This is a genomic window from Winogradskyella sp. KYW1333 (assembly GCF_003335675.1).
Taxonomy (GTDB): Bacteria; Bacteroidota; Bacteroidia; order Flavobacteriales; family Flavobacteriaceae; genus Winogradskyella.
Genome location: NZ_QPHL01000016.1, coordinates 173,015 through 403,700, shown reverse-complemented (window position 1 = coordinate 403,700; position 230,686 = coordinate 173,015). Strand labels below are relative to the sequence as shown.

Genomic DNA, 230,686 nt, shown 5'->3' with positions numbered 1-230,686 from the left:
CTAGAATCTCCTTGAATTCTTGTTAAAATTCTGTCGTAGGTAGCTGACAAATATGGTACTCCGTCTTTAAACGTATAATATACGGCCATATCATCACAATTGGAATCCATGTATTTTTCTACCATGACAATTCCTTTTTTGGAGAACTTTAAAGCATTTGTTACAGTTTCTCTATAATCTTCTTCGTTTCTACATATTTTCATGCCTACACCACCGCCGCTGTCTACAGGTTTTACCATTAGAGGTAAATCTACGTTAGTTGGTTTTCTTATTTCCTCATCTTTATGAAGGTAAATACCAGGTATGTCTTGTACTCCATGTTCAGCACAATATCTTTTATATCCACTTTTACTGCAAAATGCCTCAATAGTGCCATCTGTTGCATAACAAGGTAAATTTAGTTTTTCGCAAATTTCTTTATACGGTTTCACTAAAATATCTGCCACACCAACAAGTACTCCATCAACCTCATTATCTTTTGCTACTTTCACTATTCCGTCAATATCAAACCCATCAATATCATAGGTTTCTTTAGCAAATTTCTTGGCTGGTGCATTTGGGTTGGGATCAATTATAATTGTATGTAACCCCATGTTATTTGCTACCTCAACAAGGACACCTGTTTCCGGATTTCCGCCAAGGATTATTATTTTTTTAGACATATCATTTAGTTGTTATTTTAATTGTTTAGTTTTTTGTTGAAACAGAAAATTTTTATCAAATCCGATATTATTAATAAGTTGGCTTATTATTTTTTCTTCAGTTTTAAAATGTGCTATATGATCATCATGAATTCCCATAAGCAATAATTCGCTTTTAATTAATCGATGGGTAGAAGGATTAATTGTGGCAATAATTAAGTAGTCAAAATCATCCTCATTCACTGAGCTAATAGGTTGTACAGAGGCATTTCCAATTTTTAGATCATGAAAATCCACATCAACCCATTTTATAATTTCAAAATAGTTGGTTTTGAGATTAGTTGATAATATGTGTTGTCCAAATGAACCTGAACTGTAAACAACAATCTTGGAGTCTATAGAAACATCAGTAAATGGGTTGAAATATTCTGGCGTATCATTTATTTGAATCAATCCCCCAGATCTCACCAACATTTGAGAATAGAGATAATAATTTAATTGAGTATTCAATAATTTTTCATCCAGAACATCTGACAATTTAACTTTTAAATGATTCATTAATAATCCTAATCTATAATATTCCATATTTGGATCTTCAATAGACTTAACAATAGAATCATGCCTTTGTCGATAGTAATAGAGCGGAATTTTACTAATTACAAGACTTTTAGATAAAGCCAAATACGAATAAGTAATTGCGGCATCTTCACCCATTAAAATATCATTATGTACATCGAAAAGAACCTCTTTAAGTAATTCTTTTTTAAATAATTTATTCCAAACATATGTGGTCATACCGTGCTCACAAAACTCACCATTAAAAATTGCTTTAGGAATAATTGAAGACTTTATTTGATTTTCATCATAAACACCAGGATTTGATGGTTTAATGGTTTCAATTTTTCCATTAAATTCTCTAAAATGACCAGTAACAGTTAAATCTGCATTATTTGTGATAGCAAGTCTATATAAAGTGTCTAAGTAATATTTATCCACCCAATCATCACCATCAACATTTGCGATATACGCTCCCTTAGCTACTTCAAGACCCGCTTTACGTGCGGATAGAAGACCGCCATTTTTTTTATGTACAACAACTATTCTTGAATCTAACTTGGCATATTGGTCACAAATAATCGGGCATTTATCAGGACTACCGTCATCTACTAATATTAGTTCGAAATCTTTGAAAGATTGATCGAGAATACTTTCAATACATTTGGGTAAATACTTTTCTATTCCGTAAACAGGAACTATTACACTTATTTTAGTAGGTTTCATTGGTTAGATTTGTTTAGATTAATGTAATATAAGGCACTTCCTCTTAATTCATTGTCAGTAGGGTCATTTGCAGCCGTAATAAACAGATTTTCATTTTCATCAAAACAGCAAGATGTCACATTAGAGTGTGGTAGTTTTATTTTGTTAATTTTTTTACCGGTATTTGGGTTCCATTGTGACACACAAGATCCTCCCCATTCAGCAACCCACAGCATTCCATTCTTATCAATAGCCATGCCGTCTGGGCTTCCTTTTTCTGTAAACTCAACTACATTTGAGACAAAGTTAACACTGCCAGTTTCTATATCATATTTATATTTTGCGATTTGCTTGGTAGGGGTATCAATAAAATACATGAATCTATTATCATGAGAAAATGACAAACCATTTGAAATGGTTGTATTATCAATAATTACTTTACAATTCCCTTCATTGCATGAGTAAACCTTTCCAACGCCTTCTTCGACATCGGGATATCCCATCGTTCCTATAATTAATCTTCCTATTGGATCTTGAATGCCATCGTTGTATCTTACATTGTCTGCTATATCAATTTGAAATTTAAAGGATGTTTCAAGGCCATTAAAGTTTACTTCAAAAAAACCATTTTTTGAGGCAACTATTACAACTTTTTTCGACTCAGTGAGATATACATTGCTGGTTGGTGAATCTAATTTTATACTCAAAATTTCATTTGAAATAGGAGAGTAGCAAAATACTAATCCATCTAAAATTGAAACAAAATATAATAGTTTGTTTGTAGGATCGAATATTGGTCCTTCAAATAATTCCGATTCTTTTGAGCTATATATTATAGTTGAAGTCAATGTTTCCATGCTATATATATTGTCCTCCTGTAACTCTCATTAAGGAACCGGTTGTCATTGCAGAATCATCAGATATAAAATGCATTACTGCCGGTACTGGGTCAAATGGACTTAACATTCTTCCCATAGGAATAATATCCTTTGCTTTGTTTTTAAGTTCGTTCTCACTAACACCTTCCTTTGCCCTTAATTGAATCTCTCCTTCTGTATTTGTCCATCCCATTACCAAATAATTAGATCTTACACCGTATTTAGCATAATGATGCGCTATGTGATTTGAAAGCGTATATAAGGTACTCTTGGTTAGGGCATAAGGAGCTCTATCTTCTTGGCCATAATCCATGTGCGCAGATCCAAAAAATACAATGGAGCCAGATTTATTGGCCATCATAGATTTTAGGACATTCTTAAGTAAAAAATATGGTGCTTTTAGATTCACATTAAAAATCTTATCGTAAACCTCCTCTTCAGTGTCAATTATGGAAGCAACAGGAGTAATACCCGCATATATAATCAATGCATCAATTCTCTTAAATCTTTCGATTGTTTGATTGTAATAATCTTCAATGCCATTAATTGAGTTAAGATCTATTTTATGGAAGTATAAATTGTCTTTAAATTCCGAGGATTCAATAATTTGATTGCCCAAATTTTCATCTCTACCGCAAAACGCAACATTATAACCTTTGTTCAAGCAAGATTTCAGAATTTCATTTCCGACACCCTTGGTGCCACCCAATAACATAACAGTCTTCATAAATGTATAAGCTAGTCTCAGTAAATTTAGAAATCAAATCTAGGTATTTAAATTGAAAAATTTACTTTTTTTCCATAGAAGTACTCGATATTCGATTAAACTATTTTAAAGGACTAAAATTATGATAATTAGGTAGTTTCATCGGGTTTATTTACTAATCAACCTTCAATAGCATTGAGGTTTTAGAGTCTTTTGAAATAGTTACAATGTAAAGATTGGCATTATTACTCTCATCTATCATTTTATACTTCTTTTCACCGATAAGGCCATTTGTAAAGATAGGTGTTGTGTTACTATGTCCAACAATTAGCACTGTTTTACCGTTTGTATCTTTCTTAAAGTTTTCAATATTCATATTCCGAGGATCGTAAAATTTTAGCTCTAAATTATTAGCGCTAGCAGTTGGCGTGGCGGTTTCTTTTGTTCTATGGTAATCTGTAGAATAAACTGCGTTAAATTTTACATCCTTTAAAATGTTTGACCAATTTTTAGCACGTTCTATTCCTTTTTCTGTAAGATGTGGATTTCTATTTGATTTATCAGATTGATCTTTTTCTGCATGACGAATTAGGTAGTAAGTTGATGTTTTTTGTGTTACTGCTTTTTCATATGGACCCTCCCATATTACCTGTTCAATCATCCATTGACCATTATCCTTGGATAACTGGACATAATCAATTCCCCAAGCAGCAGTAACTTTTGCAGATGCAACATGGTTACCAATGTCTAAAACCTCTACATTTCTTATTTTATTTTCATCTCTAGTTTTTCCTTCATCTTTCATTTTCTGCACAAACTCCATTGCTTTTTCATAGCTCATATGAGCATAATATTCATAATTACCAGACTCCTTATTTTTCCAATATCCAAACTTGTTTAAACGAGGTTTAATTGCAAGTTTTAGTTTGGTAGTATCACCTTTATAAAATGCATCAATGTAGTTATTTAGTGTAGTTTCAATCTGCGTTTTATCAGAGGTGTTTTGAGCATAAATTGAAATGGATAACATTAATAATAACGCAGTAAGAAAGGATTTCATATGTTCATTGATTTAGTTGTTTTACCCAAATATAAATCAGAAGAGAAATGATTATTGAAAAAGTATGTTAAATAATTCTAAGCCAACTCTAAAGCAATTTCAATCATACTTTTAAAAGTGGTTTCCCGTTCATTGCTTGTTGTACGCTCACCAGTAACTAAAGAATCTGAAATCGTTAAGATTGCCAATGCGTTTACATTATGTTTTGCAGCTACGGTATATAAACCTGCAGCTTCCATTTCAACACACAATACACCAAACTTAGACCACTTTTTATAAGACTCAATATCATCTTCATAGAATTCATCAGAAGATAAAACATTACCTGCTTTAATTGGAATATCTTTTGATCTAGCTGCTTCTACAGCTTTGATAAATAATCCGAAGTCTGCAGTAGGTGCATAATCTGCTCCACCAAACCGTAATTCATTAACTCCAGAAGTGGAGGACGCTGCCATAGCCAACACAACATCATAAATTTTCACATCCTTTTGATATGAACCGGCACTGCCTACACGTATCAAGTTTTTTACTCCAAATTCAGTAATTAATTCGTTTGTATAAATTGAAATACTTGGAACTCCCATTCCTGTGCCCATTGCAGATACTTTTTTGCCTTTATATGTGCCTGTAAAGCCCAGCATGCCTCGAACTTCATTAAAGCAAACAGGATTTTCAAAAAATTTCTCTGCTATCCATTTAGCTCGTAATGGATCTCCAGGTAATAAAATAGTTTCTGCGATATCGCCCTTTTTGGCGCCAATATGAACACTCATATTGTAAAGGTAATCAAAGTACGTATAAATTAATACTCTAAAACTGAAGTTTGATTTGTCATCATTGCTACACCAGATGATGCACCGATCCTATCTACACCAACCTCAATATATTTTAAAGCAGTTTCAACATCTCTTATACCTCCTGAAGCTTTAATTTTACATTGATCTTTTACAGTCTTTCTCATAATTTTCACAGCAGTGAGTGTTGCACCACTTGAAGAAAAACCTGTGGATGTTTTTACAAAATCAGCCTTGGCATCGACACATATTTCACATGCTTTGACTATTTCATTCTTCGAAAGCTCACTAATCTCCAATATTACCTTTAATGGAATATGGCCAATAGCTCGTTTAACAGCAACAATATCTTTAAGAACTTCAAGGTAGTTTTTACTTTTCAAACGACCTATATTAATAACCATATCAATTTCTGAAGCACCATGTTCAATAGCATTTTTGGCTTCAAAAACTTTGGTATCTGTGGACATTGCACCTAAGGGAAATCCGACAACTGTACATACTTTAACATCAGAACTTCCTAATGCCTGTCTGGCAAAGTTTACATAATTACCATTTACACAAACAGAATAAAACTGATATTTAAGTGCTTCTTCACATAGATTTAAAATTTCAGCTTCAGTAGCAGATGCACTCAATAGGGTGTGGTCTATAAATTTGTTTAATTCCATTTAATTTGTTTGTAGGGGTTTCATAAAAAATGTTATAGTAATTCTCTCTGAGGCTAGAGGGATTTACCAAACTTAATAAAGGGATTCTTAAGTACTGCGGAATTAAATAACTCGATAAAAGTAGTAATTTATCCGTTAAAACGACTGTTAAATCTTAAAAAAATTTGTGTATTTCATCGAAAACATGAAATATTTATAAATAAAGCATTGAAAAACAGATAGTTGTGATTTACGTGTAATTTAGAAAAAGATAGAGTCTAAAAATAGACTCTCAGCAATAGAGTTTTTAAATTTTACTCCGAATCTCTGACTGCTGTAACTGTATAGCCAGCTTGTCTTAGAAGATTTATTACACCATTTTCTCCTGCTAAATGACCAGCACCTACTCCAAAAAATGTTGCCTGCTTTTCAGCATACTCCTTAATTTTTGGAATCCAGTTAATGTTACGGTTATCTAATAATTCATCCTGATATTCTGCCACACTAGAATAGTTGTCATCATTCATAATATTTAGCATGTCAGTTATGTTTTCATCTTTATAGATTGAAAGTAGTTTAGCAAAATTTGCCTTGTCATAAGCCATATTGTCTTTTGCTGTTCTTACCAAATCTTTTACTTGGTTTTCATATGGTATGACTTCAAACACATTAATTTGATCGTCAATAGTTTCCAATCCAAAAATTTCCTCATTTTGTTCTTTAGCGACCTTCATCAATTCGGCCTCGAAAGATTCCATTGGACAATCTATAAACTTCGGATAGAGCATAGAGGTTAAGAAAAAAGGTTTTACATTCTCTATCATTTTTACAGATATTCCCATTTTACTAATAAACAGGGAATCAATCGCTTGATAATCCTCATCATTCACTATACTCTTCAGAGTTTTTCCATCTTTCATATACATACCCTTCATCATTTTGTCTTGCATATCTGGATCGTCCATATCAATTTCTAAGACTATTTGTTTTGTTTCATCCAGAGCTTTTATAACATCATTTTCTAATGTTGCATCACATGTAATGTGAATTGTTCCAAAGAGGTATGAAGCTTTATTTAATCCACTTCCCTCGATCTTCCAGAGCGTAGAATTCTCTAATTTTTGAGCCAATAATGATGTTGTTGTTGTAGTAATTGCTATGACTAAGATCGATAATAAATATTTCATAGGATTTTTTAGTTTGATGTATAAGTAGCAAATATCGAAAGAAAGTTACAAAAAGGAAAGCAACACCTTTTCTGTCGATAGCGAATCGACTTGAATTAGGTGTTGCTTTAACCAACCAATCAATATAAAGACTGTTTTAATCCTTTATTGTTACAGGCATTGTTATAATTCTTCAATAACTAAATCACCTTGATTTCTGAATACTAACTTATCATCAAAAGCATCAAGTAGAATAATACTCTCTGTAGTTACTTTTCCCGATAGAATTTCTTTACTGAGTTGATTTAAGACTTCTTTTTGAATAACTCGTTTTACAGGTCTTGCACCATATTCTGGGTTGTATCCTTTTTCTGCTAGATATGCTTTTGCCTCTGGAGTTGCGTCAAAGGTTATCCCTTTTTCAGCAATCATTTTCGTTACACTTTTAAGTTGAAGTCCAACAATGTCTAGTATATTCTCCTTTGATAATGGTGTAAACATTATGGTATCATCGATTCTATTAATAAACTCAGGTCTCACAGATTGCTTTAAAAGACCTAGAACATCAACTTTGGCACTTTCAATTGCACTTTGAATATCTTTTGTTGCATCAAAACGTTCTTGAATAATAAGGCTTCCCATATTTGAGGTCATTATAATAATGGTGTTTTTAAAATCTGCAACTCGCCCCTTATTATCTGTTAACCTTCCTTCATCTAATACCTGTAAGAGAATATTAAAGGTATCTGGATGTGCTTTTTCAATCTCATCCAGCAAAACTACAGAATATGGCTTGCGTCTAACAGCTTCCGTTAATTGACCGCCTTCATCATAACCAACATATCCAGGAGGTGCTCCTACAAGTCTACTCACAGCATGACGCTCTTGGTATTCGCTCATGTCAATCCGTGTCATTGCATTTTCGTCGTCAAAAAGATATTCAGCTAAAGCTTTTGCCAATTCTGTTTTACCTACACCAGTTGTTCCCAAAAACAAGAATGTACCAATTGGTTTTTGCGGATTTTGTAATCCTGCTCTAGATCGTCTTACAGCATCACTTATGGCTTCAATTGCTTCCTCTTGACCAACTACGCGCTTATGTAACTCATCTTCAAGCTTAAGAAGTTTTTCGCGCTCACTCTGTATCATTTTTGTAACTGGAATTCCTGTCCACTTAGCAACAACATCAGCAATATCCTCATAGGTTACCTCTTCTTTAATCAAAGCAGTTTCTTGTTGTTCAGCCAATTGCTTTTGGAATGATTCTAATTTTTCAGTCACTTCTTTAATTTTACCATAACGGATTTCGGCCACTTTTCCGTAATTACCCTCTCGTTCAGCTCGTTCAGCTTCTAGCTTATAGTTTTCTATTTCTAATTTTATATTCTGAACGTTCTCTACAGTTTCCTTTTCACTTTTCCATTTTGCATTGAGTTCGTTCCGTTCATCTTTAAGGTTTGCTAATTCTGATTTTAAAGATTTTAGTTTAATCTCATCTTTTTCGCGTTTTATGGCTTCATGCTCGATTTCTAATTGCATTATTTTACGGTCGAGAACATCTAGCTCTTCAGGCTTCGAATTGATTTCCATTCTAAGTTTTGAAGCTGCTTCGTCCATTAAGTCAATGGCTTTGTCTGGTAAGAATCGATTGGTAATGTATCTATTTGATAATTCCACAGCACCAATAATTGCTTCGTCCTTAATTCTAACCTTGTGATGTGTTTCGTATTTCTCTTTTATGCCTCGAAGAATTGAAATAGCACTTTCCGTATCTGGTTCGTCAACATTAACCTTCTGGAAACGACGTTCTAAGGCCTTGTCTTGCTCAAAATACTTTTGGTATTCATCTAAGGTAGTTGCACCAATAGCCCGTAATTCACCACGTGCTAATGCTGGTTTTAAGATGTTTGCAGCATCCATTGCACCCTGTCCGCCACCTGCACCAACTAAAGTGTGAATTTCGTCAATAAAAAGAACGATATCACCATCACTTGTGGTTACTTCTTTAATGACTGCTTTAAGACGTTCTTCAAACTCACCTTTAAACTTAGCACCAGCAATTAAGGCACCCATATCTAATGCGAAGATTTGTTTGTCTTTTAAGTTTTCAGGTATATCGCCATCAATTATACGATGTGCAAGACCTTCAGCAATTGCTGTTTTACCAGTACCTGGTTCACCTACTAATATTGGATTGTTTTTGGTTCTTCGTGATAGGATTTGTAAAATCCTTCTTATCTCTTCGTCTCTACCAATTACTGGGTCTAATTTACCATCTCTTGCGAGTTGATTTAAGTTTTTTGCGTATTTGCTAAGAGAATTATAGGTTTCTTCTTGACTTTGGGATGTTACTCTTTCGCCTTTTCTTAATTCATTAATAGCAGATTGAAGACTTTTTTCGGTAACACCCTGATCTTTTAGTATCTGTGATATCTTACTTTTTGACTTAAAAATAGCCAAAACTAAATGCTCAATAGAGACAAAATCATCCTTCATTTTCTTAGCTATGATTGAAGCCTCATTTAAGGCTTTACCAGCATCTCTAGATAGCATAATATCTCCACCTGAGACTTTTGAAAAGCTTTGTAATTCTTTATCTAATACCTGTTGCAATAAACTAACGTTGATGTTAAGTTTTTTTAAAATAAATGGTAAAACGTTTTCATCAACATTAAATAGAGCTTTGAAAATATGCGCGTTTTCTATTTGTTGATGACCAAAGCCTTGTGCAAGTTGTTCGGCTTGCTGTATAGCTTCTTGCGATTTAATTGTATAGTTGTTAAAATTCATCTTTATAAATATTAATCAATTTTTTATGTTGTGTTTGTCTATCTTTATTCAAAAATCTTACCAACCCAATTTGGTAGGAATAAAACGACAAAATGACTGATTTTGTGGGATATATAATGACGTTTTGTCAAACATTTTAAATGATTTTAGATTGGGACTACACTTTGAATTTTAGTTATGTTTAAAAAGCTATTTGGTTCTTCAGAGCCTCGAGAAGAAAAAGTATTACCATGGATACTCTTGACAAGCTTGGATCAATTGCAAGAGATATCTGAGAAGTCTAAGGGGAAAACACAATTAATTTTTAAGCACTCTACTCGTTGTGGTATTAGTAGAATGGTTATAAACCAATTCATCGAAAATTATAATTTAGAAACAAATGCAGATTTATATTATTTAGACCTATTGAGTTACAGAGATGTTTCAAATGAGGTTGGCTATAAGTTTAATGTAATCCATCAATCACCGCAACTTCTAATTATAAAAAATGATATTGTAGCAAAACATGCCTCTCACGGCGCTATTAATAATTTAAACTATGCAAATTATGTTTAAATGTGAAATTGTAATTTGTAAATTAATTCAACTTTAAATTAATTTTAATGTCACAAATAATCATTTCGCTTAGTGATGCTAATTTAACGTAGCAGAAAACAACAAGTTTCATAATCACATTATAATTACAGGTTTAACGTAAAATTCAAAAGTCTTTTAAAAATGAATTTTAATATTTTGGTATTGAACATTTCATCGGTTTTTTTTTCAATTAAATTTCCTTAATCGATTAATTAATTGATTTGAGGATTTAATTGATAGGATTAAGACATTAAAGTTAGTTTAGTCGTTATTGATCACTCAATTTATATCATAAAAAAATGGGTAGTAAACGACTAAATAGTTTTGATTTCATATCTGGTGTGGCGATACTTATCGTTATTTTATATCATGCGGCACAATGGTCTAAATTAATTGATACCGAAGTTGCTTCTATACTTATAAAATCTCTCTACTTCATTATTCCCTGGTTCTTTTTTAAAATGGGATATTTTCATAATACTTTTTATTCATTTAATTATATGATTAAAAAAACCCTAGTTAATTATTTTATTTTTTACCTATACGGAATTTTGCTTGGGCTGATTGTATTTATTGCAAAAGTTATTTACTACGATTATTCAATAATTGACGAATTTTATAAAATAATATATAAAATTTTCAGATATGGTGATTTTGTATATAACATACCCTTATGGTTTTTGTTTTCATTCATATTTGTAAAAATTATGTTGTTCTTCATATCTAGAAAACATTATCTCATTATTATATGTTCTTTTTTGACCATTACTCTTAGCGGTTTTCAATATTATTACTTGCCTAACCTTGATATAGGTTCATATAGCTCCATAATGCCAGGATTATCATTTGCGCTTGTTGGTGCATTGACACGTAAATATGATATTTTAAACCATTTGGCGAAATTTAAATATCCATTGATTTTAACCTATATAATAGCTTCTTTTTTGTGCCCCAGTTTTATCCGATTCCATTATAATGATTTAATATTTGGAAATTACTGGTTCTATTTCATAAATTCAATTTTGGCGATATATTCTCTTTTATTAATTTTTAAGGGCGTTAAATCAAGCTCTGTGCAATGGTTAGGTCAAAATTCAATTTTATTTTTTATTTACCACTGGCCATTATTTTTTGTTATTCAGTTTTTAATTAGAGCTTTTAACATAACTTCTATTAATTATATACATTTAATTCTATACTTTCTATTATCCGTAACTTTTATGAGCATCGCTGCATTTTTCTTTAAATTGTATGATATAAGTAAAGTTAGATGGGTTATGCGACAACTTTATATTGCCTTTAAAAAGTACAATAAACGAATTGAAAAATCTAAGGTCCTAGAATAAGAACAAACCTCCTAATTTTAGGAGGTTTTAAATTTAACTTTCAATTCTATAGGAGTTTATGACTTGCTTTAGTTTCTGTTTTAAATCTTCACCAGAATCATAAACCATTTGTTCATCTGTTGGGAATCTGACTTGTCTTTGTCTTAGTAAGTTTTTGTCATTTCTATTAAGAGCTCTCCTGTCGCCTCTGTATCTTCCAAATACATTTTCAAAAACAAAACCACTATTTAGAGTAAATGAATCAACAATTTGATTTTGCCTTAAATCTGTATAGACAACATCTGCAATAACTTGAGCGGACTTGGTTTGCAATACTTCAAAAAATCTCGCTTGAGCAGTTATTATTCTATCAACTTTAATATCATTACCCAAACTATCCTTAGCAACATTACCGTTTTCATCTAAAAGATATTCCCATCCATCTACAACAGCTCTTTTTCTTAGTAGTTGTCTCTCGTTAATTCTTTCTGGTGATACATTTATTCTCTTTAGTTTTAATTGCATCGCATAATCATATTCTAAAGAATCATCTTTAATAGCATGATACGTAGTCCAAAATTGATTTATACCATAGGTGTTAAAGTCCAATAGTTCAGCTTCTAATCTTTGTGGAATCATTTGACATGTTTCATTTCCAATAGAAACATGTACGTAATTTATTCCCGTTTGATGAGCTTCGTCCATAAGTGATATAACATTCTCAAAATTTGGATTGATATCATTAACATACTCAAATAACCGATAAGCCTCTCTAGCATTTCGTTTTACTCCTGTATCTAGAAGATCTAAACCTTTGTCCATTAAATGATCAGAAGTTTTATATCTATATTCAACCAAAGCATCACTATAATCATTAAATTCAAAAGTGATCATTTTACCATGAATACTAAGTGGCATAATTCGTTTTATTGCATTTTGTCTATTTTCTAAATCAACATATGCTTCATAAATTGATTTATATAACTCAGGGTTATCATCTTTCTTTAAGTGAGAAATATGTAACAAATCTTCTTCGAGCACTTTATTATAGGCATCTTTTAACATCGTAACATAAGCTTGTTTACGTTTTTTATCTTTGTTATTTTTCAGTTTTCTTAAAGCTTCAGAAATTGCATGGTCATAATTACCATGGCTTATCGCTTCTTCAATTTGTTTTTTGGCACTACAAGACACGAGTACCGAAACAAGGACTGTACATAGTAATAATCGTTTCATAATCTTGAATTTTAAAGGTTATATGAGTAAAAATTCAATCATCATGCCAAACTTTAAAGTAGATTTATGTTTTCGATATATGGCAATCCTTTAAATTTGCAAAATGTTTAAAACAGATGGCTCTAATATTCATAATTTAGAAAAGGTTTCCCTACAGGATTTACCTGAAGAATTCACCTATCCATTTTATTACGAGCCACATCCATTGTGTATTGAAGCTTCTGAAGAAATACAAGAATATCTTATTACCCAATCTGATTTTGAACATAACTTTGGACTGGACAATTCTAAAGCTGGATTGCAGATTGGTAAAATGTTTGGTGTTATGATAGTTGAAGATTCTAAACGTGACATTGGATATCTAGCTGGTTTCTCAGGGAAATTGGCCGAACAAAACTTTATCAAAGGATTTGTACCACCAATCTATGATACTTTAGATAAAACAGGGTTTTATAAGAAAGGTGAGACCGAGCTTAATGAAATAAACAGAAAAATTGATTCATTAGAATCGACTTCAGTATATCTGAATGCTAAAAAGTGCCTAGATCAACTTAAGTCACAATATGAAGCTAAATTAAAGGAGTTTAAAACCCTTCAGAAAAATGAAAAAAAGAAACGCGATATTCAAAGGGTAGAGGGCAAGGTTCAACTGAAAGATAGCGATTTTAATTATCTATTAGAAGACCTGAAAAAACAGAGTATATATTATCACTTTAGACTTAGAGACTTAAAATCTGAATGGCAACAAAAGATATATGAACAAACCAAAGTTGTCAATTATCTCGAGGAAGAAATTAAAATCCTGAAAAAATTGCGTAAAGCAAAGTCTGCAGCATTACAAAAAGAGATTCATCAACAATATCAGTTTTTAAATTATACCGGTGAGTCAGAAGGCTTAATTTCAATATTCAATTCAACCCAATTGGACCAACCACCTGCAGGTACTGGTGAATGTGTTGCGCCAAAGTTATTTCAATTTGCATATGAAAATAACTTGAAGCCTATCGCTATGGCCGAGTTTTGGTGGGGAGCTTCACCGAAGTCAGAGGTAAGACGGCATAAACAATTTTATCCATCATGTCGTGGAAAGTGCGAACCCATTTTGGGACATATGATGAAAGGTCTCAAGGTGGCACCAAATCCAATGGAGCAACCATCCAATACAGGTACTCAATTGAAAATAGTTTATGAAGATGACTATTTATTATTGGTAGATAAACCTCATGAGTTTTTATCTGTTCCAGGAAAATTAATTAAAGACTCCGTACTTACTAGAATTCAAGAATATATACCTGATGCCAAAGGTCCATTACTTGTGCATAGACTTGATATGTCAACCTCTGGGTTATTACTTGTTGCTAAAAATGAAAAAACACATAAAAACCTTCAAAAACAATTTATAGATCGTACAATTAAGAAACGTTATGTTGCCTTGCTTAATGGTAAACTAAAGAAAGATAAAGGCATAATAGAATTACCGTTACGTGTAGATCTTAATAACAGACCAAGACAGCTTGTTTGTGAAACTCATGGTAAACCAGCAAAAACAAAATATGAAGTTTTAAGTGTCGAGGAGGATAAAACAAGAATATATTTTTACCCTATTACTGGAAGAACACATCAATTAAGAGTACATGCTGCTCACCACAATGGTTTAAATATGCCAATAATAGGTGATGACTTATATGGCAACAAATCTGATAGGTTGAAATTGCATGCAGAACAGTTGAGTTTTGAGCATCCAGTAACAAAAAAACGACTCACATTTAATAGTGAGCCTTCTTTTTGACAAGATTTTATCTATAGTGATTCTTATTTCTTAAAAATAGGTAATAGTTGTGTTTTTAATTGCCCAAATCCAATACGTATGTCATCATTTTCACAGTGTCCTCTCATAACTACTGTATCGTAATCGTTAATAAACTTACGCTCACTACCATCTTTCATTTTTACCGGTTTTGTACCTTTCCAAGTTATTTCTAACATAGATCCATAAGAGTCTTCTGTTGGACCAGAAATAGTACCACTACCCATTAAATCTCCTGCATTAACTGGACAGCCATTAATAGTGTGATGTGCTAATTGCTGCGCCATATTCCAATACATATGCTTAAAGTTTGTTTTACAAACCGTAGTTTCTTTTCCTCCTTTTGGTACAATACCAGCCTCTAAATGTATATCAAAGCTTTGCTTTCCTTTGGTTTGAAGATATGGTAATGGTTTTGGATCTTGTTTTGGGCTTTCAACTCTAAATGGTTCTAAGGCATCAAGAGTTACAATCCATGGAGACATTGAGGACGCAAAATTCTTACCCAGAAATGGACCTAATGGAACATATTCCCATTTCTGTATATCTCTAGCAGACCAATCATTTAAAAGGACTAATCCAAAAATGTATTCTTCGGCTTCTTCAACAGGAATTGATTCGCCTAAATCATTGGCGTCAGTAGTTATAAATGCCATTTCAACTTCAAAATCTACCAACTTACTTGGACCAAATACAGGTTTATCAGCACCTTCGGGTAGAGTCTGCCCTTGAGGTCTATTAATAGGAATATGAGTAGAAATAATTGAAGAACTTCTGCCATGGTATCCCACAGGCATGTGCACCCAATTAGGTAATAATGCATTTTCTGGGTCCCTAAACATTGATCCTACATTTGTAGCATGTTCTTTACTGGCATAAAAATCTGTATAGTCACCAACATGAATTGGTAGCTGCATCTCAATTTCATCCAATCTAAAACATATGATTTCTTTATGCTTAGTATTGTTTTTTAACCTTTCATTATCTGCATCAAATACTTCAGCAACTCTATTTCTAACAGCTCGCCATGTCTTTCTACCATCTGCTATAAAATCATTTAACGAGTCTTGTAGAAAGATATCATCAGTTAATGGAATACCATCAAAATAGCCCAATTGGTGCATAGCACCAAGGTCTATGGCTGTATCTCCAATCCGTGTTCCAATTGTAATAATATCTTCCCTTGTAAGGAAAACACCAAAAGGAATGTTCTGAATTGGAAAATCAGAATATTTATTGACGTACAACCAAGATTTTCTATTTGGGTTATTAGCTGATAATGGCATAATACATTTGTTGATTAAATGTTCATTAATTTCTATTCAAACCTACATAATTTTTAATATTAAAACTAATGTTTTACTATTTTTGATATTCATTTAAATATATACAAATTTATGCAACGCGACGAACAAATTTTTGAACTTATACAGGCAGAAAGAGAACGCCAAACTGATGGTATAGAGCTTATAGCCTCTGAGAATTTTGTTAGCGATCAAGTCATGGAAGCGACGGGTTCAGTTTTAACCAATAAATATGCTGAAGGATATCCTGGTAAACGTTATTATGGTGGTTGTGAGATAGTTGATGAGGTTGAGCAAATCGCCATTGAAAGAGCAAAGACTTTATTTGGCGCGGCTTATGCAAACGTACAACCACATTCAGGAAGTCAGGCAAACACAGCAGTGTTTCATGCATGTATTAAACCAGGAGATACAATTTTAGGGTTTGATTTGTCCCATGGAGGTCATTTAACACATGGTTCACCAGTTAATTTTTCAGGGAGATTGTATAGACCAACTTTTTATGGTGTAAATAAAGATACAGGTTATATAGATTATGATATGCTGTCTGATATTGCTGAAAAGGAGCAACCAAAATTAATTATTGCAGGTGCTTCTGCTTATTCTAGAGATATTGATTTTGAAAAATTTAGAGAGGTTGCGGATAATGTAGGTGCTGTTTTATTGGCCGATATATCGCATCCTTCAGGTCTTATAGCAAAAGGTATCTTAAATGATCCAATGCCACATTGCCATGTAGTTACAACAACCACTCATAAGACTTTACGTGGTCCACGTGGTGGAATGATAATGATGGGTGAAAATATTGATAATCCATTTGGAATTACCTTAAAAAGTGGGAAACTACGTAAAATGTCGGGCTTATTAGATTCTGGAGTCTTCCCAGGAAATCAAGGAGGTCCTTTAGAGCATGTTATTGCAGCAAAAGCAATTGCATTCGGTGAGGCGTTAAGTGATGATTTTTTACATTACATGTTACAGGTAAAGAAAAATGCTGATGCAATGGCTCGTGCATTTGTAGCTAAAGATTATAATCTTATTTCTGGTGGAACTGATAATCATATGATGTTGATTGACTTAAGAAATAAAAATATTACTGGAAAGGATGCTGAGAATGCCTTGGTAAAAGCAGATATTACTGTTAATAAGAATATGGTGCCGTTTGATACAGAATCACCTTTTGTAACTTCAGGTATTAGAGTGGGTACTCCAGCTATTACGACTAGAGGATTAAAAGAAAATGATATGGCATATGTTGTGGATCTTATAGATGAGGTAATTACCAATTATGAAAATGAGACAGTATTGGGAGATGTTGCAGTAAAAGTAAATGAGCTTATGAGTGGAAGACCACTTTTTAATTCGTAAAAACTATATTGATCAAGAAAAAGCCTTTCAATTAATTGAAAGGCTTTTTTTATTGAGATATAATTATTTTTTAATCTTCAAAAGGAATGCTTTCAAATGCTCCTGCATCTGGTGAGGCACCTCTTACAATACCAAGAATATCATTAGGGACTTGAGAAGAAAATAGTGTAGAGCCAATACCGTTTGCTCCAGAATCTTCACCAATTTGCATTAAATTTTCAAATCCATTTTTAAAATCTGGATCAATATTAAAGAAGTTACCCTCGTAAAAGTTTGCATCTCCGAACATATAGTTACCTGTATTAGCTAGATTATCGTTGTCAAATCTCAATAAACAATTTGTAAATTTAAAGTTAAAAACACTCCCGCGTCTATCCAAGAAAAATTCAGGGTTGTCATTACCGTAAACTATGCAATTATTAAAATTTGCCTCAGTTAGGTCATTGGTAATAGTTGCACCATTTTCATCTTCTACATAATCATTTAAGAGTAGTGCTGGGAACTGTCTAAAACTACTGTTCCAATAGTTAGCAATAGTGCAATGCGTGAAATTATATTTCCCACCTAAACTCCCAGCTAATGAAGACTGACCTGAATTGTTAATAATTACGTTTTCTCCTGTAATAGATGTTGCCCTGCCTAATATCCCAAAGGCACTAGAATTGTATATCTGTGAGTTTGTAATTGCCACTTTATCTTCTATATCATCTTGATTGCCTTCAGATAATAGTCCAATCGTGGCGTTCTTTATGGTTGCATAACGTATAGTATTATTTACACTACCATTAAATAACCAAATTGTTCCCCATTGACCAGGAACATCTTCAAAAATAGGTTCTAATCGGTCACCTTCTAGTATTACTTCATTTTCAGGATTTTCATGATCATTACTTATTGATCCATTTATGTTTAGTGAGGCGCCATTAGTCACTATTATACCTGATTCTGCATGAAAATGAACTCTTGCACCAGCTTCAATTGTTAACGTCTCACCCTCATCTACGCCAGCATATCCATATATAACATAAGGTTTTTCATTAGTGAAAGTAAGTTCGTCATCATCTAAAAACCTACCTTGTAAAGTTGTTTCATCAGGATTTCCATCACCATCTACATCAAAGGTGAGTGTTTCAATTATACCAGAAGTTTCATTTCTATTAGGGTAAATAAAGACAGCATCTTTTACAAGTGTTACTAAATCAACATCTTGTTGGTTATTTCCTGAATCAAATAAAATCCTGTCTGTATATAAAAACTGGATATCTGAGGCGGTAAGTATTTCGATATCTATTGTAGTTTCGATGAAAATGAAGAGGCTGTCATTAGCTAAAAGTTCTATATCTTCAAAGAACTTACCTTCTTGTTGCCCCTCCAATCCTGTAGAGCCATCTATATTCATTCTATAAAAGGAATTAATACCGTTTTCTAATTGAATTGTTGGTATTAAAATGTCTTCATCACTACGATTATAGACCTTTAAATTGTAAGTACTTGAACCGATATTAGTAAATACGGTATCTAGATAAACCGTATCTTTTGCAAACCCAAGATTTCCTGTACTTGGGGAAAATTCAAAATCGTTTCTACAGGAACTCCAAAATACTATAATGCTAAAAAATAGAAAAAATGAAAGCAAACGCTTCATAAATGAAAATTGATAAAGTTTGGTTAAAAATATAACATTTGAAGTTATGATTTATTATGAATTTAAAAGAAATCGACACTTGTTATCAGTCTTTCTTAAATTTCTTTTTTTCAAACTCTTCTAAGATTTTTAAAAAGGTCTTACTGTTGGCGATTAATAATTCTAATAATTCCATTTGTTTGTTTTCTATTAACCGTTCAGAACTAATATCTGTTACTCTACAGAAATGAAAGAAAAGTTTTGTTTTACCTAGTGGAATTTTCATCTCATTTTTTAGAAGTCTGTAATTAAAAATTGTACTATTATTAAAAAGCGAATCCATTTGACGGTAGGTTATTGGTTGATATATAGGGGCTTTGTATCTATTTTTCCTATTAAATAATTTGGCTACTAGATTTAATACACCAAGAATATTGGCACCGTAGTAGGCTTCTTCTGGCACGTATAAATGAGGATTACGCTTTATATCTTCTTTAATTAAATCTTGTAATTCTATTTTGAGTTTTATTGTAGACCTTTATACCTTTTACAGTGCTTGTAGCATCGTATACTTTTACCTGAAGGGTTAGTGCAATTGAAGATTGACTGAATAAAAGCAAAAGAATAGTAAAAGGAATCCGTTGCATTGTAATTTGATTGATGAGTAAAGAAAAGTTTTTGACTCTAGATGCAATCGAATCTTAATGAAACTTTAACCTAAATAAATGTTAATCAAATAAATTGGCTACCTCGGCTAAAATCCTGGTTGGCCGATATGTCTTTTTATCCATAAAGCACCATTTTGTTTCAGATTTTACCAGAAGTTTATTTGTAGATGCATTAAAGATTTCTACCATTCTAACTGAAGTTACACCTTCAGAATTGAGTACATAAGTTTTCAGTTTTAGGATATCACCTAAAACAGCTTGATTTTTATAATCAATTGTATGCCTAACCAATACCCAAAAATAATCATCAAGTATTTGATTTGGAGCTCTTAGCATCCAATGGGCTTCAGCTATATCTTGAACCCATTGCACATAACGAACATTATTCACGTGATTTAGTTGATCTAAATCTTCTTGGGTGACAGTTATTATTTTTTCGAATGTTTGCAAGAGATTATTTTTTCTTAATTCTCACCTCAAAAAGTTTGTCCCAATTTTTACCTGTTACAAAAATTGTATTCCTCTCTGGGTTAAAAGCAATTCCATTTAACACATCTAGTTTAGCATGTTGGGTAACCATTTTCCGTAATGGTTTAAAATCAATTACTCCTTCTACGGCACCATTTTCAGGGTTAATAATAACTACACCGTTTCGCTGATAGATATTAGCGTAAATTTTTCCCTCAATCCACTCGAGTTCATTAAGGCTGGGAATTTTACCTTTTTCTGTATATACTTCAATATGGCCATTTTCTGTTAGATTATCTTTATTTAAAAACCATATCCTTTCTGTACCATCAGATTTATACAATTGAGTACCATCATTGCATAAGCCCCAACCTTCAGCACTTTGACCATAATTAAATGTTCCCAATCTTTTAAAAGAATTGACATCGTAAATAAAACCTCTTTTATTTTGCCATGTGAGTTGATATATGCTATCATTAAAAATGGTAAGTCCCTCACCAAAAAACGCATCAGCAAGATCTGTATTCATTAAAACCTCACCAGTTTCAAAGTTTAATTTTCTCAATTTAGACTCAGTTCTTTGGCCAGTACTTTCATAAAGCTCTCCTTTGTAAAATTCTAATCCTTGTGTGTAAGATGTAATGTCGTGAGGATAAGTGTTGACAATTTCATATGTATAGATATCAGGTCGTCTATTATTATTAACTTCTATTTGTTTGGTTAGAGTTTCAGAATTACCATCATAATTCACAATTGCTTCAATTGTGTTTTTTCCTAATGATATAGATTTTAGAGTATGGTTAGGTTTAATATCTATATCATTCAACTTATATGAAACCGACTCTATATTTTTCTTTTTAGGATTGCTTATTGTCAAATTCAATTGGTCACCTAAAGCAATAAATTTTGCATTTGTGTCTATGGAAAGTCCAGTTTGCTTTGACGTATTCGTTTCTCCGCAATTAACAAGTAATAGACCTAAACAAATGACTGTGATATAATTAAATAAACGCATTATTCTCTGTGATTTTTGGCCAAGTTATTAAATAAAAATTCAGTTTAAAAATCATTGCCAAAGTATTAAAAGGTTGTATCTTTGCCGCCGGGCAAGTCCTGCACAACCAGCTCCTGCTTAATCCTCCAGGGCGGGAACGCAGCAAAGGTACGCGGTCGTAGCGGTGTGATGTAGGTAGCTTGCCCTTTTTTTGTGCATTAAAGTCTCCTATAAATTTGTATTTTCGAAGCATTATTATTTAACTCATATGTCTAAAGTAGTATTGATAACTGGTGGGTCTTCTGGAATAGGAAAAGCAATTGGAGAATTTCTAATTAAAAAAGGATTTGATGTTTATGGCACAAGTAGAAATCCTTCAAGTTATAAAAAAAGTAAATTCCCGTTGGTAGCACTAGATGTTACCCAATCTCAATCAATCACTAATTGTATTGACGAAGTTTTATCGCGTACTTCAAAAATTGATGTTCTAATCAACAATGCTGGTGCAGGTATAACTGGTCCCATAGAAGAAATTCCGGAACATGAAATAAAGCGAAATTTTGAAACAAATCTTTTTGGGCCAATTAATGTTATAAAAGCTGTACTTCCGAGTATGCGCAAAAATAAATCAGGACTAATTATTAATATCACATCTATAGCAGGTTATATGGGTTTACCATATCGCGGTGTTTATAGCGCAAGTAAAGGTGCTCTAGAAATAATTACCGAGAGTTTTAGAATGGAGTTAAAGTCATTTAATATAGAAATGACAAATGTTGCTCCTGGAGATTTTGCTACGAATATTGCGGCAGGAAGATATCATGCTCCAGTAATTGATAATTCTCCTTATAAAGAACAGTATGAAGCGTCATTAAAAATGATGGATGAACATGTTGATGGAGGAAATGACCCAAATGAAATGGCTGAAGCGATTCTAAAAATAATTAATACACCAAAACCCAAGATTCATTATAAAGTTGGGGTTTTTATGCAAAAATTCTCAATTGTGTTGAAAAGAATTCTACCAGATAAGGTATATGAAAAGTTATTAATGAATCACTACAAGCTTTAGTTAAGAATGGTATGCTGTTTGATAACAATATATTCAAATTAGCTATCATGAAAATTCACAAAATTTTATTACTGCTTTTCATTCCAATTATATTTTTTAGTTGTGAAGACGTATTTGATTGTATAATTCCTAGAGAACCGGAATTGGAAAATAGAATATTCCCTGTAGGCGCAACAGAAACCTATTATTATGTTGAAATTAAGGCGGAAATAAACAACGAACCTCGAGACCAAGACTACGACTATTATTTTGATGTTAGCGGATTGCCTTTAGGTATGGATTATTTTGTAAACTTCAGAACTATTAGTATTGAAGGAACGCCAGCAGAAGTTGGGACATTTGATGTTACTATATTTGTTGATGTTGATGGTCCGTTTAGGGATGATGGTGCAGACGATTTATTATGTAACTATTCGACTTCAAAAACCTATACTTTAATTATTGAAGAATAACTATACATTGCTTTTAGTAAGTTGTTAATATATTTTAATTAATTATCCCATATTAAACTACCTATAAGTTGTAAATTCGCGACAACTTTAAACTTCAACAACTCAAATTAATTAAGCATGAAATTTTTTATCGATACTGCAAATCTAGACCAAATTAAAGAAGCTCAAGATATGGGTATACTTGATGGTGTTACTACAAATCCATCGTTAATGGCAAAGGAAGGTATCACTGGTACAAATAATATTTTGAAGCACTATGTAGATATTTGTAATATCGTAGACGGAGATGTTTCAGCTGAGGTAATATCAACAGATTTTGAAGGTATGGTAAGGGAAGGTGAGGCACTTGCTGAATTGCATGATCAGATTGTAATTAAACTTCCTATGATAAAAGATGGGATAAAGGCATGTAAGTATTTTTCAGATAAAGGGATAAAAACAAATGTAACTTTAGTATTCTCACCTGGTCAAGCTCTTTTAGCAGCTAAAGCAGGAGCAACATATGTGTCACCGTTTATTGGAAGATTAGATGATATTTCTACTGATGGTCTCAATTTAATAGCAGAAATCCGCCATATATATGATAATTATGCTTTTGATACAGAAATACTTGCAGCTTCTGTTAGACATACTATGCATGTTATTGATTGTGCTAAATTAGGCGCAGATGTTATGACCGGACCGTTAAGTTCTATCGTTGGGTTGCTAAAACACCCATTAACAGATATTGGCTTAGAGAAATTTTTAGCAGATTATAAAAAAGGAAATTAGAATTTCTTCTAAAAAACATTTACAAGACACCTTATTTAATAAGGTGTTTTTTTTGTAGTAATTCTTCTAACTTTTCTGAGAAGTCAGATTTGAAAATATTGACATTAGGATGAAGTATAATTCCATTTTCATCAACAATGATTGCTTTGTTCAAGTAGTTTACAGCCAATATTTTTTTTGCCTTATTGGAGTCTTTAAACTTGTATTCACTCGTTGTTGAAAAATCGTAATTACTAATTATTTTCTTCCAATACTTATCGTCGTTATCGTTTACATTAATAGAAACAAAATCCACATAATCAAACGCTTTTTTTAAGGAGTTCACTTTGTAATGACTGTTTCTGTATTGAGCTTTGGAGTTAGAAGACCAAAAATAGATTATTGTTGGTTTTGTAATAATAGAGTTTAATGAGTATTCTTTGTCATCATAACTTACAATTTCTAGACTTGGTAATGTGTTTCCTTGTCGTAGTAATTTCAAAGATGCCACTAAATCTATCATATCGGATTTATCTTCCTCATTAGTGCTCCTACTTAAATAATAATCTAGTAATTCATTAGCTTCATCTTCCGTGTGATTATGACTAATATAATTCCTCGCTTTATATTTTAGTAGGTTATTCTTTATTGTTTCGTCTGCAATTATACTGTCAATTAGGTCTAATTTAGACTTGTTGTATTCCATTGAATGTCTATCAAATTTACTATGGAAATCATTGTGCTCGTAGAAAGAACTAATTGCTAAATTATCAATATGAGAAAACAAAAATCTGTTGTAAGAAAAGAATCTACTTAAATGATTGGCATTATAATCAATGTTACTTCTATGAGCATAAAATTTTTCCGGTAAATCCTTTACATGGATTAATTTGTTGTTACCAAAATATGCAAAAGGGTAAATCTCCTTGTCAGCATAATTGTTGTAATTTATGTTTGCTTCAAGAATAGATTGAAAAAAGTCAGATTGTTTATTCTGTTCAAGAAATTTATGAAGCTGATTTAAATGACGCTGTCTACGCTCTTCAATAAAAGAGTGAAATTCCTCTGGTTCCATTTTAGAATATTCAACTAACTTGCCTGCTTCTCTTTCATTAGAGAGGTAAGTTTTAATTAAATAATTATTCTTTTTGGCTCCCTTTCCTGTAAAAACTAACGACTCGTCAAAGTCATAAGTGTTTAATCTAAACATTACACTATCATTAGGTTCTAACAAAACAAGTTGATATTCTCCACCATGAGTTATTGAATATAAACCTGTATGTAGATTCTTAAAGTTGTGTTTGAATCTATTATTGACATCCAATTTAAATGAATCAACAACTTTACCGTGAGTATTATAAAGTATAACATTGTTGTTCTTAGGATTTACAATCTCACCACCTAAAAAGGCTACATCACCTTCGGAAGCACTCTCAGATTTGCACCCGAATGTAATTGCTAATAGTCCTACAAAAAGACCGAAAAATCGTATTAAAATAAGTGTTTTAGTCATTATTAGTCAAGCAAAAATATGTGTTGAAGCATTCATCTGTTGTTAATAGCTCGTTAAATCTTGTTATAGTTTGTGAATATTTCGTCTAGTAGCTTTTATTTTCTACTTTTGTCGCGAATTTAAAAAGCATAAAATGTTATCAGTTTCTAATTTATCAGTTCAGTTTGGTAAGCGCGTATTATTTGATGAGGTAAATACAACATTTAATAGTGGTAATTGTTACGGAATTATTGGCGCTAATGGTGCTGGGAAGTCTACTTTTTTAAAAATTTTGTCAGGTAATATGGATCCTACATCAGGTCATGTTCATATGGAACCTGGTAAGCGTATGTCAGTACTTGAGCAAAATCATAATAAGCATGATGAGGATACAGTTTTAGAAACAGTTTTAAAAGGAAATAAACCCCTTTATGAATTAAAGACACAAATTGATGCTTTATATGCTGACTACACTGATGAGAATGCGGAAAAGATTGGTGAGTTACAAGTACAATTTGAAGAAATGAATGGGTGGAATGCAGATAGTGATGGAGCTGCATTATTATCTAATTTGGGTATCAAGGAAGAATTACATTATATTTTAATGGGTGATTTAGACGGTAAGCAAAAAGTACGTGTACTTTTAGCCCAAGCACTTTTTGGCAATCCTGATGTACTAATAATGGATGAGCCGACAAATGACCTGGATTATGAGACTATTACTTGGTTAGAGAACTTTTTAGCCAATTATGATAATTGTGTGATTGTTGTATCTCACGACAGGCACTTTTTAGATGCAGTATGTACGCATATTTCAGATATAGATTTTGGAAAGATTAATCATTATTCTGGTAACTACACATTTTGGTATCAATCGTCTCAGTTAGCAGCTAAACAGCGTGCCCAGCAGAATAAGAAGGCAGAAGAAAAGAAAAAAGAGCTTGAAGAATTTATTCGTCGTTTCTCTGCAAATGTAGCAAAGTCTAAACAGGCTACAAGTAGAAAAAAAATGATTGATAAGTTGAATATTTCAGACATCAAACCATCGAGCCGGCGTTATCCTGCCATTATTTTTGAGCGTGAGCGCGAAGCTGGTGATCAAATTTTAAATATCGAAGGATTATCGGCAAGTATTGATGGTGAGCTTTTATTTAAGGGTGTTGATATTAATTTAGCAAAAGGTGATAAAGTAGTTGTATATTCAAAGGATTCTAGAGCTACCACGGCATTTTACCAAATTATAAATGGTAAAGAAAAAGCCGATTGCGGCAAATTTGCTTGGGGAGTCACTACTGCACAATCATATTTGCCATTAGACAATAGTGAATACTTTACTAATAAGTTGACCTTGGTAGATTGGTTACGCCAATGGGCGACCACAGAAGAGGAACGAGAGGAAGTTTATATAAGAGGTTTCTTAGGTAAAATGATATTTAGTGGTGAAGAAGCATTGAAAACAGCAGATGTATTATCCGGTGGTGAAAAGGTGCGTTGTATGCTCAGCAGAATGATGATGATTCGTGCAAATGTATTGATGTTAGATGAACCTACCAACCACTTAGATTTAGAGAGTATTACAGCATTCAACAATTCATTGAAGAATTTTAAAGGCACAGTTTTATTGACCACACATGATCATGAGTTTGCTCAAACCGTTGGTAATAGGATAATTGAGCTTACGCCAAATGGAGTCATTGATAGACACATGACGTTTGACGAATATATGAGTGATAAAAAAATTAAAGAGCAACGTGATAAAATGTACGCTCAAACTGTCTAGAAAAAAGATTTTAAAAAATTAAGCCGAAGTTTCCATTTCAGCCTTTACTTTCTCTATAATAGAATTGGCTTTTTCTAATTCGTCATTGTGGACAAATACCTCCTGAAAACCTTGATTTAATGAGGCATATCCAGCTAGACGCTGAGATTCTCCTTCATCCTTAATGATAGGTATTATCTCTTCCTTTTCTAATGCGTCTTTAACTCTAGTTACTAAAATAAAATTACCGTTATATATTTTGGTGTATTCTGATGCGCTCATAATAAGTGGTATTAGTATTATACCTATAAGTTACGAAATTTTCTAGAATGTTACATGATAATTATCAGGCATTAAAATATTTGCTATTCCAAATAGCTGTATTAAAGTTCTTACCTGCAGCAAAACCATAATATATAACAACTGCGGCGATAGACTTAAAAATAAAAAAGAATATCATACCGGCTTGAGTAGAGTTTGGCTTGTTGGAAAAAACACCTTCAGGGAATAATCCTGTTGCAATTAAACTTACAAGTAAAGTTGCTATAATTAAATTCCCAAAACTCTTGTAAGGCCACATCAATATTTTCCTAAACGGATTTAAATCATTTCCCCATTTATGGATAAGGTAGTAATAGCCATTACCAATAGGGGCAAAGAGTAATGGGTCATCAGCGTTTTCTAATTTAAAAAGTTTAGAGGGTGCAATTATTTTGAATCCATTTAATTTGGTATTATGTTTCTTCTCTAGTGATTTTATTTTCAAAATCGCCTCGTAAGGCAATTCACCTTTAAAGTATTTAGAATCAAGAAAGCGTAATCTGTAGTTAATGCAAATCTCTTTAATCTGTTCTAACTGATAAATACGTTCTGTTTCGAGAAGATCAAAAACAAAATCATTGTTATTAGCATCATTACTTTTAGAAAGTGTTTCTAAAACCAGATCATCTTTATGGTTATCAACAGCTAGTAGTTTATGAACAGCTTGCAGAATATCCTGTTCGTTTGTTTGTTTGTTTTTTAAATATTGCAGTCTCTCCTCAATATTTGTCTTTTTAATTAACATAAGCGCAATTTTTTTATAAAAATAACATGCAAAGCGACAAAGCGCAAGTCTTTAACAATAGTGTTTAAGATTTTGATTGTAAACGTAGTGGAATAAGGTTAATGCTTAAACAAAACAAAGCAAATTGCTATTGTTTAAAACAATTCTAAATAATAAAACGATAGATAAGGGCTATTGTAAAATAAGAATTAAAAATCTTCAAAATTAAATACGCGGTTTTGATTGGTTATATTTACCTTGAACTAAATGCATTTAAATAAAAAAAGTAAAACAATGAATCACGCACAAGGAGATCCAAGTAATTGCCCTTTTTTAGCTGGAAATCAACAAGAAGCCGCAGGTAGTGGAACCAAGAATAGAGATTGGTGGCCTAACGAACTTAAATTAAATATTTTGAGACAACATGCGGAAAGAAATAATCCTTATGGACAGGATTTTAATTATGCTGAAGCATTCCAAAGTATTGATTATGATGAATTAAAGAAGGACCTTGCCATTCTAATGACGGATTCTCAAGATTGGTGGCCTGCTGATTATGGTCATTACGGTGGATTAATGATTCGCATGGCATGGCACAGTGCAGGAACATATAGAGTAGGAGATGGCCGCGGAGGCGCAGGAACAGGAAATCAGAGATTTGCGCCAATCAATAGTTGGCCAGATAACGGTAACCTAGATAAGGCACGATTATTACTATGGCCTGTAAAACAAAAGTATGGTAGCAAACTGTCATGGGCCGATCTTATGATTTTAGCAGGTAATGTGGCTTTAGAATCTATGGGATTCCCAACTTTTGGTTTTTCAGGTGGTCGTGAAGATATCTATGAACCAGAACAAGATGTATATTGGGGTAGTGAAACAGAATGGGGTGAAAATGCAACACGTTATGATGGTGAAAAGGATCCTACAAAAAGAGATTTAGAAGATCCATTAGCAGCTGTAATGATGGGATGGATATATGTAAATCCGGAAGGACCAGACGGAAATCCAGACCCATTGGCTTCTGCCCATGATATAAGAGTTACATTTGGTCGTATGGCAATGAATGATGAGGAAACTGTAGCACTAGTTGCAGGTGGTCACACCTTTGGTAAGGCGCACGGAGCTGCTGATCCTGGCCAATATGTTGGTGTAGAACCACATGGTGCAACTATAGCAGAAATGAGTACAGGTTGGAAAAATACCTACAAAAGCGGTGTTTTAGAAGATGCAATAACATCTGGAATAGAAGGTGCATGGACACCAAATCCAACAACTTGGGATGCTGATTATTTCGATGTGTTATTAAACTATGATTGGGAACTTACAAAAAGTCCAGCAGGTGCACATCAGTGGACACCCACTGCAGAATCTCAAGCACGTATGGCACCAAAAGCTGGTGGAGAAGGTCAACAAGCATTGATGATGACTACGGCCGATATAGCATTAAAAACGGATGCTACTTATCTTAAGATTTCAAAACGGTTCCATAAAGACCATAAAGCCTTTGAAGATGCTTTTGCAAGAGCTTGGTTTAAATTAACTCACCGTGACATGGGACCTAAGGCTAGATACGTTGGCCCAGAGGTGCCAGCTGAAGAATTAATTTGGCAAGACCCAATCCCACAAGTAAATTATAACTTAAATGATGTAAATATCACTTCATTAAAGAAAATGATTTTAGCATCAGGTTTAACTGTCTCTGAAATGGTTAAAACAGCATGGGCATCTGCTTCAACATATAGGGATTCAGATAAGCGTGGTGGTGCTAATGGTGCACGTATTGCCTTAGAACCTCAAAGAAGCTGGAAGGTCAATAACCCTCCTGAATTGAGCAAAGTATTAAATGTGTATCGTGGTATTCAAGCCGAATTCAATGGTGATGTGTCACTTGCAGATTTAATTGTGTTAGCTGGTAATGCAGGAATCGAGGAAGCAGCAAGAAATGCTGGTCATGATATCACAGTTCCATTCACGCCAGGACGAGGAGATGCCTCTCAGGAGATGACAGATATTGAACAGTTTAATTATCTTAAACCAGTAGGTGACGGTTTTAGAAATTATCAAAACTCAAATGCAGATGTTAAAGCTGAGGACTTATTGGTAGACAAAGCCAACCTTTTAACCTTGACAATTCCAGAAATGACTGTATTAGTGGGTGGAATGCGTGTTTTGGGAACTAATTTCGACAATTCTGAGTTTGGTGTATTTACAGATAATGTTGGTAGTCTTTCTAACGATTTCTTTAAGAACATTCTGGATATGACAAACACGTGGAGTGAGACATCTGAAGATGAAACATATTTCGAAGGTCGTGATAGACGTACTGGAGCTGTTAAGTTTAAGGGTACAAGAGCAGATTTAATTTTTGGTTCTAATACAGAACTTAGAGCAATTTGTGAAGTTTATGCATCGAGCGATGCAGAAACTAAGTTTGTTCAGGATTTTGTTGGCGCGTGGACAAAAGTGATGAATTTAGATCGTTTCGATATATAATGTTATTGATTAGTAGTAAATTAAAATCAAAGGAATGCGCATTGGTTGTGTATTCCTTTTTTAATCATTACTAACTATGAATGCTCATGAATTGTTTTTTCAAACTATACAAACGGGTAATGTTGAATATTTAAGAGCACAACTACTCAATAATCCACATTTAGTTAATAGTGAGGATGCTCGAGGTTTTACACCTCTAATTTTTGCAACTTATTTTGATAAGAAAGACATCGCAAAAGTTTTACTAGAGCATAAGGCTAATGTCGATGGTAGAGATGCGACAGGTAATACGGCATTAATAGGTGTGAGTTTTAAGGGAAATCTAAAACTAATTGAGCTTTTGCTAAATAATGGTGCCAATATAGATGCTCAAAACAATAAAGGTACTACTGCTCTAAGTTTTGCGACGCAATATAACCAAGTTGAGGTTGTTAAATTATTGATTGCTCGTGATGCAGATATCACCATAATAGACCAAGATAATAAGATTGCATTAGACCATGCAAAAGAGAAAGAACTCAATGAAATTATTTCTTTACTCGAAAATTAAGTCGTCTGCCTTAGTTGCTTTATTTTAATTTGAAAAGCAGCGAACAATAGAGTCATAATTGGACTTATGATACTAAAAAACGCATAGGGTATGTATGCTGTGGCACCAGCATATCCAAACAATACTTTAGAATGGTATGCACCACAAGTATTCCATGGTATTAGAACTGATGTTACTGTACCAGCATCTTCTAGTGTTCTGCTTAAATTTTCAGGAGCTAATCCTCTATCTTTATAGGCTTTCTTAAACATCTTGCCTGGGACAACAAGAGCTAAGTATTGATCTGAAGCCGTTAAATTTAATGCTAAACAACTCGCTACTGTGCTTGCAAATAATCCAAATACTGAGGTCGCCATTTTCAATAGGGCATCAGTAATTTTTGAAAGCGCTCCAATAGCATCCATTACACCTCCAAATACCATTGCACATACAATCAACCAAATTGTACCTAACATACCCTTCATTCCACCTGAGGTAAAAAGATCATTTAACTCTGCACTTGATGTTGTTACTGCTGTATCAACGGTGAGGGCATTCATTACTCCTTTGTAAGCTGATTGGAAGCTTAAGGATTCAGCCCCAGCTATAGTTATAATTATCTCTGGCTGGGCAATAATCGCAGTTATACCACCTAAAAGTGCTCCAATTAGTAATGCAATAAGTGGAGGTGTCTTTTTGATAATCATTAATATAACAATCACTGGCACAATGAACAACCATGGACTTATGTTAAAGGCGCCAACGATTGCAGTTAATTTATCGGCAATTTGCGGTGTACCTGAAGTATCTAGATTTAAACCGATAATAACGAATATGACCAAAGTAAGCACAATTGTAGGAATCGTTGTGTAAGCCATATATTTTATATGACTAAATAATTCACCACCAGCCATTGCAGGAGCTAAATTAGTCGTGTCACTTAAAGGTGACATTTTATCGCCAAAATAAGCCCCAGATAATACTGCACCTGCTGTCATTCCCATAGATATACCTAATGTTTCTCCAATACCCACTAATGCAATACCTACAGTTGCGGATGTGGTCCAGCTACTACCGGTTGCTATTGATATAATAGCGCAAATCACAACACATGCTGCTAAAAATATTGTGGGATTTAGAATCTGCAGGCCATAATAAATCATTGACGGTATAATGCCGCTTACTAGCCAAGTACCTGCTAATGCACCCACCATTAATAAAATTAAAAGTGCACCAGTTGTAGATTTTACATTTTCCGCAACCTCTTCTAGCATACGTTTATACTTTACTTTATTTAAAAAACCAACAATTGCGGCTACTGCAGCACCCATTAAAAGAATAAACTGATTACTACCACTAAGAGCATCATCACCATAAACATAGATATTATAGGCCAACATACCAATCAGTGCAATTACAGGAACTAGTGCTTCCCATATGCTTAATCTGGTATTTTGAATCACTCTCTGATCTTTAATATTTAATTCGGAAATATTTTTATCGTCTTGCATTTATTAATTCTTTATCAGCGTAATGTTACGATAATCTCCATGTTATAGCAAATAATCGATATTTAATTTAGAAAATCTAAAGATTTTATGCAATACATATAAAAATTCCCACAATAGGTAACTAACTAGGTATTTGTAAAGTAATTAAAATCCTGAATTATGGGACATTTAAATTGTTTATTAGTCCGTTTTAGAATAAAGATAATACTCGTTGCCTGCATTTAATATGAAATGTCAAACTTGTTAAACATTATGAATCTTTGTTCGCTGAATAATAATTTCATTCACTAGGATTATAAATGTCCTTAAACCAAAAGAGCAGATTATTAGATTAATTTGCTCTTTTTTGTTTAGACTATTTCTTCTTTTAGAATTTTCAATCTTACCATACACTCTTTCATTTTATTAAAGGTACGTTGAATATCTGCATCCAATCCTATAGAAAAGCGTATCAGTCCGTCACTTAAGCCCATTTCTTCCTGCTCATCTTCAGGAATTTCAGACGATGTAGATGTGCCAGGAGCACTAAAAAGTGTTTTGTAAAAACCTAAGCTAACAGCTAAATAACCTAAATTCTCTTTTTGCATCATTTCCATTAATGCGTTAGCTTTATCTAAAGAGCCAACATCTATTGTAAGCATTCCTCCAAATCCGTATGATTCATTCATCATTGATTTGAATAAATTATGGGAAGGATGAGATTTTAGACCTGGATATACTGTTTTAAGGCTAATTTTTTCGAATTCATTCGCAAGAAACATCGCATTTTTACTATGCTGACGCATTCTTATATGCAAGGTTCTTAAGTTCTTCAGTACTGATGCAGATCTTAAACTGTCCATTGTAGAACCTAATAGCATTGCAGCACCATCATTTACATTTCTTAGTTGGTCAATAAGTTCTTGTGAGCCACATACAACGCCACCAACAGTATCCGATGATCCATTAATAAATTTTGTTAGACTATGAATTATAATATCTGCACCTAATTTTGCTGGAGAAATAGAAAGCGGAGAGAAAGTGTTGTCTACAACAAGTTTAAGATTGTGCTTTTTTGCAATTTTTGCCAAACCGGAAATATCGGCAACTTCTAAGAGTGGATTACTGACAGATTCACAGTATAAGATTTTTGTTTTATTTGTAATAGATGCTTCAACAACATCCAGCTTCGTGATGTCAATAAATGTTGTATTTATACCTAAGCGAGGAGCGAAGTTCTTCAAAAAAGCATAAGTACCACCATATATAGTTCGGCTACTTACAATGTGATCTCCAGACCCGCAAAGTTGAAATAATACAGGAGTTATTGCACCCATCCCGGAGGCAGTTACGGTTGCTGTTTCCGTGCCTTCCATTGCCGCTAACGCTTCACCTAAATACAGGTTTGAAGGAGAGGAGTGTCTTGAGTATAAGTAACAACCATCAGCGTTACCTTCAAATGTGTCAAACATTGTTTTGGCTGATAAAAAAGTATAGGTAGATGAATCTGAAATTGAAGGGTTAACACCACCAAATTCACCAAAATATTGAAGATCTTGAATATTGTTTGCAGGTTTGAAATGCATAATAATATAATTTTATTATTACAAAATTCTATAAATAAAGATATAAAAACAATAATTATACATATATATAGATAATTATTATAAAAAATTACATTTATATAATAAATATTTCATTATTTTTATGACTAATATTAGTTTTACTGAAAATTTATCCTTTTACAATGTTTGACGAAATAGATAGAAAGCTTTTAGCATTACTTCAAAATGATAGCAAACAGACCAACAAGGCGCTTTCAATAAAATTAGGGTTATCCGTAACGGCTGTTTACGAACGTGTCAAAAAACTTGAGTCAAGTGGTGTTATTAGCAATTATGTAGCTTTAGTTAATAAAAAGAAAGTCAATAAGGGGTTTATGGCCTTTTGCCATGTAAAACTTGTACAGCATTCGCAAGACTTTGTTGTAAAGTTTGAAAGAGAGGTTGCGAAATTAGAGGAAGTGTTAGAATGTTACCACATAAGTGGAGATTATGATTACCTCTTAAAGGTTTTAGTGCAGGATATGGAGGCATTTAGAGAATTCATGGTCAAGAAGTTAACAAGAATTGACCATATTGGAAGTACTCATAGCATGTTTATGATAAGTGAAGTAAAACATACTACTACCATAACACTTTAGTTATGAATTCAAAAACATAAAGGCTGATTGAATAACTCTCATATAAATAAAATTAACAACAAGGTATTGAAAACAAGGAAATCAAGACCATCAATTATGCCCAAATATATTCTAGGTATACTAATCAACCTTATTGTTTATGATATCCAAGGGCAGGTAAATATTGAATCCCAACGTATGCAATTGGATTCTGTAAGATTCGCATTTCGCGGTGATGTCCTGTTTAATTACTCCAATACCAATGGTGATTACCTATTTCAGATAAGACCAAGTTTAACCACTTCTTTTAAATCAAAAGATTTGAGGAAAATCTTTTTCGTTATGGGTAATTATAATTTGATACGAAGTAAGGATGTGGATTTCCAAAATTCTTGGTTTTTTCATATCAGATACAATCAAAAACTAAGTCAAGTATTTAGATTAGAGGGTTTTATTCAAAACCAGAATAATGAATTGTTTACCATCAATTCAAGGAATTTGATGGGTGCAGGAATCCGTCTGAAGTTTATAGATTCTAAGGTTTTTAATGGTTATTTTGGTAATTCGTATATGTATGAAATCGAAAAGGTGGATATCCTTGATGAAACCTATTATAGGCACCGCCATAATAGTTATTTATCACTTACTTTCAACCTTAAGAATAAGGATGACAAGCCAGTTTTGGAATTAACTAATACGACCTATTTCCAACCTTTATATTCAGATTTTGGAAATCATAGGATATTACAGGAGTTAAGAGCTGATATGCCTTTGAATTCCTATTTAAGCCTTTCTGCCCAATTTGACTATTTGCTCAATAGTTTTGCTCCAACTGGTGAGCAAGATAGCTCAGCTTATTTGAGTTTTGGACTATCCGTTAATTTTTGATTTTGATGATAGATTTATCAAAAACAACTATATCATTTCTTTAATTAATTGTAGAGGTATTACAATTACCATTAACTACAAACTACATTTTTTTAAAATCCTCAAAAGGATGGGCGTAATTGCAGTTGTTCTTTTTTTTGTTTTTTCTGGATATAATTTAGATCAAGTTAATCAATGATAATGGAGAAAAGAACCCTTATTAATTGTTCAAATTTACTTTTGTCTAATTTATTTTTGAAAGATTCTATCGTCCTTTTTCTAACCTTTGTTCGAGGATTGTTATTTGCAAATACTTATTATAAGACTATATTAATCCACATATCTATAAAGCAAGTGATATATTGTGGTTTTTTATTTACAGAAGGTATGGAAACAATGCTTGAGTTTCCTATTTTAATTTAGTTAAATTTACCGTAAATAATTATTAATTATGGATTTCAATAATGTAAAGGGCTTTTATCAGACCATATTTAAGTCGTACGATAAACCATCCCTTGAAACTCATATAAAGAAAATCATAGAATTAGATAAGTATTTACCATACAGTTCTACTTTTTTCTGTGTTACAAATACGCAAACATTGAGTTTTGAGTATGTAAGTAAAAATTATAATTCGTGTCTAGGTCTTAAACCTGAGGAACTGCTCGAGAAAGGTATGCGCTATTTTTGGAGTAGAATTCACCCTGAGGACCTTGAAAATTGGTTGAAAGCTTTAAACCAATTAATGGAATTCACTCTAGGGAATATTAAAATAAAGGACAGACAAAATGCTAATTATACCTGGAATTACAGATTTAAAAATGCCGACGGTATTTATGTAAATATAGTACAAAACACAACACCATTAGCTTTTGATAGCCAAGAAAAACCAATTATTGGATTGGCTCATTATACGGTTTTAGATCCAGGTATTAAATTAGAAATTTCTGCATCAGCTAAATTGTTAAATGATAAGCAGGAGTATGAAACAATCTATTTTAATACGTATTCTCAAAAATTATTAAATGGAGGAATTAGTAATAGAGAGAGAGATGTAATAAGACTGTTAATTCAAAATTATAGCAGTAAAGAGATTTCAGCAAAATTAAATATTAGCCCGCATACAGTTGATACGCACAGACGGAATATTCTTAAAAAACTAAATATATCATCCACAGGAGAATTAATAGGAATGTTAAAAACAAATCAAAATATTATTTAGTATTAAAAATACTCAATTTGAGTATTGTAAGATTGTATTCTTTGTAAGATATTTACATGGCTATTAATTAATTCTTAGGGGAATTTTAAAAGGTGTCATTGAATTTATTCATTTGGCACTTTTTTAATGGATTTACTTGAACCATTGTATCTTAAAAATAGCAATACTTCTTGCCTTAAATTTTAATCTAAATTGTACTTTTGTAATTCTTTTACAAACAGATAATAATTTTTTTATGAAATCATACGATGTTGCAGTTATAGGTTCAGGTCCAGGAGGATATGTTGCCGCAATCCGTTGTGCGCAATTAGGAATGAAAACTGCTCTTATTGAAAAATATTCAACTTTAGGTGGTACATGTTTAAACGTTGGTTGTATCCCAAGTAAGGCTTTATTAAGTTCTTCCCATCATTATGAAGAGGCAACAAAACATTTTGAAGAGCATGGTATTGAAATTCCAGGCGATGTGAAGGTTAATCTTGAGAAGATGATCGCTCGTAAACAAGCTGTTGTTGATCAGACAACTGGAGGGATAGATTTTTTAATGAAAAAGAATAATATAGATGTATTTGAGGGTCTTGGTTCATTTATAGATACAACTCATATTAAGATAGATGGTAAAGATACTGGTGAGATTGAGGCTAAAAAAATAATTATTGCAACTGGCAGTAAGCCAAGTAATTTGCCATTTATAGAATTAGATAAGGAAAGAATAATCACCTCTACAGAAGCGCTTAAACTTAAAGAGATACCTAAACATATGATTATTATAGGAGGTGGTGTTATTGGTTTAGAATTAGGACAAGTCTATTATAGACTTGGTGCAGAAGTAACCGTAATTGAATATATGGACAGAATTTTACCAACGATGGATGCAGGTTTATCCAAAGAACTAAATAAGGTCTTTAAAAAGGCTAAATGCAAAATGATGATGTCTCATAAGGTACAGTCTGTAGAGAGAAAAGGAGATGATGTAGTTGTAAAGGCAGAAAATAAAAAAGGTGAAGTTGTAGAGTTTACGGGTGATTATTGCTTAGTATCTGTAGGTCGTAGACCATATACTGATGGATTAAATGCTGAATTCGCAGGTGTTAAGATTAATGAGCGTGGACAAATAGAGGTTAATGAATATTTACAGACTTCTGCATCTAATATTTATGCTATCGGTGATGTAGTTAGAGGTGCTATGTTAGCCCATAAGGCAGAAGAAGAAGGAGTGTTTGTTGCCGAAACAATAGCTGGTCAAAAACCGCACATAGATTATAATCTAATTCCAGGCGTGGTTTACACATGGCCAGAAGTAGCAGCGGTGGGCAAGACAGAAGAGGAATTGAAAGCTGAAAGCATTGAATACAAAGTTGGTCAGTTTCCATTTAGAGCTTTAGGAAGGGCTAGAGCGAGTGGAGATATTGATGGATTCGTCAAAATACTCGCAGATAAGTCTACAGACGAAGTATTAGGTGTACATATGATTGGTGCTCGATGTGCGGATTTAATCGCTGAGGCTGTAACGGCAATGGAGTTTAGGGCTTCAGCAGAAGATATATCTAGATATTCGCATGCTCATCCTACTTTTGCAGAAGCAATAAAGGAGGCTGCTTTGGCGGCTACGGATAATAGAGCATTGCATGTTTAAAGTTAATAACAATTTTAACATATGTTAATTTAATCTAAGAAGGAAAAGTATTTTATGATATAAATTGACTATTGAACAATGGAAGAACTAACTCTAACCACACCTGCATTATTATTTTCTGCAATTTCGTTAATTATGTTAGCTTACACTAACAGATTTTTAGCTTATGCCGCAGTAATAAGAGACTTAAGTGAAAGGTATAGAGAAAAGGCGGAAGATTCTTTAATTAGACAAATAAAAAATTTAAAGTTGCGACTTCAATTAACACGTTGGATGCAAATTTTTGGGATTGCAAGTTTACTTCTTTGTGTATTAACTATGTTTTTAATTTATATCGATTTGCACATTGTTGCTGTTTGGATATTTGGTGTAGCTTTAATGTTGTTAATCTTGTCTTTAGCTTTTCTGATATGGGAAATACAGATATCATCAAGAGCTTTAAATCACCACTTAGGAAATATTGAAGAGCGATTAAAAAACTAAATTTTTATTTTCTACGCTTTTTCTTTTTGTTGTAGTTTTTATCGCCTCTAGTTTTCGGTTTTTTATATTTCTTGGTCATTTCACGTCGGTACGAACCTCCAAGATTAACCTTTTTGTTCTTTTCCTTTTTCTCATGGAATGCTGGGCCAGGAGCATCTTCATCACGTCGCTTAATAGGGTTGTAATGTTCTTTAATTTGAGGACGTTCTTCCTCGATTAAATCAGTAGAAATTTCAATGGTTTCGGGGAGATTTTCTAATTCTATATCCATCTTCATAAGAGATTGAATAGCTTCACGATACAAAATCTCTTTTTCAGTTGTCAATAAAATAGAAATACCTTGTTTCTCAGCTCTACCAGTTCTACCAATTCTATGCATGTAGTTCTCTGGGTATTCTGGTGTGTCAAAATTTATGACATGTGTTATATTATCAATGTCTAAACCTCTTGCCATTACATCTGTAGCAATTAGTATGCGATGTTCTCCTTCGCTAAATTGCTCAATACTGCGTAATCTGTAGTTTTGTGTTTTATTAGAGTGGATAACGCAACATTGAGAGGGAAATAAATTTTCTAAGGCATCAAATAAACGATCTGCCATACGTTTAAAAGCCACAAAGATTAAAACCCTAGAGTATGTTTGGTCATCGTTCAATAATTTCTCCAGTAGATTGACTTTAGTATAATAATTAGGTATGTTATAGCTTAGTTGCTTTATGTTGTCTAAAGGTGTACCAGAAACTGCAATTTGTACTTTTTGAGGATTAATAAAAAAGTTTTTAATCAAATCATCTACATACTTAGTCATTGTAGCAGAAAACATAATGTTTTGTCTGCGTTCTGGAAGAATATCAAAAATATTCATCAATTGATGTCTAAAGCCAAGGTCTAGCATTACATCAACTTCATCAATTACCAGTTTCTGAATAGATTTTAATTGCAATACTCTGCTGACAGCTAAATCGTAAAGTCTTCCAGGTGTAGCGACAATAATATCTAATCCTTCTGCTACGGCTTGTTTCTGGGTGTTGATATTTGTGCCACCATAAACACCTAATACACGGTTATTTATGTATTTGGAGAGTTTTTCAATTTCATTTACCACCTGAACAACCAGCTCTCGAGTTGGTACTAAAACCAATACCCTTGGATTATCTTGCTTAGAAAATTTAAGATTTCTCAATATTGGTAACATATAGGCAAAAGTTTTACCTGTACCTGTTTGTGCAATACCAACAACATCCTTACCAGATGCTACAACACTGAATGCTTCAGATTGAATTGGAGTAGGATGTTCAAATCTTAAATCATCTAAAGCATTGTATAATGGCGTATTAAGATTTAAATCTCTAAATGTCACACTTACTATTTTGGCACAAAGCTACTATTAAAATATTTGTTAGTTTAAAGTATAAGTTGCTATTTCTTTAAAAACTGAAGAATTTAAAAAGTATTCTCATTATTTTTACAGTCATTAAATTCTACTATTGCGAACTAAGGTTTTTCATCACGTATCAAATCCTCAACAATTTAAACAAAAACTGCTTTTTTGGAGCCAGCGCTACGACGAAATAGTTTGGTTAAATTCTAATAATTACGCAGGTAATTACGACGACTATGATGCGGTTTTAGCTGTTGATGCATTTACAAGTATTAAAACAGATTTTATAAATGCTTTTGGCGATCTAAAAGACTATCAGGCCTCAACAAACGATTGGATATTTGGTTATTTAACTTATGATTTGAAAAATTCTATCGAAAATCTTAAATCTAATAATTTTGATGGATTAGGATTTTCTGACTTGTATTTTTTTCAACCAAAGAAATTGTTTTTGCTTAAAGGTGAAGAGGTGGAAATTCAGTATTTGAAAATGGTTGATGATGAGCTGAAGGAGGATTTAATAAATATTGATGAAATAGAATTCAATGGGCAAACTCATTCGGAAGAACCTGTTAAAATAAAACTGAGGATACATAAGGATGAATACTTTGACAAGGTAGGTGAGATGCTGGGTCACATTCAACGAGGCGATATTTATGAAGCAAATTTTTGCCAAGAATTTTATTCTGAGAACTGCAGAATTAACCCTTTAGAAACCTTCAATAAATTAAATAACATTTCAAAGCCACCTTTTGCGACTTTTCTAAAGATTGAAGACAAATATTTAATGTCTGCTACGCCTGAGCGCTATATTAAAAAGGATGGTTGTAAAGTGATATCCCAACCAATTAAAGGTACAGAGAAACGTTCTGATAACAAAAAAGAAGATCAGCAGTTAGCTCTAGAACTCAGCAATGATGAAAAGGAGCGAAGTGAAAATATAATGATCGTTGATTTGGTTCGAAATGATTTGTCTCATACAGCAAAACGAGGAACTGTTAAGGTAGAAGAGCTATGCAAAGTGTACACTTTTATGCAGGTTCATCAAATGATCTCAACTATTACTTCTGAAGTAGATGAAGATATTTCACCTATTGAAATATTAAAAACAACCTTCCCTATGGGAAGCATGACAGGTGCTCCCAAAATTTCCGCAATGAAAATTATTGAAGAATTAGAGGAAACAAAACGAGGTTTGTACTCTGGTTCTGTTGGTTATTTTAAACCAAATGGAGATTTTGACTTTAATGTAATTATAAGAAGCATATTGTATAATGCTACAAAAAAATACATATCATATTCTGTTGGTAGTGCAATTACGGCAAAGAGCAATCCGCTAAAAGAGTATGAAGAATGCTTGGTAAAAGCAAAAGCAATGAGGCAAGTATTAGAAAGTTGACATAAAGCTATTCTAAGTGACTTCTAAAGCTCTTTTTAACCTTATCGAATATTGATTCTACACGAACTGCGGTTATTTGTTTAATTTTCGCAATATCACTAAAATCTAAATTACCGAAAATATATAAATCCACAATATTAGAAATGTTGATTGGTAACCAACTGTAGAATCTACCAAATACTTTAGGTGATTCGCTAGGTGAGAGATCTTCTAGTTCAAATGCTCTAAGCATAGAGGCTTCTTTATCTTCGTATAGGTATAGGTGATTACTGTGGTCTTGATTATAAGAAATATCACTGAGTTCTGTATTCAAAATTAAATCGAGATCAGCATCAACTGTAAAATCTTCACCTAATCTTGAAAGTTCATCATCAAGTATTGTGTTGGTACTTATGGTTTTTTTATGATACGCTTCTTTTTTAAACAACTCATTCATATAATTGTCTACTAATTTGAAGAGTTCGAGCTTTACAGCCATACGTTCAGCTTCGATGTTAAATCCATTAGTATAAAGCTCTATAATAGATTCATCTATAATACCATTAGATGAATACATATTTTTTGGTAAAATACCTGTAGTTTCAGCAATATAGATTCTGTGCTTAACATAAGGATGTAAATGTGGCACTGCAGACAAGACCTTTTTATCAAAAGCAGTCTGAGCAGATTTTGATGATAATTTTTTAAATGTACTCATGACCTTGATTTTTAATATTTATTAAAGCTATTACTAATCAATTTTAAATACTATGACAATTGTCATTTTACAGTAGATTAAAATTGTTAGACCTCCTCAATATTGTATATTTACAACATGCAATTGGCCTTTAATGAATACACGAAAAAGCACTTAGATTTTCTGTTAAAATCTAGGATTATTGTTGCGGTTTCTGGAGGAGTTGATAGTGTGGTATTGGCACATCTTTGTCATCAATTAAATCTTGATATTGCCCTAGCACATTGCAATTTTAACCTAAGGGGTAAAGAAAGTGATGCTGATGAAGATTTCGTAATTGAACTAGCAGACCAATTGAATGTTGAAGTGTTTGTTCAAAATTTTGATACAAATGCCTACGCAGAAAAAAATAAAACCTCCATTCAAATGGCAGCAAGAGAATTGCGTTACGATTGGTTTTATGATTTGGCAGAGCAATTGAAATTCGATTATATTCTCACCGCACATCACGCTGATGATAACCTAGAGACTTTTCTAATAAATTTTACCAGAGGTACAGGTTTAAAAGGACTAAAGGGTATTCCTGTTGTTAACGGTAATGTTGTAAGACCATTTCTAAGTTTTTCAAGAGATTCAATTGAAGCTTTTGCAAGAGAAAACAAAATCAAATGGAGAGAAGATAGTAGTAATTCATCAAGAAAGTACTTAAGGAATAAATTAAGGCATGAAGTGGTTCCTATTTTAAAGGAAATTAACCCGCAGTTATTAGAAAGTTTTCAAGTTACTCTAGAGAATCTCAATGATACTGCAGATATTGTGGAAGAAAGTTTAAACGCTGTAGCTAAAAGAGCTATTGTAGATATAAATGAAGATTACATAGCCTATAAAATTTCTGAGTTTAAGAAAGTAAATAATTCAAAGGCCTATTTATTTGAAATGTTCAAGGATTATGGCTTTACAGAATGGAATGATGTTGTTGGCCTACTAGATGCTGAAACAGGAAAGTACGTATCTTCAAATACCCATAGGTTAACAAAACACAGAGAATTTCTAATTCTTACAGGTGCAGACCAAGCCAATAACGATACAAAACTCTTGAATGTTTCTGAAGTTGATACATCAAGAGAAACTCCAATAGGTTTATTGTCATTTGAAGATATCCAATCCTCTCAAGATAATACTCAATCAATAATCTGTATTGATAAGTCTAAATTGAGTTTTCCCTTAATTATTAGACCTTGGCGAAAAGGTGATGTTTTTTATCCATTAGGAATGAAGGGAAAGAAAAAGGTGAGTAAATATTTAAAGGATGAAAAATTAACACCATTGCAAAAACAGAATACTTGGGTGATAGAAACTGAAGATAAAATTGTTTGGTTAATTGGGATGAGGGCAGATGATAGATTCAAAATCACTGATACATCATCTGATTTTTTTAAAATTGAATTACATTGATTCTAAGAGGTAATATAGTAGATATTTTGAATAGACGAATTTTCAAGGGTGAGATTACTATTGAAAATGGTAAAATATCTAGTGTTGTAGAAAATGATTGCTCAGAAGAACATTTTATTTTACCGGGCTTTATCGATGCACATATTCATATAGAGAGTTCTATGCTTATGCCATCTGAGTTTGCCAAGGTGGCCGTTAAACATGGTACCGTTGCTACAGTTTCTGACCCTCACGAAATTGCAAACGTGTTAGGTGTTAAAGGCGTGGAGTTTATGATTGAAAATGGCAAGCAAACACCCTTTAAGTTCAATTTTGGAGCACCGTCTTGTGTGCCTGCAACAAGCTTTGAATCTGCAGGTGCAATAATTGATTCTAATGGAATAAAGCAATTATTGGCTAACCCAGATATCAAATATCTGGCAGAAATGATGAATTATCCAGGAGTGTTATTTGACGATAAAGAAGTTCTTAATAAAATAGAATGGGCAAAACACTTCAATAAACCAATTGATGGCCATGCACCAGGATTAAGAGGTGAAGATCTAGACAAATATATAAGTGCAGGTATAAATACTGATCACGAATGTTTTACTTACAAAGAAGGCTTAGAGAAACTTCAAAAAGGTATGAAAGTTCTCATTAGGGAGGGAAGTGCGGCTAAAAATTTCAATGCCCTTGTTAATCTTATAGATGATCATTATGAAAATATGATGTTCTGTAGTGATGACAAACATCCTGATGACTTATTGCTAGGTCATATCAACCAACATTGTGCTAGGGCTGTAGCAAATGGTAAGGATGTATTTAAAGTGCTCCAAATGGCTTGTATTAATCCAATTAAGCATTATAACCTCAATGTTGGTATGTTGAGAGTTGGAGACTATGCTGATTGTGTCATTTTAAAAGATATGCAGGAGTTTAAAACACTTCAAACCTATATTAATGGTGAGTTAGTATACGATAATGGTGTCTCGAATATAAAAGATGTACAATTTGAGAATTTGAATAATTTCAATACTAATGAGAAGAATCCATCAGATTTCAGAATGGAATCAAGTACTGAAAAAATAAGGGTTATTGAATGTCTAGATGGTGAATTGATTACAAATGAAGTTATTGAAAGCTCAACAATTATAAATGGTAACTTAGTTTCTAATACCAAAACTGATATTCTAAAAGTTGTTGTAGTAAATCGTTATAAAGATGAAAAACCAGCCATTGGATTTATAAAAAACTTCGGATTAAAAGAAGGAGCTATTGCATCTTCGGTTGGTCATGACTCGCATAATATTATTTGCGTTGGTGTCTCGGACAAATCAATTTGCGAGGCTGTTAATCTCATTATTAAAGAAAAGGGTGGTATATGTGCCATTTCGAATAAGAATAGCAAAGTAATGCCATTACCTGTGGCAGGTATAATTAGCGATAAAGATGCTAGAACTATTGGCAAACAATATCATGAATTAGATTTGATGGCCAAGTCAATGGGAAGTAAATTAAATGCACCATACATGAGCTTGTCCTTTATGGCCCTTTTAGTTATACCATCACTGAAGCTATCCGATAAAGGACTTTTTAATGGCTCTGATTTTAACTTTACATCATTAGAGGTCTCTTAACATTTTCTTGTAATAATTATATATCCTAACAATTATCTTTAGCTATTCAAAAAAACCAACCTTGATATGTTTAAAAGAATACTCCCAATTGCTGCACTCGCATTTACTTTAATTAGTTGTAACAACGTAAAAAAATCAGTTACTGTTGGCAATGTAAAAGTTGAGATAGAAACTAGCTACGCCAGAGACAATTACACCAAAAAAGAGGTTGCGATAGAAATGCGAGATGGCATTAAACTGCACACTACTATCTATGCACCAAAAGACACATCAAAAACTTATCCTATTTTAATGATGAGGACACCTTATAGCTGCAGACCATACGGTGAAGATGTATACAAGACCAATTTAGGACCTAACAAATATCTAATGGAAGAGGGTAATATCATGGTATATCAAGATGTAAGAGGTCGTTGGAATAGTGAGGGTGTTTACGATAATATGAGAGCATATATTCCAAATAAAATAGGAAATCAAACTGATGAAGCTAGCGATACCTATGATACGATTGAATGGCTAATTAATAATGTCGAAAATAATAATGGTAAAGTCGGTACATATGGAATTTCATATCCCGGATTTTATGCGACATACTCCTTATTAGATGCGCACCCAGCGCTTAAAGCGGTTTCGCCACAAGCATGTATTGGAGATTTCTTCTTTGATGATTTTTATCACAATGGCGCATATTTGTTGAGCTATTGGAGAGCAACTTCTGTTTTTGGCTATATGAAAGAAGAACCAACAACTGAATCTTGGTATGAGTTTCCAGATATTGGTACAGACGACCAGTACCAATTTTTCTTAGACAATATGCCTCTAAGTAAATTAGATAAGTATTACGATGAGGATAATGTATTTATGGAGCAATTAAAGACCCATGTAACTTACGATGAGTTTTGGCAGAGTAGGGGTATCATTCAGCATTTAAAAGACATTAAACCAGCAACAATGATTGTAGGCGGTCAGTTTGATGCCGAAGATTTATACGGACCTTATAATACTTACGCGAGTATTGAAAAAAACAGTGATAACTATAACACTTTGGTTTTCGGACCATGGAGTCATGGCGATTGGGCAAGAACAAAAGAACGTCAGGTCATTGGTAATATTCACTTCGGTGATAATATTTCGGATTACTTCCAAAAAAATATCGAAACAAAGTTCTTTAACCATTTCTTAAAAGGTGATGCTAATGGTCAAACAGGTTTAGCAGAGGCACATATGTTTGATACTGGCAAAAAAGAATGGGTAAGTTTTGATTCTTGGCCACCAGCAAATGCGGAAAAGCAGAACTATTTTATGCAAGCTGGTGAACGATTAACGCAACAAGCAACAAGAAATGTTGCAACTTCTGACTTTATTAGCGATCCAAAAAAACCAGTGCCATATTCTGAAGATGTAAAAGTGGTATTTACGCCGCGTAAGTTTATGACAGATGATCAACGATTTGCATCAAGACGACCAGACGTGCTAACCTTTGAAACCGAGGTTTTAGAAGCTGATATGACCCTTGCTGGAGATATATTGACCAAACTTAATGTTTCTACTACCGGAACCGCAGCGGATTGGATTGTTAAGGTAATCGATGTTTTCCCTGCTGATACCGAAAATACAAAAGATGTACAAGATCACTTAAAGCTCAGCAATTACCATATGTTGGTGAGAAGCGAAACGTTACGTGGCCGTTTTAGAAATAGTATGACTAATCCGGAACCATTCGTTCCTAATCAAAAAACTGCTATTAATTTAGAATTGCAAGATGTGTTTCACACCTTTAAAAAAGGTCATAAAATTCAGGTACAGGTTCAAAGTACGTTCTTTCCATATATTGATGCTAATCCTCAAACCTATGTAGATAATATTTTTGAAGCGAAGGAAGAGGATTTCAAAGCACAAACACACAAGGTGTACAATGATTCTTCAATAGAATTCACAGTATTAAAATAAGGAAAATAGAATGCCTGTTTTAGAGTCAGAATACAAACCACCATTTTGGGCAAAGAAAAGCTTTGTGTCTACTGTTTTTTCTGGTTTGGTGAGACAAGTAAAGGGTTTAGAGCAAAACAGGGAACGCCTGGAGCTAGAAGATGGTGACTTCATTGATTTGGATTGGAGTTATGCAAACAAACCGTCTCATAGGGTAATAATCTTATTACATGGTTTAGAGGGTCATGCGCAACGACCGTATGTTACAGGTCCAGCAAAACTATTTAATGATAACGGAGTTGATGCTTGCGCCGTGAATTTCCGTGGTTGCAGTGGCGAGACAAATAGATTGTTTAGAAGTTACCATTCTGGTGCGACCGAAGATCTAGAAGCTGTAATTAGTCATATTTTAGAAAAGGATATTTATAAAGAGGTCTATATAAATGGGATAAGTCTAGGTGCTAATATGGTACTCAAATATGCTGGAGAACGAGATGAAATTCCAAAAGAATTAAAAGCAATTATTGCGGTTTCAGCACCTTGTAGTTTAAAAGGGTCTTGTGATGAATTACTTAGTTTAAGGAATAAGCATTACGCGATTAGGTTTTTAGATCACTTAAAGAAAAAGTTAAAACCAAAATTAAGTCAATACCCTGAAAAAATGAGTATTACAGATTTTAATTCAATTAAAAGTTTAATAGATTTTGATCATGTATACACATCTAAAGCGCATGGTTTTTTAGATGCTTATGATTATTATGATAAAGCAAGTAGTCTTCAATTTTTACCAAATATCAAAGTACCTTCATTAATTATTAATGCACTAAACGACTCTTTTCTTTCGGCTTCCTGTTATCCTGTAAAGGAAGCCAAGAATAATCCTAATTTATTTTTAGAAATGCCCAAGTATGGTGGGCATGTTGGGTTTATTGATAAGAACAATATTTACTACAACGAGAATAGAGCGTTGGAGTTTGTAAATCAACTTTAATTTGTAGATTTAGGCAAATTAATCTATATGCTCAAAAAAATATTCGGAAGTGCCGTATTTGGTGTTGAGGCAACAACAATCACAGTTGAGGTCAATGTTGATAAAGGAATCGGTTATCATCTTGTAGGTCTTCCGGATAATGCCATAAAGGAGAGTAATTATAGAATCGCTGCGGCACTTCAGAACAATGGGTATCGCATTCCTGGCAAAAAGATCACAATTAATATGGCACCAGCAGATCTTCGTAAGGAAGGATCAGCTTACGATCTTACACTAAATTGTATTTTTACTAGACATCAAACCATTCTAAATGAAAAAATATTATCTCAGTTGCATGTTTCTGGTAGTCTTATTTAGTTGTAATAAGACTGAAGGGCAAAAAAGTGCATTGGCAGAGGCTACTGCAAATGCAGTCGTTGACACGCCAATTCTTAACCTAGAGCAAGCCAATCGCTTGGCAGAATTGCCTTTGAGTTGTGTTGGTACGGAGTATCCTAATAAACTTAACCAAACCATAGGCAGTGCAGAAGATTTAAAATCACCAAAAGAACTGCATCCAACATTTTATGGGTGCTTTGATTGGCATTCTGCAGTGCATGGACACTGGAGTATGGTGAGTCTGTTGCGTCAATTTCCAGATTTGGAAAAAGAAGATGAATTAAGATCATGGCTAAAAAGGAGTATTACCGAAGAGAATGTAGAGCAGGAGGTTGCCTATTTTCATGGAAAACACAATACATCTTACGAGCGGACTTATGGTTGGGCATGGCTTTTAAAATTGGTAGAAGAGTTGCATACTTGGGATAGTGATGTGGCCAGGCAACTAGAATCAAATCTACAACCTATGACTCATATGATTGTTGCTAAATATCTTGAGTTTTTACCTAAACTAAATTACCCAATCAGAGTAGGAGAGCATCCTAATACAGCTTTTGGGCTCAGTTTTGCTTATGATTACGCTGTGACTGTTGGTCATTTAGAACTTAAATCATTAATTGAACAACGCGCTAAAGATTTTTATGGTAAGGATTCAAACTGCCCGTTAGAATGGGAACCAAGTGGTTTTGATTTTTTATCCCCTTGTTTAGAGGAAGCAGCCTTGATGAAACGTGTGCTGCCTTCAGATGAATTCAAAACCTGGATCAATAATTTTATGCCTCAATTAAAAGACAAATCATTTTATATTGAAACAGGAAAAGTTTCAGATAGAACTGATGGTAAGTTGGTTCATTTAGATGGTGTTAACTTTTCTAGGGCATGGAGTTTAAACTATATTGCTAAAGACTTACCAGATTACGAGCATTTAAGGAACCTCGCCAATGCACATATAAATTATTCATTACCAAGTATTGTTGGTGACAGTTATGAAGGTGGTCATTGGTTGGGTAGTTTCGCGATTTACGCATTGAATTCTATAGAAGAATGATTAAGAAATTCTTTAAGAATATTGGTCCTGGACCCTTGGTTGCAGCAGCCTTTATTGGTCCTGGAACCGTAACCTTATGCACAATAGCAGGTGCTAACTTTGGTTATGCTTTATTATGGGCAATGGTATTGTCAATAGTTGCAACTATCGTTTTGCAGGAAATGGCAGCAAGATTAGGTGTGATTTCTCAAAAGGGTTTATCTCAAGTTATTAGGGAGGAAATTAGAAACCCGCTTTTAAGAAATTTTGCAATTATATTGGTGATCAGTGCAATAGTAGTTGGTAATGCTGCCTATGAGGCTGGTAATATTAGTGGTGGCGTTTTAGGCTTGCAAACGATAATGGGAAATACTTATGTAGATATATTGGGTTTCCGATTAGAAACTATGGCGCTTTTGATTGGACTTAGTGCTTTCATATTACTTTATATAGGAAATTATAAAGTTTTAGAACGTGTATTAGTTTCGCTTGTTATTTTTATGAGTTTAGCATTCGTAACTACTGCTGTTATCACTAAACCAAATGTTATTGAGATATTTAGAGGTGCTTTTATTCCAAGTACTCCAAATAAAAGCATACTAACGGTAATAGGATTAATTGGTACAACGGTAGTGCCTTATAATTTATTTCTTCATGCCTCATTAGCTAAAACCAAGTGGAAACATAAAGCTGACCTTAGTTTTGCTAGGAAGGATACAATAATAGCTGTGATATTAGGAGGCTTGGTATCTATGTGTATAATTATCACGGCAAGTGCAATACAAGGGCAAAGTTTAAATAATGCTACTGATTTGGCTAAAGGTTTAGAGCCACTTTTTGGTAGCTATGCCAAGTACTTTTTATCTACTGGTCTTTTTGCGGCAGGTATTACAAGTGCAATAACAGCTCCTTTGGCAGCGGCATTTGTTGCTGGCGGATGTTTGGGTTGGGAATACAACTTAAAATCTACAAAGTTTAGAGTGGTTTGGATATTCATTTTAGCTTTAGGAGTAATATTTGCTTCAGTTGGTTTTAAGTCTATTGAAGTAATAAAGTTTGCACAGGTAGCCAACGGTTTGCTTTTACCGGTTATAGCTGGATTTTTACTTTGGATAATGAATAAGACCAATGTTTTAGGAAGCTATAAAAACTCTGTATTTCAGAATATAGTTGGGCTTATTGTTGTCTTTATTGCTATATTTTTAGGGATAAAAGGAATAATGTCTGTATTTAATCTGATTTAAAATGACTAAAACATATAGTATTGACATTAACGCGGATTTAGGTGAGGGCATAGGTAATGAAGAAATGCTCATGCCATTTCTGTCCTCTTGCAATATAGCTTGTGGTGGTCATGCTGGTGATAGATCAATAATGCAAAACGTTTTAATACTCGCCAAACAACATTATGTAAAAGTTGGTGCACATCCTTCATTTCCAGATCGCGAGAATTTTGGAAGAAGTATTATGGATATTGAACCTAAAGAGCTTAGAAAGAGCTTATTGTATCAGGTACAGACATTAAAAACGTTAGCTGATGAATTAGGGCTTGAATTAAATCATATAAAGCCACATGGCGCACTTTACAACTTAATAACCATTGACAAAGAAACTGCCAATATTGTAGTTGAAACTATAAAAGATCTTGATTTTGAAGTGAAACTTTATGCGCCTTTTAATTCAGTGGTAGCCAAACTTGCAATCGCTAACGATATTGAAGTAGTTTATGAAGCTTTTGCCGATAGAAATTACAATGAAGATTTAAACTTGGTATCGCGTAAATTGAATAATGCTATTAAGCATAAAAAAGAAGAGATTTTAAGTCATGTTTTAGGGGTGGTCAAAGACCAAAAAGTAATCACTGTAAATCACCAAGAGAGAATGATAAAAGCATCTACTTTTTGCGTGCATGGTGATACTGAAAACGCGCTCGAAATAGTTAGATATTTAATTTCAGAATTACCAAAAAACGGAGTAGAAGTTGAGTAGTATATTATGGGATTCAATCTGAAATATTCAAAGTTTAATAGCAGTTCAATTTTAATTGAATGGCCACAAAGTATTGATCAAAATATACTAAGGGATATCTTAAAATTTAAAAAATCTATTAATTCTCATTACTTTAAACTTAAAGTTGAGGTAATTAATACATATACTTCAATATTAATTATATATGATTTTACTATTGATAACTTCAATGATGAATTTTTAACGCTAAAAGAGTTATATTCAAGTCTTAGTACTATACAAAATTTTGATTCTAAGCTTTGGGAGATTCCGGTCTGTTATGATGATTCATTCGGGCCAGATTTAATTCAATATTCTGTAACAAAAAGGATGTCTAAATCAGAGATTATTGACTGTCATACTAGGAATCTTTATACTGTTTATTTTTTGGGTTTTTTACCAGGTTTTTTATACCTCGGTGGTCTCGATCCAAAATTGAATTTAGCTCGGAAAAAATCGCCTTCGCTAAATGTAAAAAAAGGGTCTGTTGCTATCGGTGGATATCAAACGGGAATCTATCCTCAGGACAGTCCTGGAGGTTGGCATGTTATCGGAAATTCTCCAGTGGAATTGTTTAATCCAAAACAAAGCCTTCCATGTAAGATACTACATGGAGATAAAATAAGATTCTATCAAATCAGTAAAACAGATCATGAAAGAATAATAGAAGAGATAGATTCTAATGCTTTTAAACTAATTTCAATACCTCATCATGCTTAAAGTTGTTAAATCGGGTTTTTACACCACCATTCAGGATTCTGGTAGATTTGGCTACAGAGCATTTGGCGTCCCTATTTCTGGGTCGATGGATTCTTATTCAAGTCATTATGCGAATTCTATATTGGGTAATGATAGAGATTGTGCTGTTTTGGAAATTACAATGTCAGGACCAGAATTGCACTTTCAAGAACCGACTCAAATAGCAATAGCAGGTGCAGACTTGACACCAAAGCTAAATGGTAAACTCATATCTAATAATCAAGTAATTGATATAAAATTTAATGATGTATTAAGTTTTGCAGGCCTTAGAAATGGATTAAGGTGTTATTTGGCCATCAAAGGAGGATTACAATCTGAAGTTTATCTTGGAAGTAGAAGTATGTACAATACAATTTCGGAATCTGATACTATCAATGTTGGTGAAGAAATATACTATGAAAAGTCACCTTCAAATTCTATTAAGACGTATTCTAATTTAAAATATGATCATGATCTTCTTTCAACTAAAATTCTAGAAGTTGAAAATGGACCTGAATACAATGAATTACCCCAAGAACTTAAGAATAAATTAAGCAAGCTTCAGTTTAAAGTTTCTAAGTTTAATAACCGCATGGCCTATCAATTAGAGCCGCTAATGTCAAATACTTTAGAAACTATATTAACCTCACCTGTATTACCAGGTACAGTTCAGCTTACTCCAAATGGAAATCTCATTATTTTAATGCGAGATTGCCAAACAACGGGAGGATATCCAAGAGTACTGCAACTTACAGAGAGGTCACTTAATATAATAAGTCAAAAACGACAAGGGGAGAAGATATTTTTTAGATTAACGAATTAATATTGTAAGAAAAATTCGATGCTTAATTTTTTTCTATTGAATAATTTCAATAATTTGCTAGTATCTGTTAATCAAAAATCTCATTCATGAAAAAATTAGGACCTCTTTTATTAGGCCTTATTATTGGCGCATTGGCCATGTATTTTTATTGCAATCAAGGCGAAGCCGAAATGAAAACAACCCAAGAAATTACTAAACCAAAAGGTGTTATTACACCAAAAGAAGCGAAGGTATTAGACCAAGCGTTCAATTTAAAACACACAATTATCAATGATTCATTGTTCAGAAAATCTACTGATGGAGGTGATAACCGTTCATCTTGGTGGTCTATAGAAGATATCCAAAATTACATCAACTATGCTGAAAATCAAGCCGGTGAGTTAGGATATAAAATGGATGGGCTTAGAGTTTACTTAGGTTCATATCCTGCAAAACCAGGTGAGATGGCTGGACTAACAACAATGTTCATTGTTCCGACTGGTAAAAAGAACACTGCACAAGGTGCTGTATTTGCAGTACAACCTATGAGTGGTGATATACCAGGTGGTAATGGGTTAAATATTGGACAAAGTGGAGAGCCACCAGGAGCGAATTACCCTCAGTAATAAAAAGATTATAGGTTAAATGAGAACGTCTGTTTTTCTCTTTCATCTTTTTGAACTTACAGCTGCAATATCGGCGTCAATTTATTGGCTCAAAACTAAGGATAAGAGTATAAGACCATTTGTTTGGTATTTGTGGGTTATTGTTTGTGTTGAAACTACAGCTTTATATCCATATTTGTATGATTTTACAGATAATTCAATTATCAAGGCTATTGCAAATTCTAGAATAAGACGAAATTCCTGGCTATATAATATATACAATCCAATTGCCGTATTATTAATTGGTAAATTTTTAATTGCTAATACTAAAGATTTAATATCACACAAGGTTATAACTTTATTGTCTCGGTCTTATGTCTTTTTCTGCATCGGTTATTTTATAATAACCAACAGTTTTTTTAAACATGGGCTTCCTTATGACTTTATCGTTTCAACTTTTGTAATTTTCACAATGGTAATGTTGTATTTGAGAGAATTAATGAGAAGTGATAGAATTTTAAGCTTTTACAAAACTCCAGTTTTTTATGTAACAACAGCCTTGTTATTATGGTATATTTGTTTGACACCATTATTTATTTTTGATTCTCATTTTTTAGAAATAAACCCTGAGTTTAATGCTTTTAGAAGAACATTTCTTGACACCTCAAATATAATATTATATTCATGGTATACATTTGCGTTTTTATATCCCTTGCGTTTCAAAAAGAAATTAGCACAGAAATAATAGCATTAATAGCATACGTCGCTTTTTTCGTATTAGCGTTAATTGTTGTCTTTGTTGTTTTTTTCACAGCCTTTCAACGTCGTAAAAACCAACTTTTATTTGATAAGATTAATCAGCAAAAGGTGTTTGACGAAGAATTGGTAAAATCACAGCAAGAAATCCAAGAAGCAACTCTAAAACATGTAGGTAGAGAACTACATGATAATGTAGGACAACTATTAGCTTTCACAACCATGCAACTCAAAGCATTTGAAAAAGTAGCTGAAAAGGATATTTTACCAAAATTAACCAATGCGCAAGAGGCTGTAGCGTCTTCATTGACGGAAGTAAGAGCATTATCTAGATCATTGAATAATGATGTTATTCTTAAAACAGGTTTTGATACTACTGTTAAAAATGAAATTAAGCGATTAAATAATTCAGGATTAATTGAAGCTTCCTTTAATGTATTTGGAGAGAATGCAAACTTTGAAAATGGTAAAGACGAAATAATTTTGTTCAGAATATTACAGGAATTTTTCTCTAATACACTTAAATATGCCAATGCAAATAAATTAGAGGTAAACATTACATATTCTGATAAAGATCTTGTTCTAAATGTGAATGATGATGGTGATGGTTTTGATTTTGAAACCATTGAAAAAAGTTCTGGACTTATCAATATGGAAAAGCGCTCAGAACTAATAAATGCAGAATTTAATTTAACATCTGAAAAAGGTAAAGGAACACAACTAAAAATTAAATATAATTATAGAGTTCTTAGCTAATCCCGCATGCTTTCCATAATGCATCCTTAGGCGTAGGGGCAATTATTTCAATATGTTCATTTTTTACTGGATGATCAAAATGCAATTGTCTAGAATGTAAGCTTATGCTTGCATCTTTATTACTCCTGTCATAGCCATATTTTAAATCACCTTTGATCGGACAACCAATTGATGCTAGTTGAGTTCTTATTTGGTGATGCCTGCCTGTTTCAAGATCTATTTCTAGCAAGTAGAAGTTTTCTAATGTTTTGATTACATTGTAATGTAGAACCGCCTTTTTACTATTGTAAACCTCTTTGCTGAATGCTTGAGATTTATTGTTTTTAGGATTTTTTCGTAACCAATGAATTAAGGTGTCCTCCAATTTTAGTGGTTTGTTTTTTACCAAAGCCCAATAAGTTTTTTTTGCTTTTTTCTCAGCAAATAGTTTATTAAGTCTAGGTAAAGCTTTACTAGTTCTAGCGAAAAGTACTATGCCTGTAGTTGGCCTATCTAATCGATGTACAACACCTAAATAAACATTGCCAGGTTTATTATATTTTTTCTTTAGGTATTCTTTTACAACTTCAGAAAGTGGTTTGTCACCTGTTTTATCGCCTTGTACAATATCACCTGCTCGCTTATTTACAACAATGATGTGGTTGTCTTCGTAAAGAACTTGAAGATTGTCTTTGTCCGAAATAATTTTTCGATTTTTTGGCATTAGGCTCTGGTCAGTGATTCAATAATATCTTCATGCTGGGGAAACTTATTAAGTAGTTCTTCTCTTTCCCCTAATTTGAAATCATTAAAATCAAATCCTGGAGATACTGTACAGCCAACAAGTGCAAAAGAATTTGCCTTCAAAAGTCTTGCCCCGAACCAGTAACGTTTAGGTACAACAAATTGTAACACCTCCCCATTTGAAACATTGTTTCCAATTGTAACCATTGAGAGCTCTCCTGCTTCAGAAATCATTGTGAGCTCAATGGCCTCACCTAGATAAAAATGCCACATTTCATCTTGATTAATTTTATGCAATGCCGAAAAATCATCTGATTCTAATAAATAATATATCCCTGTACATAAGTTTCTTGATCCATTGAATTCGTTGCCAAGTATAGTATCTCGAATTATATCTTCAGATCTGTAGGTTTCTTTGTAATAGCCTCCTTCAGGATGAGGTTGCAAATCTAACTTTTTTACAATGTCTTTTACTAAAAGCATTAGCTTTAATATTGCTCTTTTTCACTAGGAAAGTCCTTAGACTTTACATCATCAACATATTGCCCAATTGCTTTGGTCATATCTTCATATAAGTTCATATATCTGCGAAGAAAACGAGGATTGAACTCGTGTGTCATGCCAAGCATGTCATGCAGTACGAGTACCTGTCCGTCTACACCATCGCCAGCTCCAATTCCAATTACAGGTATTGAGATGCTTTCAGCCACTTCTTTTGCCAATTTAGCAGGTATTTTTTCCAATACTATTGCAAAGCATCCAGCTTTTTCAAGCATTAATGCATCTTCCTTTAATTGGAGTGCTTCTTGCTCTTCCTTTGCTCTAACTGTATAGGTACCAAACTTATAAATCGATTGTGGTGTTAGTCCCAAATGTCCCATAACAGGAATCCCAGCATTTAAAATACGTTTAATAGACTCCTTAATTTCTTTTCCACCTTCCATTTTAACAGCATGTCCACCACTTTCTTTCATTATTCTAATAGCAGATCTGAGCGCCTCTTTTGGATCGCTTTGATACGTTCCGAAAGGTAAATCAACAACAACAAGACAACGATCAATCGCCCTAATCACAGAAGACGCGTGATAGATCATTTGATCTAAAGTTATTGGTAATGTGGTTTCGTGACCAGCCATTACATTACTGGCAGAATCACCTACTAGAATTACATCTACACCTGCGCCATCAACGATTTTCGCCATTGTATAATCATATGCCGTTAGCATAGATATTTTTTCTCCCTTAGATTTCATGTCAACAAGGGTCTTAACTGTAATTCGTTTGTATTCGGATTTGGCTACAGACATAGTTTTAAAATTAGTTGAACGTAAAAATAAGAGTTTTGTTAAACTTTTGTTTAATCTATATTAGAAATAAGGTCGAATCTTTATTTTACGATAGATACAAAAATTATGAGATTCTTTTTAATTGCCTTTTTGTTCGGTTTTTCAATTGCAAGTAATTCACAAAATTCTGATATAGAGCATGTAAAAAATACTATAAATGAGTTTTTTGAGGCTTTTCATAAACAAGATACAACCACAATGAAATCATTGGCAAAGGGGGATATATTGATGCAATCTATTTCTGTAAACAAAGAAGGGCATACTGTTTTAAACGAAAACAGTTATAAAGATTTTCTTAGAAACATAGCAAGTATTCCTAAAAATCGATCATTCGAAGAGAAGTTATTGGATTATTCTATACAAATTGATGGCGAAATGGCAAATGCATGGACGCCTTATGAGTTTTGGTATATGGAAAAATTAAGTCATTGTGGCGTAAACTCTTTTCAACTGATTAAAGAGAATGATAAATGGAAAATAATTTATCTTGTAGATACTAGACGTCGAGAAGGCTGTAAATAAAAAACAGTTTTGATAATTTTTATTTATCAAAACTTCTTCTCTAAATTAATTCTAATAATTATCGTCTAGGAAATTCAGTAATTCCAAAAGTATCCTGTACTGCTTCTAGATTTGAAATATCTAAACGTCCTACGTTATCTGCAGGTACTACCACAACTCTAAACACTTGCTCGTCTGTATAAGATGGGTCTAACAAGGAAAAGTCAGTCGTACCATCTAGAAAAAAGCGCACATCATTTTGAGTAAAGTCGTAATTATAAACTAGGACACCGTCATCAAAATATTCTGTTTGAGGTAATAGTCTCCATATGTCCTGCCCATTGTCAACTTCCCAAGAAATATATACCAATGTAACATCCGTTGGTAATACGTTAAAACCATATGGTTCTAAAAATTCGTAATTATTGCCTGGTGTAAAATCTAGAACAATTTCAAAGGCAGAAGAAGCGATCACTTCGCCATCCAGGCCATCTAGTCCGTCAAATCCAGGAGGCCCTTGCGGACCTTCGCATGCTGTGAATAAAAGTGTAAATACAGTAAGTAAGGATAAAATATGTTTCATAATAACTAATGTTTTTTCTTATTATATCAAAGCGTATACCAAAGTAGAAGTGGTTAGAATTTTTATTTTAAAAAAAGCGTATGACATCATGTCATATTTTTTGACATGGCATAATACTTGACCTATTGCTGTAGAGTTTAAATTTTAAAAAACAACATAACACACATAAAAATTATGAGTAAGATTATTGGAATAGATTTAGGAACAACCAACTCTTGCGTTTCAGTAATGGAGGGTAATGAGCCTGTCGTAATACCTAATGCAGAAGGTAAGCGCACAACGCCTTCAGTTATCGCTTTTGTAGAAGGCGGTGAAATTAAAGTTGGCGATCCAGCAAAAAGACAAGCAGTGACTAACCCACAAAAAACAGTTTATTCTATTAAACGTTTTATGGGGAATAAATATTCTGAATCAAAGAAAGAAGCGGAACGTGTTCCATATAATGTAGTAAAAGGTGATAATGATACACCAAGAGTAGATATTGATGGCCGTTTATATACGCCACAAGAACTATCTGCTATGATTCTTCAAAAAATGAAGAAAACAGCAGAAGATTATCTAGGTACAGATGTTAGTAGAGCAGTAATTACTGTTCCTGCTTATTTTAACGATGCACAACGTCAAGCTACCAAGGAAGCTGGTGAGATTGCTGGTTTAAAAGTAGAAAGAATTATCAACGAGCCAACGGCTGCGGCATTAGCTTATGGTATGGATAAGAAAGGAACCGACCAAAAGATAGTTGTATTTGACTTTGGTGGTGGTACACATGACGTTTCTATACTAGAATTAGGAGATGGTGTATTTGAGGTATTATCTACTGATGGTGACACACACTTAGGCGGTGATGATGTTGATGAGAGAATTATCGATTGGTTAGCGGAAGAGTTTATGAAGGACGAAGATATGGATCTTCGTAAAGACCCTATGGCTTTACAACGTCTTAAAGAAGCAGCTGAAAAAGCTAAGATTGAATTATCATCATCTACCCAAACAGAGATTAACCTTCCATATGTAACTGCAACGGCAAGTGGACCTAAGCACTTAGTGCGTACATTGTCTCGTAGTAAATTTGAGCAATTAATTGATGATTTAATTAAGAGAACTATTGAGCCATGTGAATCCGCATTGAAAGCCGCAGGTTTATCAAAGAGCGATATAGACGAAATTATATTAGTGGGAGGTTCTACAAGAATCCCGGCGGTTCAATCTGCAGTAGAGAATTTCTTTGGTAAGGCACCAAGTAAAGGTGTAAATCCAGATGAAGTAGTTTCTCTAGGTGCAGGTATCCAAGGTGGTGTATTAACTGGAGATGTTAAAGATGTTCTCCTTTTGGATGTAACACCATTATCTCTTGGTATCGAAACTATGGGTAATGTAATGACAAAGCTGATTGAAGCTAATACTACGATTCCAACAAAGAAATCTCAAGTATTCTCAACGGCTGCTGATAATCAACCTTCGGTTGAAATCCATGTTTTACAGGGAGAGCGTCCAATGGCTGCGGATAACAAAACAATTGGTCGTTTCCATTTAGATGGAATTCCACCAGCGAGACGTGGTACCCCTCAGATTGAAGTTACTTTCGATATTGATGCAAATGGTATCATCAAAGTATCTGCTGAAGATAAAGCTACAGGTAAAAAGCAAGATATTAGAATTGAAGCGTCTTCAGGTTTAACAGAAGAAGAAATTGCGAAAATGAAAGCAGAAGCAGAAGCAAATGCTGAAGCAGACGCCAAAGCTAAAGAAACTGCAGAGAAATTGAATCAGGCAGATGCCATGATCTTCCAAACTGAAAAGCAGTTAGAAGAATTTGGTGATAAATTATCAGATGATAAGAAAAAGCCAATCGAGGATGCTTTGGAAGAGTTAAAGAAAGCTTATGAAACTAAAGACAATGCTATAATTGAGCCTGCCTTAGAAAAAATCAATGAAGCTTGGAAAGTGGCAAGTGAAGAAATGTATAAAGCTCAAGCTGAAGCGCAACAAGGTGATACTCAACCAGGTCCTGATGCAAGTCAAGGAGACACAGGTGAGACTAACGATGTTGAAGATGTGGATTTTGAAGAAGTGAAGTAATTCGCTTGCTTGACAAAATTGAAAGCGCAATCATTATTTGATTGCGCTTTTTTGTTTTAGAACTCTATTTTTTTCAATTTATAGAAGTTCTTGTTCGGATAATCGGAAAATTTCTTTATTCTCAATCAATTATTTTAGTTTCCATATCATATAATCCCAAATTATGCAAAAATTGATTATCAATTTCACACCAACTGGAATGATTCCTACAAAGGATATGACACCTCATATACCTATTACCGTAAATGAAATTATTGAAGATGTTCACAAGGCCTATGAAATAGGTATTACAATGGTTCATATCCATGCTAGGGAAGAAGATTCTGGTATACCAACTTATAAGAAGGAAGTTTATGCAAAAATTATATCAGGTATTAGAAGATATGCACCAGACTTGGTAATTTGTGTATCACTAAGTGGGCGTAACTTTAATACTTTCAAAAAAAGAGCAGACGTTTTATCCCTAGAGGGTGATTTAAAACCAGATATGGGAAGTTTAACTTTGAGCTCTTTAAATTTTAATAAAGTGGCCAGTATGAATGCACCATGTATGATAGAGGATTTAGCCAAAATCATGAAGGACAAGGGCATCATACCAGAGCTCGAAGTTTTTGATGTGGGAATGATCAACTTTGGGAATTACTTGGTAAAAAAAGATTTAATAAGACCTCCATTGTACTATAATCTTTTATTTGGAAACATCGCATGTGCTCAAACTAATTTGTTGCATACAGGTGTTATGCTTAACGATATTCCAGAAGATGCTTTGGTTAGTATAGCTGGTATAGGCAATGGACAATTAATGATGAATTCTTTGGCAATTGCAATTGGTAAGGGAGTACGTGTTGGTCTAGAGGATAATATTTGGTTTGATGCAGAACGTACAAGATTGGCAACCAACACCGCTCTTATAGAGCGAGTACATGTTATTGCAAAAGCCAATAACAGAGAAATTATGACTCCGTCAGAATTTAGGGCTCAAATGGATATGGAGCCTGGCAATGGTCGCTATGGTCGTATTTACGAATAAAATTTAATATGGAAGGAGATAAAGGTGGCTTGTCATATAGACTTAAGTGGATGTCCAATATTATAAAACATGGATTATTTTGGCATGGTGTACGAAATAACCTTGCTAAGATTGGTATAGACTTTATGCCTTATTATTGGGTTAAGGAAGCTATCAGCCCTATATCTCCGCCAGAAATTAGGGGAGTCGAGAAAGATTTTAAAATTACCACTTTTGGTGAGGCTGAAATAAATTACATTAAGAATACTATAATTGGTATAGAGCAAAAGGATTTATTAGCAGATCTTAAAAATGGTGAAATATGTATTGGGTTAAAACATAAAAATGAAATCGCTGCTTATATGTTTATAAAATGCAGACCATTTGTCTTTAGAAAACGCTTTTTTGATTTAAAACCTACTGACAGTTATTTGCATAGCATGTACACTTTTGAAGCCTATAGAGGCAAGAATCTTGCACCTTATTTGCGCTACAATAGTTATAACTATTTAGAAAAAAAAGGTATAACAAACTTTTACAGTATTAGCGAGTATTTTAATAAATCTACAATTAGGTTTAAGAAAAAATTGAATTCAGAGCCAATGAAGCTTTATCTCAGTTTGGTAATGTTTAATTATTGGACACTAAACTTTATTTTAAAAAAATATTGATTTCCATGTACCAAACATTAAAAAGAATTTATTTAAGCAAAATTTTATATTACCAGAGGCAGTTGGTAGCTTTTAATTCTAAAATGAATTCTCGTAAGATTATAAAAGATATCTTACGAAGAAATAATATTCCAAAATTAGAGCCACATGAAGTAGCTAAGGCTAAAGCCTTTTATAAGTCCAAAGGTTATAAACTAAAAAACACCTATTGGCATAGGTTTTATAAGTTTGCTAATGGTGAATTCCATAAAGACTATCTTCCACTTGATATTTTTAGAGCAATAATAGAACCAAATATAAACAGAAGATTATATTGGCCAGCATTGGTAGATAAGAATTTAACATCTAATATCTTTGATAAATTTAACCAACCAGAAACTGTTGTAAGTAATATCAATGGCTTTTATTACATGAATAATACCATGGTTAAAGAAGCTATTGCTGTTGATGCTTGTAATAATGCTAAAGCTCAACTAATTATAAAACCCTCTATTGAATCTGGTCAAGGAAAAATGGTTAAAAAGTTTACTTTGAACAATGAAATATCTCCTCATAATAATGTCGATATCATTGATTTATTTAAATTGTATAAAAAAGACTTTATTGTTCAAAAGGTAGTTGAGCAAAGTAAACTATTAAGTACTTTGAATCCGACAACTTTAAATACATTAAGAGTTGTCTCTTACCTTGATAAAACCGGAACAGTGAACGTTTTATGCACTTACTTAAGAATTGGAAAGCCTGGTTCTGATACTGACAATATTTCTATTGGAGGCATAGGCTGTTCTGTATATAATGATGGATCATTGCATAGTAAAGGATTTGGTCATAGAAAAGACGGCGGCAAATCTGATATTACAACTGCTCCATCTGGAGTTTTGTTAGAAGGTTTTAAAATCCCTAATTACACCGCAGTTTCTAAAATGGTTAAGCAGATGCATATTATAATTCCTATGTTTAAAATGGTATCTTGGGATATTGGTATTGATAAAAATGATTCACCTATTTTGATTGAGTACAACACATTATACCAAAGTATTGATATGCAAATGTTTATGGGTCCATTTCTAGGTGATTTCACAGATGAGATTTTGTATCTAGGCAGAATTAATTCGTAATTAAACTTACTTTTTGCAAATAACTACAACTATAAAATTCATCTCTTAACTTAAATAGAGGTTATGGAAAAAAATAAGATAGGTTTCATTAATAGAATAAAGTGGATTTATAAGCTTACCAAACATGGTTTGTTTATGCAAGGTCTACGTAATAATATTGCTAAGATTGGTATAGATATTATGCCGTATTATTATTTCATTTCAACAAAAGAGAATGCTGTACCACAAAAAATTACAGGAGAAAAAATAAATTCTGATGTTACAGTTTTTGATGAATCTGATTTAAAATTGATAAAGGAGTCAATTAGTGGCTTGGAACAGAAAGACTTTCTCGAAGATATAAAGAATGGAGACATATGTATGGGGATAAAGCACAAAAATGAAATCGTTGCTTATTCTATGATTAAAAACAAGCCCTTTTATTTTAGAAAGCGCTATTTCCATTTAACCGATAAAGATATCTATATACATAGTTTATATACTTTTGATAAGTATAGAGGGAAAAATATTTCTCCATATATGAAATACCATAGGTTTGGATTATATGAGAAAGAAGGGGTCATATTTCATCATGCTATTACTGAGTATTTTAATAAATCTGCTTTGAGAATTCAGCATAAACTTAACGCTAAAACAGTTGCGTTATATCTTAGTATTGTTTTATTTAAAACTTGGACACTTAACTTTACTCTAAGAACATATAAGTAGTTGATTACTTTTTTATTTTAGTCCAAAATCGATTTTACCAGAAACCTTAATTATTATGTCTATCTATATTTCAATTAAGCAAAAACTTATTAATCCCTTTTTAAGTGTACGTACAAAATTACTCAGATTCAATATGGCTGCTAATGCCAAAAATGAAGGAAGAGAATTCGTAAGAAAATTTAATTTTGATAAACTCAATAAAGAGGAAATTAAAATAGCAAAGGCTTATTGGAAATCTAAGGGTTTTAAACTTGATAATACAATCTGGCATCAATACTATAAAGGTGCGACAGGGAATTTTGTAAAGGAATATGTTCCGCACGATATTTTCTCTTCGCATATTGCCCCAAGCTTAAATCAAAAAATACAATGGCCAGCATTATTGGATAAAAATTTAAGCTATAATTTATTTAAAGGTTATAAACAACCGAAACTTGTAATTTCTAACATCAATGGGTTTTATTTCAATAACGGAGAAATTATTAGCGAATTAGAAGCTGTTCAGATTTGTTCTAAATCTAGCAGTAAATTAGTTGTAAAACCCAGCATAGAATCTGGTGGCGGATTTATGGTAAATGTTTTATCGATTCAAGACATAGTTGAGGAAGAAATAGTAGAGCATATTATCAACATGTTTAAATCCTATAACAGAGATTTCGTTGTCCAAGAATTTGTGGAACAAAGTCCTGTGATGGCAAAGCTCAATAAATCTTCCTTAAATACTTTACGGATAATGAGCTATTTAAATAATGGCGGCGTTCATATTGTTTCTTCGGTTCTTCGTATAGGCAATGCCGGAAAAAGTACTGATAATTTTGCAACTGGAGGAGTGGCTTGTGGTGTAAAAAATACAGGACGTTTAAAAGAAATAGGATTTATACAAGACGGCACGACACTTACAAAAACTACCTCTGGAATTGTTCTAAAAGAAGTACTTATTCCTAATTATAACAACGTACTAAAAATGGTTGAACTACTTCATAAAAGAGTGCCATATTTTAGGATTATTTCATGGGATATTGGCATTGATAAAAATAATGACGCAATTTTGATAGAATATAATACGTATAACCAGAGCACAAAAATCCACCAAATTGTGAATGGCCCGTTATTTGGGACGTTTACTAATGAAATTTTAGCGGAAGCCTGTCAATGTTAAAGTAATAATCTTAGTGTTAACGTGAGATTAATTTAATAGATGTATATATATCCCTTACTTAAGAAAATATTTTTGAAACGCCTCCTTGGTTTTCAGAAGTGGTTACGCCAGTTTCATACCGAAATTAGCACTGTACGTTATATGAGATCTTTAATGAAGAAAAAGAACCTCCCAAAATTAAGTAAACAAGAAATTAAAGAAGCGAAATTGTTTTTTAAAGCTAGAGGGTATACCCTAAAAAACACCTATTGGCACAGATATTACAAAGGTATTAACGGTGAGTTTCATAAAGATTATATACCGTATGATATATTTAACCCTAAGATTAATCCAATGCTGAACCAAAGAAGACAGTGGCCTGCCTTATTGGATAAAAATTTCACCTACAATTTATTTAAGGAGTTTAATCAGCCCAAACGTATTGTTCAGAATATAAATGGTTTCTATTATATAGACGATAAAATTGTTAGTTTGAAAAAAGTGGTTGAAGCTTGTCAAGCCATCAAAGGAAAATTAATAATTAAACCAACTGTAGGTACCGGAGGTGGGAAAATGGTCAATGCCTTTAGTATTGTTAATGCCAAAACCACATATAAGGACTATAGTATTGAAAAATTGTTTGGGTTGTACAAGAAAGATTTTGTGGTTCAGGAATTTCTTGAGCAATGTGATGTATTGAAATCGTTAAATCCTTCGAGTTTAAATACGCTTCGGGTTGTATCTTACTTAAATAATAATGGCGCACATATCTTAAATTCTGTATTACGAATAGGTAAGTTAGGAAATACAACAGATAATTTCTCAACAGGTGGTCTTTTTTGCGGAATTTTAGATAACGGTGCATTAAAAGGGAAAGGCTACAGCCCTAAAGGAAATATTGTAACAGAAACCTCTACAGGTGTGCATTTAAAAGATTGTAAAATACCTAACTATGAAAAAGTTCAGGATATGATAAAATCTATGCATTATGTTGTGCCTTACTTTAAAATTATTTCGTGGGATATAGGAATAAATAAGTACGATGAGCCTTTCTTAATAGAATATAATACACATAGGCAAGGTATTGATTTGCAAATAGCTGCAGGACCTTTATTAGGAGATTTTACAGACGAAATATTAGCACTTACATTAAGGCGTTCTTAAGATTTTTTGTAGTTGTTAACTACTTTTCTTCTTTTTCCAGAAGATAGTGGAGGAATTTCATCAACATAGGTAATTGTAACATTAGAATCCTCACCAAAGTCAGATTTTATAATGGCAATTAGGTCATCTTCAAATGCAAAAGTATTGCCTTGTAGATTGAGTTTTACTTCATAGTCTTTCTCACTTTGCTGAATAAACTGATACTGCTTTAATAAATGGTAATATTTATAAAATTTGGTGTAAACTACGAATGAGGATATTAGATTTCCATCTGAATCATAAATGACGTCCATTTTTCTGCCTTCGATTTCATCTAACTGAATTACACCATCGTCATTGATGCCTAATTTAGCAATATCTCCGGTATCGTATCTAATAATTGGCATCGCAAAATTAAATAAATCAGTAACAACTATTCTTCCAAATTCTCCTGGTTTTACAGATTCATTGTTGTCAAATTGTAATACTTCAACGACATAGCTGGCATGGTTTATTACAAAACTGTTTGGTGAGTTTAAGGTTTGTTGAGCAATTATTCCAATTTCTTCACTGGAATATCTTGAAAGAATCTGGGTATTGAGATGCTTACCTAAGGTTGTTTTAGTATAAGGATTGAGATATTCTGAATTTGCAACAGCGGAAGTTAAACCTAAATTATCTAAAAAAATATTATTACGTTCCATATATTGAGCAATCATTTCATAGGATGATGCAAATCCCAACATGGTTTTTTTTGACTGCTTATCATTTTTTAGCAATTCAATAAAGGATTCTATTCTTTTATCTGTGAGTTTTGATATGTCAAATTGAATAGTGTTTTGAAGCCATGCTTTTAATCTATTTTTTTCATTATGCCCTCTCCAAACTTCTAGTTCATATAGCCTGTTTCCAATCTTAAAACCAGATTCCTTTAAGAAATAAATAACATCAGAATGATTTCTTCTTCGTTTGTTTTTATCTTGGTACAAGAAAAATGGTACTCCGGTAGATCCACTTGTGGAAACTTTAAAGTTATCCTTATCTTTATATTCAGTTGATTGAAATTTATCAAAGTTTTGTTGAATAATTACTTTCTTTATAACTGGAAAATCTTGAATACTATTGAAGTTTTTATATGATGAGTAATATGGTGTTGAATTGGTAGCATGAATTAATAGCTTGTCTATATATTTTTTTTTGAGGTTTTCTGAATTAGATGATTCTGGATGTATTACAGAATATTTAATTTCTTTTATTTGTTTTCTAATATAACCACCTTTTATGGAGTCTAGAAACCAAAATAAAATATTGCGTAGATAATTAAATAACATAGTTATATTTACTATAATAATTATAGTCCTTTTCACGATCCTTTGTAACCGTAATTGGAGAACCATAAGCGAGTTTGTGATCTCCTACATCTTTACTTGAAAGAGAAGACGCTCCTATCACCTTATGTCTTCCAATATTAATATTGTTAACTAAGGTGGCCTCAATACAAATCGCTGAACTATCACCAATTTTCACACTACTACCAGTTGTTACGCCAGGCGTGAGGTTAGAAAAATTAATCATTTTAGAACCTTGTCCCAACGATCCATTGGTATTAATAATACGATACCTACCAATTTTTACATTTGAATTTAGGATTAAGCCGACAATATTATAATTATTTCTTTTGTGGATGATATCCATAATCATTTTTACCTGCCCAGAGGCCCCATAAACTAAAATATTGTTCATAATGTTTAAAATAGACTTGATTTGGTACTACAATATGGAGGATTTCTTTAATAGAATCGTATTATTTGCGATGAAACGACAAAAAATTTACCTAATTGGTTAATTCGTTCTATTTATTTGAGATAAAATGCGAGAAGTTTACTTATTTGTTTTACTATGTTTGCTCATATTTTGGAATAGATTTAAGTGAATAAAACAGTTAAAAATAATAGTCATCCTCAAAGTATTGCTGTAAAACTAACCTCAAGGGGAGAACAATTTGTAGTAAGAGGTCATCCGTGGGTGTTTTCCAATAGTATTGTGAAAGTCTCTAATAATCCTCAAACTGGTGATATTGCAATAATTTTTAGTAAGAATAAAAATAAGTTAATAGCAATTGGTTTATACGATTCTAATTCACCGATAAGAATAAAGATAATTCATCATGGAAAAAATAGAGTTGAAATAAATACGAAGTTTTTTCATCAAAAAATTCAATTGGCTTTTGAAAAGCGTACTGATTTATTGAAGACCACTACAAATAGCTACAGACTTCTATTTGGGGAAAATGATGGTTTTCCAGGATTGATAGCAGATGTATATGATAGGGTACTTGTTATAAAACTTTATTCTGAAATTTGGTTGCCTTATTTGGAATCGATAATAGACAGTCTTCAAGAAACTTCCAAGACAAATACTGTAGTAGTCCGTTTAAGTCGAAAATTACAATACAGTAAAAGTCATGGTTTGAAAGACGGTAATGTAATTATTGGAGCGTTAGTCAATGAGGTAGTTCAATTTATTGAACATGGTGTGAAATTCTCAGCAAATGTAATTAAAGGCCATAAAACTGGTTATTTTTTAGATCACCGAGAGAATAGAAGAAGAGTAGGTGAATTAAGCAAAGGTAAAACAGTTTTAGATGTTTTTTCATATGCTGGAGGTTTTTCCATACATGCCTTGGCTAATGGTGCAGATGAAGTTACTAGTTTGGATATTAGCAAGCAAGCACTTGATATAGCAAAGCATAATGCAAAGCTCAATGAGTTTAGAGGAATTCATAAAACTATTTCGGGAGATGCATTTCAAGTTTTAGATGACTTGATTAAAAATAAAAAGAAATATGATGTTGTAGTTATTGATCCACCTAGTTTTGCAAAACAAGAATCTGAAATTTCACTAGCTAAGAAAAAATACGCAGAGCTCGCTAAATTGGGAGAACAACTTACTGCTAAAAAAGGATTGTTGGTTTTGGCATCTTGTTCGTCTCGAGTTTCAGCTCAATCTTTTTTTGATCTAAACCAACAAGTTTTAAATTCTCGAACTCGATTGTTTGAAACATATTTAAAAACCGCGCATGATAAAGACCATCCTATAAGCTTTCTTGAGGGTGCTTATTTAAAATGTGGATACTACAGATTTTTAGAATAAAAAAGCCCAACGTTGAGTTGGGCTTTTTTAAAGATATAAATTACATAAAATCACCTTTTTCATTTAGTTTCACTTTTATCTTTTTGCCACCATTTTCAAGTCTAACCTCATAAAGTTTTTTGGTGACTTCATTAAGATAATGATAATTTACTCTGTAGACATCACTTACCACTGTCCAATTTGGGAATCGTTCAGCAATCGCCATTCTAATATCTTTTGGTAATTTTATATCTTTATATTTTTCAATTGTTCTTAGAAGTTTACCATCTTTAGCGTAAGCCGCTAAAATTTTACCATCAGGTATATAGAAGGAAACATTGTAAGTAGCATACTCATCGCTATAAAGATCAGAACTCTTTAGATCATACATTGCAACTTTTTCTAGCAACAATTTTATTTATATTGTAGTGTCATCTGAGTCAACTGAGCTTAAATACTCATAGTTAACTGCAGAAATTTCAATTTCAGGTAACTCGATAACCTCTGCGTATACTTGGTTGCTAAATGCTAGTAGAAGTATTAAGATAAATAGTTTTTTCATGATTTAGTCTTTTATGATTAATAAACTAAATGTATAATTGACAAGTTGATCCTAAAATGATTTTGTTCAGTATTGAAAGAATTATGATTTACGTCAGTAATGTGATTTTGGATTAAACTGTTTTATTATGCATGCATAATAAAATTTATTATATTTGGGAAATATTATTAAAAAATGAAAACTAAACTCACAGAACTTCTTAATATACAGTATCCAATTATTCAGGCACCAATGTTTTTAGTGTCAAATGTAGCTATGGTTACAGAAGCTATGGATGCCGGTATTGCAGGTTGTATACCTGCGCTGAATTATAGGACTTTAGAAGAATTGAAAAATGCTATAAGACAGTTAAAACAGAATAAAGTGGAAGGAGGCTCCTTTGGGTTTAATCTTATCGTTAATAAATCTAATGTTAAATATTTGGGCCAACTAGAAGTTTTATGTGAGGAAGGTTGCGATTTTATAATTACGTCGCTAGGTAGTCCAGAAGAAACAATCAATCAAGCGCATAAAGCAGGTATAAAGGTTTTTTGTGACGTTACCGATTTAAAATTTGCGAAGAAGGTAGAAGAATTAGGTGCAGACGCTATCATTGCGGTAAATAACGAAGCTGGCGGACATAGAGGTAATTTATCTCCGGAAGAATTGATTAAAGAATTAACTGACAACTGTGATATACCAGTTATATCTGCCGGTGGAGTGGGATGCAAGGCAGATATAGATAAAATGCTTGGTTATGGAGCAGAAGGCGTATCTGTCGGTAGCCCATTTATTGCTTCAATTGAAGCTAATGTTACGGATGAATATAAGCAAGCATGTGTGGATTATGGTGCTGAGGATATTATAATGACCGAACGTATTTCTGGAACACCTTGTACGGTTATTAATACACCTTATGTTCAGAAAATAGGGACTAAAGCCACATGGATTGAAAACCTATTGAATAAGAACCGAAAACTTAAGAAGTGGGTGAAGATGATTCGATTCTCAATTGGAATGAAAGCAACGGAAAAAGCTGCTAAAAAAGCAACTTATAAAACCGTTTGGGTTGCTGGTCCAAGTATTGAACATACTAATGCTATATTACCCACTAAACAGATTATCGATGGATTAATCAGAGATTGATTTTAGCTTAGCATGCTGTTTCTTTTCTTTTTTTCCAGTAAAAATATTGAAAGTATAACTCGCTGTAAGACCTCCTAACATGGTAGCAATCATTTCTGATGTATCAAACTTTCCACTTATAATGTTGCCATCATAGAATTCTTTAGAAATACCTGCTAACGATGATAAACCAAAGCTATACCAAAATGCTTTCTTTTTATTTTTTGTTTTAGAATATACCAAAGCATAAGTTCCGCTGGATATTGCTGCCCCAGTTAAAAAATGTAATCCGTCGTCTTCTAATGTAATCTGGGCAGAACTATTGTTAAATAAGGTCAGAGCAAGTAATAAAAATAAAATTCTCATTATAGATTAAGTTTCCATTGATTGAAAAGTATACTTTTTTAAATTAGATAGCCTTATTTATTCGTTTGAATATTTATTTTGACGATAAACTGTGGAAAGTAATTATATTCAACAATATATGTGTTTATCCACTTTTGAAAAGGATATATGTAACAAAAGAAAATAATTAACTAGGTATAAGTGGACATTGACTAAAGAGAAAACTATGATTCAGTATAAAGGAGCACTGGTGCTAGGTACAATAATTGGAGTTGGTGTAGCAGTATTACTTACGCCTAAAAAAGGTAGCATTACAAGGGAAAATCTAAAAAAAGAAGATTTGAAAGTTAAAGATCAATTGGTTGATGATTTTAATGAAGTTAAGGATGATTTATCTAAAGCAAGTGCCTCAGGTAAAGAAAAACTTAAGGAAGATTTAAAAGGCCTCGCCTCAAAAACAAGTTTTCAAACCGAAAAGGCAATAACTTTTCTAGAAAAATAATTGGCAATACTGAAGGAGAAAAATAAAACGTTTCAACAAACGTCTTAGTAACCTTCAAAAATAGTAGATTTTATATCAGACCATTCTTTTTTTAGAATGCCATAGCAACAAGTATTTCGTCGAAAGCCATCTTGCATTATTGTGTTTTTCCGTAATACTCCTTCCAGAGTACCACCAATTTTTTCAATAGCTCGTCTTGATTTTAGGTTGCGTTCATCAATTCTAAATTCAACTTTTTCAAAATTCATGTTTTCAAATGCATATTGAAGCATTAAGAACTTCATATTCTTGTTCAATCCGGTACCTTGAAATCTTTTCCCTATCCAAGTCCAGCCAATATGAAGAACTTTGTTATTATAGTCAATTAAACCAAATCTGGTTGAGCCTGCAAATTCACCATTCAATTTATCGAAGACTAAAAATGGAATAATTGTTTTATCATAATAACCCTTAACTGCAACTTTAGCATATTCTCTAAGTTTTTCTTGAGTAGAAATATCCGATGGTGAGTAGTAAATGAGTTGATCTTCCTTAGCTATGTCTGTGAGATTCGAATAATTGCTTAAATCCAATAAGCTCAATTTTACTCTGTCATTTTCTAATACTGGTATGTTCATATAATACTTTTAATAAAGTCTACATTAACTACATGCTTACCTTCAAAAGGTATAATTTTTAATTTATTACCAAACAACTCTTTGGCTAATTGAGTTTCCTCAATAATTCGATATTCGTTTAAATATTCATCTTTCGTACCATAAACTATAAACACTTCTGTTTCATTATTCATATACTTAAAATTTTCATCAACGAGTTCCTTGGGTATACCACCTGAGTGAATAATTAATTTGTTGCACTGAAGTTTTCTCTTTGAAATATACCTTAATGCAACACTTACTCCTTGGGAATAACCTAAGACAATAAAATTTATATTTTTTGGCAAATGTTCATTATCCAAAATTGCATCAAAATATTTAATGATATTTTCCATACCAGATTCAGTATTATCACGAGTTAACCAATTCGCACAAACGTGCATTTTTGGTTGCTGGTAGTACTTACTAGGTGCTTGAGGTGCAATTATATAATTCTTGTCAGAATCTAATGTCTTAAAGTATTTTAGAAAATATCTGCTTAAGTAACCCATGCCATGACACACAAACCATACATTTTCTGTATTTTCATTAATATTATTAAGTGTTGAATAAGAGTTACTTGAAATGTAACTTACTTCTTTTTCGGTCGAATTCATTATTCTCAGTATCTTTGCAATCGACTTTAAAAATAACGTTTTTCTATGCAACTTTCTAAAGAACAATTTCTAATAAAAGCCAATACAATTTGTAAAAACACTCTAATGGAGACATTAGAAATTGAGATGGTAGATTTTGGCGATGATTACCTCATTGCTCGTATGCCTGTAAATGAAAGGGTGCACCAACCAGATGGCGTTTTACATGGTGGTGCAACGGCAGCATTAGCTGAAAGTGTTGGAAGTTTTGCATCTCATTTATTCATAGATACTGAAAAGTTGTTTGTTAGAGGATTAGAAATCACAGCAAATCATTTAAAAAGCGTTAAAGATGGTTTTGTTTATGCAAAAGCAACTTTTTTGCACAAAGGAAGAACAACTCAGTTACTAGATATCAGAATAACTGATGATGCCGATAATTTAATCTCTATTTGTAGGTTATCTACAATTTCTCTACCCAAATCTTTGTAAAATTGAATAGCATTTCATTTTTTTCTGCCTTAGAAAATCATTACAATCAAAAATTACCTTTTGTAGTATACAGCAGACCAATAAATTCTGTGATAAAATGTTGGTTGCAAAAAGATAAAGAATTGCACACAACAGGTAATTATGGTGAAAGTGGATTTGTATTTGCACCATTTGATAGTGCTGAGAAAAGTATATTATTACCAGAAAAGTACTGCACTCAACATATATTGGAGGTTGATTCTGAATTTAAGTTCAATTTTGTGATTAATTCAAATTTAGAAGCACCCTTAGATGCTGATAAGAAAAGCTATTTAGACCTATTAAAAAAAGGTGTTACGCAAATAAAGGATGGGAAATTAGACAAAGTTGTCTTGTCTAGAAAAGAGGAGCATGAAGTTGGATACTTGAGTCCACTAGACTTGTTTAAACAATTATATTCAAGGTATAAAAATGCAATGGTTTATTGTTGGTACCATCCAATGGTAGGTTTATGGTTGGGTGCTACTCCAGAATTGTTGTTCAAAATAGAAGGCAGACAATTAACCACTATTTCATTAGCCGGTACCCAAACTATAAACAATCTTAGCCAAATCAATTGGGCCAATAAAGAACTGGATGAACAGAAAATTGTAACGGACTATATAACTAATCAGATCCAAGATTATACATCGAATATTAATATTTCTAAAACTGAAACTGTTAGAGCAGGTGATTTACTTCATTTAAAAACAAGGATTACTAGCAACCTAAATAAAGACACAAGATTAAAAGATATAATCCGTGCACTTCATCCTACACCTGCGGTTTGTGGATTTCCTAAAGAGGCTTCAAAAGCATTTATTATCCAAAATGAAAATTATAAAAGAGCGTATTACACAGGGTTTTTAGGGGAGCTCAATTTGAAGCAAATACAATACAGAAATTCAAATCGAAGAAATGTTGAAAACAATGCTTATTCCAGTATTAAAAATATTTCAAATTTTTATGTCAATCTGCGTTGTATGCAAATTAAACAAGGTAAAGCCTTAATTTATGTTGGTGGAGGAATCACTAAAGATTCAGATCCAGAAAAGGAATGGGATGAGACGGTAAACAAAACCAAAACTATCGTTAACGTTTTAAAGTAAAACAAGGAGAATCCTTATCTTTGTGCGTTAATGAAATATTCTAAAATTCCCTTATCACAAACTATAGTCGCTTTATGTGAAGCGCAGAATATTCAGCATGTAGTTATTTCTCCTGGTAGTAGAAATGCACCTTTAACAATCGGATTTACAAATAATAAATTTTTTAAATGCTACAGTATTGTAGATGAACGTTGTGCGGCATTTTTTGCTTTAGGTATTGCGCAGCAGTTAAACAATCCTGTTGCATTAGTTTGTACATCGGGTAGTGCCCTTTTAAACTATTACCCAGCAATATCAGAAGCATATTACAGCAATATTCCTTTGCTAGTTTTATCTGCTGACAGACCAAAACATCTTATCGATATTGGTGATGGGCAAACCATTAAACAAAACAATGTATTTGGAGATCATGTGGTTTTTAGCACTAATTTGAAGTTAGACCTTGATGAAGAATCGGTAAATAAGAATGAAGAAGAATTACCAATTTTTAAAAGTATTGAAAACCAATTAGAGCGATTTTTAGGGCTTCAAAAAGATATTCAGTCATATAACGAATTGGAAATAATAAATGCTTTAAATATGGCTAGATTAAATTCTAGGCCTATACATATCAATATCCCTTTTAATGAACCGCTATATGAAACTATTGAGCATCCCAGCATAACTGTTAATGATTATGAAGTATTAAATAGAAATGAAGATTTTAACGATGACGACATAAAGGCTTGCAAGGATATATGGAATGGAACTGACAAAAAAATGATTTTAGTTGGTGTTCTGCCTCCTAACTCAATTAAGGAAGATATATTAAATCAAATTGCTGACGATAATAGTATAATTGTCTTTACCGAAACCACCTCAAATCTCAACAATCCTGATTTTTTCCCAGGAATTGACAAAATAATTGCTTCCTTAGATGATTCTGGTTTTAAAGAGCTTCAACCAGATTTATTAATAACACTTGGAGGTCTGATCGTATCAAAAAAAATTAAGGCCTTTCTCAGAAAATACAAACCAAAACACCATTGGCATATTGGGTTAGACAATGCAAATGATACTTTCTTTAGTTTGAGTATGCATTTAAGAATCGCTCCGAATAGCTTTTTTGCAGACTTTTTACCAAAAGTAAGCAATGATAAAAAAAACAATTACAAATCAAATTGGATTGATGTAAGGCAAAAGCGACGCAAATTGCATGATTCTTATTTAAAGGAAATTCAATTTTCAGATTTTATGGTTTTTGACAAAGTACTTTCAACATTGCCTCTTAGAAGCTTACTGCATGTAGGTAACAGTTCTGCGATAAGATACACACAACTATTTCAGTTAAGAACGGATATAAGCGTATTCTGTAACCGAGGGACTAGCGGTATTGATGGCAGTACGAGTACAGCAATTGGAGCTTCTGTTATGTCAGATAAACGCACAACTTTTATAACAGGAGATCTTAGTTTCTTTTATGATAGTAATGCTCTTTGGAATAATTATATCCCTAAAACTTTCAGGATTATTGTAATTAATAATGGAGGAGGAGGTATATTCAGAATATTGCCTGGACATAAAAACACCGATAATTTTGACACATTTTTTGAAACCAAGCATAACTTAAACGCAAAGCATTTATGTGAAATGTTTGGACTTGAGTATCAATCAGCAAATGATTCTGAGAAGTTAGATTCATGCCTAGATACTTTTTATAATTTATCGGATCAACCTAAACTACTTGAAATTTTTACTCCCTCTAGATTAAATGATGAAATACTTCTCAATTACTTCGATTATATTAAATAGTGACTAGAATCATTTACTTCAGAAAAGTGACTTATCCATTTATTAAGTGTTTAAAAATTAGTTATCTTTAATAACCAAAAAAATAATAATCTAAAACATTAAAATAATGAGTAAAAGAGATGAATTAATCTTAAAATATGCGGCAGATTTAAAAGACAAGTGTGGTGTTAAACCAGATATGGATTTGTTAACCAAAGTAACAATTGGTTTAGGCCCCTCAATTTATAATGCAGATTCATCTACTGTTTCTGGTTCTGATGAAAAAGAATTAGCAACGGTAAAGAATAACTTTTTAATTAAAAAATTAGGATTAAATGCTAGTGCTGAATTAGATGGAGCAATAGACTCAGTAATTGAAAAGTACGGTCGTTCTAATAGAAACAAGTATAGAGCAGTAATCTATTATTTATTAGTTAAGCACTTTAAAAAAGAGTCAGTTTACTAAGATTTATTTACAAACAATTAAAAAGCGCTTTGATATATTATCATAGCGCTTTTTGTTATTAATATCAATACCTTTGCAAAATGATGCAATTAGGAGAATACAATACATTTGAGATTTTAAGAGATACAGATCCTGGTTTGTTTTTAGGTGATAATGAAGGCAATGAGGTCTTATTACCAAACCGATATGTACCTGAAGAATTTAATATTGGAGATAAAATTGAGGTTTTTGTTTATTTAGATAACGAAGAAAGACCAGTTGCCACAACTGACAAACCATATATTACCAAGGGAGATTTTTCACTTTTAAGATGCAATCAAGTAACAAAATATGGTGCTTTTTTAGATTGGGGGCTAGTTAAGGAATTATTCTGTCCTTTTAAAGAACAAGCATTTAAGATGAAAGCAGGTGGATGGTATTTAGTGCATTGTTACTTAGATGAAGAAACAGAAAGACTTGTAGCCTCTAGTAAGACCAATAGATTTCTTGATAATAAGGAGTTGACGGTTTCAAAATTTGACGAAGTTGATTTAATTATATCTCATCCATCTGAAATTGGAATGAATGTAATTGTCAATAAGAAACATCTTGGATTGGTTTTCAAAGATGATATTTTCAAAGACATTAGCGTAGGAGATAGATTGAAGGGCATTGTTAAGAAAGTTAGACAAGACAATAAATTAGATATTCTTTTAAGTCAGATAGGGTATAGAAATATAGAGCCTAATGCAGAAATTATACTTAAGGAATTAAACGATAATAGTGGGTTTATACCATTACACGATAAGTCCGATCCTGATGATATTAAGCATCAGCTTCAAATGAGTAAAAAGAGTTTTAAAAAAGCTATAGGAACTCTTTATAAAGAGCGTTTAATTACTATTGAATCAGACGGTATAAGACTAGTTTAGAAATAGAAAGCTTTAAAAATTTAATTAGATTTTCAATTATTAATTGATCAGAAATCATTGTTATTAATTCCTTATTTTTACAGTTAAATTCCTGAAAAGAATGAACCAAATAGATTGGAAAATTGCTAAAACCTATGAAGATATTACATATCAAAAATGTAATGGTGTAGCACGGATAGCTTTTAATAGACCTAACGTAAGAAATGCATTTCGTCCTAAAACAACATCAGAATTATATGATGCGTTTTACGATGCAAATGAAGATACTAGTATAGGTGTTGTATTATTAAGTGCAGAAGGACCTTCAACAAAAGATGGGATTTGGAGTTTTTGTTCAGGTGGAGATCAAAAAGCAAGAGGTCACCAAGGTTATGTTGGTGATGATGGTTATCATCGCTTAAATATTCTTGAAGTGCAACGATTAATTCGTTTCATGCCAAAAGCTGTAATTGCCGTGGTTCCAGGTTGGGCTGTAGGTGGAGGACATAGTCTACATGTGGTCTGTGATTTAACATTGGCTAGTAAGGAACATGCAATTTTTAAGCAAACAGATGCTGATGTTACTAGCTTTGATGGTGGCTATGGTTCAGCATATCTGGCAAAAATGGTTGGTCAGAAAAAGGCACGTGAAATTTTCTTTTTAGGAAGAAATTATTCAGCGCAGGAGGCTTATGAAATGGGAATGGTCAATGCGGTAATTCCTCATGAAGAATTAGAGTCAACAGCTTACCATTGGGCTCAAGAGATATTAGCTAAATCCCCAACCTCAATAAAAATGCTAAAGTTTGCAATGAACTTGACAGATGATGGTATGGTTGGGCAACAAGTATTTGCTGGTGAGGCAACGCGTTTGGCTTACATGACAGACGAAGCAAAAGAAGGCAGAGATGCTTTTTTAGAAAAAAGGAAACCCAACTTTCCTAAAAAATGGATTCCGTAATCTAAAAGCTTTTGAATGAAAAAAATTAAACCTTGGCTATCGGCCATGCGCTTAAGAACATTACCATTATCCGTTTCAGGTATTATTTTAGGAACGTGCTTTGCCTATTTTAATGGGCATTTTAGTTGGTGGGTTTTGGTGCTAGCCATTCTAACAACCATGAGTCTTCAGATACTTTCAAATTTGGCAAATGACTACGGTGATGGTGTTAAAGGAACAGATAATGATGAAAGAGTTGGGCCAGAAAGAGCTATTCAAAGTGGTGCCATAACTCCAGATCAAATGCTCGATGCTATAAAGTTTAATATTGTTGTGGTAATTATTTTAACATTGGCCCTAATTTGGGCTGCCTTTGGGCCTAATGAATTCTTATTATTACTATTGTTTGTAACGCTAGGAGGAATGTCTGTTTATGCTGCACTTAATTATACCATGGGAGATTCTCCTTATGGTTATAAAGCGTTAGGAGATGTATTTGTATTTATTTTTTTTGGATTAATAAGTACTATAGGTAGTTATTTATTATATACTAAATCAATTGATCATGTTGCAATTTTACCAGCAATTGCCTTAGGATTTTTGAGCGTAGGCGTATTAAATCTTAACAATATGCGTGATATTCAGTCTGATACAAATTCAGGTAAAATAACAATTGCAGTAAAACTCGGTTTAAAAAAGGCTAAATCATACCATAATTTATTGATTTTAGGAGCGATGTTGTTATCCATTGTTTTTTCAATTCTTTATTATATTGAGCCCTACAATTTTTTATATCTTCTTTCATTTATACCTTTTGTCATTCACTTAATAAAAATCAATAAAGCAAAAGAACCTAGTGACTTTGACAGTCAATTAAAGGTACTTGCGTTATCAACTTTTCTCTTTTCAATATTATTAGGGATTGGATATATTTTGTATTAAATTTATTCTGGAGATCATTCTATTAAATAATTAAGTATGAAAGTAACTTTTTACGGACATGCCTGTTTAGGCATTCAAATTAAGGACATAAATATACTAGTCGATCCTTTTATTTCAGGAAATGAAAAAGCGTTACATATTGATATAGATACATTAAAGGCAGATTACATTTTAGTAACACATGCACACCAAGATCATACATTAGATGTAGAAGCTATCGCGAAGCGCACTGGTGCTGTTATTGTTTCTAATTATGAGATTGTAGTTCATTATCAAAACTTAGGATTAAAAGGTCATCCTATGAATCATGGTGGTTCTTGGGAGTTTGATTTTGGTAAAGTAAAGTATGTAAATGCAATACATACTTCTTCATTTCCGGATGGAAAATACGGAGGCCAACCAGGAGGTTTTATTATTGAAGGGGATAAAACAATTTACATAGCTGGAGATACCGCATTGACTTACGATATGCGACTAATAAGAAAACAATTTGATTTAGATTTAGCTGTATTACCTATTGGTGATAATTTTACAATGGGAGTTGACGATGCCATACAAGCTGCTAGATACGTTGATTGTGATAAAATACTAGGTTATCATTACGATACTTTTGGATATATTGAAATTGATAAACCTAGGGCAAGGGCAAAATTCGATTCTAAATTAAAGAAATTGTACTTATTGGAAATCGGTGAAAGTTTAGACGTTTAGAAATAACTACCGTACTTGACTTTTCATTACCATTTTGTGCAGTAGCTTTGGGAAAAATCTCTTAAGGTATATTCCCTTGGTTTCACCTCTACCTATATAGGCTTCAAATTTTTCTTTCTTAATTGCTTTAATCATCCGTTTTACAAAAACATTTGTTGAAAGCCCTTGTTCTGTTGCTTCGTCTTGTTGTTTTTGTGTTGATCCGTCTCCAGTTAAAGCATTTCGAGCAATATTTGTGTTCACAAATCCAGGGCAGATCATTGTTACTTTAATATTATCCTTTTGATGCTCCATTCTTAAAGCGTCAAAAAAACCATGTAAGGCATGTTTAGCACCACAATAAGCAGATCTATAAGGTGAGCTAAATTTTCCCATTAAACTCGTCACTGTAACAAAATGACCTGATTTATTTAGTATAAAATGAGGCAATAAGGCTTTTGTTAATGCAACCGTTCCTAAATAATCAATTTCCATTAGTTTTTTGTCTACAGAAATGTCAGTGTCTATTATCAGAGAACGTTGACTTATGCCACCATTATTGATTAAAATGTCAATTTTACTGAAGTAATTAATTGCCTCTTTACATATTTCTTGCATGTTCTGATAATCTGCCAAATCAAATGGTAATACTTCTATATTATGGTTATTTGAACATTCCTTCTTAACTTCATTCAATACATCACCACGTCTAGCTGAAAGAATTAATTTGCAATTGTTTTTAGATAGTTCAACAGCAAGTGCTTTGCCAATTCCGCTTGATGCACCTGTAATCCATATTACTTTATCTTTAAATGTCATTGTTTAGAATTAGTTTCTAGCCACTCTTCTCTAAGTTCATCGCTTATTTTACCAGTACCATCATGCTTCCATCCAGGTGGTTTGATGAGATATTGCAACCTATCTTTTATGGATTTATTACCACTAAATGCATCTTTAAACATGTATACCCATTCAATAAAGGCAATTTTTATTGGGTTGAAGGTATTTATGTTTTTAACCAACCCATAATTTACTCTTTCACTTTCTAATTCTGGTTGAAATGTACCGAACAATTTATCCCAAATAATCAATATGCCTGCATGATTTCTATCAAGATAAATAGGGTTGCTTCCATGATGAACTCTATGATGAGACGGTGTATTAAATATAGCCTCAAACCATTTTGGCATTTTATTTATTGCCTCTGTGTGTATCCAAAATTGATACAATAAACTTATTGACATTTGAAGCATTATCATGGCAGGATGAAACCCTAATAAGGGTAACCACAACCAAAATATAAAAGTGTAAAATCCACCACTCCAAGTTTGTCTCAGTGCAGTACTGAGATTATAGTGTTTAGAGGAATGATGTACTACGTGCGATGCCCAAAATAACCTACATTCATGCGAAATTCTGTGAAACCAATAATAGGCAAAATCATCAGCAAAGAACAACAATACAAATGACCACCAAACAATAGGTATTTCTAATAATCTAAAACTATCATAAACCCAGAAGAATACTAAAAGTACAAGTGCTTTACTGCCAAATCCCAAAAACACATTGCCCAAACCCATTGCAATAGAAGAAAAAGCGTCTTTTGGCTCATAGGTCTTTATACCCATTTTAATGGTAACATAGAGTTCTAGCAACATTGCTAAAATAAAGAATGGAATAGCGTATAGTATTATGTTAGGAAAATCTGGCATTTTTTTATTTAGAAACGTGAGTTACGTATTTTTGTATTTCAAAAATAACCCATTTTATATGAAGTTAAAATTACTTGTATTCATTTTAATTGCCAATGTATTTGGTCTATCTGCACAAGTTGATGAATCTCAGACTGGTGCATGGTATATGTATTTTTATAGCCATAAATTTAATAATAGTGAATTTGGCATTCAAGGTGACTTTCAATATCGAGATTGGCAAGGTCTTGGGGATAAAGAACAGTTATTGCTCAGATCTGGTCTTACCTACACACCTAAGAACGTAGGCGTTACTTTTACCTTGGGATATGGAAATATTACAACAGGGCAATATGGTAATAGTGATGAAACTTCAGCTGAAAGTCGAATTTATCAAGAGGCTTTAATTCCACAAAAGCTAGGTAATCGTGTTTATCTAACACATCGTTTTAGGTTTGAACAACGATTTGTTGAGGATCAAGATTTTAGGACAAGATATAGGTATAATCTTTTTTTAAATGTCCCTTTAAATAAGAGTGATTTGTCACCAAAAGCCTTTTATATAGCACTTTACAATGAACTCTTCATCAATGGGCAGACTGATATAGGTGATTCTAGAACGGTTGAATTATTTGATAGAAACCGTACCTATCTTGGGATGGGATATGTATTGAATCCAAAAATAAGGTTTCAATTTGGATGGATGAATCAGAAGACTGTGAATTGGGGCAAAGGTCAAATTCAATTAAGTATACATCATAATTTTTAGGTCAATGCATGCTAACTATTTCAAGTATATTTTAAATTTCAAAAAGCCAAGTGGTACCTCTCGAGGTATCATGAATATTAAAGAAACTTGGTTTATTAAACTTGAAGATAATGGTAAAATTGGAATAGGTGAGTGTGGTATTTTAAGAGGATTGTCAATTGATGATAGACCTGATTACGAAGAAAAGCTTAAATGGGCTTGTGAAAATATCCATCTAGGATTAGAGGTATTGATTACGGAGTTAGAGGAATATCCAAGTATCCAATTTGGTTTAGAAATAGCCTTTATTTCATTGGGTAGTAGCAATGAGTTTATATTATTTCCGTCTGCCTTCACAAAGGGTTTAGATTCCATTCCTATTAATGGACTAGTTTGGATGGGAAGTGAGGATTTTATGCGCATTCAGATTTCAGAAAAAATAGATTCTGGTTTTAACTGTATTAAGTTGAAAATTGGAGCAATTGACTTTCAAACCGAACTGAATATTCTTAAATCTATTCGTAAGGAATTTTCAGAATCTGATATTGAACTACGGGTCGATGCAAATGGAGCTTTCTCAACACATGAGGCTTTGGAAAAACTGAAAAATCTATCAGACTATAAGATTCATTCAATTGAACAACCCATAAAACCAGGCCAATATGATGAAATGGCTAGTTTATGTGATGTTACACCAATTCCTATTGCCCTTGATGAAGAATTAATTGGTGTCTTCTGCCGAGATAGAAAAAAAGTTATACTTCAAGATATTAAGCCTCAATACATCATATTAAAACCCAGTTTAATTGGCGGATTTAAAGGAAGTAGTGCATGGATAAATTTGGCTAATGATAATGACATTAATTGGTGGGTAACAAGTGCATTAGAAAGTAATATTGGATTAAATGCTATCGCTCAGTGGACATACACTTTAGAGAATAAAATGCCTCAGGGATTAGGTACTGGTGGCCTATTTACAAATAATTTTGTTTCGCCATTAACGGTAAAAAATGGTACTTTGCGTTATAATACTAATCAAGATTGGAATTTTAATTTATGAATATGGACTATATACAACAGGCGTTTAAGGGATTACATGATGGATGGCGATATTTTGTAGGAACAATAATTGTAATAGTATTTGTAATTATTGGTCAAATACCATTTACCGTAGCAGCGATTGTTGAAGCAAGTAACCAAGGTATGTCGTTTTTTGAATTGGATGAAACTACATTAATGACAATTTTAGAGCCAAACCTAAATCTATTCTTAATGCTACTGTCTTTTGCTTTTGGTTTATTGGGGCTTCTTTTGGTTAATAAATATCTCCATAAAATGAGTCTTACCCAACTAACCACAGCAAGGGAAAAGATTGATTGGAAGCGTTTTTGGACTATATTTTTTGGTTGGGGAATAATATCATCAGGATTTGTTCTAATGGACTATTTTATGGCACCTGACGATTATGTTTTGAATTTTAATCTATCAAAGTTTTTAATTCTTTGCATAATAGCAATAATTATGGTACCTCTCCAAACAAGCTGTGAGGAATATTTGTTTAGAGGGTATTTAATGCAGGGATTAGGCGTTGTAACAAAGAATAGATGGTTTCCATTATTATTTACTTCATTAGTTTTTGGATTATTACATATAGCTAATCCAGAGGTTGATAAGTTGGGTTACATCATTATGATATACTATATAGGTACAGGTTTATTTTTGGGGATTGTTACCTTAATGGATGAAGGGTTGGAGCTAGCTCTTGGATTTCATGCGGCGAACAACTTGTTTACGGCTTTGCTAGTTACTGCAGATTGGACGGCATTTAAAACATATTCTATATTTAAGGATATGTCAGATCCTACTGAGGCTACATTTGTAGATATTATTGTGCCTGTATTTGTCATTTTTCCAATACTACTATTTATCTTGTCTAAAATGTATGGATGGAGTAATTGGAAGGAAAGATTATTAGGTAAGGTTACTGAGCCGCCAAAAGAAGACTATAAAATCATTGAATAGAATACATGACACCAAAATATAATAAAATACATAACCGATTTAAGCTAAACGGACTTCATTTTAGTTATGAAGACTTAAAAGAAGTTGCTTACAGCTTAATTAAAGAGGGTGAACCATATGAAAAGGTAACCGGAAATTTTTTGATTGATTGGTTAAATCAAGATGATTTTTTATATGTTATTACGTCAGGTTCGACGGGTCAACCTAAGGCCATAAAATTAAAAAAACAGGCAATGGTAAATTCCGCCATTGCAACAGGAGATTATTTTGGTTTAGAACCTGGAGATACTGCTTTGGATTGCTTACCGAGTCATTATATTGCTGGTAAAATGATGTTGGTTAGGGCTATTATATTAGGCCTTGAGATTGATTGTGTTAAGCCTAGTGCACGTCCTATTTTTGACTATGAAAAGAAATATGATTTCTGCGCAATGATCCCATTGCAATTAAAGCACACTATTAATTACACACAAAACATTAAGACCATTATAGTTGGTGGTTCTATGATTACCAAACCCTTATTAGAACAAATAAAACATAGTAGTTCCAAGTTTTATGAAACTTATGGAATGACAGAAACTGTAACTCATGTTGCCGTTCGTAGATTGGAGTCAACATCTGGAACAGGTGAAGAGTTTTTTAATGCATTACCTAATATTTCATTTAATAAGGACGAGCGGAATTGTCTAGTTATCAATGCTTCAAAATTAGTAGAAGAAGCGTTAGTAACTAATGATATTGTGGATTTAAAGTCAGATACTAGCTTTAAACTATTAGGCAGATTTGATAATGTTATAAATTCAGGTGGTGTTAAACTTTTTCCGGAGCAAATAGAGAAAAAATTTCAGCCAGTAATTGATGAAAGATTTATCCTAGCTGGAGAAGACGACGGTACTTTAGGTGAAAAATTAGTACTCATCATTGAAAATCCAAGGGACTCTAAAGATTCTATTGCCAATAGAATTAAGCATCTTAGAGATCTCACAAAGTTTGAAATTCCTAAGGAAATCTATGTAACGGATAAGTTTGTTGAAACGGTTAATGGGAAAATACAGCGTAATAAAACCGTAAAAATGGTTTTGGACAGTTAACTCAATCAGATTCATAGTTTACTCATTTTATCTATTAATTTCTGGTATTGGCTTATAGTTTTATGTAAACTTTAAATGCCAATCAGATGAAAACATTATTCCAATTTATTATAGTATTAACGATATTTAGCACAAGTTTTGCACAACAACAGAATATTGAAACAAAATCAGTCGTTATTGAAAATCTTATCAGTTTCATGGTTGATGAATATTCAATTAGTTCTGATTCAATACTAAAACATAATATTACTTTCCTTATTGATCCTATGCTGATAGATTTAATGCATAAGATGGCTTAATGCTTAAGCAGGCATTTAAGATGATGGAATCGAAGCAACTTATAGGATTGCTAAAGAAAATTTCAAAGAAGAAACAGAAAATTATGTAGTTACGGTTAGAAACCCTAATACTTCAAAAACAAAATCTTCTCAAAATAAAACAATTAAGGTAATAGTTGAAAACACTGGTAGTAATAGTAAAAATAGCAATGACGTGGTATTGACTGCTATTGCCTTGTTACCTGAGATTATTAAAGACTTATCTCTAAAATTAAAAAACCCGATACGGAAGTATCGGGTTTATATTATAATATAAGTTTATATTAATTTTCAGCAGAAAGATTTTTCATTTCTTGTTCTATCATTTCATAGAACTGATCAATTTTTGGTAATACAATAATTCGTGTACGTCTGTTTTTTGCTCTGTTTTCAGCTGTATCATTTTCTACTAATGGTACATAATAACTGCGACCTGCTGCGATCAGTTGTTGAGGATTAACCTTCAGTTCTTCCAAAACTCGAACAACCGAAGTTGCACGCTTAACACTCAAATCCCAATTATCTAGTAATGGAGGTTTGCTGTAAGATTTGTTATCTGTATGTGATTCTACCATTGCTTCAAAATCAGGTTTGCTATTAATGACTTTAGCGACTTTACCTAATACTTCTTTAGCTCTATCCGTTACGTTGTAACTACCGCTTTTGAATAAAAGCTTATCAGCAATAGAAATAAACACAACACCTTTTTCAACATTTACTTCAATATCAGGATCGTTTATTCCTACTTCTTTCTTTAAACTAGATACTATTGCAAGTGTTACGCTATCTTTTTTAGTCAAGGCATCTTGTAAACGAGAAATTTTTAAATCTTTTTCTTTTAAGCTTTCAAGAGATTTTTCAAGATTTTCCGCACCTTTTTGTGTTAACGTGGTTAAATTTCCTTTGGTATCAATTAAATCTTGATTTGCTTTACGTAAATCAGATAACTGATCTTTCATCGTTTCAACTCTTGCGTTTGCTGCCGCCGCATCAGAAAGACATTTATTTAATTTTACCGTTGCAGAATTCAATAAATCTTCTGTTTCCTTCTGTTTCTCCTCAAGTGCTAGGTATTCTTTTTTAGACACACAAGATGCTAATAGCACCATTGAAAAAATGCTTAATAACATTAGTTTTTTCATAATCAGTATTATGTTTAAATTGATAAATATAACTGCTCAAAATTATAGAAAAGAAAACAGGGAACTACACGGATTAACAAATTTTTTAACAGTTTTATAAACAATTAAAAAGTTTTCTTTTTTTCGATAAAATAAGACCATACAATTGAATTTTTCTTAAAATAATCTGGTCGTTTTGATGATATGCTTCTTACTTTTAAAATTCGACTTAAGCTAAGGTAAAATGCAAAGTGTGCCTTTAATACCGCAATAAAAAATAAAGGCTTAAGCTGAAATAGGAATCTAATAGCCGCCAATCCATCAAGAAACATCCTTGTAAGTATTCTACCTAATAGTTTGCTGTCTGTATTTTTTGCAAGTGTGAAAAGGCTGTTTCTAAAATTGAGAAATGTTTTTTTAGGATTGGTGTTTTTTAAAGTTGCACCACCAACATGATAAACACAAGAATCTCCTACAAATTTAGCAATATGTCCATTATTAAATGAACGCCAGCACAAATCTATTTCTTCCATATGTGCAAAATAGGATTCGTCAAAACCATTTAAGGATTTAAAAACATCATTCTTAATGAAGAAACATGCGCCAGAAGCCCAAAAAATCTCACAATTATCATTGTATTGGCCTTTATCTTGTTCAATGGTTTCAAATATTCTGCCACGGCAATAAGGATAACCATATTTATCTATAAAACCACCAGCAGCACCAGCGTATTCAAAGTACTCCCTTTTATTGTAGTCTAATATTTTAGGTTGAATTATGGCAATATTATTATCTAAATTAAATTCCTCATTTATCGAAACCAACCAATTCTCAGAAACTTCAATATCACTATTAAGTAGACATAATATAGGCTCATCAACATGTTTTAATGCATCATTATACCCTTTAGCATATCCACCATTTGTTTGATTCTGAATTATTTTAATGCTAGGAAAACGCTCCTTAACAAACTCTACTGAATCATCTGTTGAGGCATTATCTGCAAGATAGATCTTAGATCCCTTTGAATAGTCCACTACCTGAGGAAGGAAACGCTCAAGAAGGTCTTGACCATTCCAATTAATTATAACTATCGCTATGTCATTTAATCCGTATTTCACCATTCTTTGTAACTCGGGATATCTTTTAAAAATGTATATCGTTCCCCAACAAGGTCCATTTGGCAATAATAATGATTTAAACCATTTGTTACCATTATATAAGAAGCATTCAATGCTAGATTGTATCTGGCAATCTGATCAAAAGTAGATTGAGAAATATCAATAGAAGGCGATTTGCATTCTACTATTAAATGTATACTACCATCAGAATTAAAAATTACAATGTCGTATCGTTTTTTTAATCCATTAACAACTAATTCCTTCTCAACATTAATCAAAGATTTTGGGTATTTTTTGGTATTTATCAAATAATGAATACAATGTTGTCTTACCCATTCTTCTGGTTGAAGAATGATAAATTTTTTCCTAATAACATCAAAAATAGAAACTTTATTTTCTTTACTTTTGAGACGGTATTTAAACTTTGGAAAGTTAAGATCTTGCACCTAACAAAATTATAATTTTAAAAATATTTAAAGTTAATTTTCTGTCGAAATTTTAACTAATAAATAATACAGTATCTGCAATTGAAGGAGGTTAAACAATTAGTATCTGAGATTAAAAATGGTAATCTTAAACCCATCTATTTTTTAATGGGTGAGGAGCCTTATTATATCGATAAGATTTCAGAATTTATAGAGAATAATATCTTAGATGAAGCTGAGAAAGGTTTTAATCAAATGGTGCTGTATGGAAGGGATGTGACTATTGATGATATTATCAGTAATTCAAAGAGATTTCCTATGATGGCAGATTACCAGGTAGTAATCGTTAAGGAGGCACAAGATTTAAGTAGAACAATTGAAAAATTGGCTAGTTATGCTGAAAACCCTCAACCAACGACCATTCTAGTAATTAACTTTAAGTATAAAAAATTAGACAAGCGTAAAGCACTATATAAAACCTTAAATAAAACAGGTTTTGTTTTTGAAAGCAAAAAACTATATGAAAATCAAGTTGCTGAGTGGATTAGAAGAATATTGGCAGGACAGAATTACAATATTTCACCCAAGGCATCACAAATGCTAGTTGAGTTTTTAGGAACAGATTTGAGTAAAATTGACAATGAACTTAATAAACTGAAAATTGTATTACCTGAGGGAACTCAAATAACACCAGAGCATATTGAAGAAAATATTGGAATCAGTAAGGACTTCAATAATTTTGAGTTACGCAAGGCTGTTGGAGATAAAGATATAGTGAAGGCGCATCGTATAGCCAAGTATTTTGCGGATAACCCAAAGGATAACCCAATGGTTGTTACTATTTCGTTGTTATTTAGCTTTTTCTCCCAGTTATTACACTTGCATGGAATGAATGATAAAACACCACGAAGTGTGGCATCAGCCCTGAGAATTAATCCCTATTTTGTTAATGAATATTTAACAGCCGCACGTAATTATCCGATGAAAAAAGTGAGTACGGTTATTGCTTTATTGAGAGATTTTGATGTAAAAGGGAAGGGGGTTGGCGCTAGTGCAGTACCTCAAGGGGATTTACTCAAAGAACTGTTGGTTAGGATTCTAAACTAATCTATTAATAATTGTTTAGTTAAATACCCATTATTAGAATCCTTTATTTTAATCAGATAAACACCTTTAGATAATTCTGAAATATCAATTTTTGACTTTGATGTTGTTTTTATAAGTTTACCGGTTAGGGTGTAAATTTCTGTTGTACAATTCTTCTTATTTATAATTAATTCTGTTTCAGCAGGATTAGGGTAAAAACTTATTTGACTATCATTAAACTCAGTATCTGATAACGTAGCTATGTTGAAGCTATATAAACCGTTCAAATCACTTGAAGCTTTTTCAGCACTAATGTAGTATTCATCTGTTCTATAGAATGTAATTCCTTCAGTTTGCTGGGAGTAATTTGTTGGTATAGCAATAGCCGTTTTTAATAAAGTTCCGTTTGAGAAAATCCCACTATTAAAATCGCTTAATTGTAATAAAAATGAACCAAGACCATCATAACCACAAAGCATTACATCTCCGTTGATACTATTATATGAAGACCCTGTAATCAATCCCTGAGAATCTATTGAATCTACTAATGTGGCAGAATGTGTCCCAGGACTTTTTGATAATTCATATACATTGGTTTTTGCATCAATCCAGTTTTTTGTAAAAATATAGAGTTTGTTATTAAAATGGATTAAAGCCTCTGCATCAAAATTCGTTGCAAAAGCGCTAGGTGTAAAGTCTACTTGATTGCTATAACTATAATTGATAATTTCTGCAATAACACTTGTGTTATTGACGTAATCAGAGCGTAATACACGGTAAATTTTTAAATCTGTTCTCGAACCTGTATTATTTCCAATATCAGCAATATAAATATACGTATCATCATAAGCCAAATCTTCCCAATCTACATTTGTAGCATTTGATATAGTAACTGTTCTTGTAATTGAACCATCGGTGGTATTAATATCAAATAGTTGATTTGAATTACCAGAATCGTTGTGAGTGATTACAGTGTTATTGAGATAAAGCAATCCTGAAGTCTCTTCAAGTGCAGCATCTAAGCCAGTAACCAAAGTATAAGTTTGGGCGGTTAGAATTAAAAAACAAGAAAAGTAGTTAAGTAATGTAAATACAATTTTCATGTGCTTTCAGGATTAATTGCATATAAATGTAATTATTCTAATTCATTGGAGAAAGAAGATGTTTGAAGAAGCTATAACTTTTAACTTTGACTTTCTCGATTCTAAAATGTTTTACGGTACATTAATAATTCTTGGTTATTATTTGGAAGATAGCCAGTACCTGTAAGTTTTAGGTCCAGAAATAAAAAAATAAATAATTATTGTTTTTTTTAAAAATGATAAAAAATTATAATGTAAAAATATAAGTAAGTTTATTTTGAGACAATTATTTGTATAAATCAGGCAAGTAAAAAACGCTTAAATTCACCATAATTGCTAATAGATATAGCTTTCTTTTCATTGTCCATTATAGCCTTTATCTGTGGTGGTAAAGGAATTTGTTCTTTTATTACTTCTTTAACCACATCCAAAAACTTGGTAGGGTGAGCAGTTTCTAAAAATACGACATGATCGTTTTCATTTGATTTTAAATATTTCTTTGCGCCTAAATAACCAACAGCACCATGAGGATCAGCAATGTAACAATACTTATTAAAAATTTCTAGGAGAGCTTCTTTGGTCTCATCATCTGAATAGCTATAGGACGTTAAATTGGATTTTAAAGCATTAAAATCATTATCATGTAATTCTTGAATTCTAATAAAATTACTAGGGTTGCCCACATCCATAGCATTACTTATTGTCTGTACCGATGGCTTTGGATCATAAGTCATGGTTTCCATATAATTGACAACGGTATCATTTGCATTATTTGATGCTATGAAATGCTTTACTGGTAAACCTAATTTTTGAGCGACCATACCTGCGCAGATATTTCCAAAATTACCACTAGGTACGGAGAAGGCGACTGAATTATATTTAGATTTAAGTTGTTTGTATGCAATTAGATAATAAAATAACTGAGGTAGCCAACGAGCTATGTTTATTGAGTTAGCCGAAGTCAATTGCATTTTTCTGGTTAATTCTTTATCTATGAAAGCTTTTTTAACCATATCTTGACAATCATCAAAAACACCCTTTACTTCTAAAGCTGTAATATTTTGACCGAGAGTGGTTAATTGTTTTTCTTGAATTTCACTAACCTTACCAGAAGGGTATAGGATTACCACTTTAACACCTTTAACTCCTAAAAAACCATTGGCAACCGCACCTCCAGTATCACCAGAAGTAGCAACTAACACGGTTACTTCATTAGTATTTGATTTGTTAAAGTAGCCCAAGCATCTCGCCATAAAACGTGCGCCTACATCCTTGAAAGCCATAGTTGGACCATGGAATAATTCTAATGTTGATATTTGCTCATTTAATTTTACAACCGGAAAATCAAAATTGAGAGTTTCTTCTACAATTGTTTTTAAAATATCTTCTGGTATCTCAGGAACTATAAATTGCTTTATGGCTTCAAAAGCGATATCTGCATTTGATTTTTCTTCAATGGTATCAAAAAAAGACTTTGGAAGTGGCGTAATTGATTCTGGAAAATACAATCCTTTGTCTGGCGCTAATCCTCTAACAACAGCTTCCTTGAAATTTGTATCCTGTGCTTTTTTATTTAATGAGTAATATTTCATTTTACAATTTTAATACCTTCAATATTAATTTTAGAAACATAGGTTTCAAATGCAATGCCTGATTTTGAATAGACATTATGCATGGCTTCCTCAACTTGTTCGGCAGTTTCCAATCTTTTACACAAGGCAAATATTGAAGGTCCTGAACCAGAAATTGCACATCCTAGAGCACCAGCTCTCAATGCATTTGCTTTTACATCCTCAAAATAAGGAATAAGTTTTTTTCTATGTGGTTCAATTATTACATCAATTAGTGATTCTTGTAATAAATCATAATCTGAAGTATGCAATGCATGAATTAAACTACCAACATTTGCCCATTGTGTTATGGCATTTTCTAATGGGACCACCTTTGGCAATACAGCCCTAGAATCTACTGTTTTTACTTCAATTTGGGGATGAATAAGAGTTGCAAACAAATCAGAGGGGGTGGGTAGAGGTAATATCTTTAGTGGTTTAGTGGACTTCACCAGTGTAAACCCTCCAAAAATACCAGGTGCCAAGTTGTCTGCATGCTCACATTGACTAGCGAGTGCTTCACCTTGCATTGCAAAATAGGTTAATTGTGTTTTATCGTATGGTCTACCAAGTAATTCATTTATACCATAAACGCTTCCAGAGGCACTTGCCGCACTACTACCAATTCCGCTTCCAGGCTTAATTTTTTTATGGATTTCTATTTCAAAACCACATTCTGGTCTTAGATCATTATATAAGGCCTGTGCAGAAACTCCAGCAACATTTTTCTCAGTTTCGTACGGTAAATCAAATCCTTCAATTTTTGTGATTTTAATGCCTTTTTCTGTAGTTTTTCGAATAACCATGTAATCACCTATAGAATCTAGGCAGAATCCTAATACATCGAATCCACATGCTACATTTGCAACGGTTGCTGGTGAGAAAATTTTAATTTCATTCATGGTTAATTATTAGCTATTCTGATTATATCTGCGAACAATCCAGAGGCTGTAACATCTGCACCAGCACCAGCACCTTTGATAATCATAGGTTGTTCTGGATAACGCTCAGTGAAGAACATAACTATATTGTCCTTTCCTTCCAGATTATAAAATGGATGTCCTTCAGGAATTTCTTCTAAACCAATTTGTGCCTTACCATCCTTAAATTCTGCTACAAACTTTAATTGACAGTTTTTTGCATTAGCAGATTTGTATAGACTTTGATAATGAGACTCATCATCATCTAAAGTACTGAAAAAGTCCTCAACTGTATTGGCCTTAATTGCGTTTTCGGTTAGAAAATTTTTACTCCTAATATCAGACAACTCCATTTTATAACCACTTTCTCTAGCTAATATTAAAATTTTACGAGCTACATCTGCACCACTTAAATCAATTCGAGGGTCAGGTTCAGTATATCCTTCAGTCTGTGCCTGTTTTACAATATTATGAAATGTAGTCTTTGCATTGAAATTGTTAAAAATAAAATTAAGACTACCAGATAAAACTGCTTTTATATTATTGACTTTGTCACCTGATGTAATTAAATGGTTTAGGGTATCGATTACAGGCAATCCTGCACCAACATTGGTTTCAAATAAAAATGAAGCATTATACTTTCTAGAAAGGTTCTTAAGTTCACTATAATAATCAAAGTTGTCGGAACATGCAATTTTATTGCATGCTACTACCGATATACTTTCTTTTAAATATTGTGGATAGATATTAGCCACGTCTGAATTGGCAGTAATATCTACAAAGACCGAATTCCTTAGATTTAACTTTTTAGCATGATCGAAAAAACCTTTTAGACTTGCTTTTTCTCCATTTACTAAAGTTGATTTCCAATCTTTGAGGCATATTCCATCATCATCAACAACCATAGTTCTAGAATTTGATAGTCCTGTAACTCTAAGGTTTATTTTAAAATTTTCTTTTAAATATGATTTTTGTTGTTTTATTTGTTCTATTAATCTTTCACCAACATTCCCAACACCCGTAATAAAAAGATTAATTTGCTTAGTTCTTAGTTCAAAGAATTGTTCATGTAAACTGTTGAGTGCCTTTTTTACGTCATTTTTGTGGATTACTGCTGAAATATTTCGCTCTGACGCACCTTGAGCAATAGCTCTAATGTTTACATTGTTTTTACCAAGGGTACTAAACATCTTACCACTAATTCCTTGATGACTCTTCATTTTATCACCAACAACAGCAATAATTGAGAGGTCGGTCTCAACAACAATTGGGTCTAATTTCTGTAATGTAATTTCAAACTCAAATGCTTCGTCAATAGCATTTTTAGCCTTAGATGCATCATTTTTCGAAATTCCAAAGCAGATAGAATGCTCAGAAGAAGCTTGAGTAATTAAGATTATATTGATTTTTTCTTGAGCTAAAGTTTCAAACAGACGTTTACTAAATCCAGGTATACCAACCATACCATTACCCTGTAATGTTAATAGTGCAATACCATCTATATTGCTTATACCTTTTACAGGAGAGATACCATTTGGTTTTTTATCTAGAGTAATCGTTGTGCCTGTAGCTTCTGGTTCCATTGTATTTTTAATTACAATTGGAATTTTTTTCCTTAGTACAGGCATAACAGTTGGTGGGTAAAGCACTTTTGCGCCAAAATGTGATAATTCTACTGCTTCTTGATACGACAACTCAGTTATTGGTGAGGCCTGTTTAACAAGTTTTGGATTAGTTGTAAACATACCGCTTACATCTGTCCATATCTGTAATTCATTAGCATCGATAGCTGCCGCGATAATTGCCGCGGTATAATCTGAACCACCTCTACCAAGTGTAGTAATTTCATTACTCACAGATTTAGAGATAAAGCCAGGAAGAATTGTTATTAAAGGTTCGCTATTCTTAAAGTAATCGTGAATATTTTTATTGGTAATTGTAAAATTTACCTGAGCGTTATTGAAATTTGAATCTGTAACAATTAATTCCTGTGAATTTTTTAATTGAGCATCAATATGTCTTGATCTTAATGTATAGCTTATAATAGTAGAAGAACAGTATTCGCCATAACTCAAAAGCTTATCCTTAGTTTTAGGAGATAGTTCATTAATAAGATATATCCCATCAAGTAAACTTCTAAGTTCATATAATTTGTCAGAAATAATTTCATGCAATACATCGTGTTGTTGCTGAATTTCATTGTCATTTTCTGGATTAATAAATAATCCTTCAATTACCTTGTTGTGAATTGACCAAATATTATTGTATTTATTGATATAATCAGAATCTTTTTCACAGGCCAATTCAGCGGCTTCGATCAGTTTGTTAGTTATACCACCAACTGCAGAAACAACAACTACAATTTTTGATGATTTACTTTGTTGTTGTAAAATGGATATTACTTTATTAATATTTTCAGCTGAACCTACAGATGTTCCTCCGAATTTTAGAACTTTCATAATTTGTTATTTAATGGAAAATAGAATGTCTAAATAGACTATAATTGGTACGAAGTGCATATTACAAATTACCCCTAAGGGTAATAATAGTAGAAATAAAATAAACAGAAATTGAGGCACAGTTAGACAAGACTAGTGCGTTCTTTGATATGTGCATTTTTTTCTTCATTACTGGTCAAATGTATTATTTTTAGGACAATTAAAAAACAAATTGTAATTTTTTGAGGAATTATGAGAAAAGCATATTTCTTTTTAAGAAAACTGAAAAGAAACAAGCACAAATTGTATTATAATCAATGAATTGCTAACCTACTTTTACTGATATAGATTACATAGATGAAATTATTTTCAAAAGAACAAATTTACGAAGGGGATAAACTAACTACTGAACGGCAAAATATATCTTCAACGGACCTAATGGAACGTGCTGGGAACCAAATATTTAATTGGATCCATATGCGCATGCAAGGAGCGCAAGTACCCATTCACGTGTTTTGTGGTATAGGAAATAATGGTGGTGATGGTCTGGTTTTAGCTAGGCATTTAATTACGCATGGATATAATGTCGTTACCTATATTGTAAATTATAGTAATAAACGATCTAAAGATTTCTTAATTAACTACGAAAGAATTAAGAATGTAACTAAAGATTGGCCAAAAATGATGACAAGCGTAGCCGACTTTCCTCAAATTCATCAAGACGATATTATTGTAGATGCAGTATTTGGTATTGGATTGAATAGATCTCTAGATGATTGGGTCCAGGAATTGTTTCAAAAATTTAGGGCTTCAAAGGCATTTACGTTATCTATAGATATCCCATCTGGATTGTATACAGACAAGGCAGTTGATAATAAAAATGCCGCAGTATATTCAAATTACACCCTAAGTTTTCAATCTCCTAAATTAGTTTTCTTTTTACCAGAAACAGCCAGATTTACAGAACAGTGGGAAGTTTTGGATATAGGTATTGATAGGGATTACTTGATGCAAACGGAAACAGAATCTGAATTAATTTCCAAGTTTGAGGTTTTACCACTTTATCAGCCTAGAGATAAATTTGCCCATAAGGGAGACTTTGGGCATGCACTTATTATAGGCGGGAGTCGTGGTAAAATTGGTGCCGTGAACTTAGCAAGCAAGGCTTGCTTGAGTTCAGGAGCAGGACTGGTGACGGCATATGTGCCTAATTGTGGTTATGATAGCTTACAGTCTTCACTTCCTGAGGCCATGGTAATTACCGATAAGGATGAGAATCATATTACTGATATTTCATTTAACATTGATCCAAACGTTATTGGAATTGGTGTAGGAATGGGTACTGACGATATTACAATTAAGGCTTTCGAGGCTTTTCTGAAAAAGAATAAAAAACAGTTAGTTATTGACGCTGATGGAATTAATATTATTTCTAAAAAGAAATCGTTGCTAAAATTATTACCTACCCGAACAATTATAACACCTCATCCTAAAGAACTTGAAAGATTAGTAGGTAAGTGGACAGATGACTTTGATAAACTTAGCAAAGTAAGATCTCTGTCAATAAAATATGATATAATTATTGTTATTAAAGGTGCAAATACAATAACTGTGTATAAAGACAAACAATATGTCAATACAACTGGTAATCCAGGTATGGCAACCGCAGGTACAGGAGATGTATTAACTGGTGTTATTACTGGAATGATGGCCCAAGGTTATGAACCAATACCCGCAACTTTATTTGGTGTTTATTTACATGGCAGATCTGCAGACATTTCATTAGAGGATCATGGCTATCAAAGCTTATTAGCTAGCCATATAATTGATACCCTAGGTGAAGCCTATATTGATTTATTTAAAAAACCTGAGGCGCCTACTGAAGGTGAACAGCAACAGGAGGAATAAAAATAAACCTTCAAAAATTTGAAAGCTTTATTATTTAAATTTCTAAACTGTTTAGTAATTCTACAAGTTGAGGGTTTGAAGGTCTTGGCGCGTCAGCATTAACAACATTGCCTTCTGGATCAATTAAAATAAATCTCGGAATACTGTTTATTTTATAATCCTTTATAAAAGTAGAATTAAAACCATTGTCAGCAATAAGCTGAATTCCTCCAAGATCTTTGTCCTTTACCATTTTTCTCCAGCCTTCATAGGCCGTATCACTATCACCTTGATATCCTCGTCCTTCATCTATTGAGATACTAACAAATTGAATATTTCTATCTTCAAATTGCTTTTCAAGTTTTTTAAGAGAAGGAATTTCAACCTTACAAGGGCCACACCATGTCGCCCATACATCTATATAAACGTATTTACCCTTTAAATCTTTCAAAGAGGTATTGTTGCCTTTAAAGTTTTCATAGTCCGTAAAAACAGGAGATGAACTACCTTTTGGGAAATTTGCACGCATCGCCAGTCTCGAACTTACATAATTTGAAATCTGTTTTGCTGTACGCTCAACATTTTCATCTACACTTGCGAAATGGGTTGAATCAACTTTAGAATACTTTTCTTTTAATGCTTTGTATGCATTATTATAATTATTAAGTGCATTATCTAAATCTTCTTGTGTGCCCATTGAAAATAGATTGGAGTCAAAGTGCTCATTCGAAATCAAAAATGATTTTACAGTAAAATTATTTATATCTGATCCATCGCCTTCATAAACTATCGATTCAGCAAATGATTCATAATCTGTCGTAAACGAGGATTCGAAATTATTTTCCAAATAAATTTGACCATATTTATTACCATGTTGAAAATTGTAATCACCCGATTCTACTTTCAATGTATCTTTAAAAGATCCATCATCATTTAAATTGATAATTTTACTATAGTTTCTACCTTGAAATATTCTGATGGATTGGGTCTCATTAAAATTCTCGATTTTACCTGATATGGTTGCGTAATCTTTTGGTTCTTCCTTACAAGTAATTAATAATAATGCAAGTCCAAGTATTAATAATTGTTTCATAAATGGGGTTTTATTTCGACTAAATATAAAGATTTAATAAAGGATTAACCAATCTCACTAATTATTAACAATTTGTGGAAGTCTTTAAAATTATTCTCAATTTTGAATATTATTTAACTACTCAACATGAATCAATACCATATAATTTCTTCAAAACCTCTTGATATTGTTACTATTTATAACGTTTTTCAGAATAATAAGAAGCTAAAATTATCAGATGAGTTAAAGCAAAAAATTCTAGCGAGCAAGACCTATTTAGATAATAAACTAATGAGCAATAAAAAGCCAATATATGGCATAAATACAGGTTTTGGTTCATTATATAATGTGAAAATTTCTAATGAAGATCTTACCAAACTGCAGGAAAATCTAGTAATGTCACATGCTTGTGGAACTGGAGAAAAGGTGCCTGAGTCAGTTGTAAAGGTAATGTTGCTTTTAAAAATTCAGTCATTGAGCTATGGTCACAGTGGTGTTCAGTTAGACACAATAGAGCGCCTAATAGAATTTTTTAATAACGATATTTTTCCTTTTGTGTATACTCAAGGTTCACTTGGTGCATCAGGTGATTTGGCACCGCTTGCACATTTGGCTTTGCCATTAATTGGTAAGGGAAGGGTAGTGCATGACAATGATGAATACGAAGCCACAGAGATTTTACATAAGTTTAATTGGGAACCAATTAAACTTGAGGCAAAAGAAGGATTAGCATTGTTAAACGGCACCCAGTTTATGAGTGCTTATGGCGTATATCTACTCCTTATGTCTCATAAGACATCATACCTGGCTGATATAATTGCCGGAATATCATTAGATGCCTTTGATGGTAGATTGGATCCATTTCACGATTTGGTTCATTCTGTAAGACCACATCCTGGACAATGGAAAGTAGCCAGGCGATTTAATGAATTACTTGATGGTAGTGAATTGATTAAAAGAGAAAAAGAACATGTGCAAGATCCATATTCGTTTAGGTGTATACCTCAAGTACATGGTGCCACAAAAGATACCTTAGACTTTGTAGAAAAAGTTATTCTAACCGAAATTAATTCAGTAACAGATAATCCTAATATTTTCCCTGAAGAGGATCTAATTATTTCAGGAGGAAATTTTCATGGACAACCATTAGCATTTGCACTTGATTACTTAAAGATTGCAATGGCTGAAATTGGTAATATTTCAGAAAGACGAATTTTTCAATTAGTTTCTGGTTTAAGAGGGTTACCAGCATTCTTAGTCGATAATCCAGGTTTAAACTCTGGCTTTATGATTCCTCAATATACAGCTGCAAGTATTGTTAGTGCTAACAAACAATTGGCTTCTCCTGCTAGTATTGACAGCATTGTTTCAAGTAATGGGCAAGAAGATCACGTAAGTATGGGTGCCAATGCAGCAACTCAGGCATATACATTAATTAGAAATGTTGAGAGGGTTATAGCTATTGAGTTAATGAATGCTTCTCAAGCAATTGAATTTAGAAGACCTTTAAAAACATCACCACTTCTAGAATCTTTTTTAGAACATTACAGAAAAGTCGTTCCATTTATTAAAGTTGATGAGGTGCTACATGACGATATAGAGGCATCAATTCAATTTTTAAAAGATGTAGATATTGAGGTTGAAGAATTGTTTTTGAACAATTATGGACTAAAAAGTTAGATACTCAATATATCTATTGATTTACCAATTCATTAGCCCAGGCAACGGCTTCATTTAATTCTGAAAAAATACAGAAAGGCTTGTTAAAAAACATTTTTTCAACTTCAGCATTACTTTTAGCTTTATAAACATTAGAAACAACCGCAAAACCTTTAAGGTTTTCGATTTTAGCCGTTTCAAGATATATTTGAGGATCGACAGAATAAGAATTTATTCTATGCGTAATGTAGACAAAAGCTTGGTTTTTAAAATATTCGTTTGCGACTTCAAGAAGTATTTTGTTGTTTTCCGGCAAAACATTTGTACCTTCATGCATAACAACTACCAAGTAGTTATCGTAAATAGATATGTCACAAAAATGGAGGGTTAGGGATGCTCTCATATCTTCATTAATTCAGTATGAAGATAAAAAAACTCCTTTTAAATAAAGGAGCTTTATAAAATGTTCTGAGAAAATATTAGGATTCCGTGGTTTTACTCGAACTCTTAATTTGAATCTTCAATTCATTCTTCTTTTTGTCTAAATCCATCGTGATTGTATCACCTTCTTGAATCTTTGCGCCAATTATTTCTTCTGCTAATGCATCTTCAACATATTTTTGAATCGCACGGTTTAAAGGTCTTGCGCCATATTGTTTATCAAATCCTTTGTCAGCAATATAATCCTTAGCAGATTCAGTTAGTTTTAATGTATATCCTAAATCTTGAATTCTATCAACTAGCTTAACCAATTCTATATCAATAATTTTATTGATGTCTTCTTTTTCAAGAGCATTGAATACGATTACGTCATCAATTCTATTTAAAAATTCAGGTGCAAAAGCTTTCTTCAGAGCGTTTTCAATAACAGCTTTCGCATGGTCAGATTCTTGTGCTTGTTGTGCAGAAGTTCCAAAACCTACTCCAGTACCAAAATCTTTAAGCTTTCTTGCACCAATATTAGATGTCATGATTATTATGGTATTTCTAAAATCTATTTTCCTACCAAGACTATCAGTTAAGTATCCATCATCTAATACTTGTAAAAGCATGTTAAAGACGTCAGGATGAGCTTTTTCAATCTCATCTAGTAATACTACTGCATAAGGCTTGCGTCTAATCTTTTCAGTTAGCTGGCCACCTTCTTCATAACCTACATATCCTGGAGGTGCACCGATTAATCTTGATATAGCGAACTTCTCCATGTATTCACTCATGTCTATTCTAACAAGTGCTTCATCACTGTCAAACAACTCACGTGCTAACACTTTGGCCAATTGTGTTTTACCAACACCCGTTTGACCAAGGAATATAAATGAACCTATTGGTTTATTAGGGTCCTTTAGACCGGCTCTATTTCTTTGTATTGCTTTTACAATCTTGGCTACTGCCTGGTCTTGACCAATTACTTTTCCTTTAATAAGTTCAGGTAATTGTGCGAGCTTATTAAGCTCAGTTTGAGCAATTTTGTTAACAGGTATTCCTGTCATCATAGAAATAACGTCAGCCACGTTATCTTCAGTAACAACTTCTCTGTGTTGTTTGGTTTCTTCTTCCCATTTCTTCTGTGCCGAAGCTAAATCTATTTCAAGACGCTTTTCATCATCTCTTAGTTTAGCAGCTTCTTCATACTTCTGCTTCTTAACAACACTATTCTTAGTTTCCCGGACTTCTTCTAATTTCTTTTCTAATTCTATAATCTGTTTTGGTACGTCAATATTGGTGATATGAACTCTAGAGCCTGCTTCATCTAAAGCATCAATTGCTTTGTCCGGTAAGAATCTCTCTGTCATATATCTATTTGTAAGCTTTACGCAAGCTTCAATTGCTTCATCGGTATAATCAACATTATGGTGTTCTTCATACTTACCTTTAATGTTGTTCAATATTTCGATAGTTTCTTCTACGGTTGTAGGTTCTACAATTACCTTTTGAAAACGACGCTCTAAAGCACCATCCTTTTCAATATATTGACGATATTCATCTAATGTAGTTGCTCCAATACATTGAATTTCGCCTCTGGCTAGGGCAGGTTTAAACATGTTAGAAGCATCTAAACTTCCCGTTGCACCTCCAGCTCCAACGATGGTATGAATTTCGTCTATAAAAAGAATAATGTCATCATTCTTTTCAAGTTCGTTCATAACAGCTTTCATACGCTCTTCAAACTGACCTCTATATTTTGTTCCAGCAACCAAGCTTGCCAAATCTAAAGTCACTACACGCATATTAAACAAAGTTCTTGAAACTTTACGTTTTACAATACGCAAGGCAAGACCTTCAGCAATTGCAGATTTACCAACTCCTGGCTCTCCAATTAATAGTGGGTTGTTTTTCTTACGTCTACTTAATATTTGTGATACACGCTGTATTTCTTTTTCACGTCCCACAACAGGATCAAGTTTACCTTCTTCAGCTAGAACTGTCAGATCCCTACCAAAATTGTCTAATACAGGTGTTTTAGACTTCTTATTTGTTTTGCCTGATTGCCCTGATCCAAATGGATTCTGTTTCGCTTCCTCTTCTTCGTTTATTTCGTCGTCAGAGAATGATTCTGACTTTGGTGTTTCTATGTAATCGTCTTCGCTTGTAATCATTGACTTAAATTCTTCTTTTACGTTATCATAATCTACTTTAAGCTTATTTAAAAGTTTTGTTGTAGGGTCATTTTCATTTCTTAAAATGCACAACAATAAATGTGCTGTATTTATAGAAGTGCTCTGAAATAGTTTTGCTTCTAAAAATGTTGTCTTTAAGGCACGTTCTGCCTGTCTAGTTAAATGTAGGTTTTTCTTCTCGTTAGATGTGGTTACAATATTTGGATTTGCTGGGCTTAAAATTTCAACTTTTCTTCTTAAATGATTTAGATTTACATCAAGTGAATTTAAAATATCAATAGCTTTTCCGTTGCCATCTCTTAATAAGCCTAACATCAAATGTTCGGTTCCAATAAAGTCATGACCAAGCCTTAAAGCTTCCTCTTTACTGTATGCAATTACATCCTTAACTCTTGGTGAAAAATTATCATCCATAGTAATTTCCTTTCTGCATTAAAAATAATAAAACATATTAATTAAAAGGCAAAAACTATACCTTAATTAATAGTTGGAAACGAAGAGACTAAAAAACCATTTTATATCAAAGTAAAATGGGAGATACTTATTAAAAAAAAGATATTAAATATTGTTAATAAAAAGTGCTAAAATTCACTTGTTCCAACTCTTCAAACACTGCTATTTTAGTTATATTAGCACGTTTTGAAAACCTACAAAAAATTAATTATTTAAATATATGGCAGAAGGAGAAAAACTTATTCCAATTAACATTGAGGATGAAATGAAATCAGCTTACATTGATTATTCAATGTCGGTCATTGTGTCACGTGCTTTACCAGATGTAAGAGATGGGCTAAAACCAGTTCATAGACGTGTTTTATATGGCATGCACGAACTTGGTGTTAGAGCTAATACTGCACATAAAAAATCAGCAAGGATAGTTGGTGAGGTATTAGGTAAATATCACCCACATGGCGATACGTCGGTTTATGATACAATGGTACGTATGGCTCAAGAATGGAGTTTACGTTACATGTTAATTGATGGACAAGGGAATTTTGGATCTGTCGATGGAGATAGTCCTGCAGCCATGCGTTATACGGAAGCTCGCATGCGGAAGATTTCAGAGGACATGTTGGCAGATATAGATAAAGAAACAGTTGATCACAAACTAAATTTTGACGATACTTTAGAAGAACCAACGGTATTACCAACTCGGATTCCTGGTTTATTAGTTAATGGAGCGTCTGGTATTGCTGTAGGTATGGCAACGAATATGCCACCTCATAACCTGACAGAGGTTGTTAATGGAACTATTGCATATATAGATAACCATAATATAGAGATTGACGAGCTAATGCAGCATGTTAAAGCTCCAGATTTTCCAACTGGTGGTATAATCTATGGTTATGACGGTGTTAAAGAAGCTTTTCATACTGGTCGAGGTCGTATCGTAATGCGAGGTAAAGCTAATATAGAAGAAGTTAATGGTCGTGAGTGTATTATCGTTAATGAGATCCCTTATCAAGTCAATAAGGCAGATATGATTAAGAAAACTGCTGATTTGGTTAACGATAAAAAGCTTGAGGGTATTTCTACCATAAGAGATGAGTCCGATAGAAATGGAATGCGTATTGTATACGTTTTAAAGCGAGATGCAATACCAAATATTGTTTTAAACAAGCTTTATAAATATACAGCACTTCAATCATCATTTAGTGTAAATAATATAGCCCTTGTAAATGGTAGACCTCAGTTATTAAACTTAAAAGACCTAATACATTACTTTGTTGAGCACAGACATGAAGTTGTCGTTAGACGTACAAAGTATGAACTTAGAAAAGCAGAAGAACGTGCACATATATTAGAGGGATTAATAATTGCCTCAGACAATATCGATGAGGTAATAGCATTAATCAGAGCATCAGCTAATGCTGATGAAGCAAGAGCCAAATTGATTGAGCGATTTAAACTTACTGAGATACAGGCCAAGGCCATCGTAGAAATGAGACTACGTCAATTAACTGGTCTCGAACAAGATAAATTGCGTGCAGAATATGAAGAGTTAATGAAAACCATTGAAGATCTTAAGGATATCTTAGATAAAAAAGATCGAAGAATGGACATCATTAAGGAAGAACTTAATGTGGTAAAGGATAAATATGGTGATGAAAGACGTTCTTTAATAGAGTACGCAGGTGGTGATTTAAGTATTGAAGATATGATACCAAACGAGAAAGTGGTAATTACCATTTCTCATGCAGGTTATATTAAGAGGACTTCATTGACTGAATATAAAACTCAAAATAGAGGAGGCGTAGGTCAAAAAGCATCTACTACTAGAAACGAAGACTTTTTAGAACACTTATTTGTTGGTACGAACCATCAATATATGTTATTCTTTACTCAAAAAGGAAAATGTTTCTGGATGCGCGTTTATGAAATTCCAGAAGGCTCTAAAACCTCAAAGGGTAGAGCAATTCAAAACCTTATTAATATAGAGCAAGATGATAAGGTAATGGCATTTATTTGTACTCAAGATCTAAAGGATGAAGATTACATTAATAGTCACTATGTGATAATGGCCACTAAAAAGGGTCAAGTGAAGAAAACCTCATTAGAACAGTACTCAAGACCAAGAACTAATGGTATTAATGCGATTACAATTAAAGATGGTGATGAGTTATTAGAAGCTAAATTAACCACAGGTGAAAGCCAAGTTATGTTGGCGCTAAAGTCTGGTAAGGCCATCCGATTTGAAGAGGCCAAAACTAGACCAATGGGCAGAAATGCTTCAGGTGTAAGAGGAATTACTTTAGCCAACGACAAGGATGAAGTTATTGGCATGATTGCCGTTGACGATATGGAAAGTAACATACTTGTTGTGTCGGAGAATGGATATGGTAAACGCTCTAGTTTAGATGACTATAGAATTACAAATAGAGGTGGAAAGGGTGTAAAAACTATTTCTATTACAGAAAAAACGGGTAACCTAGTATCTATAAAAAATGTTACTGACGAGGACGATTTAATGATAATTAATAAGTCTGGAATTGCAATTAGAATGGAAGTTGCTGATTTAAGAGTAATGGGTAGAGCCACACAAGGTGTTAAGCTTATTAACCTAAAAGGAAAAGATTCTATTGCGGCAGTAGCTAAGGTGATGAAAGATGATGAAGATGAAGATGCTGAAAATTTTGAAGAATCAACAGATAATCAAGATGTTAGTAATGATGGCACGGCTATTGATACTAATGGAACGGATAACTAAAAATTAACAACAAAAATCTATTATTACAAAATGAAAAAATTACTGACATTAGTATTGCTTTTGGCTTTTAGTGCTATGTCTTTTGCCCAAAAGAATGAAATTAAAGCAATGGAAAAGGCAATTAAGAATTCTAATTTCGCAAGTGCCAAAAGTGCTTTGAAATCTGCAGATGCATTAATTGATAACATGGATGATAAAACAAAAGCTAAGTTTTATTTTCTAAAAGCTCAAGCTTTATATGCAAACGGAACAGGATCTAACGATGAAATAGATATTGCAATAAAGAGTTTAGGCAATTTAAAGGATTTAGAATCTTCAATGGGTAAATTGAAATATACCGATCAGGCCAATCAAATGAAAACCCAAATGATGAATACGTTTTTAAATAATGCAAACGATGCATTCCAGACTAAGGATTATGCAAGTGCATCAAATGGATTCGAAAAGGTATATAGAATGTCGCCAGCAGATACGTTATATCTTTATTATGCCGCTTCGGCAGCAGTATCAGGTCAAAATTACGACACTGCTTTAAAGCATTATATAGAGTTAAAGAATATGGGATATTCTGGTGTACAAATGTATTACTATGGTGTGAATAAGGAGAATGGTCAAGAAGAACGTTTCCCTAATAAAGAAACAAGAGATATATCTGTTAATATTGCAAAATCTCATACTGATCCTAGAGATGAGAAAAGCTCATCTAAATCTGCAGAGATTGTTAAAAATATTGCTCTTATTTATGTAAGTCAAGGTGAGAACGAAAAAGCTTTAGGAGCGATGGCTGATGCCAGAGCTGAAAATCCAGATGATGTAGGTTTATTACTGTCAGAGGCAAATGTACACTTAAAAATGGGCAACAGAGATAAGTTTAAAGCTCTTATGGAGGAAGCAACTGTGAAAGATCCTAATAATGCTGAACTTTTATATAATTTAGGTGTATTAGCTGCTGAAGGAGGAAATATAGAAGCTTCTAAAAGTTATTACCAAAAAGCAATTGAAATAGACCCTAATTATGTAGATGCATATAATAACTTAGCTGTTGTTATCCTAGAGGGTGAGTCTTCAATTGTCGAGGAAATGAATAGTTTAGGCACTAGCGCTGCAGATAATAGAAAGTATGATGAGTTAAAAGAGAAACGTTCCCAGCTTTATCAGGAGGCTATACCATACTTGGAAAAATCCCTTGCATTACGAAACTCTAATATCGACGCGGCTAGGACATTAATGAATATCTACAGTGCACTTGGTGAAATGGATAAGTTTAAAGAAATGAGAACTATGGTTGAAGAATTAGAAGCTGCTTCTGGTGGAAACTAATTCAAAGAATTATGAATCAATAAAAAAGCAACTCTCACGAGTTGCTTTTTTTATATGATTTTTTTTATAACCCTCAGTTTGTGTGTATGTATATTTTTATCCACATTATATATACCACTATGGTCTAATCGGTCTATTCTAACCTTTCCATGTGCATGAATTATATAATTATCTTCCATAATAATTCCAACATGGATTATGTCTCCTTCGGAATTGTCAAAAAATGCCAAATCTCCTGGCTCACTTTCTTCTATAAAACTTAATGCGTGGCCCAAGGTTGCTTGTTTAGAGGCATCTCTAAGAATTTTATAGCCATTAAGTTTATATACCATTTGGGTAAATCCTGAGCAATCAATACCAAATGGGGTTTTTCCACCCCAAAGATATGGTGCGTTAAGGTAAAGAAATGCTGTTTGTACTATGTTAGATTTTTCTTTCTTATCATTAGAGCAATTTCCTTCATAATTGTGTCCTAGAAGCTTAAGACCAGTTAATTCAGATCCTAACGGAATAGGGTATAGATTATTCTTTTCATCAGATACATATTCTACAAGATCCGTTGAAAGTCTCGCTTTTGAATCTAATAAAGACTTGTAATGAGATTCAGAAATCTCAACATATTGTTTGTTGTCAATCCAACCCTCGTATTTATCAAAGGCAAATCTAATACGGCTCCATTTTTTACGTTGTTCTAAAACCTTGAAATAATCACCATACAAAGCCTGAGTTACCATTTCACTCGGATCTGATGGTTCTATTCTTATTGGAACAATTCCTAGATTACATATGCCGTATTGCATAAAGTGAAATTAAACGCGTTCAATTACCATTGCAGAAGCACCACCACCACCATTACAAATAGCAGCAGCACCAATTTTGGCATTATTTTGATGAAGTACATTAATAAGTGTTACCAAAATTCTTGCACCAGAACATCCCAATGGATGTCCTAACGAAACTGCGCCACCATTAACATTTACCTTTTCATCTGATAACCCTAAAATTTTCATATTAGCTAAACCAACAACTGAGAATGCTTCATTGAACTCAAAAAAGTCAACATCAGTTAATTCAATATTGGCTTTTGCAATTGCCTTTGGTAATGCTTTGGCAGGTGCAGTAGTAAACCAATTAGGTTCATGTGCCGCATCGGCATAACTCTTTATTTTAGCTATAGGTTTAAGACCTAGTTCGTTTGCTTTTTCTAAACTCATTAACACCATTGCAGCTGCACCATCATTTATAGTAGATGCATTGGCAGCAGTAACTGTACCATCTTTAGTAAAAGCAGGTCGCAAAGCTGGAATCCTTTCCATTTTCACATTGGTGTATTCTTCATCTTTACTAACTATAATTGGTTCTCCTCGTCTTTGTGGAACTTCCACAGGGACAACTTCACTATCAAATTTCCCATTGCTCCAAGCAGATGCAGACCTATTATAAGATTGAATTGCAAAAGCATCTTGATCCTCTCTAGAAAAATCATACTCTTCAGCACAAGCATCAGCACAAACACCCATTGCATTCTTGTCATATGCATCAACTAACCCGTCTTTCTGCATACCGTCTTCCATTGTAGCAGGTCCAAATTTGGTAGCACTGCGAGCATGGTAATAATGAGGAATGGCACTCATATTTTCCATACCTCCTGCAACTACTATTTCAGCATCACCGAGTTGTATGGCTTGAGCTGCTTGCATAATAGCTTTCATGCCAGAGGAACAAACTTTGTTAACTGTTGTACATGGAACCGTATTTGGTATACCAGCATATATTGCAGCTTGTCTTGCAGGTGCTTGGCCTGTACCTGCTTGTACAACATTTCCCATCAAAACTTCTTCAACTGAATCTGGATTTAAATTTATTTTATCCATTGCTCCTTTAATGGCAATTGCGCCCAATCTAGGAGCAGGAACTGAAGATAAACTTCCTAAAAAACTACCTATTGGAGTTCTAACTGCAGAAACTATAACAACGTCCTTGTTCATTATGATTGTCTTTATATTAGTTGGTTGCGAAATTAAGGATTTTTTGAGAGATTTTTGAATGTATTATTGATTATGAACTCTTAAAATTTTATTATTTATTACATTTGAAAGTATATGAATGTACTTCTAAATAAATGGTATAAAAACCATGCACTAGTATATAAGATATTGTTGTTTTTAGTAACAACACTTTTTATTGTATATCTATTTCCTAAAACAGGTAAGTTCAGATATTCTTTTGAAAAAGGAAAACCCTGGCAATCTGAGAATCTTTATGCGCCTTTTAATTTTGCCATAAAAAAATCCCAAACAGAAATTGAAAATGAACAGATTGAAATAAATAAAATAAGCCCTGTTTTTTTTGAAATTGATCCGGAAATTAAGGATGTCGTTTTAAATGAATATCTGACTGCTTTTAATCGAACCTTTGCAGACTCTATATATATAAGTACTCAAAGTACTAGCTTATATAAAACAGGTAAGAGTTTAATTGATAGGTTGTATAATAATGGCGTGTTGGATACTGAATATAGCTTTAATAAAGATAGGCCAGTAAATTTAGTGTCTGATAACCAGATTCAAAAAGAGCTGGTTTTTAATGATTTGTTTCAAATTGGCTCCCTAAGACCAACAATTGAAATTCATTTTGGTTCTGATATCAATGTCAATGACAAAAATAAGATGATTTCTCTCTTCTTTGATGTTATTAAACCGAATGTGAGCTTAAATGAAATACTTACGGACAAGGCTTTAGAAGAGAGTTTGCAAGAAATTTCACTTACTAGAGGAAGTATTGAAAAAGACCAACTAATAATTTCTAAAGGTCAGGTTGTAGAGGACGAACAATTTGCCATTTTAGATTCACTTAAATCTGAATATGAATCCCAGGTATGGAATACAGCTAATTATAATTGGGTTCTGGTGGCTTATACGTTATTGGTAGCACTTGCATTACTGATGCTCCTACTTTTCTTGAGAAAATACAGGGTAGAAGTGTTTTTAAACAACACCAAGGTGACGTTTATATTTTTCAATATAGCCTTGATGATATTTTTGACTACCCTTGTCATTAACTACAATTCACAATACATCTACATTGTTCCATTATGTATTTTACCACTGGTATTAAAGGCATTTTTTGATGCTAGATTAGGATTATTTGCTCACGTATTAACCGTACTTTTATTAGGTTTTATAGTACCTAACAGTTACGAGTATATGTTTCTTCAAATCATTGCAGGTATCGTAACGATTTTAACTGTATCAGAACTTTACAAACGAGCGAATCTATTTATATCTGTGGGTCAAATTACTTTTATATATATCATTGCATATTTTGCCTTTTTTGTAATTCATGAAGGACAAGTCGCCAATTTAAAATGGGAGACTTTTGGTCTTTTTATATTATGCGGTTTAGCGACGTTATTTGTTCAACCATTGATATATATCTACGAGAAGATATTTGGACTTGTATCAGATGTGTCTTTGTTAGAATTATCAGATACTAATACAAAACTATTAAAAGAGCTTTCTAATAGAGCACCAGGTACATTTCATCATTCGTTGAATGTTGCGAATCTTGCTGAAGCATCCGCAAATGAAATTGGGGCAAATGCTATGTTAGTTAGGGTAGGTGCACTATATCATGACATTGGTAAAATGAATAACCCAACATTTTATACTGAAAATCAAAGTAACGGCATTAATCCGCACGAAGAATTTTCAAACAAGGAAAGTGCCGATGTTATTATAGGCCATGTTATTCAAGGCATTGAAATTGCAAAAAAGTACAACTTACCTGATAGAGTTATAGACTTTATAAGAACGCATCATGGCACAAGTTTAGTGTATTATTTCTATATGAAAGAAAAGTCTATAAATGATGATGAGGTTAACATTGAAGACTTTTCATATCCTGGACCAAAGCCATTTAGCAAAGAAACTGCTATTTTAATGATGTGTGATAGTGTAGAAGCCGCTTCAAAGAGCCTTAAAGAACCTACAAGTGTAAAAATTAGTGACTTTGTTGAAAATATAGTAACAAAACAAATGGAAAGTGGACAATTCCTAAATGCAAATATTACGTTTAAGGAGATTCAATCCATAAAGAAGGTGCTAAAACATAAACTCGCCAATATTTATCATTTAAGGATTGAGTATCCAGAGTAAAACAGAAAATATACATTTTAATTAGAGCTATCTGATCGCATCAGAATTAGAATCTATTGCCACTCAGCTCCCGACCAAAACAACCACAAGGCTTCACGGCATCTCAATTAAGAATGGTGTAAAATATATAATACATAGTTGTGATTAATCCATTTAACGACATTCATGAAATGAAGTCTCTTTTGACTATATTTAACCTTTTACTTTTAGTCTCAATTAAAAGATATAACATTTTCATCTTATGGAATTATTAGGGATTGATATTGGTGGCTCGGGAATCAAAGGAGCTATAGTAGATACAGAAACGGGTGAACTAATTTCTGAACGTCATCGTATACCGACTCCTGAAGGTGCAAAACCTTCTGATGTTGCTGATGAGGTTGCAGAGCTAGTTGAATATTTTAATTGGAAAGGAAAAGTGGGATGTGGATTTCCGGCATTAGTGACTCATGGCGTTGCCCATACTAGTGGAAATATTCATAAAAGCTGGAGAGGGGTCAATGTTGAGGATTTATTTAAAGAAAGAACAGGTCTAGACTTTTCGGTAGCTAATGATGCTGATGCTGCAGGGTTAACCACCATGACTTTTGGATCTGGGAAAGGTAAAAAAGGATTGGTATTTATGATAACCCTAGGAACAGGGATTGGATCAGGTGCATTTTATAATGGTATATTAATTCCAAATTTTGAGTTAGGCTCTATGCCATATAAAAAATATAAACGAATAGAATATTACGCCTCAGACGCTGCACGAAAGCGTTACAAATTATCTTATACGGAATGGGGTGGACGTGTCCATAAATTTTTACGTTTGGTTGAAAAGTTGTTTTCCCCAGATTATATTATTATTGGAGGTGGTGCAAGTAAAAAGTTTGACCGCTATAAGGACCAAATTAAAATTAATACACCGGTAATACCTGCTGCCTATCAAAACAATGCAGGCATTGTAGGGGCGGCTCTTATAGCAAAATAAATATTCAAAAATCAAAATTCTATTAAAAACAAAAAAGCCATTTCTCTAATGAAATGGCTTTTTGTGATCGCGACAGGATTCGAACCTGTGACCGTCTGCTTAGAAGGCAGATGCTCTATCCAGCTGAGCTACGCGACCATTCAAGAGTAAAACTCAGAATTTTTAAAGTCGGGGTGGCAGGATTCGAACCTGCGACCTCCGCGTCCCAAACGCGGCGCGATAACCGGGCTACGCTACACCCCGAAATTGGTTATCAATGCTTTAATGCGGAGAGACCGGGATTCGAACCCGGGCAACACTTACGCGTTGACAGATTAGCAATCTGCTCCATTACCACTCTGGCACCTCTCCAATAATTTATAAGAACGTTTCCTAAAAATGCGGTTGCAAATGTAACTTATCATATTAAAGAACGCAAAAAAATACTCAATTTTTTCTATAGATTTAGATTATTTTGAAATATGACTCCAACATAATTTAAAATCTAAACTTTAACTAAATTTTACTACTAACATTTTAACATTTTCAATAGCTTCGTTACACTATGTCTAGGGAAAACCAACTCGTAAAATTTACTAAAAAAGGTATTTACTGTCCGCAAGGAAGATTCTATTTGGATCCTTGGTATCCTGTCGAATACGCTATTATTTCCCATGGACACGCAGATCATGCACGTTGGGGCATGAAACGCTATTTGTGCACTGATGATTCCAAGGCCATTTTACAACATCGTTTGGGCAATGACATAAATATTGAAAGTATTTCTTATTACAACTCAAAAACCATAAATAGTGTCAAGGTATCTTTTCATCCTGCTGGTCATGTTATTGGCTCTGCTCAGATTAGATTGGAATATAAAGGTTATGTAGTTGTTTTTTCTGGAGATTATAAAACCCAGCCCGATTTTATTACGCAGCCATTTGAGTCTGTTAAATGCCATACATTTATTACTGAAAGCACATTTGGGTTGCCAATTTATAATTGGAAAACGGAGGAAACTCTTAAAACTGAATTACAATCTTGGGTAAAAACTAATCAAGCTAATAACAGAACTTCAGTTTTTTTAGGCTATTCTTTGGGTAAAGCCCAACGTTTAATGTCTTTATTAGATGGCTGTGATGAGATTTTTGTACATCGTGCTATTCATAATTTAAACAATGCGATTTCTGGTTCAGGGATTCAGCTTCCTGATACTAAATTGTGGTCTGCAGACTTAGATAAGAAAATGCTCCAGAATAAAATTATTATTGCACCACCAGCTTTATTAGGTTCTCGTATGCTGAAACGTGTTCCAAATGTGGCAACGGCCGTCTGTTCTGGTTGGATGCAAATCCGTGGTAATAGACGATGGCAAGCTGTTGATGCAGGATTTGTGGTTAGTGATCATGCTGATTGGGACGGTTTAATTTCTGCTGTTAAAGCTACTGGAGCCGAACAGGTTTATGTAACACATGGTTCTCAAGCTGTATTTTCAAAATATCTTAATGAAATCGGGATAAAAGCAGATGAACTAGTAACTGAGTATGGTGATGAGGCTTTAGCTAAAGCTGAAAAGGAAACTGAAAATATTGATACAGAATGAAGTTGTTTTCAGAATTGATAAGCACCATAGAGATTACCAATAAAACCAATGCCAAGATTGATGCTTTCGTACAGTACTTTAAAACAGCGCCTGATAAAGATAAACTATGGGTTATAGCCCTATTTACAGGGAAACGACCATCAAGACCAGTTAAAACAACTTTAATGAAGGAATGGTGTATGGAACTCACGGATATTCCTGAGTGGTTGTTTCTAGAAAGTTATAGTACTGTTGGTGATTTAGGTGAAACACTTGCCTTATTATTGCCAAAACCTACACATCGCTTAGATTTAAGTCTTAATGAATGGATGACGGAACTCAAAGCTTTAAAACCAAAATCTGATGAGAATAAAAAAGTGTTTGTTTTAGAGGCTTGGACTGGACTAGATCAACAAGAACGACTTATTTTCAATAAGCTAATTGGTGGTAGTTTTAGAATTGGTGTTTCAAAAAAAACTTTAGTTAATGCCCTTGCTAAGCTTACCAATATTGACGCTAATCAACTCATGCACAGTATTATTGGTAATTGGGAAGTTGATAGTATTTCTTTTGAAGCATTAATCCTCGGTAAGCACATCAATTACGATAATTCCAAACCATATCCCTTTTGTTTGGCCTATGCTCTAGAAAAGGAATTACCGGAGTTAGGCAAACCTAATGATTGGATAGTTGAACAAAAATGGGATGGTATTCGTGGTCAAATTGTAAAGCGTAATAACGAAATCTACATCTGGTCTCGTGGTGAAGAATTGGTGACTAAGCAATTTCCTGAATTGGTTGAAGCTTTTGGCAACTTTAAGGATGACTTCGTTATTGATGGTGAAATATTAGCCATGAAAAACAATGATGTTTTGCTGTTCAATGATTTGCAGAAGCGTCTAAATCGTAAGAACGTCACAAAGAAATTGTTAGAAGAGGTTCCTGTTGGCTTTAAAGCCTATGATATTCTCGAGTTTAATGGCGACGATAATAGAGAACAACCTTTTGAAAATAGACGAAAACAACTAGAAACTCTATTTAATTCAGTGGCTCTGCCCGAGTATGTCAAGCTATCATTTATAGTAGATTTTAAGAAATGGGTAGACCTGCATGACATACGGAATAATTCTAGAGCCATAAATAGCGAAGGTTTGATGTTAAAGCAGAAGAAATCACCTTATCACATAGGTCGTAAAAAAGGCGACTGGTGGAAGTGGAAGGTCGACCCATTAACGATAGACGCTGTAATGATTTACGCTCAAAAGGGTAGTGGTCGCCGAAGCAGTAAATACACAGATTACACCTTTGCCGTTAAGAAAGATGATGCTTTAGTTACTGTTGCTAAAGCCTATTCCGGATTAACAGACAAGGAAATTACAGAAATATCGCAATGGGTAAATAAGAATGCCATTGAAAGATTTGGGCCTGTTAGAACCGTAAAACCGGAATTAGTTTTTGAAATTGCTTTTGAGGGTATCGCTCTGAGCAACCGTCATAAATCTGGAGTTGCACTTCGTTTCCCTCGAATTGCTAGATGGCGAAAAGATAAACCAGTTGACGAAATAGACACTATAGAATCCGTTAAACAATTAATCACAGCATCTTGAGTCAGTTTAGAGATAGCGACGGTTTACGCATCATAAATAATTGGATGGCTGAAAAAGGCCATGCACCTTTTCTATTTCAATTGCAGACTTGGCAACGTTATTCAAATGGCTATTCTGGTATGGTGGTAGCACCAACCGGTTTTGGCAAAACCTTTTCAGTATTCTTGGCTGTGGTTATTGATTATCTTAATCACCCTGAGAAATACCCTAAAGGCTTAAAATTACTTTGGATTAGTCCATTACGTTCCTTGGCAAAAGATTTGGCGAAAGCTATGACCGACGCCGCAGACGATATCGGTTTAGACTGGTCGGTGCAAGTTAGAAATGGCGATACACCAACTGCGACAAGACGCAAACAGGAACGCTTAATGCCAGATGTGTTACTCACAACACCAGAAACCATGCATTTGTTGTTCTCTCAGAAAAAAAATTCGAGATGGTTTAAGAGTGTAAGGTGTGTTGTAATCGATGAGTGGCATGAGCTTATTGGTAATAAACGTGGTGTTCTTACAGAACTAGCAATTTCTCAATTGATACATTATTCACCTAAGGTTCAAATTTGGGGAATCACGGCGACGATAGGTAATCTTGAGGAAGCAAAGCAAGCATTATTGCCATATCCAAATCTTAAAGTCACTCAGGTAACGGCAAAACAGAAGAAGAAATTAGACATAATTTCTGTGCTTCCAGATGAAATTGAAGTCTTGCCTTGGGCTGGTCATTTGGGTACTAAAATGGTTGATAAAATACTACCAATCATAGCATCAAATACTACAACTCTGATATTTACTAATACGAGAGGTCAAGCTGAATTGTGGTACCAAGTACTATTGAATGCAAAACCTGACTTGGCTGGATTGTTGGCCATCCATCACGGATCTATAGATAAAAAGTTACGTAACTGGATTGAAGATAATATTGCTTCAGGATATCTAAAGGCTGTGGTATGCACGTCATCTTTAGATTTAGGTGTGGATTTTAAACCAGTTGATTGTGTAATACAGATTGGCTCAGTAAAAGGCATAGCGCGTTTTATGCAACGCGCAGGCCGAAGTGGACATTCACCTTTTGAACGTTCAAAAATTTACTTTGTACCAACACATTCTTTAGAATTGGTGGAAGTTTCGGCATTAAAGGAAGCTATAAAAGAAAAGCAGATAGAATCTCGTGATCCTATGGTGTTGATTTTCGATGTTTTAGTGCAGTTTATGGTGACCTTAGCTGTTGGTGAAGGGTTTGAGGCTGAGGCATTATATAAGCGTGTTAAACAAACTCATGCTTTCCAATACTTAACTAAAGATGATTTGCAATGGTGCTTACATTTTATTACAAAAGGTGGTAAGACGCTACATTCTTATGAAGAATTCCATAAAGTCATTCTCGATGAAGATGGAACATATAAGGTAAAAAGCCGTCGCATAAGTATGCTTCATCGGATGAATATTGGTGCTATAGTGAGCGAAGTGAACTTGAAGGTTAAGTACTTTTCTGGTGGGTATATTGGTATGATTGAAGAGTTTTTTGTTTCAAAACTAAAGCCAGGCGAAAGTTTTATATTGGCTGGACGAATTTTGGAATTGGTTCAGATTAAGGATATGACCGTTTTGGTAAGACGGAGTAAAGCAAAAAAAGCTGTGTCGCCAAGTTGGTTAGGTGGTCGTTTACCTTTGACATCTCATTTGAGTCATTATTTACGATTAAAATTATCGGATGCTTTACAGCCAGGACGATTAGAAAAAGAATTACGCTTTTTAAATCCATTGGTGAGCCGACAAAATGAACATTCGCACATACCAAAAGCTGATGAATTTTTGGTTGAACTCATTGAAACTAGAGATGGCCATCATTTGTTTATGTATCCACTTGAAGGTCGTTTGGTACATGAAGTGTTTTCAGCATTGATGGCATATCGTATTAGTAAGTTAACTCAAATTACATTTACAATTGCCATGAATGATTATGGCTTCGAATTATTGAGTGATCAACCGATACCAATTTCAGAAAAAAATATTGAAACTTTATTGAGTAAAGATAATCTTATGGATGACGTCATTGCTAGCATAAATGCATCCGAAATGGCATCTCGAAAATTTAGGGATATAGCAGTAATAGCAGGTCTGGTTGTGCAATCCCAACCTGGAACACGGAAGAACAACAAAAGTCTACAGTCTTCATCCGGACTTATATTCAGGGTTTTGGAAGACTATGAACCTGAGAATTTATTATTGAGACAAGCTTATACGGAAGTATTTAACCAACAATTAGAAGAAGCGAGGTTACAAAAAGCATTTGACCGTATTTCTAAAAGTAAGATCATCGTTAAATATGCAAAGTCATTTACACCTTTAAGTTTCCCACTTAAAGTCGATAGCCTACGTGGTACCATGAGTAATGAGAATTTAGATAAGCGTATTCAGAGAATTAAAGAGCAAGCTTTTAAGATTAATTAAATTGAAAATCGTAACTGAACATATTACCATCTTAAACGAGGAGTTAGTCTTAACCAATCAACGTGCTATCTATTGGAATAAGGAAAGTGCACTTATTCTATCCGATCTTCATATAGGGAAAACAGCTCATTTTAGACGGCATGGTATTCCAATGCCAGATGACATTCTTCAAAAGGATTTAAGACGTTTAAAGGAGCTTATAAATCATTTTAATACCAGAAGATTAATAATTGTTGGAGATTTATTTCATGCTAAAGCCAACAGTGACATGGATACATTTAAAACTTGGTTAAAGCAATTTGATGACTTAAGTTTGGTTCTTGTCAAGGGCAATCACGATAGACAATCTCAGCGATTAATGGATGAATTGAACATTCATGTTGAATCTACGCTAATTATTGATCCATTTATATTTATTCACGATCCAAGTGATAAGACCACAAAGAATTTTACTTTTTCAGGTCATATTCACCCAGGTGTTTTATTAAAAGGGAAGGGAAAACAGAAATTAAAGCTGCCTTGCTATCAAGTAAGTGAAAATCAAATAATTTTACCAGCTTTTAGCCTTTTTACAGGTTTAAACACTCTTAGAAATAAAACCGACGTTGTTTCATACGCTTTTACTGATACTGCAATTTTCAGATTACAATAAATTTCATTTTATCGAATAAATATTACATTTTATCGATATATTAAATTTTTTTTACTATGTTGGTTGTCCAAATCTCTTGAAGCTTGCAATAAGTTTCTATGAATTTATTAACCAATGAAGAGCCTACTTAAATTCATTCCCTTTTTTGGGTTAGCTTTTATTATGAAAGCTTGTATAGTTGAACCTGTCGATGCAGAATTGAATCTTATGATCCAATTATATTTTAGAGCAAATTAGAATCGTCTTTTCATCATTGATATTTGTTGTGAAAAACAAATAAATATCTCCACCATCTTTTAATTTCATTTTTTTTCTGATGTCACCAACAGATATAGGGAAATTCCGAGTGGTTACGTTTGCATTGCGTATACTTTCTTTAGCCATTGCTTTTTTATTAAACGGTAGACATTTTTCAATTTTGAACCGTCTGCCTGGAAATTCGATTAAATCTTTTGAAGTATACAGATGGGAGTGTTTATGAAGCTTCGGGAGCTTGAGTAAATTACTAATAGTTTTGAAACCTCCTGCTTTAAGTATAGCTGAATTTGGTTCATATAAATAGGAGAGTGGCTGAGAATAGTCTATTTCTAAATTCAATTCATCTTCTAAGTTAAATTCTAGAACTTGTTTTTTTGATTTAATGAGGTTTATTGTTTTTATCTTCAAATCAGAGTTAAAATCGCTTTCAAGTATCCAGAGCAATTCCTTTACCTCATTGTTAACTGCCACTATATGCAACTCTTTGGCATTTTTTAAATCTTGATAGGTAGCTTTAATATCTAGTAAGGGCGATGTTTTAATCATTACATTTTTAGCATATTTAAGAAATAGCCCTTGAAAGGTATTTACATTTGGCGTACAGTCGGAAAGTAGAAATACCTTCTTTTTAGATTCATCACGTCGCGAAGGATCTACATAAATCCAGTCAAATGGTTTGTCAATACGCTTTAAAGCATCAATGCCGTTTTCACTGAGACACTCAATGTTAGCTACATTTAACGCCCTGAAATTATGTGAAACTATTTCAGATAGTTGTTCATTTATTTCACAATGAATAACGAAATCGACCTGTTTGGAGAAGTAATAAGCATCTATTCCAAATCCACCGGTTACATCGATTAAAGATTCGCCTGAAACTAAATTGGCTTTGTAATTTGCGGTAACTTCAGATGAGGTTTGCTCAATATTAAGCTTATTTGGATAATAAATGTTTTTAGTATTGAACCACGTCAGAAGTTTTTTTTCTGAGCGTTTTTTAGCTTCAATCTGTTCTATTATTTCTTTTGAATAGATACCTTCAAAATTAATACCTTTCAATAATAAACTTGAAATATCTGAATTTAAATTTGAATCAATAAATTCTTGAACTACAATATTTAATAAATGTTTATTCAACTTATTACTATAAGTCTTTAGTGAGTTTTTTTACGACCTTATTCTCAGATAAGAATTCTTTTAAAATTACTTTAATTGCAGTATAGGTTGGTACAGCCACAATCATACCAATAATGCCAAACAAAATTCCTGCAATTACAATTACCAAGAAAATTTCTAAAGGATGCGATTTTACACTTTTTGAAAATATAAACGGTTGGCTAAAGAAGTTATCCACTAACTGAGCGAAAATAAAACCAATCATTACATAAGTGGTTTTAGGTAAAATTACTTCACTGAAACTTTCACCAAGATTACTAGACATGCTTAAAAGAAGCATAAGAAACCCACTTATTAATGGCCCAACATATGGAACAAGATTTAATAGTGCACATAAAAATGCAATTACCACAGCATTATCGATCCCGAATATTAAAAGAACAATAGTATAAATAACGAACAGTATTAAAATCTGGAATATTAATCCAACAAAATACCTTGAGAGTAATTCTTTAATGGAAATGAAGGAATGTTTTGTTTTGGTTTCATTACCACTTGGGATAAAAGTCATTATACCGTTTTCAAAAAGTTGACTATCCTTTAAAAAGAAAAACGTAATGAACAACACAGAAAATAAACCTATGCTAAAACTACCTAAACCACTAACAAGATTATTCAGAAATTCTGGTATATAAGCGAAATCTAATTTTGAAAGTAGACCTGAGTTTTTGATCGATTGCTCAACATCAATATTCTTAAACTCAAAATAACTAACTACTTGGTTGTATAGTTTTTGAATATTGTCTTGCAACTGTTCAATATCTAACAAAGCCAAGTTTTGGCCTTGTTCCGCTACCAACGGTATAAATAGTCCTATTAACCCAACAAATAGGCCAATTAATAGAACCATTGTTACAACCACAGCGAATGTGTTGTTAAATTTTAGCTTTCGCCTTAAAAAGAGTACAATCGGTCTACCAATTAGCGAAATAACAGCAGCAACAGCTATGTAAACAATTACTGATTGTATCTGATATAGAAAATACAGAACTGATGCAACTGCTAAGATTATCCCTACAGCTCTTAATATACCGTTTGCTACAACTTTTGAATTCATGGTTTAAATATAGCTAAATTCTATCTCAAGAATTAAATTGTTTGGTGATTTCGTATAGCGCAATACTAGTAGCAGTAACCACATTCATACTACTATTGTTGCCATACATATCTATGTGGAATATATCATCACATTTCTTTAGGACACTTTCTGAAATCCCATAGTTTTCATCGCCAATAATTAAGGCTATTGGTTTATTTGAACCTATACTTAGAGCATGAATTGCTTGGCTATTTTCTGTTATTTCTAATGCAATTAGGTAATGAGAATTAAATCTATCAATGACAGATTCGATTGATTCATAAACTTCAAAATCAACATAATTCTCTGTAGAACGAGAAGTTTTTGTCATTCGTTTGCCTAACGGAATATTGTTACCGCAGAAAATAAGTTTTTCTATACCCATAGCATCAGCAATACGAAATAAACTCCCAATATTGGGTGCGTTAGATACATTCTCGCAGATCAAGGTAATAGGAAACTTAATCGGAATAAATTTGTTGGTATTGTGAGTTAGTTGCAACGATATTTTATTTAATTCTCAAATGCATATTTGATGATATTTGCTCCCATTTTTAGAGCTTTTTCCCTTACATTTTCAGGGTCATTATGAACCTCTTGGTCTTCCCATCCATCGCCAAGGTCACTTTCAAAAGTAAAAAGTAGAATAAGTCTATCTTCATGAAATTGACCCATTGCTTTTGGTGTCTTACCATCATGTTCATGAATTTTTGGTAACCCATTTGGAAACTTATAAGCTACATTAAAAATCGGATGGTTTGAAGGCATTTCAATTAATTCCTTATTTGGAAACACTTTTTTAAGTTCCTTCGTAATATATGGTTCCATACCATAATTGTCATCAATGTGAAGAAAACCTCCTGAGAGAAGATATTTCCGTAGATTATCGGCATCGTCTTCACTAAAAAAAACATTGCCATGACCTGTCATATGTAAAAACGGAAATTGATAAATATCTATGCTTCCAACCTCAACAGTTTGAGTTCTTTCATTAATGTTGGTGTCAATATTATCATTGCAAAATTTAACCAAATTGGGTAGGGCAGTTGGGTTACTATACCAATCGCCACCTCCTTTATATTTTAAAACCGCAACTTCTTGTGCATGCACAAAAAAAACGGAAAATAATATCATTAAAAAAGTATAAGATTTCATAGTTATGAATTCAACAAAGCAACAGTATGGCAAGCCAATATTGCTGCCGTTTCTGTTCTTAATCGTGTATCTCCCAAAGTTACAGGAATATACTCATGTTGCAATGCCATTTGAATTTCTTTAACACTAAAATCTCCTTCTGGCCCAATTAATATCAAGTAATCTTTTCCAGATTCGATACAATTTTTTAGATTGGTTTTCTTTGTGTCTTCACAATGTGCTATGAACATTTGCTCTGAATTATTATTCTTAATAAAGTCTTGAAACTTAATTGGCGCATTTAAAACTGGTAAATAGTGCTGAAGTGATTGCTTCATTGCAGATTGTAATATCTTTTTAAAACGCTCAGTCTTAATTACTTTTCGTTCACTTTGATCACAAATAATAGGTGTTATTTTATCCACACCAATTTCTGTGGCCTTTTCTAAAAACCACTCATAACGGTCATTCATTTTGGTAGGTGCCACTGCTAAATGAACTGAAAAACTCCTTTTTTCTTTAAAGCTTTTAGAAATCATTTTTACTGTACAACTTTTGTTATTGCTTTCTGTTAATTGGGCTTCAAATAACCAGCCTTTTCCATTTGTTATAAACAAAGTGTCACCTTCTTTTTTGCGTAGTACTTTTGCAATGTGCTTGCTTTCATCTTTGTCAAAGTTGAAAAAAGCATCACTTTCGGCAATGTTAGAATTATAAAAAAGTTGCATTATTACTTAGTTTCAGAAAATCTTAAAACAGTTATCTCTTCAATTTTTTTTGTGTCGTGTGTTTTTAATATCACATAGTACCAATTCCTATCATTTATATCTAATGTAAAAATATCCTTAGTGCTATGCGATTTCACTGCATTTTCAAAATCTGGAGGCATTTTACCATCTTCAAACCAACCCAAATCACCACCTCTACCTGCATTAAGATCCATGGAGTACATTTTAGCCAAGTCTTTGAATTTATGTCCTTTTTTATACAATGCAACAATTTTTGTACGCTTGCTATTGATTTCAGAAGGAGTCATTTTTTTACCATCAAAGAGTATATAACTTACTCTGTTATGAGATTTTTTTTCCTTATCTAATATTTTATAGTAGGTATTGTTATATTCTGACTTAACAACTTTTTTGTCACCCTTTGAAAGTTTAAATAAATCTTCTGCCAATTGGGTTTTATGTTTCTCTTTATTGAAAACTATAATTTTACCCTTGACATCTTTATTTGATTTAATAAATGTTTTAGCATCCTCTTTGGATAGAATGGAATCTAATTCTACACCAAAATTTTCTTGACTACCACATATAAGTGGCAAAATAAAAAGGACAATTAAAAGTTGTTTCATTATTGATTTGAGATTGATTTAAACACAAAGCAACTAAAATTTAACATTGGTTTGAAGGAAACTAGTAAGGCTTATCAACAGATGTTTTAACAATTCAAATTTTCAGTCTTGCGGTCGCCATAACATCAAAATCTGAGAAATCTTTTTCTAAATATTTTAAATAACCAACAATAGCAATCATAGCTGCATTATCTGTAGTATATTCAAATTTTGGGATATATGTAGTCCAACCAATTTTATGCTCTGCATCCTCTAATGCTTTTCTTATGCCTGTGTTAGCAGAAACGCCACCACCAATAGCAATATGCTTGATGCCAGTTTGTTTTGCAGCCAATTTTAATTTATCCATGAGAATTCCAATAATGGTATACTGTATAGAAGCACAGATGTCATTCAGGTTGTCCTTCACAAAATTTGGATTTGTTTTAGTTTCTCGTTGAACGAAATATAAAATGGCGGTCTTTAAACCTGAAAAACTAAAATTTAAACCATCGACTTTTGGCTTAGTAAATCTAAATGCTTTTGGATTGCCTAATTGCGCTAGTTTATCAATTTCTGGTCCTGCAGGATAACCCAAGCCCAGTACTTTACCACTTTTGTCATAAGCTTCTCCAACAGCATCATCAATAGTTTCTCCTAAGACTTTCATTTCAAAATGATTAGACACTTTAACTATTTGGGTGTGACCTCCTGAAATCGTCATTGCTAGGAATGGAAAAGGTGGTTTTTTGTGGTTTTCTTCACTAATAAAATGAGCAAGAATATGAGCTTGCATGTGGTTAACATCAATCAAGGGAATATTGAGACCAAAAGCAAGAGATTTTGCAAAGGAGGTACCAACGAGTAATGATCCCATTAAACCAGGACCTCTTGTAAATGCTATAGCACTAAGTTGTTTTTTAGAAATACCGGCTTTTTCTATAGCTTGGTGTACAACTGGTACAATATTTTGTTGGTGAGCTCTTGATGCTAATTCGGGTACTACACCACCATATGCCGCATGTATTTTTTGGTTCGCAACAACATTGCTCAAAATCTTATCGTTACATAGTATAGCTGCTGAAGTATCATCACATGAAGACTCTATGCCAAGGATATAAATATTTTCGTTTTTCATAGCGGATATTAGGCACAATAATTGTTAATTTTACCGATATAGTCTAGAACCATACTTTGTAACGTACTGTATAGACAAAGGTAGTGAAGATTTCATTCATAATTAAGCATAAATTCTATCAAAAGAGTATTGAAAATATTGGGGAAAATTGCAGGTATAATTCTGCTGATTTTCCTTATTATATTCTTAATTCTGGCAATTCCTGCAGTACAAACCAAACTAGGTAAATATGCTACTACACGTTTAAATGACGATTTTAATACAGATATAAATATTGGCAAGGTAGGTCTTCAATTAAACGGCGATGTTGAGCTCAAAGAAATTCTAATAAAGGATTATAAAAAGGATACACTCATAAGCATTGGTGAACTCAATACTTCAATTATAAGTTTTAGAAATCTGTATAACAGCAAATTGAATTTTGGAGATATAGACATTCAGGATTTATTCTTTAACCTAAAAACTTATGAAGGAGAAGAAGATACGAATTTAGATATTTTTGTAGCTAGGTTCGATGATGACAATCCTAGGGTTGGACCAAGTAAATTTCTTTTCTCCTCAAGTGATGTTTCAATTGAAAATGGCATCTTTAGACTTTCAGACGAAAATCTTGATGACCCTGAAGTTTTTGTGTTTAGCGACCTAAATGCTAATACAACCAATTTTTTAATCAATGGACCAGACGTAAGCTCTCGTATCAATAAATTTAGTTTTATTGACAGCAGAGGTATTAAGGTTGAAGATCTCATGGCAAATTTTGAATACACAAGGAGCCATATGATTTTCGATGATTTAAACATTAAGACTGAAGCATCGGAGCTTAAAGGAGATCTCAGATTTGATTACAAAAGAGAAGATTTAAAAGACTTTACTGATAAGGTGAACGTATTAGCTAGCTTTAATGATTCTGAAGTTTCCTTAACCGAATTAAATGTGTTTTTCGATGAATTTGGTGTTAATCAAAAAGCAAAGCTTAATGCAGATTTAAAAGGGACATTGAATAGTTTAGAGGTAACAAATTTAAATATTAGCACAACTCGAAATACGAAAATTATTGGTGATATTACCTTTGAAAATTTATTCAATAGAGAGCCTCACACCTTTACACTAAATGGGAGATTTAAAAATCTAGCATCAAACTATAATGATCTTACTGCGTTATTGCCGAGAATATTGGGTAATTCTATACCAACGGTTTTTTCAAATGTTGGTAATTTTAGAATCAGTGGTAGTTCTTACATAACAGAAACTTCAGTAGATGCAAAAATTAAGATTAATACAGATTTAGGTTTAATTGATTCAGACTTAGAACTTACAAATATTGATGATATTGATGATGCAAGTTATATAGGCAATGTGGTATTTGATGAATTTGATATTGGTGTATTGATTAATGATCCATTATTTAAAAACATTTCGGCTAATTTAGATTTAGACGGTAAAGGATTTAGAATTGACAATCTTAGAACAGATGTAAAAGGAGATGTATACAATTTAAATTATAATGACTACGATTATAAAAATATAACTATTGAGGGAGACTTAGGCAATAAAGTATTTAATGGAATACTCATGGCAAAGGACCCGAACCTTCAATTAGATTTTAATGGATTAGCAGATTTTTCTGGTGATTTAAAGAATTTTGATTTTAATGCTAATGTTGGTTATGCCAATTTAAAGACATTAAATTTTGTAACCAGAGATAGCCTGTCAGAATTTATAGGAAAGGTAAGAATGACGGCACTGGGCTCTAGTTATGATAATGCTACAGGAGCTATAAATATTAAAAATACAACCTATAAGAATCAAGATGGAAACTATCGTTTTGAAGATTTCGATATAGTTTCCTCTTTTGACGATGATAAAAGAACGTTATCAGTTAACTCACCAGACATTGTCAGTGGTACAATTACTGGCAATTATAGAATAAGGGATATTCTTAAGTTAGTTGAAAATTCTTTGGGTAGTATATATACTAATTATATACCTAATGAAGTAAAGGCAGGTCAGTATCTCAATTTTAAATTCAATATATATTCAAAAATAGCGGCGGTCTTTTACAAAGATTTATATTTAGGTAAAAACACATTTATTGAAGGAAAGATTGAATCTGATGAAAAGGGTTTTGACTTAACATTTAATTCACCAGAGATTAAGTTTCAAAAGTATTTTGCAAATGACATTTTGCTTATGGTAGATAATAGTAACCCTATTTACAATACTTACATTGAGATAGATAGTCTAAGTGCAGGAATTTATAATGCTTCTGATTTTTCCTTAATTAATGTAACGAAACGTGACACTTTATTAATTAAAACTGAATTTAAAGGTGGTACAAAAAACAGAGACAATTTTGACCTCAATTTGTTTTACACAATTGATGATGAAAATAAATCAATAATTGGGTTTAGAAAATCTGATATTCTTTTTAAGGATTTTGAATGGGAAGTTAATTCTGACAAGGATACTTTAAACAAAATTATATTTGATAGGGATTTTAAGAATTTTAATATTTTCCCTTTAAGGATTAACCAAGGAAGAGAAGAAATCCTGGTTGCTGGCTCACTAAATGAAGGTGGCAACAAAAAATTAGGAGTGGATTTCAACAATGTCGAACTCGTTAAAATTACACCAAGAATTGATAGTTTGGCACTTCAAGGAGTGGTAAATGGTAAAATTAATATTGAACAAAATAATGGGATCTACTTACCAAAATCAGACCTTGAGGTTAGTAGCCTATTTGTTAATAATTATGATTTAGGAAATTTAACTGCAAAAATTCAAGGGAATAACTCAATAACCAATTATGAAGTTGATATTACATTGGTTAATGATAATTTAAAATCGTTCAGTGCAATTGGTGCAATTGATGTTTCTAAGTATAATCCAAGTATAAATTTAGATGTTGATTTTTATGAATTTTTATTAGACCCTCTAAATCCCTTAGGTGAAGGAGTAATCAGTAATATAAGAGGATTAGTGTCTGGCAGTGCCAAAGTTACAGGAAACTTGAACAAACCAAGCATAGATGGTGAATTATTGCTTGACAGGGCAGGTTTATCCATACCATATTTAAATGTAGATTATGGTTTTGATTTTGATTCTAAAGTAACGTTACAAGAACAGCAGTTTATTTTTAATAACGTTGCTATGACAGATTCTAAGTTTTTCTCTCAAGGATATTTAAACGGATTTATTGAGCATAATAACTTCTCGGATTGGGAATTAGGATTAGAACTAAATACGGATAGATTACTTGTTTTAAACACAGTAGAGGAGGAGGAATCCTTATATTATGGTGATGGTTTTGTTACAGGTGAGGCAACTATTAAAGGTCCAACGGACCAACTCGTTATTAAAGTAGTTGGGAGCACAGCACAAGGAACAGTTTTTAATATACCGCTTAATGATTCCGAAAGTTTTGGTGACAACACTTTCATTCATTTTTTAACACCTGAAGAAAAGCAAGCAATGATAAATGGTGAAGTAATCGAACAAATTGAAATAAAAGGTTTGGAATTAGATTTTGATTTAGATGTTAACCAAAATGCAACTATTGAAATTGTAATTGACAAAGAGGCTGGAAGTACAATAAAAGGAAATGGAAAAGGTGGATTACAATTTCTAATAAATACTAATGGCACTTTTAATATGTGGGGAGATTTTTCGGTATTTGAAGGAATCTATAATTTTAAATATGGTGGTTTTGTTGAAAAGAAATTTGAAGTTGAGCAAGGTGGAAGTATAGCATGGGAAGGTGATCCTATGGGTGCTGAAATAAACTTAAAAGCCATTTATAAAACAACCGCTAATCCATCAGTTCTTTTAGATACTCCGGTAACACAGAGAATACCTGTGGAGGTAGATATTTATCTTACAGGTGATTTAGAACAGCCACAACCAGATTTTGATTTGAGATTTCCTAATGTATCATCAACAGTAAAATCTGAGTTAGATTATAGGTTGTCATCAAAAGATGAAAGGAACAACCAAGCCTTAACACTTTTAGGTACAGGCAGTTTTTCTAATGGTATAAGAGGAGTGAACTTCACAGGTACAATATCAGAGAGATTATCTGGTATAGTAAATAATATAATTAGCAGTGATAATGACAACCTCAATGTTGGTATTGATGTAGAATTGGGAGAAAACACACCAGAGTTGCAAACGGACAATAGATTTGGTCTTACACTTCAAACTCAAATTAGCGATAAAATTTTGGTAAATGGTAAGTTGGGTGTACCGTTTGGTAGCGCACAACAAACCACAATAACTGGTGATGTGCAAATAGATTGGTTGCTAAACGAAGACGGAACGTTTAGAGCAAAAGTATTTAATAGAGAAAACACGATAAGAAATTTTGGTGAAGAAATTGGTTATACTCAAGGAATTGGTCTTTCATATAATGTAGAGTTTGATACTTTCAAAGAACTCATTCAGATTATTTTTTCTGGTAAAAACAGAAAGGATAAAAAGGTTAAAGCTACGGAGGAAATAAATGGAAAAACGGATGATGATTTTATGCCTGAATATATGTCTATGAAAAAGAAAAAGACGAAATCATAGACGAGAATCCTTTTAATTTTTTTCATTTTATTAAATACTTATCAACGAAAACGTTTGAATTGTTTTCACACTTTTTATTTTATGATAATAGTCACATTATTGTATAGATTGTTTATTAGTTTTACTGGAAATAAATTAAAAAATGTTACAAACCATTAAAAAAATTGGAGTAATGACATCTGGAGGAGACTCTCCAGGAATGAATGCTGCTGTTAGGTCTGTTGTAAGAACATGCGCTTTTCACAACGTTGAATGTTTTGGAATTTACAGAGGTTATGAAGGAATGATTGATGGCGATTTTGTAAAAATGGACGCACGCAGTGTTAAGGGAATTATTAATAAAGGAGGAACTATATTAAAGTCCGCTCGTTCACAAGAATTTAGAACAAAAAAAGGAAGACAAAAAGCTTTCAATCAATTGACAAAGGCAGGGATTGATGCTTTTGTAGTTATTGGTGGTGATGGCAGTTTTACAGGTGCTATGATATTTAATCAGGAATTTAATTTTCCTGTAATGGGAATACCTGGTACTATTGATAATGATATTTTCGGTACCACCCATACATTAGGTTATGATACAGCTCTAAATACAGTTGTTGATGTAATTGATAAAATTAGAGATACAGCAAGTTCTCATAATAGGTTATTCTTTATTGAAGTTATGGGGCGAGATGTTGGGCATATAGCTCTTAATGTAGGTGTAGGAGCAGGTGCAGAAGAGATTCTTATACCAGAAGAGGACTTAGGATTAGATAGATTGTTAGAATCCTTGAGAAGAAGTAAGCAATCCGGAAAATCGTCTAGTATAGTTGTTGTTGCTGAAGGAGATAAAATAGGTAAAAATGTTTTTGAACTCAAAGACTATGTAGATCAAAACCTATCGGAATACGAAGTCAGAGTATCTGTTTTAGGTCACATGCAACGTGGCGGATCACCATCTTGTTTTGATCGTGTATTAGCAAGTAGAATGGGAGTAAAGGCTGTAGAAAGTCTAATAGTTGGTAAAAGTAATTTCATGGTTGGATTAAAAAATGACATCATGGAGTTGACACCTTTTGATCAAGCTGTAAAAGGTAAATCTAAAATAAATATGGAACTTCTTAGAGTTTCAGATATAATGTCAATATAAACTTAGAACACAATAAATTAAATTATAAAAAAATGTCAAACTTAAAGTTAGGAATAAACGGATTTGGTAGAATAGGTAGAATTGTTTTTAGAGCAACAGTAAAAAGAGATGATGTAGATGTTGTTGCGATAAATGATTTATTAGATGTAGAACATCTAGCTTACCTTTTAAAATATGACTCAGTTCATGGTAGATTCGATGGAGACATTCAAGTTAAAGACGGAAACTTAGTTGTTGACGGAAAAACAATTAGAATAACAGCAGAAAAAGATCCTAAAAATTTGAAATGGGATGAAGTAGGAGCTGATGTTGTTGCAGAGTGTACAGGTATTTTTACAACTTTGGAAACGGCACAATATCATATTGATGGTGGCGCAAAAAAAGTAGTTATTTCTGCACCAAGTAAAGATGCACCAATGTTTGTTATGGGTGTAAATGATGATAAATTAACATCAAGACATAATATTGTGTCTAATGCATCTTGTACTACAAACTGTTTAGCACCTATTGCCAAAGTCATTGAAGATAATTTTGGGATTAAAGAGGGATTAATGACAACAATTCATGCTGCAACCTCTACTCAATATACGGTAGATGCACCTTCACGAAAAAATTACAGATTAGGACGTTCAGCAATTGTTAATATTATACCGTCATCTACTGGTGCTGCAAAAGCAGTGGGGAAAGTTATTCCAGAATTAGATGGTAAATTAACAGGTATGGCATTTAGAGTGCCAACAGCGGATGTTTCTGTTGTAGATTTAACAGTAAAAACAAATTCAGCTACTTCATTAGAGGAAATAAAAGATGCAATGAAAAAAGCAGCAAATGAATCTATGAGTGGTGTTTTAGGTTATACAGATGAGGCTGTTGTATCTCAAGATTTTGTAAGTGAAGAAAGAACAAGTGTTTTTGATGCAGACGCCTCAATTGAACTTAATTCAAATTTCTTTAAATTAATTTCTTGGTACGATAATGAGTTTGGATATTCAAACAAGATGGTTGATTTAGCTCAAAGAATTAACAATCTATAACAAATTAGTATTAATTCAAAAATTCCGTAGGTCATTGAATTAAGGTCTCCTGCGGAATTTTTAAGTTTTGGCTTTATGATATTAATTACAGATGGTGGTTCCACAAAATGTGACTGGATTGTTATTGACAACACAGGTAAAAGATTAGCTGAAAAAATAAGAACTAAAGGGTTAAATCCAGCTATTCTAAGTGAGAAGAAATTGACCAAAATCATTAATAAGAGCGAAGAATTAATGGCTCTTAAGGATGATGTAACGCATGTCTTCTTTTATGGTGCTGGTTGTGGAACTGAAAAGCCAAGGCTCATGTTAACGCATGTTTTAAAGTTAATTTTCTTGAAGGCTCATGTTGAGGTAAAAGAAGATACTATGGCAGCAGTAAGAGCAACCATAAGTTCTAATGATGAAAAAGCTGTAGTTTGCATCATGGGAACAGGATCAAACTGTAGTTATTTTGATGGTGTTCATCTTCACCAAAGAGTTTTAAGTTTGGGATATACTTTAATGGATGATGCAAGTGGTAATTATTATGGTAAAGAATTAATTAGGGATTACTACTTTAATAAAATGCCTGAGACCATAAAACTTGCATTTGAACATAAATATGAATTAGAAGCCGATCACATTAAATACAATCTTTATAAACAGCCAAATCCTAATGCATATTTAGCGAATTTTGCGGAATTTATGTTTTTAAATAAAGATTCCGATTATATCAAGGATCTTATTAAAAAAGGGTTTAGAATATTTAGTGAAAATATGATCCTTCAATTTAGGGAAGAAATAAACAATGGTGTACCTGTTCATTTTGCAGGATCTATTGCATTTTTTGCTCAAGAAGAAATACATGAAGTATCAAAGGAATATGGATTCAAGGTTGGTAATTTTGTTCGTAGACCAATTGACGGTCTTGTAGATTATCACGTTAGGAACTTTTAATCTTCGATAATATTTTTAATAATCTGTTGATAAAACTCAAAAATGCTATTGTAAAACTTATTAATTGGTTTTATCTTTGCAACGGATAAACGAACCGCTATTATGTTTGAATTTGATCAATACTTAGGATTTTTAGCTTTTTTAACCATATTAACAATTGGATTTTGGTTGATGATATTCCTTTTAACGTTTGTTATACCTTATTGGGTATTTGGTTCAGCAATTGAGCGATTCAAGGAAATAAAAGAAGAGAGAAAGGCAAAAAGAGCAGGTACAGCTTAAGATTATATATACAGAATTAAAAAGGATGCAAAATGCATCCTTTTTTTATGGTTTAATTTTGGTAAATTCGGGACAAAATTAAGTTATTCATGAAAAATATATTTCTACTCATTATTTTATTTACTTCAAGCATTAACGCTCAACAAATATTGCAAGAGAAGCAACGTGCTCAAGTTGTGGACGAAATATTGAAGGACAGATTCAATAATTTATTGCCTGAATTAATGGATAGCGCTGGGATTGATATGTGGGTTTTAATTTCAAGAGAATATAATGAGGACCCTGTTTTAAAAACTATGTTGCCAGCAACATGGTTAAATGCAAGACGAAGAACAATTTTAGTATTCTATAGAAACAAAACACAAAATACCATTGAAAAATTAGCTGTTGCACGTTATAACTTTGGTGAAAATATTATTTCGGCTTGGGACAAAGAGAAAGAGCCAAATCAGTGGAAACGCTTAGTAGACATTATAAATGAACGCAATCCTGAGGTAATTGGTTTAAATTACTCTAATAATTTTAACATATGTGATGGTATTGTTAAAACAGATTATGAAGAATTTATGGCCGTTCTGCCAAATAAACTGAAGTCTAAAGTAGTATCTGCCGAGAAACTTGCCATTGGATGGATAGAAACAAGGAGTGAAAAAGAAATGGTTATCTACAATCAGTTAGTTGATATAACACATGGTATAATTGCTGAGGCTTTTTCTGAAAAAGTTATTACGCCAGGAATAACAACAACAACAGATGTAGAGTGGTGGATGAGAGACAAGGTAACATCATTAGGGCTTGAGACTTGGTTTCATCCTACTGTTGACGTTCAAAGGACGGCTGAAGAGTTAGGGAACCATCTTTATGCTTTTTCAAACAGACCTGAAAATATGGTCATTGTTCCTGGTGATTTGGTGCATTGTGATTTTGGGATTACCTATTTAAGACTTAATACAGATTGCCAAGAATTGGCATATGTTTTAAGGCCAAATGAAAAAGAGCCTCCAAAATATCTACAGAATGCATTGAAAGACGGGAATCGTATCCAAGACATTTTCACTTCGAATTTCAAAACAGGTAAAACAGGAAACGATGTATTAAGAGAATCATTAGAACAAGGAAAGGCAGAAGGTTTAAGACCTGCGATATACACTCATCCACTAGGTACTTATGGACATAGTTCAGGTACAACATTAGGCATGTGGGATTCACAAGGCGGTGTGCCAGTAAATGGTGACTATCCACTGCATGAAAATACCGTCTACGCCATTGAACTAAACACAACTGTGACCATACCAGAATGGAAACGAGATATACGGATTATGCTCGAAGAAGCTGGTTTCTGGGGCAAAGATGGCTTTAGATATGTAAATGGTAGGCAAACAAAATTACTTACTATTCCGAGGGTAAAAGATCATCAAGGGAATTAAACCTGAAGCACACCTAAATTAAATGGCTTTTCAATAGGAGCGTGGTTTGCTGCTTCAATACCCATACTAATCCATTTCCTAGTATCTAATGGATCTATTACGGCATCAGTCCAAAGTCTTGCCGCAGCATAATATGGTGAGACTTGATTATCGTAGCGCGACTTTATTTTATTGAAAAGTTCCTCTTCTTTTTCTTTAGTGATTTTTTCACCTTTCTTTTTCAAAGAAGCTGTTTCTATCTGTAAAAGAACTTTGGCTGCAGATTTACCACTCATTACAGCCAATTCAGCACTAGGCCATGCAAAAATTAATCTTGGGTCATAGGCTTTTCCGCACATAGCGTAATTACCTGCACCATAACTATTACCAATTACAACTGTAAATTTTGGCACTACAGAATTACTAACCGCATTAACCATTTTGGCACCGTCTTTTATAATGCCTCCATGCTCAGATTTGCTGCCAACCATAAATCCTGTGACATCTTGTAGGAATACTAACGGAATTTTCTTTTGATTACAATTAGATATAAATCTTGTGGCTTTATCTGCTGAGTCATTGTAAATAACACCACCAAATTGCATTTCGCTAGGCTTGGTTTTAGCACCTTTAGTTTTTACAATTTGCCTTTGATTGGCCACAATACCAACAGCCCAACCGTCAATACGTGCATAACCAGTAATTATAGTTTGTCCATAACCAGCTTTGTATTCTTCAAATTCAGAGTTATCTACTAATCGCTTGATTATTTCATTCATATCATATTGATCAGCTCTGCTCTTTGGTATTATACCATAAATATCCTCAGGATTTTCAGTTGGTTTCGCCGACTTAATTCTATTATATCCAGCCTTGTCGTAATCACCAATTTTGTCAACTATATTTTTAATAGTATCCAAGGCATCCTTATCATCTTTAGCCTTATAATCTGTAACCCCAGAAATTTCACAATGTGTCGTTGCACCACCAAGAGTTTCGTTATCTATTGTTTCTCCTATGGCTGCCTTAACTAAATAACTACCAGCCAAGAAAATGCTTCCTGTTTTATCTACGATAAGAGCTTCATCGCTCATAATAGGCAAATATGCGCCTCCAGCAACACAACTACCCATAACTGCAGCAATTTGGGTAATTCCCATACTGCTCATTACAGCATTGTTTCTAAATATTCTACCAAAATGTTCTTTATCAGGAAATATCTCATCTTGCATCGGAAGGAATACACCAGCGCTATCAACCAGATATATAATTGGTAACCTGTTTTCAATTGCAATTTCTTGAGCTCTCAAATTCTTTGTACCGGTAATTGGAAACCAAGCTCCGGCTTTTACAGTGGCATCATTAGCAACAACTATACACTGTTTTCCTTTTACATATCCAATCTTCACTATAACACCACCAGATGGACAACCACCATATTCAGGATACATGTCTTCACCAGCAAATGCACCAATTTCGATTGATTTTGATTTTGGGTCTAGTAGATAATCAATCCTTTCTCTAGCTGTCATTTTACCCTTGCTATGATGTTTAGCAATGCTTTTTTCTCCTCCTCCTAGTTTTACTTTATTAAATTTTCTATTAAGGGTAGAGAGTAGAAGTTTATTGTGGTCTTCGTTTTTATTGAACTTGATATCCATTAATGTGTTTTTCTATTTTACGAATTTACGAAACATAAGTATTATAATTTAACACCAATTTCAAAATGAAATGTTAAATATTAATTACATGGAAATATATACCTAGGAATATAAATTTATTTTACATACATTTGTTTAACTAAAACAATTAAAAATGAAAAGAGATAGAATTATTTATTATGTAGCAACAGCATTATTAACAGTTATGATGTTGTTTTCAATAAGCATGTATTTTTTTAAACACGATGATATTGAAGTAGCCTTTACAAATTTTGGATATCCAACCTATCTTATTTATCCTTATGGTGTTATAAAACTAGTAGGCATTGTTTTGTTATGGTTGCCAGGATTATATAGTCTAAAGGAATGGGCTTATTCTGGTTTCTTTTTTGCGTTTATCCTTGCCTTTTTTGCTCATTATATGATAAATGATGGTGAACACATGGGAGCTTTAATGGCGCTAATACTATTAATGGTATCGTACATATTTTATAGAAGAATTAAATAAAAAATAGATCATGAAAAAAATAATCGCATTAGCTGGTAGTAACAGTAGCACGTCAATAAATGAACAACTCGCAACATATGCTTCAAGTTTGGTTGATAATGTAAAAGTAAAGGTTCTAGATTTGAACGACTTTGAAATGCCAATTTATAGTTCAGATAGAGAAAATGAATCTGGTCACCCAAATGAGGCAGTTGCTTTTGTGGATGAAATTAGAGGTGCAGATGGTATTATAATTTCACTTGCTGAATATAATGGAGCATACTCAGGAGCTTTTAAAAATATTTTTGACTGGGCGAGCCGTGTGGAACAAAAAACATTTTTAGGTAAGCCAATGTTGTTAATGGCGTCATCACCTGGTGGAAGGGGTGGAGCATCAGTATTAGAAATGGCTTCAGAACGTTTTCCAAGACATGATGCCAATATTGTAGGGAAATTTTCACTACCTTCTTTCTATGATAATTTTAAGGATGGTAAAATTATAAATGAAGATTTGAACAATGATTTGCTAGAAGAGGTGAATCAATTTCAAGAAAGTCTATAGTCATGAATATTCAACAATATGATGATAATAAAAAAGGCGAATTCTTTCTAGAATCAGAAGGTAAGAAGCTTGTGTCAATAACAGATAGCTATGCTGGACCCGATAAGATTATAATAGATCATACGGAAGTTGATGACACATTAAAAGGTCAAGGCTTAGGATATAAGCTTGTGGAGGCCTCGGTGAAATTTGCACGACTCAAGAATATTAAAATTATGCCACTTTGCCCTTTTGCAAATGCAGTATTTAATAAGAAAAGTGATTATAATGATATAAGATTTTAATATGGGAGATTTAGCCAAGGATATCAATTCAACGTTTCCAAATAATAGAGTAAAGGCTCTTTTGAACATAATTTATACAGCCAACTGGATTACTAGTTGTCAAAACGAATTTTTTAAGGAGTTTGGTATTTCACCTCAACAGTATAATATTCTTAGGATATTAAGAGGAGCTGGCGAACCGCTAAAAGTTCAGACTATTAAAGACAGGATGTTAGAGCGTTCACCAAATGCAACGCGCTTAATGGATAAATTGTGTGCTAAAAATTATATTGAAAGATTACCGTCAGAGCATGATAGGCGTGTGGTTAAGATCGTTATAACGAAAGAAGGAAAAGAATTATTAGAGTCTATTCCCAAAAACCTAAACAAAGATTTGCTTAAGAATATAGATGAAGATGAAGCTAAACAATTAAGTGATCTATTAGATAAAATGCGCTAATGCATTTTTTTAACTAATTATTCTCCATGGAAAATAACTTAAAAGGAGAAAAACAAATGAAAAATAACACTATTAAAAGAGTAGGACGAAGTGATTTCGTTAATATGGGTCCAATTCGTCTACGTCAACCTTTACCGACCCAGCAAATTGAAATGATTGATCCATTTATTCTTTTGCATCATTATGGTCCTTATGAAATAAACGAAAGAAGCAATCCTTTTGACCTAGGACCACATCCACATCGTGGATTTGAACCAGTTACTTTTTTGGTGCAAGGCGAGCAATTACATCGTGACTCATTAGGTAATGAAAGTATTGTAAAGACAGGCGATGTACAATGGACTACTTCTGGAAGGGGTATAATACATGCTGAAGGCCCATCAAAAGAGTTCGTAAAACGTGGTGGAACCATTGAAGGTATACAACTTTGGCTCAATTTACCCGCTGAAAAGAAGATGATGCAACCAAATTACCAGCATATTAGAGACAATGATTTTGAGGTTTTAACATCTCAAGATCAAAAAGTCGTAACAAAAGTAATTGCAGGTAGGTTAAATGATGCTCAGGGAAAAATAAGATCTCAGACGCCAGTAAATTCTTTTATTATTCATGCAAAAAAAGGCGGGGAAGAATCATTTAATTATTCTAATACTCATGAAGGCTTCATTTATTTGTTAAAGGGAAAAGCTGTTATAAATAATGAAGTGCTCTTAGAATTGAATAAAAATCAATTAATAAGGTTCAATCAAGATGGTGATGGGTTTGCAATTAAGGCTGTAGAAGATAGCTTATTGTTATTTCTATCAGGAGAACCAATTAATGAAGAAGTTGCTACGTATGGGCCGTATGTTATGAATACACAAACTGAGTTGTTAGAAGCTATGAGAGATTATCAAATGGGCAAAATGGGTTTTTTGCCAGTAAGCTAAATATTAATGATAAAATAAAATATTATGAAAACTATAATTCACAAATCTAATACTCGAGGATATGCAGATCATGGTTGGTTAAAATCGTATCATACATTCAGTTTTGCAGGTTATCAAAATCCTGAGCGGATGAACTTTGGTATGTTACGCGTTTTAAACGATGATATTGTTCAACCTAAAATGGGATTTGGTACGCATCCACATCAAAATATAGAAATCATTTCAATTCCATTAAAAGGTGCTTTATCACATAAGGACAGTATGGGTAATAAGCGTGCTATTGAAGTAGGTGAAGTTCAGGTAATGAGTGCAGGGACTGGTTTAACACATTCTGAGTTTAACGACAGTAAAACTGATGAAGTTAATTTTCTTCAGCTTTGGATTATTCCAGAAGAAATGAATTTAAAACCTAATTATGAGCAACATCAGTTTTCCAAAGAAGGTAAGTTGAACAAACTTCAAACTTTAGTCGCACCGAAAGATAAGATCGAAGGTGAGGCACTACCTATTAGTCAGCAAGCTTACATTTACAGAACGACCTTAGAATCTAATCATTCTATTGAAGTAAAATTGAAGTCTGACGATAATGGTATCTATATTTTTGTTGCAGATGGAGAAATTAATGTTGGCGGAACAGCTTTATCTAAAAGAGATGCGATAGGTATAAGTGAAATTAATACCGTTGATATAGTTTCCGTTGAAAATTCAGAACTTGTAATTATCGAAGTACCAATGCACTAAACAGAAGACATGATTTGTAGCAAAAAAAGCATCCTGCCAATAGGATGCTTTTTTTAGTTTATTTCACGATATTTGTTTAAAACTAACTAACTAATTCAAACTTTAAGACAATGGCGATGAATAAGAATACCGTATTGGCATGGGCAACAGTGCTTATGATTATAATGGGAGTAGTACTAATTTTAATGGGTGCATATCGATATGATGATGTAGCAGGATGGGGTTTTGCAACTGTTGGTATAGGATTTTTTGCAATTGCATGGGTTTTTAATGCATTAAAAGGACGAGTTTAAAATGAGTGATGACAAAAAAGTGATCTTTTCAATGTCTGGTGTTACCAAGACATTTCAATCTGCCAACACACCAGTACTTAAGAATATATATTTAAGCTTCTTTTATGGAGCTAAAATTGGTATTCTTGGTTTAAATGGGTCTGGTAAGTCAACATTACTTAAAATTATAGCTGGAGTTGATAAGAATTATCAAGGGGATGTTGTTTTTTCACCAGGCTATTCAGTTGGGTATCTAGAACAAGAACCACAATTAGATGATGATAAAACAATAATTGAGGTTGTAAAGGAAGGTGTTGCAGAGACTGTTGCAATTTTAGATGAATATAATAGTATCAATGATCAATTTGGTTTAGAAGAGGTCTATAGTGATCCGGATAAGATGGAGAAACTAATGAATCGTCAAGCAGAATTGCAAGATCAAATTGATGCTTCAAATGCTTGGGAACTAGACACCAAGTTAGAGATTGCAATGGATGCCCTACGAACACCAGAAAGCGACAAAAAAATAGGTGTATTATCAGGAGGGGAAAGACGACGTGTGGCGTTATGCAGATTATTATTAAAAGAACCCGATGTACTTTTACTAGATGAGCCTACAAACCACTTAGATGCAGAATCGGTTCATTGGTTGGAGCACCATTTAGCGCAATACAAAGGAACAGTAATAGCAGTAACACACGATAGATACTTTTTAGATAATGTTGCTGGTTGGATATTAGAACTAGATAGAGGTGAAGGTATCCCGTGGAAAGGGAATTATTCATCTTGGTTAGATCAAAAATCAAAACGTTTAGCACAAGAAAGTAAATCAGCATCTAAACGTCAAAAGACACTTGAACGCGAGCTTGATTGGGTGAGACAAGGAGCAAAGGGTCGTCAGACCAAACAAAAAGCGCGTTTGAAGAATTATGACAAGTTAATGAGTCAAGACCAAAAACAGCTTGACAAAAAACTAGAGATTTACATTCCAAATGGGCCAAGACTTGGTACAAATGTTATTGAGGCCAATGGTGTTGCAAAGGCATATGGTGACAAATTATTATATGATGATCTAAATTTTAATTTACCTCAAGCAGGAATTGTTGGTATAATTGGACCAAATGGCGCAGGTAAAACCACAATTTTCAGAATGATAATGGGTGAAGAAACTCCAGACAAAGGAGATTTTAAGGTAGGTGATACAGCTAAGATTGCATATGTAGACCAAAGTCACTCAAACATAGATCCAGAAAAATCAATTTGGCAAAACTTTAGCGATGAACAAGAATTAATTATGATGGGAAGTCGTCAGGTAAATTCGCGTGCTTACTTAAGTCGTTTTAATTTCTCAGGTAGTGAACAAAATAAAAAAGTCAAATTACTATCTGGTGGAGAAAGAAACCGGTTACATTTGGCAATGACTCTTAAAGAGGAAGGGAATGTACTACTTTTAGATGAGCCTACTAACGATCTTGATGTCAATACATTAAGAGCATTAGAAGAAGGTTTAGAAAACTTTGCAGGTTGTGCTGTTGTAATAAGCCATGATAGATGGTTTTTAGATCGTATTTGTACACATATATTAGCTTTTGAAGGAGACTCTCAAGTGTATTTCTTCGAAGGTGGATTTAGCGAATATGAAGAAAACAAGAAGAAGCGATTAGGAGGTGATTTAATACCTAAAAGAATTAAGTATAAGAAACTGGTGAGATAGAAATTAGAAGAATTTTGAAATAAAAAAAGCTAGTTAAAAACGAGCTTTTATATTTTCTTTTAATGATCACTGTAAAGATGGCCTCCCGTAAAGTCTTTATAACTCTCATCCACATCCTTAAATGCATTTGTTTCCATCAGTTTTTTATTCTCAGCTTTTAGCCTATACATTTTTACGACAGCTATAATGATAAATACTAAAAAAATAGTTGCTACGGCTATTAAAATCATAGTAAGTTGAGTGGTGGTCACTATTAAAGCCTTTCTAAGTAGGTTGATAATCATGATTAATTAACGTTAAGATTTGGTTTAGACTAGTGCGAAGATAGAAAAAAAAGTAGTTCAATTAGCACATAAATGTGTAAAACCCCATTTTTTAATTACAATTTATCCGATAAACTGTTAATAAAAATCGGCAAAACGCACTAAAATTGGGCGAAATACAACTTTTTTCTACTTATCAACAAATCAAATTTTAACATATTATTTTTTATACCAATTAAGCAATTTCACCTCAATTTCATCATTTTTCGCTTCAATCAAAGATTTAAATTTTGCAATATCACTTAGTCCATTTGTCCCTCTATAATGATATGGATACACTGTTTTTGGTTTAAAATCCAATACTGCACCTGCAGCGCTCTCAACTGTCATAGTATAGGGTAAGTTCATACAAACAAATGCCTTATCTATGTTCTTTAGATTTCTCATTTCTGGGATGTCTTCTGTATCTCCAGAAATATAGATACGTTGATCTTCAATAGTTAAGATGTAGCCGTTACCGCGTCCTTTTTCATGAAATTTTAAGGCTTCCTCTCTTAGGTTATACATGGGTATTGCCTCAATTAAAATACCATCATCACTGTAACTTTGGCCATTTTTCAGAGTCATAATGGTTTTAGATAATGTTGTTGGAATTTTATCGGTAACAGCTTTAGGGCTAATAATTATTACATTGGTTAAATCTAAGCTTTCTAATGTAGAATTACTCAAGTGATCACCATGTATATCTGTTATTAGAACATATGTTGGCTTTTTTTGTCCATTAAACGCTTTTTTACCACCTGTTGGATCTACATAAATAGTCAAGTCCTTAGTTTCTATTACCAAAGTACCATGCTGAATAGGATGTATTAATACAGGATCAGCAGTTATATTCTCAGCAATAGCCTTATTTTCATTTGTATTTGATTTATCATTTTTACAACCTAGGGTAAAGACTAAAATGACTAATAAGAGTATGGGTTTAATTGGTTTCATCGAATTTGGTTGTTATAAAGATATTTAACTATAAATCAGTAATTATTATTTGTAACATTTTAATAACAAATACTAAATATTATTTAAAGTAAAAAAATATGTGCCTACCCTTATTAATAATATATTTTTCAGGTTTGCTTAGTATTTCTTAATCGAAAGGCTCAACATAAAAATAGGCTTTAAGATACTCAATGTTTAAATCATGAAAATTCTGAGAATATGTTTTGTGAAAATCTATAATTTCAAACTTCCATTGGCTCTTATAAAATCTGTAATCAAATATGCTATAGCTTTACCAATATTTTGTTGAGTTTTTTTTATTGGTGATGCCTCACAGATGTGTAAATATTTTACGTTACTATTTTGACCAAAGAAATTAATATACTGCCTTGCTTGTTTCATGGAAAATCCACTTGGTGTCATGGCACTACTTGGCATATTTTCTATGGCATCACAATCTAATTCAATTCCAAAAGCTTCTTTAGATATAAAATCTGAGGCATAATTAAGTTGATCCTTAAAATCTAATTCATTTCGTATTTCAATAGACTCATAAGTATTAAACTTGATGTTCTTGAGTTTTTTAATGGTCTTATATATCCTTGCTGATGTATAGTTTTCGTGTAGACCAAAAATAAAATAACGCTTTAAAAAGCCCTCTGCAAAGGCATAACTGAATCCATTGCCACTATGTCTGCCCTCTTCTGGTCTAAAGTCTGTGTGAGCATCAAGATTTATGACATTAATCTTATTGTTTAATGCCAATGAAGTACCTTTTATATTACCATAGGAATTGTTATGCCCTCCGCCTATAATTATTGGAATCTTTCCGGCTTTTACAATACAAGCTACAAGATATGTAACATCACTATCAATCTTTTCGACCATTGATCGTATTTGTGTCAATGATTTTTTTTTGGTTTGATCTATCTCATTAAGTGTATTATGTTCTTCTGCATAATTTAAATGTCCTAGAACTGCAATTCTCTTTGCATTAGTATACGCATTACTCTGCATATTTAGCAGTGCCGTAATTGTTGATTCCCATACTTTTCTAGTACCAGGTTGTCCTAGATTCGCTTGTACGCCTATATCCTCAGCAATGCCAAATATTATATAGTCGACATCTAAATTGGTAATAGCTTCGTATATGTTATTGAGGTTATGTATTAACCTTATATGTTCACCAAATTTTGATTCGCCTTTACGAGAGTTTACGATTAGATCTCGGTCTTTCTTAGAGAGTAAAACAAGATTTTTCATATGGTCAATAAAATAAAGATTAAATGTACATTTTTATTTTATTTTTAAATCAAATTAAAAGAGGTATTAACAATAACTTAAAATCATAATTTATGGAAAGTTCACAGAAATCAGGAATAGGTCTAAAGGTAGGTTTAGGGATTCTTTTAGTCCTTTTTTTAGGAACGGCATTTTATGCATCTAAGCTTTACAGTGACAAGCAAGAAACCGAAAAGGTTTTAATTAGTGAAAAGCAACAAGTAATGAAAGACCTTAGTAATATGGCAAAGGATTACGATGCTGCCATTGCTGAAGGTGAAAGAACAAATCAAGACTTAATTGATGCTAGGGAACGTATTCAGAATCTAATGGATTCTTTAAAGGTGTCTCAAAACAGTGTTAATAGCTTATGGAGATATAGAAAGAAGTATTTAGCACTACAGGAAGAAATGGAAATTCTGTTGGAAGAAAATGATCGTTTAAAAGTAGAAAACGAATTATTGGCGGTTTCATTAGATAGTACTCAGGTTCAGTTAAAAGAACGTACAATGTTTACAGATTCACTTTTAGTCCAAAATACAGAGCTAGCTAATGTTGTTGAAGATGCAGCAGCATTACAGACTGTAGGCCTTAAAGGATTAGGTGTTATTGAAAGAAGAAGCGGTAAACAAATACCAACAGAACGTGCTAGACGTAGTGATAAAATTAAAATCTGTTTTACAGTAGCTAAAAACACTTTGACAGAGGCTGGCGATAAGGAACTATACGTTCAGGTCATAGACCCTAAAAACAATGTATTAGGTTCAAATGGACAAGTTCAATTTGATGATCAAGTTTTAAACTATAGTCTCATCAGCCGTTTTAATTATGAAAACCGTAACCTAGATATTTGTGAATATATTCGTGCTTCAGATGAATCAAAATTTGAAGAAGGACAATATAGAGTAAACGTATTTAATGATAAAGAGTTGATTTCTGCTTCAGAATTTGTCCTAAAGTAGCCTTCAATTCTTTAATTGGTTGATTAATAGCAAAAAATCCAGAAGTAAATCCTCTGGATTTTTTTATTTATAATAATTGGCCGTTTATAATTATTTGATCAACTGGGTTGTGAGTAAATGAGTAAGGGATTTCCCGGTAATGTTTCATAGGCTTTGTAATAATAAAATTTGCCTTTTTACCTCTTGTAACACTACCATACATATTACTTATACCCATAGCATAGGCACCATTAATCGTAGCGGCATTTATGGCTTCTTCTGGTGTTAGCTTTAGCTTAGCACATGCAGCACCAACAATAAAGTTCATATTTCCACTAGGAGCTGAACCAGGATTGTAGTCCGTGGCAATAGCAAGCGGTAAGCCAGCATCAATTAACTTTCTAGCAGGCGTGTAAGGAATACCTAAAAAGAATGAGCATCCAGGTAAAGCTACAGGCATAGTATCACTTTCTTTGAGTGCTTCTATATCTTCGTCATTTAATAATTCTAGATGATCTACAGATAAGGCATTATGCTTTACACCTAAAGCAACACCACCAAGAATATTAAATTGATTTACATGAATTTTTGGCCTGAAATTATGGGCTTGACCTGCCTTTAAAATGGTTTCTAAATCTTCAATATCAAAATAACCTTCTTCACAAAAGACATCAATAAAATGTGAAATATTAAGGTCACCAGCTTTGGGAATTAATTCGTTAGTAATCAACTTAATGTATTCCTCTTTGTTTTTTCTATATTCCTCTGGTATGGCATGGGCAGCAAGTAGTGTAGGAGCAATAAACGCCAAAGTATCCTGTTTAATACGTTTAATTACTTTAAGCATTTTTAATTCTGCATCAACTGTTAGTCCATAACCGGTTTTAATTTCAACAGCACCAGTGCCCATTTTAATAATCTCGTCTAGTCTGTTTATAGATTGATTATAGAGATCCTCTTCAGATGTATTTTGTAATTTTTTAGCTGAATTTAAAATACCACCACCACGGCTGGCAATATCTGCATAACTCAAACCATTTATCCTATCAACATATTCACCTGTTCTATCGCCAGCATATACTATATGCGTATGGGAATCACACCAAGATGGTAGTACAATTCTTCCCGTAGCATCGAAAGTAGTTTCCGCATCAATAGGATGGTATTCATCCATGGTTCCATATTCAATTATGGTGTCATGTTCTATATACAAATAGGCATTCTCTAAAATTGAAAGTTTCTTCATTTCCTCACCTCTTAATATGGTGATATTATGTTTATGAACCTGAAGAAGTTGTTTTATGTTAGTTATAAGTATAGACATTTTGTTGGATGGTTTAACGTAAAGATTATCATTTTTTTTGAATAAAAAAAACGCCAATCTTCTGAAGAATGGCGTTTAAAATATTTCAGCTTTAATTTATTTTAAGCTTCCGACCATATCTTCTGGTTTAACCCAGTCATCATAATCTTCAGCGGATACATATCCCAGATTGATGGCTTCTTCTTTTAGGGTTGTTCCATTTTTATGAGCCGTATTAGCAATTTCTGCCGCTTTATAATAACCTATTTTTGTATTTAAGGCAGTAACTAGCATTAAAGAATTATTTAAAAGTTCTTTAATCACTGAATGATTAGGTTCTATGCCACTGGCACAGTTCTCATCAAAGCTTACGCAAGCATCTCCAATTAATTGAGCAGATTGTAAAATATTAGCTGCCATCATAGGTTTAAAAACATTCAACTCGTAATGCCCTTGAGTACCACCAACACTAACAGCGACATCATTACCCATTACTTGAGCACATACCATAGTAAGTGCTTCACATTGAGTAGGATTTACTTTTCCAGGCATTATTGAACTGCCGGGCTCGTTAGCTGGAATTTTGATCTCACCAATACCAGAACGTGGACCTGAAGCCATCATTCTAATATCATTTGCAATTTTATTTAATGACACAGCTATTTGTTTTAAAGCTCCATGAGTTTCTACAATTGCATCATGAGCAGCCAATGCTTCAAATTTATTTTCAGCGGTGACAAAAGGTAATCCTGTAAACTCAGCGATATAATTTGCTACAAGCACGTCATAACCTTGTGGTGTGTTTAATCCAGTTCCAACGGCAGTACCACCAAGTGCAAGCTCACTTAAATGCGATAATGTATTTTCTATTGCTTTTATACCATGATCTAATTGAGATACATAACCAGAAAATTCTTGACCTAAAGTTAGGGGAGTAGCGTCCATTAAATGCGTACGTCCAATTTTCACAACATCTTTAAATTCAATCGATTTTTCATGTAATGTATTGCGCAGCTGAATTATACCTGGAATTGTTGTTTCTACAACTTTTTTATATGCTGCAATGTGCATACCAGTTGGGAAAGTATCATTAGAGGACTGTGATTTATTGACATCATCATTGGGTTGAATGGTCTTTTCGCCTTCACCAATCTTCTTGCCTGCTATTTGATGAGCTCTGTTAGCAATTACCTCATTGACATTCATGTTACTTTGTGTCCCTGAACCTGTTTGCCATATAACCAAAGGAAATTGGTCGTTATGTTGGTTGTCTAATATTTCATCACAAACTTGAGCTATAAGATCTCGCTTATCTTTAGTTAGTACACCAAGCTCACAATTAGCATAAGCCGCAGCTTTTTTAAGATAGGCAAATCCATGTACCACTTCTAGTGGCATAGAAGCTGGTGCTCCAATTTTAAAGTTATTTCGAGAGCGTTCTGTCTGGGCTCCCCAAATTTTATCGGCAGGTACTTTTACCTCGCCCATAGTATCTTTTTCTATTCTATAATTCATGATGTAATTAATTTTAAAAAGCTCTACAAAATTACAGATTTAGAATGTTTTAAATACTGAAGAATATCATTTTATTTAAGAACTTTTCATTTTACAGCTTGCAGTAATTGAAGAAAATGTAACTAGTGAATTTTAATCTGGAAATATTGATATAGCGTTCTATTTCTTGAATCTTAATCAACAATTTTACCATCTACCATTGCCAACTTTCGGTCTGCCATGTTGGCTAATTCTTGATTGTGTGTAACAATGACAAATGTCTGTTTAAACTTATCTCTTAATTTAAAGAAGAGCTGGTGAAGTTGTTCTGCTGATTCACTATCTAAATTACCTGATGGTTCGTCTGCAAAAATAATGTTTGGTTGGTTTATTAATGCTCTGGCCACAGCCACCCGTTGTTGTTCGCCACCAGACATGCTATTTGGTTTATGATTGATTCTATCACTAAGGCCTAAATAGTCTAAAAGTTCTTTGGCGCGTTTCTCTGCTTCAATTTTCGGAGTTTTATTAATAAATGCTGGAATACAAACATTCTCTAAGGCCGTAAATTCTGGCAAAAGTTGATGAAATTGGAAAATAAATCCAATATTTTCATTTCTAAACTTGGCAAGAGCGCTATCACTTAAATCTTTGATTGACTTACCATTAATAATTAATTCGGTTTCGTTTGTGTAATCAGGTTTATCTAAGGTTCCCAGAATTTGAAGAAGTGTAGTTTTTCCAGCTCCAGATGCGCCAACTATGGAAATAATTTCGCTTTCATCAATAGTTATATCAACTCCCTTTAATACCTGTAAGTCTTTAAAGGCTTTTTTAATTTGTTTAGCTGAAATAACTGTTTTACCCATACAAGTGTGAAAGTAACATTAAATGTGTAAATGCGCAATATTAAGAGGCGGTTTTGTTCTTTTTAAAGACTGATTTCAAACCATTAAAATCAATAAAATACTGGACGCGAAGTGAGAAGGTGTTTTGCATTGGTTGTTGAAAAAGCAAATCTAAACTTTCCGTAAAATTATCTTCTGAATTTTCGTCAAAGTTAAAGAGTTGATTTCTGTACAGTGCTGTTAGGAAACTTCCAGGTGCAAATTGCCATGAATAACTTAAGTCAATGTTCCAAGTACTAAAGTTTATGTTAGGGTCATCAACAACATTATCTATATTATATCCTTCTTCTGCTGTCAACCTTCCATTGTCTAACAGCGTAAAAAGGTCATAATCATATTGTACAGTATCCCAATAATGTCTAAATGTAAGCCCTAGGCTATGGAAAGGATTGAACGTGTAATTTCCTGAGATTGTATTTGTTACTATTTGTCTATTACGTTCTCCAAAAATTGAGTTGTCATCAACACTGGTTGCATAACCTCGATCTCCGTTTCTATTCTCAAAATTTAAACCATAGGTTAGTAATAACTGATCTGAAAATCGAATACGTGGTTCAATTTCAAAATCATATCTAAATAAATCTCTGCCTTCCTCAAAGAGCGTTGCTGCGTTTGCTCTAAGATCAATAGCAAATACTTTATTATAGTTTGAAGAAAACCAAGCACCTGCACTTACTGAATTTTCAAAGATAAATGGACGACCATCCCTAGATTCGAAATAATCATATTGTTTACCAGGTTGTATATTTAATCTAAAACCATGTGCGTTTTGATTTTTAGTAAAAGCCCTATAACCACCACCAAAGTTGAATCGTGCAAAAGTGTTAGGGTCTACAAGTCTTCGATAATTACTAAAAAAATTAAATCGATAGTTGTTTAAACGGCCTGATGGTTCAAATGTTTGATATGAAAAATCAAAACCAAAATCATTTTGATTATTTCTTCTGTTTAGACCAAGATCATTAATGTTGTATTTCGTATCAGCAAATTTGTGATCAAAACTATAACGAAAATTACCGGCTACTTTACCTACAAATAAAAAACTACTAAAGCCTGTTTCTGAAGGATCATTCTGGTAATTAACATTGCTCATCCTAAGCTCAGTATCTACTCTGTAGGTGTTCTTCTTGTTAACTAAATTAGCCACTAAAGCTGTTGCATTGGCATCTCTAAATTCACCTTCTCTAGTCACATTGGTGTTGATAAGACTAATAGCCGAATTACCTCCAAATTGCTTATCTACGACCAAAATATTATAGTTGGTGAACGGTTCTACAACTTCCAGTCTTTTATCTCCAGTATCGTTATCGGTAACTGTAGCATATGTTTTCTCTGTAATCGCATTAAAAAGTCCTAAGCCCCAACCATCCTTTGTACGTCCTGATACTTTTAAGGCATTTAATACCTTAACTTCATTTGGAACGTCAGCGTCTTCATTTTCTGCTAAATCTAGTTCACCAGAGGGTCTACCACCAACACGTCTTGAAAAGAACAATCCACCTTTAGAGAATAAATCTACACCTTCTGTAAAAAATTGTCGTTGTTCTGAGAATGTCTGCTCAAAAGGACCAAGATTTAATACAATATTATCAAAACCGGCTTGGCTAAAATCTGGTATAAGTGTTGCATCTAATGTAAAGTTATCAGTTATACCATATTTTACATCCATACCAAATGTAAGGTCTGTATCAATATCACCATCAAAACTATTAAGTATCCCTGTACTAAATGGATAAAGATTTAATCTTAGTGGAGGTTTTAAATTATCTAAACCTTTTAATTCACCATTATAAAGACCTATATATCCTTTCGTAGGGTCTATTGGGTTCCATGTATATTGAGATCTATCACGTCTAAATTGTCGATGAAATTGTAAACCCCAAGTAGGATTTTCTTGGTCAGCAAAACGTAAGGTTCTGTAAGGGATTTTCATTTCTACTGTCCAGCCATCATCCTTCATTTTAACAGCGCTACTCCAAACAGCATTCCAACTAAAATCTTCCCCTATAGTGGGATTAGAAATAGCATCGGCCTGTTGCCCTGAACTAAACACAAAGAAACTTGTGTCATTTTGTGCATCATTATTTGGATTTAAAACAACCAAAAAGAAATCCGTTTGACCAAAATTATCTCTGTTGACTATCTGAGACATAATTTTTTCAGGATTATCATATAAATAAGCGGCAACATAAATGGCTTGATCGTCGTAGGAAACCTTTACTTCAGTACGTTTATTTCTAGGCAAGGTATTGCCAATTTCAGGTTTAAATTGAATAAAATCTGTTGCTATTTCTGCATTTTCCCAAACTTTGTCATTTAGTTCACCATCTATTTTTGGAGCTTTTTCTGCACGTGTTATGTTGAGCTCTTTTTTGTCTTGACAGTGGGTATTAAACACTGCAAATAATGAGCAGAATAATAAAAAAGAGGATTTTATTTGTTTACTTAAAGGCAATGGTCAAGTTAGTTTATACTGGTAATTTGAAGGTTTTACTAATCAAAATGTAAAACTACATTTACAAATGTGCATCTGCTCTTAATTAAACGTTAAAAAGGCCTAACAGATGTTAACGTCTTGTTGCGGTTTTGTCAGGTCTAAATTATTTGGAATACTTATTGCTTAATAATTAAAAATTAATCGTTATAAATGAATAAATATAATATTCTAGGATGGAGTTTATTATTTGATGCATTAGGTTATGTGTCATTAGTTTTTCCTCCATTTGATTTTATTTGGGCGCCTTTGTCAGCTTACCTAATGACTAAACTTTACAAGGGGAAAGAAGGAAAGATAGCTGCAATAATATCATTTGTTGAAGAGGCATTACCATTTTTAGATGTAGTTCCTACTTTTAGCTTAATGTGGTTATATACTTATGTTTTTAAAACTTACCATACACAAAAAAAGGCTACTTAAAAAGTAGCCTTTTTTAATTATTTTATGCAAAATTATAAAATTGCAACACCTGTCCAGGTAATGTTGAAGTCCTCAGATCCGCCTGTTGCAGAACCAAATTCATCAGAGTCGTCAACTGTTGTAGGTTCGTGGATTAATCTAATTTGTAAATTCCCATTACTGATTGCCCCGGCAACCCAAGTAGTATTAACACCTAATTTACTTCCGTCAGGACCCGCTATATCACTAGCATCTCTAGTCATCGTAAGATTTATACCATTTACCGCATAAGCGAAAAAATGTTCATCAGCCTCTGGTATAATATCGTCATTTAATATGTCATCAGCTGGGTCTTCTTGCTCATTTAAAATTTCAAGACTTAAAGAATATGTTGCTCCTGCAGAAAAAGTACCAACGATATTCTCAGTAGATGTACCATCTTCAAAACCGTCTGGTGCTGTGCTAAATAAAACTACAGAGTCTGTTGCATCTGCAGTATTAGTAAATGTTAAGGTTAAATTTGTAATAAACTCCTCTTCTAGTACAGGATCCGGATCATCATCATCCGAACATGATGTAAATGAAGTTGATAGCGCTAAACATATAATTGCGCTCATAAAAAATTTAGTAGATTTCATAGAATTTAAATTTAAATAAGTAATTTTCATTGTATTAAAGTTTGAATTTATAATTTATTAATTTGTTTAATAGTTAAGTTGCAGTTGCAACGTAATGTTTCTTCCCAATTCGTCAGCATAAAACCTAAGACGATTTAAATAGTTTCGATAAGCAGTATCTAATAAGTTATTTACACCTAAACTAATATTTAGGTTTGTTTTCTCACTAAGTATAAATGTTGCTTCACTATAGAAATGTAATAAATGATATGCAGGTGGAGGTGAACTTATATCAACCAAGATCATCTCCTCATTGAGTTCATCTTCTACCTCAAAATTGAAATCAGGAAAATCATTTTGCTTAAACACCCATTCTGATTTTAAGCTGGCAGAAAAGTTGTTCCAAGATTCATTATTATAAGTGATTTGATTTGTGGTATTAAATGGTGGTATATCAATAATTGCCATATCAGTACCCAAATCATTACCTTTTATATAAGCTGTTTTATTAGCAAATTGCCAGTTATCGGTTATTTTATAATTGATAGTCAAGTCAATACCAAATATTTCCGCATCCGTTTGTTGGTATTCCCATAAAGGAAAAGGACCTCTTGCAGTACTTATAAAGTCAAATGGCCTTAAATAAATAAAATCTTTGATTTTATTATAAAAGATCTCTGTGGATAGATTAAGTTTTGATGTACTATAGATGTATGACGCGGATATTCTATTGGATATTTCTTGGTCAAATCTAATATCACCTAGTTCGAATCTGGCAGCAGAATGGTGAAGTCCATCACTAAATAACTCCGCTACATTTGGTGGCCGACTTGCTAGACTATAATTTAGAAGCATCTGTTGGCTCTCATTAATACTATAATTAATGCCAACAGAAGCAGAAATATTGTGGTAATCAAATACAGGATTTGTTAGATATTGAGTAGGTGTTTCATCAATAATTATATCTGAAAAATCCTCATCATAACCACGTTCATCCCAACGCGATATTCTGTAGAATTTCTTCGCATCAATTCTATTAAAATCATAGCGTAATCCAGCATCTGCAATTAATCTGTTATTGACCACATATTCTACAGTAGTATAAATACCAAAATCATACTTGTTATAATCAGGAATTAAACGTCTCACTCCAGTATCTGGGTTAGCAAAATTATCTTGAAATCGCCCTATAACTCCAAAATTTATTTTTCTATCTAAATTAGAATCTAAATTCACATCTGCCAAAATGGAATGCGTTTGTAGGGTTAAATCAATAGCGGGAATTTCTCTCCTATCACCAATTCTAACATCAAATTCAAGACGTTGGTTATGTTGATAATCATACTGTAGTTTAAGCCTGCCAAAATTTTTATACCTTTTATAATAATTAAGCTTAGCTAAATGATGCGTTATTTCTTGTTTAGGAGCATTGATCTCATAACTAAAATCCTCAACCAAAAATGGTTGCCCCGAATTAATAGCTCTTTCTAAATCAAAAACACTACCAATATGAGAAGCACCTAGAATACCGATTTCATTATCTAAAAAACTGTAGTATATTTCAAAACCAGACTCAAAATTTAACTTACCAAAACGAGCAGAAACACCTTTTGAATCCAAACCTGTATTAGTTAAAGTATAGTTTGGAGCTTTCAAATCTCCATTTCTTTTAGAAGATCCTTGGATTTCAGCAAACCATCCTGAACTAAAGTTTTTATTTAGAGTTGAAGTTATATTATAACCACGACCGTTAGTTTGACCACCAATTAAAGTGCGGCCATAAATTGTATCCAAACGAATTATCCGTTTTGGATTTATCACAACTACACCTCCAACGGCATCGCCACCGTAAGCCAATGCGCCAGACCCTTTTATAACAGAAATTTGATTTGCAATATTTACATCAATATTTGGCGCATGTTCAATACCCCATTCTTGGTCTTGTAATCGTACGCCATTATTCATTATCAAAACCCTACTACTATGCAATCCATTAATCATTGGTTTAACAATAGTACTTCCAGTATTAATAGATGAAACTCCTGGTACCTCTTTAAGGGCATCTCCTACGCTTAGATTACTATAGCGTTTGAGCGTTTCTGATTTTATAATTGTTTCTTGAGATGTTTTTGTTTCTTTTCTTTCAACAGTTGCCGCAATAGAAACTTCATTTAATTCCTCTATATGATGTTCTAAAGCAATGTTTTGAAACATATCTCCATCAATATTGAATGTTATTCTTTTTGTTTCACATCCAATATGAGATATTACAAGAATAAGTTCTCCTTTGCACAGATTTTCAATTTTAAATTTTCCTCTTTCATCTGAGGCAACATATTTATTTAAGTTTTTAATAAATACTGTAGCTCCATTAAGTGGTGTATTGTCGTGAAAATCCCTTAATTCCCCTAAAAATACGTCATCGCATTTTTGAGCAAATCCAAAACACATAAATACCAAAAGTACTATAAGTACGTAGTATTTCATTATTGAAAAAATTTATATTAATTAAACAAGACTTATTTTTTAATCTTGTTTGAATTTAGTGATTATCTGGTATGATTGATTACACTGTGTGAGGTGGACCTCTTAAATGTGAAGTATGTTGCTGATGTGTTCTTAAAAATATATAATAAGACAAGTTTGTCTTATTATATATTTCATGTGAGGTATTGTTTGAATATGCTAATTCTGCGTAAAAATGATTATTTAATTTAAACTTATAAAACTCACAATCAATATCTATTTGATGTAAGTGCGTTGAATGATCTACATCATCAGTACAAACAAAATGTTCATGATGATTATAGACATGTGAAAGCTTTACTACTGATGGGAATAATACAGCGCATACCAACACTATAGCTAGTGTTTTAAAAATTGTCGTTATTAAAGCTTTTTTATTCAATCTATAAATCGTCTTAATCCAAATCGTCTAAGCATTTTCTTTTCAAATTCCCAGAAAAACTTAAACTGACCGAACAACCAGCCAAAGGTAACCAAAAGAATCTGATAAATTATGAGCCCAATAATAATAAATAATATCCAGTAGAGGACAGGGTTTAAGTTTTCTTTAGTAATTCCCAATAGCTTTATAATTGGTCTTCCAACTAACATAGAAGATGAACCAGTAACAGCAAAAACTATGAATACTCGGATCATTTCCCATTTATAATTGAGTATCCATTTCTTTTCTAATTTTTTAAAGAGAAATAAAGTAATTTTTAATAATAGGTAAGATATTTGAATTGTTGCCAAAACCTCAACTATGATATGGCATTCGGCTAAAAGAACATTCGCTATTTTATATCCTGAATATATTAAACCTATTAAACCAAAAAATGGAAAAATCAACTGCCAATTCTGTTGAATCTCCCATTTTTCTTTAAAATTTTTCATATCTCATTTTTGCGATGCAAAATTAAGTCAAATTCTGGGAACAAATGATGTGAGACGCTGATTATATTTTAACTGAAAGTAGATAAAATAGTTATAAAGTAAATAATTGACCTCATATCCATAATCAGTAAGATTATCATAATCAATTCTTAACTCATATAAATTAGGGTCATAAACTTGAGGTTGAAGGTTTCTTTGATTCCATGATTGAACTAAAAGTTGATTTCTAGTTTCTAGGTATTGTTGAGAATGAAAACCACGGGGTCTTGCTTTGCTTAACAGCCAATTATAAAATCCTGGTTCAATAATTATTATTTCATAGTCAGTTTCATTACTACTAATTGAAACCGTATCGGTTTTAACAAGTGCATCTTCAGAATCATGATTTATTATTTGGGTGTTGTTGTATGATTTACAACTGACAATTAATGCAATAACAATGATAATTGGTAGTATCTTTTTCATAGTATTTAAAGGTATTAATTTTAGTATTAATTATTTGCTTTTTAACATCACAAATGACCTAGATCTTAGAACCATAAACAATAACCAATTAGTATTACACAATATTTACTTAGTGAATATTTTGTTTCACATAGTGTATAAAATAAAAAACAGCCCATATTGAGCTGTTTTATAAATTTTTAATATAGAGAAGTTTATTTCCCTAAAAGTCCTCCTAGTAAACCACCAAGACCACCTTTTTTCTTGCTTCCGCCTAAAACCATGCCAGCAACATCATCGATAACGCTACCATCAACATCTGCATCTAAAATGCTTTCTAAGAAACTTTGTTCATTTCCTTTAGTACTTGAAACACCAGTGATAATTGTTTTTCCAAGGTCACTGCTTGATAAGTCTAGAATTCCTGAATTTTTTTTATTTTTTTACCTTTAATAATTTAACTTGAGGGTACAAAAAAAGTCCCAACATATATTAGGACTCATTTGTAATGGGAAAGTCACAATTAATTAGCAATTAACCTAGAATACTAATAATCTGATCTGCCAATTCTACACCGATTCTGTCTTGCGCTTCATTAGTTGCAGCACCTGTGTGAGGCGTTAGCGATAATGAAGAGTTCATTAATAATTGTACTTCAGGTTGTGGTTCTTTTTCAAAAACGTCTAATGCTGCACGAGCTACCTTACCGCTTTCAATTGCTTTAACCAGAGCCACTTCATTAACAACACCACCACGAGCAGCGTTTGCTATGATTACACCATCTTTCATTTGATTGAAATCCGATTCATCTATTACATAATCTTTTTGTGCAGGTACGTGTAATGTTATAAAATCCGCCTTTTTTAAAACCTCTTCCTTAGAAACTGTCTTTATATCGAAATTTACCTTTTGCCCATCAAAGAACTCTAGTTCTAAATTTACTTCTTCAATAAATGGATCAAATGCAACAACTTTCATTCCAGCCCCTAAGCCAATTTTAGCAGTGGCTTGTCCTATGCGTCCAAAGCCAATGACACCTAACGTTTTGCCTTTTAACTCTTTTCCTTTAGCATAAGCCTTTTTAAGACTCTTAAAATTTTTATCCCCTTCAAGAGGCATATCGCGGTTTGAGTTGTGAAGATATCTAGCTAATCCGTAAAAATGACCAAATACTAGTTCTGCAACAGAATGTGAGGAGGCTGCAGGTGTGTTTATAACGTGAATTCCTTTTTCTCTAGCATATTCTACATCAATATTGTCCATTCCAACACCACCACGACCAATAATTTTTAGACCTGGACAATTATCAATGATATCTTTTCTAACCTTAGTTGCACTTCGCACAAGTAGAACTGAAATGTCATTTTCATTTATATAGTTTTGTAGTTGCACTTGTGCAACTGTAGTTGTCAATACCTCATACCCAGCAGACTCCAAAGCGCTAATACCACTCTGAGAAACACCATCATTTGCTAATACTTTCATTATAATTTTTATATAGGTTATTTAATTAAGCTTTACGCTCTAGTTCGCTCATTACCTCAACAAGTGCCTTTACGCTATCTAAAGTTAAGGCATTGTACATTGAAGCTCTATAGCCTCCAACACTTCTATGACCATTCAATCCATTAATACCTGCTTCTTTCCACATAGCATCAAATGTTTCTTTTAAATTCTCATTTTCTAAAGTGAAGGTTGCATTCATTATTGATCGGTCTTCCTTGACTGAATACCCTTTAAATAATGGGTTTAAATCAATTTCAGAATATATCAATCGTGCCTTTTTATCATTTTCATCTTCAATGGTTTTTATACCGCCAAGATCTTTTAGCCATTGCATTGTAAGCATTGACACATATACTGCAAATACTGGAGGCGTATTAAACATACTTCCTTTTCCAATATGTATTTTGTAATCCATCATAGATGGTATTTTTCTCGATACTTTTCCTAAAACATCTTCTTTTACAACAACTAATGTTGTGCCAGCTGGACCCATATTTTTCTGTGCACCAGCGTATATAATATCAAATTGAGTAAAATCTAGTTGACGTGAAAAAATATCACTACTCATATCGCACACCATTGGAATTGGTGAATTAGGGAATTTTTTTATTTGAGTTCCAAAGATTGTATTGTTGGATGTACAGTGAAAATAATCATAATCTTCAGGAATATCATATCCTTTAGGAATATAATTATATCCTGCATTTTTCGATGTTGCAACCTCATAAATGTCATCATAAATTTTTGCCTCCTTAATTGCTTTGTCTGACCAAGTACCTGTATTTAAATAACCAGCTCTTTTTTCAAGTAAATTTAGAGCAACCATTAAAAATTGTGTACTGGCACCACCTTGAAGAAATAAAGCCTTGTAGCCTTTACCTTCTAATCCCAATAATTCTAAAGCAAGAGATCTTGCTTTTTCCATTACATCAACAAAAGGTTTGCTCCTATGAGATATTTCAATTAGAGATAAACCGTCGTCAAAGTTAACAACAGCTTCCGCTGCTTTTTCCATTACTGACTTAGGTAATACACAAGGACCTGCGCTAAAATTATGTTTTTTCATGATATTATTTTTAAACGTACAAAAATGCTAATTAATTGACTAAAAAGCATTACGAAATTGATAATTTTTAGACTATCTTTTTAACAGGAATTCAACAGTATCAATATTGTCCGCATAATCCCATAATTGTGGGTTTTGAGTTTTTCCAAAAGCTATTTTGTTCTCAAAATCTCCTCTAGTTACAATACACTGAATATTGTCTCTGTTTGAAAGCAACTTTTCCTTTAATTGCTTCGGGGTTTCATAATATTCATAAAAAACAGTTGCAATTGGTGAAGAATAACTTTTATCTTCTTTTAACATTAAGAATCCATTTTCAAGCATATCAAATTCACTCATTAAATATACTGCCTTATTGTAATCATAGTTATTAACATATTTGGTTTCGTGAATTATTGGATGCCATTTGTAAACTCCATTGAAGAAAGCATCGAAATCATAATCTTTTGGTACAAATAATTTTGAAACATTTCGGCAACCCAGACCGTAATATCTAAAAATATCATCTGAGAGCGCTTCTAATTCCTCCTTAGACTCATCACCAGATAAAACGGCAACAGAGTTTCTGTTTTTTCTTATGATAGATGGTTTATTCTTAAAATAGTATTCAAAATAACGTGCCGTGTTGTTGCTACCAGTAGCAATGACTGCATCAAAATGTGACAATTTATCTTCAGTGAACTTTATTTTACCCTTAAAGCCTGGTTCTATAATTTCGAGATATTTTGCTAAAAAAGGTAGAAGATGTTTGTCATTTGAAGATTGCTTTACCAAAATATCATGACCCGTAATTAGAACGGAAATAAAGTCATGAAATCCTACCAAAGGGATATTTCCTGCCATTATTATTGCTATGGTTTGCTCATTAACTTCATTAAAGTTATACTTCTCCAACCATTTATTAATATTGCACATAATCAATGCATTAGACCAAGACTCTAACGAGAATAGAATATTAGTTTTTGAGAACCAACCATTATTTTCTTCAGCTATTTTTATTTGATGTTTAAAGCCATCAAAAAACAAATCGTTTTCTTTAATATCGTCATTTTTGTCGATACCCTTAGTGGTAAACTGACCCAAAAACAATCCTAATTTTGCAAAAGCGTTAATTCTTTGTTGTAAATCCATGCAGTGTTTGGTAAAAAGTCTTTTTGGCTTTATTTTTGCACCTGCAAAATTAAGGAAAAGAAAATCGATTATGGCAATTATAATTACAGATGAATGTATTAATTGTGGTGCTTGTGAGCCAGAATGCCCAAATACTGCTATTTACGAAGGGGCTGATGATTGGCGATATTCAGATGGTACTAGTTTAGAAGGTAAAATAGTATTACCAAATGGTAAGACTGTGGATGCAGATGAAACGCAACAACCAATTAGCGATGAAGTTTATTATATAGCTCCTGATAAATGTACTGAGTGTATGGGCTTTCATGAAGAACCACAATGTGCAGCAGTTTGTCCAGTAGACTGTTGTGTGCCAGATGAAGATGTTGTGGAAACGGCAGATGAATTACTCGGTAAGCAACGATTTATGCATCCAGAAGATTAAAAATTAATACTATAATATGATTAAATCCCAAGTTAGCACTTGGTATTTTTTACTAATAGTTGATAAAATATTCCAATACTTTTTGGTAAACTTGACAAATTGAATGCTAACTCTGGCAAATACTTGTAGTAGAGACCGTAAACGTCAAAGAAATTTTCAAAAACTATTTTCAAAATCATTTCTCTGTAATTATTCGCTTAAATACTTATTTTTGCACTCGCAAAATAATTAATACATGAAAGCTGGAATTGTAGGATTACCAAACGTTGGGAAATCAACCTTATTTAACTGTTTGTCTAACGCTAAAGCACAAAGCGCAAATTTTCCTTTTTGTACCATAGAGCCAAATATTGGTGTTGTGAATGTACCCGATCCAAGGTTGGCAAAATTAGAAGAGTTGGTTAACCCGGAAAAAGTTGTACCTGCTACAGTAGAAATAGTTGATATTGCCGGTTTAGTGAAAGGTGCTAGTAAAGGAGAGGGATTGGGTAATCAGTTCTTGGCAAATATTAGAGAAACAGATGCAATTCTTCATGTGTTACGTTGTTTTGATAACGATAACATTATTCATGTTGATGGTTCAATAGATCCAATTAGAGATAAAGAAACCATAGATATGGAATTGCAGTTGAAAGATTTAGAGACTGCTGAAAAAAAGCTTGATAAAGTAAAGCGTGCAGCGAAAACTGGTAATAAAGAAGCTCAAGCGGAGGAGGCTGTACTTTTAAAAATCAAAGAAAATTTAGAATCTGGTATATCCGTTAGAGTTATTGAATTTTCAGATGAAGATTATGCAGAATATGTTAAGCCATTGCAATTTATTACGGATAAACCTGTAATGTATGTATGTAATGTAGATGAAGCTTCAGCATCAACAGGAAATAATTATGTTGATAAAGTTTCTGAGGCAGTAAAAGACGAAAATGCAGAAGTTTTGGTTTTAGCTGTGGGTACTGAAGCAGATATTAATGAATTAGATGATTACGAAGAACGACAAATGTTTTTGGTAGATATTGGTTTAGATGAGCCGGGTTCGGCAAAATTAATAAGATCAGCTTATAAGCTATTAAATCAACAAACCTATTTTACTGCAGGTGTTAAAGAAGTTAGAGCTTGGACGGTTACTGTTGGTTCTACTGCACCACAAGCAGCAGGAGTCATTCACACAGATTTTGAGAAAGGATTTATTAGGGCAGAAGTTATCTCTTATGACGATTATGTCAGTTATGGAAGTGAAGCCAAGGTGAAAGAAGCAGGAAAAATGCGAGTAGAAGGAAAGAATTACATTGTGAAAGATGGTGATGTAATGCATTTCTTGTTTAATGTTTAGAATAACAATCAAACTTTTCGAAATAGTGGCCAAGGTTCTCAACAACATTGGCTTTTTTATTGTTAATTACTTTAGTAAATCCATATTTCATTTTATAAGGTATAGTCTTATATTAGCGTCCTATCAAAAATTTTCGTCCTAAGATTTATGGCAGCACAGTCTAACTATACTGAAGAGAATATTCGTTCACTCGATTGGAAAGAACATATCAGAATGAGACCTGGTATGTATATCGGGAAATTAGGTGATGGATCTTCTCCAGATGACGGTATTTATATTCTTCTCAAAGAGGTGTTAGACAACTCTATTGACGAGTTTGTTATGGGTGCTGGTAAAACCATAGAAATTTCTATCCAGGGAGAACGTGTTACTGTAAGGGACTATGGTCGAGGTATTCCACTTGGAAAAGTCGTTGATGTTGTGTCAAAGATGAATACAGGTGGTAAATACGACACGAAGGCCTTCAAAAAATCAGTAGGTTTAAATGGTGTTGGGACAAAGGCAGTAAATGCTTTATCTACTTATTTTAGGGTAGAATCTACACGTGATAATAAATCGGCATCTGCAGAGTTTGAGCAGGGGAACCTAACCAACCAAGAAATGCTTGATGAGACATCACGTAGAAAGGGGACAAAAGTTTCTTTTGTGCCAGATAGTGGCATTTTTAAAAATTATAAGTATAGAAGTGAATACGTAGTTAAAATGCTTAAAAACTACGTATACCTAAATCCAGGTCTTACAATTGTATTTAATGGTGAAAAGTTCTATTCTGAGAACGGTCTTAAAGATTTATTGTCTGAGAACATTTCAGAATCAGATTTACTGTATCCAATAATTCACTTAAGAGGAAATGATATAGAGGTTGCAATTACCCATAGTAAAACTCAGTATAGTGAAGAGTACCATTCATTTGTTAATGGACAAAACACAACACAAGGCGGTACGCATCTATTAGCATTTAGAGAAGCAATAGTCAAGACCATTAGGGAATATTATGGTAAGAACTATGATGCTTCAGATATAAGAAAGTCAGTTGTGGCTGCAATAGCTATTAAAGTGATGGAGCCTGTTTTTGAGAGTCAGACCAAAACTAAGTTAGGCTCTACAGATATGGGAGGAGACCTTCCTACTGTAAGAACTTATATCAATGATTTTGTAAAGCGTAATTTAGATAATTACCTACATAAGAATTCAGAAGTAGCAGAGAAAATTCAAAGGAAAATTCTTCAGGCAGAAAAAGAAAGAAAGGAATTATCCGGCATAAGAAAATTAGCTAAGGAACGTGCTAAAAAAGCAAGTTTACATAATAAGAAATTAAGAGATTGCCGTGTACATTTTGGCGACACAAAAAATGAAAGAAACTTAGAGACTACCTTGTTTATAACAGAAGGAGATTCTGCTTCAGGTAGTATTACAAAATCAAGGGATGTTAATACTCAAGCCGTTTTTAGTTTAAAAGGTAAGCCTTTAAATTCCTATGGTTTAAGTAAAAAGATTGTTTATGAAAATGAGGAGTTTAATTTACTTCAGGCCGCGCTAAATATTGAGGAATCAATCGAGGATTTGCGTTACAATAATATTGTAATTGCTACAGATGCTGATGTTGATGGTATGCACATTAGACTGTTATTGATTACATTCTTTTTACAATTTTTCCCTGAATTGATTAAGGAAGGACATCTTTATATATTGCAGACACCACTTTTTAGAGTAAGAAATAAGAAAGAAACAATTTATTGCTATAGTGAGGAAGAGCGAAGAAATGCATTAGAAAAACTAAAACCGAAACCAGAAATAACTCGATTTAAAGGATTAGGTGAAATATCTCCTAATGAATTTAAGCATTTCATTGGTGAGGATATACGCTTAGATCCTGTGATGTTAGATAAGGATATGTCAATTGAGGAACTCTTATCATTTTACATGGGTAAAAACACGCCTACAAGACAAGAATTCATTATAGAAAACCTTAAGGTAGAATTAGACGTTGTCGAAGAATAAATTTCCATTATAAAGTTGTGAAGTAAGACTTATGTCAGAAGAATACGAAGAATTAGAAAACATTAATAGCGAAGAAAATCAGGAGCCTCAAGAAACCATTACCAGAGTTACTGGTATGTATAAGGATTGGTTTTTAGATTATGCTTCTTATGTAATATTAGAGCGAGCTGTCCCTGCAATTGAAGATGGATTTAAGCCAGTTCAGCGCCGTATAATGCATTCCATGAAAGACCTGGATGATGGTCGCTATAATAAAGTTGCAAATATTGTTGGTCATACTATGCAATACCATCCTCATGGAGATGCCAGTATAGCAGATGCCATGGTGCAGATAGGTCAGAAAGACTTGTTAATAGATACACAGGGAAACTGGGGAAATATTCTTACTGGTGATAGAGCAGCGGCTTCAAGATATATTGAAGCAAGGCTGTCTAAGTTTGCATTGGATGTTGTTTATAATCCTAAAATCACAGAATGGCAAGCATCTTACGATGGTAGGCGGAAAGAACCGATAAACCTTCCTGTTATGTTTCCGCTCTTGTTGGCGCAAGGAGGAGAAGGTATTGCCGTAGGATTATCCACAAAAATATTACCTCATAATTTTATTGAATTAATCGATGCTTCGGTAAAACATTTAAAAGGTAAGCGATTCACAATTTTACCAGATTTCCCAACTGCAGGTATAGCAGATTTTTCTAATTATAATGATGGATTGCGCGGTGGAAAGGTTAGGGTGAGAGCTAAGATTTCACAACTCAATAAAAATACTTTAGTGATTTCTGAAATTCCTTTTGGTACGACGACATCATCGCTTATCGACTCTATTTTAAAAGCCAATGATAAAGGCAAAATAAAAATTAAGCGAATAGAGGACAATACAGCTGCTGAGGTAGAAATTCTCATTCATTTACCATCAGGATTGTCGCCAGACAAAACCATAGATGCCTTATATGCTTTCACCAATTGTGAAACCTCAATTTCGCCTTTAGGTTGCGTTATTGAAGACAATAAGCCATTTTTTGTTGGTGTAACCGAAATGTTACGTCGTTCAACAGATAATACGGTTCAACTTTTAAAACAAGAATTAGAAATAAAACTTGGAGAGTTTGAGGAGCAATGGCATTTTGCATCTTTAGAACGTATTTTTATTGAAAACCGTATTTATCGTGATATTGAGGAAGAGGAAACATGGGAAGGGGTTATTAGTGCGATAGATAAGGGGTTAAAACCTCATGTCAAACATTTAAAAAGAGCTGTCACCGAAGAAGATATTGCGCGATTAACTGAAATTAGAATTAAGCGTATTTCTAAGTTTGACATTGATAAGGCTCAGCAAAAAATAGATGCTTTAGAAGATCAAATCGCAGAAGTAAAACATCATCTGGTTAATCTTATCGATTATTCAATAGCCTATTTTGAAAGATTGAAGAAAGATTATGGAGAAGGTAAAGAGCGTAAAACTGAAATACGCATTTTTGCTGATGTAGATGCAACTAAAGTTGTTATTCGCAATACAAAGCTTTATGTAATTAGAGAAGAAGGTTTCGTTGGTACCTCATTACGCCGAGACGAGTATGTCTGTGATTGTAGTGATATTGATGATATCATTGTTTTTACAAAAGAAGGTAAAATGATGGTTACAAAAGTAGACTCCAAAACGTTTGTTGGCAAAAACATTATTCATGTTGCTGTATTTAAGAAAAAAGATAAGCGTACTATTTATAATATGATTTATCGTGATGGAAAAGGCGGTCCGTCATACGTTAAGCGATTTGCTGTTACCAGTATTACTAGAGATAGAGAATATGATCTAACCAATGGCAATAAAAATTCTATTGTATGGTATTTCTCAGCAAATCCAAATGGAGAAGCAGAAGTTGTGACGGTAATGTTAAGACAAGTAGGCAGCATTAAAAAATTGAAGTGGGATTTAGACTTTGCGGATATCCTAATTAAGGGTAGAGCTTCTAAAGGTAACCAGGTTACAAAATATTCGATTAAACGTATTGAACTAAAGGAAAAAGGAGTTTCTACATTAAAGCCTCGTAAGATTTGGTTTGATGATACAGTGCAACGATTAAATGTTGATGGTAGAGGAGAGCTAATCGGAGAATTTAGAGGTGAAGATCGTTTATTAATTGCTACTCAATCAGGTATTGTAAAAACAATAATCCCAGAACTAACAACTCATTTTGATAATGATATGATAGTATTGGAAAAATGGATACCTAAAAAACCAGTATCTGCAATCTATTATGATGGTCAAAAGGAAAGATATTACGTAAAACGCTTTTTAATTGAAAATGAAGGAAAGGAAGAATCTTTTATTTCAGAACACCCAAACTCACAATTAGAAATAGTTTCGACAGATTGGAGGCCGATGGCTGAGGTTGAATTCACAAAAGAGAGAGGTAAGGATAGAAAGCCAAATTTAGAAGTAAACCTTGAAGAATTTATCGCTGTTAAAGGTATAAACGCACTTGGAAATCAATTAACTAAGGAAAAGATAAACCAGATAAATTTATTGAATCCTTTACCATATGAAGCACCAGAGGAGGTTCATGCTGACGAATTAGAAGTTGTAGACGAACAAATGGTTGAACCTAAACCATCTGAAAATATGGTAGCTTCAGAAGATGCAGTTAATACCACAACAGAACTGAATAACCCTTTAGATGACTCTGATCCGGATATTGATGATTCAGGTCAAGCCTCATTGTTTTAGTTAATAACTTTTTGAAGTTCTTTTTTTAAATTAATAGAAAATGATTCTGCGCCTTTTTTAGACAGATGTGTCTTGTCTTTCCATAAGTCGTTATCATTTTTATTGGCAAATAAATTAGATCTATCCAAATATGTTAAACCTAATTCCCTTAGCGTCTTAGCCAATAATTTATTGTCTTTCTCACATGGGTCATTGAATGTTGGACTTGTAACAAATATGAATTCCTTATTTGAATTTTCTACAAAATCCTTGATAGATTGTAAATAGCTGAGAGCTATTGAATTTATTTCATTAATAGATTCACAATCTACGGTGTTTTTCTGAGCAAGTATTAAATCTCTTATTTCTTTTTGATCATCACGAACTAGTAATGGGTCATAACCATTATATTCAAGAAAATTATAGCCTGGTCTAATAAAATTTTTGATAATTCCTATAATTTTACCATTGTAATTAATGCTGTAATATATGTTTTGAAAAAAAGGAATCTGATTGGATTTATTTAAAACATCTGTGATATAAACGTTACGGTTAAATTTAGTCTTTAAACCATTTATATCCTTACCATTATAGTTCTTACTAAAAAAATCTTTAGTATCAATGTGGACAATTACAAGTTGCTCTTTGTCCTTAGATAGAGTATTTATCAATGTACTACTGTAGGCAATTCCAGTTCCATCCATCCCCATGTTATAGCTCTTTTTGCCGAATAGATTCATATCTACATGATGATTAGCTCTTGAATTACCAAATACTAAAATATCGACGGAATCTTTAACTAATAGAAATTGATTTAACTTTCCTATAGATTGGCCTGTCATTACTTTATCACTTATGGTATTTAATCCAAAAAAAATAAGTTTATCAAGAGTGTAGCTTATCACTAAAACTAGTAATACAATTTTTATTAGCTTTTTTGTTGTTTTTGAGTCCATATTAGAATTGAAAATAAATGAAATTCTCCGCAGTGGAATAGAATAAGCATATTATTAATATAATAACAGAAACAACTACAGATAGGCGAATTGTGGAAAACTTTGTTCCATAGTCTTCTAAAGGTGTCTTTGAACTAAATATTTTCAGGTCTATCAATATCCCTGTAACTGCAAGTAATAGACCATTTACAAAAGCATTTATATCACCAATAAAAATTGGCCCAAATTCTAAAGAAATCCATTTGCCTAGAATATTGATAGCTGTATTTAAATCAACAGCCCTAAAAAACACCCACGCTATAAGTACAACTATAAAAGTGTAGAGAAATCCAAAAGCATTAAATGTGTTGATTTTTAATTTTGAAAATGTAAACTTTTCAAAACTTAAAAAAAGTCCATGTATACCACCCCAAATTATAAAATTCCAGGAACTTCCATGCCATAGTCCACCTAAAAGCATTGTCAATAATAAATTTCTGTAGGTTAATATTTCCCCCTTTCTATTTCCTCCTAGAGATATGTAAAGATAATCTCTTAACCAGTAAGAGAGTGACATATGCCACTTTCTCCAAAATTCTGTTAAAGTTTTAGAAAAATATGGAAGATTGAAGTTTCTGTTAAATTTAAACCCAAACAGTTTTGCACTTCCAATGGCGATATCTGAATACCCTGAAAAGTCAAAATAAATTTGAAAAGCATAGAAAATGGTAGCTATTAATAAGGTTGAACCATTGTTTATTTCATGGTTAGCATAAGCTGCATCTACATAGACTCCTAAATTATCAGCAATTGCTACTTTTCTGAATAGTCCTATAAAAATTTGAAATATCCCTGTTTTTACTAAAGTCGAATTTAGTGATCTTCTTTTCTCTATTTGTGGTATTAAATTAGATGCTCTTTCAATTGGTCCGGCAACTAATTGCGGAAATAGACTAACAAAAGTAAAAAACGCAATAATATCTTTACAAGATTTAATTTTTTCTCGATAAATATCAATGCTGTAACTTAAAGTTTGGAAGGTATAGAAACTTATTCCAACAGGTAAAATAATATTTAAAGTCAAATCATTGACCTCCCAGCCGAGTGTTGACATGGTACTTGCAAAGGAATCTGCGAAGAAATTGTAGTATTTGAAAATGGCTAATAATCCAAGATTTGAGCATAAGCTCACTAATAACCATCGTTTTTTGTTTTCCTTTCCATTTGCTTTTTCAATTTTTTTACCAACAAAATAATCAATAAAAGAACTAAAAATAATTAAGGATAAAAATCTGTAATCCCACCAGCCGTAAAATACATAGCTAGATATAAGCAATAATATATTTTGGTACTTATAATTTGATTTTAGTAACCAATAGACAATGAATACTATTGGCAGAAAAATGAGGTATTCAATCGAGTTAAATAGCATTAAATGAAGGTTTTATAGAGTTGGGATATTGAATATTTAACCATCGAAAAATAGCAATCGTATTTTTCACACCCTAATATGTTGTAAAATTTTAGTTGAGTTGCCTAAAATAAACGTTATACAACTAAGCCATCTCTTTGTTTTCGTACTTTAACGTTTGTTTTTTGTAGTTCTGTAATTTAAGAATTCTACAAATAATGAAAATGCTATTGCAAAATATAGATAACCTTTAGGTATCGCACCAACTGATGCGCCGAAGAACTCAGTATGAGAGAGGTGCGCAGATTCTGTAATAAGCATAAAGCCAATTAGTATCAAAAATGCTAAGCCCAGAACTTGCATACTTGGGTGTTTGTCAATGAACTTGCGTATTGGATTCGCAAATCCAATCATAACAATAATAGAAATCACTACTGCAATAATCATTAAAACTAATGTATAATTATGATTAGGGTGAAGACCATTAGTCATTCCAACAGCTGTAAGAATTGAGTCTACGGAGAATATAAAATCAATAATTAAGATTTGTGTAATAGCTTGAGACAAAGATTTAATTATCTTAGATCTGACTCCTTCTTCGTCATGACTAGGCGTTTCAACCTTTTCTCTAATTTCTGATGTACTTTTATAAATCAAAAATAATCCACCTGCAAACAAAATAAGTGCTTGCCAGCTTATTGCCATCTTTAGCCATTCATTTTCTATAGTATAAAAGGGTTCACTTAGCCCAATTAAAAATGAGACAAAGAATAGTAAAATAACTCTTTGCAACATGGCTAAAACAAGACCAATATTGGTCGCTTTATTTCTTTGATGTTCTGGTAGTTTATTAGCTGCAATAGAAATAAACACAATATTGTCTATCCCTAAAATAATTTCAAGAAATGTCAATGTTAAAAGGGCCATTATGGCATCTGATGTAAGGAGGAATTCTAACATATGCTTATTCTATTCTTTTTGCGATACCTTTTTCAACACGCTGTGGTCTATTAGGTTTTTTTACTGCCAATTTATACTCAAATGTATATGAACTGTCTGTTGTTGATAAGATTTTCATATGAATTGCGTCCTTATCAGCATTTGATTTTGGGTTTATTTTTTTTAAAATAAACTCACATTCATTTATCCACCTTACCGTTGAGGTATCAACAACACCATCATAATAATCAATATTATAGTATAGCGTCCGTACAAATTGACCGGTTTTTTCTAGTCCGTCGATAGTATATTTAAATTCAAATTTACCAGTTTTATAATCACTACAGTTTCTACTTATATTATAGCAACTAATAAATAAGAGACAAATAAAGGTGTAGGATAGTCTTTTCATCTTAATTACAAAAATACTAAATCAGCATTGTAAATTAAGGATTGTAACTTTTGAAAGTGCCATCCTTGTAAAAAATAACTATTTTCTCAATTCCTTGATCAAGATTTGTGTCAACTTGTGCAGTTTTTCCATTACTGGTTTCATCATTAACTATTTTAGGAACATCTTTACTATTGTTTTTTGGAAAATTTCCCTTTCCATTTAATAACCAATAAAGCTCGACATCTGGATAGGTGTGCAGTACTTTCATGACAAAGTCTAAACTTGGTTTATTTCTGCCAGAAAGAATATGTGATATGCTCGATCTTTGAACTCCAATTTTCTCAGCAAAACTTGATGCTGTTTCGTCATGGAAATCAATGATTCTTTGTAATCTATTTGTAAATTCTCTATTGTTTATCATTGTAAACAAGGTTTGTCACTATTATAACGTTACAAATGTAAACAATTGTATAGTGTTTCTGTAATTAATTATTTACATATTGTAAATTACTTAAATAAATACTTCATTTTATAAATATAATATACTGATATATAATATTTTATAATAATAAATATTAACACTTTGAATTATTTTCAATGCATTATAGTCTAAAATTAGAAATGCTCTGGTTTTTTGTATAGAATTGTAAAATGTAGTATAAATATATAGTTTACAAATGTAAAATATTAAAAGATTACATTTGTTATTGCTTAAATAAACAAATGAATATAAAACGAATTTTAAGGGATTATTCTAGTATAAAAGAACCTCTTCTTTTTGGTCGATATATAACTAACAAAGACATTGAAAAGTGTTTTAAAAAATTAAAAAAAATTAAGGTTGAGGTAATTGGTAATTCGGTTGAAAACAGACCAATTTATGGGATGAAAGTTGGTCATGGATCAATCAAGATATTAATGTGGTCTCAAATGCATGGTAATGAATCCACAACCACCAAGGCATTATTTGACTGTTTGAATTTATTTGAGTCTAATAATGAGTTGTCAAAAAACATACTTGATAATTGTACACTATACATTATTCCTATTTTAAACCCAGATGGTTCTCAGTACTATACAAGATTAAATGCAAATAAGGTTGATTTAAATAGAGATGCCCAAGAATTATCTCAACCTGAAAGTAAGGTGTTAAGAAGCGTATTTAATGATTTTAGGCCTGATTATTGTCTTAATTTACATGGGCAACGCACAATTTATGGAGTTGGTGATACAGGCAAATCAGCTTCAATGTCATTTCTTTCCCCATCTCAGGATGAAAAACGTTCAATTACGGTTAATAGAGAAAAGGCGATGTCTATAATTTCTAGCATAAATGAAGCTCTTCAAGATTTAATACCAGAATCTATTGCAAGGTATGATGATAGATTTGATCTTAACTGTGTTGGTGATACGTTTCAAAGTTTAGGGATTCCAACTGTCCTTTACGAAGCTGGACATATAAATAATGATTACAATCGTGAGGAAATTCGTGAATCAGTATTTATTTCTTTATTAACAGGCCTATCTGTTATCGCTAACGGAATCAATATTTTGAACGCTAAAGATTATTTTAAAATTCCAGAAAACACAAAATCATTTTATGATATAATAATTAGAAATGCTAAAATTATTCCTGAAGACGAAATGATAGTTGATATAGCTATTCAATATGAAGAGGTCTTGAATAATGAGAAATTAATATTTAAACCTAAAATTGAAGTCATTTCAAATCTGGATGAATATTTTGGTCATAAGGAATATGATGCCGAAGGGGAAATCATAAAATCTGTTGATAAAATTCCGTTGGAAGTTGCTCGCGAAATCGATTTCGTTCTAATAAAAAATGCTAAAACAGCACTAAAACCTTAAAATAATTCACTTTTAATGGTTATTTGTTAATGAAAATGCTTTATTTTTGCATATAGTTTAAAAAATATATAATTATGGCAAAGTTTAAGTTAGATGAAATAGACCACCAAATCCTCGATATGTTAATTGATAATACTCGTATCCCATTTACGGATATCGCGAAAAAATTATTGATTTCGGCGGGTACTGTTCATGTCAGAGTAAAGAAAATGGAGGAAGCAGGGATTATTAAGGGTTCGTCACTAACTTTAGATTATAAAAAGCTTGGTTACTCTTTTATTGCATATGTAGGTGTATTTTTACAGAATACGTCACAAACAAAATTTGTTTTAGAACGAATAGAGAGTATTCCATATGTTACTGTTGCCCATATAACAACAGGAAAGTTTAATATTTTCTGTAAAATCAGAGCTAAAGATACAATGCATGCAAAAGAAATTATTTTCATGCTAGATGATATTGATGGCGTTTATAGAACAGAAACAATGATCTCATTAGAAGAAAGTATCAATGATAAAAAACGATTGATGCACACAATTTTTAATGAGTTATAATAAATAAGTTGAATCAAAAGAAGCCCTTAGTTACTTTCACTGAGGGTTTTTTTTATTTAAAGCTATGAATGAGAATTTCTTAAATACTTAAGAATATAACCCACATTATAAACAATACAAAGATAAAATATCTGCCTGGGATATTGTTAATGGACAAAAAAACTTAATTTCTTTTGCAGAGTTCTTTGGATCCATTTGGCAAGAGAAGCATTTGTTACATATGTAGAAAATAAGTGGAGTATATTGGATATTTTGCTCCATATCATAGATGTAGAATTAATTTTTAGTTATCGAGCATTAAGAATCTTTAGAAAGGATTAAACTCCAATGGCAGGATTCGATCAAGATGAATTTTTTATTAGTGTTGACACCAATAAAAAATATACGTATAGCTTAATTGATGAATATTAAGACTGTCCGTAATAGTACGATTACACTTTATTCAAATTTAAGGTCTGTATAATTGGAGTTAATAGGTGAGGCTAGCGGTTCAAACATTTCTGCTAGAGCAATTGGTTATATAATTATAGGACATGAAAACCACCATATTTCAATTATTAGAGAGCGATATTTATAGATTGTTATAATAATCGAATGCTTCAAAAATAAGATCATTACTTACCTCGCAATCTATTGTTGGTTTGCCAATGGCATTAAGTAATACAAACTTAACTTTACCATGACTATTCTTTTTGTCATGCTTTAACAACCTAATGATAACTTCCAGATCTTGATGGTTTATTTTAACCTTCTGAAATGATTTTAATATACCTTCAGTTATATTAGCCAGCTCATCTAAAGACATTCCACAAACTATAGTAGATAGGTAAGTTTCTAGTAGCATGCCTATGGCAATTGCCTCGCCATGCAGTAATGGGGTTTTATCAGCATTTTGCAAGAAATAACTTTCTATTGCATGGCCTAAGGTATGTCCAAAATTTAATATTTTTCTCAATCCTTTTTCTGTAGGATCCTCAGAGACTATATTATTCTTAATAACCACTGAATCGTATATGAGCTGATCTAAATCTGATATATCTAATTTTTCAAGTTGGGTCAAAGTATCCCAATAGTTCTTATCTGTGATTAAACCATGTTTAATCATTTCCGCATAACCAGAAATCATATGATTTTGGGGTAGTGTATCTAGGAACGAAGTGTCAATTAATACCATACTTCCTTCACTAATAACACCAATCTGATTTTTAAGAGAACCTAAATCCACACCTGTTTTACCACCAACTGATGCATCAACCATAGCTAATAGGGAAGTAGGCACATTTATATAATCAATGCCTCTCATATAGGTACTCGCAACAAATCCGCCTAAATCAGTAACAACACCACCTCCCAAATTGATCATTAAACTTTTACGGTCAGCATTGTATTCAGAGAGTGCTTCCCACACACCTGTACAAATATCAATTGTTTTATGCTCCTCTCCTTCGGGTATTTCCATAACTTCTACTACAATATTATTTGACTCTAATTTTGATAGAACTTGTGGTAGACAATAGTTGTGAGTATTGGTGTCAACAAGAATAAAAATACTTGACGGATTAGTATTTTTAATGTGCCTATTTAACTCTATATATACATCAGAATTAAAATAAACAACTGCACTTTTAGTCGGGATAGATTTCATTTTGAAAAGTATCAATTTGAGGTTGCGAAAATACTCAGATTTTAGAAAAAATTAATGCTATTATAAATATATTTGTAATAATATACTCTAGAAACAAATGAAAGATCGTACATTATTTGAAAATACAGAAACTGCATTTGTTTTAAAATCAGATTCTGAATTAGAACGTGCCTATTTTTTGTTTAAAATGATTTCTTCACAACCGTTGGTGAAAATAGGTACTGCGGCAACTAATTTTGCGTTAAAAGCAAATTTGCCAGTCGAAGGATTAATAAGATCTACTGTGTTTGATCACTTCTGTGGTGGTGTTAATGAAGAAGATTGTTTGCCTGTTATTGATAATTTGTACGCAAAGGGCGTAAGTTCAGTTTTAGACTATTCGGTTGAAGGAAAAGAAACTGAAGAACAGTTTGATAATGCTGTAAAAAAGATATTAAAAATTGTACAGTTTTGTGATGAACGTGAAGCTATTCCTATAGTTGTATTTAAGCCCACAGGCTTTGGAAGATTTAAGTTATATCAAAAAATAACTGAAGGTAAACAGCTCACTGATACTGAAAAAGAAGAATGGAATAGAATTGTTGAGAGATTCAAAGCAGTTTGTGCATTTGCAAAGGAAAAAGATGTTGAAGTGTTAATTGATGCAGAAGAAAGTTGGATGCAAGACGCAGCAGATGAGCTCGTTGAAGAAATGATGCGTCTATATAACAAGGATAGAGCGATAGTTTATAATACTTTACAATGTTATCGATGGGATAGGCTAGACTATTTAAAATCCTTGCACGAGAGGGCTAAATCAGAAGGCTTTAAAATAGGAATGAAAATTGTCCGTGGTGCATATATGGAAAAGGAAAGGAATAGGGCAGAGGAGTTTGGTTACAAATCACCAATTTGTGAAAATAAGAATGCAACAGATGAAATTTTTGATAATACCTTGACTTATATTTTAAATAATCTTTGGGACATATCAATTTTTATTGGAACGCATAATGAGGAGAGTAGCTATTTGGCTATGGAGTTAATGGAAAACTATAGCATTGATAAAAATGATAACAATGTATGGTTTGGGCAATTATATGGTATGAGTGATCATATAAGTTTTAATCTAGCATCACAAGGTTATAATGTAGCGAAGTATATTCCTTTTGGACCAGTAAAAGACGTAATGCCTTACCTTATCAGAAGGGCTGAGGAAAATACTTCTGTTGCTGGGCAAACCAACAGAGAGTTAGAACTTTTAAAAACGGAGAGGAAAAGAAGGAAAATCTAAATTAATTTTAATAATATTAATTTTTTCAAAAGCGATACCACTTTTTCTTTTTGGTCGGTGAACTTCCGTATCCATAGCCATATCCATATCCGTAACCTTTTTTACCTTTCTTTACTCCATTTAAAAGTAGCACCAAATTTGGCAATCGATTTTTGTCATAAAGAGGTTGCGCAACATTAACAAGCTGTCTTTTATCCACGTTATCAGCACTTACAACATAAATAAACATATCAGCAAATTCTGAAATTAAAAGTGTATCACTTACTAAACCTACAGCAGAGGTATCCACAACGATATAATCGTATTTTTTCTCAGCATAGGCAATGATTTCTGCAACTCTTTTACTCATGAGTAGCTCTGAAGGGTTTGGTGGAATTGTTCCCGATGGTAAAATATCAAAAAAGTGATTTTGTGGGTGATTAATTATTACTTGGCCAGGTGTAAGAGAATTATCAATAATATAATCTGACAATCCTTTTTCATGCTTATCTTTAATTCCTAAATACTTAAGTATTTTAGGCACTCTAATATCCATCTCAATTAATAGAACTTTCTTCTTTGAAAATGAAATGGAACTAGCCAAATTTGTAGTGGTATGTGATTTGCCTTCTTGAGCTTTAGTTGATGTCACGAAAAGTTTCTTGGCTCTATTATCGACAGTTTTTAATAAAAAATCTATATTGGATCGGATTATTCTAAAAGATTCTGCTTTTGATGAATAATCAACCTTTTTTATCAGCTTTACTTTTTTCGAAGTTTTAGGGATATCACCTAAATATGGAATATCGAGAATATTAGTTAAATCATCCTTACTATATATCTTGTTGTCCAGCAAATCGATAATAAATATAATTCCAATAGGAATTATTAAACCAAATATTATAGATGCCAAATAAATAATAACAGCAGTTGGTGAGACTGGTTTAAATGAAGAAAAAGCCTCATCAACAATTTTGGCGTTAGGAGAATACATTCCTAATCGAATTGCTGATTCTTCTCGTTTTTCTAATAGATATAGAAATAACGATTCTTTAATGTCTTTTTGCCTCTGAATTGATCTAAATTTCCTTTCTTTTGTAGGTGCTGAGTATAATTGACCACTAACACGTCTACTTTCATTATTTAAATTTTTAAGTGTAAGTTTAGATGTTTCCTTTATACTCTCTAATGAGTTTTGAAGGTTTGTTTTTAATGTATTTATTTGATTGTTCAATGAGATAACAACCGGATTTTTTTCATCAGCATTTTTTAAAATTCTATCTCGCTGGGCAACAAGCTCATTATGGCTTTTTATAATCTGAGCCGTACTAGCATCACCAATACCAATATTGGCTGGCAATAAATCGCTTATTTTATTTTCGTCAACGATTTCATCTTGTAAATAAGAAATCATTTGAATATTTGTAGATGTCGTAGCAATCTGGTTATCAAGTTGTTTTCTAGTTTGTAAATTCAAATCTGTTTGTGCTCCTAACGCAGTAAGATTGTTTTGTTGTTGTATAAGTTCGGCATTTGATTCAACTTCACCCAATTCCTCAGATACTTGTTCGAGCCGTTTATTTATAAAATCAGAGGTAACTTTGACGATTTCTTCTTTGTCAAGTAGCACATCTTTATTGTATTCTTTAATAAGTTGATTTAAATAGTCTACCGCCTTCTGAGCAACTGTTTGTTTTACATCTAATTTGATCACACTTGATCCTTTTTCAACTGCGATAGTGACCGATTTATTGTATACAGGTACTAATTTATTTAAAGGACGAATTGTTATCTTAAGATCCATTTTTTTCGCCTTACCAGTTTCAAAATTTGGAAGTAAGACATAACCTCCAAAATCTGAATCAATTTTATCACCAAAAGTATGGAGTTTGCCTTCAGAATCATCTTTATCATAAAGAGATTTTCCGTCATCTTTAAACAATAAAAATTCTGAATCTGATATTATTCTAATATAGATTGCTTTATTGACAGTATAAATTAATGAATCACTTTCAAAAAAATTAATTTTTACTGGTGGATATTTATAAATTTCGTTTGTTTTTATTTTACCTGCTGTAAAATAACTAATATTTAAGTTTAAAGCTTTGATAACGTTTTCTGCTAACGTTCTAGACTGAATTATTTTTATTTCATCCTTTATTTTGTCTGAACCTTGGGAGAAAAAACCTGATTTGGTAACATCTTCTAAACTTGGTAATTTTGCAGCCTGATCTTCTTCCTGTAATTTTATAGTTGCTGTTGCACTATACTCATAGGTTGCATATCTTAAATAAGTAAAACCCAATAAAATTGCAATTATTACACAAAATAATATCCATTTCCAGTATGATATATATAGTTGTAATATCTCAGAAATTTCTTTTCTTACTGATTTAGATTTCATAAAGTTTTAAATTATATTCCTTTTATTATTATACTATATTAAGGAGATCTTATCTATCAGTTTAAATACTAGTTCGAATTTGCTAAATAAATAGCAACAATTGTAGTTAACGTTCCGATTGCTGCAATCAAAACATTATTGTTTTGATTATAGTTAGAAGATCTTATTCGGGCTCGATTTGGTTCAACATAAATTACATCATTTTGTTGTAAATAATAAACAGGAGAGTTCACCGTATTTATTGACGTTAGATCAATTGTAGCGAATTTCTTTTTTCCTTCAACTTCTCTAATAATTAGAACATTTTTTCTTGCCCCGTAGATTGTCAAATCATTTGCCATACCTAATGCTTCTAATAAGGTAATTCTTTCATCCTGAATTGTAAATGTACCTGGTCTAGAAACTTCACCTATAATTGTAATTGTAAAGTTTGCAAGTCTAACATTAACAATAGGATCATTAGCATAAGCACTAATTTTTTCGGTTAATAGTGAAGTTAGCTCAGTTCTAGTTAAACCTTCAACCTTTAAAGCACCCAAAACCGGAAATTGAATATTACCGTCGTAATCAACTAAATAAGATTGAACTTGTAGTTGTGCCTGTGCATTAAGTCCAACATTGGTGTTGTTAGCAACTACAGGTAAGTTAAAGGGTCTTACTGTATCAGGATCGAGTGCTGACACATTAATAGTTAAAATATCATCTGGTTTATAAACCAGTTGTTCAGGTTCAGAGACGAGTAAACCAGCTTCTAATGGTTCGTCTTGAAAGTAGACAAGGTTCTTTCTTGATGCACAAGAAGTAATAAAAATAATTGATATGATTGAAATTACTAAATAATGATTTTTCATTTTTATTATTCTAATTGGTTAATTGATAGCATTTTTATCATCTAACACTTCAAATGTTGAATTGTTAGAAATATACTCAGGTATTAGTGATTTTATAGCTGAAACGATTTCCAGAGGTTGCGCTAAGGTATTGATATTGGATAACTTATTAATATTTCTTTCAACTGATTCAATATCAACTCTTCTAGACTTCGCAATCATAATTTTTTCATGATATGTTTTTTTAGTGTTTTCTCCATCAGCCAATAATTCTTCATATATCTTTTCGCCTGGTCTCAAGCCTGTAATTTTTATATCAATATCTTCTGGGTATCTAAGACCAGACAATACAATCATATTAGTAGCTAAATTAAATATTTTGATAGGCTCTCCCATATCAAAAACATATATTTCACCACCATTCCCCATTGCAGCTGCCTCTAATACTAATTGACAAGCCTCTGGAATAGTCATAAAATAGCGTGTTATTTCTTTATGTGTTACGGTTAATGGGCCACCTTTTTCAATTTGTTTTTTGAATAAAGGAATCACTGAACCATTAGAGCCTAGAACATTACCAAACCTAGTTGTTATAAACTTAGTATGACCTTTACCCTTTAAACATGTAATATACAATTCAGCAATTCTTTTAGTAGCCCCCATTACATTAGTAGGATTCACAGCTTTGTCGGTTGAAATAAGAACAAACTTATCAACGCTATGTTTTACAGAAATATCAGCAACGTTTTTTGTACCCGCAATATTTACATTTACAGCTTCAAATGGGTTGTTTTCCATCAGTGGTACATGCTTGTAGGCTGCAGCATGAAAAACAATTTTTGGTTTATATTGGTTAAATATTTGATCTATTCGCGCTCTGTTTCTTACATCTGCAACAACAGTCTCTATATTTTGAAGGCCTACTTGTCTAAATTCTTGTTGAATGTCATATAGTGCTGATTCAGCATTATCAACAAGTATTAATTTTTTGTAGTTATATAAACTTACTTTTCGACATATTTCACTACCTATTGATCCAGCAGCTCCTGTAATAAGTACAACTTTATTGTCATATTGCTCTTCTAAATCAGGATTCTTAATATTTATAGGCTCTCGTCCCAAAAGGTCTTCAATTTTAACCTCTTTAATTTGGCCAACACTGAGATCTCCATCAATCCAATTTTGTACTGGAGGTACAATTTTTACTTTTAACCCTAAACCAAAAAGATTACCGGTAATCTGAAGTAACCTTGTAGGCTCTATATTTTGAATGGATATTATTACATCCTCGACATTATTTTTTTCAATAAAAGTTTCATCTATTGATAATAAATTATAAACCTTGACGAGATCGATTTTCTTCCCAATTTTTCTTTCGTCATCATCAATAAATCCAACGACCTGAAGTGTGTTTTTAGTATCATTAATAATAGCATCATATGTGAGCATTCCAGAACTGCCAGCTCCAAATATTAATACATTAGAAATTGAATTTAAATCTTGTTTAATATAGTTATATACTGATTTAATAAAAAGTTTAGAACCTATTAAAAATAAAATATTCAATAATAAATGAATGTAAACAATAGAACCTGATATATTGAATAAACTATCAACAACACTTATTTTTCTACTCAAAAAGGTAAGACCAATTAGAATTGTTGCGAGAATATTAGCGCCAATTACAATATTGACAATATCCTTGAATCCTGTGAATCTAACAACTCCCTCGTGGGACCCAACGGAAATAAAACTGATTGCAGCTGCGATGGCCACATACGGAATTTGTTCAAGAAGTGTTGTTAAACTAAAGTCAAGTTTAAAATTAAACCTAATAAAATATGCAATAAAAAATGCGCTAATTACTATACAAATATCAAATAGCAAAACAAGCCATTTAGAAGCATATTTTTGGGATATTTTATTTAAAAAATTATTTAGCATTTTGTAAAATACGTTTTTATTCCTAAAATTACCCTGTTTAAATCATCTTCGGTTAAATTGGAACCACTAGGTAAACATAGACCTTTTTTAAATAAGTCTTCTGATATTCCATTTATAAATGCAGGAGAATCCTTAAAAATAGGTTGTAAGTGCATTGGTTTCCAAAGAGGTCTTGACTCAATATTATCTTTAAGTAAAAATTCTCTAAGTCCTTCGCGTATTGAATATGAAGGTAATTGAATAGTTGTTAACCAACGATTAGAATACATCTGAGATGGTTCTTCCAAAAACCTAATTTCCTCAATTCCATCAAAAGCATTCATATAAAACATATGATTTAAACGTCTTTGTTTTACATGGTTATCTAATATGGTCATTTGACCTCTCCCAATACCAGCAACAATATTTGACATCCTATAATTATAACCTATCTCAGAATGTTGGTAATGTGGAGCGTTATCTCTAGCTTGCGTTGAGAGAAAAACGGCTTTATCTTTCACGGCCTTAGAGTTTGTAACTAATGCACCTCCTCCTGAAGTGGTAATAATTTTATTGCCGTTGAAAGACAAAATAGCGATATCGCCAAAAGTACCACATTTAACACCCTTGTATGTACTTCCTAAAGATTCAGCACTATCTTCTAAAATTGGTATTTCATATTTGTCAGCAACTTCCCTTATTTCATCAACTTTATATGGCATTCCATATAGGTGAACTGCAATAATTGCTTTAGGTTTTTTACCTTTTGAAATTCTATCTTTAACTGCTAATTCTAATTGTTCGGGACATAAATTCCAAGTGTCTTTTTCACTATCAACAAAAATTGGAATAGCACCTAAATAGGTAATTGGATTTGCAGAGGCAGAAAAAGTTTTACTTTGACAAATAACTTCGTCTCCATTTTTAACTCCTAATAATATTAAACCTAAGTGTAAAGCAGACGTTCCAGAAGCGAGCGCAGCTACATTCATATCTCGTCCTAAATAGGCTTCAAGTTCGTTTTCAAAACCATTCACGTTTGGTCCGAGAGGCGCTACCCAGTTTGCTTCGAATGCTTCTTTAATGTAGAATTGTTCTTTACCACTCATATGTGGTGAAGACAACCATATTTTTTTATTCATAGGTTATTTATTAAGCTATAAACTTGATAAAGTTTAAATTATAGGTGTTTGGGACCTAATTAATTATTAATATAATAAGGCGAATATAGTTTCTATTGATATAAAGTTTAAATCTAAAGTAATTAATACGATAAAATGTTCGTTTTAAACGTTATATATATATTTAGAACTGTATTTATAGATTAAAATCAAATTATTATAATAGGTTGATTAGGACTTTTGTGTTTGTGGTTCTTATGAATTTTCAGAATAAAATAAACCTAATATTTCTTTACCAAAAATAAGACGTTTGCACAAACTGTTGATAATTAAATTTCTTTTGAAATAAGTTCAATAATATCGCTGTTAACAATATTTACATCAAAGCGTTCTTCAGCATAATTTCTGCTGTTTATACCCATTTCTTCAATCTTATCGCTATTAATTAGAAAGTACTCCATTGCATTGATTAAAGCGTCTATATTTTGAGGCTTAATTAAAATACCGTTGTAATCTTTTTTTACTGTTTCTTTACATCCTGGAGTATAAGTTGTAATAATTGGTAATCCAACTGAAAGCGCTTCTAATATGGATCTGGGTACACCTTCCCGATAATAAGTGGGTAATACAAATACATCACGATTGTACAAGTGTTCGGGTATGTTGTTTTGTTTACCATAATACACTATTATACCTTGTTCATGTAAATTTTTTAATTCTTCCTCCTTAATAGAAGATGGAGATTTATCGGTGGCACCAATTACATGATATTCAGATTCAGGATATTTTTCTTTTAGAACTTTTGCAGCATTCAAAAATAGAGCAATTCCCTTTTCTTTAATCAATCTCGAAACTAGTAAAAAACTAATTTTGTTAGAATCAATTTTATTTTTTCTGAACTTAAATTGATTTAGGTTTACACCAGAACCGCTAACAAATGCAACTTTGTTATTTTTCTTAAGAATCTTTCTATCCAAAAATAATTGATAATCATCACGATTCTGAAATACTACAATTTTATTCTTTCTTATAGATAACTTGTATAAGGTTTCATTAAGTTGTTGCAATACTCTTGCTTTTCTCGTCAAACCTGTAAAAGCAAATCCCAAACCTGTTATTAAAGAGATAACAGGTATGCCCAATTGATTTGCTGCTATTGAACTGTAAATTACTGGTTTTACGGTGTAAGGAAATACTAAATCAATTTTATTATCCTTCATAATTGATTTCAATTCTCTAATGGTTTGTATATCCTTAATTGGATTTAAACCGGTTCTATTTAAATTAAAATCAAGAGGTTTTGCGCCAAATTCAATTAATTTATCCTTAACTTTATCAAGATGCCTAGGTGCTAAGGCATAAACGTCATAACCAGAATGTATTAGACTTTTGATAAAATCCCCTCTAAAATTAATAAGTGATTGAGATAAAGAAGCAACTATTAATATTCTTTTCTTTTTCATTTTTATGCTTCACCATTTAAATAATTGAACTTATACCACTTTTGAAAACAATAGTAGGACCAAACTCTAAATGTACTATCCTTCTTACTATTCAGATGATCAGTTACTATTTTTGTTATTTCATCTCTGTTAAAGATACCTTGTTCCCTTAACATGTTAGGATCGATATACCCCTCTAGCTCTTTTCTTAAACTTTGTCTTAACCAATCTCCAGTTGGTGAACCAAATCCACTTTTACTTTTTTCAAGAAAATTTTCTGGAAAATCGTCACGAAAAGCTTCTTTTAGAATATACTTTTTATTCCATCCATCCATTAAGTATTTTTCTGGTAGTGTATTGGTAAACTCCCAGATTTCTCTATTAAGGAAAGGTGCTCTACATTCTAAACTCGTTAACATGCTTGTGCGGTCTACCTTAGCTAGCATACCTCCTTCAAGGCTTAAAATCTTATCTACCAGCCTGAAGTCTGTAAGTGTTTTAATATTTTTATTACCTAATACATTCTTATATTCCTTAAATATATTTTTGTCAAAATATTCTGGAAGCATTATTTCTGATAATTGACGGCTTGTATTGGCTAAAGATATAATGTCCCAATAAAACTCACCTTCATAGTTAATTGCATTGAGTAGCTTATTTATTTGAAACTTTTTACCACGTTTATCGTCTTTGTCTACTAATAGTTTCTTACTCAGATTTAAAATAAAATTATGTAATGCTTTTGGAACAACTTTAGTGTACTTCCTATTCATTTTTCCCACATAATATTTATTATATCCTCCAAAAACTTCGTCGCCACCATCACCTGTTAATGCAACTGTGACATGTTCTCTTGTTTTTTCAGAAAGTAGGTGAGTGGGAAGTGCCGCAGAATCAGAAAATGGTTCGTCAAAATTTACCAAAATCTCATGAATGTTATTTTTTAAATCATCCTCATCAATAATAAATTCATGATGATTACTATCTAGCATTTTGGCAACTACTCTTGACTTATCCGTTTCATCGTATGAGGCTTTTTTAAAACCTATGGAAAATGTGTCAATCTTTCTTTCTGTTGCTCTTGAAAGACATAACGAAATAATTGAAGAATCTACACCGCCAGATAAGAATGTGCCCAGACCAACATCTGCAATTGATCTACTATCAACACTGTTATAAACCAATTCCTTTGTTTTCTTCCTAGCATCATCAAAGGAGATATCAGATTCTTTAGGTTCTGGTTCGCTATTGATCTTTTCAATCTTATAATCTTGTTTTTCTAAATCGTATGTTATAAAATGATTGGCTTCTAATTTAAAAATACCTTCATAAATTGTATGAGGTGCTGGTACGTATGTTAATCTAAAAAAAAGATTCAATCCTTTTTTTGAAATCGCTGGTTTGGATTTACAGGTCTTGATAATAGATTTTAATTCAGATGCCCAAATAAATTTATTATCTATCATTGCATAATACAAGGGCTTTTCACCAAAAAAGTCTCTAGCAATGAAAATTTTATTTATTCTTTTATCATATATACTAAAACCATACATTCCATCAAGCCATTTAAACGATTCTATGCCATGTTTTTCATAAGCTTTAAGTATGACTTCTGTATCACTTGATGTATTAAACTTAACACCCTCTGCCTCAAGTTTAGATTTTAGAATTTTGTAGTTATATATTTCTCCATTGAACACAATAACTATCTTTTCATCATCTGAATAAATGGGCTGTTGTCCAGATGATAAATCTATTATTGAAAGCCTTCTCATACCCATACCAACTGAGCATGAATCTGAATATTCTGCGAAAATCCCATTCTCATCTGGACCACGATGAAATATCAACTGATTCATATTGTTTAAAAAAGAAACTACCTTATCCTTTTTAGAAGAATTAAAATCTATAAATCCATTAATTCCGCACATACACTTTTAACATTTAATAAATTGTTTAAATTGATTGTAGATTGTTTTAAGCTCATAAGCTTTCGCCCTTTTCATACCTAGGCTACTAAAGCGTTCTCGTTCTGATGGGTTATTATGATAGAAATCTAGAGCTTTGCTCAAGCCGATATGATCATCATTGTTAACGAGTAGGCCATATTTTCCAATATAGAAATCACCATCATTTATTTGTATTGGATCGTTTTCATTTAAAAGTTCCAATGGACCTGATAAGCAATTTGTAGATACACAAGGTAAACCAATGGCCATAGCTTCTATTAATGCATTTGGGAATCCTTCTGTAAATGAAGACAATACAAAACACTGATTATTTAATAAAAATTCATTTACATTTTTTACTTTGCCTTTTAAAGCTATTTGGTCATTTAATTTTCTTTGGATAATTGCTTGTTTTAAATATTCTTTCAAATCTCCATCACCCATAATTGAAAAATTATATTCTAAATTAGATTCAGATATAGCCCTAATAATCATTATTTGGTTCTTTCTTTTGTTTATTGTACCTGCTGTAATAAGTTTAAGTTTTTTTGTTTCAATATTTAACTGTTCAGGTTTAATAGTTTTAATGGGCAATTCAATCGGATTATAAATAACTTCCATAGGAATTTTAACACCAAAGTTATCTTTTAAATCATTATTTATATAAACTGAATTTGAAAATAATTTGTCACATTTATTGTAAAAAATGGGATAGAAGAGTTTAGAAATATAAAAAGACAACCTACTAGTCACATTATCTGACGGAAACCCTCTTTCGCTAATGATTGTTTTTACATTTTTATTGAAAGTTGCAACAATACCATTGATTAAATTCGGAAATGCTAAAAAGGAGATAGATATTTCTACATTATTTTTTTTGACAAACCGATAATACTTGATAATAAATAGGATGGAGTCAAAAATCTTTTTGTAAAATGGTCTATTGGGTAAATTCTCGCTCATGGCGAAAATTTCAATACCTTCTGGAACTGAGAAATGGAAAACTTTATGAAATAAAACTAGAGTAACATTATAATCGTGTCTTAACTCTTTTAAAAGTAAGCTAATTACTTTTTCTGCACCACCACTAGCCAGAGAAATACTGAGAATTGAAATATTTTTTTTGGTCTTTGGGGCCATTTCTATTTTATTAAACACTAGAAATAAAAAGGAATAACTTTAGTGTAATAATATTAATTAATTTTAACAACTTATAAACCTTAATGATTAGTAGGTAGATTATTGAGTTTAAATTCAACTAATTTTTCTTTCTGAGCCAAATATAATAGTTAACAGCATTTAATGTTTATTTCTTCGACTTTATGAACGGTTTTTGTGTTTAATAGCTTAATTTGATTTTGTTTTTTAAGTATTTCTTAATTTTTCCCAACCTAAATCTTTAAAGCATGGCCCTTGTACCATTTCATTAAAGGTAATACCATTATGTCCTCCATTTAATTCTATAACCCTCATATTATTATTTTCATCTACGATTATATCCCAACCAATACATCTTATATAAGGGATAAGAGCATGTAATCTCTTAATTTCCGATATACAATGATAAAAAGAAGGTAATTTCATTCCAGGATAATCAATATCATTATCAGGCAATTTTTTAGTAAACTCGCTTTTTGGATAAAAGGCTAGGTGAGTGTCCCACAAACAACCATTTTTAATGTCTATCGGTATTCGCATTTGACTGGATGAAATTACATGAGAATCTCCATCCCGTCCAAACCTAAAATAGCCTGCTCTAACTTCAACGCTTCCGTCATCTTTAAGTACAGAGGTTAATCTAATCGTTGCTAGTGCGGATTTATTAAACTGATTAAAAAATGAATGCTGAATTATAAATTTCTGAAATACACCATTACCAAGTTTTTTAATTTTTTCTATATTAAATGAGTTTTGATCATAAAAAAAGACGCCTTTACCTTGTAAAGAGTTTTCTATTTTAAAAACAATTCGATCCTCACTTTCAAAAAGAATCTTCTTAAAATTTTTAGCATCTATTACTTCTTTTTTATGACTGAATAATAAACCGTTTATAAAATACCCAAGGTCTGAAGAATACTTATCTTTTAAAAGTTCGTTAATCGTTATTGCTCGGTCACATATTTTACCATAATCACCTTTATATAATGGCACAACATATTGACCATAATAATTGTCTGGAATCCAACCTTCTTTAAACTCATTTGAATATGAGCAATAAGACATTAACCACGGTGCATATTTTTTGTGTCCAAATACGTCTAAAGCGTACTCTTTACACATTACCCTGTTTTTTTTAGAGAGCTTGCCTTTATAACTCTCGGTAAGTTTCATCATTCGCCATGCCTCTGTATTTTGCTCTCTGTGATATAAATAATCTTGACCTTTTTGGAGCATGATTTTGGCAGTTTGTTTTATTGTTTTCATTTTTAAGTTGTACAAAGGTTAATGATGCTAATTTGAATTATTCTAGAATTTCAAAAAACAAGTTTTCATAATCCTTAATAATTTTATCTAAATTAAATTTTTTGTAAACAGATTCTCTTACCTTTTCTGGGTACCATTTTTGCTTATGATTAAGTTTTTCAATGAATTCTTTTTCATTTTCTACTAAGAAGCCGTTAACACTCTCTTCGATGATTTCATTTAAACCGCCTGGTGCATTAAATGCTATTACTGGTGTCCCAACCGCACAGCTTTCTATAAGACAATTTGGAAACCCTTCTGCATAAGAGCCTTGTAAGTAAAAGCTACACTGCGAAAGATATTTTGATACTTCAGCTGTGTAAGGAACATGAATTATTTTTTCTTGTATTCCTAATTCATTTACAATACTAAAAATTTTTTCTTTTTCTTTTCCATCACCTACTATATAATAGATGTATGGGTAACTTAAAGTTGATATTGCTCTTAATATTCTTTCGTGTCCTTTCATTGGTACTAAACGCGCTACAGTTATAAATTTCACTACTTTTTCATCGTTAGAACGTTCAGGTTTTAATTCAAAATCACTTCTCATAGGATTATTAATTACTCTAAGTTTATATTTAGATACTTTATAGTTATTAATTTGCATATCGTTATACATATCTATTGATTGGCATAAAACAATATCTAATAAGTTTGTACTTATTCTAAAGATTTTTTGAGTAATTTTTTTTGAAAAGCTTTCATTCTTATCCTTTAAGGCTATTTCATTTTGGCTTACTATAGTATATCTACCTATAAATTTAGTTTTTGGAAAAAGTAAAGAGATTAGACCCATTACCACATTAAGATGTGACAATGTGCTTAAAACAATTTTTGGCTTTTCTTTTGAGAAAATTTGAACTAATTGTAAAATAGAATTTAGTACTCTCTTTTTATTTAAAAACCTTACAGGAATCCCAGAAACTGAATAGGTACTGTCTTTCTCAAATCCTATTACAATTAATTCTACATCAAATTTATATTTATCAATAAATTGCGGTATATATGAAATAACTCTTTCTGCTCCACCACCATATAACGTTGGGACAACAAAAAAAACTTTAATTTTTTCCATGATTTAGGTGAGTTTTATTTTTTTAAGAGATGATATGTCTAACATATCTCCAAACTTTTGGTCACATTCTTTTTTATAAAAAGCTTGTAAACCTGATGCATGATAAAACGTAAGTTCACCAAAATAGATTTGAGATTTAATCAAATATAGATCAACTCTAAGGTAAACAAAATCACTAGCCAGTTTTTCAGCAACAGCTATCATTTCATCAAGGTTTGAAGGCTTGTTCATTTTTCTTCCATATGGCCTTCCCCAATTGCATTCTATTAAATTCCAATCTGGATCATAGAGATTTCGTGTTCTTAATTTACCAAACCTATCAAAGTCAATCATTATAAAAGCGACCTTACCATTAAAACAATGTAATTTAATATCTTCAGGAATACTGCCATCGTCATGGGTTAACAATTGCTCAGCAATAATTTGAGGTTCTATGTTCTTGTAATGCCATTCTACAGTGCTGTAATAATGGTTTTCATTTAGTAAACGCTTAAATCTTTTTTGAGCTTTTTTCCAGTTTACTTCGGACTTGTCTCTGACAATTAGACCACCAGAACTATTATGGTTTGTTTTAATAATAAAATTTGACTCAGGAAAATTTTCAGAAACCAAATCTTTAGCATTTGTTGTATTAAACAAAAGCGGAATTAGATATTTATCGCCTACTTTGTTTTTTACGTATTCTCTAACTTTAAATTTATCTGCTAAAACAGATTGAATATCATTTCTATTATAGAGTTTAAGCCAGTTTATTTTTTCATTTAAAGTTTTTGGATTATCTAGGTCTAGAAGATAACCCATATGTTTTTTAAAACTTCTTTTTATTAATATTTCATCTGGAATAAGTCTTAGTCCAAATTCATAGATTTTATAAAAAGGTCTCAAAATTGAGTAGCTAAAATTAGAGTTTCTAAAAATATTTGAAATTAATCGCCTTAATTTAAAACTTATTTTATCTTGGTTTTGATACATCTATAAATGTTTTATGATTTGGCTAATATCTACATCTCCAATAACTTTTGCTGGTATTCCTGCTATTACTGTGTTTTCTTTTTCAAAAGATTTATTTACAACGGCATTTGCGCCAATTGCGGTATTACTTGCAATAGTAATATCCCCATAGATTTTAGCACCTGGCGCTATATAAATATTGTCACCTAACTGTGGTGCCTCAGGTTTACCACCAGAAGCCCCAATATTTACGGAAGCATGGATTCTGCAATTAGCGCCAATATTGGTGTTTCTATTAATGACTATAGTACCATAATGTACAATTGATAATCCAGGACCAAAAACATTAATAGGTATTGAAAAACCAAGCTTTATCGATATTTTTTTGAACTTATATTTAAGATATGCTGTATATAGCTTATTTAAACCTTTATTCTTACAATTGGAATAATATTCTAACTTTCGCATACTTTTTTGAAAAGTATAAATAGGATTTGGTGAAATTACACCAATTACTTTATCCTCTAGATTTTTTGGTTTAGCGTTTAGGGCAATTCTATCTCTTTCTAAATAATATTTATAATCGACTTTAGACTTAATCATTTAGCTGGTATGGTAAGTATTATAAATTTTGAATGTTGTGAAAATATACATTAATTCGTCCTATTTTTGTATTTTACTTAAAACTAATGTTTTTACTCTAATGCAAAAGTCTTTAAATCCTGGCACAAACAAGTAAAGCATAGTACCATAGACAATAGTTACCACGATAGTGACTTGAATCGCGTATATAATCCAATTGATAAGAGTTATATTATCTGAATTATAATAAAAATAATCTTTTATAATATAAATAAAAAATATTGTTGCTATAAACACTATTATCATTGGTAATAAACCTTTCCAATAATGCAGTACACTTTTTTTAAATCCTCTTTTGTATAAAAAGTAAGGTTTCCATAGAACAACTATAAAAAACATACTTACGACTGTACCCAGAACTATACCAGCTATACCTAATAATTTGCCAAAAATAAACGATATTACCAAGTTAATAACTGCCTCAGTCATAGCGGCCCAAGTATCAGAATATAATCCATATGCATTTTTGAATCGTTCAATTGGCGAACTTATTTGTATCATAAAGAAATTGGCTATCATTAATAGTAATATGGTATGGGATAATATATATTTTTCTCCTAACCACAATAAGACGAAAGCATCCATTGTATGATATATAACTAAACTGAAGAACCCAGCGATAAAAAACTGAATTGAGATTAACTCCCACAACACCTTATTTATGTTCTTTTCATCGTTTTCTGCAATTAAATTACCCACGGCAGATCCAGTACCGGCAAATGCCATCTTTACTAGACCGATAAGTTTCATAAATATTAGTTGATAATTGCCGAAAAAAGCTACACTTTGAAGATTAATAAGGGCATAAATCAAAAGGTTGTCAGTACCATTTTTCACAAATGCACTCAACTTATGGAAGAATACCTGTTTGATTTTTGTGATCACCTGAGGGTACTCTTTAATGATTTCTGTTTTTTGTGCCGAATTTATAACAAGCCAAGGATATTCTTGCTTAATTTTATAACGTACTACAACACTGTAAATTATGCTGAAAACAAGCTCTAATGTGATATAGACAAAAAAGTTCTTGTAATATAAAGCTACGATAAACTGCAAAATTACACGCGTTATAGTAAATGTTTGAAAATACTGTTGCACTATGTAACCTTTTTGATCTGCACCTAAAAGACTAATATGATAATTAACAAAATAGCTTAAAAGAACGGATATCAATAGTGAATAAAACACATAATAAATGATTGTCAAAGAGAAAGGTGTATCAGCAAATATTAAAGGAAAAAATAGAGAAATTATAAATCCTACACCAAATATGATGTAACCAATTCTTCTATAAAGAACACCTAAGAGAGCAATTATTTTATTTATTTCATCATGGTTCTCGTCAAAAATTGGTTTGTAGAGTGTAAAACCTATTGCAGTACCAATTCCTAATTCGGCCAAGTTTAAAAAGCTAAGTATACTTCTTAGAGTTGTTTCTAAGCCAATAAATTCATCCCCTAAATTTTCTAAAAAGATTTTCCTTGAAAAGAACTGTACAAAAATTGAAAGTATAAAAAAAAATACACCAACTTTCGCATTCTTTAATGATTTGGAGACTCTTGCCATTTATAACTGTTTTATTGGCTTGTAATTAAAGATTTTATTATAATTTGTATTGGTAATAAAATACAGTATGGACTTTAAATCCACAGGCTAAAATTAGCATCTTATTTTAAAAATTCATTAAAAATCAAAGCAATTATAAAAAATGGATGTTATTAATTATAATTTCTGTGTTAATATACTTGAAAACACGGCAAAAAGGACACATTCCTAAACTATTAGTCAGAACTGACCGTTACTTCGAAATAATTAGAACTTCATGATTAGTCAACCTTTTTAACGAATACAAATTAGTTTATCAATAGACTATTAATCATTTGTGACTATTTAATTGTAAGAAAATATTTTTAGCTCTTAAATATTATGGGTAATCCAATCCAGTATTATCGACGTATGTTTTAATATATAATTTAAAAATAATATTACAAATGAAAATTCCTACAAATAAATACGTTATAACGAAAAAAAATGTATTATAGCTATATTTTAAATATATTGCACACCCAAATCTATTTAAACAGAAAAAATGACAATTTTCAGGAACTTACTTCAAGTCATAAATATTTATGCTTTCATTTTATTATTTTCAATTTTTAATATATCAAGTTCTCATAGTCAGCAACCAGCGTTTCCAAGTGCTTATGGTGCGGCCGCTTATTCTGTAGGTGCGAGTGGAGGAGTAGTTTTGCATGTAACTAGTCTTGCTGATGGCAGTCGAGATGACATAGGAACATTACGTTGGGCTATTCAAAATGAAATGAACAAAGGCCTTGATAGAACAATTGTTTTTGATGTAAGCGGCGTTATTGAATTACAAGATTGGATTAGATGTAGTAATTTGCCTGGTGATGAAGGAGGTTACACAGGATCTATTTATCTGGCTGGTCAATCCGCTCCGGAAGGCGGTATCACTGTTACAGGTAATAGAATTATTATGTCAGGATTACCCTCTGTGATAGTTCGATATATGAAATTTAGAAATTCTGGTGGTTATTCTGGTTCATTACATGTAGGGCGTGGAGATGATACTATTATTGATCATTGTTCGTTTTCACATGTAAGTAATTCAACGGCTGTTTCGGTTGCCTCAAGAGAAACAGGTGGTCTTTCATCACATACAATATCGAATAATTTATGGGGCCAATGCTCATATTCATTAATTATTGGAAACTCTTCGCCTGAGGGACCTGTTCAACAAGAAGATGGAAGTTATACAGTAATTAGAAATGCCTATTACAATGTGGGATGGCGAGTACCTTTTAAAGGTGGTAGCGCTATAAAAGTTGATGTTGTTAATAATCTTATCCATAATTGGTCAAATAGATTGATAAGAATGGATCATTGGGATTATAAACTAAATCATATTGAAAACTATTATCAAGCTGGTGTAAATACAACAAATAAGTTACTTTGGTGTGGTTATAACAATAATTCAACATCAATGCCACAGATTTATAATCAAAATAATTTTTTACAAGATGAACCAAGGGGAAATTATTCTGTTCCAGAAGGATTTGATACTGACGAAAGTGTTGCATGGACGAGATTTCAAGTTAATTTTGAACCACTTCCCACGGATTGGTTTCTAGATAATAGTCTTCCTTTTCAAGGACGTGAATTTGATATACTTCCTAACAGCGAGCTCAAAAATAATCTTTTGCCTTTAGTTGGTGCTTCTCAATATATTAAAGATGATGGAACTGTAGGATTCTACAGAGATACGTATGATATGGAATTTGTTAATGGGATTGATTTAGATGCTGAAGAACCTAGGAATAGCACATTAAATTTACCAATACAAACTATTAATAATACTAGACCTGTCAATTTTTATAATCCTCTAAAATCAGATCACATACCTGAAGTATGGTATGATTTAAATATTCCAGATGGTCAAACTCATAATGATTTGGCGCCTAGTGGCTATACATGGATAGAAGAATATCTGAACCAAGTCGATGGTGCTTCTTTGGGAAACGTAGAGGCCACAGGGATAGATATAAATCCAGATGTGGTTACTTTGAATGTGTCGGAAATTTTAGATTTGGATGTACAATTTACACCTGCAAATACTACAGATCAGAATGGTCTATGGACTTCAGAAAATGAATCTATAGCCACAGTTAATTCAAGTGGAACAGTAGTTGGTAATTCAGAGGGAATTGTTGAAATTAGATTTACATCAAATGACGGTGGTTTCACGGATACCTCACTTATAACTGTTATTCCTGTACCTCTGAATGCAGAAGCTGGTGAAGACCAAACCATTTGTGTAGGAGATTCTGTTACGCTCTCTGCATCTGGTGGAACAAATTTTTTATGGAATAATGGAGAAACAACACCGACGATAGAGGTTAGTCCATTAGAAAGTACAACGTATACCGTAACCGTATCTGATGGAAATCAAGAAGATACCGATGAAGTTACAGTTTTTGTAGATGCTATACCAAATTTAAATATTTCAGAAGATGTTACGATTGTTTCAGGAGAAACTGCAATACTTACAATTGAAGGTGCAAATACTTATTTATGGAGTACAGGTGAAACAACTAGTAACATAACAGTTAGTCCAACTGAAACAACTACATATACAGTTTCTGGATTTAATGGAGCGTGTGAGGTTCAATCACAGGTTACCGTTACAATAGAGGAAATTTTTATTGCTAGTGCAGGAGGAAATCAATCTATTTGCGAGGGTAGTGGTGAAATTGTAACATTAACAGCAGGAGATGGTGATTCCTACTTATGGAGTACTGGTGAGACTACACAGAGTATAAACGTTAGTCCTACATCCACCACAACATATTCTGTAACTATCTCAAGTGGAATCCAAGAAGATTCAGATGAAGTCACAGTTTTTGTGGAAGCGATACCGAATTTAAATATTTCGGATGATGTTACGATAGTTACAGGAGAAAGTACAGTACTTACAGTTGAAGGAGCAAATACTTATTTATGGAGTACGGGAGAAACAACTAGTTCGATTACAGTAAGCCCTAATACTACTGAAACCTACACAGTAACCGGAACAAATGATGTATGTGAGGTACAAGCCCAAGTTACCGTTACTGTTGAACAGGTCTTTCAGGCTAATGCAGGAGATGATCAGTCAATTTGCGAAGGTAGTGGCGATGAGGTCACACTATCTGCAGGAGTTGGAGATACTTACCTTTGGAGTACAGGAGAAACGACTCAAAGTATAATTGTAAACCCGGTTTCAACAACAACATATTCTGTAACTATCTCAAGTGGAATCCAAGAAGATTCAGATGATGTCACAGTTTTTGTAGATGCTATACCAAATTTAAATATTTCAGAAGATGTTACGATTGTTTCAGGAGAAAGTGCAGTACTTACAGCTGAAGGAGCAAATACTTATTTATGGAGTACAGGAGAAACAACCAGTTCGATTACGGTAAGTCCTAATACTACTGAAACCTATACAGTAATCGGAACAAATGGTGTATGTGATGTACAAGCCCAAGTTACGGTTGCTGTTGAACAGGTTTTTCAGGCTAATGCAGGAGATGATCAGTCAATTTGCGAAGGCAGTGGCGATGAGGTCACACTATCTGCAGGAGTTGGAGATACTTACCTATGGAGTACAGGAGAAACGACTCAAAGTATAATTGTAAACCCGGTTTCAACAACAACATATTCTGTAACTATCTCAAGTGGAATCCAAGAAGATTCAGATGATGTCACAGTTTTTGTGGATCCAAATCCAAACGTTGTAATTGTTAATGGTGATAGCGTAGACATACTTAATGGTGATTTTATTACATTATCAGCCACGGGTGCCAATTATTACGAATGGAATAATGGTGCTACGCAACCAAATATTGCTGTGAGTCCTAATGCAACAACAACTTATGAGGTTCGAGGTTATATCAATGATTGCTATGATGAAAAACAAGTTACGGTAAATGTTTTTGAACCAGTTCAAGCCTATGCTGGTGAAGATATTAGTATTTGTTTAAATGAAGTGGCAACTTTAACAGCGACCGGTGGTGACGAATTTTTATGGAGTACTGGTGAAACTACCCAATCCATTCAAGTTTCTCCATTAATAACTACAGATTATACCGTTACAGTATTTAATGCACTAGATTTTGATGAAGCAACTGTTAGGGTATCAGTACAAGGCCAATGTAATGAAAACACAGTAGGACCAGATGATGAAACACAATCAGGAATTACTTCTTTTAATGTTTACCCTAATCCTGCCAGCAATTATGTAAATATTAGATTAAAAGAAGAATCGAATGTTACTGATGTTTTAGTTTTAATTTATGATTTTGCTGGGAGAATTGTAAGGCAGAAAAGAATAGAAAATGTAAACCAGTTATTAGAAATTAATTCTAGGATAGATTTAAGAACATTGTCTAGTGGAATATACTTTATTAAGCTTTTGACTATTAATGGTAGTGAATTAACTAAAAAGTTAATTGTAAGGAATTTATAATGAATGGTTAACTGTTAATATAACAATGGTTCTTTTATGTAACTAGTTGATTAATATTTCTTCTATATTTTCAATTTCATTTTGTTCATCTTGTTTACACAAATGTATTTGATATTGAATCCACATCGCAGCAAATGAAACAAAATAAAACCCGAAGAAATTATGATTGGCCATTAAAAAAAGAGATAAGGCAATAGCTTGCATAATTAAATTCGGTTTTTTTTTAAAATAAAGTAGGCTCATAGCTAACAAATATCCAATATAAGCCACAAATAATACGAAGGGGATAATTCCGGCTTCTCCAAGTATCATAAGATACGAGTTGTGAACTCCCATATCATAACCCTCTTTTCCAGAAAATGACCCGTAACCATTCCCTATAAGTGGAGAATCTAAAATTTGATCATAAAAGAGTGCCCATGTGTCAGATCTTGAATCGGCATTCAAATCTTCTGTAGATACTTCTTCATTATTCAATATGCTTCTCAGTTGTTCGAAACGCGGATTATTTAATCCAACCATTTCATCTATAAAAAACAATGATCCAACAATTAAGAAACCCAGTCCAAAAATTCTAATATTTCTAATATTTATTTTTAGAGAGATTAAATTAATTACTAACCAAATAACAATAAAGGTTCTAGAAAAGGTTAATAAACCTGCAAGAGTGAATAAGAATTGTCCAATTAATTTTGTTCCTACATTTTTTAAACCATAAGTCGATGCATAACCTGTAATGCAAATAAACCCTGCCACATTTGCGTTAATGTAAAAACCGGCATATCTCCCAAAATCACTTGTGAAGAGTATTGCTTCTAATGGTATTGTAATAGCTCCCAAAAGAAGAAATAGGTTAAATTCAGCAATATTAGTGTTTTTAACAAGTTCATAAGCGCTTATTAAAAAGATTAAGAATTTTATGATGTCCATAAAAAATTGGGAAGTCAATCCTACATATTGCAATCCACTAATCATTAAATATAAAAGAGAAATAATTAAGAGAAACCAATTTGGAGATGTCTTTTTCTCAAAAAAATAATATAGTGCTAGAGATAAAATAGTAAAATAACTCATTAAAGCTCCAAATCCTACGCCAAAAACAACTAATACAATAGATGGTATGTTAAGTAGAACCAGGCCTAGTGTGATGTACTTTAAAATTCTCACTTATAATTGTATTTCTATTTGGATTTATTGATGAATAAAATAAATATATGATATGCAATTCCATTCGGAATGGTAGCTATAAATATAAATAACAATATTTCTTCAATAAATTTATTTAAGTTTAAATATGTTTTGAGATAATATTTTTCCACATACGAGTCACGATTTTACTTTTATATTTTAAAGCGGTTTTATGTCCATTTTGAGAAATTATTGTTCTTAAGTCCTCATCCTTTATAACCTGATCCATTTTTGCGACTAATCTACTTTGATTGTCAACTGGAATTAAAAAACCATCCTGACCATTTGTTATGATATCTGATGGGCCATAATTACAGTCTGTTGAAATACATGGCAACTTAAAGTACATTGCCTCTAACAATACATTCGGGAATCCTTCAGCTCTGGAGGTAAAAATAAATAAGGAGGCCCTTCTATAATAATCTTCGATATTTTTTATGTTTGATTTTATTTCAATTTGATGAGATAAATCTAAATCATTGATAAGTTTTTGTAATTTACTCTTATTAGACCCAAAGCCAATAATTAAAACTTTCCAGTCTTTAGGACTAAGAGTTTTAAACGCTTTTATTAACAAATCATGACGCTTATCATTATTCAAACGACCAACAGATAATATTATTTTTTCTTTTTTTACTTCACTTGTAGCCAATTCAGTGAAATCTGTAGAAATTGGGTTGGGTACAACAACTATATTTTCGTGATTTAACATTTTCTGGTAAATTTCCTTTACCTTTTTCGTCTGAACCACAATAGAATTGGCTCTTGGGTAAATTAACTTTCTTAAAATCAACCAGAAACGAGGAATATCACTTTTAAAAGGGTCACTTCTTTCGCTTATAATACATGGTATTTTGTTTTTTTTTGCTGCTAAAACAGTTTTAATATTTGCCTGAGTGATAAAACCTATGAGTAAATCTATATTAAGATCTTTAACTATTTGAGTAATACGCTTGTAAATTTTGTAATTAAGTTTTATAGACTCCAAGAAAGAGTTTGGCTGGCTAATCTCATCAAAACAAGAAATTACTGTTACAGCATGGTCTAATCGGTAAAATGGTTCAGTCTTTCTAAATGTTATGATTGTAACGTTAAAGTCAGAAATAAATTCGTTACTGAGTGTCGAAATAACTCGCTCCGCACCTCCTGCTGTTAAGGCACCAATTACAAAGGCAATTTTCTTTTTTGTCATTGCAGATATTAGATTAGTTGATTAAGATTCAACTTTTTTTTGGTTGGTGAATTGAAACGCAACAAAAACTATTTATAAACACATAAAAGGTAAATATAGATACTTATTAGGTCTTACTTGCCAATTCCAGCATATTTAAAACCAATGGTGGTCAATTTATTTTCATCTAAGATATTTCTCCCATCAAAAATAAATGCAGGCTTTTTCATAAGATTATAAATCTTAGACCAATCATAAGTTTTAAACTCGTCCCACTCCGTCATTATTGCGATAGCATGAGCATCTTTTACTGTATCATAAGGGTTATCATAAACTTCGACAAGTTCTTCATTTTCTTTCTCTGACCGTGTGTTAAGATAATCTAAATCCGTGTAAACTTTCCCTTTAGGGACCTTAGGGTCAAATACAGCAATATTTGCTCGCTCATTTAATAAATGATCTGCCACATAAATAGCTGCAGATTCACGAGTATCATTGGTGTCTTTTTTAAAAGCCCAACCCAACATTGCAATTTTTTTACCAGAAACGGTGTTATATAAAGTGCTGATTAGATTATCCGAAAATCTTCTTTTTTGATGATCATTTAAAATAATTACTTGTTCCCAATAATCTGCGACCTCATTTAAACCATAGCTTCTTGCGATATATACAAGATTTAGAATGTCTTTTTGGAAACATGACCCTCCAAAACCAATAGATGCATTTAAAAATTTAGGCCCAATTCTTGAGTCCATTCCAATAGCTCTTGCCACTTCATTAACATTAGCTTCTGTATGTTCACATAGTTCAGAAATTGCATTTATTGACGATATACGTTGAGCTAGGAAAGCATTTGCTGTTAATTTAGATAATTCTGAAGACCAAACATTTGTTCTCAGAATTTGTTCTTGAGGCACCCAACTTCCGTAAATATTTGCTAAGGCTTCAATTGCATCTTCAGACTCACCACCAATTAAAACTCTGTCAGGAGCTAAAAGGTCTTGTATTGCCGTACCTTCAGCTAAAAATTCTGGGTTAGACAGTATATCAAATTTAACATCACTTCCAGTATTATCTAAAATACTCTTAATAGCATGAGCTGTTCTGACTGGTAAGGTAGATTTTTCGACTACTATTTTATCAGTTTTTGCAACATTTGCAATATTTCTTGCACATAATTCAACATACTTTAGGTCTGCGGCCATACCTTTTCCCTTACCATAAGTTTTTGTTGGGGTATTTACAGAAATAAATACTATTTCAGCTTCATCAATTGCTTTATCAATTTCTGTAGAAAAATGTAAATTTTTACCCCTAGTTTCTTCTACGATTTCTGCCAATCCAGGTTCGTAGATTGGAAGCTTCGAAACGTCATCATCATTCCAAGAGTCTATTCTCTCTTGGTTAATGTCTACGATTGTAACTTGTATATTTGGATTTTTTTTGGCAATAACGGCCATAGTAGGACCACCTACATATCCTGCACCGATGCAACAAATTTTATTTATCTTCATAGTTTCTAGCTAATTTGACTTGGGTTAATTTTTAATTCCAGCAAATGTGAATGAAATTTTCTAATTTTTATAAATTTTTATATTAACGTATCTTTTTAACGATAAAAATCAAATACGTAATTAATTATTTTTACTATAATAATTTTTAAACCAATCGATAAAGGATTTTACACCTTCTTTTATTGAGGTATTTGGTTGATAATCATAATCTTTTATCAACTCATTAACGTTAGCCCATGTTTTTTCTACATCACCAGGTTGTATAGGTAACATTTCTTTCTTCGCAACCTTTTTTAAGTTATATTCAATTTCTTCAATAAAATCCATCAACTTTACCGAGTTATTATTGCCTATATTGTATACCTTGTAGGGTGAACTATTCTTTAAACGTGGCTTAGTTGAATTTTCACAAATTCTGAGTATACCTTCAACAATATCATCAACATAAGTGAAGTCTCTTTCCATTTTACCATGATTAAAAACCTTTATTGGACTATCATTTATTATAGCATCAGTAAATAGGAACATAGCCATATCTGGTCTTCCCCAAGGTCCATATACTGTAAAAAATCTAAGCCCTGTTGTTGGGATATTAAACAAATGACTATAAGTATGTGCCATTAACTCATTACTCTTTTTAGTAGCTGCATAAAGACTTATTGGATGGTCTACATTATCATCTGTTGAAAAAGGAATTTTCTCGTTTAGGCCATAAACGCTAGAACTACTAGCATAAACTAAATGTTTAATATTATTATGCCTACAGCATTCCAAAACATTTACAAATCCAACCAAATTTGAATCTACATATGTATTTGGATTTTCTAAGCTATATCTAACACCTGCTTGGGCGGCAAGATTACAGACTACATCAAATTTTTCATTTTCAAATAATTTAGGTAGGCCTTCACGATCTTCCAAATTCATTCTAACAAAAGAAAAATTGAGTTTATCACTCGATGATAATTTATTAAACTCCTCTGCGTATTCCCTCTTGATTCCTAATTCTTTAAGTCTTGAATATTTAAGGTTAATATCATAATAATCATTAATGTTATCTAGTCCAATAACATCATGACCCTTCTCTGCTAAAACTCTTGAAGTAAAAAAGCCAATAAAACCAGCGGCACCAGTAACCAGTATTTTCATTTAATAGGTAGATTTAAGTTTAAAAACCAAAGATTAAAATTTAATTGATAGTATTAATAATTATACTATGAAAATGTAATTTTATTCGTTAATGTAGTTCATATCTAATATTTTGGAAATTGAAAAGCAGTTTTCTATAGACAACTGAATTTGTCTTTCTTTATAAACATTATCGATTTGATATATTTTGCACGAATCCAATTCGGTATTACTATTGGTGAAATCAACGTCACCATATTTAATTAAATTTTTAACCACTGTGGTATCTAATCCATTATTATTCATGAATAATTGCGCTTTTTTAGAATAACTTATAGTCTTTGAGCTAATATTCTTAACCGTACGTGCATTAGGACCATAATCACAAGATGCTTTCTTACCATTTAAAAAAAACATTAGCAGTATTATTCCTATGGCAAAACCACCAAGATAATATCCTAAGCGCTGTACAAATTTCATTAAATATTTGGATTAAAATATGAGAAGATTGGCATCATTATAATTTAAACCAAACCAATCTGCAACTGATTTATTCGTTAAAATTCCGTGATAAAGGTACAATCCATTTTTTAATCCTCTATCAAATCTTAGGGCATTTTCTAATCCACCATATTCACCAATTTGTAATAGGTAAGGTGTAAAAATATTACTGATTGAAACTGAGGCTGTTCTAGAATATCGAGCAGGAATATTAGGTACACAATAATGAATTACACCATTATGTTCAAACGTTGGATGATCGTGCGTAGTCACCTCACTTGTTTCAAAGCATCCGCCCATATCAATACTAACATCGATGATAACAGATCCATTTTTCATATGATTAACCATTGTTTCAGTAACTACAACAGGAGATCTATTACTTCCCCTAACAGCACCTATTGCCACATCGCATCGCTTTAAGGCCTTTAATAAATTCTTAGGTTGCATGGTAGACGTATACACATTTCTACCTAAATTAGTCTGAATACATCTAAGTTTAGTTATAGAACTATCGAATATTTTTACATTGGCTCCTAAACCAATAGCAGAACGTGCAGCGAATTCTCCAACCGTACCAGCACCAAGAATAACGACTTCCGTTGGGGGAACACCATTTATATTACCCATCATTAACCCATTGCCACCATTCACGTTAGATAATAACTCTGAAGCAACTAATATAGAAGCTGTTCCAGCTATCTCACTCAGTGATCGTACTGCAGGATAGGCTCCATCTTCATCTTTAATAAATTCAAATGCAAGAGCTGTAATCCTTTTTTTAGCAAGAGCCTCAAAATATGACTTACTCTGAGTTTTTATTTGAAGTGCGGAAATTAAAATAGTTTGAGGGTTAATCAATTCTATTTCATCAAGAGCAGGTGGTTCAACTTTTAATATAATAGGGCAGGAGTAGACTTTAGATTTATCCTTAGTTACTTCTGCGCCAGCTTCACTATAGTCTTTATCTTTAAATTTAGCACCTTCACCAGCACCAGACTCTAATAAAACTCTATGGCCATTAGCTGTTAAAGCAGATATTGCATCAGGAGTTAAGCAAACCCTTTTTTCCTGGAAATGTGTTTCCTTAGGTATGCCTATAAACAATTCTCCTTTTTGTTTTAGTATTTCTAAAGTCTCTTCTTGTGGTAGTAATTGAGCTTTGGTAAACGGCGTTAATGACTTACTCATTTAAGTTAGTTATATTGATATCTCTTCTGCAAGATAATGAAACTGTCTTAAATGTAGTTAATTTTTAATCTCAATAGATTTAGATAAGTCTTACGTATTAATATTACTAAAAGTATTGACTGATTTTCCCCCAGAAGGTTTTAGGTTTAAACATAAACTCCTCTTCAAGCTCTTCCATGGTCTTATCATGGTCATTTATTTTATCAAACATTTTTGCTCTTATTAAATAGATGGACGGGAAAATGATAGCCATTATTGGAACAAACCAAATAATATCAGCCACATCTAAATATCTTGCGTCAAAATTTAGTGAAACAATACATTGATAAGAAAACATTGCAATTGGAACTAAAAGGGCATGATACCACCAATGCTTACATGTAAAAAACCAAATAAAGGAAAGTAAAAGAGGAACAAATTTCATTGCCAGAACCCACATAGCTACATTCGCGCTTCCGTATTCTACACTATAATATTTGCCAAATATTGTATCCCATTCCTGTGTGTCTGGAACATATTCATATAAATAAAACAAAAAGGGAGTAGCTGCAACAATGGTTGCAACTATACTCCCTGTTAAAATTTTCCTATTGTAGGACTTTTTATCCTGCTGGTGGAACTTTAAGCTTTCTTTTGTCAACTTGTGTCGTAACTTGCTCATCTATGTCAATAATGTTAGCTGCCTGAACAGTAAATAACATTCCTCCGAAGATTGCAATCGCTAAAACTAGTTTTTTAGTTTTCATAATTTCTAGGATTTAATTAATTAATTACTACAAAACTAAACTAGGACCTTCTGCCCTGAAAATGGAGTAATGTTAAATTCCAAGAAAAATTGCGGTTTCAATTACGGTTTTTCCGTAACGAACTTGCTCATCTAAGAGTAATGTTTTCAAAATTTAATCAAAATTTTGGTACTGTCATGGCGTTATTTTCGGTTAAACTTTCTTTATTTATGGTCAATTTGAGGGATCGTTGACTGTCTTCTAATATACTAATAGTAATGGTTTGAGCGTTTTCTGGTAATAATTCTGAGATACGTTCTGGCCATTCCATAAATATCCAATGATCTGAAGATAGATAATCTTCTATACCAAAATTGTAGGCTTCTTCAATCGATTCAATTCTGTAAAAATCAAAGTGATAAATCTTATCTTCTGGCAATTGATATTCATTAACAATTGAAAATGTTGGGCTGGTAGCTTCATCAGTACTTTGCATTGCTTTAAGCATCGCGTTAATCAATGTCGTTTTACCAGCACCCATATTTCCATAAAACAAAACAATTTTAGAATCCAAATGTGCCAAAATCTGTTCTGCAATGGAGTTGATATTTTCTATATGATATGTGAATTCAATATTATTCAATGTTGTTGGACATTTTATTGAGCACAATTATAGGTATAAATATTTAGAAATCCTAGAAAAAAGTGTATTTCATCGGATATTTATGCTTTTTACGGATTTATTTAGGGTCTAACACTACAAACGGAATAATCATTTCTTCTAGAGAAACGCCTCCATGTTGGTATGTATTTCTGTAATAACTCACATAGTGGTTAAAGTTGTTAGGATATGCTAAAAACATATCACCTTTTGCAAAAATAAATGAACTACTCATTGTTAATGCAGGCAAATGAATGCTTTTTGGATCTTTTATTGCTAAGACATCTTTATCTTGATAAGTTAGGCTTCGGCCAGTTTTGTAACGAAGGTTCAAACTTGTATCTCTATCTCCAATAACTTTAGATGGTGCTTTTACATTTATGGTACCATGATCAGTTGTCAAAATCAATTTGAATCCAAGTTGTTGAGAAAGTTGAATCATTTCTAGCAATGGCGAATTTTTAAACCAACTTACAGTGAGTGATCTGTAGGCTTTATCATTTGAAGCTAATTCCTTGACTACCTCCATTTCTGTTTTAGAATGAGAAAGCATATCTACAAAATTGTAGACAATAACGGTAAGATCATTGTCTTTTAATGACCTGAAATTCTCTACTAATTTCTTACCTGATTTTAGATTAGTAATCTTATGATATTCGTATTTAAGGTGATTTAGCCCCAACCGTTTTATTTGCTCTCTTAAAAATTCATTCTCGTACATGTTTTTACCACCTTCGTCCGTGTCGTTTTTCCAATATTGAGGATACAATTTTTCCATATCTTCGGGCATTAGCCCTGAAAAAATAGCATTTCGTGCATATTGGGTTGCAGTTGGTAAAATACTGAAGAACGGTAACTCTGAGGCTTTCTTATAATAATTGTTGACAATAGGTTCAAAGGCCTTCCATTGATCATATCGCAAATTATCGATAACAACCATAAGTGTTGGTTGTTTGTCACTTAATTCTGGGACCACTTTATACCTAAATAATGTGTGAGACATTATTGGTGCATCTGTATTTGGTTTAAACCAATCTGAATAATTTTTTTCAATAAACTTCCCAAACTGAGAATTTGCTTCATTTTTTTGAGATTCTAAAATATCGGTCATACCAATATCTTCAATATCTTCAAGTTGTAACTCCCAATAAAGTAGTTTTTGGTATAGTTCTATCCACTCTTCATAAGAATTCACCATAGATAAATCCATAGCAATTTTTCTAAACTCTTGCTGATAGTTAGATGTAGTCTTCTCAGAAATTAAACGCGAGTGATCCAAATTCTTCTTTAAACTCAATAAGATTTGATTTGGGTTGACTGGCTTAATTAAGTAATCTGCAATTTTACTACCAATTGCTTCCTCCATTATATATTCTTCTTCACTTTTTGTAATCATTACAACAGGGAGATTGGCACGACGTTCTTTAATTTCGTTTAATGTTTCCAACCCTGTTAAACCTGGCATATTTTCATCAAGGAAAACGATATCAAAATTAGTATCGTCAATAATTTCGAGTGCCTCTGTACCACTCTGACAAGTAGTAACATCATATTGTTTCTGTTTTAAAAAAAGTATATGTGGTTTAAGTAAATCTATTTCATCGTCAACCCAAAGAATATTAATCATGTTGGTGTATATTTGTTTCTTAATTAATGATTTTAAACATTTTGCCTATCAAGAATAAGCTCAAAATATTTAACGATCCAATTTACGGATTTATTACTATTCCAAATTCTTTAATTTTTGACTTAATAGAGCATAAATACTTCCAAAGGTTAAGACGAATTACGCAAATGGGACTGTCTTATTTGGTTTATCCGGGAGCACATCACACTCGTTTTCATCATGCGTTGGGTAGCATGCATTTGATGCAACAAGCGATAAATGTGCTTCGTTTTAAGGGAGTTAGTATTGCGGAAGATGAAGAGAATGGATTATTAATTGCCATTTTATTGCATGATATTGGTCATGGGCCTTTTTCTCATGCTATGGAACATAGCCTCGTGACAGACATTACCCATGAAGAAATATCACTTTATTTTATGGAGGCGTTAAATGAAGAGTTTAACGGAAGTTTAACTTTAGCCATCTCAATTTTTAAAGGAAAGTACTCTCGGAAATTTATGTGTCAACTAATTTCTAGCCAGCTGGATATGGATAGAGCTGATTATTTGAAACGAGATAGTTTCTATACAGGCGTGGCAGAAGGAAACATAAATAGTGAACGATTAATTACAATGCTTAATGTAGTAGATGACCACCTGGTTATTGAAGAAAAAGGTATTTATAGTGTTGAAAAGTTTTTAATAGCCAGACGCTTTATGTATTGGCAAGTGTATTTGCATAAAACTGGTTTGGTGGCAGAACAATTATTAACTAGAATATTGAAACGAGCCAAGGAATTAGTCTTAGATGGAGAAGAATTGTCTTGCAGTGATGCCCTTAATCATTTCTTAAGTTTAGAAATTAATAAATCTAATTTTGAGGATTCTACCTTGCAAGTTTTTGCCAAACTTGATGATTATGATATTATCTCCGCAATAAAGGAATGGCAATATCATAATGATTTTGTGCTTAGTAATCTATGTGATATGATCATAAACAGGGATTTATTAAGAATCCAAATAAAAAATAAAAGTATTAAAGTTTCAGAGTTAGTTGAGCATAAGCATGATTTAATGAATCGATATAAAATCTCTGAATTGGAGGCAGATTATTTTGTGTTTCAGGGTAAGATAACTAACCAAGCATATCAACAAAAAAAGGAGAACATAGATGTACTATATAAGAACGGAAAAATTAAAGATATTGTAAAAGCATCAGACCAGCTTAACCTTAAAGCACTAAGTAAACCGGTTACGAAACATTATATGTGCTATCCTAAGGAGAGAATGTGATACATTTTTTCTATTTTTGCGGAAAACCAGCAAATAATATCAATTAATTGAAATTCACAGCAGAACAAATAGCAGGTATTTTAGAAGGCGAAGTGGTTGGGAACCCAACTGTGGAAGTTTCAGAACTTGCAAAGATTGAAGAGGGAAAAGAAGGGACGCTTACTTTTTTAGCAAACCCAAAATATAAACCCTTCATATATTCAACAAAGGCTTCAATTACTATTGTTAATGCTGATTTTGAGACAGAAGAAGATCTTTCAACAACCCTAATTAAGGTAGATGACGCTTATGGCGCATTTACCAAGCTATTAGAGTATTACAACCAAATTAAACTTAATAAGGCTGGAGTAGAACAGCCGAGTCATATTTCTGACTCAGCGATGTTGGGTGATAATTGTTATGTTGGAGCGTTTGCATACATAGGTGATAACGTAAAATTAGGTGATAATGTAAAGATTTATCCTAGTGCATATGTAGGTGATAATGTTACAATTAGTGATAATTCTATAGTCTTTTCCGGTGGCAAAATATACTCTGAGTGTATTATTGGTAAGAATTGTGTAATTAACTCTGGTGCAATAATTGGTGCCGATGGTTTTGGTTTCGCACCAAATGAAAAGGGAGAATATTCAAAGGTTCCGCAAATAGGTAATGTTATTTTAGAGGATTTCGTTGATGTAGGAGCCGGAACCACGATTGATAGAGCGACTTTAGGGTCTACGGTCATTCGAAGAGGCGTAAAATTAGACAATCAAATCCAAATAGCACACAACGTAGAAATAGGAAAAAACACTGTTATAGCCGCACAAACTGGTGTAGCTGGTTCTACAAAAATTGGAGAGAATTGTCAGATAGGTGGTCAAGTTGGTATTGTTGGGCATATTACTATTGGTAATAATGTAAAAATTCAGGCACAATCTGGTATTGGAAGACATGTAAAGGATAACGAAGTATTACAAGGATCACCAGCTTTAACATATGGTGATTACAATAAATCATATGTATACTTTAAGAACCTGCCAAAGATTGTAAAAAATATAAACGATTTAGAAAAGAAAGTCAATGGCAATAATTAAAACTGAAACAAAACAAAAGACCATTAAAAAGGAAGTAACACTGGAGGGTGTTGGCTTACATACAGGTACTGATGTTAAATTAGTTTTTAAACCTGGTCTTGAGAATTCTGGATTTATTTTTGAGCGTGTGGATTTAGAAGGGAGCCCGAAAATAGAAGCCGACGCCAACTATGTTACAAATACCCAAAGAGGAACTTGTCTTGAAAAAAATGGAGTAACAATCCAAACTTGCGAGCATGTTTTAGCAACATTGGTAGGTCTAGATATTGATAATGCAATTATAGAGCTTAACGCTTCAGAACCACCAATTATGGACGGTTCATCAAAGTTTTTTGTAGAGGCTATTGAAAAAGCCGGAATTGTTGAGCAAGAAGCCGTTAGAGAAGTGTATGAAGTAAAGCAAGTAGTTTCTTATTCAGACGAAGAATCGGGTAGTGAAATCATTTTAATGCCATCAAAAACCTATCAAGTTACAACTATGGTAGATTTTGGCACCAAAGTATTAGGTACACAAAATGCAACCATGAATGATGTATCTGATTTTAAAGGAGAAATAGCTAATGCTAGAACATTCAGCTTTTTACACGAGCTCGAAATGTTGCTTGAACATGGTTTAATAAAAGGGGGTGATCTTAACAATGCAATTGTTTATGTTGATAAAAAATTGTCAGCTGAAACAATGGAGAGGCTAAAAGTCGCCTTTAAAAAAGATAGTATAGCTGTTAAACCTAATGGTATATTAGATAATCTAACGCTTCATTATCCTAATGAAGCAGCTCGTCATAAATTGCTGGATGTTGTTGGAGATTTGGCCTTAATTGGAACAAAAATTAGGGGTAAGGTAATTGCTAACAAACCTGGTCACTTTGTGAATACGCAATTTGCAAAGAAGATTTCTAAATTGATTAAGAATGAAAGGCGTAACAATGTACCTCAAGTTGATTTGAATTCACCTCCACTCATGGATGTAAATCAAATCATGAATATGTTGCCACATAGACAGCCTTTTTTATTGCTAGATAAGGTTTATGAGCTAACCGATAATTATGTTATCGGTATGAAGAACGTAACTATGAATGAAGAATTCTTCAAAGGTCATTTTCCTGGCGCACCTGTTATGCCAGGAGTATTAATTGTCGAAGCGATGGCACAGACTGGAGGAATATTGGTTTTAAGTACAGTTCCTGATCCTGAGAATTATTTAACGTTCTTTATGAAAATGGATAATGTAAAGTTTAAACAAAAAGTTGTACCTGGTGACACATTAATTTTTAAGTGTTCCTTGATAACTCCTATAAGAAGAGGCATATGCCATATGCAAGGTTATGCATATGCAAATGGAAAATTATGTGCTGAAGCTGAATTAATGGCCCAAATTTCTAAAGTAAAATAAAATGAATCAACCACTAGCATACGTACATCCAGGAGCAAAAATTGCTAAAAACGTTGTGATAGAGCCGTTTACAACTATTTACAATAATGTAAAAATAGGTGAAGGGACTTGGATTGGTAGTAATGTTACTATCATGGAGGGTGCAAGAATTGGAAAGAATTGTAATATTTTTCCTGGAGCTGTCATATCAGCCGTACCTCAAGATTTAAAATATAATGATGAAGATACTACTGTTGAAATAGGTGACAATGTAACAATTAGAGAATGTGTTACCATTAATCGTGGAACAACTGATAAAATGAAGACTGTTATTGGTGATAATTGTCTTATAATGGCTTATTGTCATATTGCTCATGATTGTGTTGTGGGTAACAATTGTATCTTTTCAAACAATAGTACTTTGGCCGGGCATATAAACGTAGGGGATCATGTCGTATTGGCAGGTATGACTGCAGTACATCAATTCTGTTCAATAGGCAACCATGCTTTTGTAACTGGTGGATCATTGGTAAGAAAAGATGTACCACCTTTTGTTAAGGCTGCAAGAGAACCATTATCGTATGTGGGTATCAATTCTGTTGGGTTAAGACGCAGAGGATTTAGTACTGAGAAGATTAGAGAAATTCAGAATATTTTTAGAATACTTTATCAGAAAAACTACAATAATACTCAAGCTTCAGAAATTATCGAAGCAGAAATGGAAGCCACACCTGAGCGCGATGAAATTCTTCAATTTATTAAGAATTCACACAGAGGTATAATGAAAGGGTATTTTAAATCAAATTAATAAAATAACATAACTACAATATGGCAAGTACATCAGATATTCGAAATGGATTATGTATTAAATACAATCACGATATATATAAAATCATTGAATTTTTACATGTGAAACCCGGTAAAGGTCCTGCTTTTGTGAGAACCAAACTTAAAAGTGTTACAACTGGAAAAGTAATAGATAATACATTTTCGGCTGGTCACAAAATTGATGATGTACGTGTTGAAACTCATAAATTTCAGTATTTATATAATGATGGTGAATATTATCATTTTATGAATGAATCGGATTACTCTCAGATTCAATTAACTGAAAACGCTTTAGACAGACCAGATTTAATGAAAGAAGGTGAGATTGTTACTGTTTTAATAAATACGGAAGATGACATGCCACTATCTGTAGATATGCCTGCAAGTGTAGTTTTAGAAGTAACGCACACAGAGCCGGGAGTTAAAGGTAATACTGCAACTAATGCAACTAAGCCAGCTACTGTTGAAACTGGTGCAAAAGTTAATGTTCCATTGTTTATTAATGAAGGTGATAAAATAAAAATTGAAACCGCAAAAGGCACTTATAAAGAACGTATAAAGGAATAAATGAAATTTCCTGAAGTATATACCTTAAAACAGATTGCAAATTTAATTTCATGCAAATATATTGGTGATGATAACTTCCCAATTTATGGTATCAATGAAATTCATGTTGTTGAACCAGGTGATATTGTATTTGTTGATCACCCAAAATACTATGATAAGGCTTTAGAATCAGCAGCCACTGTAGTTTTAATTAATAAAGAAATAGAGTGCCCTAAGGGTAAAGCGCTTTTAGTATCTAATGATCCATTTAAGGATTTTAACAAACTTACACTTCATTTCAAACCATTCAAGTCTTCAAGTGTAGCTGTAGCTACTGATGCTGATATCGGAAAAGGTACAATTATTCAGCCAAATTGTTTTATTGGTAATAATGTAAAAATTGGTGAAAATTGTGTTATTCATTCTAATGTAAGTATTTACGATGAAACTATAATCGGTGATAATGTTACCATACACGCAGGAACTGTTCTAGGTGCATCAGCATTTTATTATAAAAATAGACCTGAGGGGTATGATCAATTGATTTCTGGTGGTCGTGTTATAATTGAGGATAATGTAGACATTGGGGCGTTATGTACTATAGATAAAGGCGTAACTGGAGACACCACTATTGGTGAAGGGTCAAAATTAGATAACCAAATTCAAATTGGTCATGACACAGTAATTGGGGAAAAGTGTTTAATAGCTTCGCAAACTGGTATTGCTGGTTGTGTGGTTGTTGAAGACAATGTTACGATTTGGGGACAAGTAGGTATTAAAAGTGATGTAACAATTTCAAAAGGAACAGTAATATTTGCACAAGCTGGTATAAATAAAACAACCGTTGAAGGTGTAACATATTTTGGAACGCCTGCAAAAGATGCGCGTTCATTCTTTAAGGAAATGGCCTATATTAAAAAGATTCCAGAGATATTAGAATTCATCAAAAAAAATACTAATTAATTCCCTTTACATTTATGTGAAGAAGAATTATTTTTGCATTCGAAACAAATCAAACATAAAAAATATCTAAATGAGCGTATTAGTCAATAAAGATTCAAAAATTATTGTTCAAGGATTTACTGGAAGTGAAGGTACTTTTCATGCTGGTCAAATGATAGAGTATGGTACAAATGTAGTTGGAGGTGTTACACCCGGCAAAGGAGGTCAAACTCATTTAGATAGGCCTGTGTTTAATACAGTTTCTGAAGCGGTTGAAAAAGTAGGAGCAGATACAACAATAATTTTCGTACCACCAGCATTTGCTGCAGATGCTATTATGGAAGCGGCAGATGCAGGCATAAAAGTAATTATAACTATTACAGAGGGAATTCCTGTTGCAGATATGATTAAAGCTGCAGATTACATAAAGGATAAGGGTAGTCGCTTAGTGGGTCCTAATTGTCCTGGAGTAATAACACCTGGAGAAGCTAAGGTTGGTATTATGCCTGGGTTTGTATTTAAAAAAGGTAAAGTGGGTATTGTATCTAAATCCGGTACATTAACATACGAGGCTGCAGACCAGGTTGTAAAGCAAGGATTAGGAATTACTACAGCTATTGGTATAGGTGGTGATCCAATTATTGGGACAACAACTAAAGAAGCTGTGGAGTTATTAATTAAGGACCCGGAAACTAAAGCTGTTGTGATGATTGGGGAAATTGGCGGCCAGTTAGAGGCAGATGCTGCTAATTGGTATAAAAAAAGTGGAAGCAAAAAACCAGTTGTAGGTTTTATAGCTGGAGAAACTGCACCTGCAGGAAGAACTATGGGGCATGCTGGTGCCATTGTAGGAGGCAGTGATGATACAGCTCAAGCTAAAAAGAAAATTATGAGAGCATGTGGTATTCACGTAGTTGATTCGCCTGCTGAAATTGGTAAAAAAGTAGCTGAAGTTCTTTAAAACTCGGTGATTTATAAAAGTTAAAAAACCTTACAAAATCTTGTGAGGTTTTTTTATGTCGCCGTAATTTGTAATTATTATATTTGAGAGAAGTAATTAATAGATTATAAACTAACTAATCATAAAACTAATATGAAACTATTAGAAGGAAAAACCGCAATTATAACTGGTGCAAGTAGAGGAATTGGTAAAGGTATTGCTGAGGTATTTGCAGATCATGGTGCAAATGTGGCTTTCACGTATAGCTCATCTGTAGAAGCTGCAAATACTCTTGAAAAAGATTTAAATGACAAAGGTATCAAAGCCAAAGGTTATCAAAGTAATGCAGCTAGTTTTGATGAAGCACAAAAATTAGCTGAAGATGTGTTGTCTGAATTTGGATCTATTGATATACTGGTAAATAATGCTGGTATTACAAAAGACAATTTATTAATGCGAATGGGTGAGGAGGATTTCGACCAAGTAATTGAGGTAAACCTCAAATCTGTTTTTAATATGACAAAGGCTGTACAACGTACTATGTTAAAGCAGCGTAAAGGATCAATCATAAATATGAGTTCTGTTGTAGGAGTGAAAGGTAATGCTGGCCAGACAAATTATGCGGCTTCTAAGGCTGGTATTATTGGTTTTTCTAAGTCTGTTGCATTAGAGCTTGGTTCTAGGAATATTAGAAGTAATGTTATAGCTCCAGGGTTTATAGAAACTGAAATGACCGCTAGGCTCGATGAAGAAACAGTAAAAGGTTGGCGCGCAGCAATACCATTAAAACGAGGTGGAACACCAGAGGATATAGCAAACGCATGTGTTTATCTAGCTAGTGATCTAAGTTCATATGTTACAGGTCAAACATTAAATGTTGATGGTGGTATGCTAACTTAAAATAGGCATGTAGTCTTCTATTTATATGACTACACAATTATGCAGACAGAAACGATTATATATATAATTATTGCTGGTATAGCAGCGCTTTCATTAGCGCTGTTTCAGTATAAATATAAATCGAAAATCAAAGGAGCCCTAAGATATGTATTGTTTAGTTTAAGAGCTTTGGCAACATTTGGAATTTTACTTTTACTGATAAATCCAAAGTTTGAATCCACTACATATTTTAATGAAAAACCAACATTGGTCATTGCTTTAGATAATTCTGAATCTATTAAATATTTAGAACAAGATTCAGTAGCTTCAGTAGTTGTTGGAAAGATTTTGGAAAACCAAAAAATTAAGCAACAGTTTAATGTCGATCAATATAGCTTTGGAAAAAACATAGAAGTTTTTGATAGTATTTCATTTTCTGAGCGGCAATCTAATATTTCAGAAGCCTTAAAACAATTACAAGAGATTTATAAAAATAAAACAGCACCCATTGTATTTATTTCAGATGGAAATCAAACTCTTGGATTAGATTATAGTTATGTATCTAATGTATTCAATCAACCTGTTTATCCTTTGATTTTGGGAGACTCAACGGTTTATTCAGATTTAAGAATTAAGCAACTTAACGTTAACAGGTATACATTTTTAAAGAATCGTTTTCCGGTAGAAATAATTTTAAGATATACAGGTGAGGAATATGTAAATTCTGAACTAAAGATTTGGAGAGGTAATTCAGTTGTATTTAGAAAGCAACTTCAATTTGATAATATTAAGACTTCAGAAATAGTTAATACAACCTTACTTGCTAATAGTTTAGGGATAAAAACATTTAGGGTTGAAATAGTTCCGTTGGGTCAAGAAAAAAACAAAATTAATAATTATAAAAATTTTGCTATTGAGATCATTGACCAGAAGACAAATATTGCCATAGTGTACGATCAATTACATCCGGATTTAGGTGTGCTTAAAAAGGCAATAGAAAGTAATGAACAGAGAAGTGTAAGTATTTTAAAACCTAATGAATATTTAACTCATATAGATAAATTTCAATTAGTTATATTATATCAACCAAATAATAACTTTAATAAAATTCTTAATGAAATAAAGCGCCAGAATTTAAATACATTTATAATTACTGGATCTGGTACTGATTATGAGTTTATTAATAATACACATTTAAAAGTTTTATGGGAAATATCAAGCCAGACTGAAGATTTTCAACCAGAATTAAACAGAAATTTCAACTCATTTATAATTGACAACATAACATTTGAGGATTATCCACCATTAAAATCAGAATTTGGCGGATTTAATTTCTTGGTTCCGGCAGATGTGATTTTGTATAAGACAGTAAATGGTATAAATACTGGTGATGCCATGTTGGCAACCTATGCCTTTGATAATATGAAACATGCCGTTTTAGTTGGCGAAGGTATTTGGCGCTGGAGAGCCCAAACATATATAGACACGGAAAGCTTTACGGATTTTGACAATTTTATTGGAAAACTCATTCAATACTTGAGTTCCAACAAAAAACGAAGAAGATTAAATGTGGACTATAAATCATTTTATAACGGAAATGACGATGTTATTATATCAGCGCAGTACTTCAATGAAAATTATGAATTTGATGCCAAAGCCTCATTGAATATTCAATTAAAAAATAATGATACTTCTGAATCTAGGGAAATACCACTTTTATTAGATGGTTCAAAATATACTGTAGACTTGAGTGGTATTGATGCAGGAGAGTATGATTTTAGAATTTTTCATAGTGCTGAAGCAATATCGTTTTCAGGTCAGATTAGAATATTAGACTATAATGTTGAACAGCAGTTTCTAAATGCAGATATCAGTAAATTAAATTTACTTGCTGAGAATACAAATGGTAAGGTTTATTACCCTTCAGAATCAGCCTTATTTATAGATGAATTATTAAAAGATAATAGATATTCAACTATTCAAAAAAGCACTAAAAATATTGTACCTTTGATAGACTTGAAATGTCTGCTTGGTTTTATAGCGTTATGCCTATTTGCTGAGTGGTTTATAAGAAAATATAACGGTTTAATTTAAATAAAAGTTAGAAATGGAGAAGTTACCTAAGATTGGATTACCGATTTTAATCGGATTAATATTTTTAATAATAGTGGTTGCAAAATCTGCAGTTACAATTGGTTCGGGTGAATCAGGTGTTTTATATAAAACATTTGGTGGTGGTGTAGTTACTGATGAACCACCATTAGGTGAAGGCTTTCATATTGTGGCACCTTGGAATAAAGTATATGTTTACGAAGTACGTCAACAAGAATTATTTGAAAAAATGAAAGTGTTATCTTCAAATGGTCTTGAAATACAGATTGATGCTTCTGCGTGGTATCAACCAGTTCAAAGTCAGTTAGGTAATTTGCATCAAACTATTGGAGAGAATTATTTACAACGTGTAATACAACCAGCGATTCGTAGTGCAGCTAGAAGTGTTATTGGACGCTATACACCAGATGATTTATATTCAACCAAGCGTGATGCTATTCAGGTTGAAATCTATGAGGAAACAAAGAAAATACTTGATAAACAATACGTTCAATTAAATGAGGTTTTAGTTCGAGATGTCACTTTACCACCGACAATCAAAGAAGCTATTGAGCGTAAGTTAAAACAGGAGCAAGAATCTTTAGAATATGAATTTAGATTAGTTTCCGCAGCCAAGCAAGCTGAAGAAAGGATTATTGAAGCAGAAGGTAAAGCAGAGGCGAATAAAATTCTAAGTGCATCTTTAACAGATAAGATACTTCAAGATAAAGGTATAGAAGCTACAATTAAACTATCAGAATCAAATAATAGTAAAGTTATTGTTATTGGCTCAGGCGATAGTGGCATGCCAATTATTTTAGGTAACCAATAGCCTGTTCAAATTAATGATTTAATTGAAAGTTTTATATTTTAGAAGTCGGTTTACGAAAATAACCGGCTTTTTTTTAAAATAAACCCATATGACTTCTGGCAAAATTTGTATTGTTTCCGGCCATTATCCGAAGGGTGTTTTCTTCACAGAATTAACTAAAAAGCTCTTAATTGAATACTGCAAAAATCATAATTACGAATTGTATTATGACGATGAAACAGAAGTACCTTTGGAAGTTTCTGAACTACATTTTAGGCGCTGTTTAATTCTCTGTAAAGCACAAGAAAAATTCCCTAATGTGGAGTGGTATATTTGGTTAGATACCGATATATATCCAAAAATGTTAAGCCAACCAATTGAATCCTGTATAGACTTAAGTGATTTCCGTATACTTTATCATCTTTTTCACGAAAAACCTTGGGATTATCCGGTTAATACAGGGGTGAAAATTGTTAATCGCAAAGCCATTCCTTTAGAAAAAGAGGTATATTCTAAAAGATTTAATTGTCCCTTTCCTTTTGAGCAAAAAATAATGGCCGATTATATATTACCAAAATATAGAGAACAAATTAAAATACATGATCCCAACCAACTCAATTGTATTTATGGTCTTCATAATATGGATGAGGCATTATTTTTACATGTCTGCAATAAAACGGAATTAGAAAGAAATTTAATTATCTTAAATAAAAATATAACTTATTTTAAAAATGATGCGGATGTCATAAAAAATAAATATTACAGATATTACTACTATTATAGACTTCTAGCGCTTTGGCATAAAGCAAAATTAAAGTATAAAACCTTCAAGAAACTCCTGCTGAATGGCGAATTTAAAGTTATTCTCAAAAATATGAGATCGTCCAGAGTAAATAATCAATTTATGTAAATTTTATAATTTTAATTAATAGTCATAATTAAATATTAATTACTTTTGTCAAATGAAGAAGCATTTACATCATCGTTTTCATTTAGTCGCTCAGGCGAGGTAATGATGTGTTGATTAGTTTCAAAATATTAAAAAACCCGTTTGAGAATATCAAGCGGGTTTTTTTATGAACTAATGCGATGTTCTCAGACCAACTAAAATAGAAATGAATAAATTAAAAATTGCGGTACAAAAGTCTGGAAGACTAAACGAAGATTCTTTAAGAATATTAAAACAAATTGGGATTTCCATTGATAATGGTAAGGATCAATTAAAAGCCTCTGCTCGAAACTTCCCTTTAGAGGTCTTTTACCTTAGAAATGGAGATATTCCTCAATATCTAAAGGATGGCGTCGTAGATGCAGCTATAATCGGTGAGAATGTATTAATAGAAAAAGGAAAGAATATAGTAATTATTGAAAAACTTGGATTTTCAAAGTGTCGAGTATCCATTGCTGTTCCCAAATCTTCTGGTGCTAAAAACTTAAAAGATTTAGAAGGAAAAAGGATTGCAACATCTTATCCAAATACGGTTAATCAGATCTTAGAAAAAGAGGGTATAAAAGCAAACTTGCATATCATCAATGGTTCTGTTGAAATCGCACCAAATATTGGGTTGGCGGATGGAATTTGTGATATCGTTTCTAGTGGAAGTACCTTATTTAAAAACGGATTAAAGGAGATTGAGGTCCTTTTAAAATCTGAAGCTGTATTAGCAACTTCTCCAAAAATTTCTGAAGAGAATCAAGCGATAATTGATAAGATACAATTTAGATTAAAATCAGTGTTAAGAGGTAGAGAAAATAAATATGTTCTGCTTAATGCGCCAAATGACAAACTAGAAAACATAGTAGATATACTTCCTGGTATGAATAGTCCAACGATTTTACCATTGGCAAAAAAAGGATGGAGTTCTTTGCACTCTGTAATCAATAAGAATGATTTCTGGAATGTGATTGATGAACTTAAAGCCAATGGTGCTGAAGGTATTCTTGTATGTCCAATTGAAAATATGGTATTGTAGTATGAAGCTGATCGAAAATCCAAAGCGAAGTGAATGGTCGGAAATATTGAGTCGGCCTACAATATCTGTCGGTGATATTGAGAATTTAGTTAATGACGTTTTTAAAGCTGTTAAAGCTAATGGTGATTATGCAATTAAGTCTTTTACTGCTGATTTTGACAACGTTGGGCTAGACAATATAGAAGTTACTAAAACTGAAATAGAAGAAGCGTCAGAGCGTGTTTCCAAAGACTTGAAGAAAGCAATTAAGCTTGCTAAGAAAAATATAAAACAATTTCATAAAGCACAGCAAACGGATAAGGTCTTTCTGAAAACAATGAGAGGAGTTAAATGCTGGCAAGAGAAAAGACCTATTCAGAAAGTTGGTCTTTACATTCCAGGTGGCACTGCACCATTATTTTCAACAGTTTTAATGCTGGCTATTCCTGCAAATATTGCTGGTTGTGGCGAAATCGTTTTGTGCTCACCACCTAATAGTGAAGGTAAGATAGCCGATGAAATATTATACACAGCTAAACTATGTGGTGTCACTAAAATTATAAAGGTTGGTGGTATTCAGGCTATTGCAGGTCTTACATTTGGTACAGAATCTATTCCTCAGGTTTATAAAATTTTTGGCCCAGGAAACCAATATGTAACAGTTGCAAAACAAATTGCTACCAAATATGGTGTAGCTATAGATATGCCTGCAGGACCTAGTGAGTTACTAGTAGTGGCAGATGAATCGGCTAATCCTGCTTATGTGGCTTCAGACTTGCTAAGTCAGGCTGAACATGGTTCAGACAGTCAGGTGATTTTAGTTACTACGTCAAAAAAGTTTGCCGAACAGGTTAATTCTGAAGTTGAGTCTCAACTTGAAGTTTTGCCAAGAAAACAAATGGCTACTGATGCTATAAATAATTCTAAATCAATTGTTGTAGAGGACCTCAAGACAGCATTAGAATTAATTAATGAATATGGGCCAGAGCATTTCATTGTTGCTACAAATAATGATGACTTTTTTGTTGAGAACATCGGAAATGCAGGTTCAGTTTTTATTGGTAATTATACACCAGAAAGTGCTGGAGATTATGCTTCTGGTACAAATCATACCTTACCAACAAATGGGTTTTCTAAGGCATATTCAGGAGTAAATCTAGACAGTTTCCAAAAGAGTATGACCTTTCAGAAAATTTCCCAAAGAGGTATAAAAAATATCGGGCCAGCTATAGAGTTAATGGCGGAAGCAGAAGGATTACAAGCACACAAAAATGCAGTGACATTGCGTTTAAAAGATTTAGAATCATGAAAATAGAAAATCTTTTACGAGAAAATATTAAGACTATTAAAGCCTATTCTTCTGCAAGGGATGAATATAAAGATGCTTCCTCTGATATGGTCTTTATTGATGCCAACGAGAATCCGTTTAAGACCAACGTAAATCGTTATCCAGACCCTCAACAAACGGATGTGAAGCAACGATTGGCGGAAGTCAAAGGTGTTTCTACAACTCAAATCCTTTTAGGTAATGGTAGTGACGAAGTTCTGGATCTTATTGTTAGAGCGTTTTGCGAACCTAATAACGATAATGTTATCACTTTGCCACCAACTTATGGAATGTATAAAGTGTTGGCTGTTTTAAATGCTGTTGACATCATTTCGGTAGAATTAGATAATGATTTTGAACCAAAAGTTGATGAAATTCTTGCTGTTCAGAATGGTAATTCTAAGTTGTTGTTCTTGTGTTCACCAAACAATCCAACAGCAAATAGCTTTAATTCTAAAAAGATAGAACAGTTAATCAGAAAATTCAATGGCATTGTAGTTGTTGATGAAGCCTATATCGATTTTTCATCGCAAGAGAGTTGGCTTGGTAGACTAAATGAATTTTCAAATCTAGTAGTAACCCAGACCTTGTCAAAAGCCTATGGCTTAGCCGGAATCAGGCTAGGAATTTGCTATGCTTCAGAATTTATTATTTCTGTTCTTAATAAGATAAAACCACCTTATAATGTGAATCAGCTAACGCAATATAAAGCACTTGAACGTTTAAGTGAAATTAATGAAGTAGAGGACCAGATAGCTTTAATTTTAAAAGAACGTGATTTACTCATCACTGAATTAAACAGTATTTCATTCATAAAGACGATTTATCCATCAGATGCCAATTTTGTGTTAGCTAAAGTAGATGACGCAGACCTTCGCTATAAACAATTGATTGATAACGGCATTGTAGTTAGAAATAGAACTAAACAACCTTTGTGTAAAAATTGTTTGCGATTTACCATTGGCACACAAGAAGAAAACAAGAAATTAATTAGGACATTAAACCAACTATCATGAAGCCTGTATTATTTATAGATAGAGACGGCACCTTAATAAGAGAACCAGCAGACGAACAAATAGATTCATTTGAAAAACTAGAGTTTTATCCGAAGGTATTTCAATACTTAAGTAAGATTGCGGAGGAATTGAATTTTGAAATTGTAATGATTACAAATCAAGATGGTCTTGGTACAGAAGTGTATCCGGAAGATACGTTTTGGCCAGTTCATAATTTTGTTATCAAAACGTTTGAACAAGAAGGAGTAGTATTCAAAGAACAGTTTATTGATAGAACATTTGCTAAGGATAATGCACCGACGCGCAAACCAAATACAGGTTTGTTGACCAAATACTTTTCAGAAGATTATGATTTGACTAATTCATATATTATAGGTGATCGATTAACTGACATAGAATTAGCAAAAAACTTGGGAGCAAGAGGAATATTTATTAACGATAATACGAATCTTGGGACAGATGAAGTGACGGTTAGTAATAACGAATTGCAACAATACATAGCTTTAGAAACTAATGACTGGGAAGCTATTTATGAATTTTTGAAGACCACTGAACGTGTTGGTTCTATTGAGCGTAATACTAATGAGACTAAAATTAAGATTAATCTAAATTTAGATGGAACAGGAAAAAGTAGCGTCGACACAGGTATTGCATTTTTCGACCATATGCTAGATCAGATTGCTCGTCATGGTCAAATTGATTTAAATATTAAAGTAGCTGGCGATTTAGAAGTTGACGAACACCACACTATAGAAGATACGGCGATTGCCTTAGGAGAAGTATTTGCTTCAACTTTAGGGAATAAACTTGGTATAGAGCGCTATGGATTTTGCTTACCAATGGATGATTGTTTAGCTCAGGTAGCTATTGATTTTGGAGGTAGAAACTGGCTCGTTTGGGATGCAGATTTTAAACGAGAAATGATTGGTAAAATGCCAACAGAAATGTTCTATCACTTTTTTAAATCCTTTACAGATGGGGCTAAATGTAACTTAAACGTTAAAGTTGAAGGCAACAATGAGCATCACAAGATTGAGGCGATTTTCAAAGCTTTTGCTAAAGCCATTAAAATGGCAGTTAAACAAGATGCAAATAAAATGATTTTGCCATCAACTAAAGGAATGTTGTAATGGATCTTAGAATAGTAAATTACGGTGCAGGTAACATAAAAAGTATTCAATTTGCATTTCAGCGGTTGGGTTTTAATGCCGTTTTAACATTTGATGCAGACGAAATTCTGAAAGCTGATAAAGTTATATTTCCTGGAGTAGGTGAAGCTAGTTCTGCTATGAAAATGCTCAAAAAATCTGGTTTAGATGGATTAATTCCTAAATTAAAGCAACCGGTCTTGGGCATATGCTTAGGAATGCAATTAATGTGTAATTATACAGAAGAAGGTGACACTAATGGTCTTGGTATTTTTCACACGGATGTAAAACGTTTTTCAAATAAAGTGAAGGTTCCTCAAATGGGCTGGAATACTGTAAAAAATCTAAAATCTGACTTGTTTAAAAATATAGATGAAGGTGACTACATGTATTTAGTACATAGCTATTATGCTGAAAATTGTAAAGAAAGTATCGCCACATCTGATTACGAAATCGAGTATGCATCGGCATTAGAAAATGATAATTTCTTTGGAGTACAATTTCACCCAGAGAAATCGGGAAAGGCAGGTGCACGCTTACTACAAAACTTTTTAGAATTATAAAATGAGGATAATACCAGCAATAGATATTATTAACGGTCAGTGTGTTCGTTTAACTAAGGGCGATTACGATACTAAAAAAGTATATAATGAAGATCCATTGGAAGTGGCTAAATCATTTGAGGACGCAGGAATTGAATTTTTACATGTTGTTGATTTAGATGGCGCTAAAGCGAGTCATATTGTAAACTACAAGGTTCTAGAATCAATAGCTGGCAAAACAAATCTAAAAATAGATTTTGGTGGAGGATTAAAGTCTGATAACGACTTAAGAATTGCTTTTGAATCTGGTGCAAATCAAATAACAGGTGGAAGTATTGCAGTTAAAAACCCAAAAGTATTTGAGACTTGGATTGCCAAATATGGTTCAGATAAAATTATTCTTGGTGCTGATTGTAATAATGAAAAAATAGCCATTTCAGGTTGGCAAGAAGAAAGTGATTTAGAGGTTATTCAATTTATAAGGGATTACCAAACTAAAGGTGTGTCTTACGTTATTTGTACAGATATTTCTAAAGATGGAATGCTTGAAGGACCTTCCTTTGACTTGTACAAAAGAATTTTAAATGATGTAAAAGGTATTAAACTGATTGCTTCTGGAGGTATTTCAAAATTTAGTGAATTACCGCAATTAGCAGAGATGGGTTGTGAAGGAGTTATTGTTGGTAAAGCCATATATGAGAACAGAATTTCATTGAAAGAATTAGAGCAATTTATTTTAAATAATTAAACATGCTTACAAAACGAATTGTTCCTTGTTTGGATATTAAAGATGGACGTACTGTAAAAGGTGTCAACTTTGTAGATTTGCGCGACGCTGGTAATCCGGTGGAATTAGCAAAGCAATATGCTGAATTAGGTGCTGATGAATTGGTATTTTTAGATATATCTGCTACACAGGAGAGACGTAGAACAATGCACGATATGGTATTAAAAGTTGCAGAACAAATTAATATCCCATTTACAGTTGGTGGAGGTATATCCTCTGTTGAAGATGTGGATGACTTATTACATTGTGGTGCTGATAAAGTATCTATTAATTCGTCAGCAGTTAAACGTCCAGAACTTATTAATGAGATTTCTCAGAAGTTTGGAAGTCAATGCGTGGTTGTAGCCATTGATGCCAAGAAAATAGGTGAGGAGTGGATTGTACATTTAGCAGGAGGTACGATTCCGACAGAAATTAGGCTGTTCGAGTGGGCTATGGAAGTAGAAGAGCGTGGTGCAGGTGAAATATTATTTACTTCCATGAATCATGATGGGACTAAAGCAGGATTTGCAAATGGAGCCTTAGCTAAATTATCTGAGCTAGTAAACATACCAATAATAGCATCTGGAGGCGCTGGTACCATTCAGCACTTTGCAGATACTTTTATAAAGGGCAAGGCTGATGCGGCATTGGCCGCGAGTGTTTTTCATTTTGGTGAAATACCAATTATAGAATTGAAAAAAGAACTAAGGAAACAAAATATAGAAGTACGGTTATGAACATAGATTTTAAAAAAAATGGAGATGGTCTAGTACCAGCAATTATTCAAGATGCTAATACTAAAAATGTCTTGATGCTTGGTTATATGAATAATGAGGCATTAGAAAAAACTAAATCATCTGGACTAGTAACATTTTTCAGTCGTACTAAGAATAGACTTTGGACAAAAGGTGAAGAAAGTGGTAATGCGTTAAAATTGGTTGATATGAAACTTGATTGTGATAACGATACTCTTTTAGTTTCTGCTAAACCAGAAGGCCCGACCTGTCATAAAGGTTCTGATACTTGCTGGAATGAGGACAATAATCAAAACTTTGGATTTATTTCAAAATTAGAAGATGTGATATCATCTAGAATTGAAAATGCCGATTCTCAAAAATCTTATGTAGCTTCCTTGTTTGCAAAAGGCATTAATAAAGTTGCTCAGAAAGTAGGAGAGGAAGCTGTGGAAGTTGTCATAGAGGCTAAAGACAATAATGACGAGTTATTTCTTGAGGAAAGTGCAGATCTCCTGTTCCACTATTTAATGTTATTGCAGGCAAAAGGTTTCAAACTTAATGATGTGGTTGAAATCCTTAAGAAAAGACACAAATAGTTAACTTCATTTAAAGTCTGTAATAACTCTGGCTTGTTCCACGAGTACAAGCACAGTTACTAGCACCTTGGAATAAATCCAATCCAATAGTAACCATATGAGTACCAGAATTAAAGCCTGATAAATCATTCATTGTAATCTGGTAACTATATGCAAAATATAATCCATTGTGCATAACACCACCCATTGGACCAATATTTAATGGATCTAAAAATTGATCATTCAAGAACCTGTAAGACGCTCCAACCCAATAGTAATTACGGTCTCTATTAAATTTTCTGTATTTAAAATTAATATCTGTAGCAGACCTATTATCACTATCAAATAATTGAAAGAATACAGACGGCTCAAATTCGATATCCTTGTTTGTTTTGCTTGTTAGTACTAAACCAGAATATAATTGAAAATTCAATAATTGATTTGGCTCTACACCTGTAAAGTCATCAATATCTTTTTCAATTAAATTGTTAGCATTTAAACTAACGAAGAAATTTTTCCAACGGTATAAAATACCAGCATCAAAATTGTTGTTATTTATTGATCTATCATCGGTTATACTTGGATCTATTATTGGTATTTCATACGTGGTATTAAAATTCTCAATCTCAATTCTAAAACTATTTATGTTGTAAGAAATACCAAAAGATAAATACTGTTTTGACTTATAATCAAGGGTAAGATGGTGTGCATATGATATTTTTAAACCCTTTTGCCTTGTGTTACCATTCTTATCATTATATGCTGAAACTCCAACACCAGAACGATTAGCAAATCTAAAATCTGCATAAATAGATTGGTTGTCTGGTGCATTTTTAATGCCAACCCATTGTGTCAATCCATTAGCTCTAATTTTCAAATTATCACCTATGCCAGCATAAGTCGGAGATATAACAAAATCATTGTCTGCTAAATATTGTGTCCAAACAGGTAAATTTAATTCTTGTCCATATCCATAAGATAGTATCAAGAAACATATATAAAGTGCTATTTTTTTCATCTTATTCATCATATAATTTTAGAGGGCTTACCTGTATAGTGTAAAATTTCCAACAAACTCTTTATCGATATTAGGATCATTTGTTTTTACAACAAACCAATAATCGCCTGTTGGTAATTCATGTCCGTTATATCTACCATCCCAAACTTCACCAACCTGATATGTCGCAACCTTTCTACCGTATCTATCAAAAATGTCAAAGGTTAGATTTGGATAGTTTTCAGTACAACCTGGTGACCATGTATCATATTCACCATCTCCATTTGGTGTAAACCAATTTGGTATACATATATCTATAAATTCTAATTCAATTTGCGCTTGGGTAATACAACCACTACTGTCAACTACAGTGATAGTATAAATTCCAGACTCCGTAATGATGAAAGATGTTTGATTTCCATAATCTTCATCATTCATGTAATAGGTATATTCTCCAGAACCACCTGTTGCACTGGCAAGAATTTCATTGATCTCGCCTTCAGATAATTCTAGTTCTACTGGTTCATAACCTTCAATATCAAATAATGGTGTAGACTGAATACATCCATTTGTATGCCTTACTTCAATATAATGACCAGGACCAACCGGAACATCTGTAAAAGTATTACTTGCCTGGTAAGGACCACCGTCAAGTGAATAATCAAACTCGGTTAAATCTGTATTTGAATCATCTATTGAAACCGCAACAGTGTTACCTTGGGAATTATCCTGACAAACATATTCTACAGCTACATCAGGATTTATTATTATTGGTTCTGGGAATGTAATATTCCATTCAGATTCACAACCTTCGGCATCACGTACATATACTATGTGATCACCACCTCCTAAACCAGAAAAGTCAAATTGTGTTTGTGTTGAAAGACCTGTAGTATATGGACCATCATAATTATCTAAACTCACACTATATGGTAAGTTGCCACCTAATATATCTATGCTAAACTCGCCATCCATATCACCATCACACAGCTCTGGAAATAAAGAATCTGGTACGATACTTAGAATTACTTGTTCAGGTTCTGAAATAGTGAAATTAAATGTTAAGTAACATCCTAATTCATCTTGAACTATCAAATCATAATCACCAGGAGAAAGATTTTCAAAAGCATTCGTTTCGAAAAATTGATTCAATTGTGGTGAAATTGCATATTTAACGATTCCTGTCCCTCCAGATGAAGTGATTTCCACGGCACCATTTTCAGTACCTGTACATGTTACATCTGTTATGGCAATTGTAGCGTCAAGAGCGGTTGTAGGTTCAGTAATTGAAATTGGAGCCGATGTAACCGAACAATCTTGACTTTCTACAGATACAATATAATCACCTGCCACTAAACCAATAAAGTATCCTGGTAAATTCTGTGTGGCAGTTATTACATTCCCATTTCCATCTTGAAGGGTATATACGTAATCTCCTAAACCACCTTGAGCTATTGCAGTAATTGATCCATTATTATCTCCAGCACAATTAATTGTAGGATTTGTAGAATCTAAAACAATAGAAAGCTCAGGTAAAGGATCTATGGTGATTTCATTTGAAATTGATGCAATACAATTATTTGCATCTCTGACATAGTAGGCATAAGTTCCAGGAGTTACAGTGAAAGTTGTAGACGCTGTAAAACTACCTAGAATAGTACTAAAGTTAGGATTATCACTATATGTGTAAGAACCTGTTCCACCTGTAGCACTTAGCGTAAGAGTGGTTTCAGTATTACAAGACTGGGTAGTGTTAACTACTAAATTGGCATTTACAGGTGTTGGTTCTGATATAACAATATCAACCGAAGTTAAAGTACAATTGAATCCATCTTCAATGGTAACCGAATATGTACCCGAACCTAAGTCAGTAAACACATTTGATGTTTGAGGACCTGAAGAACTTACTGTTGGTGAAATTGTATTTAATGTATATGTATAATTACTACCTTGTCCACCAGATACATTGTCAATTGTAATGGTTCCATTTTGATCTCCAAAACATGACAAACTATTTGTGCTAGGAGTAAAATCTGCAGAAATTGGATTTGGTATATCTAAAACAATATTGGTTGAAGCAATACAATTTTCAGCATCTCTTACATTAATCGTATAGTTACCAGCTGATAACCCTGTAAATGTACCATTACTTGAAAACGGAATAGACGTGTCACCTGTTAACTCATATTCATAATCTCCCCAACCGCCTTCTGCAATTGCAACAATTGTTCCTTGGTTATTATCGCAAGTAACATTTGATGTTTCCAACGCTGTAAGCGTTAAATTATCTATTGGTGAAGGAATTATAACATCTGTCGAAGCATTACAAAATGGAACATTGGTCTCCGTTATAAGAACTGTATATGTACCTCCGGTTAATCCACTAACATTTATTGGATTAGTAGACGTATTTGCGTTTACAGTTCCAAATATTGAAGTATTTGTTGTATCAAAAACTTCATATGTATAGGTACCGTTATAACCATTAACTAGTAAATCAAAGCTACCTGAATTATCTCCAAAACAAGTTACTAAGTATGGTGTAGTAATTATAGTAGGAGGTGTTGCTTCTGGAACTGCAATTGTTAGGTCTTCAGTACATAAAGTCACTGTGTCTGTAACAGTTATTGTATAGATACCAGCTGGTAATCCTGAATATGTATTACCTGTCAATACTACTGTTGCAGGATTAGGACTAATACTATAGGCATAACTCCCTGAACCTTGGGATGCACTAATAGTAATTTCACCATCATCGTCATTACATGACGGTGTAGCTAAAAGTGAACCGTTAATCTCAATAGGAGCATAGACATCAATACTAACTAAATTACCACATCCATTTACATCTTGAATTTGAATAGTGTGCGTACCAGAAAATAAATTCGAAATGGTAAACGGGAACGATTGTGTTTGGAAGGCACCACCATCTATACTGATGCTATATGGCGCTATTCCTGCTGTGTCTAAGTTTACATCTATTTCAAAATTTCCATCAGAAAGCAAACAATTGTCAATTACTGTGGCAGAAATAACTGGTGTGTCATCCTGAGGTAAAATTACAACAGGACTAGAAACAATACATCCATACGCGTCTATTACATGAACATAATAATTACCTGCATCTCTGTTAAAAGTGCTCGTTGAAGACCATCCACTATCTGATGCTAAAGGAGCAGTTGCATTTGTGGTCAATTGATATTCATATGGTGCAGTTCCATTTTCACCAAATGCACTGATTATACCTGAGTTTGCATTACAATTTGCATTTTGATCTATGTTAACTATCAGTTCTAATGGAAAGGCAGATTCTGTGATATTAAAAGGCGCTGTTACGATACCACAACCTGCATTGGGTCCGGATGTTTCGCTTATCCAAATATAATAGTTTCCAAAATCCAATGGTCCTAAATCTGTAACAGTTAAGGATCCGTTTGCATTTACTGTTCCACTGCCTGATATACCTGTACTAGCTAATGTTAATGAATCAAATATTTCATAGTTTACATCTACGGAAGTTCCGTAAATACTATTTATAGTAAATGATACATTACCATCCGCACTCCCTGTACAAGTAATATTGTTTGATCCTACAGCACTTAGCGTAAGAGTTGAACTGGTTGGGATAGGAGCAGTTGCCGGCTCATAATAACTACAATTTGTTGACTGGTCATAAACAATGAAGGTATAACTTACACCAGGTGTAAGACCTGCAAAAGTTGCTGATTGACTGCCTGCCGTATCCTCAGGTATCCAAGAACCTGGTGGGTTAGGGTAAACCGAAATAGGTCCTTGGTAAATACTGAAAAAGAATGGACCGCTACTAACTAAGGAAGTTCCTATACTTACTACAGCTTCTCCACCAGTTGCGCAGTTAACTGTTGTATTAATATTAATATCTAAATCTGTAGGAGGAGATGCTACAAGTACATCTTGTACAAGAATAGAGCACCCATTAGCATCAACAACATTAATTTCATATAAACCAAAATCAACTACATCAAAACTTACAGAAGTTGATCCTGTAGTATTTAATTCTGAGTTGGCGTAACCGTTAGTTCCAGTAACAAAATAATTGTATGGTGCTGTACCACCTGTTACAGAATCTATAATTACTGAACCTTGAGAGACTCCACCTGGACCACAAGTAATATCAACTGTACTATAGTTAACATTTATTGCGTCTGGTTCGCTTATTACAACAGTTTCTGTATCTGTACAAGAATTAGCGTCTGTTAAAGTAATTGTATATGAACCAGCTGGTAAACTTGATGTCTGGTTTCCGTAATCGGTGGAAGTTGTATCATTATAAATATTTATTGTAAAAGGAGGTGTACCAGCTGAGGTATCAATTGTAATATCTAAGGAACCAGTTGATTCACCATTACAAAGAATATCTTGACTTTGGGTTATAAAACTAATATCTGGTGTTGACAGAGGATTTATTGTAATGATAGAAGATTCAGCTATACATCCATTTGCATCCGTAATTTCAAATTGGTAGGTTCCGTCTGTTGAAGTTAAATAATTGAATGTAGTCCCTGTGCTTCCTAATGGAGCATAAGCACTACCATTAATTGAAACAGCATATGTATAAGGTGCAGGACCAGTAATTGTACCTGATAATATGGCATCTGGACTAATAGTACAGTTAAGATCTTGTGTTAATATTACATTAACAGAAGGAGATGGTATTGGGTCTAATGTA

At 32.7% G+C, this 230,686-nt stretch carries 203 protein-coding genes, 3 tRNA genes, 1 other RNA gene and 1 pseudogene (2 of these 208 cut by a window edge); 107 read left to right on the top strand and 101 right to left on the bottom strand.

Features of this window, described 5'->3' with window-relative positions:
* The 9 genes from DUZ96_RS09435 to clpB all read right to left on the bottom strand — a co-directional run.
* Positions 1-662 carry the 5' portion of an acetyl-CoA carboxylase biotin carboxylase subunit family protein gene (locus tag DUZ96_RS09435; protein WP_114301684.1) on the bottom strand. The gene continues 625 nt to the left of window position 1, outside the view, so 662 of the gene's 1,287 nt are visible here — the first part of the coding sequence; the start codon lies at positions 660-662; its stop codon lies off the left edge, out of view.
* Between the two features lie 12 nt (positions 663-674).
* Positions 675-1,922, bottom strand: coding sequence for a glycosyltransferase family 2 protein (locus tag DUZ96_RS09430; RefSeq protein WP_114301683.1), 1,248 nt, complete (start codon positions 1,920-1,922; stop codon positions 675-677).
* Positions 1,919-2,758: an SMP-30/gluconolactonase/LRE family protein gene (locus DUZ96_RS09425; protein ID WP_258774360.1), complete on the bottom strand. Its 840-nt coding sequence runs from the start codon at positions 2,756-2,758 to the stop codon at positions 1,919-1,921. Before DUZ96_RS09425 ends, DUZ96_RS09430 begins: the two co-directional genes overlap by 4 nt.
* 1 nt (position 2,759) lies before the next feature.
* The gene (locus tag DUZ96_RS09420) at positions 2,760-3,506 is read right to left on the bottom strand and encodes an SDR family NAD(P)-dependent oxidoreductase (protein ID WP_114301682.1); all 747 of its coding nucleotides are present in this window, start codon (positions 3,504-3,506) and stop codon (positions 2,760-2,762) included.
* A 154-nt stretch (positions 3,507-3,660) separates the two neighbouring features.
* Positions 3,661-4,545 carry a histidine phosphatase family protein gene (locus tag DUZ96_RS09415; RefSeq protein WP_114301681.1) on the bottom strand — a complete coding sequence of 295 codons (885 nt, stop codon included), beginning with the start codon at positions 4,543-4,545 and terminating at the stop codon, positions 3,661-3,663.
* A gap of 77 nt (positions 4,546-4,622) precedes the next feature.
* Complete coding sequence (deoD, locus tag DUZ96_RS09410) at positions 4,623-5,321, bottom strand: purine-nucleoside phosphorylase (protein ID WP_114301680.1); 699 nt, start codon at positions 5,319-5,321, stop codon at positions 4,623-4,625.
* A 29-nt stretch (positions 5,322-5,350) separates the two neighbouring features.
* Entirely contained in the window at positions 5,351-6,013 is a 663-nt protein-coding gene (gene deoC / locus DUZ96_RS09405) for a deoxyribose-phosphate aldolase (protein ID WP_114301679.1), read from the bottom strand.
* A gap of 293 nt (positions 6,014-6,306) precedes the next feature.
* On the bottom strand, positions 6,307-7,179 hold the full coding sequence (locus DUZ96_RS09400; protein ID WP_114301678.1) for a TraB/GumN family protein: 873 nt from the start codon (positions 7,177-7,179) through the stop codon (positions 6,307-6,309).
* Positions 7,180-7,341: 162 nt separating this feature from the next.
* Complete coding sequence (clpB, locus tag DUZ96_RS09395) at positions 7,342-9,948, bottom strand: ATP-dependent chaperone ClpB (RefSeq protein WP_114301677.1); 2,607 nt, start codon at positions 9,946-9,948, stop codon at positions 7,342-7,344.
* Positions 9,949-10,125: 177 nt separating this feature from the next.
* Here clpB and ytxJ point away from each other — a divergent pair, with 177 nt between their 5' ends.
* Positions 10,126-10,503 (top strand): bacillithiol system redox-active protein YtxJ, encoded by a 378-nt coding sequence (gene ytxJ, locus DUZ96_RS09390; protein ID WP_114301676.1) that lies wholly within the window; start codon positions 10,126-10,128, stop codon positions 10,501-10,503.
* A gap of 1,400 nt (positions 10,504-11,903) precedes the next feature.
* Here the strand turns inward: ytxJ and DUZ96_RS09380 are convergent.
* Positions 11,904-13,085, bottom strand: coding sequence for a hypothetical protein (locus tag DUZ96_RS09380; protein WP_258774359.1), 1,182 nt, complete (start codon positions 13,083-13,085; stop codon positions 11,904-11,906).
* 103 nt (positions 13,086-13,188) lie between these two features.
* Between DUZ96_RS09380 and DUZ96_RS09375 the strand changes: the two genes are divergently transcribed.
* On the top strand, positions 13,189-14,874 hold the full coding sequence (locus DUZ96_RS09375) for an RluA family pseudouridine synthase (RefSeq protein WP_114301674.1): 1,686 nt from the start codon (positions 13,189-13,191) through the stop codon (positions 14,872-14,874).
* Between the two features lie 23 nt (positions 14,875-14,897).
* Here DUZ96_RS09375 and fahA read toward each other — a convergent pair whose 3' ends face one another.
* Positions 14,898-16,178 (bottom strand): fumarylacetoacetase, encoded by a 1,281-nt coding sequence (gene fahA / locus DUZ96_RS09370; protein WP_114301673.1) that lies wholly within the window; start codon positions 16,176-16,178, stop codon positions 14,898-14,900.
* 111 nt (positions 16,179-16,289) lie between these two features.
* On the opposite strand from fahA, the gene glyA reads away from it, so the two are divergent.
* On the top strand, positions 16,290-17,564 hold the full coding sequence (glyA, locus tag DUZ96_RS09365; RefSeq protein ID WP_114301672.1) for a serine hydroxymethyltransferase: 1,275 nt from the start codon (positions 16,290-16,292) through the stop codon (positions 17,562-17,564).
* A gap of 70 nt (positions 17,565-17,634) precedes the next feature.
* Here the strand turns inward: glyA and DUZ96_RS09360 are convergent, their stop codons facing one another.
* From DUZ96_RS09360 to DUZ96_RS09345, 4 genes are all read right to left on the bottom strand, one after another.
* Positions 17,635-19,209 carry a hypothetical protein gene (locus DUZ96_RS09360; protein WP_114301671.1) on the bottom strand — a complete coding sequence of 525 codons (1,575 nt, stop codon included), beginning with the start codon at positions 19,207-19,209 and terminating at the stop codon, positions 17,635-17,637.
* Positions 19,210-19,294: 85 nt separating this feature from the next.
* Positions 19,295-19,651, bottom strand: coding sequence for a hypothetical protein (locus DUZ96_RS09355; RefSeq protein ID WP_114301670.1), 357 nt, complete (start codon positions 19,649-19,651; stop codon positions 19,295-19,297).
* 265 nt (positions 19,652-19,916) lie between these two features.
* Positions 19,917-20,306 (bottom strand): thioesterase family protein, encoded by a 390-nt coding sequence (locus DUZ96_RS09350; RefSeq protein WP_114301669.1) that lies wholly within the window; start codon positions 20,304-20,306, stop codon positions 19,917-19,919.
* 4 nt (positions 20,307-20,310) lie between these two features.
* Positions 20,311-21,339, bottom strand: a complete 1,029-nt coding sequence (locus tag DUZ96_RS09345; RefSeq protein WP_114301668.1) for a glutaminyl-peptide cyclotransferase — start codon at positions 21,337-21,339, stop codon at positions 20,311-20,313.
* An 89-nt stretch (positions 21,340-21,428) separates the two neighbouring features.
* On the opposite strand from DUZ96_RS09345, the gene ffs reads away from it, so the two are divergent.
* From ffs to fsa, 4 genes are all read left to right on the top strand, one after another.
* Positions 21,429-21,527: signal recognition particle sRNA small type (ffs, locus tag DUZ96_RS09340), an RNA gene on the top strand.
* A gap of 59 nt (positions 21,528-21,586) precedes the next feature.
* Positions 21,587-22,390 carry an SDR family oxidoreductase gene (locus tag DUZ96_RS09335; RefSeq protein ID WP_114301667.1) on the top strand — a complete coding sequence of 268 codons (804 nt, stop codon included), beginning with the start codon at positions 21,587-21,589 and terminating at the stop codon, positions 22,388-22,390.
* A 47-nt stretch (positions 22,391-22,437) separates the two neighbouring features.
* Entirely contained in the window at positions 22,438-22,842 is a 405-nt protein-coding gene (locus tag DUZ96_RS09330) for a hypothetical protein (protein WP_114301666.1), read from the top strand.
* Positions 22,843-22,959: 117 nt separating this feature from the next.
* Positions 22,960-23,613 (top strand): fructose-6-phosphate aldolase, encoded by a 654-nt coding sequence (gene fsa, locus DUZ96_RS09325; protein ID WP_114301665.1) that lies wholly within the window; start codon positions 22,960-22,962, stop codon positions 23,611-23,613.
* 31 nt (positions 23,614-23,644) lie between these two features.
* Here fsa and DUZ96_RS09320 read toward each other — a convergent pair whose 3' ends face one another.
* Positions 23,645-25,105, bottom strand: a complete 1,461-nt coding sequence (locus tag DUZ96_RS09320; RefSeq protein WP_114301664.1) for a hypothetical protein — start codon at positions 25,103-25,105, stop codon at positions 23,645-23,647.
* A gap of 133 nt (positions 25,106-25,238) precedes the next feature.
* On the opposite strand from DUZ96_RS09320, the gene DUZ96_RS09315 reads away from it, so the two are divergent.
* Entirely contained in the window at positions 25,239-26,864 is a 1,626-nt protein-coding gene (locus tag DUZ96_RS09315; RefSeq protein ID WP_114301663.1) for an ABC-F family ATP-binding cassette domain-containing protein, read from the top strand.
* 18 nt (positions 26,865-26,882) lie between these two features.
* Here DUZ96_RS09315 and DUZ96_RS09310 read toward each other — a convergent pair whose 3' ends face one another.
* Together DUZ96_RS09310 and DUZ96_RS09305 are read right to left on the bottom strand one after the other, a co-directional pair.
* On the bottom strand, positions 26,883-27,125 hold the full coding sequence (locus tag DUZ96_RS09310) for a putative signal transducing protein (RefSeq protein WP_114301662.1): 243 nt from the start codon (positions 27,123-27,125) through the stop codon (positions 26,883-26,885).
* Between the two features lie 64 nt (positions 27,126-27,189).
* A complete protein-coding gene (locus DUZ96_RS09305; RefSeq protein WP_114301661.1) occupies positions 27,190-27,909 on the bottom strand; it encodes a hypothetical protein in 720 nt (239 codons plus the stop codon).
* Positions 27,910-28,182: 273 nt separating this feature from the next.
* Here DUZ96_RS09305 and katG point away from each other — a divergent pair, with 273 nt between their 5' ends.
* Positions 28,183-30,384: a catalase/peroxidase HPI gene (gene katG / locus DUZ96_RS09300; protein ID WP_114301765.1), complete on the top strand. Its 2,202-nt coding sequence runs from the start codon at positions 28,183-28,185 to the stop codon at positions 30,382-30,384.
* Positions 30,385-30,460: 76 nt separating this feature from the next.
* Positions 30,461-30,934: an ankyrin repeat domain-containing protein gene (locus DUZ96_RS09295; RefSeq protein ID WP_114301660.1), complete on the top strand. Its 474-nt coding sequence runs from the start codon at positions 30,461-30,463 to the stop codon at positions 30,932-30,934.
* Here DUZ96_RS09295 and nhaC read toward each other — a convergent pair.
* Both nhaC and DUZ96_RS09285 read right to left on the bottom strand, forming a co-directional pair.
* Positions 30,931-32,424: a Na+/H+ antiporter NhaC gene (gene nhaC / locus DUZ96_RS09290; RefSeq protein ID WP_114301659.1), complete on the bottom strand. Its 1,494-nt coding sequence runs from the start codon at positions 32,422-32,424 to the stop codon at positions 30,931-30,933. The two genes, DUZ96_RS09295 and nhaC, sit on opposite strands and share 4 nt — an antisense overlap.
* A gap of 350 nt (positions 32,425-32,774) precedes the next feature.
* Positions 32,775-33,989 carry an aminotransferase class I/II-fold pyridoxal phosphate-dependent enzyme gene (locus tag DUZ96_RS09285; protein WP_114301658.1) on the bottom strand — a complete coding sequence of 405 codons (1,215 nt, stop codon included), beginning with the start codon at positions 33,987-33,989 and terminating at the stop codon, positions 32,775-32,777.
* Positions 33,990-34,150: 161 nt separating this feature from the next.
* Here DUZ96_RS09285 and DUZ96_RS09280 point away from each other — a divergent pair, with 161 nt between their 5' ends.
* The 5 genes from DUZ96_RS09280 to DUZ96_RS09250 all read left to right on the top strand — a co-directional run bounded on the left by DUZ96_RS09280 (position 34,151) and on the right by DUZ96_RS09250 (position 38,793).
* The gene (locus DUZ96_RS09280; RefSeq protein WP_114301657.1) at positions 34,151-34,606 is read left to right on the top strand and encodes an Lrp/AsnC family transcriptional regulator; all 456 of its coding nucleotides are present in this window, start codon (positions 34,151-34,153) and stop codon (positions 34,604-34,606) included.
* 66 nt (positions 34,607-34,672) lie between these two features.
* Positions 34,673-35,473, top strand: coding sequence for a DUF481 domain-containing protein (locus tag DUZ96_RS09275; RefSeq protein WP_181855260.1), 801 nt, complete (start codon positions 34,673-34,675; stop codon positions 35,471-35,473).
* A gap of 430 nt (positions 35,474-35,903) precedes the next feature.
* Positions 35,904-36,674 (top strand): LuxR C-terminal-related transcriptional regulator, encoded by a 771-nt coding sequence (locus DUZ96_RS09260; protein WP_114301653.1) that lies wholly within the window; start codon positions 35,904-35,906, stop codon positions 36,672-36,674.
* A 235-nt stretch (positions 36,675-36,909) separates the two neighbouring features.
* Positions 36,910-38,310 (top strand): dihydrolipoyl dehydrogenase, encoded by a 1,401-nt coding sequence (lpdA, locus tag DUZ96_RS09255; protein WP_114301652.1) that lies wholly within the window; start codon positions 36,910-36,912, stop codon positions 38,308-38,310.
* A 78-nt stretch (positions 38,311-38,388) separates the two neighbouring features.
* The gene (locus DUZ96_RS09250) at positions 38,389-38,793 is read left to right on the top strand and encodes a DUF2721 domain-containing protein (RefSeq protein ID WP_114301651.1); all 405 of its coding nucleotides are present in this window, start codon (positions 38,389-38,391) and stop codon (positions 38,791-38,793) included.
* 4 nt (positions 38,794-38,797) lie between these two features.
* Here the strand turns inward: DUZ96_RS09250 and DUZ96_RS09245 are convergent, their stop codons facing one another.
* A complete protein-coding gene (locus DUZ96_RS09245; protein ID WP_114301650.1) occupies positions 38,798-40,153 on the bottom strand; it encodes a DEAD/DEAH box helicase in 1,356 nt (451 codons plus the stop codon).
* Positions 40,154-40,280: 127 nt separating this feature from the next.
* Between DUZ96_RS09245 and DUZ96_RS09240 the strand changes: the two genes are divergently transcribed.
* Positions 40,281-41,573 carry an anthranilate synthase component I family protein gene (locus DUZ96_RS09240; protein ID WP_114301649.1) on the top strand — a complete coding sequence of 431 codons (1,293 nt, stop codon included), beginning with the start codon at positions 40,281-40,283 and terminating at the stop codon, positions 41,571-41,573.
* 7 nt (positions 41,574-41,580) lie between these two features.
* On the opposite strand, the gene DUZ96_RS09235 is transcribed toward DUZ96_RS09240, so the two are convergent.
* Positions 41,581-42,270 carry a hypothetical protein gene (locus DUZ96_RS09235; protein ID WP_114301648.1) on the bottom strand — a complete coding sequence of 230 codons (690 nt, stop codon included), beginning with the start codon at positions 42,268-42,270 and terminating at the stop codon, positions 41,581-41,583.
* A gap of 117 nt (positions 42,271-42,387) precedes the next feature.
* Here DUZ96_RS09235 and tilS point away from each other — a divergent pair, with 117 nt between their 5' ends.
* From tilS to DUZ96_RS09170, 13 genes and pseudogenes are all read left to right on the top strand, one after another.
* Positions 42,388-43,704 carry a tRNA lysidine(34) synthetase TilS gene (tilS, locus tag DUZ96_RS09230; protein ID WP_114301647.1) on the top strand — a complete coding sequence of 439 codons (1,317 nt, stop codon included), beginning with the start codon at positions 42,388-42,390 and terminating at the stop codon, positions 43,702-43,704.
* Complete coding sequence (ade, locus tag DUZ96_RS09225) at positions 43,701-45,323, top strand: adenine deaminase (protein WP_114301646.1); 1,623 nt, start codon at positions 43,701-43,703, stop codon at positions 45,321-45,323. The genes tilS and ade overlap by 4 nt, the downstream gene beginning before the upstream one ends.
* Positions 45,324-45,389: 66 nt before the next feature.
* Positions 45,390-47,273, top strand: a complete 1,884-nt coding sequence (locus DUZ96_RS09220) for a CocE/NonD family hydrolase (RefSeq protein WP_114301645.1) — start codon at positions 45,390-45,392, stop codon at positions 47,271-47,273.
* A 10-nt stretch (positions 47,274-47,283) separates the two neighbouring features.
* Positions 47,284-48,243: a YheT family hydrolase gene (locus tag DUZ96_RS09215; protein WP_114301644.1), complete on the top strand. Its 960-nt coding sequence runs from the start codon at positions 47,284-47,286 to the stop codon at positions 48,241-48,243.
* Between the two features lie 27 nt (positions 48,244-48,270).
* Positions 48,271-48,519, top strand: a pseudogene (locus tag DUZ96_RS09210) (magnesium chelatase domain-containing protein); the annotation flags it as partial.
* A gap of 34 nt (positions 48,520-48,553) precedes the next feature.
* The gene (locus DUZ96_RS09205; RefSeq protein ID WP_114301643.1) at positions 48,554-49,669 is read left to right on the top strand and encodes a DUF2891 domain-containing protein; all 1,116 of its coding nucleotides are present in this window, start codon (positions 48,554-48,556) and stop codon (positions 49,667-49,669) included.
* The gene (locus tag DUZ96_RS09200) at positions 49,666-50,892 is read left to right on the top strand and encodes an Nramp family divalent metal transporter (protein WP_114301642.1); all 1,227 of its coding nucleotides are present in this window, start codon (positions 49,666-49,668) and stop codon (positions 50,890-50,892) included. The genes DUZ96_RS09205 and DUZ96_RS09200 overlap by 4 nt, the downstream gene beginning before the upstream one ends.
* A 1-nt stretch (position 50,893) precedes the next feature.
* On the top strand, positions 50,894-51,637 hold the full coding sequence (gene pxpA, locus DUZ96_RS09195) for a 5-oxoprolinase subunit PxpA (protein WP_114301641.1): 744 nt from the start codon (positions 50,894-50,896) through the stop codon (positions 51,635-51,637).
* A gap of 6 nt (positions 51,638-51,643) precedes the next feature.
* Positions 51,644-52,375 (top strand): 5-oxoprolinase subunit PxpB, encoded by a 732-nt coding sequence (gene pxpB, locus DUZ96_RS09190; RefSeq protein WP_114301640.1) that lies wholly within the window; start codon positions 51,644-51,646, stop codon positions 52,373-52,375.
* On the top strand, positions 52,368-53,216 hold the full coding sequence (locus DUZ96_RS09185; protein WP_114301639.1) for a biotin-dependent carboxyltransferase family protein: 849 nt from the start codon (positions 52,368-52,370) through the stop codon (positions 53,214-53,216). Before pxpB ends, DUZ96_RS09185 begins: the two co-directional genes overlap by 8 nt.
* A gap of 86 nt (positions 53,217-53,302) precedes the next feature.
* Positions 53,303-53,821, top strand: a complete 519-nt coding sequence (locus tag DUZ96_RS09180) for a hypothetical protein (protein WP_114301638.1) — start codon at positions 53,303-53,305, stop codon at positions 53,819-53,821.
* 19 nt (positions 53,822-53,840) lie between these two features.
* Entirely contained in the window at positions 53,841-54,545 is a 705-nt protein-coding gene (locus DUZ96_RS09175; protein ID WP_114301637.1) for a hypothetical protein, read from the top strand.
* Complete coding sequence (locus tag DUZ96_RS09170) at positions 54,485-55,312, top strand: sensor histidine kinase (RefSeq protein WP_114301636.1); 828 nt, start codon at positions 54,485-54,487, stop codon at positions 55,310-55,312. Before DUZ96_RS09175 ends, DUZ96_RS09170 begins: the two co-directional genes overlap by 61 nt.
* Here the strand turns inward: DUZ96_RS09170 and DUZ96_RS09165 are convergent.
* Genes DUZ96_RS09165 through panB form a run of 3 tightly spaced genes read right to left on the bottom strand, consistent with a single transcriptional unit; the run spans position 55,305 to position 57,342 of the window.
* A complete protein-coding gene (locus DUZ96_RS09165) occupies positions 55,305-56,015 on the bottom strand; it encodes an RluA family pseudouridine synthase (RefSeq protein WP_114301635.1) in 711 nt (236 codons plus the stop codon). The two genes, DUZ96_RS09170 and DUZ96_RS09165, sit on opposite strands and share 8 nt — an antisense overlap.
* Positions 56,015-56,518, bottom strand: a complete 504-nt coding sequence (locus DUZ96_RS09160; RefSeq protein ID WP_114301634.1) for a cupin domain-containing protein — start codon at positions 56,516-56,518, stop codon at positions 56,015-56,017. The genes DUZ96_RS09165 and DUZ96_RS09160 overlap by 1 nt, the downstream gene beginning before the upstream one ends.
* A 5-nt stretch (positions 56,519-56,523) precedes the next feature.
* Entirely contained in the window at positions 56,524-57,342 is an 819-nt protein-coding gene (gene panB, locus DUZ96_RS09155; RefSeq protein ID WP_114301633.1) for a 3-methyl-2-oxobutanoate hydroxymethyltransferase, read from the bottom strand.
* Between the two features lie 105 nt (positions 57,343-57,447).
* Here panB and DUZ96_RS09150 point away from each other — a divergent pair, with 105 nt between their 5' ends.
* The gene (locus DUZ96_RS09150; RefSeq protein ID WP_114301632.1) at positions 57,448-57,903 is read left to right on the top strand and encodes a nuclear transport factor 2 family protein; all 456 of its coding nucleotides are present in this window, start codon (positions 57,448-57,450) and stop codon (positions 57,901-57,903) included.
* A 58-nt stretch (positions 57,904-57,961) separates the two neighbouring features.
* Here the strand turns inward: DUZ96_RS09150 and DUZ96_RS09145 are convergent, their stop codons facing one another.
* A complete protein-coding gene (locus DUZ96_RS09145) occupies positions 57,962-58,465 on the bottom strand; it encodes a hypothetical protein (RefSeq protein ID WP_114301631.1) in 504 nt (167 codons plus the stop codon).
* 174 nt (positions 58,466-58,639) lie between these two features.
* Here DUZ96_RS09145 and dnaK point away from each other — a divergent pair, with 174 nt between their 5' ends.
* From dnaK to DUZ96_RS09110, 7 genes are all read left to right on the top strand, one after another.
* Complete coding sequence (gene dnaK / locus DUZ96_RS09140; protein WP_114301630.1) at positions 58,640-60,544, top strand: molecular chaperone DnaK; 1,905 nt, start codon at positions 58,640-58,642, stop codon at positions 60,542-60,544.
* A 163-nt stretch (positions 60,545-60,707) separates the two neighbouring features.
* Complete coding sequence (locus DUZ96_RS09135; RefSeq protein ID WP_258774358.1) at positions 60,708-61,574, top strand: 3-keto-5-aminohexanoate cleavage protein; 867 nt, start codon at positions 60,708-60,710, stop codon at positions 61,572-61,574.
* An 8-nt stretch (positions 61,575-61,582) separates the two neighbouring features.
* On the top strand, positions 61,583-62,224 hold the full coding sequence (locus DUZ96_RS09130) for a hypothetical protein (RefSeq protein WP_114301628.1): 642 nt from the start codon (positions 61,583-61,585) through the stop codon (positions 62,222-62,224).
* A gap of 83 nt (positions 62,225-62,307) precedes the next feature.
* Positions 62,308-63,342 carry a sugar-transfer associated ATP-grasp domain-containing protein gene (locus DUZ96_RS09125; protein ID WP_181855259.1) on the top strand — a complete coding sequence of 345 codons (1,035 nt, stop codon included), beginning with the start codon at positions 62,308-62,310 and terminating at the stop codon, positions 63,340-63,342.
* A gap of 63 nt (positions 63,343-63,405) precedes the next feature.
* Complete coding sequence (locus DUZ96_RS09120) at positions 63,406-64,050, top strand: hypothetical protein (RefSeq protein WP_114301626.1); 645 nt, start codon at positions 63,406-63,408, stop codon at positions 64,048-64,050.
* Positions 64,051-64,105: 55 nt separating this feature from the next.
* The gene (locus tag DUZ96_RS09115) at positions 64,106-65,209 is read left to right on the top strand and encodes a sugar-transfer associated ATP-grasp domain-containing protein (protein WP_114301625.1); all 1,104 of its coding nucleotides are present in this window, start codon (positions 64,106-64,108) and stop codon (positions 65,207-65,209) included.
* Positions 65,210-65,362: 153 nt separating this feature from the next.
* Positions 65,363-66,352 carry a sugar-transfer associated ATP-grasp domain-containing protein gene (locus DUZ96_RS09110; protein WP_181855258.1) on the top strand — a complete coding sequence of 330 codons (990 nt, stop codon included), beginning with the start codon at positions 65,363-65,365 and terminating at the stop codon, positions 66,350-66,352.
* Here the strand turns inward: DUZ96_RS09110 and DUZ96_RS09105 are convergent.
* Complete coding sequence (locus DUZ96_RS09105) at positions 66,349-67,662, bottom strand: phenylacetate--CoA ligase family protein (RefSeq protein ID WP_114301623.1); 1,314 nt, start codon at positions 67,660-67,662, stop codon at positions 66,349-66,351. The genes DUZ96_RS09110 and DUZ96_RS09105 overlap by 4 nt on opposite strands.
* A complete protein-coding gene (locus tag DUZ96_RS09100) occupies positions 67,652-68,074 on the bottom strand; it encodes a hypothetical protein (RefSeq protein ID WP_114301622.1) in 423 nt (140 codons plus the stop codon). The genes DUZ96_RS09105 and DUZ96_RS09100 overlap by 11 nt, the downstream gene beginning before the upstream one ends.
* Positions 68,075-68,260: 186 nt before the next feature.
* On the opposite strand from DUZ96_RS09100, the gene DUZ96_RS09095 reads away from it, so the two are divergent.
* Complete coding sequence (locus DUZ96_RS09095) at positions 68,261-69,484, top strand: class I SAM-dependent rRNA methyltransferase (protein ID WP_114301621.1); 1,224 nt, start codon at positions 68,261-68,263, stop codon at positions 69,482-69,484.
* A 40-nt stretch (positions 69,485-69,524) separates the two neighbouring features.
* Here DUZ96_RS09095 and DUZ96_RS09090 read toward each other — a convergent pair whose 3' ends face one another.
* Positions 69,525-69,854 carry a hypothetical protein gene (locus tag DUZ96_RS09090; protein WP_114301620.1) on the bottom strand — a complete coding sequence of 110 codons (330 nt, stop codon included), beginning with the start codon at positions 69,852-69,854 and terminating at the stop codon, positions 69,525-69,527.
* A gap of 27 nt (positions 69,855-69,881) precedes the next feature.
* A complete protein-coding gene (locus tag DUZ96_RS12935) occupies positions 69,882-70,025 on the bottom strand; it encodes a hypothetical protein (protein ID WP_181855257.1) in 144 nt (47 codons plus the stop codon).
* 174 nt (positions 70,026-70,199) lie between these two features.
* On the opposite strand from DUZ96_RS12935, the gene DUZ96_RS09085 reads away from it, so the two are divergent.
* Positions 70,200-71,150, top strand: a complete 951-nt coding sequence (locus tag DUZ96_RS09085; RefSeq protein ID WP_114301619.1) for a nitronate monooxygenase family protein — start codon at positions 70,200-70,202, stop codon at positions 71,148-71,150.
* Here the strand turns inward: DUZ96_RS09085 and DUZ96_RS09080 are convergent.
* Positions 71,136-71,495 carry a hypothetical protein gene (locus DUZ96_RS09080; RefSeq protein WP_114301618.1) on the bottom strand — a complete coding sequence of 120 codons (360 nt, stop codon included), beginning with the start codon at positions 71,493-71,495 and terminating at the stop codon, positions 71,136-71,138. The two genes, DUZ96_RS09085 and DUZ96_RS09080, sit on opposite strands and share 15 nt — an antisense overlap.
* Before the next feature lie 205 nt (positions 71,496-71,700).
* Here DUZ96_RS09080 and DUZ96_RS09075 point away from each other — a divergent pair, with 205 nt between their 5' ends.
* Positions 71,701-71,976 carry a YtxH domain-containing protein gene (locus DUZ96_RS09075; RefSeq protein ID WP_114301617.1) on the top strand — a complete coding sequence of 92 codons (276 nt, stop codon included), beginning with the start codon at positions 71,701-71,703 and terminating at the stop codon, positions 71,974-71,976.
* Positions 71,977-72,020: 44 nt separating this feature from the next.
* Here the strand turns inward: DUZ96_RS09075 and DUZ96_RS09070 are convergent, their stop codons facing one another.
* Both DUZ96_RS09070 and DUZ96_RS09065 read right to left on the bottom strand, forming a co-directional pair.
* Positions 72,021-72,593, bottom strand: coding sequence for a GNAT family N-acetyltransferase (locus tag DUZ96_RS09070; RefSeq protein WP_114301616.1), 573 nt, complete (start codon positions 72,591-72,593; stop codon positions 72,021-72,023).
* Entirely contained in the window at positions 72,590-73,228 is a 639-nt protein-coding gene (locus DUZ96_RS09065) for an alpha/beta hydrolase (protein ID WP_114301615.1), read from the bottom strand. Before DUZ96_RS09065 ends, DUZ96_RS09070 begins: the two co-directional genes overlap by 4 nt.
* A gap of 45 nt (positions 73,229-73,273) precedes the next feature.
* Between DUZ96_RS09065 and DUZ96_RS09060 the strand changes: the two genes are divergently transcribed.
* The 8 genes from DUZ96_RS09060 (at position 73,274) to DUZ96_RS09025 (ending at position 80,545) form a co-directional block, all read left to right on the top strand.
* Positions 73,274-73,699, top strand: coding sequence for a PaaI family thioesterase (locus DUZ96_RS09060; RefSeq protein ID WP_114301614.1), 426 nt, complete (start codon positions 73,274-73,276; stop codon positions 73,697-73,699).
* Positions 73,700-73,803: 104 nt separating this feature from the next.
* Positions 73,804-74,826, top strand: coding sequence for a chorismate-binding protein (locus tag DUZ96_RS09055; RefSeq protein ID WP_258774357.1), 1,023 nt, complete (start codon positions 73,804-73,806; stop codon positions 74,824-74,826).
* Positions 74,827-74,856: 30 nt separating this feature from the next.
* Positions 74,857-76,617: a 2-succinyl-5-enolpyruvyl-6-hydroxy-3-cyclohexene-1-carboxylic-acid synthase gene (gene menD, locus DUZ96_RS09050; RefSeq protein ID WP_114301612.1), complete on the top strand. Its 1,761-nt coding sequence runs from the start codon at positions 74,857-74,859 to the stop codon at positions 76,615-76,617.
* Positions 76,618-76,723: 106 nt separating this feature from the next.
* Entirely contained in the window at positions 76,724-77,062 is a 339-nt protein-coding gene (locus DUZ96_RS09045) for a DUF2853 family protein (RefSeq protein ID WP_114301611.1), read from the top strand.
* 80 nt (positions 77,063-77,142) lie between these two features.
* Positions 77,143-77,973: a S1 RNA-binding domain-containing protein gene (locus DUZ96_RS09040; protein ID WP_114301610.1), complete on the top strand. Its 831-nt coding sequence runs from the start codon at positions 77,143-77,145 to the stop codon at positions 77,971-77,973.
* A gap of 100 nt (positions 77,974-78,073) precedes the next feature.
* Positions 78,074-78,913, top strand: a complete 840-nt coding sequence (locus DUZ96_RS09035; RefSeq protein WP_114301609.1) for a 1,4-dihydroxy-2-naphthoyl-CoA synthase — start codon at positions 78,074-78,076, stop codon at positions 78,911-78,913.
* Positions 78,914-78,928: 15 nt separating this feature from the next.
* On the top strand, positions 78,929-79,834 hold the full coding sequence (menA, locus tag DUZ96_RS09030) for a 1,4-dihydroxy-2-naphthoate octaprenyltransferase (RefSeq protein ID WP_114301608.1): 906 nt from the start codon (positions 78,929-78,931) through the stop codon (positions 79,832-79,834).
* 36 nt (positions 79,835-79,870) lie between these two features.
* Positions 79,871-80,545 (top strand): metal-dependent hydrolase, encoded by a 675-nt coding sequence (locus DUZ96_RS09025; protein WP_114301607.1) that lies wholly within the window; start codon positions 79,871-79,873, stop codon positions 80,543-80,545.
* A gap of 6 nt (positions 80,546-80,551) precedes the next feature.
* Here the strand turns inward: DUZ96_RS09025 and DUZ96_RS09020 are convergent, their stop codons facing one another.
* Together DUZ96_RS09020 and DUZ96_RS09015 are read right to left on the bottom strand one after the other, a co-directional pair.
* Entirely contained in the window at positions 80,552-81,343 is a 792-nt protein-coding gene (locus DUZ96_RS09020; RefSeq protein WP_114301606.1) for an SDR family oxidoreductase, read from the bottom strand.
* A complete protein-coding gene (locus DUZ96_RS09015; protein ID WP_114301605.1) occupies positions 81,340-82,236 on the bottom strand; it encodes a sterol desaturase family protein in 897 nt (298 codons plus the stop codon). The genes DUZ96_RS09020 and DUZ96_RS09015 overlap by 4 nt, the downstream gene beginning before the upstream one ends.
* A 58-nt stretch (positions 82,237-82,294) precedes the next feature.
* Between DUZ96_RS09015 and DUZ96_RS09010 the strand changes: the two genes are divergently transcribed.
* From DUZ96_RS09010 to DUZ96_RS08990, 5 genes are all read left to right on the top strand, one after another.
* Entirely contained in the window at positions 82,295-82,984 is a 690-nt protein-coding gene (locus DUZ96_RS09010) for a DUF2490 domain-containing protein (RefSeq protein ID WP_114301764.1), read from the top strand.
* A 4-nt stretch (positions 82,985-82,988) separates the two neighbouring features.
* Complete coding sequence (locus DUZ96_RS09005; RefSeq protein ID WP_114301604.1) at positions 82,989-84,023, top strand: o-succinylbenzoate synthase; 1,035 nt, start codon at positions 82,989-82,991, stop codon at positions 84,021-84,023.
* A gap of 2 nt (positions 84,024-84,025) precedes the next feature.
* Positions 84,026-84,985 (top strand): CPBP family intramembrane glutamic endopeptidase, encoded by a 960-nt coding sequence (locus DUZ96_RS09000; RefSeq protein WP_114301763.1) that lies wholly within the window; start codon positions 84,026-84,028, stop codon positions 84,983-84,985.
* A 5-nt stretch (positions 84,986-84,990) separates the two neighbouring features.
* The gene (locus tag DUZ96_RS08995; RefSeq protein ID WP_114301603.1) at positions 84,991-86,076 is read left to right on the top strand and encodes an AMP-binding protein; all 1,086 of its coding nucleotides are present in this window, start codon (positions 84,991-84,993) and stop codon (positions 86,074-86,076) included.
* Between the two features lie 86 nt (positions 86,077-86,162).
* A complete protein-coding gene (locus tag DUZ96_RS08990; protein ID WP_114301602.1) occupies positions 86,163-86,375 on the top strand; it encodes a hypothetical protein in 213 nt (70 codons plus the stop codon).
* Between the two features lie 302 nt (positions 86,376-86,677).
* On the opposite strand, the gene DUZ96_RS08985 is transcribed toward DUZ96_RS08990, so the two are convergent.
* The 3 genes from DUZ96_RS08985 to DUZ96_RS08975 form a co-directional block, all read right to left on the bottom strand.
* Positions 86,678-87,535, bottom strand: coding sequence for an OmpA family protein (locus DUZ96_RS08985; RefSeq protein WP_114301601.1), 858 nt, complete (start codon positions 87,533-87,535; stop codon positions 86,678-86,680).
* A gap of 104 nt (positions 87,536-87,639) precedes the next feature.
* Entirely contained in the window at positions 87,640-88,638 is a 999-nt protein-coding gene (locus tag DUZ96_RS08980; protein WP_114301600.1) for a glycosyltransferase family 2 protein, read from the bottom strand.
* Positions 88,632-89,081 carry a type I restriction enzyme HsdR N-terminal domain-containing protein gene (locus DUZ96_RS08975; RefSeq protein WP_114301599.1) on the bottom strand — a complete coding sequence of 150 codons (450 nt, stop codon included), beginning with the start codon at positions 89,079-89,081 and terminating at the stop codon, positions 88,632-88,634. The genes DUZ96_RS08980 and DUZ96_RS08975 overlap by 7 nt, the downstream gene beginning before the upstream one ends.
* An 81-nt stretch (positions 89,082-89,162) precedes the next feature.
* Between DUZ96_RS08975 and holA the strand changes: the two genes are divergently transcribed.
* On the top strand, positions 89,163-90,167 hold the full coding sequence (holA, locus tag DUZ96_RS08970) for a DNA polymerase III subunit delta (RefSeq protein ID WP_114301598.1): 1,005 nt from the start codon (positions 89,163-89,165) through the stop codon (positions 90,165-90,167).
* Here holA and DUZ96_RS08965 read toward each other — a convergent pair.
* The 4 genes from DUZ96_RS08965 to thrA all read right to left on the bottom strand — a co-directional run bounded on the left by DUZ96_RS08965 (position 90,164) and on the right by thrA (position 96,217).
* A complete protein-coding gene (locus tag DUZ96_RS08965; protein WP_114301597.1) occupies positions 90,164-91,249 on the bottom strand; it encodes a T9SS type A sorting domain-containing protein in 1,086 nt (361 codons plus the stop codon). The genes holA and DUZ96_RS08965 overlap by 4 nt on opposite strands.
* Before the next feature lie 278 nt (positions 91,250-91,527).
* Positions 91,528-92,820 (bottom strand): threonine synthase, encoded by a 1,293-nt coding sequence (thrC, locus tag DUZ96_RS08960; RefSeq protein ID WP_114301596.1) that lies wholly within the window; start codon positions 92,818-92,820, stop codon positions 91,528-91,530.
* A complete protein-coding gene (locus DUZ96_RS08955) occupies positions 92,817-93,740 on the bottom strand; it encodes a homoserine kinase (RefSeq protein ID WP_114301595.1) in 924 nt (307 codons plus the stop codon). Before DUZ96_RS08955 ends, thrC begins: the two co-directional genes overlap by 4 nt.
* A gap of 2 nt (positions 93,741-93,742) precedes the next feature.
* On the bottom strand, positions 93,743-96,217 hold the full coding sequence (thrA, locus tag DUZ96_RS08950; RefSeq protein WP_114301594.1) for a bifunctional aspartate kinase/homoserine dehydrogenase I: 2,475 nt from the start codon (positions 96,215-96,217) through the stop codon (positions 93,743-93,745).
* A 336-nt stretch (positions 96,218-96,553) separates the two neighbouring features.
* Here thrA and DUZ96_RS08945 point away from each other — a divergent pair, with 336 nt between their 5' ends.
* Positions 96,554-98,104, top strand: a complete 1,551-nt coding sequence (locus DUZ96_RS08945; protein ID WP_114301593.1) for an NAD(P)H-hydrate dehydratase — start codon at positions 96,554-96,556, stop codon at positions 98,102-98,104.
* 34 nt (positions 98,105-98,138) lie between these two features.
* Here DUZ96_RS08945 and DUZ96_RS08940 read toward each other — a convergent pair whose 3' ends face one another.
* Entirely contained in the window at positions 98,139-99,176 is a 1,038-nt protein-coding gene (locus tag DUZ96_RS08940; RefSeq protein ID WP_114301592.1) for a TlpA disulfide reductase family protein, read from the bottom strand.
* A gap of 126 nt (positions 99,177-99,302) precedes the next feature.
* Here DUZ96_RS08940 and hutH point away from each other — a divergent pair, with 126 nt between their 5' ends.
* Entirely contained in the window at positions 99,303-100,835 is a 1,533-nt protein-coding gene (hutH, locus tag DUZ96_RS08935; RefSeq protein ID WP_114301591.1) for a histidine ammonia-lyase, read from the top strand.
* Between the two features lie 13 nt (positions 100,836-100,848).
* Here the strand turns inward: hutH and DUZ96_RS08930 are convergent, their stop codons facing one another.
* Together DUZ96_RS08930 and DUZ96_RS08925 are read right to left on the bottom strand one after the other, a co-directional pair.
* Positions 100,849-101,151, bottom strand: a complete 303-nt coding sequence (locus tag DUZ96_RS08930; RefSeq protein ID WP_258774356.1) for a hypothetical protein — start codon at positions 101,149-101,151, stop codon at positions 100,849-100,851.
* A gap of 142 nt (positions 101,152-101,293) precedes the next feature.
* On the bottom strand, positions 101,294-103,846 hold the full coding sequence (locus tag DUZ96_RS08925; RefSeq protein WP_114301589.1) for an ATP-dependent Clp protease ATP-binding subunit: 2,553 nt from the start codon (positions 103,844-103,846) through the stop codon (positions 101,294-101,296).
* A gap of 259 nt (positions 103,847-104,105) precedes the next feature.
* Between DUZ96_RS08925 and gyrA the strand changes: the two genes are divergently transcribed.
* Positions 104,106-106,640 (top strand): DNA gyrase subunit A, encoded by a 2,535-nt coding sequence (gyrA, locus tag DUZ96_RS08920; protein WP_114301588.1) that lies wholly within the window; start codon positions 104,106-104,108, stop codon positions 106,638-106,640.
* Between the two features lie 30 nt (positions 106,641-106,670).
* The gene (locus tag DUZ96_RS08915) at positions 106,671-107,960 is read left to right on the top strand and encodes a tetratricopeptide repeat protein (RefSeq protein WP_114301587.1); all 1,290 of its coding nucleotides are present in this window, start codon (positions 106,671-106,673) and stop codon (positions 107,958-107,960) included.
* 50 nt (positions 107,961-108,010) lie between these two features.
* On the opposite strand, the gene DUZ96_RS08910 is transcribed toward DUZ96_RS08915, so the two are convergent.
* Positions 108,011-108,760, bottom strand: coding sequence for a C40 family peptidase (locus tag DUZ96_RS08910; protein WP_114301586.1), 750 nt, complete (start codon positions 108,758-108,760; stop codon positions 108,011-108,013).
* Between the two features lie 9 nt (positions 108,761-108,769).
* On the bottom strand, positions 108,770-109,948 hold the full coding sequence (locus DUZ96_RS08905; protein WP_114301585.1) for an acetyl-CoA C-acyltransferase: 1,179 nt from the start codon (positions 109,946-109,948) through the stop codon (positions 108,770-108,772).
* 114 nt (positions 109,949-110,062) lie between these two features.
* Between DUZ96_RS08905 and DUZ96_RS08900 the strand changes: the two genes are divergently transcribed.
* Together DUZ96_RS08900 and ppgK are read left to right on the top strand one after the other, a co-directional pair.
* A complete protein-coding gene (locus tag DUZ96_RS08900; RefSeq protein ID WP_114301584.1) occupies positions 110,063-112,117 on the top strand; it encodes an HD family phosphohydrolase in 2,055 nt (684 codons plus the stop codon).
* Positions 112,118-112,358: 241 nt separating this feature from the next.
* The gene (ppgK, locus tag DUZ96_RS08895) at positions 112,359-113,090 is read left to right on the top strand and encodes a polyphosphate--glucose phosphotransferase (protein ID WP_114301583.1); all 732 of its coding nucleotides are present in this window, start codon (positions 112,359-112,361) and stop codon (positions 113,088-113,090) included.
* Between the two features lie 64 nt (positions 113,091-113,154).
* Here ppgK and DUZ96_RS08890 read toward each other — a convergent pair.
* From DUZ96_RS08890 to DUZ96_RS08880, 3 genes are all read right to left on the bottom strand, one after another.
* Positions 113,155-113,228: transfer RNA gene (locus DUZ96_RS08890), tRNA-Arg, on the bottom strand.
* A 30-nt stretch (positions 113,229-113,258) separates the two neighbouring features.
* Positions 113,259-113,333, bottom strand: a tRNA-Pro gene (locus DUZ96_RS08885).
* Between the two features lie 24 nt (positions 113,334-113,357).
* Positions 113,358-113,441 (bottom strand) — tRNA-Ser (locus tag DUZ96_RS08880).
* A gap of 193 nt (positions 113,442-113,634) precedes the next feature.
* On the opposite strand from DUZ96_RS08880, the gene DUZ96_RS08875 reads away from it, so the two are divergent.
* The 4 genes from DUZ96_RS08875 to pdeM are packed head-to-tail and all read left to right on the top strand — an operon-like array spanning position 113,635 to position 119,360.
* Entirely contained in the window at positions 113,635-114,672 is a 1,038-nt protein-coding gene (locus DUZ96_RS08875) for a ligase-associated DNA damage response exonuclease (protein ID WP_114301582.1), read from the top strand.
* Complete coding sequence (locus DUZ96_RS08870) at positions 114,669-116,258, top strand: ATP-dependent DNA ligase (RefSeq protein ID WP_114301581.1); 1,590 nt, start codon at positions 114,669-114,671, stop codon at positions 116,256-116,258. Before DUZ96_RS08875 ends, DUZ96_RS08870 begins: the two co-directional genes overlap by 4 nt.
* Positions 116,255-118,708: a ligase-associated DNA damage response DEXH box helicase gene (locus tag DUZ96_RS08865; protein WP_258774355.1), complete on the top strand. Its 2,454-nt coding sequence runs from the start codon at positions 116,255-116,257 to the stop codon at positions 118,706-118,708. The genes DUZ96_RS08870 and DUZ96_RS08865 overlap by 4 nt, the downstream gene beginning before the upstream one ends.
* A gap of 1 nt (position 118,709) precedes the next feature.
* Entirely contained in the window at positions 118,710-119,360 is a 651-nt protein-coding gene (gene pdeM / locus DUZ96_RS08860) for a ligase-associated DNA damage response endonuclease PdeM (protein ID WP_114301579.1), read from the top strand.
* A 216-nt stretch (positions 119,361-119,576) separates the two neighbouring features.
* On the opposite strand, the gene DUZ96_RS08855 is transcribed toward pdeM, so the two are convergent.
* The 7 genes from DUZ96_RS08855 to tsaD all read right to left on the bottom strand — a co-directional run bounded on the left by DUZ96_RS08855 (position 119,577) and on the right by tsaD (position 125,477).
* Positions 119,577-120,755: a THUMP-like domain-containing protein gene (locus DUZ96_RS08855; RefSeq protein ID WP_114301578.1), complete on the bottom strand. Its 1,179-nt coding sequence runs from the start codon at positions 120,753-120,755 to the stop codon at positions 119,577-119,579.
* 7 nt (positions 120,756-120,762) lie between these two features.
* The gene (locus DUZ96_RS08850) at positions 120,763-121,851 is read right to left on the bottom strand and encodes an AI-2E family transporter (protein WP_114301577.1); all 1,089 of its coding nucleotides are present in this window, start codon (positions 121,849-121,851) and stop codon (positions 120,763-120,765) included.
* A 25-nt stretch (positions 121,852-121,876) separates the two neighbouring features.
* A complete protein-coding gene (locus DUZ96_RS08845; protein ID WP_114301576.1) occupies positions 121,877-122,374 on the bottom strand; it encodes a TrmH family RNA methyltransferase in 498 nt (165 codons plus the stop codon).
* 11 nt (positions 122,375-122,385) lie between these two features.
* On the bottom strand, positions 122,386-123,027 hold the full coding sequence (locus tag DUZ96_RS08840; protein ID WP_114301575.1) for a DUF4159 domain-containing protein: 642 nt from the start codon (positions 123,025-123,027) through the stop codon (positions 122,386-122,388).
* 2 nt (positions 123,028-123,029) lie between these two features.
* Complete coding sequence (locus DUZ96_RS08835; RefSeq protein WP_114301574.1) at positions 123,030-123,734, bottom strand: 16S rRNA (uracil(1498)-N(3))-methyltransferase; 705 nt, start codon at positions 123,732-123,734, stop codon at positions 123,030-123,032.
* Between the two features lie 2 nt (positions 123,735-123,736).
* Positions 123,737-124,360, bottom strand: coding sequence for a peptidylprolyl isomerase (locus DUZ96_RS08830; RefSeq protein WP_114301573.1), 624 nt, complete (start codon positions 124,358-124,360; stop codon positions 123,737-123,739).
* A gap of 94 nt (positions 124,361-124,454) precedes the next feature.
* The gene (gene tsaD / locus DUZ96_RS08825; protein ID WP_114301572.1) at positions 124,455-125,477 is read right to left on the bottom strand and encodes a tRNA (adenosine(37)-N6)-threonylcarbamoyltransferase complex transferase subunit TsaD; all 1,023 of its coding nucleotides are present in this window, start codon (positions 125,475-125,477) and stop codon (positions 124,455-124,457) included.
* 129 nt (positions 125,478-125,606) lie between these two features.
* On the opposite strand from tsaD, the gene DUZ96_RS08820 reads away from it, so the two are divergent.
* From DUZ96_RS08820 to DUZ96_RS08795, 6 genes are all read left to right on the top strand, one after another.
* On the top strand, positions 125,607-130,043 hold the full coding sequence (locus DUZ96_RS08820) for a translocation/assembly module TamB domain-containing protein (RefSeq protein ID WP_258774354.1): 4,437 nt from the start codon (positions 125,607-125,609) through the stop codon (positions 130,041-130,043).
* Positions 130,044-130,185: 142 nt separating this feature from the next.
* Complete coding sequence (gene pfkA, locus DUZ96_RS08815) at positions 130,186-131,172, top strand: 6-phosphofructokinase (protein ID WP_114301571.1); 987 nt, start codon at positions 130,186-130,188, stop codon at positions 131,170-131,172.
* Between the two features lie 32 nt (positions 131,173-131,204).
* A complete protein-coding gene (gene gap / locus DUZ96_RS08810) occupies positions 131,205-132,206 on the top strand; it encodes a type I glyceraldehyde-3-phosphate dehydrogenase (RefSeq protein ID WP_114301570.1) in 1,002 nt (333 codons plus the stop codon).
* Between the two features lie 75 nt (positions 132,207-132,281).
* Positions 132,282-133,145, top strand: a complete 864-nt coding sequence (locus tag DUZ96_RS08805; protein WP_114301569.1) for an N-acetylglucosamine kinase — start codon at positions 132,282-132,284, stop codon at positions 133,143-133,145.
* Positions 133,146-133,247: 102 nt separating this feature from the next.
* On the top strand, positions 133,248-133,427 hold the full coding sequence (locus tag DUZ96_RS08800; protein ID WP_114301568.1) for a hypothetical protein: 180 nt from the start codon (positions 133,248-133,250) through the stop codon (positions 133,425-133,427).
* 89 nt (positions 133,428-133,516) lie between these two features.
* On the top strand, positions 133,517-134,854 hold the full coding sequence (locus tag DUZ96_RS08795; RefSeq protein ID WP_114301567.1) for a M24 family metallopeptidase: 1,338 nt from the start codon (positions 133,517-133,519) through the stop codon (positions 134,852-134,854).
* Here the strand turns inward: DUZ96_RS08795 and DUZ96_RS08790 are convergent.
* Positions 134,851-136,494 carry an acyl-CoA carboxylase subunit beta gene (locus tag DUZ96_RS08790; protein WP_114301566.1) on the bottom strand — a complete coding sequence of 548 codons (1,644 nt, stop codon included), beginning with the start codon at positions 136,492-136,494 and terminating at the stop codon, positions 134,851-134,853. The genes DUZ96_RS08795 and DUZ96_RS08790 overlap by 4 nt on opposite strands.
* Positions 136,495-136,648: 154 nt before the next feature.
* Here DUZ96_RS08790 and DUZ96_RS08785 point away from each other — a divergent pair, with 154 nt between their 5' ends.
* The 8 genes from DUZ96_RS08785 (at position 136,649) to ettA (ending at position 141,922) form a co-directional block, all read left to right on the top strand.
* Positions 136,649-137,002, top strand: coding sequence for a DoxX family protein (locus DUZ96_RS08785; RefSeq protein WP_114301565.1), 354 nt, complete (start codon positions 136,649-136,651; stop codon positions 137,000-137,002).
* 10 nt (positions 137,003-137,012) lie between these two features.
* On the top strand, positions 137,013-137,543 hold the full coding sequence (locus DUZ96_RS08780; RefSeq protein ID WP_114301564.1) for an NADPH-dependent FMN reductase: 531 nt from the start codon (positions 137,013-137,015) through the stop codon (positions 137,541-137,543).
* 2 nt (positions 137,544-137,545) lie between these two features.
* Positions 137,546-137,827, top strand: coding sequence for a GNAT family N-acetyltransferase (locus DUZ96_RS08775; RefSeq protein ID WP_114301563.1), 282 nt, complete (start codon positions 137,546-137,548; stop codon positions 137,825-137,827).
* Between the two features lies 1 nt (position 137,828).
* Positions 137,829-138,266: a MarR family winged helix-turn-helix transcriptional regulator gene (locus tag DUZ96_RS08770; protein WP_114301562.1), complete on the top strand. Its 438-nt coding sequence runs from the start codon at positions 137,829-137,831 to the stop codon at positions 138,264-138,266.
* Between the two features lie 26 nt (positions 138,267-138,292).
* Positions 138,293-139,195, top strand: coding sequence for a pirin family protein (locus tag DUZ96_RS08765; protein ID WP_114301561.1), 903 nt, complete (start codon positions 138,293-138,295; stop codon positions 139,193-139,195).
* 24 nt (positions 139,196-139,219) lie between these two features.
* The gene (locus DUZ96_RS08760; RefSeq protein WP_114301560.1) at positions 139,220-139,936 is read left to right on the top strand and encodes a pirin family protein; all 717 of its coding nucleotides are present in this window, start codon (positions 139,220-139,222) and stop codon (positions 139,934-139,936) included.
* Between the two features lie 110 nt (positions 139,937-140,046).
* Positions 140,047-140,229: a CAL67264 family membrane protein gene (locus DUZ96_RS08755; protein ID WP_019387444.1), complete on the top strand. Its 183-nt coding sequence runs from the start codon at positions 140,047-140,049 to the stop codon at positions 140,227-140,229.
* A gap of 1 nt (position 140,230) precedes the next feature.
* The gene (gene ettA / locus DUZ96_RS08750) at positions 140,231-141,922 is read left to right on the top strand and encodes an energy-dependent translational throttle protein EttA (RefSeq protein ID WP_114301559.1); all 1,692 of its coding nucleotides are present in this window, start codon (positions 140,231-140,233) and stop codon (positions 141,920-141,922) included.
* 59 nt (positions 141,923-141,981) lie between these two features.
* Here ettA and DUZ96_RS08745 read toward each other — a convergent pair whose 3' ends face one another.
* From DUZ96_RS08745 to DUZ96_RS08735, 3 genes are all read right to left on the bottom strand, one after another.
* Entirely contained in the window at positions 141,982-142,206 is a 225-nt protein-coding gene (locus DUZ96_RS08745) for a hypothetical protein (RefSeq protein ID WP_114301558.1), read from the bottom strand.
* Positions 142,207-142,404: 198 nt separating this feature from the next.
* Positions 142,405-143,181, bottom strand: a complete 777-nt coding sequence (locus tag DUZ96_RS08740; protein WP_114301557.1) for an MBL fold metallo-hydrolase — start codon at positions 143,179-143,181, stop codon at positions 142,405-142,407.
* A 234-nt stretch (positions 143,182-143,415) separates the two neighbouring features.
* Positions 143,416-144,444 carry a formimidoylglutamase gene (locus DUZ96_RS08735; protein WP_114301556.1) on the bottom strand — a complete coding sequence of 343 codons (1,029 nt, stop codon included), beginning with the start codon at positions 144,442-144,444 and terminating at the stop codon, positions 143,416-143,418.
* Positions 144,445-144,536: 92 nt separating this feature from the next.
* On the opposite strand from DUZ96_RS08735, the gene DUZ96_RS08730 reads away from it, so the two are divergent.
* Complete coding sequence (locus DUZ96_RS08730) at positions 144,537-145,424, top strand: chromosome partitioning protein ParA (protein ID WP_114301555.1); 888 nt, start codon at positions 144,537-144,539, stop codon at positions 145,422-145,424.
* 67 nt (positions 145,425-145,491) lie between these two features.
* Here the strand turns inward: DUZ96_RS08730 and hutI are convergent, their stop codons facing one another.
* From hutI to DUZ96_RS08710, 4 genes are all read right to left on the bottom strand, one after another.
* Positions 145,492-146,727 (bottom strand): imidazolonepropionase, encoded by a 1,236-nt coding sequence (gene hutI / locus DUZ96_RS08725; RefSeq protein ID WP_114301554.1) that lies wholly within the window; start codon positions 146,725-146,727, stop codon positions 145,492-145,494.
* Between the two features lie 96 nt (positions 146,728-146,823).
* On the bottom strand, positions 146,824-148,221 hold the full coding sequence (fumC, locus tag DUZ96_RS08720) for a class II fumarate hydratase (protein WP_114301553.1): 1,398 nt from the start codon (positions 148,219-148,221) through the stop codon (positions 146,824-146,826).
* Between the two features lie 173 nt (positions 148,222-148,394).
* Positions 148,395-149,069, bottom strand: a complete 675-nt coding sequence (locus DUZ96_RS08715; RefSeq protein WP_114301552.1) for an ABC transporter ATP-binding protein — start codon at positions 149,067-149,069, stop codon at positions 148,395-148,397.
* A 40-nt stretch (positions 149,070-149,109) separates the two neighbouring features.
* Entirely contained in the window at positions 149,110-151,506 is a 2,397-nt protein-coding gene (locus tag DUZ96_RS08710; RefSeq protein ID WP_258774353.1) for a carbohydrate binding family 9 domain-containing protein, read from the bottom strand.
* Between the two features lie 249 nt (positions 151,507-151,755).
* Between DUZ96_RS08710 and DUZ96_RS08705 the strand changes: the two genes are divergently transcribed.
* Positions 151,756-152,025: a hypothetical protein gene (locus DUZ96_RS08705; protein ID WP_114301551.1), complete on the top strand. Its 270-nt coding sequence runs from the start codon at positions 151,756-151,758 to the stop codon at positions 152,023-152,025.
* Between the two features lie 32 nt (positions 152,026-152,057).
* Here DUZ96_RS08705 and DUZ96_RS08700 read toward each other — a convergent pair whose 3' ends face one another.
* The 7 genes from DUZ96_RS08700 to DUZ96_RS08665 form a co-directional block, all read right to left on the bottom strand.
* Positions 152,058-152,621: a type 1 periplasmic binding fold superfamily protein gene (locus DUZ96_RS08700; RefSeq protein ID WP_147267072.1), complete on the bottom strand. Its 564-nt coding sequence runs from the start codon at positions 152,619-152,621 to the stop codon at positions 152,058-152,060.
* A gap of 87 nt (positions 152,622-152,708) precedes the next feature.
* The gene (locus DUZ96_RS08695) at positions 152,709-155,108 is read right to left on the bottom strand and encodes a TonB-dependent receptor (protein ID WP_114301549.1); all 2,400 of its coding nucleotides are present in this window, start codon (positions 155,106-155,108) and stop codon (positions 152,709-152,711) included.
* 417 nt (positions 155,109-155,525) lie between these two features.
* Positions 155,526-156,020: a DUF6787 family protein gene (locus tag DUZ96_RS08685; RefSeq protein ID WP_114301547.1), complete on the bottom strand. Its 495-nt coding sequence runs from the start codon at positions 156,018-156,020 to the stop codon at positions 155,526-155,528.
* 27 nt (positions 156,021-156,047) lie between these two features.
* Positions 156,048-156,485, bottom strand: coding sequence for a DUF6146 family protein (locus tag DUZ96_RS08680; protein WP_114301546.1), 438 nt, complete (start codon positions 156,483-156,485; stop codon positions 156,048-156,050).
* A 513-nt stretch (positions 156,486-156,998) separates the two neighbouring features.
* Complete coding sequence (locus tag DUZ96_RS08675) at positions 156,999-157,949, bottom strand: D-2-hydroxyacid dehydrogenase (RefSeq protein WP_114301545.1); 951 nt, start codon at positions 157,947-157,949, stop codon at positions 156,999-157,001.
* A gap of 25 nt (positions 157,950-157,974) precedes the next feature.
* Positions 157,975-159,036 carry a 3-phosphoserine/phosphohydroxythreonine transaminase gene (serC, locus tag DUZ96_RS08670; RefSeq protein ID WP_114301544.1) on the bottom strand — a complete coding sequence of 354 codons (1,062 nt, stop codon included), beginning with the start codon at positions 159,034-159,036 and terminating at the stop codon, positions 157,975-157,977.
* A gap of 72 nt (positions 159,037-159,108) precedes the next feature.
* Entirely contained in the window at positions 159,109-160,167 is a 1,059-nt protein-coding gene (locus tag DUZ96_RS08665) for an acyl-CoA reductase (RefSeq protein ID WP_114301543.1), read from the bottom strand.
* A 70-nt stretch (positions 160,168-160,237) separates the two neighbouring features.
* On the opposite strand from DUZ96_RS08665, the gene DUZ96_RS08660 reads away from it, so the two are divergent.
* The 4 genes from DUZ96_RS08660 to DUZ96_RS08645 all read left to right on the top strand — a co-directional run bounded on the left by DUZ96_RS08660 (position 160,238) and on the right by DUZ96_RS08645 (position 166,647).
* Positions 160,238-160,591, top strand: a complete 354-nt coding sequence (locus tag DUZ96_RS08660) for a 4Fe-4S dicluster domain-containing protein (protein WP_114301760.1) — start codon at positions 160,238-160,240, stop codon at positions 160,589-160,591.
* A gap of 235 nt (positions 160,592-160,826) precedes the next feature.
* Positions 160,827-161,921: a redox-regulated ATPase YchF gene (gene ychF / locus DUZ96_RS08655; protein WP_114301542.1), complete on the top strand. Its 1,095-nt coding sequence runs from the start codon at positions 160,827-160,829 to the stop codon at positions 161,919-161,921.
* 147 nt (positions 161,922-162,068) lie between these two features.
* Positions 162,069-163,922, top strand: a complete 1,854-nt coding sequence (locus DUZ96_RS08650; protein ID WP_114301541.1) for a DNA topoisomerase IV subunit B — start codon at positions 162,069-162,071, stop codon at positions 163,920-163,922.
* Positions 163,923-163,953: 31 nt separating this feature from the next.
* Entirely contained in the window at positions 163,954-166,647 is a 2,694-nt protein-coding gene (locus tag DUZ96_RS08645; protein WP_114301540.1) for a DNA gyrase/topoisomerase IV subunit A, read from the top strand.
* Here the strand turns inward: DUZ96_RS08645 and DUZ96_RS08640 are convergent.
* The 5 genes from DUZ96_RS08640 to DUZ96_RS08620 all read right to left on the bottom strand — a co-directional run bounded on the left by DUZ96_RS08640 (position 166,644) and on the right by DUZ96_RS08620 (position 170,726).
* Positions 166,644-167,582, bottom strand: a complete 939-nt coding sequence (locus DUZ96_RS08640) for a hypothetical protein (protein WP_114301539.1) — start codon at positions 167,580-167,582, stop codon at positions 166,644-166,646. The genes DUZ96_RS08645 and DUZ96_RS08640 overlap by 4 nt on opposite strands.
* Position 167,583: 1 nt before the next feature.
* Positions 167,584-168,993 (bottom strand): MBOAT family protein, encoded by a 1,410-nt coding sequence (locus DUZ96_RS08635; protein ID WP_114301538.1) that lies wholly within the window; start codon positions 168,991-168,993, stop codon positions 167,584-167,586.
* 150 nt (positions 168,994-169,143) lie between these two features.
* Positions 169,144-169,932 carry a TerC family protein gene (locus tag DUZ96_RS08630; protein WP_114301537.1) on the bottom strand — a complete coding sequence of 263 codons (789 nt, stop codon included), beginning with the start codon at positions 169,930-169,932 and terminating at the stop codon, positions 169,144-169,146.
* A 4-nt stretch (positions 169,933-169,936) separates the two neighbouring features.
* Positions 169,937-170,323, bottom strand: coding sequence for a hypothetical protein (locus tag DUZ96_RS08625; protein ID WP_114301536.1), 387 nt, complete (start codon positions 170,321-170,323; stop codon positions 169,937-169,939).
* A 34-nt stretch (positions 170,324-170,357) separates the two neighbouring features.
* Positions 170,358-170,726: a helix-turn-helix transcriptional regulator gene (locus DUZ96_RS08620; protein ID WP_114301535.1), complete on the bottom strand. Its 369-nt coding sequence runs from the start codon at positions 170,724-170,726 to the stop codon at positions 170,358-170,360.
* Between the two features lie 302 nt (positions 170,727-171,028).
* Between DUZ96_RS08620 and DUZ96_RS08615 the strand changes: the two genes are divergently transcribed.
* A complete protein-coding gene (locus tag DUZ96_RS08615; protein ID WP_114301534.1) occupies positions 171,029-172,174 on the top strand; it encodes a M14 metallopeptidase family protein in 1,146 nt (381 codons plus the stop codon).
* Between the two features lie 74 nt (positions 172,175-172,248).
* A complete protein-coding gene (locus tag DUZ96_RS08610) occupies positions 172,249-172,728 on the top strand; it encodes an Lrp/AsnC family transcriptional regulator (protein ID WP_114301533.1) in 480 nt (159 codons plus the stop codon).
* Positions 172,729-173,299: 571 nt separating this feature from the next.
* On the opposite strand, the gene aroB is transcribed toward DUZ96_RS08610, so the two are convergent.
* Complete coding sequence (aroB, locus tag DUZ96_RS08605; RefSeq protein ID WP_114301532.1) at positions 173,300-174,373, bottom strand: 3-dehydroquinate synthase; 1,074 nt, start codon at positions 174,371-174,373, stop codon at positions 173,300-173,302.
* 97 nt (positions 174,374-174,470) lie between these two features.
* On the opposite strand from aroB, the gene DUZ96_RS08600 reads away from it, so the two are divergent.
* Positions 174,471-175,643, top strand: a complete 1,173-nt coding sequence (locus DUZ96_RS08600; RefSeq protein ID WP_114301531.1) for a proline dehydrogenase family protein — start codon at positions 174,471-174,473, stop codon at positions 175,641-175,643.
* A gap of 25 nt (positions 175,644-175,668) precedes the next feature.
* Here the strand turns inward: DUZ96_RS08600 and DUZ96_RS08595 are convergent, their stop codons facing one another.
* From DUZ96_RS08595 to DUZ96_RS08540, 12 genes are all read right to left on the bottom strand, one after another.
* Complete coding sequence (locus DUZ96_RS08595) at positions 175,669-178,026, bottom strand: polysaccharide biosynthesis tyrosine autokinase (protein ID WP_114301530.1); 2,358 nt, start codon at positions 178,024-178,026, stop codon at positions 175,669-175,671.
* Positions 178,027-178,094: 68 nt separating this feature from the next.
* Positions 178,095-178,877 carry a polysaccharide biosynthesis/export family protein gene (locus tag DUZ96_RS08590; protein ID WP_114301529.1) on the bottom strand — a complete coding sequence of 261 codons (783 nt, stop codon included), beginning with the start codon at positions 178,875-178,877 and terminating at the stop codon, positions 178,095-178,097.
* An 18-nt stretch (positions 178,878-178,895) separates the two neighbouring features.
* Complete coding sequence (locus DUZ96_RS08585; protein ID WP_114301528.1) at positions 178,896-180,800, bottom strand: nucleoside-diphosphate sugar epimerase/dehydratase; 1,905 nt, start codon at positions 180,798-180,800, stop codon at positions 178,896-178,898.
* Positions 180,794-181,921 (bottom strand): DegT/DnrJ/EryC1/StrS aminotransferase family protein, encoded by a 1,128-nt coding sequence (locus DUZ96_RS08580; RefSeq protein WP_114301527.1) that lies wholly within the window; start codon positions 181,919-181,921, stop codon positions 180,794-180,796. Before DUZ96_RS08580 ends, DUZ96_RS08585 begins: the two co-directional genes overlap by 7 nt.
* A 308-nt stretch (positions 181,922-182,229) precedes the next feature.
* On the bottom strand, positions 182,230-183,363 hold the full coding sequence (locus tag DUZ96_RS08575) for a glycosyltransferase family 4 protein (RefSeq protein WP_114301526.1): 1,134 nt from the start codon (positions 183,361-183,363) through the stop codon (positions 182,230-182,232).
* 2 nt (positions 183,364-183,365) lie between these two features.
* On the bottom strand, positions 183,366-185,273 hold the full coding sequence (gene asnB, locus DUZ96_RS08570) for an asparagine synthase (glutamine-hydrolyzing) (RefSeq protein ID WP_114301525.1): 1,908 nt from the start codon (positions 185,271-185,273) through the stop codon (positions 183,366-183,368).
* A gap of 6 nt (positions 185,274-185,279) precedes the next feature.
* Positions 185,280-186,431, bottom strand: coding sequence for a glycosyltransferase (locus DUZ96_RS08565; protein ID WP_114301524.1), 1,152 nt, complete (start codon positions 186,429-186,431; stop codon positions 185,280-185,282).
* A 225-nt stretch (positions 186,432-186,656) separates the two neighbouring features.
* Positions 186,657-187,715 (bottom strand): sugar-transfer associated ATP-grasp domain-containing protein, encoded by a 1,059-nt coding sequence (locus DUZ96_RS08560; protein ID WP_114301523.1) that lies wholly within the window; start codon positions 187,713-187,715, stop codon positions 186,657-186,659.
* A gap of 37 nt (positions 187,716-187,752) precedes the next feature.
* The gene (locus tag DUZ96_RS08555) at positions 187,753-188,832 is read right to left on the bottom strand and encodes a glycosyltransferase (RefSeq protein WP_114301522.1); all 1,080 of its coding nucleotides are present in this window, start codon (positions 188,830-188,832) and stop codon (positions 187,753-187,755) included.
* Positions 188,833-188,835: 3 nt separating this feature from the next.
* Positions 188,836-189,804, bottom strand: a complete 969-nt coding sequence (locus DUZ96_RS08550; protein WP_114301521.1) for an ATP-grasp fold amidoligase family protein — start codon at positions 189,802-189,804, stop codon at positions 188,836-188,838.
* Complete coding sequence (locus DUZ96_RS08545; RefSeq protein ID WP_114301520.1) at positions 189,805-190,386, bottom strand: serine O-acetyltransferase; 582 nt, start codon at positions 190,384-190,386, stop codon at positions 189,805-189,807.
* Positions 190,387-190,446: 60 nt separating this feature from the next.
* Positions 190,447-191,991, bottom strand: coding sequence for a sugar transporter (locus DUZ96_RS08540; protein WP_114301519.1), 1,545 nt, complete (start codon positions 191,989-191,991; stop codon positions 190,447-190,449).
* A gap of 523 nt (positions 191,992-192,514) precedes the next feature.
* On the opposite strand from DUZ96_RS08540, the gene DUZ96_RS08535 reads away from it, so the two are divergent.
* On the top strand, positions 192,515-196,453 hold the full coding sequence (locus tag DUZ96_RS08535; protein WP_114301518.1) for a T9SS type A sorting domain-containing protein: 3,939 nt from the start codon (positions 192,515-192,517) through the stop codon (positions 196,451-196,453).
* A gap of 42 nt (positions 196,454-196,495) precedes the next feature.
* Here the strand turns inward: DUZ96_RS08535 and DUZ96_RS08530 are convergent, their stop codons facing one another.
* From DUZ96_RS08530 to DUZ96_RS08490, 9 genes are all read right to left on the bottom strand, one after another.
* The gene (locus DUZ96_RS08530; RefSeq protein WP_114301517.1) at positions 196,496-197,620 is read right to left on the bottom strand and encodes an O-antigen ligase; all 1,125 of its coding nucleotides are present in this window, start codon (positions 197,618-197,620) and stop codon (positions 196,496-196,498) included.
* Positions 197,621-197,741: 121 nt separating this feature from the next.
* Complete coding sequence (locus DUZ96_RS08525) at positions 197,742-198,833, bottom strand: glycosyltransferase family 4 protein (protein WP_114301516.1); 1,092 nt, start codon at positions 198,831-198,833, stop codon at positions 197,742-197,744.
* A 113-nt stretch (positions 198,834-198,946) separates the two neighbouring features.
* Positions 198,947-200,326 carry a nucleotide sugar dehydrogenase gene (locus tag DUZ96_RS08520; protein WP_114301515.1) on the bottom strand — a complete coding sequence of 460 codons (1,380 nt, stop codon included), beginning with the start codon at positions 200,324-200,326 and terminating at the stop codon, positions 198,947-198,949.
* A 120-nt stretch (positions 200,327-200,446) separates the two neighbouring features.
* Positions 200,447-201,475, bottom strand: coding sequence for an NAD-dependent epimerase (locus DUZ96_RS08515; RefSeq protein WP_114301514.1), 1,029 nt, complete (start codon positions 201,473-201,475; stop codon positions 200,447-200,449).
* Between the two features lie 81 nt (positions 201,476-201,556).
* Complete coding sequence (locus DUZ96_RS08510; RefSeq protein WP_114301513.1) at positions 201,557-201,934, bottom strand: hypothetical protein; 378 nt, start codon at positions 201,932-201,934, stop codon at positions 201,557-201,559.
* 12 nt (positions 201,935-201,946) lie between these two features.
* Positions 201,947-203,146 (bottom strand): alanine dehydrogenase, encoded by a 1,200-nt coding sequence (locus DUZ96_RS08505; protein WP_114301512.1) that lies wholly within the window; start codon positions 203,144-203,146, stop codon positions 201,947-201,949.
* Between the two features lie 106 nt (positions 203,147-203,252).
* On the bottom strand, positions 203,253-203,807 hold the full coding sequence (locus DUZ96_RS08500) for a hypothetical protein (RefSeq protein WP_258774352.1): 555 nt from the start codon (positions 203,805-203,807) through the stop codon (positions 203,253-203,255).
* A 242-nt stretch (positions 203,808-204,049) separates the two neighbouring features.
* Positions 204,050-204,514, bottom strand: a complete 465-nt coding sequence (gene tsaE, locus DUZ96_RS08495) for a tRNA (adenosine(37)-N6)-threonylcarbamoyltransferase complex ATPase subunit type 1 TsaE (RefSeq protein WP_309484650.1) — start codon at positions 204,512-204,514, stop codon at positions 204,050-204,052.
* A 97-nt stretch (positions 204,515-204,611) separates the two neighbouring features.
* Positions 204,612-206,159 (bottom strand): PglZ domain-containing protein, encoded by a 1,548-nt coding sequence (locus DUZ96_RS08490; protein WP_114301511.1) that lies wholly within the window; start codon positions 206,157-206,159, stop codon positions 204,612-204,614.
* A gap of 26 nt (positions 206,160-206,185) precedes the next feature.
* Here DUZ96_RS08490 and DUZ96_RS08485 point away from each other — a divergent pair, with 26 nt between their 5' ends.
* The 19 genes from DUZ96_RS08485 (at position 206,186) to hisIE (ending at position 225,002) form a co-directional block, all read left to right on the top strand.
* The gene (locus DUZ96_RS08485; RefSeq protein ID WP_409010768.1) at positions 206,186-207,430 is read left to right on the top strand and encodes an HD domain-containing protein; all 1,245 of its coding nucleotides are present in this window, start codon (positions 206,186-206,188) and stop codon (positions 207,428-207,430) included.
* Positions 207,431-207,477: 47 nt separating this feature from the next.
* On the top strand, positions 207,478-208,506 hold the full coding sequence (lpxD, locus tag DUZ96_RS08480) for a UDP-3-O-(3-hydroxymyristoyl)glucosamine N-acyltransferase (protein WP_114301510.1): 1,029 nt from the start codon (positions 207,478-207,480) through the stop codon (positions 208,504-208,506).
* Positions 208,493-209,899 (top strand): bifunctional UDP-3-O-[3-hydroxymyristoyl] N-acetylglucosamine deacetylase/3-hydroxyacyl-ACP dehydratase, encoded by a 1,407-nt coding sequence (locus DUZ96_RS08475; RefSeq protein WP_114301509.1) that lies wholly within the window; start codon positions 208,493-208,495, stop codon positions 209,897-209,899. Before lpxD ends, DUZ96_RS08475 begins: the two co-directional genes overlap by 14 nt.
* Position 209,900: 1 nt before the next feature.
* Positions 209,901-210,686, top strand: a complete 786-nt coding sequence (gene lpxA, locus DUZ96_RS08470; protein ID WP_114301508.1) for an acyl-ACP--UDP-N-acetylglucosamine O-acyltransferase — start codon at positions 209,901-209,903, stop codon at positions 210,684-210,686.
* Positions 210,687-210,706: 20 nt separating this feature from the next.
* Positions 210,707-211,273 (top strand): elongation factor P, encoded by a 567-nt coding sequence (efp, locus tag DUZ96_RS08465; protein ID WP_114301507.1) that lies wholly within the window; start codon positions 210,707-210,709, stop codon positions 211,271-211,273.
* Positions 211,274-212,215, top strand: a complete 942-nt coding sequence (locus tag DUZ96_RS08460) for a UDP-3-O-(3-hydroxymyristoyl)glucosamine N-acyltransferase (protein ID WP_114301506.1) — start codon at positions 211,274-211,276, stop codon at positions 212,213-212,215. It begins immediately after the preceding gene.
* 70 nt (positions 212,216-212,285) lie between these two features.
* Entirely contained in the window at positions 212,286-213,155 is an 870-nt protein-coding gene (gene sucD, locus DUZ96_RS08455; RefSeq protein WP_114301505.1) for a succinate--CoA ligase subunit alpha, read from the top strand.
* 132 nt (positions 213,156-213,287) lie between these two features.
* The gene (gene fabG, locus DUZ96_RS08450) at positions 213,288-214,034 is read left to right on the top strand and encodes a 3-oxoacyl-[acyl-carrier-protein] reductase (protein WP_114301504.1); all 747 of its coding nucleotides are present in this window, start codon (positions 213,288-213,290) and stop codon (positions 214,032-214,034) included.
* Between the two features lie 39 nt (positions 214,035-214,073).
* Positions 214,074-216,107, top strand: a complete 2,034-nt coding sequence (locus DUZ96_RS08445) for a VWA domain-containing protein (RefSeq protein WP_114301503.1) — start codon at positions 214,074-214,076, stop codon at positions 216,105-216,107.
* Positions 216,108-216,120: 13 nt separating this feature from the next.
* Positions 216,121-216,936, top strand: coding sequence for a prohibitin family protein (locus DUZ96_RS08440; protein WP_114301502.1), 816 nt, complete (start codon positions 216,121-216,123; stop codon positions 216,934-216,936).
* Positions 216,937-217,024: 88 nt separating this feature from the next.
* Positions 217,025-217,825 (top strand): hypothetical protein, encoded by an 801-nt coding sequence (locus DUZ96_RS08435; RefSeq protein ID WP_114301501.1) that lies wholly within the window; start codon positions 217,025-217,027, stop codon positions 217,823-217,825.
* Positions 217,826-218,030: 205 nt separating this feature from the next.
* Positions 218,031-218,888 (top strand): ATP phosphoribosyltransferase, encoded by an 858-nt coding sequence (gene hisG / locus DUZ96_RS08430; protein ID WP_114301500.1) that lies wholly within the window; start codon positions 218,031-218,033, stop codon positions 218,886-218,888.
* Position 218,889: 1 nt separating this feature from the next.
* Positions 218,890-220,176 (top strand): histidinol dehydrogenase, encoded by a 1,287-nt coding sequence (gene hisD, locus DUZ96_RS08425; protein ID WP_114301499.1) that lies wholly within the window; start codon positions 218,890-218,892, stop codon positions 220,174-220,176.
* Complete coding sequence (gene hisC, locus DUZ96_RS08420) at positions 220,173-221,210, top strand: histidinol-phosphate transaminase (RefSeq protein ID WP_114301498.1); 1,038 nt, start codon at positions 220,173-220,175, stop codon at positions 221,208-221,210. Before hisD ends, hisC begins: the two co-directional genes overlap by 4 nt.
* Positions 221,207-222,340, top strand: coding sequence for a bifunctional histidinol-phosphatase/imidazoleglycerol-phosphate dehydratase HisB (hisB, locus tag DUZ96_RS08415; protein WP_114301497.1), 1,134 nt, complete (start codon positions 221,207-221,209; stop codon positions 222,338-222,340). The genes hisC and hisB overlap by 4 nt, the downstream gene beginning before the upstream one ends.
* The gene (hisH, locus tag DUZ96_RS08410) at positions 222,340-222,921 is read left to right on the top strand and encodes an imidazole glycerol phosphate synthase subunit HisH (protein ID WP_114301496.1); all 582 of its coding nucleotides are present in this window, start codon (positions 222,340-222,342) and stop codon (positions 222,919-222,921) included. The genes hisB and hisH overlap by 1 nt, the downstream gene beginning before the upstream one ends.
* A gap of 1 nt (position 222,922) precedes the next feature.
* The gene (gene hisA / locus DUZ96_RS08405; protein WP_114301495.1) at positions 222,923-223,648 is read left to right on the top strand and encodes a 1-(5-phosphoribosyl)-5-[(5-phosphoribosylamino)methylideneamino]imidazole-4-carboxamide isomerase; all 726 of its coding nucleotides are present in this window, start codon (positions 222,923-222,925) and stop codon (positions 223,646-223,648) included.
* Positions 223,649-223,650: 2 nt separating this feature from the next.
* On the top strand, positions 223,651-224,406 hold the full coding sequence (gene hisF, locus DUZ96_RS08400; protein ID WP_114301494.1) for an imidazole glycerol phosphate synthase subunit HisF: 756 nt from the start codon (positions 223,651-223,653) through the stop codon (positions 224,404-224,406).
* Positions 224,403-225,002 (top strand): bifunctional phosphoribosyl-AMP cyclohydrolase/phosphoribosyl-ATP diphosphatase HisIE, encoded by a 600-nt coding sequence (gene hisIE / locus DUZ96_RS08395; protein ID WP_114301493.1) that lies wholly within the window; start codon positions 224,403-224,405, stop codon positions 225,000-225,002. Before hisF ends, hisIE begins: the two co-directional genes overlap by 4 nt.
* A gap of 10 nt (positions 225,003-225,012) precedes the next feature.
* On the opposite strand, the gene DUZ96_RS08390 is transcribed toward hisIE, so the two are convergent.
* Entirely contained in the window at positions 225,013-225,999 is a 987-nt protein-coding gene (locus tag DUZ96_RS08390; RefSeq protein ID WP_114301756.1) for a type IX secretion system membrane protein PorP/SprF, read from the bottom strand.
* Between the two features lie 27 nt (positions 226,000-226,026).
* Positions 226,027-230,686, bottom strand: the 3' portion of a protein-coding gene (locus DUZ96_RS08385; RefSeq protein WP_114301492.1) for a T9SS type B sorting domain-containing protein. Its footprint extends 3,554 nt past the window's final position; 4,660 of the gene's 8,214 nt are visible here — the last part of the coding sequence; its start codon lies beyond the right edge, outside the window; it ends in the stop codon at positions 226,027-226,029.

What these genes read in the sequence shown, in the direction of transcription:
- DUZ96_RS09430 (WP_114301683.1), bottom strand. Translation starts at nt 1,922, where the DNA reads ATGAAACCTACTAAAATAAGTGTAATAGTTCCTGTTTACGGAATAGAA.
- DUZ96_RS09425 (WP_258774360.1), bottom strand. Translation starts at nt 2,758, where the DNA reads ATGGAAACATTGACTTCAACTATAATATATAGCTCAAAAGAATCGGAA.
- DUZ96_RS09420 (WP_114301682.1), bottom strand. Translation starts at nt 3,506, where the DNA reads ATGAAGACTGTTATGTTATTGGGTGGCACCAAGGGTGTCGGAAATGAA.
- DUZ96_RS09415 (WP_114301681.1), bottom strand. Translation starts at nt 4,545, where the DNA reads ATGAAATCCTTTCTTACTGCGTTATTATTAATGTTATCCATTTCAATT.
- deoD (WP_114301680.1), bottom strand. Translation starts at nt 5,321, where the DNA reads ATGAGTGTTCATATTGGCGCCAAAAAGGGCGATATCGCAGAAACTATT.
- deoC (WP_114301679.1), bottom strand. Translation starts at nt 6,013, where the DNA reads ATGGAATTAAACAAATTTATAGACCACACCCTATTGAGTGCATCTGCT.
- DUZ96_RS09400 (WP_114301678.1), bottom strand. Translation starts at nt 7,179, where the DNA reads ATGAAATATTTATTATCGATCTTAGTCATAGCAATTACTACAACAACA.
- clpB (WP_114301677.1), bottom strand. Translation starts at nt 9,948, where the DNA reads ATGAATTTTAACAACTATACAATTAAATCGCAAGAAGCTATACAGCAA.
- ytxJ (WP_114301676.1), top strand. Translation starts at nt 10,126, where the DNA reads ATGTTTAAAAAGCTATTTGGTTCTTCAGAGCCTCGAGAAGAAAAAGTA.
- DUZ96_RS09380 (WP_258774359.1), bottom strand. Translation starts at nt 13,085, where the DNA reads ATGAAACGATTATTACTATGTACAGTCCTTGTTTCGGTACTCGTGTCT.
- DUZ96_RS09375 (WP_114301674.1), top strand. Translation starts at nt 13,189, where the DNA reads ATGTTTAAAACAGATGGCTCTAATATTCATAATTTAGAAAAGGTTTCC.
- fahA (WP_114301673.1), bottom strand. Translation starts at nt 16,178, where the DNA reads ATGCCATTATCAGCTAATAACCCAAATAGAAAATCTTGGTTGTACGTC.
- glyA (WP_114301672.1), top strand. Translation starts at nt 16,290, where the DNA reads ATGCAACGCGACGAACAAATTTTTGAACTTATACAGGCAGAAAGAGAA.
- DUZ96_RS09360 (WP_114301671.1), bottom strand. Translation starts at nt 19,209, where the DNA reads ATGAAGCGTTTGCTTTCATTTTTTCTATTTTTTAGCATTATAGTATTT.
- DUZ96_RS09345 (WP_114301668.1), bottom strand. Translation starts at nt 21,339, where the DNA reads ATGCGTTTATTTAATTATATCACAGTCATTTGTTTAGGTCTATTACTT.
- DUZ96_RS09335 (WP_114301667.1), top strand. Translation starts at nt 21,587, where the DNA reads ATGTCTAAAGTAGTATTGATAACTGGTGGGTCTTCTGGAATAGGAAAA.
- DUZ96_RS09330 (WP_114301666.1), top strand. Translation starts at nt 22,438, where the DNA reads ATGAAAATTCACAAAATTTTATTACTGCTTTTCATTCCAATTATATTT.
- fsa (WP_114301665.1), top strand. Translation starts at nt 22,960, where the DNA reads ATGAAATTTTTTATCGATACTGCAAATCTAGACCAAATTAAAGAAGCT.
- DUZ96_RS09320 (WP_114301664.1), bottom strand. Translation starts at nt 25,105, where the DNA reads ATGACTAAAACACTTATTTTAATACGATTTTTCGGTCTTTTTGTAGGA.
- DUZ96_RS09315 (WP_114301663.1), top strand. Translation starts at nt 25,239, where the DNA reads ATGTTATCAGTTTCTAATTTATCAGTTCAGTTTGGTAAGCGCGTATTA.
- DUZ96_RS09310 (WP_114301662.1), bottom strand. Translation starts at nt 27,125, where the DNA reads ATGAGCGCATCAGAATACACCAAAATATATAACGGTAATTTTATTTTA.
- DUZ96_RS09305 (WP_114301661.1), bottom strand. Translation starts at nt 27,909, where the DNA reads ATGTTAATTAAAAAGACAAATATTGAGGAGAGACTGCAATATTTAAAA.
- katG (WP_114301765.1), top strand. Translation starts at nt 28,183, where the DNA reads ATGAATCACGCACAAGGAGATCCAAGTAATTGCCCTTTTTTAGCTGGA.
- DUZ96_RS09295 (WP_114301660.1), top strand. Translation starts at nt 30,461, where the DNA reads ATGAATGCTCATGAATTGTTTTTTCAAACTATACAAACGGGTAATGTT.
- nhaC (WP_114301659.1), bottom strand. Translation starts at nt 32,424, where the DNA reads ATGCAAGACGATAAAAATATTTCCGAATTAAATATTAAAGATCAGAGA.
- DUZ96_RS09285 (WP_114301658.1), bottom strand. Translation starts at nt 33,989, where the DNA reads ATGCATTTCAAACCTGCAAACAATATTCAAGATCTTCAATATTTTGGT.
- DUZ96_RS09280 (WP_114301657.1), top strand. Translation starts at nt 34,151, where the DNA reads ATGTTTGACGAAATAGATAGAAAGCTTTTAGCATTACTTCAAAATGAT.
- DUZ96_RS09260 (WP_114301653.1), top strand. Translation starts at nt 35,904, where the DNA reads ATGGATTTCAATAATGTAAAGGGCTTTTATCAGACCATATTTAAGTCG.
- lpdA (WP_114301652.1), top strand. Translation starts at nt 36,910, where the DNA reads ATGAAATCATACGATGTTGCAGTTATAGGTTCAGGTCCAGGAGGATAT.
- DUZ96_RS09250 (WP_114301651.1), top strand. Translation starts at nt 38,389, where the DNA reads ATGGAAGAACTAACTCTAACCACACCTGCATTATTATTTTCTGCAATT.
- DUZ96_RS09235 (WP_114301648.1), bottom strand. Translation starts at nt 42,270, where the DNA reads ATGAGTACATTTAAAAAATTATCATCAAAATCTGCTCAGACTGCTTTT.
- tilS (WP_114301647.1), top strand. Translation starts at nt 42,388, where the DNA reads ATGCAATTGGCCTTTAATGAATACACGAAAAAGCACTTAGATTTTCTG.
- DUZ96_RS09220 (WP_114301645.1), top strand. Translation starts at nt 45,390, where the DNA reads ATGTTTAAAAGAATACTCCCAATTGCTGCACTCGCATTTACTTTAATT.
- DUZ96_RS09215 (WP_114301644.1), top strand. Translation starts at nt 47,284, where the DNA reads ATGCCTGTTTTAGAGTCAGAATACAAACCACCATTTTGGGCAAAGAAA.
- DUZ96_RS09205 (WP_114301643.1), top strand. Translation starts at nt 48,554, where the DNA reads ATGAAAAAATATTATCTCAGTTGCATGTTTCTGGTAGTCTTATTTAGT.
- DUZ96_RS09200 (WP_114301642.1), top strand. Translation starts at nt 49,666, where the DNA reads ATGATTAAGAAATTCTTTAAGAATATTGGTCCTGGACCCTTGGTTGCA.
- pxpA (WP_114301641.1), top strand. Translation starts at nt 50,894, where the DNA reads ATGACTAAAACATATAGTATTGACATTAACGCGGATTTAGGTGAGGGC.
- pxpB (WP_114301640.1), top strand. Translation starts at nt 51,644, where the DNA reads ATGGGATTCAATCTGAAATATTCAAAGTTTAATAGCAGTTCAATTTTA.
- DUZ96_RS09185 (WP_114301639.1), top strand. Translation starts at nt 52,368, where the DNA reads ATGCTTAAAGTTGTTAAATCGGGTTTTTACACCACCATTCAGGATTCT.
- DUZ96_RS09180 (WP_114301638.1), top strand. Translation starts at nt 53,303, where the DNA reads ATGAAAAAATTAGGACCTCTTTTATTAGGCCTTATTATTGGCGCATTG.
- DUZ96_RS09175 (WP_114301637.1), top strand. Translation starts at nt 53,841, where the DNA reads ATGAGAACGTCTGTTTTTCTCTTTCATCTTTTTGAACTTACAGCTGCA.
- DUZ96_RS09170 (WP_114301636.1), top strand. Translation starts at nt 54,485, where the DNA reads ATGGTATACATTTGCGTTTTTATATCCCTTGCGTTTCAAAAAGAAATT.
- DUZ96_RS09165 (WP_114301635.1), bottom strand. Translation starts at nt 56,015, where the DNA reads ATGCCAAAAAATCGAAAAATTATTTCGGACAAAGACAATCTTCAAGTT.
- DUZ96_RS09160 (WP_114301634.1), bottom strand. Translation starts at nt 56,518, where the DNA reads ATGCTTTTAGTAAAAGACATTGTAAAAAAGTTAGATTTGCAACCTCAT.
- panB (WP_114301633.1), bottom strand. Translation starts at nt 57,342, where the DNA reads ATGTCTGTAGCCAAATCCGAATACAAACGAATTACAGTTAAGACCCTT.
- DUZ96_RS09150 (WP_114301632.1), top strand. Translation starts at nt 57,448, where the DNA reads ATGAGATTCTTTTTAATTGCCTTTTTGTTCGGTTTTTCAATTGCAAGT.
- DUZ96_RS09145 (WP_114301631.1), bottom strand. Translation starts at nt 58,465, where the DNA reads ATGAAACATATTTTATCCTTACTTACTGTATTTACACTTTTATTCACA.
- dnaK (WP_114301630.1), top strand. Translation starts at nt 58,640, where the DNA reads ATGAGTAAGATTATTGGAATAGATTTAGGAACAACCAACTCTTGCGTT.
- DUZ96_RS09135 (WP_258774358.1), top strand. Translation starts at nt 60,708, where the DNA reads ATGCAAAAATTGATTATCAATTTCACACCAACTGGAATGATTCCTACA.
- DUZ96_RS09130 (WP_114301628.1), top strand. Translation starts at nt 61,583, where the DNA reads ATGGAAGGAGATAAAGGTGGCTTGTCATATAGACTTAAGTGGATGTCC.
- DUZ96_RS09125 (WP_181855259.1), top strand. Translation starts at nt 62,308, where the DNA reads ATGAATTCTCGTAAGATTATAAAAGATATCTTACGAAGAAATAATATT.
- DUZ96_RS09120 (WP_114301626.1), top strand. Translation starts at nt 63,406, where the DNA reads ATGGAAAAAAATAAGATAGGTTTCATTAATAGAATAAAGTGGATTTAT.
- DUZ96_RS09115 (WP_114301625.1), top strand. Translation starts at nt 64,106, where the DNA reads ATGTCTATCTATATTTCAATTAAGCAAAAACTTATTAATCCCTTTTTA.
- DUZ96_RS09110 (WP_181855258.1), top strand. Translation starts at nt 65,363, where the DNA reads ATGAAGAAAAAGAACCTCCCAAAATTAAGTAAACAAGAAATTAAAGAA.
- DUZ96_RS09105 (WP_114301623.1), bottom strand. Translation starts at nt 67,662, where the DNA reads ATGTTATTTAATTATCTACGCAATATTTTATTTTGGTTTCTAGACTCC.
- DUZ96_RS09100 (WP_114301622.1), bottom strand. Translation starts at nt 68,074, where the DNA reads ATGAACAATATTTTAGTTTATGGGGCCTCTGGGCAGGTAAAAATGATT.
- DUZ96_RS09090 (WP_114301620.1), bottom strand. Translation starts at nt 69,854, where the DNA reads ATGTATGATCTAAAGAGTTCTGATCTTTATAGCGATGAGTATGCTACT.
- DUZ96_RS12935 (WP_181855257.1), bottom strand. Translation starts at nt 70,025, where the DNA reads ATGAAAAAACTATTTATCTTAATACTTCTACTAGCATTTAGCAACCAA.
- DUZ96_RS09085 (WP_114301619.1), top strand. Translation starts at nt 70,200, where the DNA reads ATGAAAACTAAACTCACAGAACTTCTTAATATACAGTATCCAATTATT.
- DUZ96_RS09080 (WP_114301618.1), bottom strand. Translation starts at nt 71,495, where the DNA reads ATGAGAATTTTATTTTTATTACTTGCTCTGACCTTATTTAACAATAGT.
- DUZ96_RS09075 (WP_114301617.1), top strand. Translation starts at nt 71,701, where the DNA reads ATGATTCAGTATAAAGGAGCACTGGTGCTAGGTACAATAATTGGAGTT.
- DUZ96_RS09070 (WP_114301616.1), bottom strand. Translation starts at nt 72,593, where the DNA reads ATGAACATACCAGTATTAGAAAATGACAGAGTAAAATTGAGCTTATTG.
- DUZ96_RS09065 (WP_114301615.1), bottom strand. Translation starts at nt 73,228, where the DNA reads ATGAATTCGACCGAAAAAGAAGTAAGTTACATTTCAAGTAACTCTTAT.
- DUZ96_RS09060 (WP_114301614.1), top strand. Translation starts at nt 73,274, where the DNA reads ATGCAACTTTCTAAAGAACAATTTCTAATAAAAGCCAATACAATTTGT.
- menD (WP_114301612.1), top strand. Translation starts at nt 74,857, where the DNA reads ATGAAATATTCTAAAATTCCCTTATCACAAACTATAGTCGCTTTATGT.
- DUZ96_RS09045 (WP_114301611.1), top strand. Translation starts at nt 76,724, where the DNA reads ATGAGTAAAAGAGATGAATTAATCTTAAAATATGCGGCAGATTTAAAA.
- DUZ96_RS09040 (WP_114301610.1), top strand. Translation starts at nt 77,143, where the DNA reads ATGATGCAATTAGGAGAATACAATACATTTGAGATTTTAAGAGATACA.
- DUZ96_RS09035 (WP_114301609.1), top strand. Translation starts at nt 78,074, where the DNA reads ATGAACCAAATAGATTGGAAAATTGCTAAAACCTATGAAGATATTACA.
- menA (WP_114301608.1), top strand. Translation starts at nt 78,929, where the DNA reads ATGAAAAAAATTAAACCTTGGCTATCGGCCATGCGCTTAAGAACATTA.
- DUZ96_RS09025 (WP_114301607.1), top strand. Translation starts at nt 79,871, where the DNA reads ATGAAAGTAACTTTTTACGGACATGCCTGTTTAGGCATTCAAATTAAG.
- DUZ96_RS09020 (WP_114301606.1), bottom strand. Translation starts at nt 81,343, where the DNA reads ATGACATTTAAAGATAAAGTAATATGGATTACAGGTGCATCAAGCGGA.
- DUZ96_RS09015 (WP_114301605.1), bottom strand. Translation starts at nt 82,236, where the DNA reads ATGCCAGATTTTCCTAACATAATACTATACGCTATTCCATTCTTTATT.
- DUZ96_RS09010 (WP_114301764.1), top strand. Translation starts at nt 82,295, where the DNA reads ATGAAGTTAAAATTACTTGTATTCATTTTAATTGCCAATGTATTTGGT.
- DUZ96_RS09005 (WP_114301604.1), top strand. Translation starts at nt 82,989, where the DNA reads ATGCATGCTAACTATTTCAAGTATATTTTAAATTTCAAAAAGCCAAGT.
- DUZ96_RS09000 (WP_114301763.1), top strand. Translation starts at nt 84,026, where the DNA reads ATGGACTATATACAACAGGCGTTTAAGGGATTACATGATGGATGGCGA.
- DUZ96_RS08995 (WP_114301603.1), top strand. Translation starts at nt 84,991, where the DNA reads ATGACACCAAAATATAATAAAATACATAACCGATTTAAGCTAAACGGA.
- DUZ96_RS08990 (WP_114301602.1), top strand. Translation starts at nt 86,163, where the DNA reads ATGAAAACATTATTCCAATTTATTATAGTATTAACGATATTTAGCACA.
- DUZ96_RS08985 (WP_114301601.1), bottom strand. Translation starts at nt 87,535, where the DNA reads ATGAAAAAACTAATGTTATTAAGCATTTTTTCAATGGTGCTATTAGCA.
- DUZ96_RS08980 (WP_114301600.1), bottom strand. Translation starts at nt 88,638, where the DNA reads ATGGTGAAATACGGATTAAATGACATAGCGATAGTTATAATTAATTGG.
- DUZ96_RS08965 (WP_114301597.1), bottom strand. Translation starts at nt 91,249, where the DNA reads ATGAAAATTGTATTTACATTACTTAACTACTTTTCTTGTTTTTTAATT.
- thrC (WP_114301596.1), bottom strand. Translation starts at nt 92,820, where the DNA reads ATGAAATATTACTCATTAAATAAAAAAGCACAGGATACAAATTTCAAG.
- DUZ96_RS08955 (WP_114301595.1), bottom strand. Translation starts at nt 93,740, where the DNA reads ATGAATGAAATTAAAATTTTCTCACCAGCAACCGTTGCAAATGTAGCA.
- thrA (WP_114301594.1), bottom strand. Translation starts at nt 96,217, where the DNA reads ATGAAAGTTCTAAAATTCGGAGGAACATCTGTAGGTTCAGCTGAAAAT.
- DUZ96_RS08945 (WP_114301593.1), top strand. Translation starts at nt 96,554, where the DNA reads ATGAAATTATTTTCAAAAGAACAAATTTACGAAGGGGATAAACTAACT.
- DUZ96_RS08940 (WP_114301592.1), bottom strand. Translation starts at nt 99,176, where the DNA reads ATGAAACAATTATTAATACTTGGACTTGCATTATTATTAATTACTTGT.
- hutH (WP_114301591.1), top strand. Translation starts at nt 99,303, where the DNA reads ATGAATCAATACCATATAATTTCTTCAAAACCTCTTGATATTGTTACT.
- DUZ96_RS08930 (WP_258774356.1), bottom strand. Translation starts at nt 101,151, where the DNA reads ATGCATGAAGGTACAAATGTTTTGCCGGAAAACAACAAAATACTTCTT.
- DUZ96_RS08925 (WP_114301589.1), bottom strand. Translation starts at nt 103,846, where the DNA reads ATGGATGATAATTTTTCACCAAGAGTTAAGGATGTAATTGCATACAGT.
- gyrA (WP_114301588.1), top strand. Translation starts at nt 104,106, where the DNA reads ATGGCAGAAGGAGAAAAACTTATTCCAATTAACATTGAGGATGAAATG.
- DUZ96_RS08915 (WP_114301587.1), top strand. Translation starts at nt 106,671, where the DNA reads ATGAAAAAATTACTGACATTAGTATTGCTTTTGGCTTTTAGTGCTATG.
- DUZ96_RS08910 (WP_114301586.1), bottom strand. Translation starts at nt 108,760, where the DNA reads ATGCAATACGGCATATGTAATCTAGGAATTGTTCCAATAAGAATAGAA.
- DUZ96_RS08905 (WP_114301585.1), bottom strand. Translation starts at nt 109,948, where the DNA reads ATGAACAAGGACGTTGTTATAGTTTCTGCAGTTAGAACTCCAATAGGT.
- DUZ96_RS08900 (WP_114301584.1), top strand. Translation starts at nt 110,063, where the DNA reads ATGAATGTACTTCTAAATAAATGGTATAAAAACCATGCACTAGTATAT.
- ppgK (WP_114301583.1), top strand. Translation starts at nt 112,359, where the DNA reads ATGGAATTATTAGGGATTGATATTGGTGGCTCGGGAATCAAAGGAGCT.
- DUZ96_RS08875 (WP_114301582.1), top strand. Translation starts at nt 113,635, where the DNA reads ATGTCTAGGGAAAACCAACTCGTAAAATTTACTAAAAAAGGTATTTAC.
- DUZ96_RS08870 (WP_114301581.1), top strand. Translation starts at nt 114,669, where the DNA reads ATGAAGTTGTTTTCAGAATTGATAAGCACCATAGAGATTACCAATAAA.
- DUZ96_RS08850 (WP_114301577.1), bottom strand. Translation starts at nt 121,851, where the DNA reads ATGAATTCAAAAGTTGTAGCAAACGGTATATTAAGAGCTGTAGGGATA.
- DUZ96_RS08840 (WP_114301575.1), bottom strand. Translation starts at nt 123,027, where the DNA reads ATGAAATCTTATACTTTTTTAATGATATTATTTTCCGTTTTTTTTGTG.
- DUZ96_RS08835 (WP_114301574.1), bottom strand. Translation starts at nt 123,734, where the DNA reads ATGCAACTTTTTTATAATTCTAACATTGCCGAAAGTGATGCTTTTTTC.
- DUZ96_RS08830 (WP_114301573.1), bottom strand. Translation starts at nt 124,360, where the DNA reads ATGAAACAACTTTTAATTGTCCTTTTTATTTTGCCACTTATATGTGGT.
- tsaD (WP_114301572.1), bottom strand. Translation starts at nt 125,477, where the DNA reads ATGAAAAACGAAAATATTTATATCCTTGGCATAGAGTCTTCATGTGAT.
- pfkA (WP_114301571.1), top strand. Translation starts at nt 130,186, where the DNA reads ATGTTACAAACCATTAAAAAAATTGGAGTAATGACATCTGGAGGAGAC.
- gap (WP_114301570.1), top strand. Translation starts at nt 131,205, where the DNA reads ATGTCAAACTTAAAGTTAGGAATAAACGGATTTGGTAGAATAGGTAGA.
- DUZ96_RS08805 (WP_114301569.1), top strand. Translation starts at nt 132,282, where the DNA reads ATGATATTAATTACAGATGGTGGTTCCACAAAATGTGACTGGATTGTT.
- DUZ96_RS08800 (WP_114301568.1), top strand. Translation starts at nt 133,248, where the DNA reads ATGTTTGAATTTGATCAATACTTAGGATTTTTAGCTTTTTTAACCATA.
- DUZ96_RS08795 (WP_114301567.1), top strand. Translation starts at nt 133,517, where the DNA reads ATGAAAAATATATTTCTACTCATTATTTTATTTACTTCAAGCATTAAC.
- DUZ96_RS08790 (WP_114301566.1), bottom strand. Translation starts at nt 136,494, where the DNA reads ATGGATATCAAGTTCAATAAAAACGAAGACCACAATAAACTTCTACTC.
- DUZ96_RS08785 (WP_114301565.1), top strand. Translation starts at nt 136,649, where the DNA reads ATGAAAAGAGATAGAATTATTTATTATGTAGCAACAGCATTATTAACA.
- DUZ96_RS08780 (WP_114301564.1), top strand. Translation starts at nt 137,013, where the DNA reads ATGAAAAAAATAATCGCATTAGCTGGTAGTAACAGTAGCACGTCAATA.
- DUZ96_RS08775 (WP_114301563.1), top strand. Translation starts at nt 137,546, where the DNA reads ATGAATATTCAACAATATGATGATAATAAAAAAGGCGAATTCTTTCTA.
- DUZ96_RS08770 (WP_114301562.1), top strand. Translation starts at nt 137,829, where the DNA reads ATGGGAGATTTAGCCAAGGATATCAATTCAACGTTTCCAAATAATAGA.
- DUZ96_RS08765 (WP_114301561.1), top strand. Translation starts at nt 138,293, where the DNA reads ATGGAAAATAACTTAAAAGGAGAAAAACAAATGAAAAATAACACTATT.
- DUZ96_RS08760 (WP_114301560.1), top strand. Translation starts at nt 139,220, where the DNA reads ATGAAAACTATAATTCACAAATCTAATACTCGAGGATATGCAGATCAT.
- DUZ96_RS08755 (WP_019387444.1), top strand. Translation starts at nt 140,047, where the DNA reads ATGGCGATGAATAAGAATACCGTATTGGCATGGGCAACAGTGCTTATG.
- ettA (WP_114301559.1), top strand. Translation starts at nt 140,231, where the DNA reads ATGAGTGATGACAAAAAAGTGATCTTTTCAATGTCTGGTGTTACCAAG.
- DUZ96_RS08745 (WP_114301558.1), bottom strand. Translation starts at nt 142,206, where the DNA reads ATGATTATCAACCTACTTAGAAAGGCTTTAATAGTGACCACCACTCAA.
- DUZ96_RS08740 (WP_114301557.1), bottom strand. Translation starts at nt 143,181, where the DNA reads ATGAAACCAATTAAACCCATACTCTTATTAGTCATTTTAGTCTTTACC.
- DUZ96_RS08735 (WP_114301556.1), bottom strand. Translation starts at nt 144,444, where the DNA reads ATGAAAAATCTTGTTTTACTCTCTAAGAAAGACCGAGATCTAATCGTA.
- DUZ96_RS08730 (WP_114301555.1), top strand. Translation starts at nt 144,537, where the DNA reads ATGGAAAGTTCACAGAAATCAGGAATAGGTCTAAAGGTAGGTTTAGGG.
- hutI (WP_114301554.1), bottom strand. Translation starts at nt 146,727, where the DNA reads ATGTCTATACTTATAACTAACATAAAACAACTTCTTCAGGTTCATAAA.
- fumC (WP_114301553.1), bottom strand. Translation starts at nt 148,221, where the DNA reads ATGAATTATAGAATAGAAAAAGATACTATGGGCGAGGTAAAAGTACCT.
- DUZ96_RS08715 (WP_114301552.1), bottom strand. Translation starts at nt 149,069, where the DNA reads ATGGGTAAAACAGTTATTTCAGCTAAACAAATTAAAAAAGCCTTTAAA.
- DUZ96_RS08705 (WP_114301551.1), top strand. Translation starts at nt 151,756, where the DNA reads ATGAATAAATATAATATTCTAGGATGGAGTTTATTATTTGATGCATTA.
- DUZ96_RS08700 (WP_147267072.1), bottom strand. Translation starts at nt 152,621, where the DNA reads ATGAGCGCAATTATATGTTTAGCGCTATCAACTTCATTTACATCATGT.
- DUZ96_RS08695 (WP_114301549.1), bottom strand. Translation starts at nt 155,108, where the DNA reads ATGAAATACTACGTACTTATAGTACTTTTGGTATTTATGTGTTTTGGA.
- DUZ96_RS08685 (WP_114301547.1), bottom strand. Translation starts at nt 156,020, where the DNA reads ATGAAAAATTTTAAAGAAAAATGGGAGATTCAACAGAATTGGCAGTTG.
- DUZ96_RS08680 (WP_114301546.1), bottom strand. Translation starts at nt 156,485, where the DNA reads ATGAAAAAGATACTACCAATTATCATTGTTATTGCATTAATTGTCAGT.
- DUZ96_RS08675 (WP_114301545.1), bottom strand. Translation starts at nt 157,949, where the DNA reads ATGAAAGTATTAGCAAATGATGGTGTTTCTCAGAGTGGTATTAGCGCT.
- serC (WP_114301544.1), bottom strand. Translation starts at nt 159,036, where the DNA reads ATGAAAAAACATAATTTTAGCGCAGGTCCTTGTGTATTACCTAAGTCA.
- DUZ96_RS08665 (WP_114301543.1), bottom strand. Translation starts at nt 160,167, where the DNA reads ATGGATTTACAACAAAGAATTAACGCTTTTGCAAAATTAGGATTGTTT.
- DUZ96_RS08660 (WP_114301760.1), top strand. Translation starts at nt 160,238, where the DNA reads ATGGCAATTATAATTACAGATGAATGTATTAATTGTGGTGCTTGTGAG.
- ychF (WP_114301542.1), top strand. Translation starts at nt 160,827, where the DNA reads ATGAAAGCTGGAATTGTAGGATTACCAAACGTTGGGAAATCAACCTTA.
- DUZ96_RS08650 (WP_114301541.1), top strand. Translation starts at nt 162,069, where the DNA reads ATGGCAGCACAGTCTAACTATACTGAAGAGAATATTCGTTCACTCGAT.
- DUZ96_RS08645 (WP_114301540.1), top strand. Translation starts at nt 163,954, where the DNA reads ATGTCAGAAGAATACGAAGAATTAGAAAACATTAATAGCGAAGAAAAT.
- DUZ96_RS08640 (WP_114301539.1), bottom strand. Translation starts at nt 167,582, where the DNA reads ATGGACTCAAAAACAACAAAAAAGCTAATAAAAATTGTATTACTAGTT.
- DUZ96_RS08635 (WP_114301538.1), bottom strand. Translation starts at nt 168,993, where the DNA reads ATGCTATTTAACTCGATTGAATACCTCATTTTTCTGCCAATAGTATTC.
- DUZ96_RS08630 (WP_114301537.1), bottom strand. Translation starts at nt 169,932, where the DNA reads ATGTTAGAATTCCTCCTTACATCAGATGCCATAATGGCCCTTTTAACA.
- DUZ96_RS08625 (WP_114301536.1), bottom strand. Translation starts at nt 170,323, where the DNA reads ATGAAAAGACTATCCTACACCTTTATTTGTCTCTTATTTATTAGTTGC.
- DUZ96_RS08620 (WP_114301535.1), bottom strand. Translation starts at nt 170,726, where the DNA reads ATGATAAACAATAGAGAATTTACAAATAGATTACAAAGAATCATTGAT.
- DUZ96_RS08615 (WP_114301534.1), top strand. Translation starts at nt 171,029, where the DNA reads ATGAATATAAAACGAATTTTAAGGGATTATTCTAGTATAAAAGAACCT.
- DUZ96_RS08610 (WP_114301533.1), top strand. Translation starts at nt 172,249, where the DNA reads ATGGCAAAGTTTAAGTTAGATGAAATAGACCACCAAATCCTCGATATG.
- aroB (WP_114301532.1), bottom strand. Translation starts at nt 174,373, where the DNA reads ATGAAATCTATCCCGACTAAAAGTGCAGTTGTTTATTTTAATTCTGAT.
- DUZ96_RS08600 (WP_114301531.1), top strand. Translation starts at nt 174,471, where the DNA reads ATGAAAGATCGTACATTATTTGAAAATACAGAAACTGCATTTGTTTTA.
- DUZ96_RS08595 (WP_114301530.1), bottom strand. Translation starts at nt 178,026, where the DNA reads ATGAAATCTAAATCAGTAAGAAAAGAAATTTCTGAGATATTACAACTA.
- DUZ96_RS08590 (WP_114301529.1), bottom strand. Translation starts at nt 178,877, where the DNA reads ATGAAAAATCATTATTTAGTAATTTCAATCATATCAATTATTTTTATT.
- DUZ96_RS08585 (WP_114301528.1), bottom strand. Translation starts at nt 180,800, where the DNA reads ATGCTAAATAATTTTTTAAATAAAATATCCCAAAAATATGCTTCTAAA.
- DUZ96_RS08580 (WP_114301527.1), bottom strand. Translation starts at nt 181,921, where the DNA reads ATGAATAAAAAAATATGGTTGTCTTCACCACATATGAGTGGTAAAGAA.
- DUZ96_RS08575 (WP_114301526.1), bottom strand. Translation starts at nt 183,363, where the DNA reads ATGAAAAAGAAAAGAATATTAATAGTTGCTTCTTTATCTCAATCACTT.
- asnB (WP_114301525.1), bottom strand. Translation starts at nt 185,273, where the DNA reads ATGTGCGGAATTAATGGATTTATAGATTTTAATTCTTCTAAAAAGGAT.
- DUZ96_RS08565 (WP_114301524.1), bottom strand. Translation starts at nt 186,431, where the DNA reads ATGGCCCCAAAGACCAAAAAAAATATTTCAATTCTCAGTATTTCTCTG.
- DUZ96_RS08560 (WP_114301523.1), bottom strand. Translation starts at nt 187,715, where the DNA reads ATGAAAACAATAAAACAAACTGCCAAAATCATGCTCCAAAAAGGTCAA.
- DUZ96_RS08555 (WP_114301522.1), bottom strand. Translation starts at nt 188,832, where the DNA reads ATGGAAAAAATTAAAGTTTTTTTTGTTGTCCCAACGTTATATGGTGGT.
- DUZ96_RS08550 (WP_114301521.1), bottom strand. Translation starts at nt 189,804, where the DNA reads ATGTATCAAAACCAAGATAAAATAAGTTTTAAATTAAGGCGATTAATT.
- DUZ96_RS08545 (WP_114301520.1), bottom strand. Translation starts at nt 190,386, where the DNA reads ATGATTAAGTCTAAAGTCGATTATAAATATTATTTAGAAAGAGATAGA.
- DUZ96_RS08540 (WP_114301519.1), bottom strand. Translation starts at nt 191,991, where the DNA reads ATGGCAAGAGTCTCCAAATCATTAAAGAATGCGAAAGTTGGTGTATTT.
- DUZ96_RS08535 (WP_114301518.1), top strand. Translation starts at nt 192,515, where the DNA reads ATGACAATTTTCAGGAACTTACTTCAAGTCATAAATATTTATGCTTTC.
- DUZ96_RS08525 (WP_114301516.1), bottom strand. Translation starts at nt 198,833, where the DNA reads ATGACAAAAAAGAAAATTGCCTTTGTAATTGGTGCCTTAACAGCAGGA.
- DUZ96_RS08520 (WP_114301515.1), bottom strand. Translation starts at nt 200,326, where the DNA reads ATGAAGATAAATAAAATTTGTTGCATCGGTGCAGGATATGTAGGTGGT.
- DUZ96_RS08515 (WP_114301514.1), bottom strand. Translation starts at nt 201,475, where the DNA reads ATGAAAATACTGGTTACTGGTGCCGCTGGTTTTATTGGCTTTTTTACT.
- DUZ96_RS08510 (WP_114301513.1), bottom strand. Translation starts at nt 201,934, where the DNA reads ATGAAATTTGTACAGCGCTTAGGATATTATCTTGGTGGTTTTGCCATA.
- DUZ96_RS08505 (WP_114301512.1), bottom strand. Translation starts at nt 203,146, where the DNA reads ATGAGTAAGTCATTAACGCCGTTTACCAAAGCTCAATTACTACCACAA.
- DUZ96_RS08500 (WP_258774352.1), bottom strand. Translation starts at nt 203,807, where the DNA reads ATGAGCAAGTTACGACACAAGTTGACAAAAGAAAGCTTAAAGTTCCAC.
- DUZ96_RS08490 (WP_114301511.1), bottom strand. Translation starts at nt 206,159, where the DNA reads ATGATTAATATTCTTTGGGTTGACGATGAAATAGATTTACTTAAACCA.
- DUZ96_RS08485 (WP_409010768.1), top strand. Translation starts at nt 206,186, where the DNA reads ATGATTTTAAACATTTTGCCTATCAAGAATAAGCTCAAAATATTTAAC.
- DUZ96_RS08475 (WP_114301509.1), top strand. Translation starts at nt 208,493, where the DNA reads ATGGCAATAATTAAAACTGAAACAAAACAAAAGACCATTAAAAAGGAA.
- lpxA (WP_114301508.1), top strand. Translation starts at nt 209,901, where the DNA reads ATGAATCAACCACTAGCATACGTACATCCAGGAGCAAAAATTGCTAAA.
- efp (WP_114301507.1), top strand. Translation starts at nt 210,707, where the DNA reads ATGGCAAGTACATCAGATATTCGAAATGGATTATGTATTAAATACAAT.
- DUZ96_RS08460 (WP_114301506.1), top strand. Translation starts at nt 211,274, where the DNA reads ATGAAATTTCCTGAAGTATATACCTTAAAACAGATTGCAAATTTAATT.
- sucD (WP_114301505.1), top strand. Translation starts at nt 212,286, where the DNA reads ATGAGCGTATTAGTCAATAAAGATTCAAAAATTATTGTTCAAGGATTT.
- fabG (WP_114301504.1), top strand. Translation starts at nt 213,288, where the DNA reads ATGAAACTATTAGAAGGAAAAACCGCAATTATAACTGGTGCAAGTAGA.
- DUZ96_RS08445 (WP_114301503.1), top strand. Translation starts at nt 214,074, where the DNA reads ATGCAGACAGAAACGATTATATATATAATTATTGCTGGTATAGCAGCG.
- DUZ96_RS08440 (WP_114301502.1), top strand. Translation starts at nt 216,121, where the DNA reads ATGGAGAAGTTACCTAAGATTGGATTACCGATTTTAATCGGATTAATA.
- DUZ96_RS08435 (WP_114301501.1), top strand. Translation starts at nt 217,025, where the DNA reads ATGACTTCTGGCAAAATTTGTATTGTTTCCGGCCATTATCCGAAGGGT.
- hisG (WP_114301500.1), top strand. Translation starts at nt 218,031, where the DNA reads ATGAATAAATTAAAAATTGCGGTACAAAAGTCTGGAAGACTAAACGAA.
- hisD (WP_114301499.1), top strand. Translation starts at nt 218,890, where the DNA reads ATGAAGCTGATCGAAAATCCAAAGCGAAGTGAATGGTCGGAAATATTG.
- hisC (WP_114301498.1), top strand. Translation starts at nt 220,173, where the DNA reads ATGAAAATAGAAAATCTTTTACGAGAAAATATTAAGACTATTAAAGCC.
- hisB (WP_114301497.1), top strand. Translation starts at nt 221,207, where the DNA reads ATGAAGCCTGTATTATTTATAGATAGAGACGGCACCTTAATAAGAGAA.
- hisH (WP_114301496.1), top strand. Translation starts at nt 222,340, where the DNA reads ATGGATCTTAGAATAGTAAATTACGGTGCAGGTAACATAAAAAGTATT.
- hisA (WP_114301495.1), top strand. Translation starts at nt 222,923, where the DNA reads ATGAGGATAATACCAGCAATAGATATTATTAACGGTCAGTGTGTTCGT.
- hisF (WP_114301494.1), top strand. Translation starts at nt 223,651, where the DNA reads ATGCTTACAAAACGAATTGTTCCTTGTTTGGATATTAAAGATGGACGT.
- hisIE (WP_114301493.1), top strand. Translation starts at nt 224,403, where the DNA reads ATGAACATAGATTTTAAAAAAAATGGAGATGGTCTAGTACCAGCAATT.
- DUZ96_RS08390 (WP_114301756.1), bottom strand. Translation starts at nt 225,999, where the DNA reads ATGAAAAAAATAGCACTTTATATATGTTTCTTGATACTATCTTATGGA.